We start from the raw sequence: 230,686 nt of genomic DNA on the forward strand, positions 1-230,686 counted from the left end.
ATTGTGCTAAAACGAGTAATTTTTCAACATCTTCCATAATCGCTTCTTCGTCTAAATTCATTTCGATAACCACATCAAAACTTAAAATAATTGAATCATCTTCCAATTCGAGTTCTTCTGGATCGGTAACTTCATAACCTTTTTTAAAACAAGCAACCGCTGCTTTTTCTAAGGTATCAAAATCAGTACAAGACAGGTGATGCTCTATCATATAGATTGCATCAGGATTACTGCCATCTTCAAGAATCGCTTCTACAATTTCTTCTGTTTCTTCTTGAAATTCTGCCAGCAATTCTTTTAAATTTATAGGTTGTTCCATTGTTGAATCCTCTTAGCCACAACATGTTTATTTCGTATTAGGGCGGTTAACTTCCGCATTTAATTGTTCATATTTTGCTAACATAATGGCATAAGCATCATTCATTAGGCGTCGTATTTCTCGTTTCTTATATTGTGTAATATCAATCGGTTCAAGCATTTCAACAATGACTTCACCATTATCCCAACGATTCAGTTTAACCTGTTGATGGGTATTTGATATCACGGTTGGTACCACATTAACTCCAGCCTGAAGTGCCGTATGAAAAGCCCCCATTTTAAAGGGCAGTAATCCTCGACCACGACTCCGTGTTCCTTCAGGAAAAATCCAAACTGCGAGGTCTTTTGCTCGCATTTGTGATACGACATCATTAATTGTGTTTTTAGATTTTTTACTGCTTTCACGATCAATTAATATATTTCCTGTTAACCAATAAATAATGCCGAAAAAAGGAACCCACACTAAGCTTTTTTTACCTATCGTTACTGAACCAGGTTGTACCGCATGTGTTGTCGTTACCATATCATAGTTATTTTGATGATTAGCAATATAAACAACGGAGCCATTATTTTTAGCACTTTCAGGAATTCTTAAGGTGATTTTTAAACCCAATAATGGTGCCATTTTGCTGAATAATTTCGCAAAGTGATAAGTGTTCTTCGGATTTCTTGGGCTTAATAAGCAGTATAAGATGGCATATACACTCATTAAAATCACACTTAAGATAATTAATATTGCTCGGATAATTAATAACATGGTCGTTTAGTTCTCTTGCTCTGTAATGACTTCAATTTTATCAACGCGCTGTAAGCCTCGAGGTAATTTACTACCACGTCGACCTCTTTCACCTTGGTAATGTTCGAGATCTGAAGGTTTCAAGGTTAGTTTACGTTTACCTGCATGTAAGGTGACTGCACTTGATACGGAAATAATTTGCAGCATAGTAACAAACTCTTCTCGTTTAGTCGCTTTTGAAGAGATGATGTTTATCATTTTATTCCCTTTACCTTTGCTTAGATTTGGTAAGCTATTAACAGGGAATATCAGCATGCGCCCTTCATTACTAATAGTTAGGCATAGGTCATCTTGGTTATCACTTAATTTTCTTGGTTCCATTAACTGTGCATTTTCAGTTAAGTTAATTAATGCTTTCCCATTTTTGTTACGGCTATTAATATCACTGAATTTGGCAATAAAGCCGTATCCATGATCGCTGCTGATTAAATAACGATCTTCATCGTCACCAATTAATGTGCAAACAAAGGGAACATTGGTGTTTTGATTAAATCGTCCGGTGAGTGGTTCCCCTTGGGAGCGAGCAGAGGGGAGGGAATGTGCATCTAGTGAATAGGCTCGACCACTTGCATCAATAAAGATACAAGTTTCATTACTTCGACCCTGAGCGCTTGCTTGGTATTCATCACCCGCTTTATAGCTTAATGCATAGGGATCAATATCATGTCCTTTTGCAGAGCGAACCCAACCCTGTGTGGATAAGACAATTGTAACGGCTTCACTTGGCATTAACTCTTTTTCAGTTAATGCTTTTGCTTCGAGTCGTTCTACTAGTGGTGAACGGCGATCATCGCCATATTTATCTGCATCGGCTTTGAGCTCTTTTTTTACTAGGGTTTTTAAACGACGATCTGAACCTAAAAGTAGTTCAAGTTTTTTCTGCTCTTCGCTCAATTCATCCATTTCACCACGGATTTGAATTTCTTCTAATTTAGCAAGTTGACGTAGTTTTATTTCTAAAATTGCATGTGCCTGAATATCCGACAGGTTAAAGCGAGACATTAGTTCTGCTTTGGGATCGTCATAGGTACGAATAATTTCAATCACTTCATCAATATTTAAATAGGCAACTAATAAACCTTCTAGAATATGAACACGTGCTAAAATTTTATCTAAACGAAATTGTAATCGACGACGTACCGTTGTTATTCGATATTCCAACCATTCGTTAAGAATCGTCACTAAGCTTTTTACCTGTGGACGTTGGTTTAAGCCAAGCATGTTCAGGTTTACTTTATGATTTACTTCGAGTTCTGTCGATGCAAAAAGATGATTCATTAATGCTTCAACATCAATCCGATTAGATCGAGGAATAATCACTAAACGGGTTGGATTTTCATGGTCTGATTCATCTCGAAGATCGCTAACCATCGGCAGCTTTTTATCTTGCATCTGCTTAGCAATATCTTTGAGAATTTTACCACCAGAAACACGGTAGGGTAGCGCGGTAATAATAATTTCACCGTGGTCGACATGATAAACTGCGCGACTTTTAAAACTTCCTCGTCCAGTTTCATAAATTCTTTTTATATCGCTACGAGGCGTAATAATTTCAGCTTCAGTTGGGTAATCGGGGCCCTGAACAAATTCTAATAATTCGTTAATATCCGCCTTAGGATATTCCAATAAATGAATACATGCAGCCGTTACTTCACGCGCGTTATGTGGCGGAATATCCGTTGCCATACCCACGGCGATGCCGGTAATACCATTTAATAATATATGTGGTAAACGTGCTGGTAATAATACTGGCTCTTTTAGGGTGCCATCGAAATTGGGTTTCCAATCGGTCGTACCTTGTCCTGTCTCTGATAGTAAGACTTCAGAGAAAGCAGAAAGACGTGATTCTGTATAACGCATTGCGGCAAATGATTTCGGATCGTCCGGCGCACCCCAGTTTCCCTGCCCATCGATTAATGGGTAGCGGTATGAAAAAGGTTGTGCCATTAATACCATGGCTTCATAACAGGCACTGTCACCATGAGGATGATATTTACCAAGTACATCACCAACGGTACGCGCGGATTTTTTATATTTTGCTAGCGCGGATAAACCCAGTTCGGACATGGCGTAAATAATGCGTCGTTGTACCGGCTTTAAACCATCGGCAATATGTGGCAGGGCGCGATCCATAATGACGTACATTGCGTAGTTGAGATAGGCATCTTCGGTGAATTTAGCCAAAGGAATTGTTTCTATACCTTCTAAGCTTAAATCTAATACTTCACTCATTGTTAGTAACCCTGTTATTTAATTATTTAAAAGTTGAAGTATACCGTAATGACAAGATTACGAAAAATTATAAGATGGTGTTTTTGGAGGATTTGTGAATAAAAAGCTAAGAAAAAATACACGATAAGCATATCGTGTATTTTTTATGCATTAGTGGTGGAATTAAAGTTGAGAAAATACTTTTTTAGCTGCACTCAGGGTATCTTCAATATCTTGGTCACTATGTGCAAGTGATAAGAAACCAGCTTCAAAGGCAGAAGGGGCTAAATAAATTCCCTGTTCAAGCATCAAATGAAAGAATTTCTTAAAACGTTCAACATTACATGCACAAACTTGTTGGAAATTAGTGACTTGCTTTTCATCACTAAAGAAATATCCGAACATTCCACCGGCATAATTAACTGCTAATGGAATGTTTGCTTCGGCCGCAACGCTTTGTAAGCCTAAGGCAAGTTTTTTAGTTTTTTCTGCAAGTTGTGCATATTCAGGGGTATCCAGCGCGTTTAATGCGGCCAGTCCTGCATGCATTGCAATCGGGTTACCAGAGAGTGTACCGGCTTGGTAAACAGGCCCTGTTGGTGCGATATGTTGCATAATTTCGGTTCGGCCGCCAAAAGCACCCACTGGCATTCCACCCCCGATTACTTTACCTAATGTGGTTAAATCTGGGGTGATATCGTAAAAGGCTTGTGCGCCACCAAGTGCGACTCGGAAACCGGTCATGACTTCATCTAAAATAAGTAACGCATTATTGCTATCACAAATATCACGTAGTCCCTGTAAAAAGCCAGGTTGAGGAAGAATACAATTCATATTGCCAGCAACGGGTTCAACGATAATACATGATATTTGGTCTGGATATTCATTAAAAAGTTGCTGTACGGATTCAAGATCGTTATAGGTTGCGGTTAGAGTATGTTTAGCAAAATCGGCGGGGATACCTGGTGAGCTTGGTTGCCCTAATGTTAATGCGCCTGAGCCGGCTTTGACGAGTAAAGAGTCGGCATGACCATGATAACAACCTTCAAATTTTAATATTTTATCTCGACCGGTATAACCCCGCGCAAGACGAATTGCACTCATGGTTGCTTCTGTACCGGAACTAACCATTCGAATTTGTTCCATTGAAGGTACGAGACTGCGTACTTTTTCAGCCATAATAATTTCAATTTCGGTTGGCGCGCCAAAGCTTAACCCATTTTCAGCTGCGGCTAATACTGCCGCTTTAATATCTGGATGGTTATGACCAAGAATCATCGGGCCCCATGAGCCAACATAGTCGATATATTTATTTTTATCGACATCATAAATATAGGGACCCTGTGCTTTTTCGATTAACACTGGACCGCCACCAACCCCATTAAATGCTCGAACGGGGGAATTGACACCACCGGGAATAACAATTTGTGCTCGCTCGAAAAGTTGTTCAGATTTATTCATGAGAATTCCATCCATTCTATTATTAAAAAATTTTAATTTAATACCTAAATATAACAGATTCTCATGCGTAGAGCTGTTTAATTAAGCTCTTTTTTTGTTTATAATACCGCGACTTATCTAGGTCTTAGCTAAGATTCGCGATATACCAATATTCCCAGAGAAAATAATAAATAATGATCTTCGATATGAGAAGGTGTTGATTTAGTGCACCTATTTTATTTACATTTAATCTTTCTTATTATGAAACCCTCTGTTGATTTACTGCTTTGACGGTATATATCTTCTTTAATCTTTTATTAGTTGCATAAATTGACATGAAAAGAACTATTCCTTTCTATATTAAGTACAATTTTATACGTTTTATTAATCGTTTTTTTACACGAAAAAGCAGTGCATTGTTAATTTGGTTATCGGTATTTATTGGCAGCTTAGCGGGAGCAACGTCAGCATTTTTTGATCATGGTATTATCTGGGTGGGCGAATGGCGAACAGAGCTTGTCGCAAGTTATAGCGAGACTTCCATTCCGCTTTGGTTAATTGCCATGCCTATTTCTTCTATTATGGTTGGCATTGCTTTTTATATCACTCATCGATTTGCACCTGAAGCGGGGGGGAGTGGTATTCCTGAAATTGAAGGGGCAATGGAAGGTATGCGCCCTGTACGCTGGAAACGTGTTTTGCCCGTTAAATTTATTGGTGGTTTATTGACGCTCGGTGGCGGGATGGCGCTTGGTCGAGAAGGTCCCTCGGTACAATTAGGGGCTAATATCGGACGAATGATTTCAGATGTTTTTAAAGTGAATAAAGAAGATAGCCAAGCATTATTAGCGGCAGGGGCGACAGCGGGGTTAGCCGCTGCGTTTAACGCACCACTTGCCGGTATTATGTTCGTTATAGAAGAAATGCGTTCACAGTTTAAATACAGTTTAACTTCGACCAAAAGTGTTTTTGTGAGTGCTGTTATGGCGACCATGGTAATGCGATCACTTAGTAGTCAAGATGCTGTTGTTGAAGTGACGCGTTATGCACATCCTGATCTAATGTCCCTATGGTTATATCTAGTGCTTGGTTTTTGTTTCGGCGTGGTCGGGATCTTTTTTAATAAAATGATTCTATCGACACTTGATATTTATTTACAAATTCATAAAGGAAGACGTTGGCGCTTTGTTTCAATTGGTTTGTTTCTTGGTGCCGTTTTTGGTGCACTAACGGTTGTCCAACCTGATATTGCTTTCGGTGGTTTGGAACTTATTCCTCGTATTGAAGGCGGACAATATCTGGCTGGTGGGTTATTTATTATTTTTATTTTCCGCGTGTTAACTACCTTATTGAGTTTTAGTTCCGGTGCCCCCGGTGGGGTATTTGCTCCAACCTTAGCGATTGGAACTGTTTTTGGTATGTTATTTGGTGTCGGTGCACATACATTATTTCCTGAGATTGTGACGGAGCCTGGAACTTTTGCTATTGCTGGTATGGGCGGGTTATTTGCCGCTACTGTACGAGCACCGATTACGGGTATACTTTTAGTGATTGAGATGACTAGTAACTATGAAATGATTTTACCCTTAATTGTAACCTGTTTAGGGGCAACAATGGTTGCTCAAACACTTGGTGGACGTCCTATTTATACGCAATTATTAGAACGTACTATGATGCTATCAATGCGTCAGAAACGTGAAGAGAAAACCCGTAAAACGATGAACCGATTATCTGATAGAGAGCAAGAGTGACCCAGTTAAAGAAGAGTGTTATTAAATGGTTTTTTGTTATTGCCCTGTGTTTGTGGTTAGGGTTTTCTTTAGGTATTTTTCAGCAAACGATTCTTGAAAATTCTTTAAAAGCAGTAAAATCTGAATTGCAATTAATAACACAGGAAAAAATCGAAGCCGTTAATAAATTAGCATCAATTGAAGCAGCCCAATCAACCGATGCACAGGTTATAAAAGGGTTAACAGAAGAAAATAAAGTACTTCACGAACAGCTTAATACACTGACTAATAAACTGTATTTTTATCAACGGGTTGTTTCACCTGAATCACTTTCTCATGGTGTTCAAGTTTATTCTTTTTCGATTGATAAATCTGTCGATGGTGATGGATGGCATTATGAGTTAGTGCTTATGCAATCACAAAAAGGTCGTCCTCTGTTGTCCGGTAAATTTTCATTAAATTTTACCTATCATGAAGGTGAAGAAGTAAAAAGTATTGCATTAACTAAATTAGATAAAGATGCAGCTTCAACCTTTAAATTCAAATACTTTCAAACCATTGATGGTGAATTTAACTTGCCCGCAGAATTAACGATAGAAGAGGTGATACTGAAGTTAAACGTTTCTGCAAGTCGAAATGATTTAGAATTACGTTATAACTGGAATTCTCTTCTTGAAAGTGAATCAGGTGTGCGAATCAATAGTGAAGAACAACTGACAGATTAGTATTATCTATATTTTGGATAATACTTGACTAAAATGGTATGGTATTTGATAATCATCGTTTTTATATGATTAAGTTAATTTGTTAGCATATATTTTTAGGAGTTAGCATGACATCCAACGTAGAAATGGCGCTGCCAATTAATTTTACAGATAGCGCGGCAGATAAAGTTAGAGAATTGATGGATGAGGAACAAAATGACGCATTAAAGTTGCGGGTATACGTAACAGGTGGTGGTTGTTCTGGTTTTCAATACGGTTTCACGTTTGATGAAAAAATCAATGAAGGTGACACTGTTGTGGCAAACGGCGAAGTGGAATTAATTATCGATTCAATGAGCTTCCAATATCTTGTTGGTGGTACGGTTGATTATACAAGTGGTTTAGAAGGTTCTCGTTTTTTAGTTAATAATCCAAATGCAACGGCAACATGCGGTTGTGGATCTTCATTTTCAATTTAATTGCCTGCCTAACTATTCCCTGTGTGAATCTGACATTATAATGACTCCAAATGAAGCCATTATAATATTATTACTCGGTGACTTTAGACCTAATAAATTAGTTAATTCTTACTTAACGTCGCCTTGTTAATCTGCTAACTGAGTGCTATCAAGCGGGAAATATGCCCAATCCGATTGACCGCCATCTTCTATATACTCATAGACATTATTCCAATTCGGGTTTGTTTCACTATCATCTGCTAAATCAACAATATTACGATAAATACACGTAGCAAGTTCAGTCATCGGCGCATTTCGGTTTTCATTTCTAAAGGATTTACCGATTAGTAGTGCTCTAACACCCAAGGTTGATACAGGTTGCATTTTCCCATCAATACGATAATTAACGGTTTGATTGCTATAAAAGGGGGCTTTGGCTGCAATAAGATCATAATCTAATGTCGCTAACATCCATTTTCCAGTATCAAGGTAACTTTTTACTGGTCCATAGGGAGCACCACCAACAATGACCATTGGCAGTTTCGTATCATTAACCGCCATTGGGGTATTATAAATTTTCAAGTTCAAGTCAAAAAAGTAGCTAAGTGCTTCGGCAGAAACAATTGATCCACCCGTTGCTCCAACTTCATGATCTTTTAACATGGAAAGCTGAAATTTTTTCGGCGGCTCTTGATCTTTATGGACAAAAATATCGCTCCATAAACCTTCTTTTTCCGGTTCGGGGTTGTAGTCTTTCGGAATAAGCAGGTGAACAGCTTCTTCATGAAGGCCTGCAATAATTTTTACTCTGTTTCTATTTATTTTATTAGGGGAGCGCTCCGCGTTATAATGAAGTACATCATTTTGAACCATTCCAATATCAAATTTCTTGTTTAACATGCCGAGTAAGTTATCGACACTGCCATTACTTTCTAATACATTGATATTGATACTCAAATCATCGGAACAATAATTGTTAATATCTTTTCCCATCGCAATATAGTTGCCAGTTGGACCACCGGTTCCCATATCTAAGACTAAGTTGTCTGCTATTGCTGAATAACTGACAGATGTGGATAATATTAAGACGAATAAATTTTTAGGTTTCATACTTTCCCTTATAGTATTTCAAATTACAATAGTTAAAAAGCCACCAGTTTTAGATAAGGTGGCTTTTTAACTATTGCTCCTCCAGAAAAGAGTTGATTTAACCTATCTGAAAGTAAACATAATGCATATTAATAACAGTATTATGTTGAAATTGATTATGTTGTTGAGATACTTATTTTTAAAACTGTTCCTTGTGTGCGAAATAATATCATTTGCACAAACTAATACCAAACTGAATCATTACCTTTTAATTATTTTACAAATTAATTCTTATGTCCCTTTATATGTTTCCATTGGATTTAGGTAAAAAAGACGGTTGTTTATTAATTATATCCATACTACCTCAAGATGCTTTGACAGGCGCAAGCCAGAATGTTAGTGCAAGACGTATCATAAGGTAATGATTATTCTCTTTTCGAGCTTACGCCCCATAGGGCAAGACAGCTTACGACAATCTGCTTTGTTATAAAATTTCACTGTAGAACACTAAACTTCAATTTTATGCCGTGCATCTTGAAGCATCATGGGGATAAATGAATGTATTAATTTATCTGACAAATTGAGGGTTGCAACAATAATAGTGGCTAGTTTACTATGCACTCTTTTATTGTGAGTAGGCTCTATTGTAATGATTCAAAATTTTATTTATGTATTCGATATGATCGGAACAATAGCCTGTGCAATATCGGGAGTGTTAGTTGCCACGCGTTTAAAAATGGATCTATTTGGAACGATTGTACTTGCGGGTGTTACTGCGATAGGGGGGGGCTCTGTTCGAGATATGATGATGGGAACGACGCCGGTGTTTTGGATCCTCGATAATACGTACCTTTATGTCATCCTGGTGACGGTTTTAATTTCAATTTTTTGTTTACATCGAATGGATCGATTTTCAACTTATCTATTACCCATTATTGATGCATTTGGTTTAGCCACCTTTACCATTGTTGGTGCCGAAAAAGCATTGTCATTTGGTTTTAGTGGTATCGTTGCCGTTGTAATGGGGTGCGTAACGGGAGTTGTCGGTGGTATGATTCGAGATCTGCTCAGTGGTCGTATTCCCCTAGTCTTACAACAGGAAATTTACGCAACGGCTTCTATTTTAGGCGCTATTCTTTACGTTATTTGTAGCTATTTTGGTTTGCAAGCGATGATCGCAATGACCATTGCAATGTCTGGTACTTTATTATTACGTTTATCGGCAATATATTGGAAACTGTCTCTGCCGATATTTGATGATCGAAGATAGTTGTTCTATGAAAATAGGATAATGCAAAGTTTGCTAAGTGGATTATGAGCTTCTAATTAATAAGTTTATCGAATCCTTTTAATGCATAATTTGACCCGTATTTTGTCCTTATTTTCCGCACTGCAATAGATACCAAGACAGTTGTTTCTAGAACATGTATAGCCTGATACGTAATAAAAATGCGATAGGTAATAAGAGAATCGCATATCGTTAAGGCATTATTTTAATTGGCTAAATGTATTGTGCTTGTTAAAATGCGATTGAATTTTCCCCTCATCATGTTTTTCACATAGGTAAAGAAATGGAAGTTGTACAAAATTCAGAAGAATTAGTTAATTGGTTCCGTGGTTCAGCACCTTATATTAATGCACATCGCCATAAAACATTTGTTTTAATGGTTGGCGGAGAAGCAATTGAAACCGATAACTTCCAATCAATTATTAATGATATTGCACTGTTAAATAGTCTTGGTGTAAAACTTGTTCTTGTTCATGGTGTGCGACCGCAAATACAAAAGCAACTTGATTTTCATGGTCATACGAGTCAATTTCATAATAATCTTCGTATTACCGATGATACGAGTTTAATGTTGATTAAACAGGCTGTTGGCGCCGTTCAAATCGAATTACAAGCTAGGTTATCGATGGGGTTAGCTAACTCTCCAATGCAAGGCGCAGGTATTCATACCATGATCAGTAATGTTATTACTGCTCAACCAATCGGTGTCAAAGATGGTATTGATTATTGCCATGCAGGGAAAATTCGTCGTATCGACGTTGCAGGTATCAAGCAACAATTAGAATTAGGGGCGATTCCTGTGATTTCGCCATTGGGATATTCCGTGACGGGCGAAGTGTTTAATTTGCTTGCAGAGGAAGTGGCGACGCAGGTTGCGATTAGTCTCGAAGCCGATAAGCTCATCGGTTTTTGCTCTAATCAAGGTGTTTTGGATGAGCAGGGTGAAGTTATTTCTGAATTGCTACCCGAACAAGTAAAACAATATATTGAGGTTATGGAGAACGAGTCCGCTCAAGCTTCTGATACATTGCAATTTTTACGTGCGGCTGTTGCAGCTTGTAAAGCAGGTGTTTCTCGGAGTCATTTGATTAGTTATTATACTGATGGGGCGTTACTGAAAGAATTGTTTACGCGAGATGGTATTGGCTCTCAAATAGTAAAAGAAAGCTATGAACAAATTCGTACGGCTACCATTGATGATATTGGTGGATTATTAAGTTTAATTGGGCCCTTAGAAGAACAAGGAATATTGGTAAAGCGTTCTCGCGAATTACTAGAAAACGAAATTGAGCACTTTCAAATCGTGGAACGAGATGGCATGGTTATTGGTTGTGCTGCTTTATATCCATTTGTTGATGAAAAGGTCGGTGAGTTAGCGTGTTTAGTGAGTCATCCTGAATATCGTCGGAGTGCGCGTGCTGATAATTTGGTTGCTTTTATTGAAAAAAGAGCAAAGAAATTGGGGCTTGAATCCATTTTTGTTTTAACAACGCAAAGCATTCACTGGTTCCGTGAACGTGGTTTTAGACTGGCTGAAATAAGTGAATTACCTGCGGCCAAAAAAGAGTTATATAATTTAAAACGCAATTCTAAAGTATTAATTCGTAAAATTCGTTAATTGTATTTATTTTGATTTTATGAAAAAAAAGCCCGACTTTTAATAATAAACGTCGGGCTTTTTAATAAGTCTTATCTGTATAAAATCGAATCTAAGTCGATTTAGCAGGATTATTTTTTATGATTACACTTACCATCAACCGGGTCACCGTAAAGGTATAAACTGTGATGAGTTAGCGCTATGCCATACTTTTCAGCGATTAGTTTCTGCTGTTTTTCGATTAGATCATCTGTAAACTCAATAACTTCACCACATTTTAGACAAACAAGGTGATCGTGGTGATGTTGGCTAGAAAGCTCAAATACTGATTTACCACCTTCAAAGTGATGACGAGTAACTATGCCCGCATCGTCAAATTGATTTAATACACGATAAACGGTTGCAACACCAATTTCATCACCTTGCTCGATAAGCTTTTGATATAATTCATCTGCACTAATATGTTGATTGTTTGGTAGTTTCATCAAACGTAAAATTTTTACGCGTGGTGAGGTTACTTTTAATCCAGCATCTTTTAAAGCATCACTTTCTGTAAACATGAGCATTCCCTAACGGTTTGATTATATTTTTTAATTAGTCTGCAAGCTCTGCTAAACACATCTCGTTATAAATTTGTTTAGTCCACTCTTTGACACGAGATTCAGTCAACTCAGGCTGACGATCTTCATCAATGCCTAAGCCAATAAAGTGATCGTCATCAACAAGTGCCTTTGAAGCTTCGAACTCGTAGCTTTCTGTTGGCCAATTACCTACTATAATAGCACCTTTACTTTCTACAATTTGACCAAGCTGTCCCATTGCATCAAGAAAGTACTCTGCGTAATCTTCTTGATCACCACAACCAAAAATGGCAACGAGTTTATCGTTGAAGTCGATATCTTCTAATTCAGGGAAAAAGTCATCCCAGTCACATTGAGCTTCGCCATAGTACCAAGTAGGAATACCAAACAACAACAAACTGAATTCTGCAATTTCTTCTTTTGTGCTGTTTGCAATATCTTTGACTTCAACTAGCTGGCTGCCCAACTCGGCTTGGATCATCTCAGCAACTGCTTCTGTGTTGCCCGTGTCACTACCAAAAAATATACCTACGCTAGCCATATTTTATTTTTCCTTTTTAACGATTAATTTATTTGTGCATGTAGAAGTTGGTTGATTAGTTCACCACGACTAATGTTTTGTTTTTTTGAAAGCTCATTAAGACTTTCAAATAACTGCATATCAACCTTTAATTCAATACGTTTTAAGCCTTTTTGCTTATCACGTAAGATTTGTTTCTGCTTATTAATTTTAAGCTGTACTTTACGAGGGTGCGGGTTGCTTTTAGGCCGACCAAGACGTACCTCATCAGCAAAAAGATCGTGGGTTATACGATCAGATGTTTCTTTTGCCATTCTTTTACCTAAAAGTAGTTATATTCAAGCGATTTATATATTTTCGACTGCAGTTTGTGATCGCGTTGGCAATTGAAAGCCCAACAAGATGCTCCGTATTAATAGCGTTAATACCGTAAGCGAGCTGCAAAAAGAGGAATATAACATATAGTGAAAGCACTTGGAAATATGAATCCCTATCATTGAGTGCTGTTATGCCCGTTATTATTTAAGATTAAAAAAGTAGATCATAAATAAAAAGTTAAATATTTAATAGAGATATATACCCGTTACCATCAAGATGCGTTTATCAGTCACTAGCTCGGATACCAAGGCAAGGCGTAACATGATGACCTTTCGAGCGATTAACTGCGTTAATCCTCTATCGGTAGATGTAAAAACAAGACTTTACATCTTTAATGGCTAGTCCTTATCGAAAGTTATAACGCAGTATTGCCATGGTTTATAAGAAACGAGCTAGTGACCCGCAGGGCAAGACGAGAGGCAAACATCTTCGTTGTTATAAAGTCTCGATTTAACCCGTTAGATCTTCACCTTTATGCCTAGAATCTGCTCACATCTCGTCTTGCTGATTTCTGCATCTTGAATGGTAACGGGTATATCATTGCTTGGAAGGTCATTGACTTAAAAAGTTGAAGACCAAACGATTAAACATTTTTGGTTTATCCGCATGTAGCCAATGTCCTGTTTTACTGATTATTTTAGCCTTTGCATTCGGGAAAAGGTGGGAAATAGAGGAGCTGTATTTTTCTAAAATATAATCGGAGTCACCGCCTTTAAGGAAAAGAACCGGTTTAGTAAAAACTGCATCGATGTTAGGCCAATCTATAATTGAAGAGTAATTATTCATGATCCCTTCAAGGTTAAATTTCAGTTGGAACACTCCCTCTTTGCGAGCGAGTGATTTAAGTAAAAATTGGCGGATTCCCGCATTATGAATAGTCGTACTTAATAAGTCATCTGCTGCTTGTCTACTTTTTATCGGATTTTTCGTTAATGTTTGTAGACCGTCGAAAACATCCTGATGAGTGTTGCCATATTTTACCGGCGCAATATCTGCAATGATTAAACGATTAATGCGTTCTGGTCGTTGCAATGCACAGTACATTGCGACTTTTCCGCCCATGGAGTGACCTATTATAGAAAAATTGTCGATACAAAGCGTGTCAGCTAACTCAAAAATATCATTGGCCATTTCCTCATAGGACATACTCTCTGAATGAGGGCTATCACCATGATTGCGTAAATCAACGGATATGATGTTGTAGTCATTCTGAAGGCTTGTCGCCACATTGGCGAGGTTGGATAAACTGCCAAATAAACCGTGAATCACAAAAATATTCTCTATTTTTTGATCTGATTCATTTAAAGGCATTTGTTTTTGTTGGTAATTAAGTAGCATAAGTTCCCGTTTTAAGTGAGAATATAGTAATCGAATGACGGAGATGTTATTACTTAGTTTAACATGCTTATTACATGACAGAAATTTTTTGTGATTTTGATTTTATTGAATCATTGCAGTAAACTTTTGAAGTGAAAATCACATGGTGAAATAATGAAAAAAATTGAAATAGAAGAAGATCTTTATAAATATATATTGGCAAATATTGAAGAATTTGGTGAGACGCCATCACAAATTTTACGTCGTTTGCTTGGCTTATCGACACAGGAACAAACTCAACCTGATATTAGCCCAGAAAGTCATCAACCTGAAGAAATAAAGAAGGATGATTTGATAGACGTTACTCCCCCTGAATTACCAACAGAAGAAATCATACAACACGATAACAACCTTTCTTTACCCGATTCCTTAGCAAATGGTGTATCAGCTCTTTTTTCAGATCCGACGTTTAAAAGTGAGCCGATTATAACGAATAAGTTTAAAATGATGCTGACTGCTATGTATTATGAAAACAAAGCTGGGTTTATTGTTGCAGCAAATACAACGCGAGGACGCACTCGAGATTATTTAGGACAAAATTTAGAAACCCTATTGGCGTCTGACAACAAAGAAGAAGTAGCTCAATTAAAAGCCAGTAAACCCCATAACATCCCTTATACTCCGTATTGGGTTATCACAAATGCAAATACTGGACGTAAACGAATTATTTTAACGCAAATGATGGCTTCGATGGGGTATCCACATCACTTGATAGAACGAATTAAAGACGAAATTTAGACAACGTAAATAGTAAGTTATTTTCAAAAAAACGTGCGGACAAAGCACTTTCTTTATACTTTTGAGGTAGAAATTATTATGGCAATTCATCCTAGAGCAGGGGAGCTTGCGCAAGTAGAAGATTTAGTTGATATTCCTAAGTTAGTTTCAGCATATTACGTTAATATTCCCGATGTCAGTGTGGCAAGTGAGCAAGTGGCATTTGGTACTTCAGGACATCGCGGTTGTTCATTTAAGAATGCATTCACCGAATTACATATTTTAGCTATTAGCCAAGCGTTAGCTGAGTATCGAATTAAACAGGGCTATACCGGGCCTATGTTTATTGGTAAAGATACACACGCATTGTCTGAGCCTGCTTTTGTTTCTGCAGTACAAGTACTGGTAGCAAACGGTATTAAAGTGATTGTTCAAGAAAATGGCGGGTTTACGCCAACGCCAGTTATTTCACATGCTATTTTACAATATAATAAGGCCAACCCCGATGCCTTAGCTGATGGTATTGTGATTACCCCTTCTCATAATCCACCTGAAGATGGTGGTTTTAAATATAACCCACCTAATGGTGGACCTGCCGATAGTGATGTTACAAAAATTATTCAAGATCGTGCCAATGAGATCCTAAACGATAATTTTGATGATATTGAACAATGGGACTTCCAAGAAGCAATGGAATCTGAATTCGTTGAGCAATATGATTACATTCAACCGTATGTAGACGATTTGAAAAATGTATTAGATCTTGATGCGATTGCCAAAGCAGGCATAAAAATCGGTGTTGATACTTTGGGTGGTTCGGGCGTTGCCTATTGGCCTGTGATTGCTAAAACATACGGGTTAGATATTGAAGTTGTTAATGATCGTGTTGATCCGACTTTTTCTTTTATGACCCTAGATAAAGACGGCAAAATTCGCATGGATTGTTCATCTCCTTATGCAATGGCTGGATTAATTAAGCTGAAAGATAAATTTGATGTCGCAGTTGCTAATGATCCTGATTACGATCGTCATGGTATTGTCACTAAAAGTTCAGGACTGTTAAACCCAAATCATTACCTTGCAGTGGCTATTGAGTATTTATTTACGCACCGTGAAGGGTGGTCTAAAGATGCTATCGTTGGTAAAACATTAGTATCAAGTTCGATGATTGACCGTGTGGTTGGTCAGTTAGGACGAAAAATGTCAGAAGTACCAGTGGGTTTCAAATGGTTTGTTGATGGATTATTTGATGGAAGCTTTGGTTTTGGTGGCGAAGAAAGTGCAGGCGCTTCTTTTTTACGTAAAGATGGTACCGTTTGGAGCACCGATAAAGACGGCATTATTTTAGCGTTATTAGCCGCTGAAATTATTGCGGTTACAAAGAAAGATCCTGGTGAGCACTATGCTGCCTTTACCGAAAAATTTGGTTCTCCAATTTATCAACGTTTCGATGCACCAGCTTCGCCAGAGCAAAAAGCTGTATTAGCAAATTTAAGCCCAGATATGGTTGAGGCTGATACCTTAGCGGGTGAAAAAATTCTTGAAAAACTTACCCATGCTTCTGGAAATGGCGCAGCAATTGGTGGATTGAAAGTCACCACCGAGAATGGTTGGTTTGCGGCACGCCCATCGGGTACTGAGAATATTTATAAAATTTATTCAGAATCTTTTATTGGTGAAGAGCACATTGCTTTGATTCAAAAAGAAGCGCAAGAAATTGTAGCGCAGGCGTTTGCAAAAGCAGGGCTATAATTAACAGCGATATCAATTTTCGTTAATAAATTTAAATACTTAAAAATCTGTAAAGGTAGAAAATATTTTTTACTGATACAGATTTTTTTATATCTATAATCATTGTTAATTAACTAGTCTTTATTTGGAATTCGTTTTGATCCCAAGACATTCCACAATATGATGGTAGTGGACATAAGTGAAATAAACATCATTATCTTTGTATTGTATTTTAATTATGTTTATAGCTAAACGATGGGGATGAGTAGATAATGGATAAGCGGTTAATTTTAAATTAGTCTATTGTATAATTAACATTTGATAAAATTATCACATGCAAAGGAATACACCATTAGCGAATTGAAACGTTATGGGTTTAGTCATAAGCGGCAAAAGTAGTGTAGATATCATTTTGCACAAACCTGTCACTCAATATTTAACAGTGGTAAGAATACAGTTTAAGCGTGTTTTTGCGATTAATTTTAATAAATGGGGACATCATGGCCACTAAAAAAACTTCAGTAAAAGACATCGAATCAACTCAAACAATCACATCAGCTGTCCAATGTACAAGCGAAAAAATGGAACAAGCTATTGTTGATCGTTTACGAAAGGGCCTAGCAACGTCTAAAGCAAAGGCGAATAACAAAGCCTGGTGGAATGCAACGTGTTTAGCCATTAATGAGTTGGTATTTGAAAACTTAACCGAGACGCAAAAAAATCATGCAGGACACGATACGCGTGCTGTCAATTACTTATCTTTGGAATTTTTAATGGGGCGTTTGCTGTCCAACAACTTACATAACTTAGAGTTATTTACTGTTGCGCAGGATGCCTTAAAAAATCTGGGTAAAGATATTTATGAAATATGCGATGAAGAGCCTGATATGGCGCTTGGTAATGGTGGGCTAGGGCGTTTAGCGGCTTGCTTTATCGATTCATTAGCAACACTAGGTTACCCTGCAATTGGCTATGGTATTCATTATGAACACGGTCTATTTGCGCAGTCATTTCAAGATGGACATCAAATCGAACGTCCTGATACATGGCGTGAATATGGTAATCCGTGGGAAATCTGCCGTCCAGAGTCAATTCAACAAGTTCCTTTATATGGGTATGTCGAAACGGTGTTTGAAGATGATGGCAGCTCTTATAAAAAATGGCATGCGGGACAACAACTTAAAGGTGTGCCATGGGATATTCCCATCGTAGGTTATGGTGCTAAAACTGTTAATATTTTACGTTTATGGGAAAGTCGTGCCCATGATGCCTTTGATTGGGATGTGTTTAATGCCGGTGGATATGTTGATTCTCAAATCGAAAAAGCAGAAGCTGAAACAGTATCAAGCGTACTTTATCCAAATGATTCAACGGATAAAGGGAAAGAACTACGTTTAATCCAACAATATTTCTTTTGCGCCTGTTCAGTGAAAGATATTTTACGTCGTTTTAAACGTGCTAACAGTGATTGGTCAAAACTACCAGAAAAAGTCGCAATTCAATTAAATGATACGCATCCAACTATCGCAATTCCTGAATTAATGCGGATTTTAGTAGATGAAGAGCGTTTAGATTGGGACTTTTCTTGGGGGATCTGTCAAGAAGTCTTTGCGTATACTAACCACACTTTACTACCTGAAGCCTTAGAAAAGTGGTCGGTCGGATTATTTGAAAAAGTATTGCCACGCCATCTTGAAATTATTTACGAAATTAATCGCGAATTTTTACAATTAGTGGAAAAAAAATGGCCAGGAGACGACCAGAAAAAAGCAATATTATCGATTATTGATGAACATGGTCCTCGTATGGTTCGTATGGCAAATTTATGTGTGATCACTTCATACAAAGTAAACGGTGTTGCTGCAGTGCATTCCGCATTAGTAAAAACTGACCTCTTCCCTGAATTCCATGAAATGTTCCCGGAAAAATTAGTGAATGTGACTAATGGGATCACGCCGCGTCGTTGGCTTAAAGCTTGTAATCCAAAACTGGCTGAATTATACGATAACGAGGTGGGAGGTGATTGGGTTGTAAATCTTGATAAATTACGCGGTATTTTACCAAAGGCGAAAGATGTCGCTTTGCAAAAACGTTTTATGGCGATTAAAAAAGATAATAAACTTGAACTGGTTAAAATAATTAAAGATTTAACCGGTGTTGAAGTGTCTGCCGATGCGATTTTTGATGTGCAAATTAAACGTCTTCATGAATACAAACGTCAACAATTAAATTTAATTCATATTTTAACCTTGTATAAACGCTTATTAGCAAACCCTGATTACGATATGGTGCCTCGTGTATTCCTGTTCGGTGCGAAAGCTGCACCGGGCTACCATATGGCTAAACAAATTATTTTTGCATTGAATAAAATTGCCGATAAAGTTAATAATGATGCGCGTATCAAAGGTAAGTTAAAAGTTGTGTTCTTACCAAATTATCGTGTTTCACTGGCTGAGAAAATGATTCCTGCTGCGGATATTTCAGAACAAATTTCAACGGCGGGGCTAGAGGCATCCGGTACTGGTAATATGAAGTTGGCGCTAAATGGTGCGTTAACTGTTGGTACGATGGACGGTGCAAATATCGAAATGGCAGAGGAGATAGGTGCGGAGCATATGTTTATATTCGGTTTAAGTGTTGCCGAAGTAAAAGCATTAAAAGCCCAAGGTTATAACCCTTATGATTATTACTATAATAATCCAGAGTTAAAATCAGTGCTTGATTGGCTTGATTCTGATTTCTTTACGCCGGGAGCGCCAGGTGCATTATCTGATATTAAACGCAGTTTGTTAGATTGGGGCGATGAGTATTTATGCTTAGCAGATTACGATTCTTATTGTAATGCGCACCAAAAAATTGATGATACTTACCGTGATCCGTCTTTATGGGCTGAAAAAGCCATTTTAAACTCTGGTGCAATGGGCAAATTTAATTCTGACCGTTCTATTGAAGATTATGTTTCTACAATTTGGAAATTGACAAAATTTCCTAATGCATAGACTTCAGCCGGTTACTCTTTAATATGAATTTTCATCTTAATTGTAATGGGGGAATAAAGACCATATAAAAAAGGTGATAATTGTTATTGCCTTTTTTTTTCATAAAGTGCAGTATTATTTTAGATTCTAAATAAGAAGAGGTTTGTATGTCTCAAGAAAATAATAACCCTAATGAAACTACCGTTGATGTTTGTGAAGCGTGTGGTTCTATCGTTGAATTAGGTAGCGTAATCTCCGATGATGATGATGTGTTAGTTTTACCCTTTACCGGTGCTGATAAAGCGAGTGTAGAACAATTAGCGCAGAAATATATTGATGCAGCTAAAGCACGTTTTCCTGAAGTTGTTGTGAATAAAGAAGCATCCACCGATGCTGATGGCGAGCATATTAATTTGACGCTCACTTTTGACTGTACCGCAGAAAAATTGATTTTTGAAATGGGATTAAGCGCTATTTAGTCTCGTTTAAATAACAAACAATAAAGGGCCAAAATTATTGGCTCTTTATTATTGATACCTTTGACCATTTACCTCACTTAATTCTAATTTATTTTCTGTCTGAAATTTAACCAATTATTAGCTCGCTCTTTGTTGCATCTTTAAGTGGCTTGGGTATACTCCTGTTAATTTTTATTTACCCCTTACCTATTATATGGAGAATCCTTTGCTCATTGATGATTTACCTCTTGATCGCCGTTTAATTATTTCATTATCTCACCTAGGGTTTACTGAAACGACTGACATTCAGGCCAACGCTATTCCTATCGCAGTGGCAGGAAAAGATCTACTTGCATCATCAAAAACAGGCTCAGGTAAAACATTAGCATTTTTATTACCAGCAATGCAGCGTGTACTCAAAACACGAGCGTTAACTAAGCGCGATCCTCGTGTGTTGATTTTAACGCCGACACGAGAGCTTGCAAAACAGGTTTATGCACAATTGCGTTTGCTTATTTCTAATACGAGTTTGAAATCAACCTTAGTATTGGGGGGTGAAAACTTTAATGATCAAGTAAAAGCCCTTGATAAAGATCCTCAATTTGTCGTTGGTACACCAGGACGGATCGTTGATCATTTAAAGAAAGGACTCCTACACCTTAACGGGTTAGAATTACTGATCTTAGATGAAGCAGATCGTATGCTTGATTTAGGGTTTGCAGAACAATTAAAAGCCGTCAATGAACAGGCCAATCATCGCCTGCGTCAAACGCTGCTTTTTTCTGCAACATTAGGACATGCTGAAGTGAATGAATTCGCGGCTGAATTACTTAAGGCTCCGGTTCGTATTGCAATTGGTGATGAAAACCAACAGCACAGTGAAATTACTCAACAATTTTATTTAGCAGATAACCTTAATCAAAAAGAAAAATTACTGTTTCATTTTATAAAAAATGAAACGATTAAACAGGCTATTATTTTTACTGCGACGCGCAAAGATACTGAACGTTTAAGCGAAGTGTTACAGGAAAAAGGGTTGAGTACGGTTGCATTACACGGTGATCTATCACAAAACAAACGTAATCAAATAATGGATTCATTTTCCCGTGGGAAAGAACAGATTCTTGTTACTACTGATATTGCATCTCGTGGATTAGATCTTTTAAATGTGAGTCACGTTATTAATTTTGATATTCCTAAGCATACCGAAGAATACATTCATCGTATTGGGCGTACTGGTCGAGCAGGCGAAAAAGGGAATGCTATTTCTATTATTGGCCCTAAAGATTGGGTTAATTTCAAGAAAGTTGAAGCCTTTGTTCAACAAAATATCAACTTTGAGCGCGTTGAAGGAATTAACCCTAAATTTAATGGTTTAAAAGAGAAAAAAGTTAAATCAACGCAAGGTAAACATACTAACCAAGGTTCTAAAAAGAAAGTCGCTAAAAAAGTTCAGAAAGTGAAAAAAGCACCGAACAAAATCTTTCATGAAGCACAAGAAATTGGCTTCACACCTATGCGTCGCAAAAAGAAAGATTAGTCAATCGTAGATGCATTATCTATCCATTTGATCAACATAGTGGGTAGATAATGGTGTTAATATTGGTTGGTATCCCCTGCGAGATTCGAACTCACGTCTAAGACTTAGGAGGTCCTTGTTCTATCCAGCTGAACTAAGGGGATTTTTAAAGACGCTTATTGTAAAGTAATTTATTACCCAATGCCATCATGTTGTTTCTTGTCTTAGCATTCAATCGAGTGACCGAAAAGTGTGTCTTGATTGGTAATGGCGAGATTAGTTAAACAAATAGTTAATAAAATTAAATCTACTATCCACATTATTTGTATCTTTCACCTTCTTATTTCATTATTTATTCCATTTACTTTCCCATCACTGACTCATTGATCATCAATTAAATTTTATTTTTTTAAACTATTATTAAGCATTATGTAGGGGGATACTTGATGTCGGTGAATATTATCAATGGTTACCAAAACCATTAATTATATTTGTCGTCAAGATAGATTTATTTTGCTTTCATTTTTCAGTATTTAAGATTAATTTCGCGCCTCATTTAATTGAAGTTAACTATTCATTTTACATAATTGGAAATTATTATGCGTATTGCTATTTTGTCACGTAATGAGTCTTTATATTCGACTCGCCGTCTTAAAGAAGCCGGTGAAGCTCTTGGGCATCAAATCGATATTATCGATACGTTGCATTGCTATATGGATATTACCAGTAGTAATCCTAAGGTTCGTTATAACGGTGAAGATTTGCCAATGTATGATGCTGTTATTCCACGTATTGGATCTTCCATTACCTTTTATGGTACTGCCGTGGTTCGTCAGTTTGAAATGATGGGGACTTTTTGTGTTAATGAATCCGTTGCGATTAGTCGTTCTCGTGATAAATTGCGTTCATTGCAATTGCTTTCTCGTAAAGGAATTGGTCTTCCTCGTACCGGTTTTGCAAGTAAACCCGATAAGATACAAGATCTAATTAAAAACGTCGGTGGTGCGCCGCTTGTGATTAAACTGCTCGAGGGAACGCAAGGGATCGGCGTAGTATTAGCCGAAACCAATAAAGCAGCTGAAAGTGTTATTGAAGCTTTTATGGGATTAAAAGCCAATATTCTTGTTCAAGAGTTTATTGAAGAAGCAGGCGGAGCTGATATTCGTTGCTTTGTTGTTGGTAACCGTGTTATCGCTGCTATGAAGCGCCAAGCGGGTGAAGGTGAATTCCGTTCTAATTTACACCGTGGTGGTTCCGCTAAATTGGTTCGTTTAACCAAAGAAGAACGCTTAACTGCCGTTAATGCAGCAAAAGCAATGGGATTGAATTTGTGTGGTGTTGATATTCTGCAGTCGAATAGTGGACCTGTTGTGATGGAAGTGAATTCATCGCCGGGTTTAGAAGGGATTGAGAATGCAACAGGTAAAGATGTCGCAGCAATGATTTTTGATTTTATTGAAAAAAATGCGAAACCTAATGCTACCAAAACAAAAGGAAAAGGATGATGCCATCAACAATGACAATAGCTGGAATTGATATCGAGCCAGGTGAAAAACGGCAATTGAATATACCCGTTGCAAGGTTATATACCGATACTGAACTTTCGATACCCGTTCATATTCAACGTTCATTACGCAAAGGGCCAACGGTTTTTGTGTCGGCGGCTATTCATGGCGATGAAATTAACGGTATTGAGATCATCAGGCGATTAATTGAAGCAAATCTCAATATTATCCGAGGGACATTGATTTTAGTACCAATGGTTAATGTTTATGGGGTGCTTAACCAGAGTCGTTATTTACCTGATCGTCGTGATTTAAACCGATGTTTTCCTGGTTCGGTTAAAGGTTCCTTAGCAGCACGACTTGCTTATAACTTTATGCAGAATATCGTAAAGCACTGTGATTATGGAATTGATTTACACACCGGCGCAATACATCGTTCTAATTTGCCACAGATTCGGGCTGATTTGAGTGATGATGTGACGTTAAAGCTAGCTGAAGCATTTGATGTGCCAGTATTAATTAACTCCGTACTGCGTGATGGGTCATTACGTGAATGTGCAACCAGTAACGACACGCGTATTTTATTGTATGAAGCAGGTGAAGCCTTACGTTTTGATGAGTTGTCGATTCAAGTTGGTTTTAAAGGCGTACAGAAGGTATTACGTAGTTTAGGGTTATTAGCAAAAAGGCGGACTGGACAGCGTAAAAATGTTCCTTTTGTTGCGAATAAAAGTGAATGGATAAGGGCTGCTGGAAGTGGCTTTGTACGCGAATTTGTTAAATTAGGTGATCAAGTTGAAAGAGGGCAGGTATTGGCTGAAATTAACTCATCCCTAGGACATTTAATTAAAAAGGTTATTTCAACACGTTCAGGCATTATTATTGGTAAACAAAACATTCCATTGGTACAGGAAGGGGATGCGATGTTTCATATCGGTTACTTTGGTAAAGATGAAGATGATGTAGCAGAACTCATTGAAATAATGAATGATTCCGTTATTTTATAGTGACAGGTAAAAACGAATGACTGAGTTAATGGATCGATTGTTGATTGGTAATCTGGAATTGTGCAGTTTACCCGATCTGGGGATTTTTGATTTAGAGGTACGTGTTGATACCGGCGCAAAAACGTCGTCGATGCACGTTGATAATATTCGCCGGTTTCGTAAAAAAGGCCAGCTTTACGTTGAGTTTGATTTGCATCCGGATATTTATAACATCGGGCAAACTGTCAAAACATCGGCACCTGTAGTTGATTCGAGAAAGATCAAGTCTTCTAATGGTGGATCAGAACAGCGTTATGTTATTCAAACACTTTTTAGTCTTGGGGGACGTACTTGGCCTATTCAAATCAGCTTGACGAATCGGGAAGAAATGAGTTACCTCATGTTACTCGGTAGAGAAGGTATGGGAGAGCGTGTTTATGTTGATCCCAGCCGTGCGTTTACATTATTAGAAGAATCAACGGATACAAGTCCAGGATAAATGACATGACAGACATTAACCGATTGCCCTTGGTGGAAGATAGTTCCGAATTATTAGCCAATATAATTAATGCCATCGAAGCTGAAGAAGATATTCATTTTCTTCAAAATTATCAAGAAGCTGATTTAGCTAATATTTTAGAATCTGTTAATGATCAATATAGACGGTTAATTATTGAAGTTATTCCCGCGCCACGTTATTGGGTACTACTTAATTTCCTTAAATTTGAAACAGCAAAGCATGTACATCAGTCATTATCTGAAGCGTTAGCAACAGAAAGGCTCGTTTTTATTACTGAAAATGATGTGATTGCTTTTGCTGATTTTCTCGCCGATGATTTTGTTGATGAGTTTCTTCTCTCTCAAAGTGCAGCAACCGTTGCACATGTTCAACAAGCATTATCCTATGATGACGATCAAGTGGGACGTTATGGTGAGCCTTGCTTTCTTGTTGCCAATGCTAAAAATAGCGTCGGACGCATTAAAAACGAAATTTTAAAGCAAGTTGACGTTCCTATTCGCTTAATTATTGTTCGAGATGCTTCGGGTATTATTGGCACGGTTGATCCTGAAACTTTGTTAGTGCATGAACATGCAGTACGTTTAAAAGAGCTTGTCATCGTGACACCTGTTTTGGATGATCGCCAAGATATTTATGAAGTCTGTAAACAGGTTTCTATCGATGGTAATGTAAATTGGTTTCCGGTTTTATCGGAAGGAAAAATTATGGGGGTTATGTCCATGACAACCATCGCATTAACATTAAGAGAACTGAGTTTACAATCCGTTGTGAGTGAAAGTGTCGGTAGTGAAGAAGATTTGTTTACACCGCTGAAAGTGGCGGCGCGTTTACGTGGATTATGGTTAGTGATTAATTTACTTACTGCCTTTATTGCATCGGCTATTATTGGTGTCTTTGAAAATGTGGTCGATCAAGTTGTCGCATTGGCGATTCTAATGCCGGTTGTTGCCAGTATGGGCGGTATTGCGGGTAGTCAGACGCTTGCAGTAGCATTACGTGGTATTGCATTAAATCACTTACATCAAAGTAACTTGAATTTATTGATTAACAAAGAAGTCAAAATTGCCTGTTTGAATGGGATAATTATGGGAGCGGCGATTGCAGGGATTGTTTATGTTATTTTTGATTCCTTAAGTTTATCATTAATCATTTTCTGTGCAATTTGGATAAATAGTTTAGCCGCTGCTTTATCGGGAACCTTGATTCCATTTGTGTTAAATAAACTTAAAATAGATCCGGCCGTCGCAGGTTCGGTTATCTTAACAACGGTAACCGATGTTATTGGTTTTCTCGTGTTTCTTGGTCTCGGTGCTATCTTTTTGGTTTAATTTTCTATTTAATAAATACGTTAACTTTATAGAAATAAAGAGAAAGTATTTTGGATATAAGATTATTAAGTACGTTTTTAGAAGTGGCACGCGTTCGGCATTTTGGTCGTACTGCTGAAAACCAACATATTACTCAAGCTGCCGTCAGTGCCAGAATTAAGCAGCTTGAGGCTTATTTTGGTACCGTTTTATTTACCCGTGAACGCAATAATATAAAGCTTACATCTTCAGGTGAGCGATTGATTGGTTATGCGGAGGTGATGGTATCCACGTTACAACAAGCGAAATACGAGTTATCTCTTCAAGAGTCCAAAATTCTACAATTAAGTATGGGTGGCACGCCTAATATTTGGGACGCTTATTTACAAAATTGTTTAAGTATCGTGACCGATAAATTTACTGGATATGGTTTTAATGCTGAAGTATTAAGTCGTGAACAAATCAACCGCGCTTTAATAGAGCGTACATTAGATATTGCATTTGCGTTTGATCCCTTAAAAGTTGATGAATTAGAATGTAAAAAAATTGCAAATTTAAGATTAGTACTCGTTTCGACAACGGTATGTAATGTGGAAACTGCCTTGTTAGAAAAATATGTTTATGTTGATTGGGGGACGGCTTTTTCTTTAGAGCATGGGCATCGTCATCCTCAAAAAACGGCCCCTTTTCTAAGAACATCTACCGGCCGAATTGCATTAGATTTTATCTTAGAAAAAGGAGGGAGTGCTTACTTACCCGTTTCACTTGTTGAGCCATTTTTGAATTCAGGTCAATTACAATTAGTTGAAAATAGCTTGAATTGGGATCGTCCTATTTATTTGAGTTATCGTAAAAAAAGTACGTCAATCGAAGCCATTAATGCTGTTGCCGCACTTATACCTCAAATCGATCCATTGACTGCCTATAGTTTAGTCAAAGCCGGAGAGTCTTAGCTTAAGGCTAGGCGATCTTTTTGGCTTTTATATTTTTCATACCAAAGTACCATAAATTGTTCTGTGATCGTTTGTTCCAATGGATGTGCTTCTTCCGTTGGGCAGAATATGGTAATTGAGGCTACTTGAAAGTTAGTGTCTGTCGTATGAATATAAACAAATGGATCCGTCGATGTGGCTTCGATCTCTAGTCGCTTACTGATTAAGTTAGAATAGCGAGATGCAACATCTTGAAAGGGACTGATTAATTCATTAATAACATCAATAATGGGTTGTTTAAGTTCAAATAAGTTAACTTCATCACTGCGGTAAATCGAGAAACTATGCATCACATAACGGCGCATAAAGTTAAGGTTAATGACCGATTTAGTAAGCAATTCACTGTTCATAATAGAGATAGATTTACCTGTATAGGCATAACCATTTTCTAGATCAACTTCCAGTAAGCGAATTTTTATCCAATCGATATCTGCTACTTCCCCACAATGATGGTTAATTTCAATCCAGTCACCAACACGAAAAGAACGGTTTGTAACCCAGGAAATAAAGCCTAAAAAACATTGTAATAGCTCTTTGGTTGCAATCACAATCGCAACGGTAAATGCCGCAACGGAAATAGCAAAGTTTTGTAGTTCTGATAACCAAACAACTGCAATACCGATTGCTAATGCTAAATTACATAAATTTCGAACAACGCTGATCCAGTTTTTATGACGTTCTTCTAACTGTTGCTTATTATGCCGAATAAAAAAAATCCAGATATTTTTAAGCACCCAAACCCCGACGATTAAACAGAGCGTGAAGATTATTTTAGGGGAGATGGAAATGTCGGCAATTAGCATGTTTGTACTCATTAAATTAGGTTAATACATATCATATAAAAATGCGCGGCATTATATACGGACTAGCACAATTATCATCATAAATAGATGTAAAACATCGTTATTAAATCTAATTAATAATTCGTCATGAATAGATGTTATTACTAGGCAATTTATTGCCACGTTGATGCGATTAATAAAGGACTTATTTCTGACTTTAAAATCAGATTGTCACTACAAGAGCATACTAATGAATAGCAATGAATACAAATTGATCGCATCGAAGAAGTTGGGAGGTATGTTGGATTTAATAGGGTGGTTCATATTGATTTATTATTTTATTTCATAAGGTTAGTTAAATAATTTAATGCGTTGTTAAATTGTTTTTTTGTATTAATTAGTCGTTTTTATAGTGATTTTATAAAAAACTAAAGGCGTAAACTTAAAAGTGGCAAGATTTATGCTTTATTTATATTAAAATGAAATTAGTCAAAAACACTGAGTAAAGTGGCAATGTGTATAAGTCCGTTAGGCCGATGAAGATACACCACTGCATATAAACAACACTTAATTAGCTCGATTATTTTCACTATAAACTAATACTTATTATTAAGTGATTAATTACCAGAGGTAGGTCTTAAATGAAAAAATTACTGTTATTGGTGGCAGCATTATTTATTTTGCAAGGGTGCAAAATTATCCTACCTAAAAAAGAAGTGAAACAAGAAACCGTTGTCGACCCCGATAGTGACTACCTTTATTATTATATTGCGCATTCTTATAGTCGTGCTGTTCGTGGCGAAAAAGGTATTGTTAAAGATGCTGTCTCCGGTATACAAACTGAATCAAGCACCTATGGGCATTTGTATACCTATAATGGTGAAAAGTCTGTTATTTTAACTGAGATTGTCAGTAAAATGGCGGATCAATTATTATATAACTTTCCTCGAAAACATTATAACGAAACCATTGCATTAACTTCTATGGTGGATCTAAATGACCTTAAAGAAACAAATTGGCTAGGACAAACTATTTCTGAGCAGTTTATTCATGAGTTGCATATCCGTAAGTTACCCGTTATCGATTTTAAACTAACGGGCAATATTCAAGTCACGAATGAAGGTGAATTTGCATTAACGCGAGATTGGAAAAAGTTAAATAAAAACGTCAATGTTCAACGAATCCTGACCGGAACGATGTCTCGAAATGAAGAAGGCATTATGATTAATGTGCGTATTGTTAATGCAAACTCAAATATTGTTGAATCGACCAGTAGTGCTTTTATCCCACATAATATATTTATGGGAGGCCAATATGATTACCGTAATAAAAAATACTATTCGAGAGACAGCGCGTTAAGCAATCAAGGCAAATCACAGGTTCAATTAGTCCGATAATCGATAACACAGATTGTTTTACAGATTCTGAATCAGGAGATATAAGGATGCAATTAGGTTTTTATTTAAAAGTAGCTTTGGTTTTATCATTTAGTACAACATTGATGTCATGCACAAAATTAAACAATGGTGAAGGGTTGATTAGTATGTCAGAAACTACCCCCGTTGTTGAAAAAAAAGAAAAACTAGTGTCGCTAGGGTATGCATCAATTAGTGCCCAAAGAGGTAGCACCTTTGACTTACAAATGTTAAATGCTATTAAAGTATCTAAATTAGAAGCTTATAAAGAAATGGCTGAGCAACTTTTTGGGGTATTGGTTAAAGCTGAAAATAATATTGATGGTGCACAATTGCAAAATGATACATTAAAAAGTCGTGTAAGAGGCTTAGTACGTGGAGCTAAAGTATTAAGAAGTTATCATGAAGGGGATGTTTATATTACGGAATTAGAGCTCGATCTTCAAAATTCGCCGTTTTTTAGCAGTGTAACGGGATATTAGTGGCTAACCTGGCTAAGCCTTAATATCTTTTCCCATTAAGCTAGCACTGTTAAGCCCACCCTTACGATCATAGGTAACGCTATTTTTGCCAGTTACTTGCTTCATTATTTGCATTAAATGTTTATTACTTTTCATGCTAAGTTCAATGATTTGACCATTGATCGAATTACTTTTTTTACATTCAGTTAAAGTTTTTTCAATCGTATCTTTTAATGCTATCAAACTGTTATCTTGGTTTATTACCTGTTGAGATGCTGGTGCCGCTAAGGACTTATCTAATTCAGTAATAGACACTAGCAGTTCCTGCTTTTTGGCAATAATAGCAGTTAGCTGCGTAAAGTTTTTTTCTTTTAGGCATGCAGTTTCTTCATCAAGCACAGATTGAAGATCGAGAATATATGTCTGCTGTTGCCTAAGTTGTTCCGATAATGTTTTATTAATAACAATTCTCTTTTTTATTAACTAAATGCTTTACTGAAGTCACCTTCAAATTTGCTGAGTCGTTCAGCTAAACGTTCAGTATTAATCTTATAATCACCATTTACGATTGCAGATTTAAGTGACTCGATACGCTGAGCGTTGACTTTTGGTTCTTTCGTTTCAGTTTGCATTTTATTTAAATTTAATGCCTGTGCAGTTAATTTTACTGAGTCCTTGCTATTAGTAGTTGCTTCAGCCATTTTCTGACTGCCTACATTGTCTTGCTTTTGAGCTTTCTTTTGGTCAATAGCAATACTATTGGTTGTAGTCTGTCTATTTATATTGATGCTCATAATTACACTCCATTAATACCGTATATTGTGTGTATCGGCCGATTAAATAATTTCTTTAGTAATAATTAATATCAAACACAAAAAATTAGAAAGATACTTGAACTTCCTGTAAAGCCGTAACGGTTCCGATAATTACTCGTTGTGTGCGTAAATTTTTAACCTTTACTGTGCGACCAATATTAGCATCATTTAATGCAATTCCTGAAGTCTTAATTACTAATCCGTCTTTAATTGCACTAATATTTACCTTGTCATTTTTGCATACAAAACAAACGTCACGATCTTTGATGATTCTATCGATTGATAAGTTTCGTTTCAAGCGAGTGCCAATAAGTTCATTTGCCTCGGAAAATCGACCATTTTTAGTAAGGGTTTTATCGGCAAAAATAAGTTTTATATTATCACTATTTAGCGTTTGTCCTTTACTTAAGGCTTTATTTGTTGCGACACTAGGCACAAGGGTTTGTATTCTTGTTCGAATATATGTTGTCCAACTCTCTGAATCAAGGCAACTTATTTTAACCGATGTGCTTTTTTTAAGTTTGTTACCTACAATTTCCCCAATAAGGTGAGACTGACATTTTTTAAAATTATGTCGGTCATCTAAAGGAAAAATTTTTATATTTAATTTTTCATTAAGGGTTTTGTCTGGTAGTACATCATATTTTGCAAGAATAAGAGATTTAGCAAAGTTTTCTATCTCTTTTTTATAATTTTCTTCAGCAAAACTACGTGAACAACCTAAAATGATAAAAATAATAAGAAAACGTATCAAAATCACGACCTTTGGTTCTTTATTGTTGACGAGATGTACTATATTCATCTTATAGATAATATTATAGACCGATTAGTTAGTAAAACTTATATGATATAAGGAAAATAGTATGGCAAACTTGTTAGACTCGGTGAATCAGAGAACGCAATTAGTTGGTCAAAATAGACTTGAATTATTGCTTTTTAAATTAGGCGGTATTCAACGCTATGGTATTAATGTTTTTAAAGTGAAAGAAGTATTGCAATGTCCACCGTTAACCGCATTGCCCAAGCTACACCCATCAATTAGAGGTGTGGCTAATGTACGTGGTCAGACTATTTCTGTTATTGATATGAATTTGGCAACCGGCGGTCGAGCGATTGAAAATATTGAAGAACGATTTATTATCATTACTGAATATAATCGTTCTATTCAAGGTTTTTTAGTGGGGTCGGTTGAGCGAATTATTAATATTAACTGGGAAAATATTTTACCACCACCAAGTGGCGTTGGCCGTTATAACTACTTAACAGCAGTTACGGAACTTGATGGTTCATTGGTTGAAATTCTTGATGTAGAGAAAATTCTAGATGAAATATCTCCCATTAATACAGAAGTTGCTGCCGATGTTATCGATGAAAATATAAAAGAAAAAGCAGCGGATAAACGTATTTTAGTTGCCGATGATTCCTCTGTTGCACGTAAACAGATACAAAGAGCGGTTAATGCGTTAGGACTAGAGTGTGACCTCGTTAAAGATGGTCGAGAAGCACTTGATTTACTAAAAGAAGTTGCGAAAACACAGCCGGTTATTGAGCGTTTTGCATTAATGATATCCGATGTGGAAATGCCTGAAATGGATGGGTATACACTGACTGCAGAAGTTAGAGCGAATCCAGATTTAGCCGCTTTGCATATTATATTACATACTTCTTTGAGTGGGGTTTTCAATCAGGCGATGGTTGAAAAGGTTGGGGCGAATGACTTTATTGCTAAGTTTGATCCCGATGAATTAGCATCTGCAGTACAAAAAGTAATTAATTCTGATTAAATAATTACAATAATAAAATAAGTGAGAAACTATTTGTGAGAGATCTTTCTGACGATATTTATAAGCAATTTTCTGATTTCTTAGAAGTTCAATGTGGCATTGTACTTGGAGGAAATAAGCAATATCTTGTCAAAAGTCGACTAATACCTTTAATGGCTAAGTTTTCAATTTTAAGTCTGTCTGATTTAATTCATCAGGCAATGAGTTATAAAAATAGAGAACTAAGAACAGCTGTTATTGATGCGATGACTACCAATGAAACCTTGTGGTTCCGTGATCAATACCCCTTTGAATTACTATCTAACAAATTGTTTCCTGAAATTTTAGAGAAGAAAAAAAATATTAAAATGTGGTCTGCAGCGAGTTCTTCGGGGCAGGAAGCTTATTCTATTGCAATGATCGCGAGTGAGTATCAAAAGAGAAAAGCAGTATTGGGTATGAATGTTCAAATAACCGGTACAGATATTTCTAATACGATGCTAGAACAATGTAAAAAAGGTGTTTATGACACACTTGCCTTATCTCGTGGTTTATCAGAGGAGCGTAAACGACTCTTTTTTGAACGTGTTAATGACGGTTCTGGAAAATTACAGGTTAAATCGGAAGTCAAAAAAATGACTAACTTTAAATATTATAACCTGCTCGATAGTTATGCGATGTTGGGCAAGTTTGATATTATTTTTTGTCGTAATGTACTTATTTATTTCTCTAGTGAAGTTAAATCTAAAATTATTAATCAATTTGCTGGTGCCTTAAACCCAGGGGGATATTTAATTTTAGGTGCATCTGAATCTATTACAGGGTTAAGTGATAAGTTTGATATGATCAGGTGTAATCCAGGTATTATTTATAAATTAAAAGCTTAGCATTTTATTTTGCCTCTTTTCGTTAAGGGGCAATTTTTGCCACATCCTCCATCGATTCCCCAACCCATCTTTATTTTATAATTATTATCTGCATTTTATGGCTCTTTAGCTGACTTATACGCTTCAATTACATCATTCTCTTTATTATTCTTTTAAATTTATTGGCATAAGCTTTGCATTGATTAATGCATAGGAGAAATTTATGGCGATTAACTTTGAAAATGCATTAGGGATCCATCAGCACACTTTAGGTGTTCGATCCCGTCGCACTGAAATATTAGCAAGTAATATTGCGAACGCAGATACACCGGGATATAAAGCGCGTGATCTTGATTTTAAAACAGCATTACAAAATGCTAAGTCACATGCTGGTGTTTCTCTTAATAGAACCAATGAAAACCATAAATTTGGACAGTCATATTCTATGGAGCAGGCCGGTGAGTCATACCGTGTCGCTAATCAACCCGATACCGGTGATGGTAATAATGTTGATGTTGAAGTTGAACGTAATTTGTTTATGAAAAACAGTATGGAATATCAAGCGAGTTTAGATTTCTTAAACAGTAAAATTTCATCATTACGTAAAGCCATTAAAGGCCAATAATAAGTTGCTGGGGGAGTTATTATGAGTTTATTAAGAGTATTAGATGTATCGGCAACGGGAATGAGTGCCCAGTCAGTTCGTTTAAATACCACCGCCAGTAATTTGGCAAATGCAAATAGTGTTAGTAGTAGTGCAGATGAAACTTATCGTTCTCGCCAACCTATTTTTGCTGCGGAATTAAATAGCGCAAAATCAGGATTAAGAAGTGATGTTGGCGTTAAAGTACAAGGTATTGTTGAAAGTGATGCTCCTTTGAATAAAGAATTCGCGCCAAATCATCCCAAAGCAGATGGTGAAGGCTTCATTTACCATTCTAATGTTAATGTGATGGAAGAGATGGCAAATATGATTAGCGCATCACGCTCGTACCAAACAAATGTGCAAATAGCTGACGCTGCAAAGCAAATGTTGAGTCGTACATTGCAGATGGGCAAAAGCTAAGGGGTAAGTGATGACATCTATTAATAATAACTTCAGTTCATTAAATTTAACTGTTCCCTTAACAGAAGAGCAGGTGACTGCTAATAAAGAGATTGATAAGAATCAGCAGCTTAATCAAGAAGATTTCTTTTCTTTATTATCACAGCAGTTGGCCTATCAAGACCCTTTTAAACCGGTTGATAATTCAGAAATGATTGCTCAAATGGCATCATTTACAACCGCTGAAGGGATTACAAAAATGGGAACAGAATTTGGCGGTATGTCAGATATCTTAACCTCAAGTCAAGCATTAGAAGCTTCTTCTTTGGTTGGTAAGAAGGTATTAACACCGGGCAATCAAGCTTATTTACCTGAAACGGGTAATGCATCAGCCTCGATTGATACACCAGCTGGCGCATCAAATGTCGTTATCAATATTCAAGATCAAAGCGGTAGCGTTGTGCGGACGATGAGTTTGGGTGATATTGCACCTGGTAATCAACGTGTCGCCTGGGACGGATTAAATGGAGCAGGTGAGCGTGTTAAATCTGGCACATATACGATACAAGCTAGCGGTATGGTTGGTGGTCAAGGTCAAGAATTAAAAACAGAGTCATATGCTCATATAGAAAGCATAAGTTTAGGTGGTGGACAAACGGGTGTTAGTCTCAACCTACAAGGCTTGGGTGGAATTAAACTTTCAGATGCAATTGAAATTGCAGAAGATATATAAGAGGAAAATATTATGGCTTTTAATGTTGCATTAAGTGGAATCTCAGCAGCCCAAACCGATTTGGATGCTACGTCAAATAACATCGCTAACGTAAATACCGTTGGTTTTAAAGAATCTCGAGCAGAGTTTGAAAGTGTTTATGCAAACTCACTCTTCTCTAATAGCGATACCAAAACGGGTGATGGTGCATCTGTTTCAACGGTGGCCCAACAGTTTAGTCAAGGGAGTTTGAAGTTTACCGATAACCCGCTTGATCTTGCGATTACTGGGAGCGGTTTTTTTGCTACGGCAAGTGAAGGGGCAAATGAGTTAAGCTATACCCGTTCTGGTACGTTTAAATTGAACAGTGAAAATTTTATTGTTGATAATAGTGGCAGATATTTACAAGCCTTTCCGGTCAATACGGATGGTACTTCTTCATCGGTCAGTTTAAGTACAACCGAACCTATTCAAATTCCAGAAACAGCTGGGACACCGGTGCCGACTTCTGGTGTAGATGTAACGTTAAACTTACCGGCAGGCGACCCGACAATGGATCCGGCAAATTTTGACCCTAATGATCCGGCTACTTATAACAATGCAACATCAGTCACCGTTTATGATTCATTGGGTGAAGCGCATGTCGCAAGTACTTATTATATCAAACCTAATGATGCTTCTTTTAACGGAACAAGTCAGTGGGTTACCTTTATGACGATTGACGGTAAACCAGTTGATGCTTGGGATAATGAAAATAATGCAGAAACGGCGGGAACCTACCAAGTCGATACCGATGGTGATGGACTGGCCGATTCCTCTGTACCTGGTGCTGATGGGACAGCTATTGCCGCAGATAAAAGGGCGGAATATACCGATGCCGATGGTGTGGTCCATACCGGTGGTGTATTAACCTTTGATTCCGTTGGTGCCTATACGGGAAGTCAACCTCAAACGCTTGATTTTGAAGCGTTAGGAGTGTCAGGTGCGGGGGTATTAGATCCCGGTGCTGATGGATCACAGACTATTAAACTTAGTTTTGTTGAGCCAACACAATATGCATCGGCCTTTGAGGTTACTGCATTAGAACAAGATGGTTTAACCGTTGGTAGTTTGACTGGGGTTGAAATTGGTGACGATGGTTTAGTTAAAGCGACTTACAGTAACGGAACTTCACAACCATTATCTCGTGTATCAGTGGTGCGTTTTAGAAATGAACAAGGACTGTCACAAAATGGTTCTAATTGGATTGCCTCTCAAGATTCTGGTGAGCCGATTGCCGGCGAAGCTGGATCGGGTTCATTCGGGCGTATTAATTCCGCTGCATTAGAGCAATCGAACGTCAATTTAACGACGGAATTAGTTGATTTGATTTCAGCGCAACGGAATTTCCAAGCGAATTCACGTGCATTAGAAATAGACAATGAATTACAGCAAACTATATTGCAAATCAGATAATTACTTTCTCTCTTAGTCTTTTATAAACGCACCTTTATTGGTGCGTTTTTGTTTTTAACTTCTCTAGTATTCTTTATTGGCACACGCTTTGCTTTATATAAATAATAGAAGGTATTTTAGTCGTAAAATGGTCGTCTAGTTACCTAACATGATTTCCATCTGCTAAGGAATATATATGGATCGCTTACTTTATGTCTCAATGTCGGGTGCTAAAGAGAATATGAATTCCTTAGCTGTGCACGGTAACAACTTAGCCAATGCAAATAAAACTGGATTTAAAGCGAGTTTTGAGCAAGCGAGAAGTATGCAAGCCTATGGCGAAGGTTTGCCGACACGTGTGTTTGCATTAGCTGAAGAACCGGGGCAAAACTTTGAAGGGGGAGCCATGCAGACGACTGGACGTGATTTAGATGTTGCGATTCAAGGGGATGGATGGTTAGTAGTTGACTCTCAACTAGGTGGGCAAGCGATGACCCGTGCAGGAGGATTAAACATCAATACCGATGGTTTTTTGGTGGATAATCGAGGTAACGAGCTAGTTGATGAACAGGGGGCGACTATTTTTGTACCGCTGCCCGTAGAAAAATTAAGTATTCGTAAAGACGGGACTATTGAAGTCAGACCTCCAGGTGCGCCTGCAGACGGTTTTGAAGAAGTCGCAAAAATTAAAATGGCTAATCCGGATATCAGAGATATTACCCGTGGTGCAGACGGATTGTTTAGACGTATTGATGGTGTAGAACCTGCCGCAGATGAACAAGTCTCCTTACAAAGTGGATTGTTGGAAGCTTCCAACGTCAATTTAAGTAGTGAGCTAACTAGCATGATTAATTTACAGCGCCAGTTTGAAATGCAGATAAAAATGATGAAAAAAGCGGAAGAGATGGACTCGGCGTCTGACTCTTTATTGCGTGTTGTTTAATCGATGATTAAGCAATTTGTATTTAATATTTTAGGAGAGAAATTATGCATCCCGCTTTATGGATAAGTAAAACAGGGTTAGATTCCCAACAAACTAATGTGGCAACGATTTCTAATAACCTTGCCAATGCCAGCACCGTTGGATTTAAGAAAAGTCGTGCAATTTTTGAAGATTTACTTTATCAAAATATTAATCAACCAGGTGCCAATGCAACTGAAAATTCTAAATTACCTTCCGGTTTAATGTTAGGCGCTGGTTCGAAAGTTGTGGCGGTGCAGAAAAACTTTTCTCAGGGTAATGCATTAACGACCAATAACTCGTTAGATATTATGGTTGATGGTAGTGGATTTTTTGAAATTGAAATGCCAGACGGTAGCTCAGGTTATACGCGTAATGGCCAATTTCAGTTAAATGAAGAAGGTATTATTGTCACCCCTGGGTCCGGGTATCCATTAGTGCCTCAAATTCAAATTCCAAATGATGCCCAATCGATTACGGTTGGATCACAGGGTGAAGTTTCGGTGCGTATTAAGGGGCAGGCAGAAAACCAAGTGGTCGGGCAATTAACCCTTAACGATTTTATTAATCCATCGGGTTTAGAGCCAATGGGTGAAAATTTATATACCGAAACCGGCGCAAGTGGTGGTCCGATTCAGGGCGCACCAGGAGCTGATGGTTTAGGATTTCTACGTCAAGGAATGTTAGAAACATCAAACGTTAATGTAACCGAAGAGTTAGTTAACTTAATTGAAAGTCAACGTGTTTACGAAATGAACTCTAAGGTTGTTTCTGCTGTTGATGAAATGCTTTCTTACGTTAATCAGCAATTATAATTTTTAATTAGCGACGGATTGTTAGTACCACAAAAGTAAGGTTTAAATATGAAAAAGATAATTAAAATATTGTCGGTTGTTTGGTTAATGACCTTTGTTACAACAAGTCATGCGGCTCGTATTAAAGATCTTGCTAGTGTACAAGGCGTTCGTAGTAACCAATTAGTCGGTTACGGGTTAGTTGTTGGTTTACCGGGCACCGGAGAAAAAAGCAGTAAATTTACTCAGAGAGCCTTTGCGACGATGCTACGTAATTTTGGCATTAATGTCCCAGCTGGTGAAACCTTAAAAATTAAAAATGTTGCGCCTGTTGCTGTTACAGCTGAATTGAAAGCATTTGCTAAACAAGGTCAGAAAATTGACATTACGGTATCGGCTTTAGGTGAAGCGAAAAGTCTACGTGGCGGTGAACTATTACAAACTTTTTTGAAAGGGGCCGATGGTAATATATATGCAGTTGGTCAGGGCAGTTTAGTTGTTGGTGGTCTAGGCGCTGAAGGCGCAGATGGATCAAAAGTTGTTATTAATACACCGACAGTAGGCCGTATATCTAATGGGGCTATTGTTGAGCGGGAAGTACGTTCTCCATTTTCTCAGGGGGATAGTATTACCTTCAATCTTAATCAATCGGATTTTACTACCGCTAAAAGACTGGCTGATACCATTAACAATTTAGTCGGGCCACACACAGCAACGCCACTTGATGCCACTTCTATACGCGTTTTAGCCCCACGTGATGTTGCACAACGTGTTTCCTATTTATCTACCCTAGAAAATTTAGAGTTTGAACCTGCACGTGGTAGTGCGAAAGTGATTGTTAATTCACGAACCGGTACGATAGTGATTGGTGAAGATGTTAAATTATTACCCACTGCAATTACTCACGGCGGAATCAGTGTCACGATTAGCGAAAATCAAGAGGTGGTGCAACCAAATGCATTAGCGACAGGTAATACGCAAGTTGCTGATAAAAGTATGATTAATATCACTACCGAAGACAGTCGAATGTTTAAGCTTGATACCGGTGTTAGTCTTAATGATTTAGTACGAGCGGTAAATGAGGTAGGTCTTGCACCGGGTGATTTAATGGCTATTTTAGAGGCACTTAAACAATCAGGCTCTTTGCAAGGTGAGTTAATTATTATTTAATCGGTTTGTTAATGTTAATTGAGCCAAAAGGTAAAATCTCATTCCTTTTTCTAGCGCTAATTTCTTGTCTCGGATTTTATCGCTAGGTCCCCACTTTTTCTATTCTATCTGCAACATTTTTTATTTCTTCGCTTTACCGATTGATAAAAAATAGTATTCCAGTAATCTTGATTTGTAAGTAATCGTAGATTGTAAACTTGGGATAAATGGATCTTATGAATAAATTAACGACTCAATTACAAAAGATAGTGAACGATGAATTAGCTCCTCATGAGCGTGTTTTATGGGCAGGGCAACCTGTTGCTAAAAGAGTCGCGATGGCGGCTTTTAAACTTTGGTTGTTTTTTATTCCATGGACTGCGTTGACTTTATTCATGTTTAAAGAAGTATATGAGACTTCCGAAGGTGAATTTATTCCACAAGTTTTTCTGATTCCTTTTATCTTAATTGGCGTTTGGATGTTGTTAACACCGATTAGAAAGTGGTTTAACGCTAGAAAAATAGTTTACGTTGTGACCAATAAGCGTGTTATGACGATTGAAGCTAATAGACAAATTAATATTCAAAGTATTGAAGCAGATAAAATAAGTATTTTAGAAAAGAAAATGTACTCCGATGGGGCTGGTGATCTAATTCTTTCTAAAGAAATTTATCACCACAAAACAAGAGCTGGAAATAGAGACCGAGACAGGCATCGAGTAACTGAAAAAATACGGAAAAAAGGATTATTTGCCGTGCCTAATGTGAAGTTAGTTGAAGATAGCATTAGAACCATGCTACGAGAAAATAGATCTTAATTTTGAATCATAAATCCTATGATTCATCGAATAATTTAATTTGAGAAACATTACTTGCAGAAGGATATACTCAAGTTTTTATATTTAAGTTAAAAAAATACATTTCCAACTTTTTACCTCGTATTTATTCAGTGAAAATCAAAACTTACTAACTATCCTATTGATATATCTAGTCTATTTAATTAGCCGTTCACAAACTTGTATGACAAATAATGAATTGTGATAAAGGTATCAGCGTTGCTAAAAAAATAACCAATATTGATCAGTTTAATGGTTAAAAAATAACACTATGTTAACATCCTCTCAACATCCGAGTCTATTGATAGACTATTATCAATAAAATAATGCCAATTGTTTCAAGGAGTTAGTTGAATGTTGAAATCCATCTGTCGTACTACTATTTTAGCCGTAGCCATTGCTACTGTGAGTTCAAGTGTATTTGCTGCTGATAAAATTTATAAATTAAAATTAGCAGAAAGCTGGGGACCTAACTTTCCTGTTTTCGGTGATTCAGTAAAAAATATGGTTAAAATGGCAGAAGAAATGTCCAATGGGCGTTTACAAATTCGTGTTGATTCATCAAATAAGCATAAAGCCCCATTTGGTGTTTTTGATATGGTTAAATCTGGTCAATATGATATGGGACATTCCGCTAGTTATTATTATAAAGGTAAGGTGCCGAATACACTTTACTTTACGACGATGCCCTTCGGTATGACGGCAATGGAACAGTATGCTTGGTTCCAATATGGTGGTGGGCAAGCACTTATGGATGAAGTTTATGGTGCCCATAATTTAGTGGCCTTTCCTGGCGGAAATACAGGCGTGCAAATGGGAGGGTGGTTTCGTAAAGAAATTAATTCAGTTGAGGATTTAAAAAATCTGAAAATGCGTATTCCTGGTTTTGCTGGTGAAGTGCTTGCGAAGCTTGGCGCGACGCCCGTTAATATTGCACCAGGGGAGCTTTATACTTCACTCGAGAGAAATACCATTGACGCATTAGAATGGGTTGGTCCTTCACTTGATTTACGTATGGGGTTTCATAAGATTGCACCTTTTTACTACATGGGGTGGCATGAGCCTGCTACAGAGTTAATGTTTATCGTTAATAAAAAGAAACTTGAAAAATTACCAATGGATTTACAGGCAATATTAAAAGTGGCAATGCACAAAGCGTCCTATGATATGTATGTACAATCCTACGCAGAAAGCGCCAAGAACTGGGCGATCATGAAAACAGAATTTCCCAATATACAAGTGAAAACTTTTCCGCCAGCAGTTATCGATGCGATGAAAAAAGCAAATGATGCGCTTTTAGCTGAAAAATCATCAGGTGATGCCATGGCTGCCAAAATTATTAAATCTCAAGCAGATTACTTGAAGTTAGTACGTGTTTGGACTGACATATCAGAGTTCGGTTATTTAGAAAGTGTAAAAGACAAATAATCGAACGATTACCATTCAATATTCATGTTGAGTGGTAAATTAGAGGCTACTTTTTGAGTAGCCTTTCCCTCCTAAAAAATAATCAGTCGCTATTTATCAAAGGGACAAAATTATGGAACGTCTTCAAAAAGTTCTTGATCGTTTTTCCGATATATTTGGAAGAATATCGATAATGCTGCTTATCTTGCTTCTATTAAATGTTTTTTACGATGTGATTGCTCGGTATTTTTTTAAGTCGAGTTCGATAGGAATGCAAGAGATGGAATGGCATTTATTTGCTTCAATGTTTTTGATAGGGATTGCCTACACCTTAAAAGAAGAAGGGCATGTTCGTGTCGATGTCTTATATGAAAAGTTCAGTGAGAAAAAACAAGCCTGGGTTAATGTACTTGGCTGTATTTTTTTCTTATTTCCCTTTGTGGGATTGATTATGTGGTTTGGTTATGGATTTGCCTTCGAAGCCTATGATTTAGGCGAAATGAGTGGGGATCCCGGCGGATTAAAATATCGCTGGATCATTAAGTCAATGATACCTCTTTCTGCACTGATGTTGGCAATTAGTGGTCTGGGTTTTTTACTTAAAAACATTATGAGCATTCGAAAACTTAAAGATTAAAAGGAATTTCTAATGATTGGAATTATCATGTTTATTGTTGCCTTGCTGATGCTGCTAACTGGTTTTCCGGTTGCATTTGTTTTTGGTGGTGTTGCACTTATTTTTGGTGTTTTTTCCGAGGGATTAGACTTATTTGCATTTATGCCATACCGAATTATGAGCATTATGGAAAACTCTGTGATGATGGCCGTGCCGATGTTTATTTTTATGGGGAATGTCTTACAAAAAACCAAACTTGCAGAACAATTACTCGAAGCAATGGGGGAATTATTTGGAAGAGTGCGAGGTGGTGTTGCTGTTTCTACGATTCTAGTCGGCTCGCTATTGGCGGCTTCGACAGGTGTGGTGGGGGCATCGGTTGTTGCAATGGGCGTTATCTCTTTACCTGTTATGCTTAAGTACAATTACGATAAAAAATTATCAACGGGTGTTATTTGTGCATCTGGAACACTAGGGCAAATTATTCCTCCTTCCATTATTTTAATTATTTTGGGAGATGTTATGGGTGTGCCAGTCGGGGATTTATTTAAGTCAGCCCTGTTACCAAGCGCTATTTTAGTGGGACTGTTTATTTTATATGTGTTGGCTTATGCTTTTTTTAAACCTGAAGCAGCGCCTGCTTTGCCGGAATCCGCTGTCAAAGAAAGCAGTCTGGTGTCTTGTTGGCGAGCATTTAAGGCCATTGCACCGCCCTTAACGTTAATTATTGCCGTGTTAGGTTCTATTTTTTATGGTATTGCAACGCCAACCGAGTCATCGGCAATAGGTGGAGTCGGAGCGATTGTATTAGCTATCGTGTATGGTCAATTTTCTTGGAAAATAATTTGGGAAGCAGCATCAGATACGGTTAAAGTGACGGCAATGGTATTTGCGATTTTTGTTGGGGCAACAGCCTTTTCAATGGTTTTTTCTTACACGGGCGGTGAGGAAATTATTGAGGACTTGATGTTAAGCCTTCCGGGGGAAAAATGGGGATTTTTAATTATCTCAATGCTGGTTATTTTAGTCTTGGGTTTCTTTATCGATTTTGTCGAAATATCTTTTATAGTTGTGCCGTTGTTATATCCGATAGCCGAGTTACTTGGGATTGATTTGACTTGGTTTGCGATATTAATTGCAATGAATTTGCAAACCTCATTCTTAACACCTCCCTTTGGCTTTAGTCTGTTTTATCTTAAGGGGGTTGCACCGCCGGGAATTAAAACAATGGATATTTACAAAGGCGTTATTCCTTTTATTTTATTACAAATTTTAGTATTGGGATCAATATTACTCTTCCCTAGTTTTTATGGGTTTGCTTTGTAAATAAATGATAAAGGCTTTTCTGATTAATTAATATCATACAGAGTTGTTATTATTTTAATGTAATTAATAGGAAATAAACCTTACTTTTTAAGGTGTTAAATGGTTTTCTATTTACCGGCTAAATATATCATGTTAAAAATTTGTTGCGTTTGAATTTTATACAAGTATTCTACGCAGCCAATTTGGTATTAGCTGGGGTAAAAATTGCCATACCAATTTATTTGTGAGGAGAGTGAAAGGTGAAAAAACGTTATAGTTTGTTAATAAGCACGGTTTTATTAGGCATGGGGTATTCCTCCGCAAGTATTGCAACAGCGATTGATCTTGGTGCTGCTAGTGATTATAACGTGTTTGTTAAAGATTCTTTTACTGCTGTTTATAGTGACGTTGAAGGCAGGGTTGCAGCTGGTGGAGATGTATCCGTTACTGGTTATAGTATTAATCTTGCAAATAGTGCTCTCGCATCTTCCGATACAATACCCGCGTTGGTTGTTGGTGGTGATCTTAATGTGAATAGCGCGCAGGTCTATGGCAATGTTTATGTGGAAGGCGATTATAATGCAACGCAAAGCTTTAATATTGTCGATGGTAGTGTCAATTCTACAGGTGTTTCTGGTGTTGATTTTGAATCTGCGTTTTCTAGTCTGGCACAATTATCGGGAGATTTAAGTTCATTTTCTGCAAATAGTACGGCAATCGATAAATGGTCAACACAATATCTTACTGGTACAGGCAGTAATAATGAGCAGGGGGATGTTCATATTTTTTCGCTTGATTCAAGTGACTTTAATTATAGTAATTATTTATTATCTGGTATTGATGCTGGTGATACGATTGTATTTAATGTGGCCGGTGACAATATATCGACGGGTTGGGGAAACTTAGCCGGTTCAGATTTCTCATTATCTGATCTTTCAGCAAATATTATTTATAATTTTTATGAAGCTGATTTCATTACTTTAACTGCTGCGATGTATGGTTCAATACTTGCGCCTATGGCAGATATTTATTCTAATTATGGTGTGATTGAAGGACAAGTTATTGCAAATTCGTGGACGGGAAGCTTTCAAGTAAATGATAATTCATTCGTTTCATATGTCGCTAGCAGTTCAAATTCAGTGTCAGTTTCTGCACCAACTAGCATGGCATTTTTGTTATTAGGATTATTGACGATTACAATGCGCCGTACCTTTAGAAAATAAGTAACCTTCTTTCAATCCCTTTCTATGTTATTTGTTATTGAGATCAAACCCGTCAGTAAACGACAGGTTTGATCTTTAGCAAATTATAACGTCATTGCCGCAATCCAACCGAATACAATTAACGGTAGATTATAATGTATAAAAGTTGGAACAACAGAATCCCAAATATGGTCATGATTACCATCACTATTTAATCCAGATGTTGGACCTAGGGTTGAGTCAGAGGCTGGAGATCCTGCATCTCCTAGTGCAGCGGCGGTGCCGACTAGTGCGATAGTTGCCATTGGTGAAAATCCAAAGGAAACGGCAAGTGGTACATAGATAGTCGCGATAATTGGAATAGTCGAGAAAGACGAACCAATCCCCATGGTTACTAGTAGACCAACGATTAACATTAATAACGCAGCGAGTGGTTTATTCTCACCAATCGATGTCGATAACATCGACACTAATGTTTCAACACTGCCCGTTGCTTTCATAACAGCAGCAAAACCTGCAGCGGCAATCATAATAAAACCAATCATTGCCATCATATGAACACCCTTAGTAAATACATCTTGGGTTTCTTTCATTTTGATAACGCCACCCAGTGTAAAAACAAGAAAACCGGCAAGTGCACCGATAATCATAGAGCCTGATGATAGTTGAGCGGCTAATGTCGCAACAATGGCAATAGCAGCGACAATTATATGGCGTTTATCTAATTGTTTCACTTCAGATGTCGTTATTTCTGGGGCTGCTTGTGGGTAATCACGTGGTTTGCGGTAACTAATAAAGACTGCGATTAATAGTCCCGTTACCATACCAAGTGCAGGTAAGATCATCGCCATTGGTACTTGGCTTGCCGTCACATCAAGACCATTATCATGAAGATTTTTTAGTAGAATGTTATGTAAGAATATTCCCCCGAAACCAACTGGTAGCGCCATATAAGGCGTCACAAGGCCAAAGGTCAATACACAGGCAACGAGTCTTCTATCTAATCGTAATTTAGCAAATACGCTTAATAAAGGCGGGATTAAGATAGGAATAAAAGCAATATGCACGGGAATCACGTTTTGTGATGAAATTGCCATCAAACCAATTAAGCCTAATACAAAATATTTTATAACATTAGTAAGGTTATCTGGGTGCTTACCGTTAATTCGTTTAATAATGGTCTGAGCTAGCAAATCGGTAATCCCCGATTTAGAAATAGCCACGGCAAAAGCACCTAACATAGCGTAACTCAAAGCAATAGTCGCTCCACCACCCAAGCCCCCTTCAAAGGCACTGACCGTATCGCCAATTGACATACCTGCCGTTAATCCACCGACTAATGCGCTTAGTGTTAATGCCACGACAACATTAATACGCATGAGTGAAAGGGCAAGCATTACGCATACCGAGACTAAAACCGGGTTGATCATAGAAAATCCTTACAAATTGAGTTGATAAAAAAGGTGCATCTTACCTAACTCATATTTTTAAGAAAGCGATTTGATCAAAAAATAATAGTTACTATAGAAAGTAATGGCACTTTTTTTGCTTTATTAATATTGTGAATAATAAATGGGGCTGAAAATGGCAAATCAAGTGCTGACAGAAGCAAGTAATTACTTTGATTTACAAGGGTTAGACCAATTGCGTCAAAAAGCCCAAGGTAATAGTAAGGAATCGATCCGTGAAGTCGCTAATCAATTCGAATCGATGTTTGCGAGCATGTTGATTAAATCAATGCGTCAAACCAATGAAGCCTTTGAAACAGATAGCCCATTTAATAATAAAAATACTAAGTTTTATACGGATATGCAGGATCAACAGTTAGCCCTTGATATCAGTCGGCATGGTTCATTAGGACTTGCGGATGCGCTGGTTAGGCAGTTAGATCCTAGTGCAATCGCGGCACCTAAATCGGTTCCTGAAGATCAATTGTCCATGTCTAATACAAATGCGAGTCAGGCATTTGATTTATCTGGAAATAAAGAGGTTAAAGACTTTATCAAACCGGACCAAGTTACTAGTAACGCCGAATTTACGACACCGAAAAGAGTGCGCTCGGTTAAGGTCGCCATTGATACGGATGCGAACAAAGTTAATAAGGGAGTTGAACTCTCTTTAAATAATAATAAACAGCCTGAATTTACAGATAAGAAATCATTTATAGAAACATTGTTACCTTACGCCAAAAAAACGGCACAAGCTTTAGGCGTTTCCCCTGTTGTATTAATTGCACAATCGGCATTGGAGACTGGCTGGGGTAAAAAAATTATTAATCGTGTGGATAAACAAAGTAGTTTAAATCTTTTTAATATCAAAGCACACAGAAGCTGGCAGGGTGATAAGGTTGCTAAAAATAGTTTAGAAGTGGAAAACGGAGTGGGGATTAAACGTGTTTCTAATTTTAGAGCTTATAACAGTTTAGCCGAGAGTTTTGAGGATTATGGGCGATTTATTACCACTAATAAACGGTATAAACCTGCATTACAGCAAAATGATGGTGATCATCGTTATATCGAAGAATTACAAAATGCAGGTTATGCAACGGATCCTAAATACGCAGATAAAATAAAATCAATTATGCGTGATGATGCGTTTAAAGAAGCGTTAGCAAAAGGAAATATCAATGGCTGATATGTTTCAAGTTGGTTTATCCGGAATACGTTCATCGCAAGCAAGCTTGACGACAACCGGACACAATATTGCCAATATTAATACCGAAGGTTACTCTCGCCAAAATGTTGAAGTTGAAGCCGCTTATGCAAATCGTCACGGCCGAAACTTTATTGGTCAAGGCGCAGTCATCACAAGTATTGAACGTGCCTATGATCAGTTCGCATTTACTGACAATATTAAAAATACATCTCAATTGGGTTACGCCAAAGAGGTATTTCAACAAAATAGTCAATTAGACTCTGTTTTATCGAATGAAGATACCAGCGTTACTAAGCCTGTATTAGCAGTATTTGAAGCTGCAAATGGCATTGCAGATCATCCTAATATGTTGGAATCGCGTCAGGTCTTTCTTGAATCTGCGGTGAATATGGTGAATCAATACCATCGTATTTACGATAACTTAGAAGTTCAACATGCTGGTATTAATAGCGATATTAGTAATACTGCAAAAACGATTACGACTTTGGCTAAAAATATTGCTTCGTTAAATGAACAAATATCAGCGCAAGTTTTAAATGGTACGGAAAGTAATGCCAACGACTTAATGGATCAACGTGGTCAGAAAATAACCGAGTTAAGCAAGCTGGTGGATGTGTCTGCTATTGATGTTGGTCATGGCATGGTGAATGTTTATATTGGTAGTGGCCAATCTATTGTTATGAAAGACAAGTCCGTTGATATCGTTGCCGTGAATAATAGTGCTGAACCACGTAATAAAGATTTAGCAATCAAGGTTAATGAACATATTGTTAAGCTTGATGGAAGTCGCTTAGGCGGCAAAGTATCGGCAATGTATGATACGCGGGATCATGACCTTGAGCCTGCATTTAATCAATTAGGCCAAAATATTATTGGTTTAACGCACTCCATTAATGAACAACAAAAACAAGGTCAGACCCTTGATGGAAAAATCGGTGAAGCGTTATTTAATGATGTCAATTCTGAGGTCAGTATGCGTAATCGTGTACTGTCACACAATGACGGTCTAGGGACCGCTCAGTTAAGTTTACGCATTGATGATTTATCAAAGTTAACACCCGATAATTATGAACTAGTTGTAAATGATTATATTGCTGGTCCACCTGAGTCAATTGGTTTTAATGTGACGAATAAAACCACTGGGCAGACACAAACATTAGGTCCTGTTGATTTAGGGAAAACAAGAAGAATCGATATTCCTAATTCGGGTTTAAGTATTGGGCTAGATGCGATAGTGGGTGATGATCCGCTACGTGAAGGTAAAACATTTACCTTAAGACCAACACGGTTTGCCGCACAAGAAGTTGAATTACAACATCAAGAAGCCTCAAAAATAGCGGCAGCGGATGCTGAAATTAAAGCGGTGCCTAGCGAGGGTAATAATGGTAATGCAATCGTACGTGTTAGTGAGATTAATAATAAAAATGATCCGCTATATATGGATCCCAATAGTCCATTACAAATAGCGGTCAGAGATAATGTTGATGGTGTAATTACCTACGATATTATTGATAAAAATGGTCAGCCAGTGGTGTTACCAGCTGGTTCTGAAAATAAATTTCAACGTGCCGTTCCGGTCGGTAGCGAAGCAACTGTTTCACCTGATTTTTCCGTGGGAGAACCACTAACCGGATTAACTTTGAAAACCGATTTATTAACCGGAAAAGCGAATATTTCACTTGCAGGTATTGAGGTTGAACTAAGTGGGCAAGTCGCTGCTGGTGATCAATTTACGCTTAATTATAACGAAACGGGTCGTGGTGATAACCGTAATATAATGAAAATAGCACATTTGCAAACCCAAAAAGTCATGAACAATAATAAAGCGACCTTTCAAGATGTTTATAGTGGCATGCTGTCAGAAATTGGGGCAAAAACGGCTAATGCAGATGTATCGATGCAATCTGCTGAAATATTACAGAAACAATCTTTTGAGCGTATACAAAGTAATAGTGGTGTCAATATGGATGAGGAAGCTGCTAACATGTTGAAATTTCAACAACACTATAGTGCCGCTGCACGTGTTATAAGTATCGCTTCTGAGTTGTTCGACACCATACTGCAAGCTTCTCGTCCTTAATAGTTAGAGCATTGAATTAATGAGTTGTTTAATTGCCGAAACTAGGAACTCGATAATTTAGGTGATGACTACCGAGTATTTCCTTCAGTCTTAAATAAAACGGTACAGTTTTTGCATTTAGTATTCTTAATTGAGTTTAACCACTCATTAAGCACGCAAGAGAGGCAAGTATGCGCATTTCCACCCCAGTCTTTTATAATCGAAATACCGATACGGTTGTGTCTCAGCAAAATAAACTGAGCGATCAAAATCTACATTTGTCGAGCCAAAAAAGAGTGATGAAAGGTTCCGATGATGCCGTGGCTATTTCGACAATTCAACGTTTAAAACAAGATTTATCGATTGGTGATCAATATATTGAAAATGGTGAATTGGCAGCAACGGCAAATGGCTTAGAAGAAACGGCGTTAACGCAAGTCACAACTTTACTACAACGTTCTCGGGAGTTATTAGTCACCGTTGGGAATACCACTTATAATGCAGAAAACCGTGAAGCCGTAGCCAAAGAGTTAGAAGCAATTCGTAATGAAATGATGGGCGTGGCAAATACTAAAGATGGTAACAGCCAATACATTTTTTCTGGTTTTGAGGTGGATACACAACCATTTCAACGTAATGAATTTGGCAGTATTGATTACCATGGGGATAACGGTAATAAATCATTTAAGGTTGGAGCCGGTGTCTATGTGCAGGGGAATGATTCGGGTCATTCTGTATTTGTTGATGTGCCTGAAGGAAATGGTACTTTTGTATCTGAAGCAAATAATGCGAATGTCGGTTCAGGGGTAATTGACGAAGCTTCCGTGATTGATAATAAACGCGCCAATGGTTTTTTAAATGAAGATTATACGGTCTCAATTAGTCAATTTTCTGAAGGTGACGATCCTAAGTATGCTGTTTATGGTTTAAAGGAGCAGGAAGTTGCCGGTAATGCGCATGTTAAAGTGACTAAAATAGATGTAAACAATCCAAGTTTTTCTAGTGTGGATCCAGCCTATGCGCATCCGGAACTAAATAGTGATATAAAAATTCAATTTTTAGCCACGGCCGAGCCTAATAAATTCGAAATACAAATTAATGGACAATCTTCAACTCCTACTATTTATGATGCTTCAAATGGGAATAAACAAGCAATCAATGTGAACGGTATTGCCATTGAAGTTGATGGAATACCTGCCCCAGCAGACCAATACAGATTAACTAAATATATTGAACCGACTTTATACCAAGAAGGACAATCGATTGAGTTTAACGGAATTAAAACTGAGATTAAGGGGGAGGTAAAAGACCTTGATAATTTCACTTTACGTCAAAGCGGTAACAAAGATGTATTTTCTACCATCCAGGATAGTATCGACGCATTAAGAATGCCTGGCGAAGATCCGACTGATAAGGCACAGCGAGAAATTCGTCTCGATATGTCCCGTCATCAAATTGACAATACGATGAAAAACATCTCGAATATCAGAACTTCAGTGGGTGCACGTATGCGTACTATTGATAATCAACATGAATCAACACAAGATTTTAAGTTAACGACACAAACCACATTATCTAATCTGGAAGATTTAGATATGGCATCGGCAATTAGTGAGTTTTCTATGCAGAAAAACTTGCTAGATGTTACCCAGCAGACGTTTGTTAAATTACAGGATCTGAGTTTATTTAAATTAATATAAAAAAGATCATGAAAACCGGAAATAAAAGGGGCAATTCGTTGCCTCTTTTTTTTTACCGGAAATTTCCTTCGTTAAAGCGTCATAAATATTTGTGATTAATTTTGTTATATATAGTTAAGTTGTTGTAATTATTGTGTTTATTTGTTTTCCTGAAAGTTGGCATAGAAATCGCTTAATAAACATCGAGAGTAAAATTTGACGGCGACTAAAAAGTTGTCGATTTCCCCTAAAAGGGATAACAAAGAAATTAAGGAGTAAATTATGCCGCAGATGATTAATACAAATATTATGTCGTTAAATGCGCAACGTCAGTTAAATAAAAGTCAACTTACGCAAAATGAAGCTATGGAACGTTTATCAAGTGGTTTACGTATTAATAGTGCAAAAGACGATGCTGCAGGTTTAGCGATTGCAACGGGTATGCAATCTCAAATTACCGGTATTAACCAAGCCGTTCGTAACTCAAATGACGGTATTTCAATGGCGCAAACAGCAGAGGGTGCTATGGATGAGATGACCAACATACTTCAACGTATGCGTGAGTTATCCGTTCAATCTGCCAATGATACAAATTCATCATCAAACCGTGGATCAATCCAAAAAGAGGTTGACCAGCTTTATGATGAATTAGACCGAATTGCAAGTGTTACTCAATTTAATGGTGCCAATATTCTAGATGGCAGTGCGGGCAGCACAACCTTACAAATCGGCGCAAATTCAGGAGAAACACTTAGTTTCTCAATTGATTCTGTTACGACAGAAGATCTTAACCTTAATGCTGTTTCAGGACTAGGTGATTTAAATGGTGGTCGTGTTTCTGGTACACCACCACTTGATGGTGAAGTGGCTATAAATGGTATTGATATTGATCAAGCGAGTTCCGGCAGTGCAGATGATATTGCCGCTTCAATCAATACAAAACAAGGGTTAACGGGAGTCACTGCAAGTGCTTATAACGTACTTGAAGGTTCTGCTGGCATTGATGGTACAACTGACGGTACATTAACGATTGATGTGGATAATACAGGTCCAATTACTATTGCACCGACGTCTGATCCACAATCACTAGTCGATACCATTAACCGTGATGTAGGTGGTGTAACAGCATCTTTAAACAGTAAAGGTGGGTTAATTCTTAGCAATGATACGGGTAAATCAATTGCAGTCACTGGTGGTGCGCAAGTTGGTTTAAATGATGATACTTACCAAGGTTACATTGCATTAAACAGTGCAGATGGCGAGTCCGTTGAAGTTGGTATGGGTTCTGCCGCTACATCTACCCCTGATACCGTACAAGATATGGGCTTTAATATCAGTACTGGATCCGATGTTATTAGTGGTGGTGGCGTTAATCAAAATGCGATTACTGCCAATGACGGTATTGAAATAAATGGTGTTGAACTCGGTGACGTTTCTGGTAGCTCAGCGGCAGAAAAAGCGTTTGCAATTAATGAATTATCAGCCCAAACCGGTGTGAGTGCTTCTGCACAAACCCAAGTTGAATATTCTGTTAATGTTAGCAATATGGCCTCTGAAGGTGCAGGCAATTTCAGTGTTAATGGTGCTGCGATTGATATGTCAGGTGTAACGACTGTTGATCAGATTGTGACTAATATTAATGCGTCTGGTATTCAAGGTGTAGTTGCTTCTGCAAATGAAGATACAGGGAAACTGGTATTAACATCGCAATCGGGTGCTGATGTAAATGTAAAAACTGGTGGCGCAGCTGTTTTTGATGTTGATACATCAGCGGGTGTTACGACACGTGGTGCGATTACCTTAACAGGTGAAGATGGTCGTGATGTTACGATTAAAAGTACCGCAACATCTCAAGCAGGCCAGGAAGCTGCATTTGATAAACTTGGTTTAACTGATATGGGCGGTAATAACGGCGCAGTTGGGAAAGGGCTTAGCGTTACTTCTGCAGCCAATGCAAGTAACTCAATTGACCGTATTGATGACGCCTTGAACAAGATTTCTGATTCTCGTGCAAACCTCGGTGCGATTCAAAACCGTTTGGGATCAACCATTTCTAACTTAGAAAATGTTTCTCAAAACCTATCTGCCGCTAAATCACGTATTTATGACGCTGATTTTGCAGCTGAAACGTCGAAAATGAGTAAAGCGCAGATCTTGCAACAGGCTGGTACATCTATGTTATCGCAGGCAAACGCAAGTACGCAAAATGTATTGTCGTTACTACAAGGGTAAAGTAGCAGCAAGACATAACAAGTTGATTTAACGATCAACGGTTACAGGTAAAATGGGTGAAACTTTCTTTGGTTTTTACTCTCATTTTCTCCGATGTATCACCCATTTAAAGGTAGCTTTTGCTACCTTTTTCTTTTTTTAATAACCAAGTAATACCGTAAAACAGTAAGCCAGCTATTGCGCCATAAAGATGAGCATCGACAAGGACTGGCGCATTAATAAGTTTGATGGTCGTTTCTTGCGCACCATAAAACTGTTCATAGGCAATTTTAATCGCAATACCAGCACCCAGTAGGTAGCCCCAGGGATCTTTATTATTTATATCGTTGGCTACACCATAGCAAAAAAGTCCATGCAACACTCCCGATAAGCCCACATACCAAATAACCGTTGGTTCGAATAAAAATAATGCGAGACCTATAAATAAACTATTAAAAATAATAATAGGAAGAATATTGGTGGCTTTAAATGTATCGATAAATAACAATAGGGTGATAATTAACCCGGCGATATTCATTATCAGATGATTAAAGTTAGTATGGCAAAAAGTGGCACTAATTAGCCGCCAAAGTTCGAATTGTGCGATACCTGTGTGATAATATGCCAGCACTTGACTGGCTTGTGGCTCAAATAGATAAATAATAAAAGTTGCCAACAGTACAAGAATAGTTTCAATAATAAGAGAACGCATTAATTTTCCAAATGGAGGTATTATGGGTAAGCGCGCCATTTGTCACGCTTGTTTAAAGGCATTACCTGCATGTATTTGTAAAACGATAAAATCTATCGATAATCAGCATTTTATACATATTCTACAAGATCCGAGTGAAGAAAAAAAAGCCATTGGTACTGCTCGCATTTTAGATTTATCTCTAACGCGTGTGCAAATAACCGTTGGTGAGTGTTTTGACGCAAGTTTATTTGATTTGGATAACTGTTTTCTTGTTTTTCCGGATCCAACAGCAATCCCAGCATCGGAGTTTGTTGATAAAGAAAATATTACGATTAATAAACGTAGTCAATTTATTTTACTCGATGGTAGTTGGAAAAAAGCCTTCAAATTACTAATGTGTAATCCATTTTTACAGTCCTTGCCAAAAGTAATGATTAATGTTGAAGGAAAAAGCACTTATCGAATTAGAAAATCGCCACGTGATGACGGTTTGTCGACAGTTGAAGCCGGTTATTATCTACTTTCTCAATTAGAAAATGATAATGATAAGTTTCTTCCATTATTAAAAAGTTTTGATTATATGATTGATTATCAGATATCTCGGATACCGGCTGATGTTTACCAAAAAAATTATTAGACAATAAGGATTAATATCGTGCCATTGAGGATTTCAAATGCCATAGAGATTGCCGATTGGCAGTTAGAGTTAACTGCAATTCGTGCACAGGGCGCTGGTGGACAAAATGTAAATAAAGTATCGAGTGCTATTCATCTACGATTTGATATTAATGCCTCAACATTACCGCCGTTTTATAAAGAACGGTTATTAAAGCTATCAGATAGCCGTATCACTAGTGATGGTATTATTATCATAAAAGCACAAAAACATAGGACTCAAGAGAAAAATAGGGAAGATGCTTTATTGCGTTTAAAAGAGTTAATTACTTCTGCGGTGGTGGTACAAAAAGCGCGCCGTGCTACAAAGGCAACAAAGGGATCACAGCGTCGAAGAATGGATAAAAAAACACAGCGTGGTCAGACTAAAAATTTGCGTAGTAAAAAAATAGATTATTAGAGGGAACCGATTATTTTACCTGCAGAAGATATTTATTACTCTGCCTGCAGGTACATTTACTTCTTAGACTATGATGTTAAAACATTCCGCCATCGATATCGATTGAACCTTTAAATCGAGATTTTTTTGCTTTAGTTTCAGGTTCTTTCTTTTCAACTTTTTTGTCTTTTGAGGTATTAAAGAAATCATCAATATCAAGTCTGAACATTTTCTTTTTAGCTGGTTTTGGCGCCTCGTCAATGTCTAGTGCTAACGCATCATCTACATTTAATGTGGGCTCTTTATCATTACTTTCATTTTCACTGGTAATAATTTTTTCAATTTCAGTGGATTCTTTTTTATCAATTTCATCGATTTCTGGTATATCGATATTATCTAGCTCTGACGCAACTGGTTTGTTGGTACTTTGTACTTCTTTTGTTTCGGTAATTGGTTTTTCTATTACTGGCGCAGATGCTACTTCTTGTGCAGCGGGCTCTACTTGATTTTCTGGGAAGTGACCAAAGACTTTATTCCGGCCGGATTCTTTTGCATTATGGAGTGCATTATTGGTTAATTTCATGAGCATTTGCATCGATTTAGGATGCATACTTGAAACACCAATACTCAGGGTCACTATTTTGCTTATTTTAGAATATTTATGTTCAGTGTTTGACTTTTCAACGGCTTGACGAAGATTTTCTGCTACTTCAGCTATTTTTTCTGGATTGCCGCCTTTGATTAAAATAGCGAATTCTTCTTTGTCGTATTGAGCAAGAAAGTAGCCATTTTCTTCACAAATATTTTTTAGTGCTAAGGCAATAACAAGCAACATAAACGATGCACCTTGTTGCCCGTAGTTGTCATGGTATTCTTTAAAAAAGTCTATTTCACAAACTAAAACGGATAATAACTCTTTATTGGCGCTTGCCTCATTCCATTGTTGAGAAAATTGTTTATCAAAAGCGTTGCGATCAGCGATATTCATTTGTGACATTACTTGTCTAAATGCAGCAGCCCCTGTGTCATTTTGCTTGTAGGTTTCCATATCAACGATCCCTTTTTTATTTAATCCAGCATCGACATTTTCCGAGTTAGCAATTTTTTTATTTCGCGTATTATGTTGCATCACTTGTTCCTTTAAATACCAACCGTAATGGGTGTTAATAATAGGGTGGTTTACTTATTAGTTTATATTTACCTGTACTAGAAGTCATTCTACTATCTAGTGATTTTTAATTTTTATTACACATACACCGTTTTAATTGGAGGTCATTTGTTGTAATACAGGACTCATTTATTTACTAAACCTATTGTAACCTTTAATAAAATTAGTTCATACAATATCCTTACTAGAACGGGCGTAACTTGCCAGTGTTCACATTTTTACGCTTTTTTGTGGGTAATTTGTTTTTTTAGATTGTATCGAATTTGTTTTTGGGAATGGCTTGTTGCTAGAGAAGATGGTGCAATGACTACTTGAATAATTTTGTGTTAATTTAACTCAAAATTATTCAAGTAGTCATCTGATTTACTCAGTAAATCATCAATTACAACGGTAGCAAGATTAAAAAATTTCTCTGCCGGTATATTGATAGAAGGGTTAATTATTTCATTGTTCACTGTGCTTAAGAATTCTACAATCAACGAGTTATCAAAGGGTTGATTGGGTTTCTTTAAAAAATCGTTAACACAGACCTGTAAATAGTTAAGGTGAATAAGCTGTATATTACTGGCCTTTTGAGCTGCGGCGATACTTGTGCCAATCGCCCGTATTTGGCCTATATTTTCGGCTGTAATTAATAATTGTGACCAGATGAAGTCGACATTTTTTAAGTTTTTAGAAAAGAGCCCGCGTAAATCATGTTGTTCGGCACAATATTCAATTAATTTAAGTAGATTGATAATTAAATTACAGTGCTGCCTAAAGTTATGTTCACTTTCATAATTATTATAATTATTAAGTAGGCGTTTCCAGTGATCTTTGATGCCTAACCACATTAAATTATTTTTGAGCCATTCCTCTTCTGAGTCAATTTGTTGAATCTGATTATTAATTTTTTCCTCTAGAGGAGTGATTCGCTTCAATAATATATCGCCGCCATTCAGGTAAGCTGTTGTTAATCCACGATGCTGTTGTAATAACGTTAATATGGTTCTGTAATTTTTAAGTATATTAAGTCCCTCTAGCTGCTTTTTTTTATTTGTTTCTTGCACATGCAAATGATTTAAATAAAAAAACAGAAAGCTAAGTACAGATAATACTATTGTAATTAAAAGTAGGTTAAAAAGTGCCATTTACAGCAACCTTATAGTTTATAACGGGTATATATTTTGTTTGATAATTCGGATTGTGCATTATTATTGTTAATTTTAAGTTGAGCGTATGTTAAATAGTACATATTAAGTTAGTTAAAATGAAGCTAATCTTGTTATAAGTGAAATTAATTTTATTGAATGTTGGTGTATTTTTGTGCAAATCGAATCACCGGGATTTGCTCAAAAAATTATTCTGTTAACAAGTCCGTCTTTTTACTCAACATACTTTCTATACCCATTACCATTCAATAAGTAAAAATGCATTTTGATTGGTAATGGGTAGCGATAAACGTTTAGTTGTTTCTTATCGCTGTCTCTTTCTGAGTTTTATTTAGTATAAGAATCGTGGTTAAACCTTTACTGCTTGGCTTTTTTCCTGAGCCACTGTTTTAGTTTTGATATTTTCAACTTTACGCTGTTTTTCATAGAGGAAAGTTAGTACTTCTGATCTTAATCGATTGTATTCAGGATCCTTTGATAAACTTAATCTATCGCGAGGACGTGGTAGGTTGACCGGTAATATTTCCCCCACTGTTGCAGCTGGACCATTGGTCATCATTACAATGCGGTCCGAGAGTAAAACTGCTTCGTCAACATCGTGGGTAATCATAATGACCGTGTTATTTAGTTCGTTTTGAATTTCCATTAATGAATCTTGCATATGTGCACGGGTTAATGCATCTAGCGCTCCAAAGGGTTCATCCATCAATAATACTTCTGGTTGCATTGCGAGTGCGCGCGCAATACCAACACGTTGCTTCATCCCACCTGAGATTTCACTCGGACGTTTGTGCATCGCGTGGTCCATATGAACAAGTGCAAGGTTATGTTCGATCCACTCTTTCATTTCTGCTTTATTCATTTTACCAGTGAATACTTCATTAACGGCTAATTCAACATTTTGATAAGCAGTTAACCAGGGAAGGAGAGAATGGTTTTGAAATACAACTGCGCGCTCTGGTCCTGGTTCAGTGACTTCTTTATTGCCTAAAATAACACCACCTTTACTGGCTTTATATAATCCAGCGACGACATTTAATACGGTTGATTTTCCACAACCAGAGTGTCCAATTAGCGAAACAAATTCACCTTTTTTTATTTGTAAACTAACATCCTTTAGTGCGGTAAAGTCGCCAGAAGGTGTTGGGAAAACCATATCAATATGGCTGATATCAAGTAATGTGCTCATTGTAAAATCCTTTAATCTATTATTGATGGCTTAATTAAACGGTTGTTGTTGATTTATCCCATGATGCAAAACGTTGTAGTTGCAACATACCTCGGTCAAGCACAAAGCCAATTAGTCCAATGACTATTACTGCCGCCATAATACGAGCCAGTGAGTCGGAGCTACCATTTTGAAATTCATCCCAAACAAATTTTCCAAGACCAGGGTTTTGGGCCAGCATTTCTGCTGCAATTAAAACCATCCACGCGACACCAAATGAAAGGCGCATACCGGTAAATATCATTGGTACTGAAGCGGGTAATACAATTTTTTGAATATGTTTATGCATTGGTAAACGTAAGACGCGACTGACATTATTCAAATCGTCATCCAAAGATGAAACGCCGATTGAAGTGTTAATGACCATTGGCCATAGACTACATAGAGTCACGGTTAATAGAGAATTTACGAAGGATTTAGAAACCAAGGGATCGTCAGAAACATATAGGGCACTAACAACCATGGTGACCAGTGGTAACCAAGCAAGTGGAGAGACGGGTTTAAATACTTGTATTATTGGATTAATGGCTGCATTTAAGTTTTTACTGAGTCCTGTTGCTATACCAAGAGGAATCGCAATAATTGCAGCTAATAAAAAACCAGCGGTGACCGTAAATAGACTTGTTATAATTTGGTCAAAAAAGGTTTCTTTACCGGTGTATTTACGTATTTTAGGTTCGTAGCTAGGGTCTGCTTCAACACGAGCGGCATTCCTTGCTTCTTGGCGGTCATAAAATTTATCGGCTTTTTCACGTTCAGTCACATGTTCATGATAAAGAGAGTTAAATTGTTGAAATACTGCATTTGGCCCAGGGAAATCACCTAGGGAAGTATGAATATTTTTTGCGGTCATTGACCAAAGCATTAAAAATACAAGAATTCCGATCACTGGCAATAAAATTACTTTACGCAGAGAGTGAAAATATTTTGCGAAATTAACATTCGTTGATGGTGCGGAAGTTAATTTATTTGATAGTGAAGAAATACTCATTATTAAAAATCCTTATAGAATGATTTTTCGTCAGTAATAGGTTTATTGATTAACGGGCACTGAAATAAGTACCCGTATTGATATTTACAACTTGTCTGCTTTCTTTAGGCCAATCGAAAATTGGTCAATATAGGCGTTTGGTGTGTTACCGTCATACACTAAGTCATCAATGAAGTGAGTTTGTGGAGGGCGGAAACCAGTTTCTGAGCCGAAGTCAGGGAAGTCCGCTGCATTCGCTAGTTTCTCATCAATTAAGGATTGTGCGGCTTGTTGATAAATGTCTGGGCGGTATACTTTCTTCGCTAGATCTTTGTACCATTCATCACTTTTTTGTTCAGATATTTGTCCCCAACGGCGCATTTGCGTTAAGTACCAAATAGCATCTGAATAGTATGGGTAGGTTGCGTTATGTCTGAAAAATACATTGAAATCAGGCACATCACGTTTATCACCTTTTTCGTATTCAAAGGTCCCGGTCATACTGTTAGCGATAACATCATAATCGGCACCGACATAATTTGACTGTGATAATATTTTTACCGCTTCAGGACGATTAGCATTGTTATTTTCATCTAACCAAATTGCCGCACGAATTAATGCGCGAGTTAAACGAATCGTAGTATTTGGATATTTTTCAGCAAAGTCAGCGGTTAAGCCGAATACTTTTTCAGGATTGTTTTTCCATATTTCGTAATCCGTTACCACGGGAACACCAATACCTTTAAATACCGCTTGTTGGTTCCAAGGTTCACCCACACAGTACCCATAAATAGTGCCAGCCTCTAAAGTGGAAGGCATTTGTGGTGGTGGCGTAACAGACAGAATCGCATCGGCATCAATATGCCCACTTGTATCGCCCTTGTGGGGTGCGTAGTAACCCGGGTGGATACCGCCTGCAGCTAGCCAATAACGAAGTTCATAGTTGTGCGTTGATACAGGGAAAACCATGCCCATATTGAAAGGTTTACCTTGGTCTTTATAGGACTGAATAACAGGTTTAAGTGAGTCAGCTTTGATGGGATGAACAGGGCGACCGTCTGCTTGTTTAGGGATATTGGGTTTCATTTGTTTCCAAATATCATTAGAAACAGTGATTGCATTACCATTAAGATCCATTGAAAAAGGAGTGATGATATGTGCTTGAGTACCAAATCCCATTGTTGCAGCAATAGGTTGTCCGGCTAACATATGTGCACCGTCTAAACTGCCATCGATTAAACCATTCAATAAAACTTTCCAATTCGCCTGAGCTTCAATCGTGACGTACAAACCTTCATCTTCGAAGTAGCCATTTTCATAGGCAATTGCAATGGGAGCCATATCGGTCAATTTAATAAAGCCAAATTTCAATTCTTCCTTTTCAGGAAATCCCAATTTTTCCGCTTGAGCGAAAGAAATAACCGTCGCCGATAGTGCAATGCCGACAGCTAATTGTGTCGCGGCAAATTTAATAGGTTTGATCCAACTCATACTTAACATCCTTTTTGTGATAAAAATTTTAACAACCTGATTACAAAATTTTGTGTAACTCGTTAATTAGGTTTGCATTGACTAATGTTTAGCTAAATATGTTTTCATTACGATGGCGCTAACAATTAAACGGTGTTTATCAAGTTGTTAACATATGAATAACATATTTTACATTTAGCATTATGTGTGCCATATAAATTTTATGTATTTAAATCATGGGTTTGTTTGTTTTTGGTGAGGTGTTTGTTAATTGTTTCTGGTTTTAGTGCACTAATAAAGTTGTAAAAATGTGAACTTTGCACTGCAGGAGGGCACGTAAAATAATTATTTGTGAATGAATTTATAGGTATGTGTGATAACAGTGAAGAAAAAGAGGTTAAGTTGATAGGTTACTTCATGTTACCTCAACGAGTTTTGTTCTCGCTAAGGTGACATAGAGGTCAATTAATCTTCGTAGGGTATCGGATCCGTTACACCATTTTCAGCGAAGGCTTCAAGACGCTCAACGCACGAACCACATTGGCCACAGGCTTTTTCTCGACCGTTGTAACACGTCCAAGTTTTACTGTAATCAAGTCCCATTGCAAGGCCATCCTTTAAAATACCGATTTTATTGCTATTAAGGTACGGTGAGAAAATTTCTGTTTTTTCATAATTTGCAATGGCAGCAACATTATTCATTTTTTCAACAAATTCAGGGCGGCAATCAGGGTAGATGGCGTGATCTCCCGAATGTGCACCGTAGTACACTTGTTCTGCGCCAATCGATACGGCATAACCAATCGCTAACGATAGTAATATCATATTGCGATTTGGAACGACGGTAGATTTCATATTTTCTTCTTCATAGTGACCAAGCGCAACCTCAATTGAGCTATCGGTTAATGAAGAACCACCAATTAATTGATTGATAGCTGAAATATCAATGATTTTATGATTAACGCCGAGTTCTTTACATACATCCTTCGCGACTTCAATTTCTTTAATATGGCGTTGCCCATAGTCAAATGTTAATGCATAGGGGGTTAAACCTTGTTCGATGGCTTTATGTAGAACAGTGAAAGAATCCATTCCACCTGAATAAATAACAACGACTTTTTTGCTCATAATACTGATACTTCCTAATGTCTTGATTAATACCCGAATGATACAAAATACAGAGAAACTGTAAATTTGCATAGTGATGTCATTTCAGTGTATAAACCGGGCCTATTCAACCCAAAATTCAAAAGAGTATACTACGACAATGGCACAAAACTATAAAGTAAATGAACTGTTTCAAACCATTCAGGGAGAAGGAACCTATACTGGTGTCCCTGCTATTTTTATTCGTTTGCAAGGCTGTGATGTTGGTTGTAGTTGGTGTGACACCAAAAATACGTGGAATATTGATCCCGATAAACAAAAACCATTAAAGGCACTCTCTGACCACAGCGATCAATCTAGTTGTTGGGCAGCGGTGAGTGCTCAGGATATGCTCAATGAAATTAATCGGTTGAAGTATACTGCTAAATTGGTTGTGATAACCGGCGGTGAGCCATGTATGGTAGATTTGAATGAGTTAACCGAGTTACTACACGCCAATCATTTTCAAACTCAAATCGAAACCAGTGGTACTTATCCAATTTTAACTAATGAACAGACTTGGGTTACATTGTCGCCCAAAGTTAATATGCGTGGTGGAAAGGTGGTGCTTCAATCGGCATTGGAACGCGCCAATGAAATTAAGCATCCCGTTGGAAGGCAAAAAGACATAGATCAATTAGATGAATTATTAAAGCAGTTATCGTCAACTGAAGGGAAAACTATCTGTTTACAACCTATTTCACAACAGGCGAGTGCTACGGCGTTATGTAGCAGAGTTTGTATCGAACGAAATTGGCGTCTTTCCATTCAAATGCATAAATATTTAGGTATTGATTGATGACTCATGTTTATCGTGGATTAATTTTAGTCCACGATAAAAGCAATAAAGTGAATGTAATCTGAATATTAGCTTAAATACTTCTGATTTTATGCTCTATTAATAACCAGTTTCCCTTATAATTGCTCAAAAAGTGGTCTATAATGACTAGCTACTTATTTCTATTTAAGGAGCAAAAAATGAATCCCTCAATTGACATCATGTCACAACATCAAAATTCACAACCCATTCACAGTGACGTGATGGAAGTTAAATCTCATGTGCAACGTTTTAATGGCGAATGTATGTTGAATACAATTATGGTGGATGGCTATGATTGTCCATTTCAATACCGCCGTGAATTTAAATATAAAAACTTGGAAGGTAAGCAAGTTGATCTCTCCTATTATCCTGCCGTTGAAATGATTGCCGGTTTTGAAATGGAAATAATGAAAGTCGTTCACTTAAAAGTTCTGTAAATTTATTCTTAATCTCCCTGTATAATTAATTTCGATGATATGACTGCTATAAAGTGAATGAGCACCAGAAAAATATAGTAGGTCAACAAATTTTAGAATGAGCCACAGCAGCTGTTTAGTACGGCGAGTTGTATTGATTTAAAAATCTTAAATCGATAGTTTATTGAAACTTATCTCAGGTATATTTTTAACGTAATTATCTGTTTATTAGACTAAGTATTGTGACTCATTTTGGTTTTTTCTAGGCTTTTCATTACTCCATAACTTGGTTATGCTGTCGGCGATAATAGCAATTATTTATTAAATATGAATCTGCTATGCTTACGCGTTAATCGGAGTCTGATAGCGACTTTAGACTGTGATTACATGGTATTGCTGTGTGTGGATGATAATTAAATAACAAGATGAAAAGCATAAAAGAAAGGAAGTTAATATCTTACAGCGAGCCACTTTAATTAAACGTTATAAGCGTTTTTTAGCCGATATTGAATTAGAAAACGGTGAATTATTGACTATCTATTGTCCGAATACCGGCGCAATGACACATTGTGCTGATCCCGGTGACCAAGTTTGGTATAGCACTTCCAATAATCCGAAGCGAAAGTATCAATATACGTGGGAATTAACTTATACCCAAGCAGGGCATTGGATTTGTATTAATTCAGTGAAGGCAAATGCTTTTATTGAAAAGATGTTAAAGCATAACCAAATCCCTGAACTTGCTAGATATAATACGATTAAAGCAGAGGTGATGTATGGTAATGAAAATAGTCGTATTGATTTTTTACTAAGTGATAACAATAAACCCGATTGCTATGTTGAAGTTAAAAGTTGCACCTTACTTGAATCTCGTTTTGGTAAGGGGGCTGGTTTTTTTCCGGATGCAGTGAGTCAGCGTGGTCAAAAACATTTACGAGAATTAATTGAAATGAAGCAGCAAGGTTTTAGAAGTGTGCTTATTTTTGCTGTTTTACATACGGGCATTACATCTGTGCAAGCTGCAGAACATATTGATAAAAATTATGCGAAGTTATTTGAACAAGCCAAGCAGCAGGGGGTTGAAGTGCTATGTTGTTTTCCTAAATTTAAAGAGTCTTTATTTCAACGTATTGAGTAATCCTCTTGTATTTAACCATTGGTAAGCACTGTCTAAGTCATTGCAAAAAAACGTCTCAACATTGGTTAATACTTTATGGCTATTTTTCATGAGTGATTCTTTTAATGCTGTATTGCAGACTACGACTTCATAGCCTTGATTATTAATATTTGCCCATTGATTTAATTTATTGATTTCATCCCAACCATCAGGTGTAGACAATTCCCATTGCCTTAAATCAACTAAGCATGCCCATGGCGCATTATTTATTTTTTCAACAAGTTGCGTATATTCATTACTTAATCTGATTGTCGTTTCAATATTCCAACTATCAAAGCAAGTTACAATTAATGTTTGGCCAACTATTTTCATATCAAAATGGCCGTGCTCTTTCATCGTTAACTCCAGAATTTTTCCAATTATGTACGAGGGATATTATTAGCGTCTTATTAGCGTAGTTGTTTGCTAAAAATAATCTATATTCTGAGACAATTTTATTTATAAATGCATTCTATTGTATGGAATTTAAACAAACAAAATTTTAAAGTGCTTAAGATAAAACTCTGTTATCGTAAAAGGCTGGCTAATCCCTTAGTTAGGTGAAAATAGTGATTACGTTATTTCTTTTATAAAAGTTGAATTTGATGAAATATAAATTATTAGCGACTGAAAAATTTGATATCCCAACAGCATTTTATAATCAATTAGATATTGATATTATTGACGATCTTTGGCAGAACGAGAATGAACTGATAACTGTTGCGAGGGGCTATGATGCATTAGTTGTTAGGAATATGACTCAGCTTAATCAGCACATTATTAACCAGTTAACATCTATCAAGGTGATTGGTCGTTTAGGCGCAGGGACAGAAAATATTGATAGTAACCATGCTAAAAAGTGTCGCATTTCAGTTGTTTATGCACCTGTGCAGAACACCAATGCCGTAGCAGAATTTTGTGTTGCTCAAATATTTAATGCATTACGCCAGATCCCCTCTGCAATTAATGAAACTAAGCAGGGAATGTGGAATAGAGGCAAGTATCTCAGCTTAGGTCGAGAGATTAGCCAGAGTACGATTGGCATTATTGGTTTCGGTAATATAGGAAAAGCGTTAGCAACAAAAATGCAGGCGCTTGGTGCGAATGTTCTGGTTTATAATCGCACCGCAACAAAAGTCATTCTACCTTTTAAATATAGCCCATTGGAAACCTTGCTTAAAACGGCCGATATCATATCGATTCATCTACCTGGGCATGCTGATACTAAAGGGTTTATTAATCAGACTTATTTGGAGATGACCAAACCTGGCGCATTTTTATTAAATACTTCGCGTGGTGATGTCATAGATGAAAGTGCGTTATTAGCCGCATTAGAATCGAAACAGCTTGCAGGGGCATTATTGGACGTTCGTGCTTGTGAACCTGGTAAAGCGGATTTATTAAGTACGCATGAAGCTGTTTACCCAACACCGCATATTGCGGCATTCACCATTGAATCTCAGATAGATATTGCGTCTTCTGTATTGACCGATATTATCAAAGTACTGAATAATCAAGCGCCTAATTATCCAGTATTCACTGAGATATAAATATTATTCAATGGTGGTATTGTTTAATGAGTAATTCCAAATTTTATAAACATAAAAAGCATAACCTAAACCACAGGTTAATATGGAAATGACTATCCATAAAAGTACATGCCCGATATTGCCGAACAGATCTGTATTACAAGTCATTTTCCGTGCAACACCACGATCATCAATCAAGGTGGAGCGGTTAATGATAAATTTTGAAAATGAATAAGGTAAGAAAAAAGCACCGATTCCTAATGTAACGATAATAATTATAAACCAAATAATTAAGTGGCCTAAAATATCTAACGTACTAACATCTGCCTGAATTTTCATTTAAATACTCCGTAGTGAAATAAATACAATAACTCGGTTTATACCCGTTACCATTCAAGATGCGTTTATCAGTCACTAGCTCGGATACCAAGGCAAGGCGTAACATGATGACCTTTCGAGCGATTAACTGCGTTAATCCTCTATCGGTAGATGTAAAAACAAGACTTTACATCTTTAATGGCTAGTCCTTATCGAAAGTTATAACGCAGTATTGCCATGGTTTATAAGAAACGAGCTAGTGACCCGCAGGGCAAGACGAGAGGCAAACATCTTCGTTGTTATAAAGTCTCGATTTAACCCGTTAGATCTTCACCTTTATGCCTAGAATCTGCTCACCTCTCGTCTTGCTGATTTCTGCATCTTGAATGGTAACGGGTATAGTTTGATTAAAGAGTTGAAGCTATTTTAAATAATAGCTTCAACTAAAAGAATCAATATTGTGAGTTAAGCATAACCCGTTCACCGTAGAGGCCATTTTTTGGAATAGGGGTATAACTTGAGTTTGCTGCACGCATAATACGGATACCTTCAGCGCCTGCTTGGCGTGCTGAAATAATATCGCCATTTGCATCCCCATAATATATTTTAATATTGTGAGCTTTGATGTGCTTGGCTTTTAGATATTCTTCTCGACTAGATCCGGCAAAAATAACGTCGTGCATATTGGTAATATTAAAAACACGCTTTAGGTATTGGGTTGTGAAATCACAATCAGAACCAGTACGTCCGGTGATAAAGTAAATAGAATCACCGCGTTGTTGGTGCATATCAATGAGTTCGGTGGCAATTTTCTTCGGCATGCTAAAAATATCCCAACCACAATTGGCCTTATCCCAGAAATCTTGATTAGAAAGGTAAGCATAACCACCTGGAGAAAACTCTTGTTGACCGCGATAGAAAACAGGAGAACTAAATAGTGCCGTGTCATCGACATCAAAACCAACGGCCATTGATGGTTTACCTGCCAGTTCCTTAGATAAACTCTCAACTGAAACGGTATTTAAATCCTTAGGCACACCTAGATTAAGAATATCAATAGTAGAGTAGCCTTTTTCTGTGCCCGGTGTTTTTGGATCGGCATTGACATTAGTTGTTATTGCGCAGGAAAGTAGTATCGATAGGGAAATGATTGTTTTTTTCATCTAATAGTCCTTTAAAGTGTGATTATACCAATCGTAATAATTAGCTGATCTATTTTGCTGGTTAAAATAGTTTATTTCTTTGTTGAAAGCTTCGTTAAGGGAACAACCATTTACATCAACTTTCGCCTCAAACTAAACCATTTTTCCAGCGCAAAATTTAGATCACATATTTAATACAATTGGTATTATATATTGGGTGATTCCACCCTATTCGTACACACAACTATTGTCCAATAATAATTGGTTCTTACGGATTTTTTCCTTAATAATTAATTGATTGCCATTGATATTTCGCTTTTATTGAGTGATGGATAGGGGGAATCCCCCCAAGTCATTAAATGGCAGGAGAAATTACAGGTCTTTTTGTTATTTTTTGGGTTAAAACAAGCCCAATAATAATAAAAACAAAAAATACTAGGTGTAGCCATAGTTTAGGGCCGACTTCGAAGTTTAAAGGGGCCAATGCGCTAAGATCTGGAAATTTTTTCATCGTAACTAATTTGACGACAAACTCATTAGCGGGTGTTGCAATCAGTGTTGTCATCCATCCGAAGACTAATATTTGAATTGTATTCACGAATGCCGTGCTATTAATACTAAAAATGATACTTGATAGTATGGCGTAGGCAATTGATACACTGATATGTACAAACCAAGATAGAAGTAATGCTGATATTTCAGTGTATCCCCCCAGGCTTATATATGCTGCTGCATGTCTTGATGTTAAGGTCGACATACCAAAAATGGGTTGGACTAAAATAAAGATAATGCTTGAAATTAAACCGATAAACGCCGCCGTAAGCATAGTATTTTTGTTCATGTGTTCACTCTTAATAAATGGATATAGTATATAGACAGGGATTAACCGGAAAATATTTCAAATCACATAAACAATTTTATTACTATGCTTATTCCGGCGGTTTGTTAACGGTGATAAGTTCGTTCGTATGCCGCTTGCATTAACGCTTGAATCGTTGCAAATCCCATTTTATCGAGTTTTGATAGGTATGCATCCCAATCTTTATCGATATCACCATATCCAAGGATCCAAGATTGCTGCATTTCTAGCATATAGCCGAGCAGACTTGGCCAATATTTATCATAGATTTTTTGCTCTTTATCCGTTAATTCAACACCAAGAAAGGGCGTTGGAAAGTCGACATCTTGGTTATATAACGCGATATAATCGAGTGCATATTTATTGGGTTGTTGTAATTCGTAATTGTAATCTTGCTGAAAACCACGTGGGATTTGAGCACCGATTTCCCTCAATTGCAGCGTCAGTGGTTTTGGATTATTTAATACCGATGGCTTGAAAATAGGTTTGCCATCGATCAAGTCATATTGTTGGCCTTCAATCCCATAATTTGCTAAACGTCTTCCTGCTTCGGTAAAGAAAAAGTCAAAGTATTTGATTGTTTCTACTTGGTTTTTATTGCTAAAAGACATAGCCCAACCGTCATTGGAAACCGTTGCGCGACGGTGTTCTTCGATACGTTTACCCGAGACTCCTGCGGGAGGTGCCATTGCTTTAAATTCAAAACCAGGTACTTGATTGGCGATTGAATCATTATAACTTGCTGTAGATGCAAACCAATCATGGGTCATGCCGCCAAGGTTATTGGCTAATAAAAATTCACGAGAGCGATCGCCACGGGTAAATACTTCAGGATCAATCAATCCTTCCTTGTACCATTTAGCGAGGTGACGAATGCCGGTTTTGTATGCGGGTTGAATATAACCGTATTGTAGTTGACCTTCATCACTAACGTAGAAGTCATGGTATTTCTCTGAACCGGTAGAGCGGCCGCCCCAAAACGTTACCATGCGGATTAACTCTTCCCAATTTCGCATGAAAATCGGTATTTCATCTTTTTTACCATTGCCATTTGGATCTTGATTGCGAAAGGCCACTAATACTTTATACAGTTCATCAATATTTTGCGGTACGTTGAGGTTAAGTTTCTTCAACCAATCGTAACGAATAAAGTAACCACGTCCTAAGTCTCCATCGGGAATATAAGGGATATAATATAAATTACCATTGGAAGATGAAATGGCGTTTTTGATATCAGGATGCTGTTCAAAATACGCTTTAATATGTGGCGCATATTTTTCGATTAGCTCATTTAATGGAATAAATGCACCCTCGGGGCCATAGCGATTAACATTATCTCTAATGGATTCGCCACCAATAATAGGCGGTAGGTCATGGGCTGCGAGCATTAAAATAAAGGTTTGTTGAGTTTTAATATTCGCCATGGAGGCAAGATTATTTAAATGCAGATTAGTTAAACGCGCGGCTTCTTTTTCAACAGGCCACTGACTATCGTAAACATAATTTTTAGTTTGAAAATGAATATCTAAGGTTAATGGTTGGTCTGAAACATTATAGGCACCATCTGGAGAAGGCATAGCCATAGCGGGAAACACAATTGTTGCAGAGCAACCCATAATAAGAGCAGTTAGCAGATTCTTAACTGTTTTCATAATATACCTTTAATATTGATAAGTTAGTTGCATAACTATTATTCCATATCGGTTCCGATAATTCTCATCTTAGTCATCATTTGTGTATATAAATAATACCGATCAAGTTATATTTAATGATGTACGCTGCTTATATGGTCGATTAGCGATATAACCTTGTTGATTTCGTGCTTATTTGTATTAAAGTAGATAATTCATCAATTTAGGATACCCAATGAAACAGTTAACTATTTTATTACTCTCTGGCGGTGGTGGGGCTGAGCATGAAATTTCATTGCTTTCGGCTAAATTTATGGCTGACTCATTAGCAAAATCACCGCAATTTAATGTGCTTAATCTGGTGTTGGATAAGGATGGGCAATATTCAACTCAAGATGGTCAACGCTGTGAGTTAACCAATACGCGAGAAGTACGTTTTTCAGATCTAAATAAAGCATCCCAGACGATTGATTATGTTATTCCGTGTTTTCATGGATATCCAGGAGAAACCGGTGATATTCAATCCTACCTTGAATTAATTAAATTGCCTTATTTGGGGTGTCAACCAGAAGCAAGCCGTAATTGCTTTAATAAAGTCACTGCTAAAATGTGGTTTACTGCACTGGGGATTCCTAATACCGAGTACATCTTTTTACAGCAATATAATCAAGCTGCACTTCAACAAGCAGAAACAGCCTTAGACAAGTGGGGCTCTTTATTTATTAAGGCTGCCTCTCAAGGCTCTTCGGTTGGTTGCTATAAAGTAGATGATCATTCACAACTGAGTGATTCATTGCAACAGGCTTTTGGTTACAGTGATTATGTGCTTCTTGAAAAAACGATTAAAGCACGAGAAATTGAAGTGGCTGTTTATGAATATGAAGGTGAAGTGATTGCAACTTTACCGGGTGAGATAGTTTGTGAAGCAAATACTTTTTATACCTACGATGAAAAATATGCCTCGAATAGTCATGCTAGTACGTTAGTGGTTGCGCCGGTAGATAAAGCGGTTGCTGAACAAATTCAAGCCTATGCCATTAGCGTATTTAAGGGGATGAAGTTAAGGCATTTATCGCGGATTGATTTTTTCTTAACGGCGGAAAATGATATTTTACTCAATGAAATAAATACCTTTCCTGGGTTAACGCCAATTTCTATGTTTCCTAAAATGTTAGAAAATCATGGGCATCATTTTAGTGACTATCTAGCAAAAACAATCACTGCACAATTGGTTTAACCCTAGATAAATAATGGCCGAACTTTAATGTTTTTTACGGTTCGGACCGTTACGGACTAAATCTTGCCCATTTTGGAATACTTCCTCGGTAACCCAGCGCGATAATAATAACTGATGCTTATCATCTAATACGGCAACAAAACGTCGGCCATCTTTATTACTGGTTGCCAATGCAATGCCCGCTGAATTACCTAAACCTAATGCACCGCTTTCAACGGTGATAAGAAATGTTTCTAATTCTTCTAGGGTGGTGATAATTTCTGCTTGGTTATCCATTCTATTACTCTCTTAAACGAAAATTAAATTGCGAAGAATGGTACGGGGTTTATCTTTTTAAGGCAATCATGTTCACCATAAATAGCGTTTTAATGAAACTTTTGTCCCATTAAAAATAATGCCTTCTGCTTCTAGACGTACACGTTGTCTTTGATACGCTTCCCCGTTTAAAGGAAATGATATTTCACCCTTTGCGTTGATAACGCGATACCAAGGCAATGTCGAGCCCTTGGGAAGATTTCTGAGCGTCGCACCAACATAACGAGCATGGCTAGGAAAGCCGGCTAATTTCGCTATTTGACCATAGGTTGCCACTTTTCCCTTTGGAATAGACGAAACGATTTGCCAAATAATTTCATTAAGTTGTAATTTATCCATAAGACATTAACGCTACTTTGAATGTATTGGTTTATTGATGGGATTTAATCATAAAAGAAGGGGGATTAAAAATAGTAGGAAAAGTTACTACTAAAGCAACGCTTAGTAGTAACGTGATAAATCGAAAGATTATAATGTATTATTTGTGAATAACTTACTGTATTGACCATATCCTTCTGCGGCTAAATCTGCAACGGGAATAAATTTCATTGATGCTGAATTCATACAGTAACGTAAGCCCGTTGGTGCTGGACCATCGTTGAATACATGGCCCAAATGTGAATTTGCATGTTTACTTAAAATTTCAGTCCGAATAGCAAACCAGCTTCTGTCTTCTTTCTCAACAATATTGGCGGACTCAAGAGGTTTAGTAAAGCTTGGCCAACCGGTGTTAGATTTGTATTTATCAAGAGAGCTAAATAATGGCTCGCCAGAAACGATATCAATGTAAATACCCGCTTCTTTATTATCCCAATACGCATTATTGTACGGCTGCTCTGTACCTGCTTCCTGAGTCACCTTGTATTGTAGAGGTGTGAGTGTTTCTTTTAATTCCGCTTGGCTTGGAATGGTATAAGTTGTTTTATTCTCCATAGATGCATTAACGGCTTTCACTTTATGACTTGAAGGTGCGCCCCATATTTCTTCTAAACGCTGGTCTCGACCACAATTCCACCGGTAAGCTTTATAACGTATTGGGCTATTTTTATAAAAGTCTTGATGATAACTTTCTGCGCCTTTGATGGGATAAAAGGTACTTGCATTTAAAATTGGCGTGACAACGGTTTGATTGGGAAACTGGCTCGCAACCACTTGCTTCGAGTGTTCAGCTATTGCTCGCTCCTGCTCATTAGCGACAAAAACTGCACTGAGGTAGCTATGTCCTTTATCACAGAATTGGCCCCGACTATCGAAGGGATCAATGTTTACCCAGTAATGATCTAAAATTTCTTGGTAACTCACCTGTTTAGCATCATAGGTTATTTCTACAGCTTCGTAATGCCCAGCATGATTACCACGATAGGTTGGATTTTCGACGGTACCGCCTGTAAAACCAGAAACCACATCGGTGACGCCAGGCAATTTTTCAAAATCAGATTCCATACACCAGAAACAACCTCCGGCTAATACGGTTTTGTCTGCATTTGCTAGGGATGCATAACAAAGTAATGATGTAGACAGCGCAAGCACTATTGCTTTTTTCATAAAATTCTCGCTTTGTTGTGTGTAATTAAACGATGAAGTGGCTCAATGTTTACCATTTGAATGAAGACGCTTTTTGATATTAATGGTATTCAGAGTAGCCGCTAAATCACTTCATATTTAAAAGACCCGACCTCGGAAATATTTATTTCAATGATAATGAATATTATTTAAAAAATTTTCACACCGTGTATTTTGCTGTTTTATTTCATTGTTTATGCCTATCACAGTGATAGGTTAAAACAATTTTAACATCTTCAATTGTTACCTTATGTTAAAAATAGAAATTAATTAAACCCTAGGAGAAATAAAAAAATGAGTGAAAAACAAACGGTACAAGTGGATCAAACTAAATTAGGTTGGTCCCTGTTTGCTTTGCGTGTTGGTATATTTATTGTTATTGGTATTTGGTCGTTAGATAAATTTTTTAACCCAGGGCACGTAGCTGCAGTCTTTTCTAAGTTTTATCAAATTGATCAATTGGGAGAAATGACCGCTTATTTAATGGGTACCGTACAAATTATTTTGGCATTATTATTTGTAACAGGGTGTAAAAAAAATATAACCTATCTACTTATTCTCATTATCCACCTCGCTTCAACATTGGTTTCATTTCCAATTTATATGAGCCCTTTTGCAAACAGTAATTTATTGTTTTTTGCCGCTTGGCCAATGCTAGGTGCTTGTATTGCATTGTATTTATTACGAGACTACGATAAATGTTTCTGTGTAAAGTAATCGAGTTGCGATATTAAATAATTAATGATTATTTGAGATTAATGGCCCTATTCAAAGGAATAGGGCTTATTTTTTTTACTTCGGCATTAATACGTTATCAATTACATGGATGACACCATTACTGGCTTCCACATCTGCCATCACCACGTGGGCGTTATTAACCATCACTTTACCATCGTTCGTTGTTACTGTTACTTTCTGACCTTGTACTGTCGCTGCAGTATCTACTTTCATTACCTCTGCTGCGGTCACTTTTCCTGCAACTACGTGATAGGTCAGAATGGATGTTAGCTTTTCTTTATTTTCAGGCAATAGCAACATATCTAACGTACCTTCAGGTAATTTAGCAAAGGCTTCATCCGTTGGCGCGAATACCGTAAATGGTCCCTCTCCCTTTAATGTTTCAACTAATCCGGCTGCTTTTACTGCAGTAACAAGCGCGTTAAAAGAACCATTTTCCATTGCAACATCGATGATATCTTCCTTTACTCCGTGATGGTTAGCTTGAGCTGCTGGAATGAATGCAAAACTAGAAAGGGCTAATGTACAAATTGCGAATGTTTTCTTAAGCATAAAATGTTCCTTTTGTATTAATGGATGATTTAACTTTTTGTTTTCATTACGGCTCATCAATACGGGGAACATTCAAATAAAAGATCACTTTTTATTTTAAGTTTCTGTGATCGCCTGTTCCGTGGCTATTCGGATTAAAGGGGCGCGGATAATAATGCAAACATAATGTTAGTCTTTGTTGGTATTGCCATAATAAAAAGAGATAATGCAATTTTTCTTTTCAAGATTAAGAACATAGCGTCTTAATTCTTTATTGGAGTATTAAAGTGACGTTTCAAGTCTCTATATTAAAAACAGTTGTTATTGCATGTGTTTTAAACCTTTCTCTTACATCTATTTCCTATGGGCAAGGGCATCGGAATCAAAATAAAGAAATTGGTACAGCGGTTCAAATAGAACAAAAAAAAGGGCTGTTTTTGACCACTGAATATTGGATTGAGTGGCGGAATTTTAATGGACGAATTATGTTTTATTATACCCACCTACAATCATTTGCATGCGGTATTCAACAGGTTACTTGGGGAATAAGTGAAACTCAATTAGATAACGTGTTACCAATTATCAAATGCGATGAAGCGCGCCCTTATTACCAGCCAAAGGATACTCCAACGTATTCTTATTTAGATGAGATTCAAGGCGTCAATAGCGAACAAATAAAATCGATATTTATACAAGTTGTCTTCTATGATGGGATAGATAGTTTTGTGCATGAATTTCCTATTCCGCCGTTTGTATTAAAGCAAGAGTAGCGAGATAAGGCTTACTTTCTGAACGGTGTAGACCATGTAAGCCAGTCGAAATATTGCTAACGGGTATATAATTTTGTGGCTCGTATAACTTCTTAATATTCAATAAAAATGGTGGCTTAGTTTGTCAGTAAAAAAAATACTTAAACGATTACGTTTTATTCCCTATCGTAAACGCGATATTGTCGAAATGTGTCTGCAAAATGAACCGTCGGATATCGATAAACAGCAGTTCAAAAAACTTTGCCACATGTTGAGCAGCATTTTTCATTTCGAGTTTTACCAAGTGACGGAATCAATGAAAAGTGCCTATGATTCAGTTAATCCCGATAGTGATACGAGGGATATTGGCCTAGCTCAAAAGTCGACGAATATTGATTTTGTTGATTTATTGGGGGGATTACTAGAAAAAGCAAATTACGAACGTATCTCTGAAGTCGAATTGAATCATGCAATGTCTGAAGAATCGTTGTTTAAGATCCGTTTACACGTTGATTTTGATGATTTTTCAGAGGTATTGCTGTTTTGCCGAGGTGAAACCTTACGTAAAGAAATCGTTTCACGTTTTTTGGGATTATTTCCAAAAGAAATTGAGTTTATTAACTATGATCGCGTCGTCGTGTATCTTCGTTTTAAGGAAAACTTTGTACCTGAAAAGGGCTTAGAAGCGTATTTTACGCCGGGCTCAACGGTCTTGAAATTATTTCAGAATGTGCCAAAAGCTGACCTTGAAATGCTATTTCCCAACACCCGTGTTCGTATGCGCACCTTAGACAAACTATTGATTGGCATTCCTGCCGCAATCAGTGGCGGTATTGTGATCACCACAAAACTAGGTGCAACATTGGTCTTGATCGGTTCTTTATTAGGCTTCTGGTTAGGGCTAAGCTCTCAACCTGTAGAAATTAATACAACCGTTATACTGGCATTATTTGCCGGATTAGCTGCTTTTGGTGGTTATCTCTGGAAACAATTTAGTAACTTTAAAAATCGTAAACTAAAGTTTATGCAGACTTTGACACAGAACCTTTATTTTAAAAATCTTGATAATAATGCTGGCGTATTTCACCGGTTAGCCGATGATGCTGAAGAGGAAGAATGTAAGGAAGCTATACTGGCTTATCATTTCTTATTATCCAGTCAGCATGGACTAACTAAAGTACAGTTGGACAAAAATATTGAAGCTTGGTTTGAACAAAAATGGCAATGCAAAGTGAATTTCGAAATTGATGACGCATTAAATAAATTGTTAACACTTGGCATCATCACTAAAAACGATAATGGCTATCAAGCTCTCCCAATTGATGAGGCTATTAAGATACTCGATCAGCGTTGGGATAATTATTTTAACGCGTCATAATTCATTAACTAAATTAGCGGTCATCTATTTTTGACTATAAGGAATCAATGTTCCGCTGGTTGTCTTTTTTCAATTATCATATGAAATTTTTGGTTTGATATTCTCTGTATTTACTTTAAGAGTGAGTACTACTTTTTCCGATGGTATTGATACTTTTTGTAAGCCTGTTTTATTGAAATATGTTTTAAATTCATTGCTATACTCTGGGTCTGCATTTGTATACGCAGAAATTATCAAGCCAAGTTTCTTCGCAATAATCGGATATTTTGTTGCAAGCTTTATAATATATTCTGGCTCAATAAAAATAAATTCAGCATAAACATTAAAATCATTTTCAATATTAGTCATTCCATACTCAGTAAGAAAACCTGAAGCATAATTTGGCTCTATATTATTATTAACACTTAATGTTTCGTGATTATTGATAGAAGGCTTCCAATTTTTTGGCATTAATTTTTTCCAAGCTAATGTTGCGAAAATAGATCGTAAATAAATTAAAGAACTCAATTCATGGTGTACTCCTCTCAGAGCATTTGTATAATTAGTACCCGTTCCATTCCAAGCAGATATACTCGATAATATTAGAGAATTAGAGGAGAATGTCCCGCCTGCATCGGATCCTTCCATTTTCATTGAACCACAGATGTTTATTGATTTAATAATTGATGAAACAAAACCTTTTGGATAAATTTTTAAAGCATCTTCAATGCCATCTAGCGCTTCTGATGAATTATTTAAAGTTGTTCCTTCCATTGTTAATTCAAAACCATCTTTTGGGAATTGTTCTGGCCAAAATTCTGTTGGGTCACCTGCTTTAATTTCAATATTGTATGTTTCAGATAAACGCTTAGCTTGTGCTTTTTCTGTTTCTGTTTCTGAATCAGAACACCCTAACAATAATGAAACCATGAGCATAAAAAATAAAAGTTTAATATTCATTAAATAGACTCCAGCTATTTCGATAGTTCGACTGTAGCAGCCGGCACTATAATTGTTGAGTATTTTACAACAGCAGGTACCAATGCTTTATCTGATAAATTCCAGAGTCTTATAGCCTTCATTCTCATTGCCGCAGCTACAGAAAAACAGAAGGGATCATCTATAACACCAGCTGAACCTGTAAAGGCATCTTCTACTAATGTACCAACTACAGTTACTAAAGCAGCAGTAGTTAAACCAATTGCAACTGTTTTTGGCCATTCAGTGTCTTTAGCGCTTTTATCTTCAAATCGAGTAACTTCTATTATAAATGTAACTTTATCGGCAAGATAATTAAACTCATTGATTTTGCCTTTTAATTCAGGAAGCTGTATTTCATAATGTATTTTTGGTATTGGGGAATTAGAACTCATTTGAATACCTATTGCGGTTGAAGGTACATTAGGCTTACTACTTTTAGATATAATTTTGCTGCCAACAGTTACTTTATTTCCATCAATTGCAACTTTAGTTTCAGAGGTTAATGAACTAAAAGCATTATTTGCTGAAGAATTAACTTTGGTTTCAAGTTGTTTATTATTAATAACATAATTTATTGGATAAGAATTCTGTGTCGACAGTACAATATTTCCTTTCAATTTAATTTCAATCATTATCCCTGGAGAGGTTATATATTGAGATATATCATTTAAACTATAACTAAATGAAATTGGTGACTTTATATTTGGCAATTGTGATTTCAGTGATTGTTTCGGTTTGTTTAATAATGTAGGCGAACGGCTTACATTTGCTATAGCATTACCTGTACTAGGTATTAGTAACTTTTGACCAGGATAGATTAAATCAGGATTTTGAATTTTCTTTCCAGTTATTGCTATTACACTCCTACGATTATTATAACGCCATAGGAAGGGCCAATCTAATGGTGAACCTAAATACTTTGCAGAAATATCCCACAATGTATCTCCATTTTTGACTAAATATATCTTATTCACAATAATTCCTTGGTTATAATTTAATGTTGGTGGGCGGTAATTTTTGGTGCCTTAAGCGGGTATTGTAGGTTCATCTCCCCAAACCGCGATTTTTGCTCTATTTGCTTTCGCTGATGCACTGCGTTTAGCACAGGTAAAGGGAGGGTTAATTCCTGCACTATCTGTTGATCTGTATATCAGGTGCTCACCAATAATGGTTCCAACATATCGACCATTAGGGCCAAACACTTTTTTGTCCTTAATGCGTCCCACTACATTGCCTGAACGACTAAACACCTTATCTTCATAAACTTGAAGTGGATTACCATCCTTTGTGTACAATTCCATATTATTTCCTATCATCGATTGATTTAAGCCTGTGTGTGTTCACATGGACTAGGTGTATAACTAAATCGAATTATCTTGTCTTGGCTGTAAAAACAGATAATTAATTTTATTTAAATTTGAGTTTATGATATCAAGTTTTAATTTTTAATCAATTGGATGAGGAGGTAATGTGAAATTTACATCACGAACTTGAGTTAAAGGGGGGCTGTGCTCTCATTTCTTTTTCATGCCGAATTAGCTCGCCTTAAAAGTACAAAAGCAGCTCAAAGTGACACGACCTTAATTTCATTTTTTCTCAATCATTTAAAATAATATTTATGTGGAAGCATGACTCTGTTGTACTTAGTGTTGGTTGCATTTTTTCTGTTAATTTTAAAGCGCAGATTCAACCCAGACCTGTTCTGAATGCTCTTTATTTTGTACCATAAAACGAAACCAACTTAGGTAATTCTCTAAATAAGCTGTACCTACGCCACAAAATCGCTTAAGCCAAGACTTCCAGCGCATCATATAATTATTTAATGTTTGAATATGATATACGCTTTCAATAACACGCTGATTATCCAAACCAATTAATCTTTTATGATCAATGTTCAAGCCTTTGGCAATACCTATGTAGGATATATTACCATCTGTGCACAACACCGAACCTTCTGAGATAATAGGGGTTAAAACGGCCTCAATATTTTCTTTTGTGTTATTTTCGATAACCTTGTGCACTATATTTCCAGCTCTATCTAATACCATGATAATAGGGACTTGAGCTATATTGCCACCACCTCGCTTTCGGGCTGGTCTACTAATTTGTCTTTTACCTTTAAAAGACTCCGCAATAAAAGTTTCATCGGCTTCAATAATTCCATGTAAATTAGAGGGTGTTATATTCTGAGGTTGCTTTAAGAAAACATGACGCCATCGAAAAGCTGTTTTAAGGTTTATATTTAAAAGGGAGGCAGACTTCCTAAGTGAAGTGCCGTTCCACATTAAATTAGAGTAATTAATCCACTTTTCTGGTTTTCTCATACGGTAGAAAGGTGTTGAAAATAGTGCATTAAAGGTCTTTGAACAAGCCTTGCATCTAAAGCGCTGAATACCTTGCTTAGTTACTCCCCACTTATTAATAAGCTCAGAGTCACAGTGAGGACAGTTGCAAACACGATCTTCATGTTCTGCGATTGCTTTACCAATTTGATTACTTGAAATGTTATTTTCAACCTCATGTCGTAGCTTTTTAAGGTCAGAGTAGTTTAGGTAGGTAACGTCTTTAAGAATGCTTTTTAGTTTATTAAAAATTAAAAACCACGTCCTGTGGGCGTGGTCATCAGCTTTAGGCTATGCCTATAGCTTCTACTCATGCTATTAACCTATTTAGTTGTCCCCACAACAAAAAGGAAAGTAGCATGAGTAGATTTGAGAAATTATCACACGTTATATGGCATTGCCAATATCATATTTTTTGGGTACCTAAATATAGATACCGAATATTAACAGGCGCAGTTGCTAATGAGGTTTACCGCTGTATTCAAATATATTGCGGAAGGTTAGGTTGTGAAATTGTTGAGCTAAATGTACAACCGGATCATGTTCACTTGTTAGTGAAAGTTCCACCAAAAAGATCGATATCAGAGGTCCTTGGTGCGGTAAAAGGGCGTACTGCAATTAGGATATTTAAACAATTTTCTAACCTAAGAAAGAAGCCTTATTGGGGTAATAGTTTTTGGGCTAAGGGATATTGTGTTGATACAGTTGGAATGGATGCTGAAATGGTTAGGAAATACGTGAAGTATCAGGAACAGCTTGAAAAGCAACAGGAACAATTACAATTTTAATAATTAACTGGGGATAACAGTTTGCCTTCTAAGAAGGCAAACCACCGCCCCCTTCTAGGGGGTAAAAAGCAAAGCCACCTTCTAAGAAGGTGGATCTTTAACTATTGATCATAGTTACACCTTGAAATTCAAAGTAATGATAACTAAATATTAGACCATCAACACAAAACTACAACAGCGCCGGAAGCATACAGTTAGGATCGCCGTCATTTGTCTGCTGTTTTTATCGCTTTGCTTCTATTTTAAAAAATAAAAGACTAAACGAAGATAAGATCATTGTTCAAATGTAGGGGAGGAATAAAAGAGTGGATCCGTCATGTGGTGTTAGATAAGGCTCGGTGTTATTAAGTAAAACGTAGTTATTATACATGAAGGAAAATAAACCACCCTGTGCGGGGGGGCATGCAGGGTAGTGTGAGGGATGCAGGCTAAAACTTTTGTGACCTGATTAGTTTAAACTTTTTAGAAGTCTTGCATGGACTCTAATTTACCCTCTCCATGTAAAGCAGATTTAAGGTTTCCCGAGATATTCGAAAATTGACTCAATATTTGTTTATAACCATAATTTGAAGGTAACGCCCAATTACATTCTGATGCGGCTGGAACCCCGCGTAACAACTCTAGTTGAAGGCGCGCTTTATTATTTTTAGCAATGAATCTAATATCATATTCCGATAAACAATTTGGACTTAGAAAAGAATCATACTTTTGCCAACGAACAAGTCCTTTACCGATCAGTACGCCCTCCAATTCATCTTCAACTCGTAATACCGCTTTACTATCCCCATAGGTGGTTGCCATGTAGTTTAGGGCTTTTTTCCAGAGGTCGCTTTTTGTTCCGTTTAAGTCTGTATAAGTGTACGTTTGTAGTTTTAACATAGATTCTGAAATAGGGTGAGCAGGTGCGTTTGGGTTAGATGCACAACCAACAAGCAATAATGAAATGACACTCCCTAAGATTTTATTTTTCATATTTTATCCGTTTTAATTGCTGAACAGTTTGATGTTAATGCTAACAGTTATATTAACTTACAAAATGTCACTGTTTTAGATAAAAAAGTGATAAGTAGTTAATGATTTAAATATGCTGTTACAATACACTTTTTTATATATTATTAATATATTGCAAATAAAAGTTAAATATAAATCACGCGAAAAAGTGAAAAATGATAATAATTACGATGGAAAGACCGAAAAATGCAATCAGTAATGAGTTTTTAGCACGACAAGGTTTGTTGTCATTAAGGAAAATGTGGATTAATACTCGCTATTCATGAAGGAAGATGAACCGCCCTGTGCGGAGCCGCATGCAGGGGGGGAGGCTAGATACCACCGGCTACTCGATTATACAAACAGTTAAAGTTTATCGACTAGCTTTTTTAAATGGTTCTTAGCCAACTTATGATTTCCACGGCTCATCCACTTGATACAATCAAAAAGCTCCCAAGTAAGGCCATCATCACCATTCGTATAAGCGGGAAAGTCCTCATGCTTTGGTGCTGGTTCATCTGTTACCCTTTGCTCAATGATGCCATTTTTGTCAAATAACACTTTAAACGGTTTTGAAATACTGAATGATTCACTTAAATCTAAACAGTGAATTTCGGCACTAGTCAGATCATTAAAAATGTACTTTTTAAAGTAAGCATTATCATTGTGGAAACCGTCAAGTTGATAGAATATTTCCTTGTCACACTCGAAAGTTGAGAAGCACTCGTTTGTAGATTGATGGAAGTCATTCTTTGTGAATACAAGAATATCGGCATCCGATACACGGTCACCTTTCCCTGCTGCCAATGAGCCTAATAACACACCAGCTACTACATCACTCTCTGAAATGAACACCAAACACGCTGATCTAATCAACTCATTTTGGAGAGGGAGATGCTCTAAATCTAGCTTTTCTGAACTCAAAATTACTTCCATTTGTATACACAGTGTAACGAACCCGAATGATTCTATATCTGCGGTGGAAATACGGACACTGTTAATTTATTTATAAATGAGATAACAATATCAACTTTAAACGGTTATTCAATCAGATAAAAAATATTATAAAACCTACATCATGAGAAAAGAGGGTAAAAGGTAATAATTACAGTGGAAAAACTGATAAACGCTATGCTGGTATTGAATATATAACTAGAGCAAAGCGGCTATGTGATTCCCCATCAATTTTTCTTACAATACAGCACTGCTTTAGCAAATAAATATTGGACCGAATTAAACGTCAGTTTAGGTTTATGAGCGGACGAGCTTCGCGAGTCCTTCACATTTCTTTAGGTTCAGCTTGCACAGGGACGTGCTATCTGAACCGATGCGTTAAAAAGTAGTGATGCATCTTAAGATCAAAAAATGGTTTGGGGTGACGTTTTTTGCTTACTTTTTTTCGTCATTTAGAAAAAGTAAAGTCGCCGTCAGGGCGAAACCATCTAAAAGAAGTTTAACCATCAGTAATAAGCGAAAGCTTACAATAAGCCAAACATCTTGTTATTTCTTGTGCCAGTGGATTTATAAAAAGTACCAGCAAAGGCCCTTGTAGAAGTTCTAAAACGAAAGGGATCCTGATTGTAATCAATAAAGCGATCAGCAATGAGTTTTTAGCGCGTCAAGGATTGGTGTCATTAAGGGAAACGTGGATTAACATTCACTATTCATGAAAGAAGATGAACCGCCCTGTGCTGAGCCGCATGCAGGGTGGTGTTGGGGCTGGAGGCTAGATACTAGATACCTCCGGCTACCCGATTAGGCATTTATCTAAGGACATTTAAGATTCGTTTTACTTTAAGTTGTGCTTCATGAAGCCAACCACCATCTCGGTTTAAGTACGCATCAAAATTTTCAAGTAGAGATATTAATTCATCTTTGTTTTTCAAACCTAAAGCAACTTTATCAGAGGCGTTGTTAATGCCCTTTATTGATAAGTTCCCTTTAGGTGGAATATCAACCTCTAGAAAGTGGTAGCTATTAACAAGCTCGATAGCGGATAGAACAGCAATATCAACTAAATGTTGGGGATCAGATGCCACACCAATTTTACTTCGGAAAATTGAAGCGATTCTTGGTTGTAGGTATTCAATATATGAAACATGGGAACTAGAATCATTCTGGTGTGGAGGAGCACCACTACGATCATCATAGGGAAAAGATCTTGTATATGCAGAAGTGACTAAAGACATTGCCATCAAACATTCTTCGTTCAAAAACAGTTGATGCTTGTATAACAGACTTTTAAATTCTCGATACCCTTCAAATGGTACAGGTTCATATAACCCTTCATCTGGATCATAGTGCTTTAACCAGTCAGTATTCACTTGAGCTATTTTAGTTATCAAAGTAGCGAACGCATCTCTTTGGTGATCAAAGAACAATGTTGTACGAAGTTGAGAAACTTGATTTTCATGTTTAATACCCTCAACTTTCGAGTTCAACTCTGTTTTATAGCTTTCGAGTTTTTCTGCGTATTCATGCTGAATGGATTGTTTCAACCTTTCAGATATCCACCCTTTAGCTAACCAAACTAATACGGCACCACTCAAACCACCTGATAATATACTAAGTATATATTCCACATTTACTCCTAATATTGGTGCCACTATTGTGGTTAACACTGATGCCTAACAGTGTAACTAACTCGAATGATTCTATATTTCTGGTGGAAATATGGACACTGTTAATTTATTTATAATTGAGATAACAATACCCACTTTAAACAGAGATTCAATCAGATAAAAAATATTATAAAACCTACATCATGCGGAAATACGACAAAAGGTAATAATTACAGTGGAAAAATTGATAAACGCTATGCTGGTATTGAATATATAACTAGACCAAAGCGGCTACGTGATTCCCCATCCATTTTTCTTACAATACAGCACTGCTTTAGTAAATAAATATTGGAGCGAATTAAACGTCAGTTTAGTGTTATGAGCGGACAAGTTCTTCAGATTTTATTAGGTTCAGCTTGCACTAGGATGTGCAATCTGAACCGGTGCGTTAAAAAGTAGTGTTACATTTTAAGATCAATAAATGGTTTGGAGTGACGCTTTTTGCTTACTTTTTTTCGTCATTTAGAAAAAGTAAAGTCGCCGTTAGGGCGAAAACATTTAAAAGAAAGTTAAACCACCTACAACAAGCGAAAGAGATCAATATTGCGATCAGTAATGCGTTTTTAGAACGTCAAGGATTGGTGTCATTAAGGAAACGTGGATTAATATTCATTATTCATAAAGAAAGTGAACCGTCCTGTGCGGAGCCGCATACAGGGGGCTGGAGGTTAGATACTTCCAGCTACCCGATTATAACTATGCTTCATCGCGACTGAAGTTTAAAATTTGTTCGCCAAATAACGAAACTGCATTTGATGACAAATTATCAAATAGGCTAGAAATTTCTAAATAGTCATTTCCTGCATCCGCAATTTTATCTTCGTCATCAGATTCACTATTTATTGTCTTAAGGCGCTCCATTTCTCTGGAAAGGGTCAAGTACATACCTAGTTTTCCAGTCATTTAATTTAACGTCTAGCTCTCTAACTTCACTCATTTACACTGCTTCTTTTTTAAAAACTTTTTGGCATTTTAATGCAAGTTTAGATAATAACCCAATAAACTCATCTAGTGGCATATTTGATGTTGGGCAAATACTATAATGGCTAGGGCGATCATTTATTAATTTAAGGCTTTGAGGAACTTGAATCCCTTTTCCTATTTTCCAAAGCCAGCCAGACATTGGTGTTTTATCAAGACGTTCTTTTGTCGAAAGTGAAATCCCCTTACCATTTGATACAACAACAGTAATACCGTTTATTTCAGTAGTATTTATATATTTAGGTCGTCTGACATTAGTTAATTGAGGGCCTGATGAGTTACCTAATCTGCATAGATCTTCTAGGGAAAAATAAAAGAAAGTTAAGCCATCAGCAACAAGCGAAAGCTTACAATAAGCCAAACATCTTGCTATTTTCTGTGTCAGTGGGTTTATAAAAAGTACCAGTAAATGCCCTTGTAGAAGTTCTAAAACAAAAGGGATCCTGATTGTAATAAATAAAGCGATCAGTAATGCTCTTTTAGAACGTCAAGGATTGGTGTCATTAAGGGAAACGTGGATTAACATTCACTATTCATGAAGGAAGATGAGCCGCCCTGTGCGGAGCCGCATGCAGGGTGGTGTAGGGGCTGGAGGCCGGCTACCCGATTAGGTATTTGGTGAATAATAAATTACTTTTTATTTCCTAAAAGTGACGAAAAAAAACCGATAATAAGCGATAGTGGTAGTATAAGTAGAAAAGAAATTATAATGCCAAAAAAACCACCTGAAATTAGAAGAGTTAATAATTCATCCGCTCCACCACAATCTGAACAAATTAGAGATTCATTACAGTTACAGTCAGGCATAACATTAGCGATCACAAGACCGACTACAAGTCCCACAAAAGAAATCAAAAACAAAATCAACCCAGCTTTTAGAATAAACCACGAGAAACTACTTTTTTTAACTTTATGCGAAGAGTTGGCATCTAAATTTTCAGTGCTTACATCCATTAAAGACAAACCATTGGCACAATGTTCACATTCATTATTTTCATCCAAAACACATGATTTACATTTCGGACAGATAACAATTGGAGATTTATTATTTGACTTCATATTAATTTCAACTATTGATTAATCGTAATACCTAACCCGAATTATTCCATATTTCCGGTGGAAAGACGGACATTGTTAATTTATTTATAATTGAGATAACAATACCAACTTTAAACGGTTATTCAATCAGATAAAAAATATCATAAAACTGACATCATGTAGAAAGACTACTATAAGTCGTATTTACGGTGAAAATGCGTCAGTTTAGTCGGCGATTAATTAATAGTTGTGTTGTTTATCAGTTAAAGCCATGGTTATCTCAGTTTGATATTGTTAATGACGAACCAATTGATGACCTTTGTTTTGAATGATTAGGTAATCAAATAACATCAAGCCATATCGGCTATGTAATTCCCCATCTATTTTTCTTGAAATGTAACGCTGCTTTAGCAAATGAAATCCTGGAAGGTTTCTTTAGGTTCAGCTTGCACAGGGATGTGCTATCTGAACCGATGTGTTAAAAAGTAGTGATGCATTTTAAGATCAAAAAATGGTTTGGGGTGGCGTTTTTTGCTTACTTTTTTTCGTCATTTAGAAAAAGTAAAGTCGCCGTCAGGGCGAAACCATCTAAAAGAAAGTTAAACCACCTGTAACAAACGAAAGCTTACAATAAGCTAAACATCTTGTGCCAGAGAATTTATAAAAAGTACCAGCAAAGGGCCTTGTAGAAGTTCGTAAACGAAAGGGATCCTGATTGTAATAAATAAAGCGATCAGTAATGCGTTTTTAGAACGTCAAGGATTGGTGTAATTAAGGGAAACTTGGATTTACATTCACTATTCATGAAGGAAGATGAACCGCCCTGTGCGGTAGGAGGCTAGAGACCTCCGGTTACCCGATTAGAGCTTAAAGCCATTCATGCTTAAAACCTTTTATTGTAATTAAAATGTGGCTGATTATGAAGCCTAGAACTGCTGTAGACAATATAGTGAATAAAACCCATTTAATCGGATTACTTTTATTTTTGGAAGCTAAAACCCCTAAAGGAATACAATACACAAATACCAATGGCCCTATATAAACGCCAACTGAAATCATGCAAAAAATAGAAACTAAAATAGCACATAATATTGCGTACCATATTCTATTTACTCGTTTGTATTTGATGAATTCTTCTTCACCTAATAATACTTTTTGGCTTACTTCTATACCGTGAACAGTGCGCATAATATTACCTTGAGATCTAACAGCTACATTAACCTTCAAAATGTCACTTTTCCGGTGGGTAGGTGGCAGTAATTAATGATTTAAATATGTTATTACAATACACTTTTTCTGTTTATTATGAATGTGTTATAAATATAAGTTAAATCTACATCATGCGGAAAGCAGATTAAAGGAAATAATGACGGTTGAAACACTGAAAAGTACCGTATTGGTTTTGAATAAATAGCTAAACCAACGCGTCTATGTAATTCCCCATCCATTTTTCTTACAATGTAACACTGCTTTAGCGAATGAAATCCTGGAAGATTTCATTAGGTTCAGCTTGCACAGGGATGTGCTATCTGAACCGGTGCGTTAAAAAGTGGTGATACATTTTTAGATCAAAAAATGGCTTGGGGCTGCTTTTCTTTTGGTTACTTTTCTTTGGCAGTTCAAAGAAAAGTAACCCGCTGTCAGAGCGGAGCTCCCACAAAGCAATTTAACTCATCAGCAACAAGCGAAAGCCTAAAAACCTATAGTAAGTTGTATTTTATCCTTGCTTATTAACCTATTATATATGAACTCTACGGTTACTCTAGTTCACCGAACATCCAAGCTTCTTTTGTAGTTTTGCGTTCACAATACGTACCAACTTCTAAGCACGCAGCTTGATTGATTGTAGAATCGTTAGCAGTAAGATGTCCAACACCAATATAGTGAGGCTCACCATTTTCTGCACAGTTTTCTTGCCCACATAAGAATTGCCAATCACCATCAAGATCTCTAATCGCTTCCAATACAGGAAATTGATTACTAAATATATGCGAGCATACATAAACGCCAAAATCACTACGAAATATCATATAATTCCTAATTACACATAACAGTTATATTATCTTTTAAAATGCCATTTTTCCGGTGGAAAGGTGACATACAGTTAATGATATACAATATACTCTTTCGGTATATTATGAATATGTTATAAATAAGAGTTAACTTTCAATCAAGCATAAAGTTATAAAAGGTATTGTTGTCTAGACTTTATTGTAGTCATTAGTTTTTGGTTGGAGGCAATGAAAAACATGCAATATTTTGGGGAAGTCTGGTGAGAAAATAGCCATTATCCTTTTAATATTCAAGAATTACATATAGGTAGTTATGAAATTTTTAATTTATATCGTAGTGTCTTTAATTCTTCTACTAACTAGTGCGTATTTTGTAAAAATTTCACACTGTTTATGATTTTACATTTATGTTACATGTTGCCTCTGGCTGGAATTGGGCATTTAAAAATGATTCCTCGGAAAGTTTCTATTAACATTTCATATTTTATGCTTACTTATATACCAATTATGGCTGTTATATCATTGATGGTCGGTTTCAACGTGCTGTAATAGAAAAAGTAACGTCGCCGTCAGGGTGAAACCATTCCAAAGAAAGTAACAACAATAGCAACAAGCGAAAGCCTATAACAGGCTAATCAATCAGGCATCTGCCACACAACCAACCCAGAATCATAAAACCCTACCAATTTTCCTATTCCCTTGTTAGGATCGTCCTTTTAATCTCGTTAGGTAACTCCTTTGACCATTGCTGCTTCTACCCTCAAAAAACACCTTAAAAAAGCCCTCTATAAAGACCAATTTCGTTTTCAACGACGCATTGATGGTGCCTTAAAGCAAAAGACGGCTGAAAAAGTAGAAGAATCTTTAGTGAAAGTCGCCTGCGATATTCAATCTTCAATCGACCAACGTGAGTTTCGCTTAGCTAATTTACCAAAGGTGAGCTACCCAGAAAGCCTGCCCGTGAGTCAAAAGAAAGACGTGATTTTAGAAGCGATTCGCGATAATCAAGTGGTGATTATTGCCGGGGAAACGGGATCGGGGAAAACCACTCAAATCCCTAAAATTTGTTTAGAACTCGGGCGTGGTGTCAGCGGTATTATTGGTCATACCCAACCAAGACGTTTGGCTGCGCGTACCGTGGCAAATCGAATTGCCGAAGAATTAGACTCTACACTCGGTGAAACCGTTGGTTATCGTGTTCGCTTTACCGACAAGGTGAGCGACCAGTCTTATATCAAATTGATGACCGATGGTATTTTATTAGCTGAGATTCAAAATGATCGTTTTTTAAGCGAATATGACACAATTATTATTGATGAAGCCCATGAACGTAGTTTGAATATTGATTTTCTACTTGGTTATTTAAAACGTTTATTGCCACGTCGTCCTGATTTAAAAGTGATTATTACCTCGGCAACCATCGACCCTGAACGTTTTGCTAAGCACTTCGGAAGCCATGGTAAAGATGCCCCAATTATTGAAGTATCGGGCCGTACTTTCCCCGTTGAAACCTTGTATCGACCATTGGAAGAATTTGCTGGTGGCGATCAAATAGAAGGTATCTTCCATGCAGTAGATGAACTGCAGCGTATGGGGCGCGGCGATATTTTGATTTTTATGAGCGGCGAACGTGAAATTCGTGATACTGCTGAAGCGCTGATTAAACGGAAGCTACGTGATACCGAGGTGCTTCCGTTGTTTGCGCGTTTGAGCGTGGCAGAGCAGAATCGTATATTTCAATCGCACCGTGGTCAGCGTATTGTTTTGGCAACCAATGTGGCTGAAACTTCACTGACTATTCCAGGGATCAAATATGTTATTGATACCGGTACGGTGCGTATTAGTCGTTATAGCTATCGCACTAAAGTACAACGTTTGCCGATCGAACCTATTTCTAAGGCCAGTGCAAACCAGCGTAAAGGACGTTGTGGACGTGTCAGTGAAGGCGTATGTATTCGTTTATACGGTGAAGATGATTTTATTTCTCGTCCTGAGTTTACTGATCCTGAAATTCTACGTACTAATCTTTCTTCGGTTATTTTACAAATGTTATCCCTTGGTTTAGGTGAATTAAATCAATTTCCCTTTGTACAACCGCCGGAAGATAGAAATATTAAAGATGGTTTATCGTTATTAGAAGAACTTGGAGCCGTTAACCTTGAGGTTAAAGATCCGCGTAAAAAATTGACTGGATTGGGTCGGCAGTTGGCTAAATTACCGGTTGATCCGCGTTTAGGACGCATGATTTTAGCCGCGCAACAATTTGGTTGTGTGCATGAGGTTATGGTGATTAGTGCGGCGTTAAGTATTCAGGACCCGCGTGAGCGTCCATTGGATAAACAACAGGCTTCCGATGAAAAGCATCGTCGTTTCTTTGATAAAGATTCCGATTATATGGCGTTTGTGAATCTTTGGAATTATATCAAAGAGCAGCGTAATGAATTGTCGAGTAATCAGTTTAGAAAAATGTGCCAGAAAGAATTTTTGGCTTACATGCGCATTCGTGAATGGCAGGATATTTATGCGCAAATTAAACAGGTTACCGACGAGTTAAATATTAAGGTGAACGAGCAGGTCTCTGATTTTGACGCTATTCATCAAGCGTTATTAGCGGGTTTACTCTCGCATATTGGTTTTAAAGATAAAGACGCAGAATACCTCGGTGCACGTAATAGTAAATTCTACATGTTTCCTGGTTCAGGCTTATTTAAAAAACAGCCTAAATGGACCATGGTGGCAGAGTTAGTTGAAACTTCAAAACTATTTGGCCGGATTGCCGCGCGGATTAAACCTGAATGGGTTGAACAGCAAGCGCAACATCTGATTAAACGTAATTACAGTGAACCGCATTGGCAGAAAAAAACAGGCGTTGTTGGCGCTTTTGAAAATCAGATCTTGTACGGTTTACCGATTGTGGTTAAACGTAAAGTGACTTACACCAAAATTGATCCAACATTATGCCGAGAGTTATTTATTCGTCATGCTTTGGTGGAAGGGGAGTTTATTACCCGTCATCGGTTCTTTAAAGATAACCAAGCTTTACTTGAAGATATTGAAGAGCTTGAGCATAAATCACGTCGTCGCGATATCTTGGTTGATGATGAAGAATTATTTCAATTTTATGATCAACATATTCCACAGGACGTTGCGAGTGCAAGACAATTTGATAGCTGGTGGAACCGCGAGAAAAAACAACAACCTGAGTTATTGAATTTCAAGCGTGAAGAAGTGATGGCACACGACGCGGATAAAGTGACCGTAAAGGCTTATCCTGATTTTTGGCAGCAGGGGCCCTTTAAGTTGTCATTGAGTTATGCCTTTGAACCGGGGACCACTCAAGATGGTGTAACCGTTAAGGTGCCGCTGGCGTTATTGAATCAATTAACCAATGATGGATTTGATTGGCAAATCCCCGCATTACGTGAAGAGTTATTGATTGCTTTGATTAAAACCCTGCCAAAAGCCGTGCGTCGTAATTTTGTCCCTGCTCCTAATTATGCACAGGCTGCACTTGCTGCGATGGCACCTCTGCAAACCTCGTTATTAGAAGCTTTCGAAAAGCAGTTATTGCGTATGACTGGTGTGCGTTTACCTGAAAATGCATGGGATGTGAACGCTTTACCGACACATTTAAAAATGAAGTTTAATGTCGTTGATGAAAAAGGTAAAAGTATTGCTCAGGGCGATGACCTAGTTGTGCTTCAACAGACATTACAAGGTCAGGTAAAACAGACATTATCTAAAGTATCCAAAAAAGGTATTGAGAAAACGGATTTGCAGGCGTGGAGTTTCGGTAAATTACCGACCTCTTTTACAAAGGATCATGGTGGCTATGAAGTCAAAGCGTTCCCTGCATTAGTTGATAAAAATAAAAGTGTCGCCATTGAGTTATTCGATAGTGAAGAAAAAGCAGCGCAGGTGAATCAAGTAGGCTTGCGTCGTTTAGTGCTATTAAATGTGCCATCGCCAATAAAATATCTTCAACAAAGTTTACCGAATAAAGCTAAATTAGGTTTGTATTTCAATCCGTTTGGTAAAATACAAGATTTAATTGATGACTGTATTGCCTGTGCAGTTGATGCTATTTTAGCTGGTCAAGCTTCACCGCAAGTTGCCGATGAATTTGAAAGACAAAAAGAAAAAGTGCGTGCCGAATTAGCCGATCGTACACTGGTTATCACGCAATTGGTTGAGGAAATTTTAACCCTCGCCCATGCGATAAATAAGAAGCTTAAGGGGAAGATTGATTTAACGATGCTGGTTGCTCAAGGTGATATTAAATCACAATTACAGCGTTTGATATTCCCTGGATTTGCCTGTCAGGTGGGAGAACAGCGGTTACCTGATTTGAAACGTTATTTAATGGCTTTACAAAAACGTCTTGAAAAGTTGCCGATCAATCCTAATCAGGATCGTTTGCATACCATCGCGTTAAATGAACTTGAAGAACGGTATAGCGCGCTCTGTCAAACCATGATGGCCGATGAGAAAGATAATGCAGAATTGGCTGAGATTTATTGGATGATTGAAGAGCTACGCGTGTCGTTGTTTGCTCAGCAATTAGGGACGGCTTATCCGGTATCTGAAAAACGCGTTAAGCTAAAGCTTGCTGAATTAAAAGGATAACTGCTAATTTCAATCCGAGTGATGCAATATATACCCGTTACCATTCAAGATGCAGAAATCAGCAAGACGAGAGGTGAGCAGATTTTAGGCATAAAGGTGAAGATCTAACGGGTTAAATCGAGACTTTATAACAACGAAGATGTTTGCCTCTCGTCTTGCCCTGCGGGTCACTAGCTCGTTTCTTATAAACCATGGCAATACTGCGTTATAACATTCGATAAGGACTAGCCATTAAAGATGTAAAGTCTTGTTTTTACATCTACCGATAGAGGATTAACGCAGTTAATCGCTCGAAAGGTCATCATGTTACGCCTTGCCTTGGTATCCTAGCTAGTGACTGATAAACGCATCTTGATTGGTAACGGGTATATTATATTTGCGTTGCGGTTATTTTGCCTGAGCGAACTCTTTTTTCAAATTTTCGTATCGAATAAGATGTTGCTCGGGTAAATTGGTATTATTGAGTTGGTCAAAACTACGATTACATTTTTCGATTATTTCTGTCTTTTTGTTTTTAATATTCATTTTTAACATCTCAACATAGGCCTGAAGACGGTTTAACAAAACGCCTGAGTTGAGTGGTTCTAAATGTAATGCGCGATTAAAATGGGTAAGTGATTCTTCATATTGATGACGAGCAAAAGCTTCAATCCCTGCGCTATTATAGGATTTGAAGTTATTTATCCTATCTGCTAAATGTTGACCCGTTTGTTTTTCAATGGTTGCCAGGGTGATAGGGTCGCTTATGTCTCGTTGTTTTAGCTCATGTAAATAGGGCGTCGCATATTCAAATTCACCAATATCTAATAGGGAAAATGTACTTTCACAAAGAAACGTATTATCAAATTCATTAATAGGCCCTTCTTTTTTCCCCAGCGTATTTAATATTTTTCTTTTTGCTTTTCCCTTTTGCTCCAGTGTAAAGAGTACATTGGCCTGACAGAGTTCATCGAAGCCATTAAAGTCAAAATCTAAAATTTTCCCTTCTTCAAAACGACTTTGATAGAGCGTTGAGTTTACTTTCTTTAAAATAACTTTTCGCTCAGTCAGATCGGTTTCTTCCTTTGCATAATCAATAATACTGCGCACGTAATTAGCAAGATGACAGGGATCGGGATAAAAAGAACGGCGACTTAAGTTTAATATCGCTGCGTAACTTGAAATCATGATTTGATGCTCATTCATCTCCGTTGCAAGTAATGCTAATTCTTGATGGCGTTGAATACTATGATGGCTTATACGGGCTGCTTTGCTGAGTATATAAAGCGCGTCATCGTAGTTACCACTTTTCCGGTAGGAGCGAGCTAGCCATTGGTAAGCATCCATTTGTAATGGTGAACGGTGAATCACTTTTTTTAACAGTGTAATTGCATCGGGGTATTTTGCTTGTAGGTAAAAAAGTTTACCGAGATTGATCCCCGATCGCATTAATAGGCGTTTTTCTATCTGTTTTTGTAATAGGTTTTCCGCTGCATGGTATTGGTTATTGTCGATTAAAATATCGACCAACACATTTTCACAGATACCTCTGTATTTAGGATGATTTTTTATTTTATCTTTACACAGAGCAATCGCTTTAGGGGTATCTTTTTTTTCTAGAGCATCAAAGATATCGGCTATCATCTCTTTTTTATGAGCGGCGTTGCTGAGTCGATTAAATAATTGTTTTTGAGAAAAGGGTTTGATTAGGTAATCATCGGGGGATTTTTCAATGGCGGTCAATACCATTTCTTTATTGTTATCCCCCGTCAGGATAAAGAAAATAGCGTTTTTAGGAGCCAGTTTATTTTCTTTTAAATAATTAATTAATTGCGAACCATTTCGACCTGAACCGAGGTTGTAGTCAATTAGGTAAATATCAAATTTCTTATGCTGTACAAGGCGAATAGCAGTATCTGCATTATCAATACAGGTGATTTTCTCTGCGCCCTGATTGCTGAGCATAGTTTTGAGCATGACATGAAATGCTCTTTGGTCATCAACGATCAAAATACTTTTATTTTTATAGCTGAATGCTGCCATTTAGAAACTCGATTTATAATTGAATCTAAAGTGTAAATGAAGTTAAAGGTGATGAAAATACCAAAGTCAGAATTATATTGCGTTTGGATAAGGGGAGTATAGGTTAAATAAGAGAAGAATACGAAATGGTGGAGGGAGGTGGATTCGAACCACCGAAGCTTACGCGGCAGATTTACAATCTGCTCCCTTTGGCCACTCGGGAACCCCTCCATAATTTCGAGGCGCAATAATATCAGATTTATTGCACTTGTGAAGTAGAAAAAAGAAAAAAACGTTAAATAAAATCAGTTTGTTGCCGATAACTCTATATATATGGGATTAATCAGATAAATTGTATGAAAATAGAGCAAGAAAACTTAAATTTAGTCATTAATGAGTGGCAGTTAGGGCAACAGTTAAATACTGCTGTGCATAATGGCACCCGCGAAAAATTTAATTTATTGCTTAGTATGTTGTCCGATGATGCCCGTGATTTCTCCCAATTTACGCTACCTGCTGCTAATCAAATAACACCTGAACAGACTAAATCAAGTTTACGCGATGAATTCTCATTATCTGTAGCACAACCTTTGGTTAACAAGGGGATTTCTGTTGAGCAGGCAACCACCATGAACCAACATTTAGCTGCGAATAAATTAAGTTCTATTCGTCTTCAATATTTATTAAATAATGAAGCTATCTTATCGCGTAATGATAATGAGGTAATTGATAGTGATATTAAAGATAACTTATCTTTTCTGTCGCAGCACCGTTTAGTGGAAAGCTTACAACAAGAACCGACATCTCACGTTGCAGTTAATGAATCCGCCCCTGGTATTGATATTGATTTAATGCATGAATACCAAGCATTAGATCTAGACAATAAACCCATCACTGTGACTTACATGTAATTTGTACCAATCGTAATAATTAGCTGATCTATTTTGTTAGTTAAAATAGTTTATTTCTTTGTTGAAAGTTTCGTTAAGGGAACAACCATTTACCTGATATTCCGCACCGGTTTTAAGAATAAATTTGCCTGTATCTATCCCCCAGGCAATCAACAATAACTTGTTGCCGTTCTTGCCAATTTACTACCATAGGCGACTGGCTTTCCAGGTAGATTATCGTAACTCCTTGGAAGCATTGAAATACCCAGCGAGCGGTTGGATTCTGGGAAGGCTTTTTCTTTTGATCCGGGAAGTAAAGGTCTTTTTCCTTTAGCTTTTTGCGGATCAGATGCTCTAAGGAAGCGTATACCATCAAACAGGAAGTCATTACCATTAACAGCGCTTCTATTCGCTCTGGCTTTTTGATGAAAATTGAGCTTGTTAAGAAATCCGGACTTTTTAAAAAACGGAACCCTTTTTCAACTGATTGCTGCTCTTTATAAGTTTTAAGCACCTTATCCATTGTCAGGCTTTCATCAAGATCATTTGTTGCAATAATAAAGAAACCTAATTGTTTAAGTGCATTATCCCTTCTATCAAGAGGAGTAAATAAATTCCCTGTTATTTTGTATTCAACTCGCTCGGGAGCTTGCCCTTTTTTAGGTTGTCCTTTCTTGCCATAGATAGGGATCTCAACGGTTTCATCAATAACATCACAGTAAACTTGTTTCTTTCTCCACAACTCAACGGCTTGCTCTGCATCATGTTGACAGGCAAACCTTTGTTGTGAGAGTTTTTTAAAGGTCTTACGCTCCGCATCTGCTTTCTTCAGCATGCGTTTTGTTAAACTATGTGTTTCACGCTTTCTCGCTTGTTCACTGCGGATCAATAGCCACCTCTGCTTTATATCGCTGTAAGTCGATTGGTGCCAAGCTCCTGAGTAACCATTCCCCATATTTTTAAAATCAAGTTCAGAAGCCTGATTAATAAGGACTTTAGCTTCCCTCAATTTATGTGGGACACGCGTGATAAATAACTGATTTAGTTCATCCAACTCAGTAATGGTATCTTGCACATATAAGGCTGCATCTGCCACTAAATAACGGCAGGACTGCGCGGCTTTTAGACTTTTTATATGGGATTTGACTATCTCCTTGAATCCTTCCATATCATTAATGTTGCCACTGGCTGGCTTCATATAAACTGGGATCCCGGATTGGTTCTCACAAATCAGGTTGAGTACGACCTGATTAAGTTCAGGACGATGATCACGTGAATAGCCTTTGGTAATTTGAATAGGGTTAAGATCATCTTCATCATCGGATAACTTTTCCATACCATCGTAGTGAAAGCTTGTTGAGTCGAGATGAACAGAGTTGCATGGTAGCCCTAAGTGTTTAATAACAGCTTCACCTATATCTTGGTATAGTGATGAAACACCATGTTCGTATAGTGCATCAAGGCAACGACCTAACGCATCATCATTGATGTATTCAGCTTTTACTTCAGGGGCAATCAGACGGTCTAATGGTTTATCAGAAAAATACTCGCGATACATATGCAGTGTTCTGCCGGTAAATCCCAACCCATTGATTATCATAGCAATGAATAAGTTACCGAAACTTATTTTCCGCTGTTCACTTGTGCCAAGTGCTTGATCGATGATATTGGCAAGCTTGATTTCCTTACAAAATCCAGCAACTAATCCATGGTGTTCAAGTGATTTCGTGTATGGGTAAGTCATGATTTATCTCTTTGAAAAGAAAGTAATAGATCAAAATTGAGGATCCCGGTCAACAATTTTTTGAAATATCTGGATGTTTCGCTAGCCAGATCACGATTTCATAGCCATTTCATAGCCAATAGTAATAAAAATTCAGGTGCGGAATAACAGATTTACATCAACTTTTGCCTCAAACTAAATCATTTTTACAGCGCAAAATTTAGATCACATATTTAATACAATTGGTATTACACTCTTTAATTTCACTGAATAACATTTTGTGTGCATAACTCGCTATGCCTTTGATATCATATTGGTTGAAGGGGAAATGTGTCGGGAACACTTTATGTTTCGGTAATTTTAATCTTATAACATTGTTGTTAATCGATTGTCGTATTAGAGCATTTCCTCTATTAAATAGTGACGGATAAGTATTTAAAAAATAGGATAATATATCTAGGGGCTGTTTATCTTTCGTCGCCGTTCCTGCTGGAGGCTATTTTTTATTCTGGCAACGCGGAAAATTTAAGTAATAGCCATCTATAGTTAACATTTGACAACGCAGTCAGCGTAAAAAAGAGCCCCAGCCCTTCGGGTAGTGCCTAAAAATCACTCACTCTGTGTTGCTCAAAGCTTATTTAGAATGACTAAACCTCACTTTTCGCGCCTTGATTGAGTTATTTTTAGGCATTACAGGTTAGGCTACGAAAGATAAACAGATGTATGGACTCCCATCTCCCTCGGGAGTAGCGTAATAAGTAACCAAACTTTTACCAAGGAGTCCATACATGAGTAATTGTAATATTCTTGCTATTGATTTAGCAAAAAATTTATTCCAGGTTTGTAAAACAGATAAGCACGGTAATGTTATTTTCAACAAAATATTCACTCGAAAAAAATTAAAAGAATTGTTGATTCGAGAAAAACAATCTCTTGTTGCAATGGAGTCTTGCAGCGGTACCCATTATTGGGCTCGTTACGCAAAACAAGCGGGCCATCATGTTAAAGCGATTAATGCTCGGAAAGTAAAAGCGTTTCTTCAAGGACAGAAAACCGATGCGAATGATGCATTAGCTATTTCAGTTGCAGCTCGCCAACCTCATATTAAACCTAGCCGCTTAATATCAGCTGAAGAACAATGCTTGCAAGGTATTGAATGCATACGAGACCTATTGGTTAAACAGAGGATTAGTTTGAGTAATCAAATCCGCGCTTTATTACTTGAGCTTGGTCATAGTATTGCTCAGACAGATGCGCAACTGATGAAAAATATTCCGGATATTTTTGAAGATGCAAACAATGATTTAACACCTGCATTTCGTTTTTCACTGAATATTGTTTGGCAACGCTTTTTAAATACCATTGAAGAAATAAAATTGATTGAACAAAAACAAAAGGTATTAATTAGCCAGGATAAGACTTGCAAGCGACTACAAGCACTCGAAGGTGTAGGTCCAGTTTGTGCGATATTGATAAAAATAGCGTTAGGCAATGTGACTCACTTTAAGAACGGTCGTGAAGCCTCAGCTTGTTTTGGTTTAACACCCGTACAGCATAGTAGTGGCGGTAAAGAAAAAATAGGCTCAATCTCTAAAATGACAGGCAATAAAAAGCTGCGTAGTGCTTTGTATAAAGGTGCATTAGCTGTTGTCTCTCAACTAGAAAAAAGAGAAAGTCGGACTCAAAAAGATATTTGGTTAAAAAACTTAATTGCCCGTAGAGGAAAAAAAATAGCAGCGATTGCTTTAGCAAATAAAACAATGCGCACAGCTTTTGCATTATTAAAAAATGATCAAGATTACAAGCCACAATTATTGGTGGCTTAATAAATAGTCAAAAAGAGCGATTAAAAACAGGTAAGACCAACCTTCAATAGACTGTTAGGGTCTGAAGTTTAATAAAACTGCTCAACAGAAAAGTCATGAAGGTGCGAAAACATCAGCGGCCAGAGGTAGCTCCTCAAATTGAGCCCGTATATAAGCTAGCATCTAACCTTCGTTTATAATTTTTTTTGACATACGGTGGGAGTCCATATAAGACCCTAGGGCAATTTGGTTATATAATCACCGCCATATTTAACATTTAATGATAAGGATTATTTATGGCAACGGGATTTTTTGCTGTTTTTGATGATATAGCGGCACTACTTGATGATGCTGCAATGATGAGTAAGATTGCAACTAAAAAAACGGCAGGTTTGCTTGGTGATGATTTGGCAGTCGGCGCAGAGCAGGCGTCTGGTTTTTCAGCTAAAAGAGAATTACCTATTTTGTGGGCTATTACGAAAGGTTCATTTCGTAATAAATTAATTATCTTACCGATAGCATTTTTGTTAAGTGCCTTTGCACCATGGCTTATTATCCCGATATTATTATTAGGAGGATTATACTTAGGCTTTGAAGGTGCTGAAAAAATATATGAGTATTTCTTTCCTCATAAGCATGCCGCAACGATTCAAAAATCACTTTCTGAAGCCGAGTTGCTTATTTATGAAAAGAAGAAAGTGAAATCAGCAATTTTAACTGATTTTATTTTATCAATTGAGATAATTGTTGTCGGTTTAAGTACGGTGTTAGGGCAGCCCCTTGCTTTACAAATTATGGTTGTGTCTTTTGTTGCTTTATTGGCGACGATTGGCGTTTATGGTTTTGTGGCTTTGCTCGTGAGAATGGATGATCTTGGCTATAAATTATTAACACTTTCTGATAATAAAAATAGAGCATTGACTTGGTTTGGGCAAGCGCTTGTAAGCTCTTTACCAAAGATTATTCGTTTATTAAGTGTGGTCGGCACTATTGCTATGTTGTTGGTTTCTGGTGGCATCTTTGTTCATAATATTGAAGCACTTCACCATGCGGTAGCGTTTATGCCGAGTTTATTGGCAGAGCTTTTGGTTGGTATTGTTATTGGTTTATTCGTTTTACTGTGTGAAAAATTGATAATGAAATTACGTGGTAAACAACATTAAGCAGTGAAGAAATAACCGATTAAATCAAGACATGCCAGTATATAAAATGACTGCCGCTATATAACGCCAGTCATTTTATATCGATTATTTAAACACAACCGTACGGTTGCCATAAACAAATACTTTATCGTCTAATACCTGTTGTAATGCGCGGCTTAGTACTGAGCGTTCAACATCACGTCCAGCTTTCGCTAGATCTGCGGCACTGTATGCATGGTCTATATGTGCAATATCCTGGGTAATAATAGGTCCTTCATCAAGGTCATTATTAACAAAATGCGCCGTTGCACCAATAATTTTGACACCTCGGTCAAAGGCTTGTTGGTAAGGGCGTGCACCAATAAATGCGGGTAAAAACGAGTGATGAATATTAATAAGTTTATGTTCATAGGCAGCAACAAATGTAGGCGTCAGAATACGCATATATTTAGCTAAAATAACATAGTCTGGCGTATAAGGTGCAATAGCATCCATTACTTTTTGTTCGTGCTCTTCACGGGATAAGCCTTCATGGCTAACGGTGTGATAAGGAATATTGAATTTAGTGACTAACTCCTCAAGCGCATTGTAATTCCCAATAACCGCTGCAATTTCTACGTCAATTCCACCGTAGGTGCTCTTCATTAAGATATCACCTAAACAATGGCTTTCTTTAGTGACAAGGATAACGATGCGTTTACGTTTTTGAGAAATTAATGAGCGTTTAGAGCCTGGCGGTAAACTGTAATCAAGGTCAGCCAATAGCGTTTCATCATTGAAGTACCCCTCAAGTTCTGTGCGCATAAAGAAACGCCCATACTGATGGTCAACAAACTCACTGTTTTTGATAATATTTAATTGGTGTTTTTGACAGATATTCGTGATCTGTGCAATCAAACCTTTGCTATCTGGGCAATCGGTCCGTAGTGTTTTCTTTTCCATAGTAATCTCTGATGATGTATAGCAAATATACCAAGGTGTATTAGTTGGTCTTGCTTTTAGCTAATAATGTTTGCGCAACATTTTTTATATTTTTTACCGCTGCCACAGGGGCAAGGATCATTGCGGTTTATTTTACCTGATTTTTGTTCAGGATAAATATCTCCATCGCAATATAACCATTGTTTATCCAATTTGATAAAGCGAGAGCGTTCATGCAGACAGGATAATTGATTTTCATTGATATACCAGGCTTTAAATTCAACAAAACCGGTTGTGTCTAACGTGTCGGTTTCGATAATTTGAAGATTTTTCCATTCGACGGTTTTTTCTGCCAATTGTGTTGGTGTTAAATTGCCTCGGTAATCAGCATGATAAGTGTCAAAAAGATAATGACCTAATTGCAAAATATAACCACTAAAGCGAGAACGCATTAATTGCTCACAGTTAGTTGGATATTGTTGTTTCTGATGGAAGGGCTGGCAGCATTGCTGATAGGTTAATCCACTTTTACAGGGACAAGCTTGTTTGCTTAGATCGGTCATTATTTTCTTATATTAGTTTATACCAGCGGTAATAATTAGCTGATCCATTTTACGGATTGAAATTGTTTATTTCTTTGTTGAAAGTTTTGTAAAGGAAACAATCATTTGCAAAACTTTCATTTCGAACTAACGCATTTTTCCTGCGCAAAATTTAGAACATATATTTAATACAATTGGTATTATAAAAAAAGCGTTCAATAGAACGCTTTTATGGGTTAATTATTCTGCTATTTACTTCGCTTTGTATGCATCGTTATGTGAACCTGCAGCACGACCCGATGGATCTGCATTATTTGCAAAACTCTCATCCCAAGCTAATGCTTCAACGGTTGAACATGCAACGGATTTACCATGCGGTACACATTCAGCTGCACTATCAAGCGGGAAGTGTTCTGCAAAGATACTACGGTAGAAGTAAGCTTCTTTCGTATCCGGTGTATTAATTGGGTATTTAAATTCAGCATTTTCAAGTTGCTGATCCGTTACTTGTGTCTCGATATATTCTTTTAATGTATCAATCCAGCTGTAGCCTACACCGTCAGAGAATTGTTCTTTTTGACGCCATAGTACTTCATTTAATAATTCACCATCAAAAGCTTCACGAAGAATATTTTTTTCGATACGGCCATCTTTGATCATTTTAAGTTCTGGGTTGGTGCGCATTGCAACGTCTAGGAACTCTTTATCAAGGAATGGGACACGTGCTTCGATTCCCCAAGCTGCCATTGATTTGTTAGCACGTAAACAGTCAAACATATGAAGTTTTTCAAGTTTACGATTTAGCTCTTCATGGAACTCTTTGGCGTTTGGCGCTTTATGGAAGTATAAGTAACCACCAAATATTTCATCGGCACCTTCACCAGACAACACCATTTTGATACCCATTGCTTTAATTTTACGCGCCATTAAGTACATAGGTGTAGAAGCACGGATAGTGGTTACATCGTAAGTTTCAATGTGGTAAATAACTTCACGTAATGCATCAATACCATTTTGTACGGTAAAGATGATTGGGTGATGAACGGTGCCTAACTCGTCTGCCACTTTTTGGGCTGCAGCTAGATCAGGTGAACCTTCAAGACCAACAGAGAAAGAGTGAAGTTGTGGCCACCATGCGCCAGATTGGTCGTCATCTTCAACACGTTGTTTCGCAAATTTTTGGGTGATTGCTGAAATAACTGAAGAGTCTAAACCACCAGAAAGTAATACACCGTATGGGACATCACACATTAGTTGGCGTTTAACCGATGCTTCAAGTGCATCATGAATTTCTTTTGCACTGCCACCGTTGTCTTTTACTGCATCATATTCCATCCAATCACGGGTGTAATATTGTGTTAATTCACCGATTTCACTGTCTAGGTAGTGGCCTGCAGGGAATTCTTGAACTTTAGTACAAACGGGGGTTAATGCTTTCATTTCAGAAGCAACGTAGAAGTTGCCATGTTCATCCCAGCCCATGTAAAGTGGAATGATACCGATATGATCGCGTCCAATTAAATATTTATCTTTTTCTGCATCGTAAAGGCAAAATGCAAAAATACCATTTAGGTCATCTAAAAAGGTGTTACCTTTTTCTTCATATAATGCCAAGATAATTTCACAATCAGATTTGGTTTTGAATTTATAACCGCAAGTTAGTTCTTTTTCTAAATCTTTATGGTTATAAATCTCACCATTAACCGCTAGGATATGTGTATTATTTTCATTGTATAAAGGTTGTGCACCGGTATTTACATCTACGATAGAAAGACGCTCATGAACAAGAATCGCTTTGTCCGATGAATATACACCCGACCAATCTGGGCCACGGTGACGAAGTAGTTTAGACATTTCAATTGCTTGTTGGCGCAATGCGATAGGATCGCTTTTAATGTCGAGCACACCAAAAATAGAACACATAACGTTACCTTTTTTATTTTATTACTACAGTTAGGGAAACCTCCCCTAAAAGCGATCAAATATGATCTGAAAAAATGAGTTCAATGATTTTTGCAGAATATGACAGAAAAGTCACACTAATTCAGAACAATTCACACACAAATTTATGGATTAGCTGATTTTTTCTATTAATCCCCTTTCTAGAGGCCGCTGATCCATTAGATTTGCTCTGTTGAGATTGAGTTTTTTAATGATGGAACAAATAAATTGGCTTTATTACCTTAAGAGGTTGATTGACAATAATAAGTCATCGCCTTTTTTAGAGGCGTGAAACATCAGTATTATTTCTATTTCACTCGACTATTAATGTTCATGTATAGGGCTACATGTATTCAATTTAATTTTACGGCGTAGAAAAATAGGGTAATAGAAAAAATAGCAACCCTAATCATTTATTGTTAGTTGTGGACATAATTCAGAGCAAACATTACGAGCAAAACCTGAGCCTGCTTCAGTGTACATATTATAAACCGGAGCAACGCCTAGATTATTCAACTCTTTTTCGTCACTGGCTCGATGTGCAATGGCTGCTATTTGAAAATGATGTCCATCTATTTTATTCAATTGCTCTGCTGCAAATTTATTACCATTATGATCAGGCATAGCTAATAGGATTAGCTGAACATTATCTGTGATTTGTAATTTATTCCAAAAATCTGAGTCTAATGCATCGCCGGTAATAATACGTCGTCCTGCTTTTTGGTGTTCTAATGTCGTTTGAAAATCGTAATCGATGCCTAATACTTTATTACCATAGATAGTTTGTAATGCATCGTAGGCACTGGTGCCAATTCGACCCATTCCCATCACGAGTATCTCCGCATCACCAACACGAACAGGCCTATCTTCTCGGTGCAATCGAGTTGATTGAAAACGCTTGAGAGGCAGGGTAAAGCGGGTGTAGACCGCATCGGAATATTTATTAAGTAATGAAGCGATAATAAAGCTAAGTGATACCGTAATCGCGGTAATGGTTAGCCAGTCTTGGGTGATCCAGCCTTTGTGAGTTGCTATAGAGGCCACAATTAGTCCAAATTCGCTGTAACTTGCTAGGGTAAAAGATGTGAACAGCGAGGTTCTTGAGCGCAATCTAAAGTTAGTTAGTGTCACAAAATATAATGCGACTTTAACGAATAATAGGACCGATAAAATAAGAGCGATCATTAAATGATCAACATTAGGCAATCCGCCCAGCCCTATATTTAAAAAGAAGCAAATTAAGAAAAGCTCCTTCAGGTTAAATAATGCGTTGGCCATCTGTTTTGCACTTTTATGATTGGCGAGTAACATACCTGCAATTAACGCACCTAAGTCAGCTTTCACACCCACGGATTCAAATAAACCTGCACCAATAACAAGGGCAAGAAAGAAACCATATAAAACTAATAATTCTCCATGTCCAGCGCTATCAAGTAACTTGAATAATAGTGGGCGAATAAGGGGCAGTGCAAGTAAACACAGTGCCCATATGGATGGTAATTCACTAACGGAGAACGTTAAGAATAAGACCGCGAAAATATCTTGCATAATCAAAATACCAATCGCAATTCTGCCGTAAAGGGAGTTGGTTTCACTTTTTTCATTAAGGATTTTAACGGCAAAAACCGTACTGGAAAAACTTAGAGCAAAGGAAATAAGCAATAGTGACGGGAAGTCTAAATCGGAAATAAAAGTAATGCCGACCGTTTTGAAAATAAAGAGTAATAAAACATAAAATATAAGACTCGCAATTATATGTAAACTGGCTCCTCCCCAAACTTCTGCTTTAAATAATGTGCGCAGATGGAGTTTTAATCCAATGGTAAATAACAGGAGTGTCACGCCAAGTTCGGCAAGGGTCGTTAACTGTTGATTTGATTCATAACCACAAAAATTTAAGACAAAACCTGCGAGTAAAAAACCGATCATGGGGGGAAGACCAGTAAAATTAACAAACATCCCAAAGGTAAAAGCGGTTCCGATAAAGAGTAATAATGTAGTATCCATAGCGTTGAGTTCTCTTATCAATCAAATGCATCCGTTATTTTAGCAGGGTTTAGGTGCATTAAATTATTTTTATAGTAATACCAATCGTAATAAGTAGCTGATCTATTTTGCTGGTTAAAATAGTTTATTTCTTTGTTGAAAATTTCGTTAAGGGAACAACCATTAAAGAATTAATGTCTTTATATTAATTCTCACGTTAGAGGATTCACTTGTTAATCTCTCGGTAGTGGCAACTTTCGCCTCAAACTAAACCATTTTTCTAGCGCAAAATTTAGATTACATATTTAATACAATTGGTATAATTAATCCGTTAGATCGTTAACTTTATGTTTAGAGTTTGTTCTCCGCTCAGTGTATAGATGTATGTATTTTCAATAGTAAGGAGGCTATTTAGTATATAAAGATATTTTTAGGGTAGATATTTGTATCCTTAGCCATGTTGATTCGGTTTAATATGTTTTTTATTTGTAATTACTCAGGCCGTCGCCCTTTAAACTTATTTCATCGTTGAAAAATGCTCATTTAAACCACTAAACTGCGCTTTTTCGCCTTGAACTAAGCATAAATGGCTTATCCCTGAGCATTTAGACTCTATTTATGACAAAACTCATGAAATTTTAAAGGGTGCTGAGTAGTTACTTTTATTTTAATAATAATTAAAATAGATTTAAATTAATGCCTTGTTCTTTAGATTGTTTTTCCGATGAAAGTTGTTGTTTTTGTTCCTGCTCTAAGATGGCTATATGTTCAGGCAGAGAGTAGGTGACAAAAGTCGTTGTATCAGGCCAATCGCGGTGAGTGGTGAGTTCAATGCCATCGTCTAAAAACCAAGTGAAGCTTGCTTTTCCATTATCGGTGTTTCCTTTTGCGAGGGTAGGCTCTCCATATTTTTGAGTCAGGAGTTTTTTGACTTGGGTAATCAAGGTCGGGTTGTCCCTACCGACAAAAGTGTATTGTGCACTCGCAAATTGAGATTCCAATGTGTAACTGACGGTTAATTCACTGCTGCCTTTAATCACCGCACCGGTATAATATGTGTCCGACCATTCATCTTTTTTCTCTTCGATTGGATGAATATTTTGTGATTGAATTTGCTGATCGAGTTCTTTACGGTTAGTACAAGCAATTGATACGGAGAATAAATTAGTCGTCGCCGTTTGCTTACAAGTGATTTGTTTACTTAACGCATTAAAACGAGCTTGTGCGGAAGGTTGATTTGAATGCTGGTACAAAGATAGTGCTCGTCCAAGATCTGCAACAACGCCGTAACCATTCTCGTATAATATGCCTAAGGGTTCATAGGCAGGAGCGTAATCTAACTTTATTGCTTTTTGGTAGTATTGTGAGGCTTTATAATAATCAACGGCAATACTTTGCTTACCGTCTAAATCTATCACGCCGTGGGCATAAATATTACCCAGTTCATAAATGGCTTTTGGATGATTTTGTTTTGCTGCATTAAAGTACCATTCAATTGCTGTGTTGATATTCGCTTCAATACCAAGCCCATTCTGGTAAATAACACCTAATCGATATTGTGCGGCGCTATTACCTCGGTTGGCTGCATTTTTATACCACTCAATCGCCTTAAGCTGATTTATATCTTCCGTTTTTCCTTGTTCATAAAACTCTGCGACTTTATACGCAGACGGTGCATAGCGAGGGGCTGATGTTAAATATAATTCTTTTGCCTGTGGAAGATCTTGATCTGTCCCGCGCCCTAATTCATACAAGGTGGCAAGTTGATATTGTGCGAGGGCATCGCCTTGCTCAGCGGCTAATTCATACCATTGAATTGCAAGGGCATAATCTTGAGGTACACCACGTCCTTCTTGGTAAATTTTGCCGAGGTTAATTTGTGAGGTGATGTGCCCTTGATGTGCCGCTTTATTAAACCAGAAAAAACTTTCACGTTCATTTTTAGCAATGCCTTCACCACTGTGAAAATAAGTGCCTAATTTGAATTGCGCAATAGCGTCGCCTTTGTTAGCTGCTTTAAGGTACCATTGCACAGCTTGCTTAATATCTAATTTTACACCGACACCTTTTTCATACATTGTCGCTAATACATACTGTGCGGCTAAGTCACCTTGTTCTGCCGCTTTACGATACCAGTATGCGGCTTTTGAATAACTTTGTGCAGTACCTTGACCACTTTCATATAACCAACCTAGCGCATATTGTGCAGAAGACTGTCCTTGTTCTGCTAAGGGTTGCCAAAGTTGGATTGCTTTCGAGTAGTTACCCGATTGCGCTGCTTTGTAGGCGTCAGCAAATTGACCGTCCGCAGAGGCAGTCTGGCAACCTAAAATAATGAGTAAGATAGCAGGGCAAAAATAGCGTACTACGGAATATGTGATTTTAATGCGAAAGTCCATTTTGTTGATATAAAATTAACATAAGTATAGTTTATTTTTTTCTGAATAAAAACTTTAAAATTATGACCATAGCGTCAAGTTCTGAGCTAATGTTTAAGTTTTTTTAAATATATTATTTAAATCATCATACAAATAGAACCACATACCTTGACTTGTTGATTATCACTATAGATACTAAAATTCGCTCTTTAAATTTATTTTAAATATAAATAAGGTTTAATCGTAATGGATTTTTCTTGGCTGTTAATTTCAGCGTTATTGGTATTCTGTATGCAAGCTGGATTTTTATGCCTAGAAAGCGGGAAGATTCGCAGTAAAAATAGTATTAATGTTGCTGCTAAAAATATTACTGATTTTATAATTGCTTCCATTCTTTATTGGGCATTTGGTTTTGCTTTAATGTTTGGGAATTCTCTATATGGTGTTATTGGAAGCGATCAGTTCTTTATCGGTGATCACCAATCTGCCTATCAAATTAGTTTTTTTATTTTTCAAATGATGTTTTGTGGTACCTCTGCCACCTTGTTATCTGGCGCCGTTGCTGAGCGCATGTCCTTTTTTGGTTTCGTTTGTACTGCCGCTATTTTAACCGCTGTTATTTATCCCGTTGCAGGGCATTGGGTTTGGGCTTCTGCTTATCAAGAGGGCAATGCGGGATGGCTCGAGCAATTAGGATTTGTTGATTTTGCGGGGTCGACGGTGGTGCATTCAGTTGGCGGTTATGTGGCATTAGTTGCCATTATTATTATTGGTCCCCGAATTGGCCGATTTGATTCAGATAAATTACCTACAACGGGCAGTAATGTGCCAATGTCGGTGTTAGGTGTACTTTTAATCTGGTTAGGTTGGTATGGTTTTAATGGTGGGAGCACGTTACAACTAACCGATCAGGTACCTAAAATTTTATTAAATACGACCCTGGGGGCTAGTTGGGGAGGTATTGCCGCCTCCATCTGTCATTATTGGCATAAGCGCTTTGTTGATATTGGCTTTATTTTAAATGGTGTTATTGCTGGCTTAGTTGCAGTCACAGCCGGTTGTCATGCATTTTCTCCCGTAGATTCAATGTTGATCGGGATTATTGCTGGTTTAGTACTTTATGGCGGAACGTTGTGGATTGAACGCTTAAAAATAGATGATGCATTGGGGGTTGTGCCTGCACATCTGTTTGCTGGGATATGGGGAACCTTAGCCGTTGCTTTATTTGCCGATATGGACCTACTTCATACCGGTTTAGGTCGTTTTCAACAATTTAATGTGCAATTGTTAGGTGTGGTTAGTGTCGGCGGATACTGTCTTGCTATGAGTTATTTCCTTATTCGTGCTATTAATCATTTTATTCCATTACGCGTTACTAAAGAGAGTGAAATTAGTGGTATGAATGTTTCCGAGCATCATGCTTCTACTGAACTCATCAATTTACTTAATTCCATGAATAACCAACAGAAAATGGGATCTTTTTCGGAACCAGTTCCCGTTGAACCTTTTACGGAAGTTGGTTTGATTGCCGAGCAGTATAATCAAGTGATCGGACGGGTGAACAGTGAAATAGTTAAACGTGATAACGCAATTTCGCATTTTAATTCCAGTGAAAAACGTAAAAGTGCAATACTAGATTCATCCATGGATAGCATTTTAATTATTGATTTATTAGGTTGCATTTTAGAATTTAACCCCGCCGCAGAACGTACCTTTGGTTATGGGAAAAGCCAAGTCATTGGACAAAATTTTATTGATTTATTTATCTCTCCCGAAGACCATAATAAAATTCGTGAAAGTCTCTCTCATCGATTTTTAAGTACAGTCGGATTAATGCGAGATCGCCGAAATGGTATTACTTTATTACGTTATTCAGGCCATCATTTTTCCGCAGAAGTCACGGTGACAAGTACTAATATCGGTAACAGTGAAAGTAATGAATTTACTTTACATATTCGAGATATAACTCGGCAGTTAAAACTACAGGATAAATTACGTGAATTGGCTTACAGTGACCCTTTAACGGGGCTTTATAATCGTACTTATTTAATGGATTCCTTGACTAGTATTTTGTCAATTATCAATACGACCGACGAAAATATTATGTTGTTTTTTATGGATTTAGATCGATTCAAAAAAATTAACGATACGCTTGGGCATAAAATGGGTGATGAATTGTTATGTGAAGTGTCGCAACGATTAATTAAAGTCACTCGCGATTCCGATATTATTGCGCGTTGGGGAGGGGATGAGTTTATTATTCTATTCCGTGGGGCTTTTAATATTGAAATGGCACATGCCAAGGCGAACGAAGTATTAACGATTATGCGCGCACCTTTAACCCTTGCTGGAAGGGAAATCAATATTCCGACCAGTATTGGTATTGCCTTTGCTGAAACCGATAAAGAGAGTGCTGAAAAATTAATTCAACATGCGGATCTAGCAATGTATACCGCTAAACAGTCTGGCCGAGATAATTATCAGTTATTTGCTGCAGAAATGGCGAATTTGGCTGCACGTAATTTTGATTATGAACAGGAAATGCGTCATGGGTTAAATGTTGAGGATCAATTTAGTCTGCATTATCAACCTAAAGTAACTAATGAAAAAGAATTGGTCGGATTAGAAGCCTTAATTCGCTGGCAGCATCCCGTAGAAGGGAGTATCTCACCCGCAGAATTTATCCCGCTTGCCGAAGAATCTGATTTGATTGTTGATATTGGAGAATGGGTTATTCGTAAAGCCATTGCTCAACTCATTGCTTGGCAAGAATCTGGGTGTAAACTCGTGCCTGTCTCTATTAATATATCCACACGACATCTAATTTCAGGACGACTAGTCGCATACGTTGAAAATGCGATTGCAGAATACAAGCTAGATCCTACCTTTCTTGAAATTGAAATTACCGAGGGTGTTTTGTTGACCGATATTGAACAGTGTATTGCGGTTATGTCGGCACTTAAAAAACTGAATATAAAAATATCTATTGATGATTTTGGTACGGGATATTCCTCTCTTAACTATTTAAAACGCTTACCGATAGATGTGTTAAAAATAGATCGTACCTTTGTCAATGAATGTGCAACATTAGTTGAAGACGCCCAGATCTGTACCACTATTATTAATTTAGCGACCAATTTACAACTATCAACCGTGGCAGAAGGGGTCGAAACAAAGGAACAGGTGGACTTTTTAATTGCCCATGGTTGCCATATTTTCCAAGGATTCTATTTTTACAAACCCTTACCTGCATTTGAAATTACGGGATTGTTGAATAATGTTGATTCTAATGCTTAGGCCATAAATTAAATGTATACAAAACTAAAACAGTCAGTACCCATTAGCGTTTGGTATATGCTTTTATCGGCTCTTGCCTTTGCGTTAATGGCCGCGTGTGTGAAAAGTGTTAGTGAGTCGGGGATTCCTGTACTTGAAATTGTGGCAGCAAGAGCTATTGTGTCGGTGTTTTTAAGCTATCTGGTGGTAAAACGTAAAAAAATTTCTATTTGGGGCAATAATAAACCATGGTTATTTGCTCGTGGAGCGGTGGGGGCGGTTTCACTAATTTGCGTGTTCTATGCAATATCAACGCTTCCCTTAGCAGAGGCGACCATTTTACAGTATTTACATCCTATCTTTACGGCGCTATTAGCGCTGTTTTTTTTACGTGAAAAAATTCAACGTTCTACGATCTTGTGCATTGTACTTAGCTTATTGGGTGTTGCCATTATGATCCAACCTAATATTTCCTTTGATAGTGCGATTAGTTATTCTTGGTTCAGTATTTTAGTGGCTATTTTAGGGGCCTTTGGCAGTGCAGTGGCCTATATCATTGTTAAAAAATTAACTAAAACAGAGGATAGCTCTGTGATTGTTTTTTATTTTCCGGTTATTGCTTTTCCGATTGCAATGCTGCTATTGGGGAGTGATTTTGTGGTGCCAGGGTTAGCGGTGGCAGTGTTACTGATACTTATCGGTGTGTTTACTCAAGTGGGGCAAATTTGTTTAACAACGGCATTACACAGTGCCGATGCAAGTAAAGCCATGGCTTATTCCTATGTGCAGGTTGTCTTTTCTATTTTGATTGGTTGGGTGTATTTTAGTGAGGTTCCCGTTATTACTACCTTAATTGGCGGAAGTTTTATTATTTCGGGGGCATTAGTCAACGTGTTGTGGAAGCGCTAAAAGGCGAAAGATCCGCCTTAATCTATCTGTAAATGGATATCACTTTGGCCAATGCACGAACAGGGTAATACTTCACCTTCTCGTAAATAAGCGAGTGGTGTCGTTGTGTAACGAACGTCACCACGGATTAGTTTGCATTTACAGGCACCGCAATGACCATCTCGACAATGAAACTCAATCGGAATTGATTGGGTTTCTAAGTTTTCGAGTAGTGTCTGTTGAGCATTTAATCTGTATTCAACACCATTAACGGTTAATTTTTTAGTCATGTTTATCTTATAGTTCGAAGCTACTTAATTCTTCGTTATCCACTTTACTGTTTATTTGTCCGACTAGGTAAGAACTTATTTCCGCTTCCTGAGGCGCTACTTGGACATTATCACTGACTAGCCAGTTATTAATCCAAGGAATAGGATTGGTTTTAACTGTAAAAGGGGCTTCGTAACCAATCGCTTGCATACGTTGATTTGTAATATATTCAACATACTGACATAAAATCTGTTCGTTTAATCCAATCATTGAGCCATCTTTAAATAAATATTTAGCCCAATCTTTTTCCTGTTCAGCCGCTTTTAAGAAGATTTCTTTTCCTTCTGCAAAACATTCAATGGCAATTTCTGCCATATCAGGATCATCTTTACCATCGGCCCATAAATTAAGGATTTGTTGAGTTGAATTAAGGTGAAGAGCTTCATCGCGGGCAATTAATTTAATAATTTTGGCATTTCCTTCAAGTAAATCACGCTCAGCAAAGGCGAATGAACAAGCGAAAGAAACATAAAATCGAATTGCTTCAAGGGCATTAATTGAGCATACACAGAGGTAAAGTTTCTTTTTAAGCGCACGCAGTGATAGTTGCTCTTTTTCACCTTCGATATTGATGTAAGGGATCTCCGTTTGCGCTAAACCGTGCAGTTGCATAAATTGCGTAGCATGGATTAATTCATCATAGTAACCCGCAATATCAGTTGCACGTTTTTGAATTTCTTCGTTGCTCACTATATCGGTAAAGACTTCATTCGGATCCGTATAAAGATTACGTAAAATATGCGTATAACTACGGCTATGGATGGTCTCTGAAAATGACCATGTTTCAATCCAAGTTTCAAGCTCTGGTAATGAAACAATAGGGAGTAGTGCAACATTGGGACTACGACCTTGAATTGAATCAAGCAGGGTTTGATATTTTAAGTTTGAAATAAAGATATGTTGTTCATGATCAGGTAAATTTGAAAAATCGATACGGTCACGACTGACATCAATTTCTTCAGGACGCCAGAAAAACGAAAGTTGTTTTTCAATTAATTTTTCAAAGACTTCAAAACGTTGTTGATCATAACGTGCCACGTTAACCGGATTACCAAAAAACATTGGCTCTTTCAGTGCGTCATTAGCAATTTTTGAAAAGGTTGTATAAGCCATTATAAGCTCCAGGATAATATATTAATCGTTAGCTGCTCGCTGCGAGCCCCTAGCTACGAAGTTCGCAGCTAGGGCTCGGGGCAAGAAGCTTAATGTTTACTCTTTGTTAGATCTTACATGCACCGCCGGCACAATCATCATCTTCTTCAAATACTTTTTTGTCATCTGCGCCATCGCGTGTGTTGTGATAATACAAAGTTTTTACACCCATTTTATAAGCCGTTAATAAGTCTTTTAATAGGCTTGTCATTGGTACTTTACCATCTGGAAAATGATTTGGATCGTAGTTGGTATTTGCGGAAATAGACTGATCCACAAATTTTTGCATAAGGCCAACAAGCGATAAATACCCGATATTATTTGGAATATTCCATAATAACTCATAGTTGTTTTTATATTTATCAAATTCAGGGACGACCTGTTTTAATATACCGTCTTTACTTGCTTTGACGCTAATGAAACCACGTGGTGGCTCAATACCATTAGTTGCATTAGATATTTGACTAGAGGTTTCCGATGGCATTAATGCTGATAATGTTGAGTTACGTAAGCCGTCTTTAACAATATCCTTACGTAAAGTTTCCCAATCAAGATGGTAGCCTTCGTCACAAATCGCATCTAATGACTTTTTATAGGTATCAATAGGTAAAATACCCTGTGAGTAACGTGTTTCATTAAATAGTGGGCAAGCTCCACGTTCTTTTGCGAGTTTATTTGATGCTTTTAATAGGTAGAACTGAATCGCTTCAAATGTTTTATGCGTTAAATTGTTTGCACTGCCATCTGAATATTTTACACCGTTTTTAGCAAGGTAATAGGCGTAATTAATAACACCAACCCCTAAAGTACGGCGTGCCATGCTGCTATTTTCAGCGGCTTTAATTGGATAGTCTTGATAATCTAACAAATTATCAAGCGCACGCACGGTCAGTTCCGCGAGTTCTTCTAATTCATCTAGTGACTCAATAGAGCCTAAATTCAATGCAGACAATGTACAAAGGGCGATTTCACCTTCTTCATCCATAATATGCTGTAATGGTTTAGTCGGTAATGCGATTTCCATACACAGGTTACTTTGACGAACCGGCGCGACCTTACTGTCAAATGGACTGTGGGTATTACAATGGTCAACGTTCTGAATATATATGCGGCCAGTACTTGCACGTTCTTGCATTAATAGGGAGAACAGTTCCGTTGCATCGATTGATTTTTTACGAATATTTTCATCGGCTTCATATTGTGTATACAAGCGTTCAAATTCATCTTGGTCTTCAAAAAATGCATCGTAAAGCCCTGGTGTGTCTGAAGGGCTAAATAATGAAATTGATTTTTGATCAATCAAGCGTTGATAAAATAGTCGACCAAGTTGTACACCATAATCCATATGACGAATACGGTTAGATTCTACACCTCGGTTATTTTTTAATACTAAAAGTGATTCAACTTCAAGGTGCCATATAGGATAAAAAATAGTAGCTGCACCACCACGAACACCACCTTGAGAACAAGATTTTACTGCTGTTTGGAAGTATTTATAAAATGGAATACAGCCAGTATGAAGTGCTTCACCACCACGGATAGTACTACCAATAGCGCGAATACGGCCCGCATTGATACCAATACCTGCACGTTGTGATACATATTTAACAATCGAGCTTGCTGTCGCATTGATTGAATCTAGGCTATCACCTGTTTCAATCAAAACGCAGGAACTAAATTGGCGAGTTGGTGTACGCACACCTGACATGATCGGTGTCGGTAAGGAAATTTTAAAGAGTGATGTTGCATCGTAAAAACGTTTAATAAAATCCAAGCGAACAGATTTGTCGTAATTAGCAAATAAACACGCTGCCACCATTAAATATAAGAACTGTGCACTTTCATAAATATCACCGGTAACGCGGTTTTGAATTAAATATTTACCTTCAAGTTGTTTAACCGCTGCATAGGAGAAATTTAAATCACGTTTGTGATCAATAAATTTTTCCATTTGTTCAAACTCTTGCTTGGTGTAATCCTCTAAAAGATGGTGGTCATATTTCCCTTTTGAACACATTTTGCTTACATGCTCGAATACACTTGGGGGAGTAAAACGGCGATATGCTTTTTTACGTAAATGGAATACAGCAAGATGCGCAGCTAAATATTGGTAATCTGGTGATTCTTCAGAAATTAAGTCTGCAGCAGCTTTGATAATGGTTTCATGAATATCATCGGTACGGATCCCATCATAAAATTGGATATGCGAATTTAACTCAACCTGAGAGACAGATACATTATTGAGTCCTTCCGCAGCCCAAGTAATCACTCGGTGAATTTTCTCAAGATCGATGTTTTCTCTTTTGCCATTTCGTTTGGTGACAAATAGGTTTTTGTTCATTTGCATTACCTTAATCGGAGCGCTGATAGTATTGTGTAGATAGTATTTATGAAATTGTATAAAACACTATATATAGTGTTTTTATAATTTGTAGGCACAAGATAATGATTTTTAGATTTATAGCAAGTGATTAATTTTTTGCGTTCGGTGGATAAAATAGTGGATAAATTGAGTATGAAAAAATAGGTTAGTATTAACTAACATTCACATCTAAGTCATACTTGCCGCTTGTAAAATGCAATGATTATTTGTAAAAAATAATTTGCTATTAATGCTGAATTGTTAAATTAAAAATAATTTAAAAATGAGACATGACTATAATAAGATTTTATAAATGTGTAATTATTGTGGAAATTAATGTTTAATTGTCACAGAATAATCATTTGTATGATGTTTGGCATTATATCATCATTAAAAACGACCTATTGACGTAATTCTAATGTATTAGTTGTTGATGTGAAGCATGAAAAACATGGACAATATTCAATTGTTGTACAATTACATTTAAAACGTTTACATATTTTACAATTTCGAAAATAATTTAATTAGTTGCTTATTTCAATTTTTCATTGTAGAGCTATTCAATAATTAATTAGTTATATATTAAAAATAACGTAGGGACACGTTAAGTTGTAGAGTTTTTCTATACCTCAAACCTTTCCTAACGACTGCATAAATTTTAGATATATAAATATCTAATCTATTAAGGTGATTGACATGAAATACGATGCAACAGTTCTCTATATAAGGAATGAAAAGGATACGCGCAAAGTGTATTCAGATTTTTTCCGGAACAAATTTGCAACCGTGATTGAAGCTAGCGATGGTTTAGAAGGCATTTCAAAATTCATGACGCATAACCCACAATTGGTGGTCACTGAAATTCAATTGCCACTTATGAATGGCCCCGAATTAATACTAGAAATACGTAAAACCAACCAAAAAACGCCGATCGTTATATTTAGTGCTTATATTCAAGAAGATTTCCTATTAGATACCATTAAAGAGCACATTAATGGTTTCGTCAGCAGACCAACTGATACCAAAACATTAGCGCGGGTCGTTGATAATGTGTTATCGGGTGGTGAATACCAAGAATCCATTGATGAGAAGAAAGTGTTAGAAGAAAAAAAAAGGTTTGAAGTTATTCCCGATGAAACTGCCGTTGCTGCTAATAATAAAATGATGGTTGTCGGCATTGGTTCTAGTGCAGGGGGGTTAGAAGCACTTACTACCCTAATAAAAGGATTACCCGAAAGCAATAATACCGCTTATATCGTCGCGCAACATCTGAGTCCAAAGCATAATACAATGCTAGTCGAATTACTTTCACGAGAAAGTACTTTAAAAATAAAGGAAGTGGAAGATAAGGAGGTACTTGAAAGCGATGTGTTCTATATAACTCCTCCGAATAAAAATGTAGAGATAAATGAATACGATCAAATTATTTTATCTGCGCCTGAAAAACATTCTTTTTTACCTAAGCCTTCTGTCAATCAGCTCTTTATTTCTATTGCTAAATATAAAAAAGAAAAATCGGTTGGGGTCATTTTATCGGGGACCGGTTCAGATGGTAGCCAAGGTATGCGTGCCATTAATTCAGAAGGTGGGATTACCATCGTTCAGGAGCCTAGTACGGCAAAATATGATGGGATGCCAATGGCTGCCATTAATGGGTCCATCGTTGATATTCTAATTAAAGCAGAAAAAATAGGCGAAGAGTTAGTTGCCTTAGCTAACTTTCCTCGACATAACGTATTAAAAAGGCATCAAGTGACGCCCGAAAATGATTATGTGTCAATTATTTTTGCACTTTTACATAAAGCAAAACGTGTTGATTTTTCAGTTTATAAAAAAGCAACGATTGGTCGACGTATTGAGCGTCGAATGGTTGCTTTAAAAGTGACCACACTCAACGAATACGTTAAATTAATAACAAATAGTGCTCAAGAGGTTGAATTACTTTATAAAGATATTTTAATCGGAGTGACTAGTTTCTTCCGTGATAAAAGTGCTTATGAATCCCTTGAAAATAATCTCGATACTTATTTAGATAAAGTACCCGATGCGAAAGAGTTAAGAGTTTGGATGCCAGGCTCATCGACGGGAGAAGAGGCTTATTCCGTCGCAATTATATTGAATGAATTATTAAATGAGCGGCAACAGCATTTAGAACTGAGAATTTTTGCAACGGATATTGATGAAGATGCATTAAAAATTGCACGAAGAGGTGTTTATAGCCAAGCTTCAATGACTGAGGTATCTGAATCTTATATTAAAGATTATTTTACGATTGCGAATAATGAATTTGAAGTCAAGAAAACGCTGCGACAAAGTATTGTATTTTCCTACCATAATATTTTATCGGATCCTCCATTTAAAGATTTAGATCTTATAGTTTGTCGTAACTTATTGATTTATTTTAACCTTGATGCCCAGAAATGGGTGATGCCGGCCTTTCATTACGCATTGAAGAGTAATGGGTTACTATTTCTCGGAAAGTCCGAAAATGCGACTAATTTTGAGCAATTCTTTGCGACTATTGATAAAACCAATAAAATATTTAAAAGCGTTTCTTCTTCGAAAAAGAATTATGCAGCGATCACCGTTAGACCCCCAAAGTATATTAAATCTGAAGAGAACGATTCAAACATAATTCAAGGAAATCGACCTCTGCAGGAAATTATTATCACCGAAGCAACAAAGTTATTGATGCCGAACATGATTGTGACGAATGAACAACTTGACGTCATATATAAAAAAGGCGATTTGGACTTTATTTCTCTGCCAGAAGGGTATGTTTCCTATAATTTATACAAAATTGTTGATTCACGCCTTGCTATGGATTTACGAAAGTTATTCAGTGATGTACAAAAAGGGCTCACTAGTGCGGCCAGTAATTATATTCCTCTTCCACAAAAAAACGGTGTATCTCGCTTTATTAAAGTTCACTTGGTACCCGTGCTGAATGGTCAAAATCAAACCTATATATTTTATTTTCAAAGTATATCCGGTGACGATATTCCGTTTATGAACCAAGCTGATTGCGATCAGATACCTTCATCTACTCATGAATTAGAGTTTGAATTACAACGTACTAAAGAGCATATGCAAACCCTTATTGAAGAACTCGAAACTTCGAATGAAGAGCTTCAGTCAACTAATGAAGAATTGCAAAGTGCGAATGAAGAGCTTCAGGCAACTAATGAAGAGATGGAAACCAGTAATGAGGAATTACAGTCAACCAACGAAGAACTTCAAACTGCCTATGCTGAACTTAAGGAAATGTACCATGAAAATGCAACGATTAAAGAAAGCTACGGTACATTAAATCGTCGTTATGAATCGGTATTAGAAAATATAAATGACGGTATTGTAATCACTAATATGGATGGTCTTATTCTTAAAACCAATAAGGCAATGCAATATTATTCTCGTTTATCCCGAGAACAATTATTGGCTAAACATTGGCTAAGTTTATCATCATTACAACGGAATGCAGATCTATCAAATAGAAATAAAGAGTTGATTGATAATGGTAAGTTTGGCCCTTATATTATTGAATTTGAATCCTTAGATGGGCTGAATACTCTTCTTGAGGTTGAAGATTATTTAAGTCGTGATGAATTTGGTCATTCACAAATTTGGTCATTTGCATCGGATATATCTAAGGAGACCTATGCACGGAATGAATTATTATTAAGTCAGCGAAAATATAAGGCAACATTTGATCATGCCAATATAGGTATTGCCCATGTAGGGTTGAACGGTGAATGGATTTCGGTTAATAAATCAATCTCTAATATGCTTGGGTATTCTGAGCAAGAGCTAATGAATGTAACGTTTCAGGAGATAACCTATCCGGATGATCTTGATATCGATTTAAAACATTTTCAGGATCTGCTCGACGGGAAAAATGATTCCTATAAAGTTGAAAAACGTTATTATACTAAAAATAGGGACTTATTTTGGGCGATGTTGTCCGTTGCTATTGTAAGAGATGAAAATGGGCCTTTATATTTTATTTCGGTTATTGAAGACATTAATACACAAAAAAATGCTTTTTTAGATAATTTACAAGCCAAAACAGTTTTTAATGAAACCCAAGAAAGTATCGTTATAACGGATCAAGAAACACGTATTATTAATGTTAACCCTGCTTTTGAAAGTATTACGGGTTATTCCTTTGAGGATATCAAAGGTAAAAAACTAGAGATACTCCGCTCAGATCTGCATAGTGATGAATTTTATAATGATATGGTACGTGCTTATACACAGAGTGGGTTTTGGTCTGGAGAGGTAATTAATCGCTCTAAAAATGGGGATGTGTTTCCTGTCTACCTTAATATCAGTGCAGTACGTGATGACGATAATAATATTATTCAATATGTCGCAGTATTAACCGATATCTCTTTAATTAAACAATCCCAGGATAAAATTCAATACCTTGCTAATCATGATGCGTTAACCGGTTTGCCAAATCGAACGTTATTTTTAGATCGTATTGAGCATGCTTTACAAGAAGCACGTCGTTCTAAAAAGCATATTGCGATTTTCTTTATTGATTTAGATCGTTTTAAAATTATTAACGATGGCCTAGGTCATAATATTGGTGATGCGGTGCTTATCGAGGTCGCTAAACGATTTTCCGGTGTTTTACGTTCTGAAGATACCGTAGCAAGAGTCGGGGGGGATGAGTTTATTGTTATTGCTCAGGATTTAGAATCGGCATTAAGTGCTTCTAAAATTGCAGCTAATTTACTCAAATCTATTCAAGACGAAATGTTTATTGAAGAGCATAAAATTAAAGTTGGCGCCAGTATCGGCATCAGTATTTATCCTAATGATGGGATGTCCGGTGATGAACTCGTGCGTAAAGCTGATATTGCTATGTACGATGCGAAGGATCATGGACGAAATGCTTATCGTTATATTTCACAGGAGCTTTCTTCGGATGCCTTCGAAAAAGCGACCATGGAAGGGTCGATAAGAGATGGGCTTACTAACGGTGAGTTTGAAGTTTATTATCAACCGATTATCGATGTGGATACCATGCGGCTTTCTCATTTAGAAGCCCTAGTGCGTTGGAATCATCCTAAGCTCGGCTTGGTCATGCCGAATAAGTTTATCCCATTAGCGGAAGAATCTGAGTTGATTACTGAAATTACTAAGTTTGTTAGCTTTAATGTTATGAAAACAATTAGTGAATTAGCTAAGTCTAATGATTATCAATGTAAAATTTCGATTAACTTCTCCCTAAAAGATTTAGAAAGTGATGAGCTGTTCTTTACCTTTAAAAAGTATTTACAACAATTCAATATTAAAGGTGAATCGATTGCACTTGAAATAACCGAAAGAAAGGTAATCTTATCGACTGAGCAGAATCAAAAACACTTAGAAAGATATAAAAAATTGAAAGTGTCTTTTTCGATGGATGATTTTGGTACGGGCTACTCGAATTTGGGCTACTTGATTAATAAACCCTTTGATTTGTTAAAAATTGACCGTACTTTTATTTCAAAAATAGGTGAAGTGAGTACTTCGGAAGAAGTTGTTAAAGCAACGATTTCTATCGCGAAAGCATTAGGGCTGAGAACGGTTGCTGAAGGCGTTGAAACTAAAGAACAGCTTGAGTTTGTGATGGCTAATGGTTGTGATCTTGTGCAGGGCTTTTATTTACAAATTCCTGAACCCATTCTTAAATTAACTGAGCAGTTGACGGCGGATAAAACCTATTACGCTATAAAGTAATTAATGATTATTAGACCTTAGTGATTTATCTAAGGTCTAGGGTCATGTACTTTCATATCATAAACAGTACCGATTTAGATTTTTCGGCAACGCAGCATATAATTCACATCGACATTATTCGTTACTTTAAATTTACCTGATAAAATATCCAGCTCTACACCACGCATTTCATCACAGTGTAAACGAGTATTGTCTATTGCATTTAGTAATTGAGAAGGGCGAATAAATTTTTCATATTCATGTGTTCCTTTAGGTACCCATTTTAAGACGTTTTCTGCCCCTAGAATCATTAATAAATATGCTTTAAATGTTTTATTAATGGTTGCGATATAAACGGTTCCACCTGGTTTTACCATATCGCAACATGCTTTAATAATTGACGCTGGATCGGGAACATGTTCTAACATTTCCATACAAGTGACAACATCAAATTGCTGTGGATGTTGTATCGCAAATTGCTCAGCGGTAATTTCTTGATAATCAATTTCACACTGGCTTTCTAAAACATGCAGACGCGCAACTTGCAGTGAAGCCTTGGCTAAGTCTATCCCCGTTACATTTGCTCCCTGTAGCGCCATGCTTTCGGCTAGAATACCGCCGCCACAACCAATATCTGCAACGTTTTTACCAAATAAACCTTGCACACCCTGTTCAATGTATTCCAATCGTGTCGGGTTGAGCTTATGTAAAGGTTTGAAATCACCTTCAGGATCCCACCATTGTTCAGCCATATCAGAGAACTTTTCAATTTCTTTAGGGTCGACATTATCGGGTGTATTAATTGCAGACATTTTGATTACCGAGGTTAATTTAAAAAATTATTATAACCGATAAGGGAATGACCTCAATACGAAAATATTGATCGATAATGCAGGGCGGCTAATAAACAATTGGATATGTTATTTTAACGTTAACTTTCAATATGTTTGTCTGTTATTTATACAGTTGGCTTATAATCGCATTTTCAAATCAACATTTACTCTGAATACGTTCCTTCATGGTTATTTTATGCTAATATGGCTGACCTACTAAAGTTAGTCGATACTCTAATAAATTAAGGATTTAGGTCTCTATGAGCGAATTTGCCACAGACGTTTCTCCAATTAACATTGAAGATGAGTTAAAGAACTCTTATCTTGATTACGCAATGAGCGTAATCGTCGGGCGTGCATTGCCCGATGTACGTGATGGTCTTAAACCGGTTCACCGTCGTGTACTATTTGCGATGAGTGTACTTCGCAATGACTGGAATAAACCGTATAAAAAATCGGCACGTGTTGTCGGTGATGTAATCGGTAAATATCACCCCCATGGTGATACCGCTGTTTACGATACTATTGTCCGTATGGCCCAACCTTTTTCGTTGCGTTATATGTTGGTTGATGGTCAAGGTAACTTCGGTTCAGTTGACGGCGATAGTGCCGCTGCGATGCGTTATACAGAAATCCGTATGGATAAAATTGCGCATCAACTACTCGCTGACCTAGATAAAGAAACCGTCGACTTTGTGCCGAACTATGACGGTACTGAATTTATTCCTGAAGTTATGCCAACACGTGTGCCGAATTTACTGATTAACGGTGCATCGGGTATCGCTGTCGGTATGGCAACAAATATTCCGCCTCATAACTTGGGTGAAATTATTAATGGGTGTTTAGCATTAATTGATAATGCAGATATTACAATTAATGAACTTATCGAACATATTCCAGGACCTGATTTCCCAACTGCCGGTATTATTAACGGCCGTAAAGGGATTATTGATGCTTACAATACAGGGCGCGGTAAAGTAAAAATTCGTGCAAAAGCGGACATTGAAGTAAATGAAAAAAGTGGCCGTGAAACAATTGTTGTTCATGAGCTACCTTATCAAGTTAACAAAGCACGTTTAATTGAAAAAATTGCAGAGCTTGTTAAAGATAAGAAAATAGAAGGCATTAGTGCGTTACGTGATGAGTCTGATAAAGATGGCATGCGTATGGTGGTTGAAGTTAAACGCGGTGAAGTCGGCGAAGTTGTTTTAAATAACCTGTACGCTCAAACTCAAATGCAAGTTTCATTTGGTATCAATGCTGTTGCGTTAGACCACGGTCAGCCAAAACTGCTTAACCTGAAACAAATGCTTGAAGCCTTTATTTTACACCGTCGTGAAGTGGTTACACGTCGTACAGTGTTTGAGCTTAAAAAAGCCCGCGATCGTGCTCATATTCTAGAAGGTTTGGCTATTTCATTAGCGAATATCGAACCGATCATCGAATTAATTCGTCGATCTGCAACACCGGCTGAAGCTAAAGAAGATTTACAGTCTCAGGGTTGGGAATTGGGTAATGTTGCAGCTATGCTTGAAGCATCAGGTGTCGATGCTGCGCGTCCGGATGGATTAGCGGTTGAATTTGGTGTACGTGATAACAAATATTACATGACCGAAGTACAAGCGCAGGCTATTCTTGATTTGCGTTTACAAAAACTAACGGGTCTTGAACACGATAAAATTTTAAGTGAGTACAAAGAGCTGCTTGATATTATTGCCGCACTTGTGTTTATTTTAGAAAATCCAGCACGTTTAATGGAAATCATTCGTGAAGAGTTAGAAGAAATTCGTGATAATTTTGGTGATCCTCGCCGTACTGAGATTACTGAAAATGAAGCGGATCTGTCTATGGCGGATCTTATCACTGAAGAAGATGTGGTCGTCACACTGTCCCATGAAGGTTACGTGAAATATCAACCCTTAACCGATTACGAAGCACAACGCCGTGGTGGTAAAGGTAAATCTGCAACGAAAATGAAAGATGAAGATTTCATTGAAAAATTACTCGTTGCAAGTACTCACGATACCATTCTCTGTTTCTCTACACGTGGCCGTTTATACTGGTTGAAAGTATTCCAATTACCACTCGCATCACGTCAAGCGCGCGGTCGTCCAATTGTTAATATCTTACCATTGGAAGAGAATGAACGTATTACTGCAATTTTGCCTGTTCGCGAATATGAAGATGATAAATTCGTGTTTATGGCAACGGCGAATGGCACGGTTAAGAAAACCGCATTAAGTGCTTACAGTCGTCCACGTGCAAGTGGCCTTATCGCAATTAACTTAAATGATGATAATGAATTAATCGGGGCACAAATTACCGATGGTTCAAATGAAATCATGTTGTTCTCCGATGCGGGTAAAGTTGTTCGCTTTAAAGAAGCAGAAGAAATTCCTGCTATTGATGAGAACGGCGAGCCAGTACTTGATGAAAATGGTGAGCAGGAAATTCGATTCAAAGGTGTCCGTCCAATGGGACGAACTGCAACAGGTGTTCGTGGTATTAAACTTAAAGACGGTGATAAAGTCGTTTCGCTAATTATACCGAATGAAACGGGTCATATTTTGACAACGACAGTTAATGGTTATGGTAAACGTACACCACTTGAGGATTACTCACCTAAGAGTCGTGCAACACAAGGTGTTATCTCGATTAAAGTGAGTGAGCGTAATGGTAAAGTCGTTGGCGCTGTACAAGTAGATGAGAACGATGAAATTATGCTGATCTCCAACAAAGGTACATTGGTACGTACACGCGTTAGTGAAGTTTCAGTAGTGGGTCGTAATACACAAGGTGTTACTTTGATTCGTACTGCTGATGATGAACAAATCGTTGCATTACAACGTATCGAAGAGATAAAAGACGAACCCCTTGCGGAAGCGCTAGGTGAAGATGTCGAAAATCCAGAACGACCTAGTGTTGCTGAGGATGACGTAGTTAATGACGCGCCATCAGATGAACAAGAATAGTTAGTTTGTATGTAGTAATAAGCGGCATTAGCCGCTTATTTCTTTTTAAGGGATAAATATAAAATGAGCAAGATATTTAATTTCTGTGCCGGTCCGGCGATGTTACCTGAAGCCGTTATGGAACATGCACAAGAAGAATTTCGTAATTGGCAGGGATTGGGTGTTTCGGTGATGGAAATGAGTCATCGTAGTCCTGAGTTTATGAAGATGGCTGCGGAAGCTGAGCAAGATTTACGTGATTTATTAGCCATTCCAGATAACTATAAAGTGTTATTTTGTCAGGGTGGTGGACGAGGCCAGTTTGCTGCTGTGCCATTAAACCTATTAGGTGATAAATTAGATGCTGACTATTTATTAACGGGACAGTGGTCAAAATCAGCGGTTGTTGAAGCAAAGAAACATGCTCGTATTAATGAAACGAATATTATGACACAAACAGCCGAGGGTAAAAACAGTGTATTGCCCTGTGCAGATTGGAAAATTAATGCTGGCTCAGCTTATGTACATTATTGTCCAAATGAAACCATTGAAGGTATTGAGATTTTTGATGTGCCAGAAACGGGTGTTGTGCCTTTAGTGGCAGATATGAGTTCAACGATTTTATCGCGTCCAATTGATGTTTCTAAATTCGGTGTTATTTATGCGGGTGCACAAAAAAATATTGGTCCATCGGGTTTAGCTATTGTTATCGTACGTGAAGATCTAATGGGTAAAGCGCGACAAGCTATTCCTTCTATTTTTGATTATAAAATAGAGGCCGATGCTGATTCTATGTTTAATACACCACCGACTTATGCTTGGTATTTAGCCGGGCTTGTTTTCAAGTGGTTAAAAGAGCAGGGCGGTATTGCTGAAGTAGAAAAAAATAATATAGCGAAAGCTGAACTGCTTTATAACTTTATTGATCATTCTGATTTTTATAGCAATGATGTTGATAGTCGTGTTCGTAGCCGTATGAACATTCCTTTCACACTAAAAAGTGATAGTTTAAATGACGCTTTCTTGACTGAATCGAAAGAAGCGGGATTATTAACCTTGAAAGGTCATAAAATTGTTGGTGGCATGCGAGCAAGTATTTATAACGCAATGCCGATTGAAGGTGTGCAGGCCTTGGTAGATTTCATGGCTAAGTTTGAAAAAAAATACGGTTAAAATAGAGAGTATTATGGAACAGTTGTTATTAAAGCCCATTGCCAAAGTAGATGGCGAAATTAACCTTCCCGGTTCAAAAAGTTTATCAAACCGTGCATTGTTGTTGGCTGCATTAGCGGAAGGTACGACGACGCTAACAAACTTATTAGACAGTGATGATATTCGCCATATGTTGAATGCACTTAAAACACTTGGTGTTAATTATCAACTTTCCGATGATAAAAAACAGTGTGTGGTTGAAGGCTTAGGACGTGCTTTTAATACTGTAGAGCAGGGCCAACTTGAATTGTTTTTAGGTAATGCAGGCACGGCAATGCGTCCACTTTGTGCTGCACTATGCTTAGGACAAGGTGAATATGTATTAACCGGTGAACCGCGCATGTTTGAACGCCCGATAGGAAGTTTAGTCGATGCTTTACAACAAGCGGGTGCTGAAGTTTCTTACCTTGGCAATGAAAATTACCCGCCGTTAAATATTAAAGGAACCGGGCTCAAGGGTGGGGAAATAGAAATTGATGGTAGTGTTTCAAGTCAATTTTTAACCGCTTTTTTAATGGCAGCCCCCATGGCAACTGGCGACACTACTATCAAGATCATTGGTGAATTAGTGTCTAAGCCTTATATTAAAATTACACTGCAAATCATGCGTGATTTTGGTATAGCGGTCGACAATAATAATTATCAAACCTTTACGATTAAAGGCGGTCAAACTTATACCGCTGCGGGTGATTATCTAGTTGAAGGCGATGCTTCATCTGCTTCTTATTTTCTTGCTGCAGGTGCCATTGCTGGCGGAAGTATTAAAGTAACGGGAATTGGTAAAAAATCGGTACAAGGTGATATTCAATTTGCCGATGCACTTGAAGCAATGGGCGCTAAAATAGAATGGGGCGATGACTATATTAAAGCCAGTAAAGGCAATTTAAAGGCCATTGATATGGATATGAATCATATTCCTGATGCTGCCATGACGATTGCTGTTGCCGCTCTTTTTGCGGAAGGAACGACTAAAATTCGTAATGTTTATAATTGGCGAGTTAAAGAAACGGATCGTTTATTTGCTATGGCAACGGAATTACGTAAGGTTGGGGCAAGTGTTGTTGAAGGACATGACTTTATTGAAGTAACACCGCCCACCGTCTTTAATCATGCCGCTATTGATACTTACGATGATCACCGTATGGCAATGTGTTTTTCATTAGTGGCACTGAGCGATACTGCGGTTACCATTAATGATCCGAAATGTACGTCAAAAACATTCCCTGACTATTTCGAGAAGTTAGCATCAGTTAGTTGTTAATTTGATACCCTATATAATGTTTAATAGCCTTGCTTTGCAGGGCTTTTTTGTTTTTAGTTTTGGGGAAATATGTTTGATACTTCTTTTTCATCTGTGCGATTGAATGCCTCACGGATTCAATATGAAGATTGGCCGGGTCTTTTAACAGCCGTGCAATCAGGTAAATTCCCTCAAGAATTAGCCTTATCTCATATGACAACGGAACAAGCTGCCAAGGATTGGCATCGGCAAAAAGTTATTGATTGGCAGAATAAACAAGGTTTTGTCTGGAGTGTTCGTTGGAAAAATAGCTCTGAGGTGATAGGGCAAGTTTCATTAGTGCCACGCCAATCTGATATTGCTTTAGCGTATTGGGTTGCGCCCGATTTATGGGGGCAGGGGATTGTGACAGAAATACTGAAGTCATTACTAATCATTATTTATGAGTCAGAGTATCAAGGGGATATTTGGGCTGCTGCACATCCTTGGAATACGCGAAGCCTTTCTGTCTTGGTTAAACTTGGATTCAAATACCAAAAAGAGAGTCAATATCGTTTTGAAAATGGAAATGTTGAAAATATGAAAGAATATTTACTTTCTGCTTGTCGATAATAATCCCATCAATATCAATATTCTCTATTTAACAATTATTTATCCTGAGCGGGAATATAAAAAGTAGCTATAGTTATTTGAGCTAATTAATTATCTAATCAATATAGTTAGGTGATCTAAGATAGTTGTATTTTGAAATACCTATTGTCTATTCAACGCATTTATTTACCTTATTTTTCTGTTAAATATCAACTGGTTTTAATAGAGACTTAAAATTTAATAGTCATTGATAAAGCAACGTATTAAACAACTTTTAATTTTTAAGGACTTTTATGAACAATATGACAGTAAGACAAAAATTGTTTGCTGGTTTCGGCTTAGTGCTCATGATGATGATGATATTAACGGCTATCGGTATTAAAAACGTTAATTTTATTGATAACACATTGACAGAAATTTCCGACGTTAACTCAGTAAAACAACGCTATGCAATTAACTATAGAGGAAGTGTCCATGATCGCGCGATTGATATACGCGATGTCGTATTAGCCTCTAGCAATGGACAACTGCAATCCTTAAAATCGAATATAACCAAATTAACCGAACAATATTCTGCCTCCGAACAAGGTATGCAAAAGATGGTTAATAGCGGGGTTTTATTTACGGCGGAAGAAACACGTATTCTATCTAAAATCGACGCGATTAAACAAAAAACATCACCACAAATTAATGAAATTATTCGTTTGATAGAGCAAGGAGAAGGGCAAGCGGCGAAATCATTACTTACCTCTTCAGTCAGTGAGAATTTTAAGCAATGGTTAATTACCATTAATCAGTTTATCGATTATCAAGAAAATGCGAATAAAATAGCGACGCCTCTAGCAAGAAAAGCAGCGGGAAACTTTCAATATTTGATGATTATAATCACCAGTGTCGCTATTTTAATTGGACTTTGTGTCGCGGTCTTTATTAGTCGCAACCTTACTAATCAACTTGGCGCAGAACCTTCTGTAGCTGCGAAAGCGTTAGCAAATATGACCGAGGGGGATTTATCGACGGAACTGACAACCTGTTGCCCTAAGAGTTTAATGGGGTCTGTTATGACAATGCAAGGAAAGCTCAGCGCGATAGTCTCGAGTATTGTCAAAGCATCAGGTGAATTGAGTATTCAAACACAGGTTGTTGCATCTGGATCTCGCCAAGTATTCTCTTCTGCACAGTTACAAGCAACATTAACCGAAGATGCAACAAGTCGTTTGGAAACCATGCGGGAAGGGTTAATGCATGTCTCAGATTCAGTGTCACAATCTGAAAAAATATCAGAAGAAACCTCTAATTTTGCAAAACTAGGAAAGGATAAAGTGAATGAAAGTGCGAGTGAAATGGAATTGATTTCTAGCACAGTGAAAGAAACCGTAGGGCAAATTAAACAGCTAGAAAGTCGAACTAAGGAGATTGGTAGTATCGTTAGTGTGATTAGTGCAATCTCTGAACAAACTAACTTATTAGCATTGAATGCTGCGATTGAAGCCGCCAGAGCAGGGGAGACCGGTCGTGGTTTTGCTGTGGTGGCGGATGAAGTCAGAGGATTAGCGCTGAGAACCAGTGAGGCAACGGGACAAATCGAAACAATGATTAATCAAGTTCAAAGTGAAACAGCCGCGTCGGTTATGGCGATGGAAAAAACGCAGCCCTTAGTTGAAAATGGACGTTCATTGACCATTGAGACGACTGATTTATTATTAAATATTGAAAAGCAAGCTCGAAATTCGTTATTAAATGTACAGGAAGTTGCAAGGGAAACTCATCAACAGGTGGGATTTGTTGAGAAAATATCCGATGCGATGAAAGAAATAAATACGATGTCAGCACAGTCCATCATTTCTCTTCAGAAAAACAGCGATATAACAACATCACTTGATGATTTATCTAAGGAGTTAAAGGAAACCGTTGGGTATTTTAAAGTGAATTGATAGTAGCGATCAGGGCAAGGGGATTCCTTGCTCTGTATTACTGTTGTTTTTATGAAGTTAAGGAAAAACGTGTCCAGACTTTAGATCGCCAGCGTCGTAGCATAATAATACCACGTGCCCATTCATCCATACCGATTGCTAGACATGCACCTATTACGCCACATCCCCAATGTAAACCAAATAAGTAGCTTGATAATACTGCGATTCCCCACATGCTTAATATTCCCATTTGTACCGGAAATTTAATATCACCTGCTCCTTTCAGGGCCGAAATAAAAATAAGATTAAATACCCGACCAGATTCAATAAATATTGAACCGGCGATAAGCATGGCAACCAAGGGAATGATTTCAGGATCTTGCGTAAATAGATTGATAATTTCATATCTAAAGCCAAAAATGATTAATATCACTGACATTGACACGATTAAGCCAACTAAAAAATACTTTTGCACGCGGATTAAAATATCATCAACCCAACCTTTGCCAATAAAGTAGCTAGTTTGAATTTGTGCCGCTTGGCCGAGTGCCAATGAGAAGGCAAAGGAAACCCGAGTAATATTTTGCATATAGGTAAAGGCTGCTAGGGATGATGTTCCCATTTGAACGACAAAATAAACGATAGTCATTTGAGCCATGTTATAGGAAAGAATTTCTCCCGCATTCATCGCACCTATTTTCAATATTTTTTTGTAGATAGTCTTAGGAATGTTTCGCCATGCTTTAAAGGGTAAATTGATACCTTTTGAATAAATCACCCAACACATTAACATTGTACCAATTATTTGGCTGAATACCGTTGCGATGGCAACGCCTGACACGCCATAAACAGGCAGACCAAAGGGTTGATAAAGCGCTATATAATCGCCAATAATATTAATAATGCCGGCAATTAAATTGATTACCATAGGAGAACGTGAATAACCGTGGCTGCGAAGTATTGTAGTGAGTACAATGCCAATGGTTACATTAAAGGTAAATGAGCCACTGATAAGTAAGTAGTCATAACCAAATTGAGCGACTTGATTTTCTAAACCAAATAGGGAAATAAATAATCGTGCACCAAAAAGTAACGCGAGGCTTAATATTCCGCCGACTATTATCGCCAATTGAATACTTGCAACACCGACATTAGCTGATTCTTTTGGACGATCGGCACCATTATATTGGGCAATAAGGATACCTGTTCCACTGCTGACCATCATCGAGATAACAATCAAAAAGAAAGAAATTTGTGTGATCACGCCGACGGCAGAAACAGCAAGATCAGAGTAGCCACTTAACATAAAAACATCGGTGGTATTAAGCGCCATGCGCAATAGAACCTCAACAAAAATCGGCCAGGTTAAGGTAACGATATTCATGCGCTTGCTAAGTGTCGAAGCTGTATTTGGCATATTATCCTTGAATGAATCATTTATTTTAGCGAAAAATAACGGCGCTAGTTTGCGGTAAAAAATTCACAATGTAAACGTCAACCGTGCTTGGTGTTAACATTGCTTTTTGACCTCACCATACAATCCGAATATACTCACATGAAAATTTTTGAAAGCGCTTTCTTTGTGATTTATTTTAACCTGAATTGTATTTGATAATAAAGAACAAACACGTATTGATAGCCCGTTATTATAAATTTATGATGATTAATTTTTTTAATTTATGCTGTCATTAACCCGTTTATTGATAAACGACAAAAGGTCATAACATGAATGGATCCGTACAACTGGATACAAATCCTGAACACATTTCCGAAATACCAGAAATAATACCTAAAAATGCCAATCAAACTGCATTTGAAGATAGGATCCCGATGATTCAAAAAATTGCATTTGGTGTTGGCTCCCTTGCGAACCAGCTTTTTGCAGCGGCATTAGGCGTTTTTATGATAGTCCTCGTGATGGGCTTAGGTATGGATCCCTTTCTTGTCGGTATACTGGGTGCTGTACCCCGTATTTTTGACGCAATTACGGATCCATTAATGGGGTATATTTCGGATAATTCACGAACTCGTTGGGGAAGACGTCGGCCATATATTTTTATTGGTGCGATTATCACGGGGGTTTCTTTTATGTTGATGTGGCAAATTTATCCGGAAAATGGTCAACAATATAATTTTATCTACTTCCTGTTGTTGTCATTGCTTTTTTATCTCGGATATACCATCTTTGCGACGCCTTTAGTGGCTTTGGGTTATGAAATGAGTCCCGATTTTCATGAACGCACTCGAATCATGGCCGTATCTCAGTGGATTGGCCAACTTGCTTGGATGATTGCCCCTTGGTTCTGGGTGATAATTTATGAACCCACTTTGTATGAATCAGCCGCTATTGGTAGTCGAAATTTAGCTATATGGGTGGGGCTAATTTGTTTACTTTTCGGTATTATTCCAGCTGTCTTTTGTAAAGAGCGTGTATTACCCGCGCAACGGACTGAAAAATTATCATTAAGTGCGTTAGGCCGTATGATGAGCAACTTTTTTAATGGTATTTGGCAAACGTTTAAGTGTATTCCTTTCGTTCAGTTATGTAGCGCTACATTTCTCGTGTTTAACGGCTTTCAAACCGTGGCGCAATTTTCTTTCTTTATTATTGTCTTTTATATTTTTAATGGTGATCAAGGCGCTTCGGGTACCTGGTCTGCTTGGTTTGGTACGGTGAGTGCGATATGTACTTGCCTATTAGTGATTCCAATGATCACGCGTATATCGTTAAAAATAGGGAAAAGAAATGCATTTATCGTGGCGACGGTTATCTCTATTATCGGGTATGTTTTGCGTTGGTGGACCTTTGAAATGGCATTAAACGAAGGTAGTCACTGGATGATGTTTATTTCATTACCCTTAATGACTTTTGGGATTGGCGGCTTGTTTACATTAATGATGTCAATGACGGCGGATGTTTGTGATTTAGATGAATTAAATACAGGTGAACGACGTGAGGGTATTTTTGGTGCTGTGTATTGGTGGTTTGTAAAATTAGGTACGGCTATTGCAATGTTGATGTCTGGCTGGGTGCTAAGTAATATTGGTTATGGCCGTTTAGAAGCGATAAGGAATGCACTCACTAACGGCGAATCTTTATTACATATTCCAGAGGCCGTTAATATCATTAATATGTTACGTATGGCTGATATTATTATTCCTAGCGTTACTGCGCTGCTAGCTATTTTTGTTATGTGTCAGTATAACTTCAGCGAAACACGTTCGAGAGAGGTGCGTGCTGAACTTGAAAAGCGTCGAGGAAAAGTATAATTATTTACAGGGGCTAATTACGACGTTAATTCTCCTTTCATTTTTCATATCATTGTTGATTATCTGCAGTTATATGACCTCTAATGCTATTGTCTTGTATATACCCGTTACCATTCAAGATGCTGATTTCTGCATCTTGAATGGTAACGGGTATAGATATTGAGTTATTCTACTCAATACTTTTACTATGCAACTTTAACTCGCCTTGCTGACTTTGTATCTTGATGTATTATGGGAATATAAGTTAATCTGATTTATTTTCTGCACAGGATATTACCGTGAACCCAGATCCAACAATATGTCCGCTATGCGGTAAAAATAATCGATGTGGAATGGCTCAATCGAGTGGCAATGATCAACCCTGTTGGTGTATGAGTGGTGAGTTTTCCTTTCCTGATAGCTTATTGAATGAAGTTACGGATGCTGCAAAAAATAAGGCTTGTATTTGCCGTGAGTGTGCTTCGAGGCATCATGAGCTTAAAACAGATGCATCGAGAGTGAAATAATAGAGGTAGTCATGATAGGTTGTGGTGAATACGATATTATTGAGATCGTGTGTATGTATCAATATCCGATTACATTAACCTTGAGATCAGGGGAGATTATTGAATGTGTTGCAATTGATACTAAGCGGAATGAAACCCATGATGAATGTGTACTCGTCAATATTAAAAATAAAACGCAGTTAATAATATTAGATAATATCGTCCAATTAGCAGTCAATGTTGATAATCCGCATATTAAGCAAGTTGTTACGTTTAATGACTAAATAAAATACCAATAAATTAATATTTAAATAAATAATATAAGTCAGATCGCTATCTTTCATTAATAAAATTAACAACAAGCGTCTTTTATTTTACAATGGGTATTATTGCCAGCAGTTTTACTGCTAAAAGAGTAGTTTCTCTTATAATTTACAAGCAAAAGGACATGTTATGGATGATATAAAATTGCTTAATATTGATTGGTCATTTTTCAATGAACTTCCTGTCTTTACGAGACTCTACTCCCCATTAGCTTACAAGCATGTCATCGTTAACTGTTTAAGTCACTTTTCTTAATCAAATAACATTCATATTTCATTTTATAAGGTATGCTAGATTATGTTTTTTTGGGGAAAGGTGGCTGGTGCCTTTTTAGGTATTTTGATTACTGGCGACAATGTATTTATTAATGTCCTTGGTATCTCAGTTGGTTTGTATTTCGGGCACCTTTTTGATCGTTCTGTTATTAAAAACTTTAAAAAGCAGACCGATACCTATGGCAAAGTATTAACGCGTAAAGAAAAACAAGATTGCTTTTTTGATAGTACCTTTTCGGTTCTTGCTTTTATTGCAAAGCCAAAACAAGAAGTCACACTCACTGACCTTCAAGTTGCTAATGTTTATTTAGACTTAGCCTATCTTCGACAAGAAAACCCTTTGAAATCTGAATTTAATTTACTAAATGCCTTGCAAACGACTAAGCATCGGATGGATGTTCAACGTGCTTTTGAAGAGGGGAAAAATAGCAATTTAATAAATTCATTACATATTGTAAAACATCGTATTCGTGCTCATAGTGCCTTTGAATTAGGTTTACAGGAAAATTTTTCACTGTCTAAAACCCTCGATAGATTCAAGAAGCTGGCGGAACATGATACGAATATTTTACAAATATTTTTAGGCATTCAAATACAGTTAGCTTTTACCGATGGAGAGCTGCAGAAAACACGTCAACATGATCTCTTTAAAATTGGCAATTATTTAGGGTTTACTGCAACGGAAGTTAACCGTTTATTAAGGTTGATTGAAGAGCAACAAGGCTTTTATCGTGGTATTAAACCAATTGAGAATAAAAATGATTTCTACAGTATTCTTGGTATTAAGCAATACGCCACTGAAGCCGAAATTAAACGTGCTTATCGAAAATTGATGGGGCAATTTCATCCTGATAAATTAGCCTCAAAGGGGTTATCTGAAGAAGGGATGCAAGAAGCCATACAGAAAACTCAAGACATTCAGCGCGCCTATAAAGCATTACGTAAGTAATGGTAATAGAAACAGCGGCTTACCTATTTTAATTTATAAAACACTCTTTTTTTGCAACGAATGATGCGCCTAATCTATGTTGGTACTAACGATATATAAGGTTGGTGCTAAACGCACTGTGATCTGAATAGCATACTCAAATGATTGAAAACTGAATAGAGATGATGACTTACTTCGTTAAGGAGGCTTCGTCTTTATCTTACTTGTGGTACTTGATGAGAAATTAACATGTATTTCATTGGGTTCTAAATAATATGCACTCACCACCCTATTGAGAGCAGTTATGTATTGAACAAGTGATCATGAATATGAAAGGAGAAAATATTATGAATACAGCTATTCACCCCGCGCTTATTGGTTCACTTAATTCGACAGCCCCCTCGGAAGCGATTATTAATTTTAGTCCTGGTCCAACTTCTTTACCTAAAGAGGTTGAGCGACAAATAGCTGCAAACTTTAATAAACCGGGATTAACTTCGTTATCTATTTCTCATCGCGCACCAGAATTTCAAGCTATCTTAGATCATGCCATTTCAACAGTACGTAACGTCATGCATATTCCCGATAACTATGAAGTCTTATTTACCCATGGAGGAGGGCATGGGCAGTTTGCAGCCTTGCCCCTTAATCTTTGTCATTCACCATCAGATAAAGCTACTTATGTAGTTAATGGCACTTGGTCTGCCCGTGGGCGAGATGAAGCTCAAAAATATTGTCAGATAGAAACCATTGATGGTCGACATCCTGAAGACGGTAGTTTTACTAGTTTTCCTGAATTAAACGAAGCCGATATTTCACCTGAAAGTAAGTATGTTTATTTATGTTCGAATGAAACCGTGAATGGTATTGAATTACATCGGTTACCAAAATTACCACCATCGCGTCAGCATATTCCCTTAATTGTGGATGCCAGTTCGGACTTTACCACTAAACCAATTGATTGGCAGGGTTGTGGGGTCGGTGTGCTTTTTGCCTGTGCGTCTAAAAATATTGGTCATCCTGGTTTAACAATAACCATTATTCGTCAGGATCTTATTGGCGAAGGTAAAGCATCTCCACTTTGTCCCGGCGTATTTAACTACACGACTAATAATGAAGCAGGTAATTTATGGAATACACCTGCAACTTTCAATATTGAAGTGGTTGGTATTGTGATGGACTGGCTTGTGAAAGAGGGAGGGATTGAAGCTAATGAACAACGCTCAATTGATAAATCTCAATGTATTTATGATGTTATTGATGCTTTAAATGGATTTTATGGAACACCTATAGCGAATAAAAACTTAAGAAGTCGTATGAATCTTCCCTTTAATATTAAACAGGGAGATGAAGCATTAACCAATAAATTTTTAATTGAAAGTTGGGAAATGGGGATCATTGGTTTACGCACGCTAACGCCTTTTGGTGTTGGTGAATACCTTCGAGCTAGTTTATACAATGGGGTTAGTGTTGAACAGGCGGTTAAATTGGCTGAGTTTATGAAAAAATTTGCAAGTGAGAATAGCTAACTAGTGACTAGTGATAGGCTGATTGTATCACTACTTTCATTAACTACCCCGTGTATAAATTGGTAGGCGCATAAAAATAGATTATGTGTCCTATTTTAATTAAATATTCCTACTTATGTGAAATATACCTGTTTTATTCATTTACTTATTACCCATTCATAACTATTTTTTATCATATAATTTAGATTTTTAATGATAATTTTTGGTTAACCTACGGAATAGGGTGCGTTTATGAAAGAAGCTATATTTTGATGTTAATGCTTGATATCCGAACACTTAACATTGTTACAACCTGTATCGCATTGTTGTTTTCATTATGGTTGTTTGCTTTTAGCCTTTCTCAAAATAAATTTCATGGGTTTAAATTGCTAGCAGTATCCAATGTGATGATTGGTTTATCTATGCTATTTATTGGATTACGCTATTTTTTACCGGATTTTATTTCAGTGGTTATTGCAAATACATTAATCGTGGTTGGCTTGGTTGGGTATTTTGAAGGTGGGAGGCGTTTTTTAGGCATTTGTAATTATTGGCATCCGATCGGAATTGTTAGCATTATTATCACCGCGCTTTCTTCTTATTATTACACTTATCAACTGCCTTCAATTAATGCTCGGGTGATGGTGGTTTGCTTTATTGCATCTTTAATAACAGCGTTGACTGCAAGGGATTTATTTCGAAACAGTCGTAAGAAATTGGCGTGTTTCGGCGATTATTACTGGCTGCATTTTTACTTCTTTTAGTTTATTTCAATTTTACCATTTGGTGTTTACCGCAGGAGAAACTGAAATTGAATCCTTTATGTTAGCAGGTACGGTTCATGCCTTTTCATATCTGTTTATTATTATTTTGGTTACGGGGCCGGCATTTGGCTTCTTTTGGATGGTTAGTCGGCATCTTCAATATGATTTACAAGAATTAACACTTAAAGATCAACTAACAGGGATATTAAATCGAAGAGGGTTTGATAGTCTGGCCCATCGTGAATTTTTAAAAAGAAATAAGTTAAAAAAGCATTTAACGGTCATGATGTTAGATATCGACCACTTTAAAAAAATTAATGATAATTTTGGTCATCATATCGGAGATCAAATATTGATTGAGTTTTCTACTTTAATTAGTCAATGCTTAAGACCTTCGGATATTTTTGCCCGCGTTGCTGGAGAGGAGTTTGTTATTGTTTTACCGTTTCATGATGAAAGTGAGGCGGTGAATAAAGCTAAGCAACTTGTAAAAAGTGTTGAATTACATCTATTTAATAGTGATCAATATAAAATAAGAGTAACTACTAGTATTGGGGTGGCAAGCATTCACTCTCAATCTGAAACTTTAGATGATTTGCTATTAAAAGCTGACCAAGCATTATACGCATCGAAAAATAGTGGAAGAAATCAAGTGACGCTGTTTGAAACAAATACGATCATGCATAATTTTATATTAGCAACGAATTAATAGGCCGCACACACGTGTCAGTCATTGAATCTTTCGTAACGACTTTGCTGTTTGTATAACGACAATATGATCGTATTGTCGACAAGCTTGATTGTATAAATACCACTTATTCAACTGGATACGACAAATTCTGATAAGTTGTAGGTTCAGCAATTATTACTACCGGCGGATCTTGGGTATATATTATTGTAATCCATACGTGTAGGCGTTGTTCCCCCTGATAAGGCGCGCAGCCATATTCAGTCAATTGAATTATGCATTCTGCTTGTTGTCTTTTATTTCACATATTTTATGCTCTTCTGTAGTAATGGGATCGCTACAGCAACTTCCAAAATGTACTGAATCCAACCATGCTTGTACTTCTTCAGGCGAAGATTTTAGATTCGTCTTCTTCGGGCTGTCAGGTTTATTTTTCATATTCGTTCCTGCTTGTTTTATTATGCTAATCCATTGTTTGTGTTGGAAAGCTTAATGGTGATATTTTATTAAAACGCTCTGCATGACTGCAAAGTGCTGCAATCTCGGCAAACTGCCAGTAGTATTGATAATGTATTGCTTTACAGATTTTTTCCGCCGTATCAAAGTGCTCATCGAGTTGATAAGTTTGCTTTTGTGTTGGTAAAACTCCGCTCCAACTTTCGATAAATTCAGCTAAGTTTTCAAATTTTTCATCGACTATATTAATGTTTTTTGCTTCATTTATTGCTTTGTGTGAATCCGTTAATGTTATGTCAGTTAGGCGATTAATGGTGGGGGCAATTTGCTCATGTAATTCATCATCGCAATTTAATAGGCAATTGAACACATAAATATGTTGTTGTAATGAAATGATGATTGATTCAAGAATATACATATCCTGTAGGTTTTTTAATAGTATATCTAGTTGTTGATTTTTTTCTTCTGATAAAAGTGCTTTATTAAATATTATGCGATGATAAAACAACTGGTCAAAAGCAAATAATTGCTTTTGTTGCATTCGCATTTCACTGGTTAATGTGCCTATTTCATATTCAAGTTCGCGAATATTATCTGATTTTATATTGAATTCTTTCGGCTCTATATACATATGAGAGGCTAAATAAGCTTTGGCTAAACTCGCGTAGTTAATTTGTTGTAACTGTTGAGTAAAAGTATCAAAATCCTCTATGAATTGTGGCTGTAAACGGCGAATTTCATTCATGCATTGAATATGATGAGTTAGTTTATTATCCGGTAAAGGCGATAAATTCAAGAATCGGTTATTGTAATCCCTATTAAAAAAAGTGTGATAACTGAGTTGTAATGTTTCTTTATGATCATCACGGTCTATTAGTCTGTGATTTGCAACCATATGTTTACGTGGATTGCGAATGCCCATGCGAACATAGGTATCTATCGTTACCGCTTCACATAATTGGTTAATGTGATTTATGAGTTTTTTGGCAGGGAATTCACTGACAAATATGCCTGGATCATTACGTTGAGTGATATGGCTAATACGATCATTATCAGCTGGATGGCTGTCCATCGATAAGGTTTTGCTTTCTTGCATTTCTCTTTTAATACGTTCAAGCATTTCTTCACTGGTTTGTTCAGCAAATTTTGCCGTTGCCAATGGTAAGTTGGCGAGTAAGCTATCATCGTTCCAAGATGCAATATTTATTTGATCGGCTTGATCTGCGGCATAGTGCAATTTACGCAGCGTTATAGATGTTTTTTCAAATTGATCGCTACCGACAAATCGGCTGCCATAACTATCCGCGTCGTATTCCATTGCACGAGACATATATTGTGTTAGACGATGGTTTAATTTGTATAACAACATAAAAATGTAACGGGCTACTTTTATTGTTTGTTGTGCACCGTAGATGGAAAGTGTCCCGACAATATGCCAATCTGCCTTTTTAGACCATGTATTTAAGCGTTCATCCCACGTGTCTTGGACATAAGCACGTTGAAAAAACCAGTTGTTAATAGTGTTGACGATATAATATGTTTTCATTGCAGAAGACTGCGAAAAGTGACCAAATTCATGGGCTAAAATACCACTAAATTCGCGAATATTAAGTCCTAATATTAAGGGTAATCCGATTGTTAATCGTAATTGCTTTTTTCTTAAGCTTAAATAACCGTACATTGCCCCTGCAGATGCATTAACACTCGTATCTAAACAAATTTGTTCGGGGAAAGGAACTGACATTTTCTCACACATTACATCGATAAGATTAAAAAGTGCAGGCCCATCTGCTCGTTTCATTTCAAAATATTTTGGAGTGGGATAACGTGAAAATAAAGGGCGAAGTAAAAATAAAATAAGGACCATAATAATAAAATAGGGGACAATAACAGCTAATATTTTTAAAAAGATGCTTGATACATTCTCGATATTTTCAGCTAAAAGATGCCCATAAAATACGCTTATATAAAATAAAGCAAAAATGGTTGAGAGATAGACGATAGGCGCGACTAAACTGACTAATAGCGCGAGCAATAATGAATAGCGATAATTAGTGTTAACCTTTTCCTGAACAAATTCACCGTTTATAAGTTTTTCGAATGCTTCTTTCGTTTCTGGGGTATTGGATAATTTAGGTTGTAAGATAATATTTTCGATTTTCTTTTCGGTACTTTTATTTTCTATTATTTTAACTTTTAGCCCGAATTTTGAAAATTGTTTAACTAACTTATCTGCAAAGCCACGATTAACATTTTTTCTTATTACGGCATCCTTTAATAGTAATTTTTTAGCGTCTTCAGCGGAAAGTTTAAATGTAGTAATAATATTATGTATGACCTTTTTTTCTTCAAATTCACTTTCTAATATGCCTGTGCTGATTACTGATAGCTGTATCATAACGTCCCTTGTTCATATTTTACTTTTTGGTGAGCGGGCAACAGTATAATATAATTTAGAAAAAAGATGGTGCAGTGGATGGTCTTAATTGTGTGATTATTCAAGTTTTTTATTACAATATACCCGTTACCATTCAAGATGCAGAAATCAGCAAGACGAGAGGTGAGCAGATTCTAGGCATAAAGGTGAAGATCTAACGGGTTAAATCGAGACTTTATAACAACGAAGATGTTTGCCTCTCGTCTTGCCCTGCGGGTCACTAGTTCGTTTCTTATAAACCATGGCAATACTGCGTTATAACATTCGATAAGGACTAGCCATTAAAGATGTAAAGTCTTGTTTTTACATCTACCGATAGAGGATTAACGCAGTTAATCGCTAGAAAGGTCATCATGTTACGCCTTGCCTTGGTATCCGAGCGAGTGACTGATAAACGCATCTTGATTGGTAACGGGTATAGAATATTAACTGTGCAGATTATCTTTTATAAAGAGTAAATATTTTGACCCTAAAACAGTGTAAAAGATGAAAATTGAAAAGATGTTAGTTTTTAAAAAGTGAATTTAATAAAGGATGGATAATCATTACATACATCAACCAAACAACACATTATGTAAGTAGTTCATTTACGTTACACATTTGTTGCATTTTTGTCGCTTGACCTCACACTTTAAAAGTTGCCTACTGACTACTATCGTAATTATCTATTTTTAAAGCATTATTTTTACTTTCAAGGCCGAGATAGCTTGGATTACTTCGCTTTACAACAAAAGGAATTATATTTTGAATAAAACATTACTCGCATTATTTATTTCATCTAGTTTAGGGTTAACGGCTTACAGTTCAAATAGCATGGCTGATACTGACAATATATCGGCCAAATTACGCGTATTTGAAACCTCTGATATTCATGCCAATGTGATGGATTATGATTACTATCAAAGTAAAACGGATATCACCATTGGCTTAGCTCGCACAGCAAGTTTATTACAAGCGGCGCGTGAAGAAGTGGTTAATTCCGTACTGGTCGATAATGGCGATTTAATTCAAGGTAGCCCAATGGGGGATTTTATTGCCAGTGAGTATAAAAAAGGTCATAAATTTGATGTGCATCCTGCTCATAAAGCAATGAATTTACTTGATTATACCGTTGGTAATATTGGTAATCATGAATTCAATTATGGTTTAGCGTTTCTTCAAAAAGCGATTTCAGGGGCAAATTTCCCTTATATAAATGCAAATGTATATTGTGAATCTGATTGTTGGCAAGGTAAACAAGCGGGTGATAATTTGTTTACACCCTATATTATTAAAACCACCGATATTGTTGATGATCAAGGTGAAAAAAGAACCATTAATATTGGTTATATTGGTTTTGTGCCCCCACAAATCCTTCAATGGGATAAGCAAAACCTTGATGGAAGAGTCACAGCCAAAGGGATTGTTGAAAGTGCTCAAAAATTTGTACCTGAAATGAAAGCAAAGGGCGCAGATATTATTATTGCCATTCCCCATTCAGGGATTGGTTCGAGTGAAAATCCGGGGGATGTGAACGCTGAAAATGCAACCTATGCACTAACGACTGTAGAAGGTATTGATGCGATTTTATTTGGTCATAGCCACTCTGTTTTCCCAAGTGCACAATTTGCTAATATTCCGAATGTCGATATTGAAAAAGGCCTGATTAACGGTATTCCTGCCGTCATGCCCGGTCGTTGGGGAGATAATCTGGGCGTTATTGACCTTAATCTTGCTTTTCACGATGGTAAGTGGGATGTGACGTCGGCAATAGCGGAATCTCGCCAGATTTATGAACGAAATGAAGAAGGTAAGAAAGTGGCGAAGGTTGAGGCCGATGAACATATTCACCATGCCGTTGAAGTAGAGCATAAGGGCACGCTTGATTTTGTGAATGCTTCAATAGGTAAAGCAACTAGCGATATGTATAGTTTTCTTACATTAGTGCAGGATGATCCCACTGTACAGATAGTGTCCGACGCACAGATGGAATATGTTAAAGCACAGGTTGCCTCGTCGAATAATAAAGCATTGAAGGGCTTACCTGTTCTATCTGCAGCTGCGCCTTTTAAAGCAGGTGGACGGCATAGTGCGGGCTCAGATGTAGACGCTTATGTGCAAGTTGCAGCTGGTGAGCTAAGTTATAAAAATGCGGCGGATTTGTATCTTTATCCGAATACCGTTGTTGCACTTAAAATAAATGGTGTACAACTTAAAGATTGGTTGGAATGCAGTGCAAATCAGTTTAATCAAATTGATCCAAATACTACGGAACCACAATATTTGATTAATTGGGAAGATCACCGCACTTATAATTTTGATGTTATCGATGGGGTGAGTTACAAAGTGGATGTGACTCAACCCAGTAAATTCGATGGTGATTGTAAAGTGATCAATCCCGATGCAGCGCGTATTGTTGGTTTGACTTATACCGATGCAGAGGGGCATAGTATGAGTGGTGACGAATTGAATAAACAATCGTTTATTATTGCGACCAATAATTACCGTGCTTTTGGCGGAAAATTTGCGGGGACTGGTGCGGAATATGTTGTGATGGAACAACCGGATACTAATCGGGATGTATTAGCAAATTACATTACAGCACAAACAAAAAATAAAGGTGCGGTCGATCCTTCGGCAGATAATAACTGGGATTTCGTTAATATTGATTCGAAAGTTGCATTAGATGTTCGTTTTGAGACACAGAATAGTGCAACAGCGGATGGATTTATTCGCCGTTATGGGCAACGAGCAATGACTAAAGTTGGTCAAGATGAGCTTGGTTTTGCGTTGTATAAAATTGATTTAACAACGCCGAAATAATTTCATCTAATACTAAGCCTCCGAGTGGGGGCTTTTATTGATTAATGTAAAAGGAACGCAGATGATTGATTTTGAAAATAAAGACGTATTTAAACTCAAACAGAATGATAAGTATGCTCAAAAAGTAAAAGATTTACTGCTTGACGATGAGCAAATTATTGATTCATTTAAGTCCATGAGAGATGGTGTTGTTTTCACTAATAAAAGAATTATTGCGATTAATGTTCAAGGCTTAACCGGTAGTAAAAAAGATTTTACTATGTTGCCCTATAAAAATATTGTTGCTTATTCCGTTGAAACTTCCGGTACCTTTGATATTGATTCTGAATTAGAAATTTATTTTTCAGCCGTCGGTAAAGTTAGATTTGAATTTACCGGTAAAACGCCAATGCTTGCCATATCAAAAATAATTGCGAGTTATGCTTTATAAATTAGCGCCTATTGTATGGTGTTTAATAAGGGTAATTTAAAAGAATAATAAGCTTTATCAGATAAATATTTTATATTTACTGATTGATTTCTGCAGTTTTTAATTCAAAGTGGTAAATTTATAGGTATATCTATTACCACGCGCGAGATGCCTACAAAGTTAAACACTCGCTAATTCGTCTTGTTGACTAATCGCATTAGCGTACCTCTCGCATTTTTCATTCAAAAGAAAGGAAATAATCACATGAATCAGACAATCGATCTTCTGAAAAATCACCGATCTATTCGTAAATTTACTAGTGAGAAAGTCAGTGATGAAAAGTTAATCGCAATTATAGAATCTGCAGAGTCTGCTGCGACCTCAAATTTTATTCAGGCATACAGTGTCATTCGCGTCACTAAGCCTGAAAATAGAAAGCAATTAGCTGCCTTTGCTGGTGGTCAAGCTTGGATTGAGCAATGTCCTGTATTTTTGGTTTTTTGTGCGGACTTAAAACGCGCGCAATCAGCTTGCACTTTTGAAAACAAAGAGATGGATTCTGGTTATACGGAACAATTTCTCGTTGCAACCGTGGATGTCACACTTGCAGCTCAAAATGCAATGATCGCTGCAGAGTCAATGGGATTAGGTGGCGTTTATATCGGTGGGCTACGTAATCAACCGGATAATGTAGCTAAGCTTTTAAAGCTGCCTGAACATGTTTATCCTATTTTTGGTATGTGTTTAGGGTATCCCGATGAAACACCAGAGCAAAAACCAAGAATGCCTGCGAAAATGATATTGAAAGATGATTACTACAGTGAAGGCGATGATGATTTAAGCCAATATAATGAAATTTGTAGTGAGTATTATAAAAACCGAACCAGTGGCTCACGTGATGAAACTTGGACACATCAAATTGCAAATATGGTTAGCGTTCCAGCGCGTCCACATATGAAAGGTTTTTTAAAACAGCAAGGCTTTGATGTGAAGTAATATCAATCGTATTAAATTGGTGATCTAAATTTTGCGTAGAAAAATGGTTTGGTTTACGGTGGGTTTTTATTTAAGTACTTGTTTTATTTGTAAAAATTTTAACGAGTAAATAAACCATTTTAACCAGTAAAATAGATTAACTAATGATTACGATTAATATAATTATTGATCTATTAAATTAACATCCAATAATGAGTGTTATTATCACTGATTATTGGGTGTTTTTTTATATTATTAATTTATGGAAAATAATGATGACAGATTGGTTAATTGTATTGGGCGCGTTGATAGCCATTATTGGTGGTGTTTTATTTATTATTGAAACTTTTAAAGTGAGTTGGTTGTGGTGTGTCGGTTGTATCTTGCTTTCTCCTATTGCCATTGTGTTTATTATTCGTCATTGGGAAGTATCAAAAAAGCCCGTTTTACTTCAGTTAGCTGGATTTGGCATTGTTGGTGTCGGTATGTTAGTTATTGACAGTATGTAGGTTTGTTATGAATGAAAATAAATCTTTTCAAGGGAAAATAATTAATTGGAATGACGATAAAGGCTTTGGTTTTGTTGAGCCCAATGGAGGTGGTGAACGTGCCTTCGTTCATATCAAAGCATTCAGGCCCCGGGCGCATCGCCCTGTTAACGGGGAGCTTATTATTTATCAATTAGTGCGTGGAAAAGATAATCGTTATAAGGCTGAAAATATTAAATTTGCTCATGCAGCCAAAAAGTTAGATAAACGACACCATCAATCTGAACAAAGTAAAATCCCCACTGTGTTTGTTTTATTATTTTGTGTCGGACTTTCTCTTACGGTCTTAATTGGCAAACTATCTGCAATTATATTGGGGCTGTATATTGTGATGAGTATAATTGCCTTTATTGCCTATGCAATGGATAAATCTGCCGCTCAACAGGGGCGTTGGCGAACTAAGGAAAGTACGTTACATATGATCGGGTTATTAGGTGGGTGGCCAGGTGCGCTCTTTGCACAAAATAAATTACGTCATAAGTCTAGTAAAACCGAATTTAAGATCGTCTATTGGATAACCGTTTTTGTTAATATAGCTGGGTTAAGTTGGTTATGTACGCCGGATGGCGAGGTTGTTTTGAATAATATTATAAGGCAATTTTTGTTATAAGCAGTATTTGGAAATAGTTATCTTTCTTCAATAATTGATTGGTTAGAGTATATTTTATGACCGTAAACATGTACTTTAATGTTTTATTTAAGCGCAATAAATATTACCTTGATTATTAAAAAGGAGACACGAATGGCGGAACAAAAGGAATTTGTAATTGGTGGTGCTGAAGGCGATTTAGTTCAACAGTTAGCGCAAATGAGTAATCGCCATGGTCTTATTTCTGGGGCTACAGGGACTGGAAAAACCGTTACTTTACAGGTTCTTGCAGAAAGTTTTTCTCGATTAGGTGTGCCTGTTTTCGCTGCGGATATTAAAGGCGATCTTTCTGGTTTAGCCAACGCAGGTAAACCACACGCTAAGATAGATGAACGTTTAGATAAAATCCCGCTAAAAAATTACCAACAGAAACCCTGTCCCGTTGTTTTTTGGGATATTTACGGTGAGCGCGGTCATCCTATTCGTTCTACGATCTCGGAAATGGGGCCGTTATTATTATCCAATTTACTTAACTTAAATGATACGCAATCGGGTATTTTGTATGCCTGCTTTAAAATTGCTGACGATCAAGGTTTATTGTTGCTTGATTTAAAAGACCTACGTTCAATGCTCAATTGGATGGGGGATAATGCAAAAGCACTTCGAAATGAATACGGTAATATTTCAAGTGCAAGTGTGGGTGCTATTCAACGCCGTTTAATGGTAATGGAAGAGCAGGGGGCAGAATACTTCTTTGGTGAACCGGCCGTCAAACTTTCAGATCTTATGCAAGTCGATTTTTCTGGTAACGGTGTTATCAGCCTGTTTGATGCAACCAAGTTGATGGCTAAGGCGCCCGGAATCTATTCGACGTTTTTACTTTGGTTATTATCGGAACTCTTCGAGCAATTGCCCGAGGTGGGGGATAATGATAAACCTAAAATGGTATTCTTTTTCGACGAAGCTCATTTACTTTTTAATCAAGCTCCAAAAGTGTTAATTGATAAAATAGAACAAGTAGTACGTTTAATTCGTTCTAAAGGCGTTGGTATCTATTTCATTACCCAAAGTCCGTTAGATATTCCTGAAAATATTCTTGGTCAACTTGGAATGAAGATTCAACACGCGCTGCGATCCTTTACCCCAAAAGATCGCAAAGTGATTAAAAGTGTTGCTCAAGCTTTTCCGCCTAATCCGACTTTCGATACTGAAACCGTTATTACGGATCTGGGAATTGGCGAAGCATTAGTGTCGGTGCTTGATAATAAAGGCCGTTCACAACCTGTTCAACGTACCTTGATCCGTCCTCCTGAGTCGCAAATTGGGCCCCTAACAAAGGATGAGAGACAACAACGTATTATCCGCTCTCCCTTGTCCGGACGTTATGATAATCCGCTTGACCGTGAATCAGCTTTTGAAGTACTAAAAGAAAGAGCTGAAAAGTTATTAGCCCAAGAAGAGTTAGCTGAGTCAGAAATAACCCAAACTAAAACCAAGGCGAAGTCGGTTCGCAAGAGTAAAAGGCAGACGCCGATGGAAGCCTTTGTTAAAAGTGCCGCTCGTGCGATTGGCAGTCAAGTTGGTCGTCGAGTGATTCGAGGTATTTTAGGATCTATTTTTGGCGGACGTTAAATTAAGATGGTTAAGCAGCTACATTGTGATGACAATGACGCTGCTTTAAATATTAAACGCTGATTTGTTGTATGAATGCTATGTACTTTGGATTACTTTTATCTTGTTCATGACAGACACTCAGTAAATCTTCAATAAAATGGTTTAAGGCACGTCCTTCAATTTGTCTGATTTTGTGTTGCTGCTGTTCATTCAACATGTGGTACATGCTTGCTGCACCAAAGTCGCCAAAAATAATATTAGCTTGTTGATCAAAGAGGGTATTGTGCGCATATAGATCGCCATGACAGACTTGATTTGCATGTAAATGTTCGAAAACATCTTTCATTTGAGCTACCATTTTTTCAATTTGCTCAATTGAAAGGAAAAAGCCTTCATTGAAACGATCTCGCGTACAACTATCAAAACAAGGTGGCAATCCTAGGTTACTATAATTATCTGGAATTAAATTCATAATCAGAGCAAGGTAATCGGGCTCACTAACTTGTGCCAATGATTTCACTAAATTGGGGTGAGTACCTGCTTTTAGGCAAGCATTTAGTTCATCTCTTGGATATCCATCACTTGTAACTTCCCCTTTAAATATTTTAACTGCTATGTGTTCAGGAAAATGAGGTTGTGGTTGATGCCATGTTGCTTGAGATATGACCCCTGACGCACCTTGTCCGAGTACATGAGAAAGGCAAATATCAGCCGACGAGACAACGGGAACGGATTGGTTCGTTTGCACTGATTGACTGAAAGGATTGCCTGAAAATGCAATCCAAGCAAGTTTTGGTAAATCTAGTAACTGATCGGGACATTCCGTTAATTGATTTGCTGATATTCTAATTAGCTCTAAATTCGTTGACTGTGATAGCGTTTTCGGTAAAGCGGTTAACATATTTCCAGCGAGCGCTAGCTTTTGCAAACGTGGGCGCTCCCCCAAACTATCGGGTAAAGCCGTGAGTTGATTATCGGTTAAAATTAACCAACGTAACTTTTTAGGCAAGGCATGTTCTGGAATATAGTTGATTTTGTTGGATTTAAATCCGACCATTTCTAAATTAGGTAATTCCCCAAGTATTTCAGGAAGTGTTTCAAATTGGTTGTTAGAGACAAAGATTATCTTAAGTTGAGTTAACTGTTTTAAGGCTTGCGGTAAAGATTTTAATTGGTTATTGGATAAGTCTAGTATTTCAAGGCTGTCTGACAGTGATAATATTTCCATTGGAAAATTAGTTAAATTTTCAGATAAAGTTAATCGTGTTATGCCAGCAAGTTCACCGGATTTTAGTTGTGAGAGTGTATGCAAAATAATGAATCCATGCTGAAGACAAGAAATCGAATTGCCTCATTATTAAAAATAAGAACGGAATGTGAATGAGGGAGTTTACATTCGAGAGGAGTACAAATCATATTTTTTTTAATTGATGTGCAAATCTCTTATTTTTCTTTCAACTTTTATAAAATATTGAACTATTTTTAGCTAAAAATGTCGTTCTATATGACAAACAGCCGCTTCAGATCATCACTTTTTAAAATGAAAGTAATTAATATTAAATCCTAGCCGTGAATCGCTTGGTTTTAATTTTAAGGGGAAGTTATTGCTTTGTTTGTTTTCTATGCACTCTCCCATTAATAATGCGATAAATACAGCGATTAATGGTGCGAATTGCTTTCTTTTCTTGCCGAAATTTAAGCAGGTTGTTAGAGTATGTTACTTTATTTATTTTTAGCTATTTTGGAAAAATTTCATGTTTAAAATGTTTCGGGGTATGTTTTCGAACGATTTGTCGATTGACTTAGGTACAGCAAATACCCTCATTTATGTTAAAGGGCAAGGTATCGTTCTCGATGAACCTTCTGTGGTTGCTATCCGTTTAGATAAAAACGGGGCAGGGAAGAGCGTTGCAGCCGTAGGACATGAAGCAAAACAGATGTTAGGTAAAACACCTGGCAATATTCAAGCAATTAGGCCGATGAAAGATGGTGTTATTGCTGATTTCTATATTACAGAAAAAATGCTACAACACTTTATCAAACAAGTGCATAACAACAGCTTTTTACGCCCTAGTCCTCGAGTTTTAGTTTGTGTACCATGTTGTTCTACACAGGTTGAACGTCGTGCTATTCGTGAATCTGCACAGGGTGCTGGTGCACGTGATGTATTCCTGATCGATGAGCCGATGGCCGCTGCGATCGGTGCTGGTATGCCGGTTTCTGAAGCAAAAGGGTCAATGGTTGTTGATATAGGTGGTGGTACCACTGAAGTTGCTGTTATCTCATTAAATGGGGTTGTTTATTCTGCATCAGTACGTATCGGTGGTGATAAGTTTGACGAAGCTATTATTAACTATGTACGTCGCAATTACGGTTGCACCATTGGTGAAATGACTGCAGAACGAATCAAACACAGTATTGGTATTGCTCATCCAATTAAAGAAGTTAAAGAGATTGAAGTCCGTGGTGTTAACGTTGCAGAAGGCGTGCCACGTAGCTTTACATTAAACAGTAATGAAATCTTAGAAGCACTGCAAGAACCATTAAGCGGTATCGTTTCTGCTGTAATGCTTGCCCTAGAAAAAACGCCACCAGAATTAGCAGCTGACATTGCTGAACGCGGTATGGTATTAACAGGTGGTGGTGCATTGTTACTTGAAATTGATCGATTACTCTCTGAGGAGTCTGGTATCCCCGTTGTTGTTGCTGACGATCCGTTAACTTGTGTTGCACGTGGCGGCGGTATGGCCTTGGAAATGATTGATACACACGGCCGTGAAATATTTGACGCAGATTAATTGCATTTTATTGATGTGCTACTTTATTGCTTGAGGGAAATTTACTCCCTTAAGAAAATAAAGTATCACATTGTTACACGTTGTTTTTTAATGGCTTATGCCCATGATATTTTTAAATGCAAAGCCATAGGAATAGTGTCCCAACATCCTAGGTATCACGTTGAAGTAACATGTGTATATAATGGTAATTTTTTAATTGAACGGTAATAATGAAACCTATTTTTACACGCGGTCCTTCTCTTCTTTTAAGACTATCTATTATGGTCGTCTTAGCGGTTGCGCTACTTATTGCAGACAATCAATATAACCTTTTCTCCTCAGTACGGATCTATCTAAATTCAATTGTTAGTCCAGTTCAATATATCGCAGACGCGCCTCAGAAATTGTTTAGTACGCTGTCAGAAAACCTGATGACACGTGAAGAACTAAAAGAACGTAATCAGAAATTAGAAAAAGAAAATCTTCACCTAAAAGCTGACCGTTTATTACTAACTGAATTAGAAAATGAGAATAAGCAAATGCGTAAATTGCTTAATTCGCAATATACATTTAGTAATAAACGAATGATCACAGAGGTTATGAGTTTACGTTCAGATCCTTTTACGCACCAATTATTGATCGACAAAGGGGCGATTAATGGTGTCTATGTTGGTCAGCCCGTGATTAATGAAGAAGGGGTTGTTGGACAAGTGATGCAAGTAGGAAGTACAACCAGTCGAGTGTTATTACTGGTTGATGCAAGCCACGGTATTCCAGTTCGAGTTCAGCGTAATGATGTGACAGCATTAGTGCATGGGAGTGGTGCGTGGAATAAATTAAATGTACCGTTTGTGCAAAGTAATGCTGATTTGCAGGAAGGCGACCTATTGGTAACGTCGGGACTTGGTGGACGTTTTCCAGCGGGTTACCCGGTGGCGACGGTGACAAGTTTTGTTTATAACGAAGGTGCTCCCTATGCAGAGGTAACTGCTACCCCCGTGGCGCAATTAGATCGTAGTCGATATTTATTATTATTATGGAACGGTCATCAAATTAAACAGGCAGATTTGTTACTTGATGACGTAGGAGTCAACGATGTCATTGCTCCGTAATTATCAAGTTATCTATATGAGTTTTTTTTTCGGGTTAATCTGTGCAATTTTTCCTTTGCCAATAATCTTTAATGCCTTTCGGCCCGATTGGATGATTCTTATTATTTTCTATTGGGTATTGGCTTTGCCACACCGAGTCAGTATTACCCATGCTTTCTTTTTAGGGCTACTGGTTGATATTCTTTTGGGAGCAAGATTAGGTATGCACTCATTATTATTTTCGGTGTTCGCCTATGTCATTAGTATTAATTATCAGCGTATTCGTTGTTTTACTTTAATGCAAACAACATTCTTGGTTGGTGTTTTCATTTTAATCTCGAAACTTTCGCTATATTGGCTCGCATCAAGTATGCAAGAGATTGTTTTACATAAATATTATTTCTGGTCTATTTTCACTTCAATGTTAATTTGGCCATGGTTTTTTCTATTTATGCGTGCTGTGCGTATTCGTTTTAAGGTCGTTTAAGTTATGATTTACCTCGCATCTAATTCCCCGCGACGTGCCGAACTGTTAAATCAGATTGGTATCTCTTTTTTGCGTATTAATGGAAGTATTGACGAACAAAGAAAACCCGATGAAAGTGCGGAAGAATATGTATTACGTTTAGCCTTGGAAAAAGCACAGGCAGGTTTTACTAACAGCGATCAAAGTCGTCCAGTGTTAGGGGCAGATACTATTGTTGTTGTTGACCATCATGTGTTGGAAAAACCTGAAAATGAATTAGCAGGTCGAGAAATGATGCAATTATTGTCTGGCCGTACTCATCAGGTGTTTACTGCTATTGCAGTGGTTAATTCACGATTAGAGAAAACACGATTAGTTAAAACAGATGTTAGTTTTAAATCGCTTAGTGAGCAAGATATTGCTGAGTATTGGTTGACGGGCGAACCTCTTGATAAAGCGGGTGGTTACGCTATCCAAGGAATTGCTGGTAAGTTTATTACCAATATTAACGGTAGTTACAGTGCCGTTGTAGGATTGCCTCTGTATGAAACAGAGTTGCTGATTAAAGAATTTAAGGAATAAAAAAGTGTCAGTTGAATTATTAATGAATATAACCCCGAGCGAAACGCGCGTCGCTTTAATCGAGGGAGGCACGCTCCAAGAGCTGCATATAGAACGTCAAGCCAGTAAAGGTATTGTTGGCAATATTTATAAGGGGAAAGTAAGTCGTGTGTTACCTGGTATGCAGGCTGCCTTCGTTGATATTGGGTTAGAAAAAGCGGCCTTCTTACATGCCTCCGATATTATTCCGCATACTGAAACCTTACCGCAAACAGAAAAAGCTAAATTTAAAGTGGCTGATATTTCGGAACTCGTCCGTCAGGGGCAAGATATTATGGTACAAGTGGTTAAAGATCCATTGGGTACCAAGGGCGCTCGATTAACAACCGATATCACCGTACCCTCTCGTTATTTGGTCTTTATGCCTGGCAGTCCACATGTTGGTGTTTCTCAACGTATTGAAAGTGCAAAGGAACGGTTGCGTTTAAAATTAATTACGCAGAGTTGTTTAGGCGATTTAGGTGGCTTTATTATTCGTACTGCAGCGGAGGGGGCGCCAGAAAATGAACTCGTTAACGATGCTGCATTTTTGCTTCGCTTATGGCGTAAAGTATTAACACGTAAACAACGTACTAATACTAAAAATAAATTGTTGTACCGTGATTTGGGCTTAGAGTTTCGCATTATTCGCGACTTTGTTGGCAGCGAAATAGAAAGAGTGCGCATTGACTCGAAATTAACCTTTGCAGAACTAAAAGAATTTTCTAAGGACTTCGTCCCTGAATTACGTAATAAGATTGAATATTATCCCGGTGAAAGTCCGATATTTGATCTTTTTGATGTAGAAAATGAAGTGCAACGTGCGTTAGATAGAAAAGTAGAATTAAAGTCCGGTGGGTATTTAATTATTGATCAAACCGAAGCAATGACAACGGTCGATATTAATACCGGTGCCTTTGTAGGGCATCGTAACTTAGAAGAAACAATTTTTAATACTAATATCGAAGCGACACAAGCAATTGCACGACAATTACGTTTGCGTAATTTGGGCGGCATTATCATTCTTGATTTTATTGACATGAAATCAGCAGAGCACCGTCGTCGCGTCTTTACCAGTTTAGAACAAGCCTTGGCGAAGGATCGTGTTAAAACCAATATTAATGACTTCTCGCCATTAGGCTTAATCGAGATGACGCGTAAACGAACGCAAGAAAGTTTAGAGCATCTATTTTGTACCGATTGTGTGGAATGTAATGGGCGAGGCTATGTAAAAACAGTTGAAACTGTTTGCTACGAAGTGTTGCGAGAAATTTTACGTGTAAACCGTGCTTATAATGTTGAGAAGTTTGTGGTCTATACTTCAGTGGCAGTGGCGGAAGCGCTGTTAGGTGATGAATCACATAATCTTGGTGAATTGATTTTATTTATGTCGAAAGAGGTTGATGTGCATGCAGAACCGTTATACGGGCAAGAACAATTTGATGTGGTAATGATATAACTGGGCTTATAATTGAAAAAGATGACCTATAAATGGCTGCGACGAGGCTACCTTGTCATTGCATTTTCGCTATTTATTTTTGCAATTTGCTTAACACTGGCGCGTATTCTTTTTGTCAGTGCCGATGATTATAAAGACTATCTGACAACTTGGTTGTCAGATAGATACAGCATTCATTTGTCGGCAAAAAATATTTCAGCTGGTGTTGATTTTGATGGCATCATTATCACCCTCGATAATATTCAGCTCGCTCAATCCAAGGATCTTCCCTTCGAAGTTAGTAGTGACTATCTTTTTTTACACCTTGATTTTTGGGATTCATTGGTAGAACGCCAGTTGAATTTTAATCGAGTCTCATTACAGGGAGTTGATTTAACCATAAAAAAAAGACAAGAGAGTAAAACTAAATCAGCACAGTCTTTGCTGACATTAGATGCTTTACAAAATGTGTTTCTGCAACAACTCAACCAGTTTTCTATTAAAGATAGTCAGGTTCATTTTACAACTCATACTGGGCTCGCGAAAACAATTCAGATTCAACATCTCCGTTGGTTAAACGATGGAGATCGCCATCAAGGTGTTGGTAGTGCTTTACTACCTGATAGTTTGGGTAGTAACTCGTTAGCGTTTGTTATTGATGTCTCTGGTCAGCCTGAGAATAAAAATAATCCACTATTAGGTAAATTGTATATTGACGCAAACAACATCAATATTACCGATTACCTTATTGACCGTGTAAATCCTGATAGTCAAATTAATCAAGCAGTGATAGGGGCGCAAATTTGGTCTACGTTTTCATTTACGGAAATAAAACAAGTACAGGTCGCATTGAATCACAGCAAAATTTCTTGGACGCAGCAAGGTAAACGGGAAGATTGGCAATTAAACAGTGGTGTTTTACAGCTAACTAATAAAAACCAACATTGGCTGTTCGATAGTTATAATTTAGCGATAGTTCATAATCAACAGGAAGTCTCTGATTTTAATATTGGTGGTTATGGCGATAAAAATGTTGCTGAATTTGATTTTTCTGGTGCTTACCTCCGAAATTTATTACCTTTCTATTTTTTAAATGCACGGTTATCTCCATCACAATTAGCATTATTTGAAAGTTTAGATATTGATGGTGAATTGTTGCATTTATCACTTCGTAAAAATGAAAAGAACCAATTAGCGCATTTTTCAACGCAATTAAGGGGCGTGAAGAATAAGCCTAAAGGTAAAATACCTGGTATAAGTGAGGCGAATATTGCGTTAGCGGGAAATCTGACTGAAGGTGTTTTAAATATTCAGTTGCCTAAACAAAATATTTATTTCGATCAACAGTTTAGTCGAGAAATGCCCGTGGAAGAAGGTCATATTGACCTAGACTGGCGTGTTTCTGATCAAGGCTTTACCCTTTCTAGTGAGCAAAGCATATTAAAAACGGAAGAGGCAGAAGCCATTACCCAATTTTCGCTTTCTATTCCGAATAAATCAGTCGTTGATCAAAGTCCATTTTTGAGTCTTTATAGTTATCTGTCATTTTACGATGGTTCAAAGGCTCAATATTATTATCCAATTAAGGCGCTACATCAAAAGCTGTTTAATTACCTTCAACCGACCTTAAGAAAAGGCAGTATCAAAGGTGCGAAAGTACTTTGGTACGGCAGACTCAATCAATATCCATTTTCGGATAATAATGGTATTTTTCAAGCGTGGGTCCCATTGCGAAATGGGCAATATGACTTTTATAAAAAATGGCCGGGTTTAACGCGTTTAGATGCAGATTTATTATTCGAAAATGATAGTTTGAATGTCAATACGCGCCGGGCTTATCTGGGGGATGTCAAGCTTCGTAAATTAACGGCAAAAATTGCACATTTACATCCTACGGGGTTTTTACGAATTGACGGTGAGGTGAATGATGATGCTAAAAAAATTACTAACTATTTAATAAATACACCGTTAAATACAAGTGTTGGCCAAGCACTCAAAGTGTTGAATGTAAAAAATAAAGTAGCAGGTAAATTAAGTATTACTTTACCCTTTGTTCGAAGCAAAAAAGCCCGGCAAACACAGGTTGAAATTGCACTCACAAATAATGATATTGACGTTGTTATTACAAAAGATCTTGTCTTACCGGTTAAAAATGCAAAGGGAAAACTGAGCTTTACTAATGGTAATTTAACAGCCCAAAAGATAGAGGCTAAATTATTCGGACAACCATTAAGTTTTTCAGCATCCAGTGCGCAGAAAAAAAGAACTTATCAAGTTGATATTGATATCAATAGTATGTGGGATCTTCAAAAATTACAGGAGAATGTACCTGAATTAGCGAGTTTAAATTTATCGGGTAAATTAGATTGGACAGGGGATGTTTATTTTAAACATTATATGACTGGGGGATATGAGAGTCGTATTGAGATTAATTCAGCTACGCAAGGCGTTACGAGTCAACTTCCAGCTCCCTTCAATAAAAATGCATTGCAGTCCTGGCCGACGACGGTATTGCTGACATCGAATGATCGTGATAGCACTTTGAAGGTTAATATTAAAGATAAATTAGACCTTGTTGGGCAACTTGATTATAACGATAAACAACTTAGTATTCCTTATTATGCGGTTAATATCGGTGATAAAGAATTAAATTATGTCGATAAAAATAAACATCAATTAGCCATTAATTTAGATACCTTGGATATGACAGATTGGTATCGTTTATGGCGCAAATTATCCGTTAATTCGAATGCATCCAAGAAGATTTCCCTCCCGGATATGAGTTTGGATGAAATCCTTGTCGATGTTAATCATGCGGCCATATTTAATCAGCCTTTTGTAGCTTTAAACATTAAAGCAGATAAAGATGATCAGCGCTGGTATGCACAGGTAAATGCAAATAATCTTCAGGGAAAAATTGAGTATCGCCAAGGCGTGCCATCTCGACTCGATCTTGATATTACCAAACTTGATTTTAAAAGTATGGATTTATCCTTAATAGCGGCACAAGGCAATGAGCGGTTTAAACAAAAAGAAAATTTATTGGATGTTTATCCTGAAATTATGGCGACTTGTACAAGCTGCCATTATGGTCAGATGAATTTATCTCCATTAAAATTTCATGCTTACCCGGATAGCAAACACTTAAATATTGATTACTTAAATATTGGGGGCAAAGACGAGTTCACTCATCTTTCTGGGGTTTGGGATCAACGACGAACTAATATTCTTGTTAATTCAGTGTCAAATGAGAGCAATAATATTGTTAAACGTTTTGGATATAGTACTCCCGTTGTGTCAGAAAAAGGGGAATTAAACGCGACGCTCAATTGGTTAGGTGCGCCGTGGCAATATAACTTTGAGTCTTTAAACGGCCAATTTACTGGCTCCTTAACCAATGGTTCAGTGACCGAAGTGAATGATAATGGTGCAAGAATATTAAGTTTATTAAGCTTAAATGCCATTCGTAATACGATCAATCTAGAGTTTGATAATATCTTTGAGAAAGGCTTTAATTTTGAAGAATTAAATTTATCGGGCAAAATTACCGATGGCATTATCAAAAATGATGATTTTTATTTAGATGGGTCCGCAGGAAAAATAGTGGGGAGTGGTTTAATTGATCTTCCTAACTCTGAAACGAATTACAAATTTAGTTATAGTCCAGCAGTGACATCAAGCTTGCCTGTATTAACCGCCTTTGCTATCAATCCACTCACCGGCGCTGCGGTATTATTTTTAACTAAAATTTTAGAGCCCGTAGTCGAAACGGTTATCCGTGTTGATTTTTCCGTGCACGGTTCATTAATGAATCCAATTGTTAAGTTAACCGGAAGAGAAAAGGGTAAAGTTAAATTACAAAACAGTGCCGTGCTTGAAGAAATTAATAAATTAAAAGATCAGAAAACAGAGGATTAAATAATGGTCAATCAGTTATCTGCGATTCAAATGTTAAGTGTGGCTGATGCGGATATTAATATCACACGCATTAAAAAACTGTTAACTGAACTTGACCCATACAAGAATCAGCTCATTTTATTGCCAGAAAATGCAATTAGTTTTACTGATCGTGCCGGGTATTTCAATGTGTCTGAAGAGCTGGGAAAAGGTTATTATCAACAACAGTTAGCGGATTTATCTAAGCAATACGAGTGTTATTTAATTTGTGGTAGTTTTCCGATAAAAAGCAAACAACCCGATAAAATATTTACGACTATGTTAGTCTTTTCTCCACAGGGAAAATTAATTAGCCATTATCATAAAATTCATCTTTTTGATGCGTTAGTGGGTGATGAAAAGGGAAGTTATCGTGAGTCCGATACCTTTATCCCTGGACAAGATTATGTTCTGTTCGATTGGCAATGCGATGATTATCGGTCTGTTAAAGTCGGACTCGCTATTTGTTATGATTTACGTTTCCCTGGTTTATTTCAACGATTGCGTGCTGAAGGCGCTGAGGTGTTATTACTTCCCGCTGCATTCACGCATAAAACCGGTGAAGCACATTGGCAACCCTTGCTACAGGCTCGTGCCATTGAAAATCAATGTTATGTAGTTGCTGTAAATCAAGGTGGAAAACATGAAAGTGGACGTGAAACCTTTGGCCATTCAATGATTATTTCTCCCTGGGGGGAAATACTGTCACAATTAAAATATGGCGAAGGCAATGTTCAAGCAAAATATGATCAGACACGTATCGATCAAATTCGTCAAGCAATGCCGATTGCATTGCACAATCGTTTTTATAGTGATTTAGCTCCTTAGTCGAGTTGTTATCTATTATTCACTCAAGTGAAAATTTTAAAGGAAATAAGCATGTCTTTCGATAAAGTATGTGAACACTTTTTAGCGCCGGCACAATTGCAAATAAGTGATATAGAATCACAATTGTCTCGTATATGTACACCACAAACGGATTATGCTGATTTTTATTTTCAATCAAGCCGTAATGAAGCTTGGGTGTTAGAAAATGGGATTGTTAAGGACGGTAGTTATAATATCGAAAAAGGGGTAGGCATTCGTGCTGTCTCGGGTGAAAAAACAGGTTTTGCCTATTCTGATCAAATATCAGCAAGCGCGATCACTCAAGCGGCAGATGCTGCGCGTAGTATTGTTAAAAGTGGTCAAGAAAAGCAGGTTAAATTACTCTTACCGAAACCAACACCGATTATTTATGGTGATGCCGATCCGCTGGTCAGTTTATCACGTGATAAAAAAATTGAACTATTAAAACAGGTTGATCTATTTGCGCGTGCACTTGATCCACTGGTGTCTGAAGTGACTGTTTCATTAACTGCCGTTTATGAAGAAATTTTAGTTGCAGCAAGTGATGGGACATTTGCTTCTGATATTCGTCCACTGGTGCGTTTTAATTGTTCCGTATTGATTGAAAAACAAGGCAAGCGTGAACGTGGTGGTGCTGGCGGTGGTGGTCGTTTTGATCTCGATTACTTTACCGATACGCAAGAAGGTGAAGCAAAAGCATTTGCCTATGCACGTGAAGCAGTTCGTCAAGCCGTTGTTAATATAGATGCCATCGATGCACCTGCTGGAACAATGCCAGTTATTGTTGGTGCGGGTTGGCCTGGCGTGTTATTGCATGAGGCGGTAGGGCATGGTTTAGAAGGTGATTTTAATCGTAAAGGTTCTTCTTCCTATTCAGGTTGTGTTGGTCAACAGGTTGCGTCTAAACATTGTACTATTATTGATGATGCGACCATTAAAGATCGTCGCGGATCATTAAATATTGACGATGAAGGCACACCAGGGCAGCGCAGTGTCTTAATCGAAAATGGCATCTTAAAAGGTTATATGCAGGACAAGTTAAATGCACGTCTAATGGGCGTTGCGTCGACGGGGAATGCGCGTCGTGAATCCTATGCACATTTACCGATGCCACGAATGACCAATACATTTATGCTGAACGGTGAGAGTGAGCATGAAGAATTAATTGCGAGTGTTAAAAAAGGTATTTATGCACCTAATTTTGGTGGAGGTCAGGTTGATATTACTTCAGGTAAATTTGTATTCTCTGCGTCTGAAGCGTACTTGATTGAAGACGGAAAAATTACCGCTCCGATTAAAGGCGCAACATTGATTGGTAATGGTTTTGATGCAATGAAGCAAATTTCTATGGTCGCTAATAATATGTGCTTAGATTCGGGAGTTGGCGTTTGTGGTAAAGAAGGGCAAAGTGTACCCGTTGGAGTAGGTCAACCTTCCTTAAAAATCGATCAATTAACCGTTGGTGGAACTAACTAACAGCACTGTATGATATATTTTTAAGTGATCGATACTTAGGTTTATTTCGCTGCTATTATCAAAACCTGAGGTTAATTAATAAAAGGCAATGGTTAATGATAGCGAACTTCATGTTTGTATTGTGAAGTTCGCCATGTATTTAGTGGTGTAATTAAGACTTTAAATCTTCAATATCAACAAATGATTCAGTGAGTTCTGGTAATCCTATTTCTAAATCATCTGCTTGACCTTCCCAGTTAATACCCAGAATAATATTATCTGCAAGTAAGTCCTCAACCCAAAATTCTAGCCAGTCGGCTAATGAAATCGGTGCTGCAATATATTCAGCCCATTCTTCAGTACAGTGTTTTGCAGCAAGTGCTTGGTTAGACCAAAGTGGCATTACTTCGGTTTCTTCATAGCGGAGAGAATCGAGTACGACCCAGTCTTCACTTTCTTTATCTTGTAAAGCCCATAGTTGTTGGGTTGGTTTTACTTCCGCTAAAAAAGCAGCTAACACTTGTTGATTATCTGGCATCATGTCTCTCAATAGTTTTTATAAACAAATGGGTTTTAAATAGGTAAATAAATCTTTAGCCGCTTTAGCCGGTTTTTCCTGCTGCTTTTCTTTATTAGCTTGGCGTACAAGCTGACGTATTTTTTGTCTTTCTAGCACAGGGAATTCAGCTAATAATTCATTGATTTTAGGATCACCTTGCTCGATTAACTGATCTCTTAGCTGTTCCAAACGTTGTGTTGCATGAGTTAATTGTTGATGTTTATTATTTAATTTATCAAGGGTTGCCGTGATCGCATCTATATCTTCTGTGCGAAGCACTTTACCAATGTATTGAATTTGACGACGAAGCGCTTCATTCTTGTTTTGAATTTTATGGGCGACGGAGATTGCATGAAACAGTGATTCGCTCGCAGGAATTTGTGCTAGTTGTTTTTTACTCAATTCTACCAATTGACGACCGATTAGCTTGAGGGCTTCTGCTTCACGTTTAATTTGTGATTTACTGATCTCTTCATCAGTCTCTTGTTCAACTTTGTTATTCATAGGGCTCTTTAGCAATGTAAATTAAATAATAAAATAGCGCGATATAACATCTTACCTGGTGATTTTATCAATACACCTAGCTTGATGATCAGTAATTCGCGTATAATTGTTTGCATCATAACATCTTAAGCAGAAGCTTGCCTTAAAGCATGTTATTCTTTGCCTTCAATTTTTTATCTCAGTGGTGTTTTATTTATGATTGAACAGAAAAAACAACTTGAAAATGCAGTACATGACGCATTAACTATCGCCAAACAATTAGGTGTTGATCAAGCCGAAGTTGCATTAACCAAAAGTTCGGGAATTTCTGTTAATACTCGTTTAGGTGAAGTCGAGAATATTGAGTTCAATCGTGATGGCGTGATGGGGATTAGTGTTTATAGCAATCATTGTAAAGGAAGTGCTTCAACAGCTGATTTAAGTTCTGAAGCGATTCATGCCACTGTAAAAGCTGCCGTTGATATTGCTAAATATACAAGCCAAGACAATTTCGCGGGTTTACTCGATGCTGAATTATTAGAAACAAATCCCCTCGATTTAGATTTATATCACCCAAGCCAGCATACTACGGATCAATTACTCGATATCGCAAAGCAATGTGAAGATATTGCATTAAGTAGCGATAAGCGTATCGTCAATTCCGATGGTGCCGGCGTAAATAGTCATTCAAGTATTAAAGTTTATGGGAATACTCATGGCTTTCTTGATAGTTATGCAAGTAGTCGCCACAGTTTAAGTTGTATGTTGATTGGTCAACAAGACGATGATATGCAACGTGATTATAGCTATACCAGTGCGCGAGATATGGATGATTTATTCTCGCCTAAATGGGTGGCTGATGAAGCTGTTAAACGAACTATTCAGCGATTAGGCGCTAAAAAAATTCAGACTCAACAGGCACCAGTTATTTTTGCTCCTGAAGTGGCAACGGGTTTATTTGGCCATTTAGTCGGGGCAATTAGTGGAACAAGTTTGTATAAAAAATCTAGTTTTTTATTGGATAGTTTAGATACGCAGATTTTTCCTAATTGGTTAAATATTGCTGAAAAACCACATATTGTTAAAGGTATTGCAAGTTCGCCTTATGATTTAGAAGGGAGTAAAACGATTGATCGTCATATTATCGAAGACGGTGTTTTACAAACCTATTTATTAACTGGATATGCAGCGCGTAAATTAGGTATGAAAAGCACAGGGCATACTGGTGGTATCCATAATTGGTTTATTAAAGATAGTGGCATGGATTTAACTGGGCTGTTCAAGGAGATGGGCAACGGTTTATTTGTTACAGAGCTAATGGGTCAGGGCGTTAATATGGTGACCGGCGATTACTCTCGTGGTGCTGCTGGTTTTTGGATTGAAAATGGGGTGATTGCCTACCCAGTTCACGAAATTACCATTGCAGGTAATTTAAAAGAAATGTTTATGAATATTAGTGCAATTGGTAACGATGTTGATCCTCGTAGTAGTTTAAAAACAGGTTCAATTTTAATTAAACAGATGAAAATTGCAGGCGAATAACCCTGAACGTTATAATTTTAAAAGTATGTTAGAAAAGGAAAGACGAATGACCCCGGAACTATATTTTATTTACGACTCTCATTGTCCGTGGAGTTATGCAGCCAATGTATTGGTCAATCAACTTGCTGAAGATTGCCCTGAGATAGAAATACATTATTGGCATTGCGCATATTATGATGGTAATAGCAGTGTAGGTAAAAGTGTTGTTGATGAAGTAGTAAAGAAAAGCAATGTAAAATTTGGTAAAGAATATAAACGTTTTGTCGATAGTCCTAAAAACGCAATAATGACGGCTAATTTAATGACTTGGTTGGAAAATAAACAACCGGATAAAGTGTTACCCGTATTGAATGCTATTCAAAAAGCACATTTTATTGATGGAAACCCACTAGGTTGCAAACATGATTTTATGGCAATTATCGATGAGTTAAAGCTTTCACCGCCAAATAAAGTCTTCAATGAAGTATTAACGCGTGAATCGGAATATGTGCTATCGGATATTGCTGAACTGCAAAAATTTATGGGGACCAATGCATTTCCGGCTTTGTTGTTAACCCACGAAGATAAAGCACTATTATTAGACCATTCCATTGCATTAAATAACCCGCAAGCTTTTATTCGTTCAGTGAAAAAAGAATTGGCATAAATTATTCTTTTCGACTTGTTTGATAATTAAAGGGAGAGCCATTGGTATCTCCTTTTTTATATCTGTTTAATTAACTTATTAATTATCTCTTACTATGTATACTCTTCGACCTTATCAACGTGACAGTGTAAATGCGACGATACACTACTTCCGTAAGCATTCTTCTCCCGCAGTGTTAGCACTTTCTACTGGCGCAGGAAAAAGCCTTATTATTGCTGAATTAGCACGTATTGCGCGAGGCCGAGTATTGGTGTTAGCACACGTTAAAGAATTGGTTGAGCAGAATCATCAGAAGTATGAAAGTTATGGCGTGAAAGCATCGATTTATTCTGCTGGGCTGGGGAGAAAAGAAAATCAACAGCAGGTTGTGTTTGCGTCGGTACAATCCATTGTTAATGGATTACAGCATTTTAATGATCCATTTTCCTTGGTGGTTATTGATGAATGCCATCGTGTCCCCGAAGATAAAAATAGCAGTTATCAGCGCGTAATTAGTCATTTAAAGACAGTTAATCCTGATATTAAAATATTAGGATTAACGGCAACACCTTATCGATTGGGACTTGGTTGGATTTATCAATACCACACGCGTGGGCAAGTTCGCTCAGAACAACCTCGATTTTTCCGTGATTGTATCTTTGATCTACCGATCCGTTTCCTACTGGATGAGCATTACTTGACGGAACCTAAGGTCATGGATATGGCAATATTGGGATACGATTTTTCAGGTGTACGAACCTCGGCTTCAGGTTATTATCGCGAAACGGATCTTCAGCAGGTGATCGATAAATCTAAGCGTGCAACACCTCAGATTATTGAACAAGTCATTAACACTGCAAAAGATAGGCGTGGGGTGATGATTTTTGCTTCAACGGTGAATCATGCACAGGAGATAATGGGCTATTTGTCCAATGAAAGTGCAGCGCTTGTTATTGCTGATACACCCTTGCCGGAACGCGCTCGCATTATTAACCAATTTAAAGAACAACAAATAAAATATCTGGTGAATGTGTCAGTGTTAACAACGGGTTTTGATGCACCACATGTCGACTTAATTGCTATTTTGCGTCCAACTGAATCGATTAGCCTTTATCAACAAATAGTTGGCCGAGGATTACGCTTATTCGAGGGGAAAAAAGATTGTTTAGTGATGGAGTTTGCTGGCAACAATTATGATTTGTTTCAACCTGAAGTCGGCGATCCAAAACCCGATAGTGACAGTGAAATTGTGACTATTCCTTGTCCTGTTTGTCATTTTAATAATAATTTTTGGGGAAAACTCGATCCTGCTGGGTTTGTTATTGAACACTATGGCCGTCAATGTCAGGGCTATTCTGAAAATGGACAGGGTGAGCGAACTCATTGTGGTTATCGTTTCCGTGCTAAGTTTTGTGAACAATGTGGGGCTGATAACGATATTGCAGCACGTCGTTGCCATCAATGTGATGCAGTGATGGTTGATCCCGATAAAAAATTACGTGAGGCGATGCAACTTAAAGATGCGATGATTATGAATTGCACCGCGATGCAATTAGAAGCGGGAAAAAATAAGTTTGATAAACCGCAACTCAAGGTGATCTATTTCGGCGATCAAGACAATCAAATTAATGAAGTTTGGCCACTATCGGGAAAGCGACAAAAACAAGATTTTATTACATTTTTTGTGATGCCTCATTTAATTGATCGTCATCGCCCCTTTGACGTAACGGCGCCGACTAAAGTCATTCGCTATGAACACCGGTTTCGTCACCCTGAAATTATTATTGCGAATAAAGTTGGACGTTTCTGGAAAATTCGCGATAAATTATTTGATCTAGGTTGGTATGAAAAGTAATAGTTGCGAATTACGACAGAAAACTTTTTCAATTTTTGTTTTTATAGTGAATAATTCATTTTCATTTGCTCGTTTTATTATTATTCTTTGCATATTGGATGGTAATGGGTATGTAAAGCATTTTATTAAAATGGAATCAATGTGAGCCGAGCTGAAAACTACATAACAAAATATGAAGACCGTATCGATATTAGTAATGAACTTCCTGTCGCGGGTATTGAAAGCACTATTAATAGTAGTGATGCGATAGATATGGTTAGCCATAGTAGTGAGTTTATTATTGATTTAGTCACGCCAATTGGTACCCGATATATTGGAAAAACCAAGTTTATTGGTCGCCACTCCGATAATTTTCTGCTACTTGAGTTACCGCAGATCCCTAATGATGACCTTGATTATTTTTTTCAAGAAGGCTTTAGTATGGATATTAAAGCCGTTTCCACGAAAGGGGAAGGGGCCGTTATTCGCTTTCGTTGTCAAGTCATAAATGTGATGTTAAAACCCATTGCGATGTTGATGGTTTCTCTACCCAGTTCGATGAAAATAACCCAATTGCGTGAAGATCCTCGATATGATGTGAATCTAAGAGCGCAAATGTTTACTGAATACTTGAAGCTGGAATGTCAGTTGCGTGATCTTTCTAAAGGAGGGTGTCGTTTTACGACAAGTCCTTTAGCAAAACCAGTTGAAATTGGACAACGTGTTTCAATTCGAATTATTGCCCCCAAAAAGTCTGTTCTGCAGGCTTTACCCCTTTCTGGCGTGGTCTGTAATTTACAGTGTTCGATGCACTACGCGAAATATGGGGTTAAGTTTGACGAAGAAAGTCGTATCCATGCAAAAACGTTATTTAGACAGATGAAGTTTGATGTGAATAAACTTGAATTAAAATTTTAAGTATAAAAATGGGGAAAGCGATATTTCCCCGTTATTCTATTTTATTTTCGCAGATATAACATAGGCATTTGGATATTGTTGTTTAACTTTTAGTAACAATGCCTGCACATCTGTTTCATTATTAATAGGCCCCAAACGCATTTTGTAGTGATTATTATCTTCGATAAACAATCCCTTTGTTTGAAATTTCTTGGTGTTAGTTGCATTTAACTGCTGCGCTTTTTGATAGACCGATGTTACCAAATACTGGATATAGTAATTCGTGGTAATGGGTTTAACTTTAGCGGTATTGGCTGATGGTTTAATCAGTTCTATTTTTACCTTAGCCGTCCCCGCCTTAAGCATATCTAACTTATATGCAGCAGCGTAGGAAAGATCAATGATGCGTCCTTGGTGAAAGGGGCCTCGGTCATTAACGCGGACAATGACTTGTTTGTTATTTTCAAGATTAGTGACTTTTACATAGCTCGGAAGTGGTAGATTTTTATGAGCACCACTCATGGCAAACATATTATAACGCTCGCCGTTGGATGTCAGGTGTCCATGAAATTTATTACCGTACCAAGAAGCGTATCCAGTTTCGCTAAATTTATCAATATCCTTATAGACTTTGTAATTAACACCACGCACCGTGTAGTTTTTATTTCCACCACGTGAGTATGGTTCGAAATGGGGTGTTGCATCTTCAATATGTGCAAGTGGCGGAACGTTGTCGGGTGTATGGTCATTTTTGATATCGTATCGACTATCAGAAGAACTACAACCTGCAACGAAGAAGGTGAGTAATAATGTCGTGAATTTATATTTGCTATGCATTATTGAACCTGTCTCTTTAATGTCTGTTGAAGCGTTTATGGGTATCAATTGACATTAATACACCAAATCCGGCTAATAAAGTTACTATTGATGTACCACCAAAACTAATTAACGGTAATGGAACACCAACAACGGGTAATAAACCACTTACCATACCGATATTGACTAATACATAGACAAAAAAGGTTAAAGTGATGCTGCCCGCCACTAATTTAGTAAAGGCATCTTGTGCTTGGTTTGCAATCCATAGACCTCGGGTAATAATGTACAGGTAAATGGTTAGTAATAAAATAATGCCAATAAACCCAAATTCTTCAGAAAAGACTGAAAAAATAAAATCCGTATGTCGTTCTGGTAGAAATTCAAGTTGTGATTGTGTCCCTTGGAGCCAACCTTTACCCCATAAACCACCTGAACCGATCGCTATTTTAGATTGAATGATATGATAACCTGCGCCAAGTGGATCGGCCTCAGGATTAAGTAGGGTTAACACTCGTCCTCGCTGGTAATCATGCATCAGATAAAACCATAAAACAGGAATAAAGGCTAATAATCCACCGATTGAAATTGTAATGTATAGCCAAGATATACCCGAAAGAAACAACACAAAAATTCCCGATGAAGCAATTAATATTGCGGTGCCCAGATCAGGTTGCTTCGCGATTAACAAGGTTGGAATAATAACAATGAGCAGTGCGATGAAAATATCTTTAATTTTAGGTGGTAAGGTAAATTGACTTATATAATAAGCCACCATAAAGGGCATGATTAATTTGGTTATTTCCGACGGTTGAAACTTGGTCACACCAAGGTCTAACCAGCGTTGTGCACCTTTTCCCGTGTGCCCAACGACTAATACGGCGATTAGCATTAGTACGCTGATCACAAAGACAATAGGTGTCCAACGTTGGTACATTTCAGGCGGTATTTGTGCGAAGATAATCATTGCAGCTAATGCGATAGCAAGGCGAATCGATTGTCTGATAACCATATCGTATCCACCAACGGAATAAAGTACCGTTAAACTTAATCCCATTAATGCAAAAATACCGATTAATAAAAATGGATCAAGGTGGATGCGGTAAAAAATATTTTTATGTACCTGGGTATTATCCATGACTAATTTCCTGCTGCTGTTTCAGTGGAAGCTGGAACAATGTGATCAAAATATTCATCAAGGATTGCTCGTGCGATTGGTGCTGCGTTAGAGCTTCCTCCCCCTGCATTTTCTAGGACAACAGTTGTGACTAACTCTGGGGATTCATAGGGGGCAAAGGCAACAAACATTGCATTGTCACGATGACTCTCTTTTAATTTACTTGCGTCATATTTTTCATCTTCTTTCATATTAATCACCTGTGCTGTACCTGATTTCCCAGCAACAGAGTATGAAGTGTTTTCAAATGCGCGATGTGCTGTACCATTGCGTCGACTAGTAACACCGTACATCCCATTTAATGCGATGTCCCAATAATGGTCATCTTTTAACTTAATTGTTTTTTCAGCAGGTTTAGCTTCGGGAATAAATTCACCATTAGCAGAACTAATCGAATTTAATATACGCGGTTCAATGATTTCCCCGCGACGAGCTAAAATAGCCGTTGCTTTAGTTAATTGGATTGGCGTCACTGTCCAGTATCCTTGCCCAATACCAATTGATATTGTATCGCCATCGTACCAAGGTTGTTTGAAACGTGCTTTTTTCCACTCCCGAGAAGGCATAATCGCTTTTGTTTCTTCACCAATATCTAAGCCGCTGTATTCGCCAAATCCAAATTGCTCCATAAATGGGTTAATACGATCAATACCTACTTTGTAAGCACTATCGTAAAAAAATGTATCACAGCTTTGTTCAATGGCAAGCGTTACATCAACCTTGCCATGTCCCCATCGTTTCCAGTCTCGGAAACGACGTTTACTGCCTGGCACCTGCCACCAACCCGGATCAAATATCACGGTATCTTCGGTGATAACTTCGGTATCTAACGCTAATAATGCCATCTGTGGCTTAATGGTTGACGCTGGGGGGTAACGACCTTGTGTGGTGCGATTAATTAGTGGGCGATCCGTTGATTGTAGAAGCGCTTGATATTGTTTAGTGCTGATCCCTTTTACAAATAGGTTGGGATCGTAACTCGGATTGGAAACTAATGCTAAAATTCCGCCGGTTTTTGCATTCATTGCAATAATACTTCCGCGATTAGTTCCTAGTAATTGTTGCGCTTTAATTTGTAATTGAATATCAATATTAAGTTTGAGATCTTTACCTGGCACTGGTGGAGTAAAGCTAAGAGTACGAATGACACGTCCCCAACTATCAACTTCAACTTGGCGTTGACCCGGTTCTCCATGCAGTAGATCTTCATAGTATTTTTCGATGCCTAATTTACCAATATAATTAGTGCCGCGATAACGTGCCGTTTCACCGCGTTGATCTATTTTCTGTAGGTCACTGGTATTGATTTTCGCGATATAACCAAGTACATGAGTAAAAGCATCACCAAAAGGATAAAAGCGTCTTAGGCTTGCTTGAATCGAAAACCCTTTATATTTATGTTGGTTCACCGTAAATTCAGCGACTTCCTGTGACGTTAAATTATCGCGAATAATGATCGGTTTAAATGAACGTGTATATTTTTTCTTCTCGTAAAAATTAGTGACTTCCTGTTCGGTTAAAGATAATAATTTGCGAAGTCCTTTAATATCTTGTTCTAAATTTTTTGTTTTATTAACAATAACTTGTAAGCTGTAAACAGGGCGGTTTTCTGCGAGAATGATACCATTTCGATCATAGATTAATCCACGATTCGGTGGGACTGTCTGAACACTAATACGGTTTGCATTAGAGCGCGTCTGGTATTTCTCAAAGGAAGATATTTGAAGGTAATAAAGGTTGCTTATTAAAATACCAATCGCTATTAATATTGCAATGAAAACAACCAATGTTCGGCGCATAAAAAGGTTAGATTCAGCCGAATGATTTCTTATACTTTCACGCTTTTTAATCACCGTTTATTCCCGATGGTAAGGATGATTGATGGTTAATGTGTAAGCTCGATAGAGGCTTTCTGCAGTAATAATACGCACCAGAGGATGGGGTAATGTTAACGCAGAAAGAGACCAACGCTGTTCTGATTTTGCGATACATTCTGAGGCTAATCCCTCTGGCCCACCAATCAGCAAACTAATATTTCTTGCTTCTAGCTGCCATTTTTTCATTTCTTTAGCCAGTTGCCCAGTAGTCCAAGGTTTTCCCGTGACTTCTAAAGTCACGATCTTATTGCCCTTTGGAATAGCAGCAAGAGTAAGCTCACCTTCTTTTTTTAAGATACGCTTTATATCTGCATTTTTACCGCGCTTTCCTGCTGGGATTTCAACTAGCTCAAGGTGCATTTCATTAGGAAAACGTCGAGCGTATTCTTGATATCCTTTTTCAACCCAGTCGGGCATTTTAGTGCCGACTGCGATTAATTGAATCTTCATTACGCAGATTGTTCCCACAGTTTTTCAAGTTGATAAAACTGACGTGTTTCATCTTGCATAACGTGAACAACAATATTACCGAGATCCAGTAATACCCACTCACTGCCTTCTAAACCTTCGATGCCCAGTGGTGATTCGCCTTCTTTTTTTGCTGCCAATGCAGTTTGCTCAGCAACAGAACGTACATGACGTTTAGAGTTACCCGTGCAGATAATCATTGTATCAGTTACATCCGAGGAATCAGATACATCGATGACAGTAATATCTTTGGCTTTCATATCTTCTAATTGTTGTAGCACAAATTGTTTTAATTGTTGGTCTTGCAAAGGACTTTCCTTTAATAAATTAATAAAAAATTTTATAGCGGGCGAGTATAGCATGGGCTAACTCTGTCTGACCATAATTGATAATAAATTCATATTTTACCTTCTTTAGAGCATTTTTTCGAAAAATAAACACCTAGATCCTCTTTATGTGAAGAAAAACTTAAAAATAGAAATTGATTGCTTGCAAAAATTAGCCACTTTATTAGACTTCCTGTACTAAAGTGGGAAAAAGTGTCTAAAAGTGGATCTTTTTTCCAAAATAAACCTATTAATTGATCGAATTGATCCTGGATCTTGTTTTTATGCTGCGTGGTGCAAGTGCAATAAATCTTGATACAAAGGGAAGGATAGCTATACCGACACGTTATCGTGAATGGTTGGCGGAGACTTGCCGGGGTCAATTTGTCTGCACCATTGATCTTCAGTCGCCATGTTTATTGTTATATCCATTAAATGAATGGTTATTAATAGAAAATAAATTACGTGGATTATCGACGACGGATCCACAGGAACGGCGCCTTCAGCGATTAATTTTGGGTTATGCATCGGAAACAGAATTAGATAAAGGTGGTCGAACCCTGATCGCTCCGACATTAAGACAACATGCGAAGTTAGAGAAAAAAGCAATGCTCGTAGGACAATTAAATAAATTTGAACTTTGGAATGAAGAACTCTGGCATCAACAAGTTGAGCAGGATTTATTGCAAGGTTTACCTACGGGTGACGAATTAAGCGAACGATTGAAGGGGTTTTCTCTGTAATGACTGAACATATAACGGTTCTGCTCGACGAAGCGGTGAATGGATTAGCAATTAAAAAAGACGGCCTTTACGTTGACGGTACCTTTGGCCGCGGTGGTCATTCTCGACATATTTTAAAACAGTTGGGTGAAAACGGTCGTTTAATTGCGATTGATCGAGATCCTCGTGCTATTGCAACGGCTGAAACATTAATGAAAGAAGACTCGCGCTTTCAAATTGTGCATGGTCCTTTTTCTGGATTAGCTGATTATATGGCTGAAATGGATTTGATCGGACAAGTTGATGGCGTTTTATTAGATCTTGGCGTGTCATCTCCACAATTAGATGATGCAGAGCGTGGCTTTAGTTTTATGCGTGACGGTCCGTTAGATATGCGTATGGATCCTACTTCTGGAATCAGCGCGGCTAAATGGTTAGCCAAAGCAGATGTGGACGAAATTGGTTGGGTGTTAAAAACCTTTGGTGAAGAAAAATTCGCCTATCGTATCGCGCGGGCGATTGTTGCAGATCGTGACGAAAAACCCTTTGAGCGGACATTACAATTAGCGCAACTTATCGAACGGATATGCCCAAAACGTGAAAAGAAAAAGCATCCAGCAACGCGTAGTTTTCAGGCTATTCGGATTTATGTTAACAGTGAATTAGATGAGATCCATAAAGTATTAGACGGTGCTTTGCAGGTTCTGGCAATTGGCGGGCATCTTTCGGTGATCAGTTTTCATTCTTTAGAAGATCGGATCGTTAAACGCTTTATTCGTAAGCAGGAAAAAGGTCAGGAATATCCACCAGGTCTGCCTTTAACTGAAGCGCAAATGATGCACGGTAAAACCCTAAAAGCCCTAGGGAAAGCATTAAAACCAAGTGCTAAGGAAATTAGTGATAATGCACGTGCTCGTAGTTCTGTCTTGCGGGTGGCTGAAAAAATAGCCGAGCCGGAGGCGTAGTAAATTGGCTAATCAACCTGACCATTTATTGCTTTTAATTATCGGGGATTTACGTCGCAACGCATTTTCAGTGTTGTTGGTACTGATTATTTTATTGAGTGCGGTATTTAATATTTATATCACCCATCAAACCCGTGAATTGGTTACTAAAAAAGAACATTTATCTCAATTGAAAGATAATTTATCGATTGAAATACGTAATTTATTAATAGAAGAAAATACGCTCGATGAACATAGTCGAATAAGACGTATTGCAACTAAACAGTTGTCGATGTCACAGCCGACAGCAAAGAATAGTGTACTAGTGGAACTTCCATGAAAAAAATGAAACGGAATTTAAGTAACTCTAGAAAGAGTTCGCAGATCAAAAAGAAAAAGGTTTATCGGAATTTTTCTCAGTGGCGTTATGTTTTTGTGTCGTTAACGATTTTGCTGATTGGTGGATTACTGATCAGTCGATTAGCTTATTTGCAAATCATTGAACCTGAGTATTTATCTGGGGAAGCGGATAAGCGAAGCCTGCGTGTTACTGAATCGGTTGCTCATCGCGGTAATATCTCTGATCGTAATGGTGAAGAACTGGCTATTAGTGTACCAGCCTATGCTATTTGGGTTGATCCTAAAATAGTGAAGCAAACCTTTGCTTTTTCTGATCAGGAGCTGACCGATAGCTTAGAAGTAAATAAACGTACCGGTAAAGAACAGTATACTAAGCTGTCTTTTTATAAATCTAAAAAATGGTCAGCATTGTCTGAAGTGCTAGATATTCCTATTGAAAATTTAGTTGATATTATTAAAAAGCCAAATAGTCGTTTTGCGTATTTAAAGCGACAAGTAAATCCATCGATTGTTGATTATATTAAAGAATTAAAACTACCGGGCATTGCTAAACAACTTGAATCCCATCGTTATTATCCGACGGGAGAAATCAATGCGAATATTCTTGGTTTAACCGATCTTGATTCTCAAGGTATCGAAGGTATTGAGAAAAGCTATAACAACTATCTGCAGGGACAAACGGGTAAGAAAACAGTCCGTAAAGATAGGTTAGGTAATGTTATTGATAATGTTGAAGTGCTTAAAGAAAAGAAAGCAGCAGGAAATCTGCAGTTAAGTATTGATCAACGTATTCAAGCCGTCGCCTATAGCCAACTAAAACGTGCCGTGAAAATGAACGATGCCACTTCGGGATCCGTTGTTGTATTGGATGTCAATACTGGTGAGATCTATGCGATGGCCAACTATCCTTCATTTAATCCGAATGATCGTACTCAATATCAACCTTATAAATTAAGAAATCGTGCGATTACTGATACCTTTGAGCCTGGTTCAACGGTTAAGCCGTTAGTGGTTTCAAGCGCATTAATTTATAAAAAAACCGATGTCGATGAAGTGATTGATACTTCACCTGGTTGGATGACATTAGGTGGGCGTCGAGTACGTGATGGACACAATTTAGGCAAAATTGATCTTGCCATGATCCTAAAAAAATCCAGTAATATTGGTGTTAGTAAATTAGCGTTACGTCTGAAACCAGAACAATTGCAGCAAACTTTTGCTAATTTTGGATTTGGTAATGATACCGGTATTGCACTAACTGGCGAAAGTGTAGGGCGTATGCCGATTCGCCATCGTTGGTCTGATTTTGAGTTAGCAACAATGTCCTTTGGTTATGGGATTACGACAACGACATTACAATTGGCAAAAGCCTATGCAATATTAGGAAGCGGTGGGGTTGAATATCCTCTTTCTATTTTGAAAAATAATAAACCACTGCCGGGACGCCAAGTTATTCCTAAAAATGTGGCCTATGAGGTCGTTGATATGATGGAAGGCGTGAGCGAGAAAGGCGGGACTGCACCAAAAGCGAAAGTAGAAGGTTATCGCATCGCGGGTAAAACAGGAACCTCGCGTAAAGCGGAAGCGGGTGGATATGGCGATGATTATGTTGCTGTATTTGCAGGACTTGCGCCAATTACTAACCCTCGATTTGCTATTGCGGTGATGATTAATGAACCTCAAGGAGATCGTTATTATGCAGGTGATGTTGCTGCTCCTGTCTTCTCGGCCGTTATGAAAAGCAGTTTATTGTTGAGCCATGTGATGCCCGATGATGAAAACGAACGTTATACCTTATTGGAGTCCAATTAATAATGGCCACTCCTTTACTATCGACCTCATTACAACAACTACTAACCACTTGGTTAGTAGTTGATATTAAGGAAGTTAATCTAACAGGGATTAATTTAGATAGTCGTCAAATAGTCGAAGGAGATTTATTTGTTGCCTTACAGGGCGCTTTATTAGATGGTCGAATTTTTATTGATAAAGCAATTAGTCAAGGTGCTGTAGCGGTTTTATCGGAAACAACCATTGAATCACAACATGGGGCTATTACTTATAAAGGTAATGTACCGATTATCGAGTTTTATCAATTATCGACGATTTTAAGTGCTTTAGCTTATGCCTTTTATTTCCCTCATCATGATCTCCATAAAGTTATTGCGGTTACTGGTACTAATGGTAAAACCACGATTGCGACCTTGTTAGCCAATTGTTTTACTTTATTAGGTAAACGATGCGCACAAATGGGGACCATTGGAAATGGTGTCTTTGGTCAGTTAAAAAGTAGTCTTAATACAACGTTAGATGGTATTTCAGTTTTCTCTGAATTATTTGATTATCAAATTCAGCATCAGGTCGATTATACGGTGATGGAAGTTTCTTCACATGGCTTAAGCCAAGGCCGTGTTAAAGCATTACCTTTTCATAGCGCTATTTTTACTAATCTTAGTCGAGACCATCTAGATTATCATGGCACCATGGCGTGCTATGCCGATGCTAAAAAACGTTTGTTTAAAGAGTTTCCGTTAAATCATCGTATCATTAATGGAGACGACGAGACCGGTATTGATTGGATAAAAGAATTTCCCGATGCGGTTGTATATGGCCAAAATGCGCAACAACAGGCAAGTACTTTTTTACAAATTAACCATATAGCTTACCAAGCAAAAGGAATTCTCTTTTCCTTTGACTCTAGCTGGGGAGCGGGTGATATTAGTGCACCTTTTTACGGTGATTTTAATGTATATAATCTTGCTGCAGTGGCGACACAATTATTACTAGAAGGTATTTCAACGCAACAACTCACCGATATTTTTCCTCAATTAACTTGCGTTCCGGGACGTATGGAACAATATCATTTCGATGATGCTGATATTACCTTTGTAGTCGATTATGCGCATACGCCAGATGCCTTAGAAAAAGCCTTATCTGCTTTGCAAAAACACAAAGATAAAGGGCGTGTAATTTGTGCTTTTGGTTGTGGTGGCGATAGAGATAAAGGTAAACGACCAGAAATGGCTATTATTGCTGAATTATTTGCTGAAATGGTTGTCCTAGTTGACGATAATCCACGGACTGAGTCTGCGGAGGCTATTATGCAGGATATTTTGGTTGGTTTTAAACGTCCTGATGCAGTGGTCAAAATTAATGATCGCAAAGAAGCCGTGATGCATTTATTAGCAACCTGCCAACCCGGGGATATTATTTTATTAGCGGGGAAAGGACACGAAGATTATCAAATTATCGGCGAAACACGTATCCATTATAGTGATCGTGAATTATTAACAACATTGCAAGCGCAATATAATAAAAAAGATAAAGAGGCTTGTTTATGATCCCGTTGACTTTGACTGAAATAGCAACAGCGACTGGCGGTGAAGTAATTAATGCAAATCAATCATCTATCACGATCAAAAGTGTGTCTACCGATAGTCGAAAAATAGACTCAGATTGTTTGTTCATTGCATTACAGGGCGAAAAATTTGATGCGCACCAATTTATTAAACAGGTTGAAAATAGTGGGGCTGTTAGCTTATTAGTTCATCAAAAAGTTGAGACAAACTTACCCTATGTATTGGTGGATGATACGCGTATTGGTTTAGGTCAATTAGGCGCTTTTGTTAAACAACAAATAAAAGATTTAAAATGTGCTGCAATAACGGGCAGCAATGGTAAAACCACTACAAAAGAATTATTAAGTCATATTTTACGTTATCAAACTCAGGTTAAAAATGGAGTCTTATCAACGGCTGGTAATTTTAATAATGATATTGGTTTGCCATTAACACTATTACGATTAACCCATGAAAATAAATTTGCTGTCGTTGAGTTAGGTGCAAATCATATCGGTGAAATAGATTACACATCGCGTCTTGCCCAACCTGATGTGGCATTAATTAATAATGTTATGCCTGCTCATTTAGAGGGGTTTGGCTCAATTGAAGGTGTTGCGAAGGCGAAGGGAGAGATTTGGCGAAATATCAAATCGGGTGGTACCGCAGTCGTGAATCTTGATAGTGATTTTGCAACGCAATTTTTACATGAATTAAAACAGTTAAATGTTAATATACTGACCTTTTCGCAGCAGCCTAGTGAACAAGCAAATATCTATCCGACTGATATTCGTTTTGATTCTCTTGGAAAAGCAATTTTCACGTTGAATTTAAGTGATCAGCAGTCTCATCAAACTGCTGATATTCATTTAAATTTACCGGGTAAACATAATATCAGTAATGCATTAGCTGCTGCATCGATGGCTATTTCACTTGGCTGTGGATTAGCAATTATAAAAGCAGGATTGGATTCTGTTGAACCTGTTGCTGGGCGTGTTAACTGCGAGCATATTAATGATTTACTGACTGTTATTGATGATACTTACAATGCTAACTCGGCCTCAGTGAAAGCTGCGATTGATTTGCTCGCTCAATATACAGGTTCACGCCTATTGATTTTAGGCGATATGGCTGAACTTGGTTTGCACAGTGAACAAGAACATCAAGCAATTGGAAAATATGCTGCACTGCAGGGTATCGAACGACTGCTCACCGTTGGAGAATTAACTAAACAAACATCATTAGCCTTTAAACAAGAAAACTCAGGTGAATCATTACATTTTGCGACTAAAGTGCAGTTGATTGACCATTTACAAAATACATTATTACAAAACAATAAAATAGTAACCATCTTAGTTAAGGGATCTCGCGGCGCTAAAATGGAAGAAATTGTTGCTTATATCAAGCAGTTGCAATTGTAATTAGGAAAAAACCAGTTATAAAATAGGGAAAATCCGATGATTGTTTGGCTAGCCGAATTATTTTCAAGTCACTTTTCATTTCTTAATGTTCTGACCTACCTGTCTGTCCGAACCATTATGGCAGCGTTAACGGCGTTAGCGTTTTCATTATGGGTTGGTCCAAAATTGATTCGTTATTTACAAACGATGCAGATTGGTCAAGTCATTCGTAATGATGGACCAGAGTCACACTTAAGCAAGGCGGGCACTCCGACTATGGGCGGGATAATGATCCTTGGCGCGGTCACTTTGTCTACTTTATTATGGGCGCGTTTAGATAATCATTACGTGTGGATTATTTTATTTACGACTTTGTCATTTGGCGCCATTGGTTTTATGGATGATTACCTCAAAGTTATCCGAAAGCATCCCGATGGATTAATCGCGCGTTGGAAGTATTTCTGGCAGTCAGTTAGTGCATTAGTGATTGCATTTATACTTTATTATACAGCGACAACACAAGCCGAATTAACCTTCGTTATGCCATTCTTTAAAGAATATATGCCGTATCTTGGTTTATTATTTATTCCCCTTGTTTACTTTACCGTAGTAGGTAGTAGTAATGCAGTTAACTTAACCGATGGCCTTGATGGTTTAGCGATTATGCCAACCGTGATGGTTGCCGCTGCATTTGCGTTGATTGCTTACCTAACTAGTCACGTTAACTACGCACATTATTTATATATTCCGTATATTCCTAAAGCCAGTGAATTGGTGATTATTTGCGGTACTATCGTCGGAGCTGGTCTTGGGTTTCTATGGTTTAATACTTACCCAGCACAAGTCTTTATGGGCGATGTGGGTTCCTTAGCATTAGGGGCTTTATTAGGGGTTATTGCCGTCTTAGTTAGACAGGAAATATTATTAGTTATTATGGGCAGTATTTTTGTGGTTGAAACCCTTTCGGTGATTCTGCAAGTTGGGTCATATAAGTTACGTAAGCAACGTATTTTCCGAATGGCACCTATTCATCATCACTATGAGAAAAAAGGGTGGCCAGAGCCACGTGTTATCGTGCGATTTTGGATTATCACAATTGTAATGGTATTGATCGGTTTAGTTACACTGAAGGTTCGTTAATCATGTTAAATGAGCAAGTTGCTGTTTTAGGACTCGGGCTAACTGGGTTGTCCTGCGTTAATTATCTATTAAAAGAAGGTCATCAAGTGACCGTCTTTGATACGCGAGATAATCCGCCAGGTTGTGAGCAATTACCTAAACATGTTGCACTTGTTAAAGGTACCTTGTCAGCTGAAGTACTGGCAACTTTTCCATTAATTATTTCGAGTCCAGGTATTGCGTTATCGACACCTGCATTACAATTTGCAGCAGAACAAGGCTGTGAAATTATTGGTGACATTGAACTGTTTGCTAGACAGTTAAAAACGCCGGCATATCGCCATGCTAAATTGGTTGCAATCACTGGATCGAATGGTAAAACGACAGTCACTAGTTTACTTGGTGAAATGGCTAAAGAGGCCTCTATTAAAGTCGGTGTAGGCGGTAATATTGGGGTACCAGCCTTGGATTTATTATCACCAGATCTCGATTTGTATATTCTTGAGTTATCTAGTTTTCAGTTGGAAACGACTCATTCTCTTAATGCGACGGTTGCGACGATTTTAAATGTCAGTGAAGATCATATGAATCGTTATCGATCTTTTCAACACTATGCGCAATCTAAACAACGTGTTTACCAACAATGTGAACTGGCATTAGTGAATCGTGATGATCCTTTAACTTATCCAGAACTAAGTGCACCAGCTTGTTTTAGTTTTGGATTTGATCAACTGCAATACGGATTAATTGAAGATCCTCAATTGGGAAATTGTTTAGCGAAAGAAGGCGAAGTGCTTTTACCCGTTGAACAATTGAAATTAAGTGGTAAGCATAATTGGATGAATGCGTTAGCCGCTTTGGCATTGGGTGATGCTGTCAATATTGAACAGCAGGCGATGTTGCGTACATTACAACAATATGGTGGTTTAGCGCATCGTTGTGAGTTTATTGATGAAGTGAATGGAGTTCGTTGGATTAATGACTCTAAAGCGACCAATGTTGGTGCGACGTTAGCGGCACTGACGGGATTACAAGAAACAATTAGTGGCAATGTGCATGTTATTTTAGGTGGTGAAGGAAAAGGTGCAGATTTTACTGAGTTAAGTGATGTGTTAAATCATATTACGGGGTTGATTGTGTGTTTCGGTAAAGATGGGAAGCAAATAGCTGCCGTTGATCCACGTTCAAAACAGGTCGAAAATTTAGACCAGGCTGTTGAATTAATTGCTTCACAGGCCGTATCTGGTGATTTGGCTATTTTAACCCCTGCCTGTGCTAGTTTAGATATGTATCCAAATTTTATGGCTCGTGGTGATCATCTAAGACAGTTAGTGTCGTTATTAAAGTCGGCAAGCTCAGCGGGTGATGTGAGTGAATAGGTTAAAAAAAAGATTTAAAGGAACTCCTATCGATCAACCCTATGATCGTCAGTTATTGGTTATTGTATTTGCATTAATGTCTATTGGACTCGTGATTGTTGCATCGGCTTCTATGCCGGAAGGAATTGCAATGTCAGATGATCCATTTCGTTTCCTTAAGCGTCATTTAGTTTATGTGGTCATTTGCTTAGGGTTTATTGGTGCGGTGGTCTGTGTGCCAATAAAACGTTGGTATACACAGCAAGGGTTAATATTGTTTTTAGCCTTTGTAGGGCTAATTGCGGTCTTAGTGATTGGTACCGAGGTAAATGGATCGCACCGTTGGTTACGTTTTGGCATTTTAAATGTTCAGCCCTCTGAGTTTTCAAAGCTCGCTATTATTTTGTTTTTGGCGAGTTATTTAGTGAGACGCCAAGAAGAAGTGGTTGATACAATTAAAGGGTTTATTAAGCCGTTAGTGATACTGTCTGTTTTTGCTTTTTTACTAATGCTGCAGCCCGATCTAGGCTCAACCGTTGTTATTGTTGTCGTCATGATGGGCATGCTGTTTATAGCCGATGCCAAATTGATATCTTTTATTGGTATTGGTATTTCATTATTAGCCGTTATTGTTGCCTTGATTGTAACGTCTCCGTATCGAATGGCGCGGGTATTTGGATTTTTAGACCCTTGGGCAGATCCCTTCGGACGAAGTTATCAGTTAACTCAATCATTAATGGCCTTTGGCCGTGGTGGATGGATAGGACAAGGATTAGGAAATTCTGTACAAAAATTAGAGTATTTACCGGAAGCACATACCGATTTTATTATGGCAATTCTTGCAGAAGAACTTGGTTTTATTGGCGTAACCACAGTGATTGTGTTGGAGTTTATACTGGTTTATAAAGCATTTTCAATTGGTCGTAAAGCTTTGCAGCAATCATTAATCTTTCCTGGTTATGTTGCCGTCGGCATCGCTATTTGGTTTGCCTTTCAAACTGCGGTTAATATAGGTGCCGCATCCGGTATTGCCCCCACTAAAGGATTAACTTTGCCGTTAGTGAGTTACGGTGGTTCAAGTATGTTAGCAATTGCCTTAGCAATCGGGATGCTATTACGTATTGACTTTGAAACCCGTCAAGCATCTGCACAAGTACGGTTGATGAGACCCAAACACAGAAGTAAAAGAACAGCGAAAAAAGAAGTAAAAAATGAAGCAAAATAAAACGTTATTAGTGATGGCGGGTGGTACCGGAGGACATGTTTTCCCTGGATTGGCTGTGGCAGATACATTACAAGCTGAAGGGTGGCAGGTCAGTTGGTTGGGTACGCGCGATCGTATGGAAGCAGACCTTGTACCCGAACATGGTTATGAAATCGATTTTATTGATATTGCCGGCGTGCGTGGTAATGGGATTAAACGGTTATTGAAGGCGCCATTTCAAATCATTAAATCTATTGTTCAAGCGAGAGCGGTGCTTAAAAAACGTCATGTGGACTTAGTTATCGGCATGGGCGGATTTGCCAGTGGACCGGGTGGGATTGCCGCATGGTTAATGGGGATTCCGGTTATTCTCCACGAGCAAAATGCAGCTCCAGGAATGACAAATCGAATTCTTGCGCGTTTTTCAAAAAAAGTATTAATGGGATTTTCAGGTGCCTTTGATGGTGAAAAGGCTATTTTGGTTGGTAATCCAGTACGTCAGTCTCTACTTGAATTACCCGAGAAAAAAATATCGGAGCAAGATGAACCGCTTAAATTATTAATTATTGGTGGTAGTTTAGGGGCACGTGTATTAAATGAGCTATTACCATCAGTAGTAAGTCGTTTTCAGCATGGACAACTTAAAGTCATTCACCAAAGTGGTAAGGGGAATGATCAACATCTTAAACAAGCTTATCAAGGGATGGATGTCGATGTCGACGTGCAGCCCTTTATAAAAGACATGAATGCAGCCTATGGTTGGGCAGATTTAATTATTTGTCGAGCGGGCGCTTTAACCGTATCTGAAGTGGCGGTTGTTGGTTTGCCAGCAATATTTATTCCATTACCGCATGCAGTGGATGATCATCAAACTAAAAATGCACAGGATTTATTGGAAAAAGAAGCGGCTGTGTTGATCCCACAAAATGAATTAAATGAAGATAAATTAAGTGATTATTTACAAACATTCAGTCAAAATAGAACGTTGCTTGAAACGATGTCTTTAAACAGTAAACAGGCAGCAATTGTTGATGCAACGAAGCGTTTTGCTTCTATTTGTAATCAATGTGTTTAATTAAAAAAATAATAATGAATTAGTGACTTATATGACAAAAATTGAACTAGCACAGATACGCACCATGATCCCGGAAATGCGCCGAGTTAAACAAATTCACTTTGTTGGTATTGGTGGAGCCGGGATGGGCGGTATTGCAGAAGTCCTGGCAAATGAAGGCTATAAAATAACAGGCTCTGATATTGCCGAAAATGCAGTGGTTAGACGTTTACGTTCAATTGGTGCTGATGTGTTTATTGGTCATAAAGCCGAAAATATTAATGGTGCATCGGTAGTGGTTGTATCCACTGCGATTGCAGTAGAAAATCCCGAGTTATTAGCCGCACAGGAAGCACGTATTCCAGTTGTTCGTCGTGCTGAAATGTTAGCCGAACTGATGCGTTATCGTCACGGTGTAGCTGTCGCTGGAACGCATGGTAAAACCACTACGACTAGTTTAATTGCAAGTATTTATGGTGAAGCTGAACTTGATCCCACTTTTGTTATTGGCGGTCTACTAAATAGTGCAGGTACTAATGCAAAATTAGGACAAGGTCGTTATTTAATTGCTGAAGCTGACGAGAGCGATGCATCTTTTTTACATCTTCAGCCGATGGTGTCAGTGGTCACTAATATTGAAGCTGATCATATGGATACTTATCAAGGCGATTTTGAAGTATTAAAAGATACATTTATTCAATTTATTCAAAATCTACCTTTTTACGGTACTGCGGTTGTTTGTATCGATGATCCGGTTGTTGAATCATTGATTCCACGCTTTGCGCGTAAATGCGTGACCTATGGATTTCATGAATTAGCTGATATTCGTATTTCTGACTTTAAACAAAAAATCAATCGTTCTGAATTCACGGTCCACCGTTTAGGTAAAACAGATCTTAATATACAGTTAAACCTCCCAGGTAAACATAATGCATTAAATGCAGCAGCCTCTATTGCCGTTGCAATGGAAGAAGATATCGATGATCAATCTATTCTCGATGCACTTACTCAATTTGAAGGCATTGGACGTCGTTTTGAACAATACGGTGAATTTGAAACTGGGCGCGGTAAAGCATTACTTGTAGATGATTATGGTCACCATCCAACGGAAGTACAGGCAACGATTAACGCGGCACGTGAAGGGTGGCCTGAACGCCGTTTAGTGATGGCATATCAACCGCACCGATATACCCGTACACGTGATCTGTATGATGATTTTGCACAGGTATTAGGACAAGTTGATCAATTACTTTTATTAGATGTGTATCCAGCTGGAGAAGCGCCTATCCCAGGTGCAGATAGTCGTTCTTTATGTCGTACTATCCGTCAGCATAGCGATAAAGAGCCTATTTTTGTAGCTACGCCTCAAGCATTACCTGCGGCGCTTGCTAAAGTGATTGCCGATGGCGACTTAGTGTTAACTCAGGGAGCAGGTAATATCGGTATGGTAGTAAAAACCCTTGCTGAATTAAAATTAGATATTGAAAAAATGACGCTTTCGGGTACTGAGTGATGAAAGATTTTGGTCGTGTTGCTGTTCTATTCGGAGGTAATAGCGCCGAGCGTGAAGTTTCGCTACGTTCGGGCAACGCGATATTAAGTGCATTATTAAGGCAAGGCGTTAATGCTATTGCCATCGATCCTAAAGTGGATGATTTAGTTGATTTACAGAAAAAAAGTATAGATAGAGTATTTATTGCTTTACATGGACGAGGTGGCGAAGACGGTACAATTCAAGGTTTTTTAACAACATTGAATATTCCCTTTACCGGTAGTGACGTGATGAGTTCTGCGATTGCGATGGATAAGTCAAAAACTAAGCAAATTTGGCAAAGTGTCAATTTACCTACAGCTGATTATCAAATTATCATCAAAGATGACTTTGATCAACGTCAAGCAAAAGATATACTAGCGTCTTTAAGTGGTAAAGCCATTGTTAAACCTGTCAATGAAGGTTCTAGTATTGGTGTGGCAAAGGTAGAAAATGCCGAACAGCTTATAGATGCTTTATCTAATGCCTTTAAATTTGACAATAAAGTTTTACTGGAAGCTTGGATTACTGGACAAGAATATACGGTTTCAATGTTAAATGGAAAAGTGTTACCGGCAATTCGTATGCAAACTAATCATACATTTTATGATTACGCGGCAAAGTACCAATCTGGTGATACTGAATACTATTGCCCCTGTGGCCTTGAACAATCTGCGCTGACTGTATTGAATGAATTATCAGAAAAAGCATTTGAAGCGATCGGTTGTAGTGGTTGGGGACGAATAGATGCAATGCTCGATCAAACTGGCAATTGGTATTTATTAGAAGTGAATACCGTGCCGGGCATGACAGAAACAAGTTTAGTACCAAAAGCAGCTAAACAGGCGGGTTATGATTTTGACCAACTTGTTTTACAAATATTAAAACAAACGTTGTAATTGTATGTGGGATAAATTGAAACAGATAAAACTGGGGAAGTGGATTAGTTTACTGTTTTTTCTAGCTGTGATTTATACCCTGCAGTATGGTGGTTTTAAATTATATAAATGGCTAACGAATGAACAGTCTTTGCCGCTGACGTCATTAATTTTAACCGGGCATAAAGAACATGTTTCAGAGGATGCCGTACGTGCTATTTTAATTGCACAAAAAGATAAGTTAAATTTCTTTACTTTGGAAATTTCACAAATACAAGAGCAACTTGAAGCATTACCATGGGTTTATTCGGCATCAATTCGAAAGCGTTGGCCAGATACTTTAAAGATACATATTGTAGAGCAACCGATTGTTGCTATTTGGAATGATAATAAATTATTAAATCGTTTCGGTGAAATTATTGATGCCGATCCGAGTACGGCATTGTTTCCGCTTGTTGCATTATATGGCGAAGATAATGCCACTAATGATGTGTTAGAAACTTATATAAAAATAAAGCAGCTATTAAAAGTAAATAATTTTAAAATAGCATCACTTAAAAGTGATAAACGTCAATCCACCGACGTTGTACTAGAAAATGGAATCGGACTACGTTTAGGTCAAGAGCAGAAACTTGATCGTATTCAACGTTTTTTAAGTGTCTATCCGTTAATAGAAAAAAAGTATGATATTTCAACAATTAACTATGTTGATCTGCGTTATGATACCGGGTTTGCAATTGGTTGGAATGAAAAAAATTAGAAGTTAATTAAGTCTGACTTAACCGTGCTATTACTTGAAGGTAAAACGTCAAGCACCAAAATAGACAGGTTAGGCGCTAAATATAAACGGTGAACTTTAAATATGGAAAGTAATTACACAGTTGGATTAGATATTGGCAGCAGTAAAATTGTTCTCCTTATTGGGGAGCAGTTAGATAATGACGTCATTAATATTGTTGGTGTTGGTGAAGTACCATCAAAGGGAGTCGATAAAGGCTCTGTGACCGACTTAGATGCTGTTGTTATTGCTATCTCAAAAGCCGTTGCACTTGCCGAAGATATGGCAGATTGTAAAATTTCATCGGTTAATTTATCTGTTTCTGGATCTCATATACATTCCTTAAATGAATCGGGAACGTGGGCAATTACCGATCGTGAAGTTACCGCTTTTGATGTTGAAAGCGTATTACATAATGCACGTTCTATAAAAATTCGAGATGATCAACGTCTACTTCACGTGATTCCACAACAGTATTCAGTTGATTCTCAAGGACATATTAATAATCCAATTGGTTTATCCGGTGTAAAACTGAAGGCTGATGTACATTTAATCACCTGTCATAGTGATCTAGTTAAAAATTTAGAGAAAGCAGTTGAACGTTGTGGTCTTGCAATTGACCAACTAACGTTTTCTGGTGTTGCCTCAAGTACTGCTATTTTAAGTGAAGATGAAAAAGAGCTTGGTGTTTGTGTTGTCGACATGGGGGCTGGTACGATGGATTTGTCCGTTTACATTGGTGGGGCGCTTCGTTACAGCTCGGTACTGGGTTATGCTGGTAATTCTGTTACAAATGATATTGCTATTGCATTTAGCGCGCCACCTACGTCAGCAGAGAAGGTGAAAGTTAAATACGGTTGCTTAAAATGTGATAATATCAAGTCTAAAGAGACCATTGAGTTACCGAATGTAGGCGGGCGACCAGCTCATAATTTACAGCGACAGCGTTTAGTGAACGTGATTGAACCGCGTTATAGTGAATTATTAACCATGGTTAAAAAAGAATTATTCAAATTCCATCATGAGTTTGAAGTTGAAGGTTTACAACAGCAACTTGCAGCTGGCTTCGTTATTACAGGTGGTGGTGCACAAATACCTGGATTAGTCGAAGTGGCAGAAATAACATTTGATAATATGCCGGTACGTATAGGCAACCCACAAAATATTCAGGGGTTAGCAGAGGATATTTCATCGCCTGCTTACTCAACTGCGTTAGGGTTGTTACGTTATAAAAATGATGCATTTATTGAACACCAAGAAGTTGCAGAAGAAAATCGTCTATCCCTCTTTTTAGAAAAGATAAAAAGCTGGATTAAAAAAGAATATTAGTTGGTATGAGATCCCTTTTGAGGGTGGAGATATGCAATGTCTGATAATTTTAATAAAGTGGAAAAAGAACAAATGTTTGAAATAGTTGACGAAGAACACACTCAACAGGCCGTTATTAAAGTAGTCGGCGTCGGTGGCGGCGGTGGTAATGCAATCAATTATATGATTGCACAAGGTCTAACTGGCGCTCAATTCATTGCCATGAATACGGATGCACAGGCACTACGTTCATCAAAAGCTGATGTGCGTTTACAACTTGGATCATCTATTACAAATGGTCTTGGTGCTGGGGCAAATCCTGAAATTGGCTATAAATCAGCATTAGAAGATAAAGATAAAATTAAAGAATTGCTTGAAGGTGCCGATGTAGTATTTATAGCTGCTGGTATGGGCGGTGGAACAGGAACGGGTGCATCTCCAGTTGTTGCTGAAGTTGCTAATGAGCTAGGGGCGCTAACCATTGGTGTTGTGTCTAAGCCTTCATTTTTTGAAGGGAAAAAACGCATTAACTATGCAAACCAAGGTGTTGCTCGTTTGTCTGAACATATTGACTCACTGCTAATTATTCCTAACGATAAATTACAGAAGTCATTGCCTAAAGGGGTGTCATTTCTTGGGGCACTAGAAGCCGCAAATGGCGTTTTATATGATGCTGTTTCAGGTTTCTCAGCTATTATTAATAATGAAGAAAGTACAATTAATATTGACTTCGCCGATGTTAAAACGGTAATGACAGAAGCGGGTACAAATGCTGTGATGGGTATTGGTATCGCATCGGGTGATGATCGTTCTGAAGAAGCTGTAGAACAGGCTATTTCTTGTCCATTACTTGAAGATGTTGACCTTTCTAATGCACGTGGCGTATTAGTACATATTGTTTCCGGTATTGACTTTACTTGGGATGAATATGAAACCGTTGGTGATGCATTGAAAGAATTTGCTTCTGACGATTCTCAAATCATTATCGGTGTGACAGTTGATCCATTAATTGATACTGGTGAATTACACGTGACAGTTATTGTAACAGGCTTGGGTGAACGTAAATCTGAGTTAAGTGCAGCTAAAAAATCAATGTTGCCGAATGAAACTGGCATAAATACTGCTACAAAAGAAGTGCAGGTTGAAGTGAAAGAGACAGCCGCTGCGAAAGAGCAAAGCGAAGCTGCTGTAGAGTCAGAGGGAAGTTATTTAGATATCCCTGCTTTTTTACGTAAACAAGCCGATTAATATTAATGAAATGTGACCAGTTTGTGATATAGGTCGCAAACTGGTATAATTCATAGACATAAATATAGGTGGCGATGATGATTAAACAAAGAACACTAAAGAAAAGCGTAAAATCAACTGGTATTGGCTTACATTCAGGTAATAAAGTAACGATAGAGTTACATCCTGCTGCAGCAAATACAGGTATTGTTTATCGTCGCATCGATTTAGATCCTGTAGTTACTTTTAAAGCGCATGCTGAAGCGGTACAAGAAACACTTTTATGTACTTGTCTGGTCAACGAAGAAGGCCAGAAGATCTCTACTGTAGAGCATCTTTCAGCTGCATTAGCTGGTTTAGGCATTGACAATATCATCATTGATGTTGATGCACCGGAAATTCCAATTATGGACGGTAGTGCAAGTCCATTTATTTTCCTATTACAATCAGCAGGTATTGAAGAGCTTAATGTTGCTAAAAAATTCATCCGAATTAAAAAGACAGTACGTGTAGAAGATGAAAAAGAAGGCAAATGGGCTGAATTACAACCTTCAAAATCAGGGTTTAGTTTAGACTTCCGTATTGATTTCGACCATCCTGTATTTGAAGGTCAAAATCAACACGTTGAAATGGATTTCTCTGGTGAATTATTCGTTAAAGAAATTAGCCGAGCAAGAACCTTTGGTTTTATGAAAGGTGTTGAACAGCTACAGGCGAATAATTTGGCACTAGGTGCAAGTTTAGATAATGCGATAGGTTTAGATGAATTTAGAGTATTAAACCCAGAAGGGTTACGCTACGAAGACGAATTCGTTAAACATAAAGTACTCGATGCGATTGGTGATTTATATCTGTCTGGTTTTACTATTTTAGGGCATTTAAAAGCCTTTAAAACAGGCCATGCACTTAATAACCAATTATTATGCGCATTGCTAGCAGATCAAGAAGCTTGGGAAATGGTGACATTCGAAGAGCCCGTAAGTGAATCTCCAGTTCAATATATTGAGCCGGTATTTGCTCTCTAAGCTTATGATTTAAATTAGTATAAATTGATAAACCCTTTAGTGATAAACTTATTTGCTAAAGGGTTTTTTTATGCGTTCTAAAAAATATTAACATAGTCTGTCAGGATAAATATCATGCGTTACTCAACTTTAATTGCACGAATTTCTGCTCAACTTGCTCGTGATGATGCGCAGGGCGGGTTACTTTCCTTGCCTGAGAATTTACTATCATTAAGACGGCTATGCTCTCAACAGAATACTGATATATACGATATAGAGCTCGCTATTGTAAAAGAGCCAGCATTTGCTGCGTATATCCTTAAACTAGCTAATTCAGCTCTATACAGTGCAGGCAAAGAGCCCTGTCAAAATATCGCCAATGTGATCCGTCGACTGGGGATGTATCAAGTAAGTCAATATGCATTAACCTTCGCTTTACAAAAGTGCCATGAGTTAGAAAATGTATCCGACAGTATTGTTTCTTTGTTGCGACAAAATTGGCAATTGAGTTGGAGTCTAGCGCAGGAAGCAACAAAACTGTATTCTCTGCATCGTTTAACCGGCAATCCAGCAGTAAAGAAAATTGACTTATCCGATTTGCTAATGCTGTCGGTATTACTCCACACCGGTCGTTTAGCTATTTTAACGGACTTTAATACGCAGGGGCAGGGCGAGAGTTTTTATGACGAACGGTTTATTTCCGAGGCTGCTAATAAAAGTAATATGAAGTTATTACCTATTTTACTTAATCATTGGAAGTTACCTTTACAACATTATCATTTATTTTCGTCTGTACCTGGTAACAATCAAGTCTTAAATGCGGTCGATTATCTTTTTTCTGCTGCATTATTAAATGCTTATCCTAAAACCGAACAAGTAAACTTAGAGCCTACTGAGTATAATTTTTTACTCGATTGTTTTAATTTAGAGGAAGTGAACGAGATAGCGACGCGCGTCGTTGAATTAGGTATTTTATCGGACGATCAATTTGATTTAAGCGATTATTGAAACAATCGATAAATAATTTATATTCGTTCTTTGCGGCAACATTTGCCATTGTGGCAAAGAACGAAATGATAATAGCCTACAATGCCAGTAAATATTTCATTGTATTACCGATTTCTTCTGAGCTTTTATGCCCCTCAAGTAATATTTTATAGCGGCCATTAACGATAAATGCTGGCACTGATTTAACCCCCGAATTTCTACTTAATTGGCGCACTTTGTTAATTTTTTCTGCTAATTTCTTATTAAGAAATACACTCATTTTATAGGGGTTAACTAAATGATGAGAGGCAAAAGCGGCTTCAATTGCTTGTTGTTTTTGTTTTACTTTTGGCAATCTAATTGCGGCAAATAGTGATTCCATAAATTCTGGATCGGGTGCTTTTTTTAATTGAATTTCAGCTGCGTAATATAGGTGTGCCATACTGTCGGCTGCTTTATTAAAGGTTGTATGTAGCTTACCAATATCTGTACCGGCTGCTTTGCTAATTTCGGGAATATGTTTTTCCATATTTCGACAATGACTACAGGTTAATGAAAAAACTTCAGTAATAGGTGATAGTAGTTCATTGTTCAGTGGGGCAGGCAATTTACTGTACTGCTTTCCTTCTTGAGGAACCTCTGCTTCACTACAGGCGCTGATAAATAACAAAATAAATAGCGTGGAAAGTAACGGCTTAATAAATAATTTCATAGAGTCTCATTTTATTTGTCATAATAGTCTGGTTAGTTTGCAGGAACTTGCTGCTTTTTAAAATAGATTTTTAGGTAATCAATTAATAAACGTAGTTTTTTTGAGTTTGCAGCGCCTGGTGGGAAAACACCAAAGACATCGATATCACTTAACTGATAGTCATTAAGCACGGATTCTAATTTACCCGCTTTAATTTTAGGTCTGGCATCATAGGTTGGAATACGTGCTATGCCATGACCTCCTTCTATAAAAGCTGTGCGGGCGGCTGCATTATTAGTACTGATAACACCTTTTACCTTAACACTAAAGGATCGTTTCCCTTTTTTCAATTCGAGTACATTTGCGGTTAATTTATAAATAACCCAGTCATGTTTACTTAAATCTGCAGGGGTTTTGGGATATCCGCGTTTTTGAAAATATTCCGGTGCGCCACATAAACAGGTTTGTAAGGTAGAGAGTTTGCTTGCTTGCAGGCCAGAATCGGTTAAAGCTGCACCACGAATAGCAAGGTCAATACCTTCCTTCATAATATTAACCACTTCATCGGATAACATGACATCTAATTCAATTTTTGGATAGAGCTTATGGAATTCGTTTAACGCAGGCACAATGGTTTGTAAACCAACATTAACAGGGCAGGTTATCTTGAGTAATCCTTCGGGCTCACTTTTTAAATTTTCAATTTGTTGATTAGCGGCAGAAGCTTGTTCAGCAATAATCCGACAACGTTGATAATATTGTTCTCCTGCTTCAGTAAGAGAGATAGACCGTGTTGAGCGATTTAGTAATTTAATGGCAAGGTGTGATTCTAATTTTTTGATATGGTAGCTAACCACTGCACGTGATAAACCGATGTGTTTAGCCGCAGCCGTTAAACTCCCTTGCTCAACCACCTGTGCAAACACAACCATACTTTTGAGTTGTTCAAATGAAATATCCATTAATTCCCCCTAATTAAAAAACTATTGTATCAATTATTTGACTAATGAAGTTTATTTTATCTGCATAGTATAATTTTTAAATAAGCATATACTGAGTTTCATCAATAGCTAATGGAGAGTTCAAAATGAGTACAAAACAAGTATTAATGGTTTTAACATCGCATGACCTACTGGGTGATACCGGTCAAAAAACAGGTTTTTGGGTTGAAGAATTTGCCGCTCCTTATTATCTGTTAAAAGATGCAGGTATTAGTATCACATTAACGTCTCCTGCTGGAGGACAACCTCCTATCGATCCTAAAAGTGAATTAGCTGATTTTCAAACCGAAGCAACGAAACGCTTTGATGCAGATAGTGAAACTCAGGCACTTTTATCGCAAACTAAATTGTTGTCTGACATTAATGAAGCTGATTACGATGCCGTATTTTATCCAGGTGGACATGGCCCATTATGGGATTTAGCCGAAAGCAGTGATTCAATTTCCTTAATTAATCGCTTTTTAGATGCGAACAAGACAGTGGCAACGGTTTGCCATGCAACGGCTGCTTTACTTAATGTTAAAGATAATGCTGGCGAATATATCGTTAAAGGAAAGGCCATTGCAGGCTTTTCAAATGCAGAAGAAGAAGCTGTGCAGTTAACTAATGTGGTCCCATTTTTATTAGAAGACGAACTCATAAAACGTGGCGCAGAATATCAGAAAGTTGACGATTGGCATGCTTTTGCGGTGCAAGATGGATTGATTATTTCTGGACAAAACCCAGCAAGTTCAGAGCTTGTTGCACAAAAATTACTTAAAACCCTAATCAAATAAAAATAATAAAGGAAAAACAATATGTTGAATTTTAGTTTTGAAAACCAAACTCGTATTCATTTTGGTGAAGGCCAAATAGCAAAAATTGCCGGCGAAGTACCAAAAGATGCAAAAGTATTAATTACCTATGGCGGTGGTTCAATTAAAGGTAATGGCGTTTACGATCAAGTGGTTGACGCGTTGAAAGAACATACTTGGTTTGAGTTTTCTGGCATTGAGCCAAATCCAAAATACGATACCTTAATGAAAGCAATTGCGATTATTAAAGAACATAACATCGATTATTTATTGGCTGTTGGTGGTGGTTCTGTTATCGATGGTACAAAATTTATTGCTGCTGCGGCATTGTTTGAAGGCGATGATCCATGGGATATAGTTGCTAAACAACAAGCGGTTAAACGTGCATTACCTATCGGTGCGGTGTTAACTTTACCTGCAACTGGCAGCGAAACTAATATCGGCGCAGTGGTTACTCGCGATGGTAATAAATTACCGTTTATGAGTCCCGTCGTTCGCCCACAATTTGCGGTACTTGATCCTGCTGTGACTTTATCTCTTTCTGACCGTCAGATCAGTAATGGTGTGGTTGATGCGTTTATTCACACCATGGAACAGTACTTAACTTACAGTGTGAATGGTAAAGTGCAGGATCGATTCGCTGAAGGTTTACTACAAACATTAGTTGAAGAAGGCCCTAAAGCACTGCAACCTGAACATAAAAATGACCTAGAAGTACGTGCGAATATTATGTGGTCTGCAACCATGGCATTAAATGGGCTAATTGGTGCAGGTGTACCCCAAGATTGGTCTACACATATGATTGGCCATGAATTAACAGGTACGCATGGCATTGATCATGGTCGTACATTATCGATTGTTTTACCCGCTGTGATGAAAGTATGTAAAGAAGCAAAACACGATAAACTGCTTCAATTTGCACAACGTGTATGGCATGTTAGCGAAGGTTCAGATGAGCAAAAAATTGATAAAGGTATTGAATTAACAGAAGATTTCTTTAAACGTATGGCAATGCCAGTGCGTCTGTCTGATGTTGATTTAGGTGAAAAAGATATTGATCTGCTTATTGAAAAACTTGAAGCTCATGGGATGGTTGCATTGGGTGAAAATCAAACGACGACATTAGCTGTGAGTCGTGAAATTTTAAATACCGCACTTTAATTTATTTAGTTACATATTTTATTTGAAAATATGTAACTGACTTTTAACAAAAAAATAGAGGAAGCGTTATGTCCCAATCAACACAAATAAATCGTCAGATACTATTAGCCTCTCGTCCCGTAGGGGCACCAAGTACAAATAACTTTACCCTTGTTGAAAGTGATAAACCACAAGCAGGTCAGGGCGAAGTTTTATTACGTACCGTATTTCTGTCACTCGACCCATATATGCGTGGTCGCATGAGTGATGCTGAATCCTATGCTGCACCCGTTGCACTCGGTGAGCCGATGGTTGGTGGCGCGGTATGTCGCGTTGAGCAATCCATGAATGCAGACTTTCAAGTCGGTGATTGGGTGGTTTCTTTTGCCGGTTGGCAAGATTACACCGTGAGTGACGGTACTGGATTAATCAAATTACCTGAATCCATGTCCAATCACTCCTATGCACTGGGCATTTTAGGTATGCCTGGTTTCACCGGTTATATGGGATTACTCGACATCGGTCAGCCGAAAGCGGGTGAAACAGTTGTTGTTGCCGCTGCAACGGGGGGAGTGGGTAGTACCGTTGGGCAAGTCGCAAAAATTAAAGGTTGTAAAGTCGTTGGTATTGCAGGGGGGCCTGAAAAATGTAAATACGCAGTCGAAGTGTTAGGCTTTGATTATTGTTTAGACCATTACCAAGACAATCTAGCGGAAGAATTAGCAAAAGTCTGTGTAGACGGTATTGATGTTTACTTTGAAAACGTTGGCGGTAAAGTATTTGATGCGGTTTTACCGTTACTTAATACCCAAGCACGTATTCCTCTGTGCGGATTAATTTCTCAATACAATGCTACTGAGCTCCCTTCAGGACCGGATCGCACTTCGGCATTAATGGGGCGTTTATTAGTTAAACGCATCAAAGTACAAGGGTTTATTGTATTTGATGATTACGGTTCTCAATATGGTGAATTTAGTCAACAAATGGGCGAGTGGGTACGCACGGGGCAAGTTAAATATAAAGAGCAAATGGTCGAGGAACTAGAAAATGCACCAACGGCCTTTATGGGGTTATTGGAAGGTAAAAACTTCGGTAAATTAGTTGTACGTGTTGGACCCGATAGCGTCTAATAAATCTCCTTAATTAATTAATAAACCGCTCAGTTTAGGCTGCGCGGTTTTTTTGTATCTAAAGATACTTGCCTTACTTTTCTTTATTTAAAATTCACCTATAAATTCAATGGGATAATAAATTGAGTAAAAATTAAGTAATCTATATTTGATCAAATAAATAGTTATTAATAATGTCATAAAATAGTATAGAATAATCAAAAATTAATTCGTAACCTATTAGGAAACCTAATCTTTCTTATTATTATCATTGGTCTGATTATTTATTAGGCTTATTCTGAATAATTATGTTGATATTCAATTTTATGCGTCATTACCGAGCCAGAAAATCATTTGGTATGACTATTTTTTGTTGAGTAAAATATAGTATTTTGAGTGGTATTAACACTAAGGAACAGTCATCCCTAACAACATGGAGTTTTATTAAATGTGGGATCAAAACACGCAAGTTGAAGACATCAAAACTAAAGTAAAAAAGCAACGTGATTTAGAAAAGAATGCAAATCAAACGCTTGACCAAAGCCGTATTCAACAGGCTTTATCTGCAACTGATATTGATTTAGATGTTGATTTAGAAAATGCTAAGTTGTCTGAAGTTCAAGCTCATAGTGATGCATTAAATGCCAATATCGCAAATATGATCGCTGCGCTAGACGACACAACCGTTGGCATCAATCAAAACTTTTCATTGATGCGTAACAAAACTGGTTTTGAATCATTTGTTGGCGTTTTTTCAAGTAAAAAATCAGAAGAGATGCGCAGTAAGCGTATTTCCGAATCAGATATTTCTTCCAACCTGAATGATTTAATTATTCAATCCGAAGGTATCTTAACGGTCCTTCAAGAACAGTATCAGCACCTTAGCGTTGAATTAACCAAAGGTAATGAAAATCTTGAGAAAACTATTCAAATTCGCCAAACTGCCGTTGAAGATCTTGAACAAGTTAAAGCGAAAATGAATGAGCTTGATCCGATTATCATGGATTTAGAAAGCCAAATCGATAACGAAACTAATCCAGCTGCGCGTACTAAATTGGAAGATCAATTAGCTGAAAAAGATCGTGAATTACAAAACTTCAAAAATGAACAAGCAACATTATTAGCAAATAGCCAAACACTTGAAAGTTACATCGAGCAAAACAAAGTACATGTTCGTTCTTTAGGTGAACAACGTACTGCACAACAAGTATTAATTGAAAAGTTGAAAACGGACACTGCTCAACGTGTCGTTTTATATAAACAATATGAAGTATCATTAAAAACGGCTCAACAACAGGAAACGGCGCATCAACTTAATGAAATTGGTACCAAAGTTGATAAAGCAACTATGATTGGAATCGCTCAAATTGGTTCAGGTGCCTCAAATCGCCTGGCTGATATGTTAGAAAATCATTTAACCGATATGCAAGATCTCGGTAAAATTTCTGCGCGTCAACAATCTGCAAATGAACGTTTTAAACGTCGATTTGGTGAAGCTCTCGATAGACACGATTCTGCTGATTACAGCAAATAAAGCCTTTCTTTTTAAAAGCATTACCTGCGTATATGGGTCTTTTTGTATGTTATTAATCGCAATAAAGACCTACTAACTGAGTAATGCTTGTCGTTTTTGCAAATGGTTTAACATGACAGATAATACTGAATACGTAGAAATGGAAGATAATCAGGAAACACGCGATTATTTCGATCAATTCTGCCTCATTGTTCAAATACTCAAAAAAATAAGCAAACAGAAAGCCGAGAACAAATACAGTGCGGCTGAAGATAAAGTCGTATTTGAATATATCGATAAACTTGAAAATACAATGCGCGCTTTACAGGCAAAATATTACTTTAATGGAGTAATGAATCACCGTCAGCGTTCAATGCTTTATATCGATAGTGTTGATTCAGGGTTTCCGATGGAAAAGGAAATTGAAGAGATGATGGCGGATAAAGCCCGTGCCAATGAATTTCTGGATAATTTACCTACCAAGCAGGAAATCAGAGAAAGCATTTTAGATTTTGCAATGTCTAAAAAAGCAATTAATCAAGAACTGCAATATGACTTGGCAATGCGTCGGTACTATCAAATGTTAGTGCAAAACGATCTATTTAAAGCGGTTATGAAGCCTCAATTTTTTAAAGTGAAAGGCGCTAATAATAGTAATCCAACTTACCTATGTCATTGGGCCGTCTTCGATGTGAAGAAAAATATTCCCAATATTTATATTATGATTTTTGAATACAGTGGTGGTGGCGAGTTAACCGACGATAAAGTTTTTTATGATACTTTCTGCGCACAAATTATAGGTGAAAGTAGCTCAGCGTTAAAACTGCTGGTGATTGCTCATCACTTTGATAATCAATTTGCTTCCGTGCACCCCAAAAGCTTGAAACGGGTTCACGTTGGACCGGTCTATAAAAATGGCGTCACTAAACATAATGGCTTTATTGAATCTGTATTAGCAAACGTTACTAACCCGAATAACAATTGGGTATTCGCCTGGAGCGTTGAGTCATTGCTATCTAAATCTTCACGCCAGATTAAAAAAGGCTTCTTCGGAGGTGGGCAGCAACAGGAGGTATTTTATGTTGATGCACAACATCATGAAGCCTTTGAAGCTGGTGCTTCTGATATTGAACGTAGCATGATTATTCCCTATGAAGCTTATCAATCATTGGTTGATTCTGAGAATAACCCCCTCAATGAGTTTAATAAATACGTTGTTGACCCGCGCGGTGAAGTCGTTTATCTATAAGAAAAGAGTAATAAAATGAATAAAAATAGTTTTGAAATCAAAGAAAGTGATATTCAAAAAAACTATGTGAATGCACATGCTACCCTCGAATCTTTTTCATTTAGTTTTAATGCCGACAAAGATCTTCCACCTTCTCAGCGTGGTTATAATTCAGGTGTATCGGGCGCAGGTGCATCGACGAAAAGCAAACGTGTTCAAATAATGAATACCATCCAAGGTATTGATGAAGCTAATCCAATTGCCTCTATTACCCAGCATCAAGTTATGGCATCACTTTTACGTGGCATTTCTATTGCCAGTGCGATTGCAGAACGGTTTGAAAAACAATCTGAATTTGGCCGTTTATTGGAAGCAAAACGTGCAAATCGTCTTGGCCAAGAAGAGCTGTCAAAGTTCAATGCATTGAATGAAACCCGTGCGGCGATTACGGCGCATACACTTGCTTCATTTATGGTACAACAACTTGCAGATGCTCTAGAGCAGGGGCAACAAGAAAGTGATGATATTCAGTGGTTCGTTACTAAGTCACCGCTAGATAGCATTAAATCAGTATTGTTTGAACTCGATACGAATATCGACAATTATGTCCAAGATGATAAAGCACTTATTGGCATTGTAGTTAGTTTCTTTAATAAAATTATGGATGAAATTTCTATGCGTCGCGAAGGGCTGTTAGGGCTTGGCGTATTTGAAAGTTTTACCTATGAAATTAAGCAAGATGGTTTTGAAGTAAGTGGTTTTGAACGTCCTAATAGTTTAACAAAAGCTAAAGTAGATATGGATTTCGTTAAACCTCATCAAGTGGTTGGTAATGCGATTGCCAAACATCAAGCGATGCGTTTAGCACGTATGATGATGTGTTATGACTTTGAACGTCAACTTAATCCGTTTGCCGAATTAGGGGGCTTTATCTTCACTTTTCTTGGTGATGGTAACCCTGGAACCGGTAAAACTACCGTTATAAAAATGATGGCGGGTTTGCTGAATGACTATTGTCAGGTCGCTAATTATCCGTTTTATTATGAGAATTTTGGACCTGATAGAATTAGTAGCTATCAGGGAACGTCGGGGCGTAATGCAAAGGATTTCATTAAAAGTATTACCAACCCTAAAGTGATTGGTTTCGGTACGATTGATGATATCGATCAGGTTGCTGGTAAGCGTGGTGATAAACAGTCGAGTTCTGGCCAACAAGAAGTAACGGCAGTCCTTATGGAAAGTTTCGCCGGTGCCAATACCCGTATCTTAGGTAACTGTAGTTTTGGTCTATTTAGTAATTTCCCAGAAAATGTCGACGACGCACTTCGTCAACGTGCTGGCTCTCGTTTCTTAATTGATGGCCCACAAACCTATGAAGATTTTGTTGATATATTATCTTTATTGTTGGGGAATAATCATGATATTCCAACGGGTGATATCGAGTTATTTATAACCCAGGAAATTAAAGCGGCCGTTAAAGTCGGCTACGAAAAGCATAATTTTCCTGAAGAGCCTCGGTTGAAAGATGTTTACGCTACGACCGTAGAGCAGATTGGTAAATTGGATGATATGGCGAAAATAGGCCGCTATTTAAAAGCGATTCAACAAGCAGAGCCGCGTTTCACAGGACGTGCAGTTAAGAATATTACCGATGCAGTTAAAGTACGTTCAATGGACTTTGATATGCCCGATGAATGGTTTGAAGATCCTGCATTATTCCTGCACAAAAGTTACGATGAAAAACTTGAAATGTTGAAGGCATTACGCCAACCCATCACCGTTGAAATGGTGCTTCAGGAAATTAACCGTTATTCAGATTCTGAATTCCGCTATGCGGCCAAATCCGATGAAGCGGCAATTGGTGAATTAGTGCGTGATTATTCTTTACGTCAGCAGGCTGAACAAAGAATCAATAATAAAAGCTAAGCATCTTTTAGGGGAGGTGGCAGGCCGGATTGTTATCTCCTGATATCGTGATAATTAAACACAATGAGATTGAAATGAATTATGAATTGATGTTTGGTGACTTAATGCGAGTTGAGTCTCCACACCTGATTGCAAGATATAATCGCGCATTACTTAAAACCTGTGGTATTGAAACGAAACTTGATAAATTCCACATTGACTGTTCTGGATACTCGCCTGAGATAGCAGAGGAGTTTAATGCACCTGATTACTTGAATGCCAGTGGTATCAGTAAACGCTTTATTATTATCAGCATTGAGCAGCAATATTTGCCGATTTCACGTAGTCATTTCAGTTCAACTTCAGAAATTATTCAATCCTTTATCCGTGATAATTCAAAAAGTTTACTCACTCTTACTGCGCTCGATGCGGTATATGGCGAGTTAGAAAATAATATTTATCGCGTCAATAAATTGTCCGATGTTATTGATGCTGTGACCGTGAAAGTAAAAGTTAACTCAACCAAAAATTTTATAGAGGTCGCTAAAAAACTCAAAACGAAAATGAAAGAGCTTGATGACTCGAATGATTTAGAATGGATGAAATCGGATAAATTAGAGAAAATTATTGAGCTCGTCAAAGTCACCGGAGACATTCGCAATAATCAAATGATTCCAACCAAAGTGAAATATTCAAAGGAATATTTTTATACTAAGCATTATGGTGGCTTATATATATTTCGTCATTTACCAGAGCGTGGCAAAACGACCGTTATTGCTTTGCAGCCGTTATACGATGTTGATGAAAGTGATGATGTAACCATTATACAGTCGACGGATATTCGTCAAGTGTTTGAGTTTCTTATTGAACATGGTTTTATTAGCAACATTGATTTACTGAAATTAACCGCCAGTAAGGATGCATTACAAGAAAAGAAACGGCAATTAGTGCTCGATTACATGGTTAAATCGGGACATTATAATTACGAAGATACGCCTGATACCTATGAGATGAGTCAGTTTATTCACGACAATTTTGAAACATTGCCGAAGCAATTTCATCTGTTTTATGAACTGTTGATGAAAATAGAAAAAAACCAAGATATTGAGTCAATCGATGATAGCTTGATTTTCTACCTTTGTCGTTCATCTAATAGCGAGCGAGGGGAAGCGAATAAGAAGTTGATTAATCATTTGATTACCAATTACACCCCCTATAGTTATCTCACGACTTTTCTGTACAATCGCGATTTGTTTTTAACACAATTTGATCAATGGCTATATGAAAAACAAGTTTATATTGAGCAATACTTGTTGAACCATGTCAGTGAAATGAAAAAAAACAAATTAGAGTTTTATTAATAAGGAATTATTCATGAGTAACCTAGAAAAAGCAGGCCGTCTATTACGATTAATGGGGTGGGTCATATTGGTCATATTAATTTTAGTCATTATTTCTATGTTAATGCCGATTATATATGGAGATGGTGATTTTAATTCGACGCCTATTATTTGGTTTATGGTTGCTTTGATTATCCCAATTGTTTATTTGTATGTCGGAACAGCGATTAAACAGAATAAAAAATGGGCTAAAATAACAGGTGTGGTTTTCGCTATTTTCTCCTTAATTAATGCGCCAATTGGGACCATATTGGGCATTGCAATGCTTTATTATCTTAAAAAAGGTTGGCACGAAGTCGTACAAGTTGACTAGTCTAGTTTGTTTTGCAATAAGAAACGAAACTTAAAATCAGTAGTAAAATACAATAAAAATAATAATTTCTCTTTCATTGCAAAGACTTAAAATATGCAATGAAATAGAAAAAAGCAAAGCGCTGTTCCCTGTTATATTGTTTGGCTTAATTGATATTCAAGGACTACAGCAGCATTGCTGTGTAAAAGGGAAATCTTGAGTTCAATGATAAAATGCTAGGTATAGGGGGTGAAATGACGGTATATTTTATGTCCAATAATCGAGCACACCGATGTAATACCGCCAACTATAGTTGAAATAATGAGCCACCAGATTAGGCCGAGCAGGCTGAGATTTATCCATTCAATTTTTTCTGCACTATGATATGCCTGTTGAGGATTATGTTGCCATGCAGAGTAAATAACAAAGCATCCCACCACAAAACCGAACGCGATCGCAATGCGCCAACCTGTTTTTAAAATTTTACCTAGCTTTATGTTCATTATCGGATTTTCATCTCGAATCGTTACGGGTATATTAACAATAACATATCGCAACAAGGGCGTTAACTAGATGAAAAGTAAAATTATATTGGATACTGATCCAGGGATTGATGATGTCATGGCTATTTTGTTTGCCGAGGCTAACCCTGAAATTGAATTAAAAGCAATCACGACGGTTTATGGTAATGCAACGATTGAAAATTCAACTCATAATGCCTTATATCTCAAACAAAAATTTAAGCTTCACGCAGATGTTGTCAAGGGGGCAAGTCAACCGCTTGTGCGTCCGCCCGTTGGACCCACTGTTATTGTACATGGTGAAGGTGGTTTAGGTGATGTTAATGTCCCAACTGAGCTGACAGAGCAAGTGACATCGGGCGCGGCTTATCAATATATTATTGATGCCGTCAAAGCTGAACCTGGAGAAATAACCTTAGTCGCTATCGGCCCGTTAACCAATCTCGCTTTAGCATTGCAAGCAGATCCTTCTATTGTCGATTTAGTCAAAGAAGTTGTCATTATGGGCGGAGCATTTGGCGAAAATAAACATTATGGTAACGTTACTCCCTTTGCAGAGGCTAATGTGCACGATGATCCGCATGCCGCAGATATTGTGTTGACCGCTTCATGGCCAGTAGTGGTGATCGGGCTAGATGTTACCGAGCAAAGCTTTTTCACGAGAGAATACCTAGATACATTACGCGATGAAGCTAGGGAAGTTGGTCAATTTATTTGGGATGTTAGCCGTTTCTACTTACGATTTTATAGCCAACGTGTTGGGATTGAAGCCTGCCATGTACACGATCCCTCCGCGATCGCCTATGTGATTAATCCTGAATTATTTACCCTTCGAGAAGGTCCCATACGAGTAGTGACAGAAGGTGTCGCAGAAGGGATGACGATTCAGAAATGTGATCAACGCGTTTATCCAACCGATGAATGGAGCGTCAAGCCAGCACAAAAAATTGGTGTTGCCGTAAAAAGCAACGAGTTATTAGCATTATACCGTCGCAGTATTATCGATTATGCTCTATTAAGTTAGTTTAGCCGAAGCATCGAATTTTAAAAGTTGCCTTAAAAATCAAAGAACTGAATATAAAAAATAAAATTGTAGTATAATCTTTGGCAATTATTGACAATGGATATACAAATGTTTTCAGATTTTTTCGCTTTTTTTAAGCAACTTTTTTCCTCAAAAAAAACACAACCTACCCCTTTTCCGGCAGAGTGGCGGACTGTTCTTAGTAACAAAGTCGAATTTTATAAAGCACTTTCTAGCGAAGATAAAACGTTGTTTGAACAACGGATTAATTTGTTTTTAGACACAACCGAAATTGTTGGCAATGGCGTCGATGTTACATATGAAGATTGCGTGCTGGTGGCTGCGAGTGCAATTATTCCAGTTTGGAAATTCCCGAAGTGGCATTACTTTAATCTACAAACGGTTATTCTTTTACCTTCTAGTTTTAATACCGATATTATGACTGTTCAACCGGACTCAAATATTCAGGGGATGGTTGGCACCGGCATGATGCATGGGAAAATGTTGTTAAGTCGTAATGCGCTTCATTATGGATTTAGTAATAATAAAGACAAACGTAATGTTGGTATCCATGAGTTTGCCCATTTAATTGATATGGCCGATGGCGACTGCGATGGTTTTCCAGAACGATTGAAGCAATTTAGTTTTTCCATTCCTTGGCTTAATTTTGTGCGCGAAAAAATAATCGAAATAGAAAATAAAGAAAGCAATATTAATCCCTATGCAGCCACAAATAACGCAGAGTTTTTTAGTGTTGCCACTGAGTATTTCTTTGAACGTCCAAAACTATTACAGCGTAAACATCCTAATTTATATAAGTCGTTAAGTGATTTTTATCAGCAAGATCTTGCTAGCATCGCCGAAGTTGTGACACCTCGTAAGAAAGATCCCTGTCCTTGCGGCAGCGGAAAACGATACAAGCGCTGTTGTATGCCTGCCGATTAGCGGTGTTCAAGTGGCTTGGATATAAATGTCTTTTTTGCATGAATGGTAATCGGTATGTATCGCTGGATATTTGACTGAAGATGAAGCCTGGACATTAATTATGCCTGTGGCTCAGTCACTTCAGTATACATTTGATTCATGGGAAGACCTTGGTTTGAACCATGTGATTGGAGGCCAGTTCTGGTCATTAGAACAAAGTAAGGCGAGGGGAGGAGTGACAGAAAAGGCTTATCAGTATTTGTTAACGGATGCTGCAAGTCCTTGGCTGACTATTCCTTGGATATTGGATCTTGATTCTGTTGTAGATTGATTGGTAACGCTTTTCTCGTTTTTTCTATGCTTTTATTATCTTATTTATTACTTATTTGACTCCCTATTATGCGACATGATTATGATATATTGAGGTGAAATTAATATTATATAATCATGTTATAAATAGGTTTTTATGAAAAAAATCACCGTGCTAAACATCATGTTACTCACCCTGTTTTTGTCCGGCAGTTATGCTAATGCAGATTGTATTTCAGGAGATTGTGCTAATGGCACTGGCACCTTTACTTGGAAAAATAACGATAAATACCAAGGCGAATGGAAAGCATCTCAGAGAGAGGGGCAAGGCACTTTTACCTGGGCTAATGGTGATAAATACGTAGGCCAATGGAAAAATGGCCTTTACGATGGCCAAGGTACTAAAACATGGGCCAATGGTGATCAGTATATTGGATTATGGCAAAGCGGTGAAATGAATGGGCAGGGTGTTTTTACTTGGACGAATGGTGACCAATATATCGGGCTGTGGCAAAACAGTCAAATGAATGGGCAAGGCACTAAAACTTGGGTAAATGGTAATCAATATGTTGGTTTATGGCAAAGCGGAAAAATTGATGGACAAGGTAGCTATAGCTGGGCAAATGGTGATAAATATGTAGGGTTATTAAAAGCCGGTGAAAGAAGTGGTCAAGGTACGTTTACTTGGGCAAATGGTGACCAATATATCGGGCTGTGGCAAAACAGTCTAATGAATGGGCTGGGTACTAAAACCTGGGCGAATGGCGATCAATATATTGGGACATGGAAAAATGGACTAATGGGTGGAGAAGGTACATTTACGTGGGCTAGCGGTGATGTATTTGCAGGCGAATTTAAAGATGGTACTCCTCAATATTAATTCATTTACATGCCATTCCTTTCGCAAGTTTAGCAACGATGAATTTAGTTTATACTTTTAGTTAATTCAAGCAATTATAACTGGACTAGTATTTTTTTCATTTGTTTTTATATGATGATATTTACACAATTTTATTATTACTCTATTACAGTGATAAGCTAAGTTAGTCTATCGCATTAATGTCGAATTTTTATTACAATGAAAGGTTCATTTATTAATAGAGATTTAAAATGCAAAAGCTAATGACATACACGACGGGCGTAGCAAGTTTACTGCTAGTGGCTTTAAGTTCAAGCGCTAACGTATCCGCTGCAGAAGTGATTGCTCCTTCTACTAAATTTGATTTATTAGGTTGGAAATTAAGTATACCCGTTGATGAAGATGAAAATGGAAAAGCGGATGAAATTAAAGAAAAACAATTAAATGCGGGTTATGCTTCCGCAGACTTTTTTTATTTAAGTGAAGATGGCGGCATGGTGTTTAAAGCGCCGATTAAAGGGGCTAAAACGTCTAAAAATACATCCTACACACGTTCTGAATTACGCGGTATGTTACGCCGTGGTAATACCCGTAATAAAACAACCGGAGTAACAGGTAACAATTGGGTTTTCTCAACTTCACCTGCTGCAGACCAAGCTGCGGCTGGTGGCATTGATGGGACAATGGATGCGACATTGGCGGTTAATCACGTAACATCCACTGGCAAAGGTTCCCAAGTCGGTCGGGTTATTATTGGGCAAATTCACGCTAACCATAATGAACCCGTTCGTATTTATTACCGTAAACTTCCTGGTAATAGCAAAGGGTCGATTTATTACGCACATGAGCCAGTTGTTAACAAAGAAATCTATGTCGAAATGATTGGCAGTAAAAGCAACAGCGCAAGTAATCCTTCTGATGGAATTGCGTTAGATGAAAAATTTAGCTATCAAATCAATGTTGTAGGTAATACTTTAAAAGTAACTATCATGCGTCCAGGTAAAAATGATGTCGTTAGTGTGACGGATATGACTGAAAGTGGTTATGATCAAGGTGGTAAATATATGTACTTTAAAGCAGGTGTTTACAACCAGAATAAATCAGGTGATGCCGATGATTATGCTCAGGCAACATTTTACCAATTAGCGACAAGCCATCCTTAAATATTACTTACATAATACCTAAGCTTATTTGTCATTCCTGAATTCACAAAACCGACGTTTACAAGTGTCGGTTTTGCTGTCGTTTTATTTTATTGTTTTGTGGTTTTCTTTAGTGTCATAAGCAATATTTGCAGTCATTCCTTTTAAGATAATACCCGCTTCAAGTAGTTTTTTTTGAATTAAATTATTTAAGTCAATATTGCTACCCGTTGCCATAAATTGAGAAAGATTCTCCTTCGTATCAAAGACGCAAATAATTTTTAAACTTTTATAAAAATTATTGTAATCAACAGAATGCGTGATCCATTGAAAACCAGTACCTTCTTTTAATGCAACATCACACACCTCAGTCAAAGTAACTCTGAGTTGATTTTCTAGTTTTTTATCTGATTTACGCATAGTTCAATCATTTCCTAACGTGGTTGGAAGGTTTTTTATTTTTTAATAAAAGTGGGATAGCTAAAGTTAAAATTTATAATATATTGAATTTATTGTAATAAATATATGGTTGCTCCATTTCTTTTTTAAAAGATTGAAATTTCATCTCACTATTTAAATAGTGTCCTTAAATACATTGATTGAGATAGGTATGACGCAATATTGTTCTTTTTTATTTTCACTTACAGGGACAAACTATTTTTATTGCATTTCACGTTGTGTTCGTCGTGTTTTTTTGTGTAGAGAAGACCTCTACAATGGGAAACGCTTTGAATATCGTTGCCAGTAGATGTTCGCCAACTTCGTTTTTTAAGTAATATACTTTTATTTGATTTCTTCTCTTGCTCTATTAAAAAAATAGTTATCCATTTCAATTGTTGTTAACTTCAACTTATTGAAAAAATTAATTAAAAAATATAAAATATGTTTTAGTCATGAAAAAATGATTGGTGTGTTTTTTGTGAATCTAATAATTTACCCGTATAATTTTTTAGTAATATAAAGGTGAAAATATGTCAGAAGAAACATCTGATAATCTCCCTAAAACAATAAAACAATAAAGCAATCTAGAAATCGCTCAAAAACAATGATACTTGCGATTGGCGTTATTCTAGTTATTGCGGGAGCTGCTACATTAATTGTTATTGCATATCTAATCACCGATGCGCTCGTTACGCCTGAAAATTTTGGTCCAATTAATTTTTTATTAGACAAAATTACAGGAACCGAGCGGGCAATAACTATCACCACGGAAAGCGGACATTTCATATTTGGTTTCGATCAACCGGTCGGAACAATGCTTCTGGTTTTAATGTGTATATGGGTTCTATCAGCAATAACAAGTATAATTAAAACGATTATATCAACAGGTTTAAAGTTAGTAGATGTTGCCAATCACTGGCGAAATTGATGAAATTAGCCTTTCACAATTTATGAAGGTAACAGTTTAAGGTATATAAAGCTTTTTGATAGGCTGCAATTTAATACCTATTATTTAAAAAAAATACGGCAGTTCATTTAATTAACCTGTCTTCTGTGGGGGCTAGTTTTATAAGAGGGAATTCAGTGAGGTGTGCCAATGCTGGTACTATTCCAATGATGAAATCTAACATGAAACAGAGTGGCGAGCGTGGAAAGTGCGTCCCTGTAAATCGCGATCATCAACATTGCAACAAGGAAACAAAAAACAGAAACGGGTTATGGAATAACTTACCCTGGTTGATCTTTTAAAAAAGTGAATGTTAATAAATAACCTCCAATCGACTACGATTTATTCACCAACCTAATGATTAAATTTACTTTACCCACACTTAACCACTTTCGGTGTATTATAAAAAATACTTCATTTTTAAAAGGCGGCTGCGTGTGTTTCAAGTTTATCATTCCAACCAACTCGATCTGTTAAAAGACCTATTAATTGTATTCATGGAGCAAGACCCGCTCTCAGACCCGCTTGCAAATGAAACTATTTTAGTACAAAGCCCTGGTATGGCGCAGTGGTTGCAGTTACAGATTGCTGAGAAAACCGGTATTGCCGCGAATATTGATTTTCCGTTACCTGCCAGTTTTATTTGGCAGCAGTTTAAAGCAGTGTTGCCCGATGTGCCGGAACAAAGTCCCTTTAATAAAATGTCGATGACCTGGCAGATCATGCAGTTGTTGCCTGAATGTTTGGACGATCCTGACTTTGCTGCATTATTAAATTACCTTGAAGGTGATGATCAATTGCGTAAGCGTTTCCAATTGAGTCAGAAAATTGCGGATATTTTTGACCAATATTTAGTGTATCGACCAGAGTGGATTGATGCTTGGGAAACGAGTTCTGAGATTCAATTAGATAATTGGGCGAATGGCGAAGGGGAGTCAGTTCCACTTTGGTTAGATGAGCAACGTTGGCAAGCCAAGCTTTGGAAAAAATTATCGGAATCGATTGAGCAAACCTTTGCCGACCAAGGTAAGGTCTATCACCGAGCGGGTCTCTATAAAGATTTTCTTGCAACCCTCGCGCAGCAACAATCCCTCTCGCATTTGCCACAGCGTATTTTTGTGTTTGGTATTTCTGCACTGCCCGATTCTTATCTGCATGCTTTGGTGGGTTTATCTGAACATTGCGATGTGCATTTCTTTTTAACCAATCCTTGCCGTTTTTACTGGGCTGATATTGTTGACCCTAAATTACTCGGTAAACGCTTTGCTCAAAGCCGTCCTAAATTAACCGTGACCGATGGACAGTTAGAAAATCAACAAAGTACCAGCTGGAAAAAGAATGAAGCACATTTAGCGTGGGCGATGAGTGGTGATCCAGAAAAAGAGGTTGGGAATCCGTTATTGGCGTCGATGGGGAAAATGGGGCGCGATTTTTTATATCAAATGTGTGTATTAGAAGAGCAGGAAATTGATGCTTTTGTGGATATCGAGCGTGATACTTTATTGCATCATATTCAGGCTGATATTTTAGACCTTCAGGATAGTTGCTGCCCATTAACTTTAGATGCGACTGAACGTGAGGTGATTAGTGAAGAGGATCAATCCTTAACGATTCATTTAACCCACAGTGTCATGCGTGAAGTGGAAGTGTTACACGATAATTTATTGGCGATGTTTGAAGCGGATAGCAGCTTAACGCCCAAGGATATTATCGTGATGGTGCCGAATATTGACCAATACGCGCCCTATGTGCAGGCGGTATTTAATAGCGTTGAGCGTAACCGTTATATTCCTTTTTCTATCTCCGATGTCAGTGCGCAGCAGGAAAATCCCATTTTAGTGAGTTTTTTACAGCTCTTAAATCTTAATCAAAGTCGCTATACCCGGGATGATATTTTTGCTTTGCTCGAAGTCCCAGCTATTTTACAGCGTTTTAATATCGACCAAGATGATTTCATTGTGTTGCAAAAGTGGATCAATGAAAGTGGTATTCGTTGGGGACTCAATGAGAAAAGTGCCACGCAATGGGATTTACCGGAGCTGCCACAGAATAGCTGGTTGTTTGGTTTAAAACGTATGTTGCTTGGTTATGCGATGGGCGATGAGTTATTTGCTGATATTGCACCTTACGATGAAATTCAAGGTTTGCAGGGCGATTTATTAGGAAGGTTCATTGATTTTATCGATGCGTTAATCGGTTTAGAAACAGGGTTGAAGCAATCCTATAATGCTGAGCAATGGCAAGCCTTTGGTTATCAGATTATAGATGATTTTTATTTTGAAAATGAAAATAATAGTGATGTGTTTGCATTGATTCGCGAACAGTTTGATAATCTCTTGTTATACACGCAGCAGGCTAATTTTGTACAGCCATTGTCGCTATTGGTATTAATCGAGCATTTAGAGAATCATCTGTCTGCACAATCGAATAGCCAACGATTTTTAACCGGACAAGTTAATTTTTGTACCTTGATGCCAATGCGTTCGATTCCCTTTAAAGTCGTTTGTTTGTTAGGCATGAACGATGGGCAATATCCACGTAATATTGTGCCGATGGGATTTGATTTGATGGCCGGACATCGTCAACGTGGTGACCGTTCTCGTCGTGATGAAGATCGTTACTTGTTTTTAGAGGCATTATTGTCCGCAAGAGAACGTTTGTATATCAGTTATATCGGTCAAGATATTCATGATAACAGTGAAAAAATGCCGTCGGTATTAGTTTCTGAATTACTTAATTATTGCCAACAAAGTTTTACCCTTAGCGCGCATTTATATAGCCCAAGTAATGTCGCCGAAAAAGCGTTGTTAGCGTTTCTCAATCGACATTATCCAATGCAGAGTTTTAGTGAGTCTTATTACCTAGGTAAGTTCAAAACCTATAATCCTAACTGGTGGTTAGCTCAAACCGCAGAAGTGAATACAACGAATAATGACGAGGCGTTTTTACCCCTTGATGCGCCGATTGAGGAACTCGAATTAACCCATTTAATTGCATTCTTAAAACACCCTTGTAAGTTTTTTTATAACCATCGTTTGGGTGCTTATTTTGAATTAGATAAACACGAACAAGATAATGATGAACCGTTTTCATTGGATAATTTACAACAATATTTATTGAAAAATAAACAGTTTAACTATGCCCTTGAAGGAAGGTCTCAGGAGCAGTTATTTACCGAAATTAAAGCAACGGGGGAATTACCGTTGGGGGAATTTGCTCCCCTTATTTTCAATAAAGATTTACCGAGCATGAATAACTTGGCTGATTTAGCGGCGGGATTTTTTATTGGTGAAACGGAGACCATTAGTATTGATATTCAATTTGCGGATAAAAAATTAGTCGGTGAATTAAAGGATCATTGTGACAATGGGTTAGTGCGTATTAAAACCGGTAATATTAAAGGCAAAGAGATCCTATCGATATGGGTAGAGCATTTAAGTTATTGCATAGCCTACGGTGAAAACTTGAATGCGAGCTTATTGGGACAGGAATCGGGGTATTATTTTGAGGAGTTAACGGCAGATTATGCGTATCAAAAATTATCTGAGTTAATTGAGTTATTTGAACAAGGTTATCAACGTCCTTTGCCTTTCTTTGTGGAAAGTGCTTTTCGCTGGGCATTTGCGGTACATGCTGCACAACCAGAATGTTATATCGATGCTGATTTAACCTTTGAAACGCGTGCCGAGGGACAAAAAGCGGCGTTAGGTGTGTTTGCAAATCCACGTGGTTTTGCCGAAGGGGCCGACCCTTATATTCGACGTTGTTATGATAATTTAGAAGAGCATTGGTTGGAATTTGAAAAATTAGCAATGGCGGTATTTAAACCGATTTTGAGTAATATGAATATTATTGAATATGGTGCAGGAGATGAACTCGAATGGCTGAATTAACCGATAACACGATTGTGGTTTCATCCTTAGAACCATTGACGTTTCCACTTTATGGTGCGCGATTGATTGAAGCCTCTGCGGGAACGGGGAAAACCTATACCATTGCCAGTTTGTTTATTCGTTTGTTATTGGGACACGGTGGTGAAAATGCACATCATAAACCGTTAACCGTTGAGCAAATTTTGGTGGTGACATTTACCGAAGCTGCAACGGCGGAGTTACGCTCACGTATTCGAGAACGTATTCAACAGGTTCGTTTGGCATTTTTGCAGGGGCAAAGTAGTGATCCGCTCACTCAACAGATTATTGATCAAACCGATAATTTAACCTTAGCTGTTCGATTATTACGATTTGCAGAGTTGCAAATGGACGAAGCTGCCATTTATACCATTCATGGTTTTTGTCAGCGAATGTTAATGCAAAATGCCTTTGAGTCGGGGAGTTTATTTCAACAAACCTTACTAGAAGACGATACAAAATTGTTATTACAAAGTTGTAATGATTTTTGGCGCAGTCATTTTTATGATCTTTCAACGCCCTTAAGTGAGTTAATTTACAGTTATTGGCAAAATCCAGAACAGTTAAAGAATGAACTACGGGGGTGGTTATCTCGTCAGGACGTTAAGTTTTTCCCGGTTATTACTGATTTTGATTTTAAACAGAAATATCAAACTAGCCTCGAGGCAATTAATCAACTTAAACAAAGCTGGTTAGCGCATAAAGATGATTTTGCCGATGTCATTAATCATTCCGATGTGTCTAAACGTAGTTATACTAAAAAGAATTTACCGAATTGGTTAAATGAAGTATCTGCTTGGGCTGCACAATCTGATTCAAGCCTAACTGTACCGAAAAACCTGTTTAAATTTTCTCAGAAGACCCTCGATGAAAAAACACCGAAGGGGGCCACACCAACACATTCGGTATTTAAGGATATTGAGGCGCTATTAGAGCAAGACCTTTCTCTTAAAAATACCTTATTAATCAAAGCGACTAAATGGATTCGTCATCATTTGCAATCGAGCAAACAGATGCAAATGCTATTAGGCTTTGATGATTTACTGACACGTTTAGATACTGCCTTACAACAGTCTCCGGATCAACATCTTGCGGAACAGATTAAATCAGCCTATCCGATTGCTTTAATTGATGAGTTTCAAGATACGGATCCCGTGCAATATCGTATTTTCCAAAATATCTATCGGCCAGAGACGTTAGCCGATGATAATACTGCGGGTTTGTTTATGATTGGCGATCCTAAGCAAGCGATTTATAGTTTCCGTGGCGCGGATATTTTTACCTATATGCAAGCGCGCCAAAATGTTAGTGCGCATTACAGCTTAGATTATAACTATCGTTCCAGTGAAGCCATGATTGATGCCGCTAATGCCTTTTTTAATCATTGTCCTGCCCCGTTTATTTATAACGAGGATATTCCTTTTTTACCGGTTAAAGCACCTGCCATTAAGCGTAAAAAATTGGTGATTGAAAATGACGATGATACCGCAAAAACCGCCTTGCAATTTATAGTTACAGCGGGAGGAGAAAACACCCAGGGGTTTAAAGCTTCGATTACTGAAGCTTGTGTGAACGAAATTAAAACTATTTTACAGCTCGCACAACAGGGCAATGCTTATTTAGAAAATGAACACGGTGAGAAAAGGGCGCTACGAGCAAATGATATTGCGATACTCGTACGCACGGGTAAAGAAGCGGCTGAAATTCGTAAAGCGTTATTCCATGAAAATATTAATAGTGTGTACTTATCCTTAAAAGAGAGTGTTTATGACACACCACTTGCGGAAGATGTGTTACGTATTTTACGGGCTTGTATTAATCCTGAAAATGAGCGTTTTTTACGTAGCGCTATCGCCTGTAAATTATTTGCGCTATCGCCTCAACAAATCCATCAATTATTAGAAGATAACCATCTCTGGGAAGAAAAAATTGTGCAGTTTTTAGCATACCGCGCCATTTGGGAAAAAGCGGGCGTATTAGCTATGCTGCATAAACTATTTCATGAGCAGGGCATTAGCGCGCATTTATTACGTTCATCACAGGGGGAACGTGCATTAACGGATTTATTACATTTAGCCGAGCTATTACAGAAAAACAGTGTTGAATACGAAGGGCATTTTGCCTTATTCCGTTGGTTCTCTGCGCAAGTTACAGAAAGTAATGGGGAAGCAGGCGAACAAAAACAACGTTTAGAAAGCGAGCGGGATTTGGTACAAGTCAGCACATTACATAAATCTAAAGGGTTAGAATACGATATCGTATTTATGCCGTTTACGGGTATACAGACAAAAATATGGGATTGTTTGTATCACGATCCAGCGCATGATCATCAATTGATTTATGATCTCGATGGTGAGAAAACTCACGTTGAATTAACCGAGAAAGAGAATCTAGCGGAAAATCTACGCCTATTATACGTTGGCCTAACACGCAGCGTGTATCGATGCTATATCGGTATCGGCAGTTATAAAACCGGCAGAGTTAAAAATAGCCCATTAACAAAAAGTGCATTGGGTTATATCTGTTTACAGGGAAAGAAAGACTTGTTGGCGGGTGATACCGATGCATTAACACAAGCATTAGAAAAGATGGCAAAAAGCTCGGCGAATATCGCTGTTCGCAGTGCTCCTGTTACAGATGATTTGCCCTATCAAGCTTCACCCACTACAGAGCCGTTGCAACAGCCGACTTTATTTACCGGTACTATCGAAAAAGATTATTGGATCACCAGTTATTCTGCTTTATCGCGTTTCCACTCCACCGTCACGACCGTTGAAGATAAAACACCAGAGGCAGTGAATGAACCTGAGTTGCCACTGTCTGAATTAGTAAAAAGTCCCTTTAGTTTTCCAAAGGGGGCGAAACACGGGACATTCTTGCATGAATTGTTTGAGATAATTGATTTTCAAACGACAGACCGTGACAGTTTACGAGAACTGATTGAAGCACAGTTAATGCATCACTTTTACGATGAGCCAGAATTATGGGCTGACGTACTGACTGATTGGGTTATGCAAATTTTAGCGCAAGAACTGGTCAGCGATTCTGGCGTAAAATTATCGGCATTAGCACCGGATAAAACCAAAGTTGAGATGCAGTTTTTTATCAATATGAAGCAAATCCACGCGTGGCAGGTGAATAAGTTACTACAGCGTTATGATCGTCTTTCAGCACGTGCGGGGGATTTACAATTTCAGACAGTACAGGGATTTTTGAAGGGATTTATCGATTTAACCTTTGAAATGAACGGTCAGTATTACGTACTCGATTATAAATCTAATTACCTTGGTGACACGCTAGAAGATTATAATCAGGCCAATATTGAGCAAGCCATGATTGAACATCGTTATGATTTCCAGTATCAGCTTTATACTTTAGCGTTACATCGGTTATTAAAATCACGCATTCCCGATTATGATTATGACACCCATATTGGCGGTGTTTTTTATACTTTCCTGCGAGGTATGCAGGGCGATAATGAATATGGTGTGTATTTTAATAAACCAGATTTTGCCTTAATCGATGGGCTTGATAAATTGTTTTCCGGTGAACTTCAAGATAATAACGCAACGCAGGAGTTAGTATGTTAAGCCAACTAAAAAAATGGAAGGAGCAAGGACTACTGCGTTCAATCGATTATCATTTTGCGACTTTTATGAGTGAATTAGGTGGCGATAACCTCACCACTATTTGTGCTGCTTTTACCAGTGAATATCTGGGGATGGGACATATTTGCTTACCCCTTGAGCAGGTGACTGGACATCTACACGAGAAATGCAGTGTGAGCAAGATTAATTTCCAGCAATTTTGTGAACAATATAATATTGAGTGTTTGCTCCATCATGATAGTGAAGTCCATGCCGTATTAACTAATTCGCTTTGCGTTGGTGAACATGCACCCTTGACGTTAGCGTTTAATGCGTTGTATTTAAACCGGTATGCTCAATTTGAACAATTGATTGCAGATGAATTATTGATCCAACCGGTGCTTGAATTAAATGGTGATATAAAGTCTGAATTAGATTCTCTCTTTATGGTTAATTATAACTATTTATGGCAGGCTTGGTGCGCGGATCAAAAACAAGCGATTGGACCATTATGTGAGAAGTTTTTAGATGTTATTCCACAGGCTAAAGTGGATTGGCAAGCCGTCACGGATGTTTTCCAAGGGGCACAAAGTAGCGACGATTTACAGCCGTTATCGACCTTAATTAATGAAAGTGAACGTTGCGATTGGCAAAAAGTGAGCGCAGCGTTGGCATTGACCTCTGCTCGGTGTGTTATTTCAGGTGGGCCGGGAACGGGTAAAACTACCACGGTAACTAAACTATTAGCGCTTTTATTAAAAGTACAACCCCATTTATTAATCAAGATGGTCGCGCCAACGGGTAAAGCGGCTGCGCGATTAACGGAATCTATTACTAATGCGTTGACCGAGTTAACGATTGATGAGGCATTAAAAGCTAAAATTCCGAGTGAAGCATCTACTATTCACCGTCTTTTAGGTGTTAAACCAAACAGTGCGCATTTTAGGCATAATCAAGACAATAAATTACATTTGGATTTGTTGCTGGTGGATGAAGCTTCCATGGTTGATTTATCGATGATGGCAAAACTATTAATGGCATTACCTGATCATGCTCGACTTATCTTATTGGGCGATAAGGATCAATTGGCTTCGGTTGAAGCGGGAGCAGTACTTGGCGATATTTGTTCTTTTATTGAATCGGGGTACAGTAATCAAAAAGCAAAATTATTAGCGGATTTAACTGGATTTAGCAGTTTGATAAATAAACAATCCAATCCGATTACGATGGCTGATAATTTATGTTTGCTGCGTAAAAGTTACCGTTTTGATCAATATTCTGGTATCGGCTTTTTAGCACAGAGTGTGAATGCTGGTAAAACAACGGCTAAACAAATTTTACGCTTATGCGATGAGTATGCGGACTTGGAGTATTTTAGTCACAGTGATGCTGATCTTAATCTACTCGATAAACTAATATTGGAAGGGTATTCGCCTTATCTGAAGAATTTAGTGATTATTAATGATTCCAATCGAAATGATGCTAAGCAATTACTAAACACCTTTAATACTTTTAAGATTCTCTGCGCGACCCGATTAGGTGATTATGGCGTACTCGCGTTAAATAAGCGTTGTGAAAAAGTACTGCTTGATGCTGGACTGGTTAATATCCGTGCTCAGGAACAAGAACACAGTGTTTGGTATCCGGGACGACCGGTTATGATTGCTGAAAATAATTATCTTTTAGGATTGTTTAATGGGGATATTGGTATTTGTCTGTTGAACGATAAAAATCAATTACGGGTTTACTTTCAAATGCCAGATGGTTCGATTGCTGATTTTCAAAGTAGTCGTTTACCACGCTTTGAGACGGTATTTGCTATGACGGTGCATAAAAGTCAGGGTTCGGAGTTCGCACACACACTATTAATGTTGCCCGATCATCCTTTGCCAGTGGTCACTCGAGAGTTAATTTATACCGGGATAACCCGTGCTAAAAACCGACTGTCGTTGTTTGCTGATTTAGGTGTTATGGCGAGCGCGTGCAAAGTAAAAAAACAACGTGCGAGCCGTTTGGTTGAGCGATTGCAAGCGAGTCATTCGTAGCTGCACATTTTTAGTATTTTATGGGGATTATTTATCGCTTAAATGATCTCTTTTGTGTTAGCATCGCGTTCCTATTTTTTTGGCCCTTTTAACCCATTAGGCGTGGCGATGGAACATTTTTTTACGTTGTACTTAAAACTCTTTTTTATGATGACTCCTTTTTTTGTGTTGTCGGTCTTTTTAACGCTTGGTAAAAGGTTAAATAGGATTGAAAAAAAGAATGTGATTATTAAATTTTCAGTGGCCGTGATGGTCACAAGTTTAATATTCTTACTTTTCGGTAAGTATATTTTTAGCTTATTTGGAATTACTTTAGATGCCTTTCGAATTGGAGCGGGCACTGTGCTCTTTTTAAGCGCATTAGATATGGTACGTACTGATTCGGAAGTGCCTGAAACAGATATTCGCAGAGGCGAAGACTTCTCTATTGTGCCGCTAGCGATTCCATCGACGGTAGGACCGGGATTAATCGGTATTTTAATGTTATATGGTGCGCAGATGTCAGGACCGCTGAATGTGTTCTCTGTCATCATGTCATTAGCGGCTTCCGTGATTTCTCTCGCGGTTGTTTTATTAATGGCCGATAAGTTACAACATTTAATTGGTAAGCAAGGTTTAGAAATTTTACCGAAAATTATTGGTTTATTTGTAGCAGCCATCGCAGCACAAATTATTTTTACTGGGGTTAAAAACTTCTTATATTAAATCGTGCTTAGAAACCCATTAGCATCATTAGGCTTTTGTTTTTACAAGTCTAGGGTCTGTTTATCTTTCGTCGCCGTTCCTGCTGGAGGCTATTTTTTACTCTGGCAAGGCGGAAAATTTAAGTAATAGCCATCTATAGTTAACATTTGACAACGCAATCAGAGTAAAAAAGAGTCCCAGCCCTTCGGGTAGTGCCTAAAAATCACTCACTCTGTGTTGCTCAAAGCTTATTTAGAATGACTAAACCTCACTTTTCGCGCCTTGATTGAGTTATTTTTAGGCATTACAGGTTAGGCTACGAAAGATAAACAGACCCTAATGATCCTCTCTTTCGCTATACGCTTCGTGCTTTTTTTATCGTTAATAAAACGAATTTGTCTACTTTATTTATATTTAATCATTAAAAGTGTGCGAAATAGTACATATTCCCTTTTTTGTAAAGCTCGACTAACGCAGTAACAGCGTCTATAATGACGCGTTTTTAAATTTCATCAAAATATTAATTTAGTTCTGATACAAAAATAAGGGAAATACATAAAAAGTTTTATTGTATCCCTTGTAATTGTTTTATTTACCCCTATGTAATAGAACAATAAGAACATTTAAAATTATTAACGGACAAGATAAAGGAAATAAAATGCAAGTTTCTGTTGAAGCAACACAAGGCCTAGAGCGTACGCTAACTATTACAGTTGATGCTGACGTATTTGATAAAGAATATGATGGTCGTATTCGTCATTTATCTAAAACACAACGTGTTGATGGTTTCCGCCCTGGTAAAGTTCCTGCATCTGTTATCGCTAAACGTTTTGGCGCAGCGGTTGAACAAGAAGTTGCTGGTGAAGTAATGCAACGTAACTTTTTTGAAGCAGTTGTTGCTGAAAAATTAAATCCAGCAGGCGCACCGCAAGTAGCACCACAACCTCGTAAAAAAGGTGAAGCATTTGTGTTTACTGCTAAATTTGAAGTTTACCCTGAAGTCGCACTTGCTCCTCTAGAAGAGCTTGCAGTAGAAAAAGAAACGGCTGAAGTGACTGACGCTGACTTAGATAAAATGATCGTTACATTACGCAAACAACATGCTGAATGGAATGCCGTTGAGCGTGAAGCGGGTAACGATGATCAAGTTACACTTGATTTTGAAGGTTCTATCGACGGTGAAGTATTTGAAGGCGGAAAAGCTGAAGCTTTCCAAATCGTACTAGGTAGTGGCCGTATGATTCCTGGTTTTGAAGACGGAATCATTGGTCATAAAGCAGATGAAGAATTTACTATCGATGTAAACTTCCCTGAAGAATACCATGCTGAAAACCTAAAAGGTAAAGCAGCACAGTTTGCTATCAAACTAACTAAAGTTGAAGAGCAAGTATTACCAGAAGTTACACCTGAATTCGTTAAAAAATTCGGTGTAGAGTCAGGCGAACTTGAAACACTAAAAACTGATGTTAAACAAAACATGGCACGTGAACTTGACCAAGCTTTAAAAACAGCAGCTAAAGATAAAGTATTATCTGCATTAGTTGAAGCAAATGAAGTTGAAGTACCAAAAGCATTAGTTGAAGGTGAAGTTGACGTTTTACGTAAACAAGCTGTTGAACGTTACTCTCAACAAATGGATCCTAAAAACATGCCTGAACTGCCTGCTGAATTATTCACAGAGCAAGCTGAAAAACGCGTTAAAGTTGGCTTAGTATTAGGTGAAGTGATTAAAGCGAACGAATTAAAAGTTGATCAAGATAAAGTAACTGCACTGATTGAATCAGCAGCGTCTGCATACGAAGATCCAGCTGAAGTAGTGGCTTATTACAAAAACAATAAAGAAATGATGCAGAACATTGAAAATGTAGCATTAGAAGAACAAGCTATTGATTTTATCCTTGAAAGAGCTACAGTAACAGAAGTGAACAAATCGTTCGATGAAGTTATGAATAAAACAGTTGCTTAATAGATTTAAGTTTACTTGAATAATTGTTTGATTTAATGGCTCGTGTGATCTCACTCGGGCCATTTTCGTCTTTAATCTATTAATTTTTATAAATCATTTATTAAGGTAGAACATGTCAAATCCATTTGCTGGAAACACGGATCCAATTAGTAACGCGCTTATTCCAATGGTTGTGGAACAAACAGCAAAAGGTGAGCGTTCTTATGATATCTATTCTCGTTTATTAAAAGAACGAGTTATTTTTTTAACGGGTCAAGTTGAAGACCATATGGCAAATGTGATTGCCGCTCAACTGCTTTTCCTAGAATCAGAAAGCCCAGAAAAAGATATCTTTATTTATATTAACTCACCTGGTGGTTCGATCAGTGCCGGTATGGCCATTTACGACACCATGCAATTTATTAAACCTGATGTTAGTACTGTATGTATGGGTATGGCCGCTAGCATGGGCGCATTTTTATTAGCCAGTGGGGCACCGGGTAAACGCCATTGTTTACCAAACGCAAAAGTGATGATCCACCAACCTTTAGGTGGTTTCCAAGGTCAAGCATCGGATTTTGAAATTCATGCTAAAGAGATCCTTGCAACCAAAAAACGTATGAATGAGTTACTTGCATTCCATACGGGTAAAGATATTGATGTTATTTCGCGAGATACTGACCGTGATAACTTTATGCGTGCAGACGATGCAGTAGAATACGGTATTGTTGATTCAATATTAACAAAACGTAGTTAGAAATTAAGGAATAGATATGTCAGACAAAATCGGTGGCCAAGGTGATAGTAGTAGCCTACTTTATTGCTCTTTCTGTGGAAAAAGCCAACATGAAGTAAAAAAACTGATTGCTGGTCCTTCTGTTTATATTTGTAATGAATGTGTTGACCTCTGCGAAGATATTATTCGTGAAGAGATTGCAGAAATAAGCAGTGCATCAGAATTCGATAGTAACGAAAAACATTTACCGACGCCTCATGAAATTCGAGCGAACTTAGATGATTATGTTATCGGTCAAGACACTGCTAAAAAAGTACTGTCCGTTGCGGTATACAATCACTATAAACGCTTAAAATATGGTGATACGGCAAATGGTGTTGAATTAAGTAAAAGTAATATTTTATTAATTGGACCAACGGGTAGTGGTAAAACATTACTAGCAGAAACCATGGCACGTCTACTTGATGTTCCTTTTACAATGGCAGATGCGACGACGTTAACTGAAGCAGGTTATGTCGGTGAAGATGTTGAAAACATTATTCAAAAGCTACTTCAGAAATGTGATTACGATCCTGAAAAAGCACAACGCGGTATTATTTATATTGATGAAATCGATAAAATCACCCGTAAATCAGAAAATCCATCGATTACACGTGATGTGTCTGGTGAAGGTGTACAACAAGCCTTATTGAAACTTATTGAAGGTACTGTTGCTTCTATTCCGCCTCAAGGTGGACGTAAACATCCTAATCAAGAGTTTATCCAAGTCGATACCTCTAAGATTTTATTTATTTGTGGTGGTGCGTTCTCTGGTTTAGATTCAATTATTGAACAACGTATCGATACAGGTGTTGGTATTGGTTTTGGTGCAGTTGTAAAAGATAAAGATTCTAAAGTATCGTTAAGTGATACCTTTAAAAAGGTTGAGCCGCAAGATTTAGCAAAATACGGTTTAATTCCTGAATTTATTGGGCGTTTACCGGTTGTTGCAACATTGACGGAGCTTGATGAAGAAGCCTTAGTTGAAATACTAACTACGCCTAAAAATGCGATTACGAAGCAATATGCTGCGTTATTCTCGCTAGAAGATGTTGAACTCGAATTTAGAGAAGATGCATTGATTGCGATGGCACAAAAAGCAATGAAACGTAAAACCGGTGCGCGTGGTTTGCGTTCAATTGTAGAAGGCGTATTACTTGATACTATGTATGATCTCCCTTCAATTGAGAATGTTAGCAAAGTAGTTGTTGACGAAAGCGTGATTAAAGGTGAATCAAAACCGTTAGTTATTTACTCATCAGGTGAAGAAGAAAAATTAATATCGTCTGATAAATAAGCAATTAAATGATAAATTGTTCATAAAAGGAGCTTATTGCTCCTTTTTTTTGTTTTTCCTCTTGAAAAATTCCCAATAAACCCCAGTATAAGATTTTACGTTTTCTTAAATTTGTGTGTTTGCTATTGGGACAGACAAATATTTTCCGGGGATCTTATGAAAATAGAATCAGAGAAACAAGTAACCCTACCTGTCTTGCCATTACGAGATGTTGTAGTTTATCCACATATGGTTATTCCACTTTTTGTCGGTAGAAAAAAATCGATTAGTTGTTTAGAAGCTGCAATGGAGCAAGGAAAGAAAGTTTTACTTGTTGCCCAGACAGAGGCTTCATTAGATGATCCGACAATTGACGATTTATATAGCGTCGGTACGATAGCGAATATTTTACAGTTATTGAAACTGCCAGATGGCACAGTCAAAGTACTTGTTGAAGGTGTTCAACGCGCTCAACTTGTTAAAAATATTGAGAATAAAGAATACTTTTTTGCAGAAGTTGATTTACTTGAAAGTGAACCGATTGATGATCAAGAAGAGGAAGCACTACTGCGTAGTGTGATGAGTCAATTTGAGTCTTACATTAAACTTAATAAAAAAATTCCACCTGAAGTATTGGCTTCGGTAAATGGTATCGATGAAGCTGAACGTTTAGCCGATACTATTGCTGCACATATGCCACTTAATTTAGATGACAAACAAACAGCTTTAGAATTAACCTCTATTACTGAACGTTTTGAATTCCTAATGGCAATGATGGAAAACGAAGAAGATATTCTGAAAGTTGAAAAACGTATTCGTTCTCGTGTTAAAAAACAGATGGAACGTAGTCAACGTGAGTATTATCTTAATGAACAGATGAAAGCTATTCAGAAAGAGCTAGGTGAGTCTGAAGATGGTCAAAACGACCATGATCAACTGGCTGAAAAAATCGAAAATGCTGGCATGTCCGATGAAGCAAAAGAAAAAGCTTTGTCTGAATTGAAAAAATTAAAAATGATGTCGCCGATGTCCTCTGAAGCGAGTGTTATTCGAACTTATATTGAAAGTTTGGTTAATGTACCTTGGAAAAAACGTTCACCGGTTAAAAAGAATATTGCTAAAGCACAGGAAATTTTAGATGCAGAGCACTATGGCCTTGAAAAGGTTAAAGAACGTATTTTAGAATACCTTGCGGTGCAAACGCGGATCAATAAACTAAAAGGGCCGATCCTATGTCTTGTTGGTCCTCCAGGGGTTGGTAAAACATCACTTGGGCAATCCATTGCTCGTTCTACTGGTCGTCGATACGTTCGTATGGCCCTAGGTGGTGTACGTGATGAAGCTGAAATTCGAGGACATCGTCGTACTTATATTGGCTCATTACCCGGTAAAATAATTCAAAAAATGACTAAGGTAGGCGTACGTAATCCACTGTTCCTATTAGATGAAATCGATAAGATGGCGTCTGATATGCGTGGCGACCCTGCATCGGCATTACTTGAAGTATTAGACCCAGAACAAAATAATAGCTTTAATGATCATTACCTTGAAGTTGATTATGATCTTTCCGATGTTATGTTTGTGGCGACTTCCAATTCGATGAATATCCCCGGTCCTTTACTTGATCGTATGGAAGTTATTCGTTTATCGGGTTATACCGAAGACGAAAAAATGAATATCGCAAAAGAACATTTAACGGCTAAACAAGTTAAACGTAATGGGTTAAAAGAGAGTGAAATAAGTATTGATGACAGTGCCATTATTGGTATCGTCCGTTACTATACTCGTGAAGCGGGTGTTCGTGCATTAGAGAGAGAAATTTCTAAAATATGCCGTAAAGTCGTGAAACAAATATTATTAGATAAAAAACAGAAAAAAATTACGGTGACAATTGATAATCTTAAGGATTATTTAGGTGTTCGTCGTTTCGACTTTGGTAAAGCAGATTCGAGCAATCAGATTGGCCAGGTGACAGGACTTGCATGGACTGAAGTTGGCGGTGATTTATTGACTATCGAAGCAACCTCAATGCCAGGTAAAGGTAAATTAACCTATACCGGTTCATTGGGCGATGTGATGAAGGAATCGATTCAAGCTGCAATGACCGTGGTACGCGCTAAATCTGAACAATGGCGTATTAATAGTGATTTCCATGAAAAACGCGATATTCACGTGCATGTACCGGAAGGTGCGACGCCAAAAGATGGTCCAAGTGCTGGTGCTGCGATGTGTACTGTGTTAATTTCTACTTTAACGGGGATTCCAGTACGTGCAGACGTAGCAATGACCGGTGAAATTACGTTACGCGGTGAAATATTACCGATTGGTGGTCTCAAAGAGAAATTGTTAGCGGCTAGACGTGGTGGGATTAAAACCGTATTAATTCCATTTGAGAATACTCGCGACCTTGAAGAGATCCCGAGTAATATCAAAGACCAACTTGAAATTAAGCCGGTTCGTTGGATAGACGAAGTGCTTGAAATTGCTTTGCAAGACAGCTTGAAAGGTTTTTCGGTTGAAAATGCATAAAAATTGGTGACAAACTGCATAAAATATAGGCTTGTTGCAGAGTTTTTTATAAATTTACTTGCACCAGTGTAAATTGCAACGTAGCCTAGCATAAGGATTTATTGAGAGCTGTGTTTGTTACCTGTTTAACTATAAAGATAAACACAAAAAATATAAAAAAATGGGGAGTTAAAAATGAATAAAGGACAATTAATCGATAATATCGCTGAGAGTGCTGATATTTCTAAAGCTGCAGCGAGCCGTGCTCTTGATGCATTTATTGATACTGTAACAAATGCATTAGTTGAAGGTGACAATGTGTCTCTTATCGGTTTTGGTGCTTTTTCTGTTAAAGAACGTGCAGCACGTACTGGTCGTAACCCACAAACTGGTGGTGAAATTCAGATTGCAGCAGCTAAAGTACCTGCATTTAAAGCTGGTAAGTCATTGAAAGATGCTATCAACGCTTAAGCAGTTTTTAGTTTGGTTATATTTTTAATTTAAGCGCATCCTATGATGCGCTTTTTTGTTTCTAAATTATTAGAGAAGAAAAAGTTATGTTAGATAAAATGCGCGAAGGCTCGCAAGGCGTTGCAGCTAAGCTTATATTGGGTGTAATCATTCTGTCCTTTGCTTTAGCAGGGGTGAGCAGTTATTTAGGCGGCGGTAATGTCAATGTTGCTGTAAAAGTGAATGGACAGGAAATAAGTCAAGAAGCCATTGATCAAGCTTATCAAACTGAACGTTCAAACCTGCAACAACAATACGGCGATCAATTCGATATTCTTGCTTCTAATCCTAACTTTGCTCAACAGATTAGAGCACAGGCAACTCAAACACTTATTTCACAATCATTAGTTAGCCAAGCCATTTCTGATATGGGGTTAAGTGTCGGTGATGATCAAGTTAAAGATGAAATTCGTAATATGAGCGAATTTAGTGTTGATGGTAAATTTAATAATGATCTTTACCTTTCTATGCTGCGTCGTGCGTCTTATACGCCTGCAAGATTTAGTGAAGCATTAAAAGATGATTTAACCCGTCGTCAATTACTAAATATGTTAGTAGACAGCGAGTTTGTTCTACCGAAAGAAGTGACATCTGTGACGACACTTCAAGCACAACAACGTGTTGCTAAAATATTAAACATTCCTGTTGAAGACTTTATGGCTGCACAAGATGTTAGCGATGAAGATGCTCAAGCTTATTATGATGGCAATCAACAACAGTACCAATACCCAGAACAAGTGAGTGTTGATTACATTTTATTAGATGGTGATGCGCTTAATATCAACGTGACCGATGAAGATATTGAAAGTTATTATGATCTTCATAAATCTGATTACCAACGTGCAGAACGCCGTAAAGTTGCGCATATTCTTGTTGAAGGCGACACTAATGCATCTAAAGAAAAAGCAGAAGCCATTTTAACTGAACTTAACAATGGTGCAGATTTTGGCGAACTTGCAAAAGAAAAATCTGATGATACTTTCTCAGCTCAAAAATCAGGTGAATTAGATTGGTTTGAACGTGGCGTAATGGATGCTAATTTTGATGATGCTGCCTTTGCATTAACCAAAGAAGCACCTTTATCTGGTGTTGTTGAATCTGATTTTGGTTATCATATTATCAAATTGCTTGATATTGAAGCTGGTGAAACATTGCCGCTTGATGAAGTGAAAGATAAAATCATCGCAGCAGTTAAAAAACAGCAATCTGAAGACATTTTCTATGATAAGCAACAGAAACTAGGTGAAGTGGCATTTGAGTCTCCAGATAGCCTTGATGAAGCATCTGAAGCGATTGAAAGTCCAATCTTACATGCTGAGTTATTTTCAGCAGACAATGCACCTGAAGCGTTATCCGATAGCAAAGTATTGCAAACTATTTTCAATACAGAATTTATCGAAGATGGTCTGAATTCAGATGTGATTGAGTTGGCTTCGAATAAAGCGGTTGTTGTTCGAGTAAATGATCATAAAGAACCTTCAACTCAACCTTTAGCTGAAGTAAAAGAAACTATTATCGAACAATTGAAAGCTAAAAAAGCGCAGGTTGCAGCACAGAAGTTTGTTGATGAGTTAATGGTCAAACTAAATGCACAGGAATCGGTTGATACATTATTAGCTGATAACGATTTACAATTTGGTGATGACGTTACGCTTTCTCATTATAGTAATGACCAAGATTACCAAGTTGTTAATAAAGCATTTAAACTGCCTAAACCAAGCGACAATGCAGTTACTTATGGTGAAACGTCAACAACGACTGGTGACTTTGCGATTATTGCTTTATCTAAAGTCATTAATCCTGCTCCTTCAGAGTCCGATGATGCTGTAAAAGCACAATTAGCGCAGATGTTGGAACGTTCAGCATCAGATGCAACTTATCAAGCATTTGTTGCACAGCTAATGGCTGAAGCAGATATTGAATACGCAACGGGTTCTTAAATTTTAAGATAACGTTAGTATTTAAGGCGACTTTTAATAAGTCGCCTTTTTTTTCATTTATTTTAAGGTTTGTTATACCATTAATTGTATTAAATATGTTCTCTAGATTTTGCGAAGGAAAATGGTTGTTTCCTTTACGGAACTTTAACAAAGAAATAAATAATGTTAATCACTAGATCACTAGGGTCTGTTTATCTTTTGTCGCCGTTCCTGCTGGAGGCTATTTTTTACTCTGGCAAGGCGGAAAATTTAAGTAATAGCCATCTATAGTTAACATTTGACAACGCAGTCAGCGTAAAAAAGAGTCCCAGCCCTTCGGGTAATGCCTAAAAGTAACTCACTCTGTGTTGCTCAAAGTTTATTTAGAATGACTAAACCTCACTTTTCGTGCCTTGATTGAGTTATTTTTAGGCATTACAGGTTAGGCTACGAAAGATAAACAGACCCTAAATATTATTACGATTGCTATCACTTCCGTCTGGTTTTATTCAATACCGGAACAATGCCTCGAGAGCGAGAGCTCTATGCCTATTTGCTACCCAAAATAATATAATTGGGATTATTTTGTTATCTACCTGATTGCGCCAAGTGCTCCATCTAAATCTAACGAGCTTTAGCGAGTTAATTTAGGTGGTGGTGAAAGGCGCTCCACTACGAAGTAGTGGCTTTACTCAAAGCCCTCTTGTTGCTCTAAGTATTGTTTTACAATCTCAAGTGGTGCGCCTCCACAACTAACTAAACAATAACTCCTGCTGTAAAAAACAGGCTTCCAATAAAACTTACTCAAGTGGTCGGCAAACTCCTTTCGCACAAGCCTCGATGTAGCCGTTTTCAGACTATTAACCATCTTACTTGGCTGAACTTTTGGATTGGCAGAAATTAAGAGATGCAGATGGTCTTGCTCACCATTGCATTCTAAAAGCTCACAGCCCCAAGTCCCTAACAACCTTTTATATTGAGCCTCTAGGTACGCGGCAACCTCTGGCGTTATGCAGCGGCGACGATACTTAGTGACTAGAACTAAGTGGTAATGAATATTATAAACGCTGTGATATAGCGTATTTAAAGCTTGTTTTTTCATAACAACTAAATATACTCAATACTATGAAAAAAGCAATCCGTAAAGTCACATACAAACTAAAAGCATCGGCTTCTCAAGAAGAGTCGCTGATGAATTTGTTTGTGCATCATCACCAGTTATACAACTGGGCTTTACGTGATCGCATCGAAACATACCGAAATTCTGATTACGGACTTAATTTTTCAGAACAATGCAAAATCAACACCCTATGGCGCAAGAATCGTAAGGTACATGGTATTTTTAATGCCAATGCCCAAAGTGAGCAAGTCACGCTAAAGCGAGTCGCACTTGCCTTTGATGGGTTCTTTAGGCGATTAAAGAAAGGCGATAAAAAAGCGGGATTTCCGCGATTTAAACCATTTCAACGATTTAAAGGTTGGGGGTATAAATCTCATGGTGACGGTTGGAAGCTCCACTTGAAAGATAAAAAACACGGTGCTGTATATTTGGCTGATATTGGTGTCGTTAAGATCCGAGGCAGGGCTAGAAATGAGAACGGTAATCCTAAAACGGCAGAGATTATTCGCAAAAATAGGGAGTGGTATCTTTCTGTATCAATGGAATATGACCACATTGAACGAATATGTGGCACTAAAGCAATCGGTTTGGATTGGGGCGTTTCTTATTGTTTTTCAACGATTGATCAAGATGGTAACTTTGAGCAAGTTGAAAACCCTCGCTATCTTAGAAACAGCAAAGAACAGCTTGCATCCTTGCAGCGTGATTTGGCGTTAGCAAAGAAAGGCTCTCGTATTCAGCGTAAGCTAAAGTATCGCATAGCCAAACTTCACCAGAAGATAGCCAATCAACGACTTGATTTCACCCATAAAGAAACGGCTAAATTGGTTGAGGTCGCTGCGCTTATCGCCACCGAAAAATTAACTGTAAAGAACATGACGCGCAGTGCCAAAGGCACTGCTGAGAAACATGGCAAGAACGTAAAACAAAAAGCGGGGCTGAATCGAGAGATCCTAAATACGGCTCCCGCAATGACTCTTAATTTGCTGCGATACAAAGCGGAAGAAGCTAGTAGCGAATTTGTTGAAGTGCCAACAAAGCAAGTTAAGCCAAGTCAAACCTGCCCTGATTGCGGAGCTAAGAAAAAGAAAAGCTTGGCAGTTCGCTGGCACTCATGCGAGTGTGGTTGTGAAAAACCACGCGATGTTGCGAGTGCGCAAGTGAATTTAAACTGGGCTTTAGGTATTCAGGCTGGGAACCAGCCTAAAAGACTAACTTAGGTTTTTCTTTTGAAACTCCTTCAAAATATAACGAGCTTTAGCGAGTTAATTTAGTGGGAGTTGTTCATTATTTGGTTAATTTACAAAGGTAGATTTAGATAAGCTTCAATAAATAATAGGGTAAAAATAATACTAAATAGCTATTGATAAAATAAACTGCAGTATTGTTTAAACGTTTATTTATACTGGTAGATCGTGGTAAGAATTTACATGAAATAAGGGTATTTAAAGCTAGTTAGATCAGCGTTTACATGTTTTTAAGAGGAGGATTTAAAAATAAATGCTTGGTAGATTAATGGTCGTGTTAGAAGCGCTAGCTTATTAAAAACTAGCGCTTTGTGAAGTTAGTCTTAATAGGTGACTATTTTTTCTCTTCTGTTACTTTTACTGGTGTTTCTTCAGTCTGTTCAGATTTAATTTCGTCATCTTCAGGTTCTGAGGTTGTTGTCTCTTCGACATCAGCAGGTTGTTCTTTGACGGTATCTGTATCATCTTCGTTACTTACCGCTTCTTTTTCACCGTCTTCATCGATTGTTTCGTCGGTGTTAAGAGGGGCTGTCGTTTCATCGATATCGATTTGTTCAATATCACCTAATGCAGGATCAGATTCTACTGTTTCTTCTTCTAACTCTGTTTGAGCCGGTGTATTTAATAATGGGAAGTGTGCGTTGTT

General features: G+C 37.5%; 196 protein-coding genes, 2 tRNA genes and 1 pseudogene (2 of these 199 cut by a window edge). 126 read left to right on the forward strand and 73 right to left on the reverse strand.

Features of this window, described 5'->3' with window-relative positions; genetic code table 11:
• The 4 genes from rraB to hemL form a co-directional block, all read right to left on the reverse strand.
• Positions 1-319, reverse strand: the 5' portion of a protein-coding gene (rraB, locus tag ACR30L_RS05900) for a ribonuclease E inhibitor RraB (protein WP_435237109.1). It extends 47 nt beyond the left edge of the window; 319 of the gene's 366 nt are visible here — the first part of the coding sequence; its start codon is at positions 317-319; its stop codon lies off the left edge, out of view.
• Positions 320-346: 27 nt separating this feature from the next.
• Positions 347-931 carry a 1-acylglycerol-3-phosphate O-acyltransferase gene (locus tag ACR30L_RS05905; protein WP_435237110.1) on the reverse strand — a complete coding sequence of 195 codons (585 nt, stop codon included), beginning with the start codon at positions 929-931 and terminating at the stop codon, positions 347-349.
• A 150-nt stretch (positions 932-1,081) separates the two neighbouring features.
• A complete protein-coding gene (gene parC / locus ACR30L_RS05910) occupies positions 1,082-3,346 on the reverse strand; it encodes a DNA topoisomerase IV subunit A (RefSeq protein ID WP_435237111.1) in 2,265 nt (754 codons plus the stop codon).
• Between the two features lie 162 nt (positions 3,347-3,508).
• Positions 3,509-4,786, reverse strand: coding sequence for a glutamate-1-semialdehyde 2,1-aminomutase (gene hemL / locus ACR30L_RS05915; RefSeq protein WP_435237112.1), 1,278 nt, complete (start codon positions 4,784-4,786; stop codon positions 3,509-3,511).
• 314 nt (positions 4,787-5,100) lie between these two features.
• On the opposite strand from hemL, the gene clcA reads away from it, so the two are divergent.
• The 3 genes from clcA to erpA all read left to right on the forward strand — a co-directional run bounded on the left by clcA (position 5,101) and on the right by erpA (position 7,678).
• The gene (clcA, locus tag ACR30L_RS05920) at positions 5,101-6,516 is read left to right on the forward strand and encodes a H(+)/Cl(-) exchange transporter ClcA (protein WP_435237113.1); all 1,416 of its coding nucleotides are present in this window, start codon (positions 5,101-5,103) and stop codon (positions 6,514-6,516) included.
• Positions 6,513-7,220 carry a DUF6776 family protein gene (locus ACR30L_RS05925; protein WP_435237114.1) on the forward strand — a complete coding sequence of 236 codons (708 nt, stop codon included), beginning with the start codon at positions 6,513-6,515 and terminating at the stop codon, positions 7,218-7,220. The genes clcA and ACR30L_RS05925 overlap by 4 nt, the downstream gene beginning before the upstream one ends.
• Before the next feature lie 107 nt (positions 7,221-7,327).
• A complete protein-coding gene (gene erpA / locus ACR30L_RS05930) occupies positions 7,328-7,678 on the forward strand; it encodes an iron-sulfur cluster insertion protein ErpA (RefSeq protein WP_435237115.1) in 351 nt (116 codons plus the stop codon).
• A 126-nt stretch (positions 7,679-7,804) separates the two neighbouring features.
• Here the strand turns inward: erpA and ACR30L_RS05935 are convergent, their stop codons facing one another.
• Positions 7,805-8,767 carry a TAXI family TRAP transporter solute-binding subunit gene (locus tag ACR30L_RS05935; protein ID WP_435237116.1) on the reverse strand — a complete coding sequence of 321 codons (963 nt, stop codon included), beginning with the start codon at positions 8,765-8,767 and terminating at the stop codon, positions 7,805-7,807.
• A gap of 631 nt (positions 8,768-9,398) precedes the next feature.
• Here ACR30L_RS05935 and ACR30L_RS05940 point away from each other — a divergent pair.
• Positions 9,399-10,016, forward strand: a complete 618-nt coding sequence (locus tag ACR30L_RS05940) for a trimeric intracellular cation channel family protein (RefSeq protein ID WP_435237874.1) — start codon at positions 9,399-9,401, stop codon at positions 10,014-10,016.
• A gap of 301 nt (positions 10,017-10,317) precedes the next feature.
• Positions 10,318-11,652 carry an amino-acid N-acetyltransferase gene (gene argA / locus ACR30L_RS05945; RefSeq protein ID WP_435237117.1) on the forward strand — a complete coding sequence of 445 codons (1,335 nt, stop codon included), beginning with the start codon at positions 10,318-10,320 and terminating at the stop codon, positions 11,650-11,652.
• A 110-nt stretch (positions 11,653-11,762) separates the two neighbouring features.
• Here argA and fur read toward each other — a convergent pair whose 3' ends face one another.
• The 4 genes from fur to ACR30L_RS05965 all read right to left on the reverse strand — a co-directional run bounded on the left by fur (position 11,763) and on the right by ACR30L_RS05965 (position 14,448).
• Positions 11,763-12,191: a ferric iron uptake transcriptional regulator gene (gene fur / locus ACR30L_RS05950; protein WP_435237118.1), complete on the reverse strand. Its 429-nt coding sequence runs from the start codon at positions 12,189-12,191 to the stop codon at positions 11,763-11,765.
• A gap of 34 nt (positions 12,192-12,225) precedes the next feature.
• Positions 12,226-12,753 (reverse strand): flavodoxin FldA, encoded by a 528-nt coding sequence (fldA, locus tag ACR30L_RS05955; protein WP_435237119.1) that lies wholly within the window; start codon positions 12,751-12,753, stop codon positions 12,226-12,228.
• A gap of 23 nt (positions 12,754-12,776) precedes the next feature.
• Positions 12,777-13,046, reverse strand: a complete 270-nt coding sequence (gene ybfE, locus ACR30L_RS05960) for a LexA regulated protein (RefSeq protein ID WP_435237120.1) — start codon at positions 13,044-13,046, stop codon at positions 12,777-12,779.
• 616 nt (positions 13,047-13,662) lie between these two features.
• Positions 13,663-14,448, reverse strand: coding sequence for an alpha/beta fold hydrolase (locus ACR30L_RS05965; RefSeq protein WP_435237121.1), 786 nt, complete (start codon positions 14,446-14,448; stop codon positions 13,663-13,665).
• Between the two features lie 153 nt (positions 14,449-14,601).
• Here ACR30L_RS05965 and ACR30L_RS05970 point away from each other — a divergent pair, with 153 nt between their 5' ends.
• From ACR30L_RS05970 to ACR30L_RS05990, 5 genes are all read left to right on the forward strand, one after another.
• Positions 14,602-15,225 (forward strand): replication initiation regulator SeqA, encoded by a 624-nt coding sequence (locus ACR30L_RS05970; RefSeq protein ID WP_435237122.1) that lies wholly within the window; start codon positions 14,602-14,604, stop codon positions 15,223-15,225.
• A gap of 78 nt (positions 15,226-15,303) precedes the next feature.
• Entirely contained in the window at positions 15,304-16,956 is a 1,653-nt protein-coding gene (gene pgm, locus ACR30L_RS05975) for a phosphoglucomutase (alpha-D-glucose-1,6-bisphosphate-dependent) (RefSeq protein ID WP_435237123.1), read from the forward strand.
• Between the two features lie 479 nt (positions 16,957-17,435).
• Positions 17,436-19,934: a glycogen/starch/alpha-glucan phosphorylase gene (locus ACR30L_RS05980; protein WP_435237124.1), complete on the forward strand. Its 2,499-nt coding sequence runs from the start codon at positions 17,436-17,438 to the stop codon at positions 19,932-19,934.
• 146 nt (positions 19,935-20,080) lie between these two features.
• Positions 20,081-20,392 carry a YfcZ/YiiS family protein gene (locus ACR30L_RS05985; protein ID WP_435237125.1) on the forward strand — a complete coding sequence of 104 codons (312 nt, stop codon included), beginning with the start codon at positions 20,081-20,083 and terminating at the stop codon, positions 20,390-20,392.
• A 205-nt stretch (positions 20,393-20,597) separates the two neighbouring features.
• Entirely contained in the window at positions 20,598-21,911 is a 1,314-nt protein-coding gene (locus ACR30L_RS05990; RefSeq protein ID WP_435237126.1) for a DEAD/DEAH box helicase, read from the forward strand.
• 67 nt (positions 21,912-21,978) lie between these two features.
• Here ACR30L_RS05990 and ACR30L_RS05995 read toward each other — a convergent pair.
• Positions 21,979-22,054: transfer RNA gene (locus tag ACR30L_RS05995), tRNA-Arg, on the reverse strand.
• A gap of 435 nt (positions 22,055-22,489) precedes the next feature.
• Between ACR30L_RS05995 and rimK the strand changes: the two genes are divergently transcribed.
• From rimK to ACR30L_RS06020, 5 genes are read left to right on the forward strand one after another with little or no spacing between them, the layout of a single operon-like run.
• Positions 22,490-23,395 carry a 30S ribosomal protein S6--L-glutamate ligase gene (gene rimK, locus ACR30L_RS06000; RefSeq protein ID WP_435237127.1) on the forward strand — a complete coding sequence of 302 codons (906 nt, stop codon included), beginning with the start codon at positions 22,490-22,492 and terminating at the stop codon, positions 23,393-23,395.
• Positions 23,395-24,402: a succinylglutamate desuccinylase/aspartoacylase family protein gene (locus ACR30L_RS06005; protein ID WP_435237875.1), complete on the forward strand. Its 1,008-nt coding sequence runs from the start codon at positions 23,395-23,397 to the stop codon at positions 24,400-24,402. The genes rimK and ACR30L_RS06005 overlap by 1 nt, the downstream gene beginning before the upstream one ends.
• Before the next feature lie 28 nt (positions 24,403-24,430).
• Positions 24,431-24,880 carry an ATP-dependent zinc protease family protein gene (locus tag ACR30L_RS06010; protein WP_435237128.1) on the forward strand — a complete coding sequence of 150 codons (450 nt, stop codon included), beginning with the start codon at positions 24,431-24,433 and terminating at the stop codon, positions 24,878-24,880.
• A 5-nt stretch (positions 24,881-24,885) separates the two neighbouring features.
• Positions 24,886-26,229, forward strand: coding sequence for a magnesium transporter (locus ACR30L_RS06015; protein ID WP_435237129.1), 1,344 nt, complete (start codon positions 24,886-24,888; stop codon positions 26,227-26,229).
• 50 nt (positions 26,230-26,279) lie between these two features.
• Positions 26,280-27,161, forward strand: a complete 882-nt coding sequence (locus tag ACR30L_RS06020; RefSeq protein ID WP_435237130.1) for a LysR family transcriptional regulator — start codon at positions 26,280-26,282, stop codon at positions 27,159-27,161.
• On the opposite strand, the gene ACR30L_RS06025 is transcribed toward ACR30L_RS06020, so the two are convergent.
• Entirely contained in the window at positions 27,158-28,003 is an 846-nt protein-coding gene (locus ACR30L_RS06025) for a mechanosensitive ion channel family protein (RefSeq protein WP_435237131.1), read from the reverse strand. The two genes, ACR30L_RS06020 and ACR30L_RS06025, sit on opposite strands and share 4 nt — an antisense overlap.
• A 620-nt stretch (positions 28,004-28,623) precedes the next feature.
• Between ACR30L_RS06025 and ACR30L_RS06030 the strand changes: the two genes are divergently transcribed.
• Both ACR30L_RS06030 and ACR30L_RS06035 read left to right on the forward strand, forming a co-directional pair.
• Positions 28,624-29,379 carry a FlgO family outer membrane protein gene (locus ACR30L_RS06030; protein ID WP_435237132.1) on the forward strand — a complete coding sequence of 252 codons (756 nt, stop codon included), beginning with the start codon at positions 28,624-28,626 and terminating at the stop codon, positions 29,377-29,379.
• A gap of 47 nt (positions 29,380-29,426) precedes the next feature.
• Positions 29,427-29,879: an LPP20 family lipoprotein gene (locus tag ACR30L_RS06035; RefSeq protein WP_435237133.1), complete on the forward strand. Its 453-nt coding sequence runs from the start codon at positions 29,427-29,429 to the stop codon at positions 29,877-29,879.
• A 12-nt stretch (positions 29,880-29,891) separates the two neighbouring features.
• On the opposite strand, the gene ACR30L_RS06040 is transcribed toward ACR30L_RS06035, so the two are convergent.
• The 3 genes from ACR30L_RS06040 to flgA form a co-directional block, all read right to left on the reverse strand.
• Positions 29,892-30,338 (reverse strand): flagella synthesis protein FlgN, encoded by a 447-nt coding sequence (locus ACR30L_RS06040; protein WP_435237876.1) that lies wholly within the window; start codon positions 30,336-30,338, stop codon positions 29,892-29,894.
• Positions 30,338-30,652 carry a flagellar biosynthesis anti-sigma factor FlgM gene (flgM, locus tag ACR30L_RS06045; RefSeq protein WP_435237134.1) on the reverse strand — a complete coding sequence of 105 codons (315 nt, stop codon included), beginning with the start codon at positions 30,650-30,652 and terminating at the stop codon, positions 30,338-30,340. The genes ACR30L_RS06040 and flgM overlap by 1 nt, the downstream gene beginning before the upstream one ends.
• An 85-nt stretch (positions 30,653-30,737) precedes the next feature.
• Positions 30,738-31,433 carry a flagellar basal body P-ring formation chaperone FlgA gene (gene flgA, locus ACR30L_RS06050; protein ID WP_435237135.1) on the reverse strand — a complete coding sequence of 232 codons (696 nt, stop codon included), beginning with the start codon at positions 31,431-31,433 and terminating at the stop codon, positions 30,738-30,740.
• A gap of 103 nt (positions 31,434-31,536) precedes the next feature.
• On the opposite strand from flgA, the gene ACR30L_RS06055 reads away from it, so the two are divergent.
• The 14 genes from ACR30L_RS06055 (at position 31,537) to ACR30L_RS06120 (ending at position 44,784) form a co-directional block, all read left to right on the forward strand.
• Positions 31,537-32,457: a chemotaxis protein gene (locus ACR30L_RS06055; protein WP_435237136.1), complete on the forward strand. Its 921-nt coding sequence runs from the start codon at positions 31,537-31,539 to the stop codon at positions 32,455-32,457.
• Between the two features lie 35 nt (positions 32,458-32,492).
• Positions 32,493-33,323: a CheR family methyltransferase gene (locus ACR30L_RS06060; RefSeq protein ID WP_435237137.1), complete on the forward strand. Its 831-nt coding sequence runs from the start codon at positions 32,493-32,495 to the stop codon at positions 33,321-33,323.
• 202 nt (positions 33,324-33,525) lie between these two features.
• Complete coding sequence (flgB, locus tag ACR30L_RS06065; protein ID WP_435237138.1) at positions 33,526-33,927, forward strand: flagellar basal body rod protein FlgB; 402 nt, start codon at positions 33,526-33,528, stop codon at positions 33,925-33,927.
• 21 nt (positions 33,928-33,948) lie between these two features.
• Positions 33,949-34,368 (forward strand): flagellar basal body rod protein FlgC, encoded by a 420-nt coding sequence (flgC, locus tag ACR30L_RS06070; protein ID WP_435237139.1) that lies wholly within the window; start codon positions 33,949-33,951, stop codon positions 34,366-34,368.
• Between the two features lie 10 nt (positions 34,369-34,378).
• Positions 34,379-35,080, forward strand: coding sequence for a flagellar hook assembly protein FlgD (locus ACR30L_RS06075; protein WP_435237140.1), 702 nt, complete (start codon positions 34,379-34,381; stop codon positions 35,078-35,080).
• A 12-nt stretch (positions 35,081-35,092) separates the two neighbouring features.
• A complete protein-coding gene (gene flgE / locus ACR30L_RS06080; protein ID WP_435237141.1) occupies positions 35,093-36,514 on the forward strand; it encodes a flagellar hook protein FlgE in 1,422 nt (473 codons plus the stop codon).
• Positions 36,515-36,689: 175 nt separating this feature from the next.
• The gene (locus tag ACR30L_RS06085) at positions 36,690-37,436 is read left to right on the forward strand and encodes a flagellar basal body rod protein FlgF (RefSeq protein WP_435237142.1); all 747 of its coding nucleotides are present in this window, start codon (positions 36,690-36,692) and stop codon (positions 37,434-37,436) included.
• Positions 37,437-37,480: 44 nt separating this feature from the next.
• On the forward strand, positions 37,481-38,269 hold the full coding sequence (gene flgG, locus ACR30L_RS06090; RefSeq protein ID WP_435237143.1) for a flagellar basal-body rod protein FlgG: 789 nt from the start codon (positions 37,481-37,483) through the stop codon (positions 38,267-38,269).
• A gap of 48 nt (positions 38,270-38,317) precedes the next feature.
• A complete protein-coding gene (locus tag ACR30L_RS06095; RefSeq protein WP_435237144.1) occupies positions 38,318-39,418 on the forward strand; it encodes a flagellar basal body P-ring protein FlgI in 1,101 nt (366 codons plus the stop codon).
• Positions 39,419-39,633: 215 nt separating this feature from the next.
• Complete coding sequence (locus tag ACR30L_RS06100) at positions 39,634-40,215, forward strand: hypothetical protein (protein WP_435237145.1); 582 nt, start codon at positions 39,634-39,636, stop codon at positions 40,213-40,215.
• A gap of 372 nt (positions 40,216-40,587) precedes the next feature.
• Positions 40,588-41,661: a TRAP transporter substrate-binding protein gene (locus ACR30L_RS06105; protein ID WP_435237146.1), complete on the forward strand. Its 1,074-nt coding sequence runs from the start codon at positions 40,588-40,590 to the stop codon at positions 41,659-41,661.
• A gap of 112 nt (positions 41,662-41,773) precedes the next feature.
• A complete protein-coding gene (locus ACR30L_RS06110) occupies positions 41,774-42,277 on the forward strand; it encodes a TRAP transporter small permease subunit (RefSeq protein WP_435237147.1) in 504 nt (167 codons plus the stop codon).
• Positions 42,278-42,289: 12 nt separating this feature from the next.
• Positions 42,290-43,582, forward strand: coding sequence for a TRAP transporter large permease (locus ACR30L_RS06115; protein ID WP_435237148.1), 1,293 nt, complete (start codon positions 42,290-42,292; stop codon positions 43,580-43,582).
• Between the two features lie 239 nt (positions 43,583-43,821).
• Positions 43,822-44,784, forward strand: a complete 963-nt coding sequence (locus tag ACR30L_RS06120) for a choice-of-anchor A family protein (RefSeq protein ID WP_435237149.1) — start codon at positions 43,822-43,824, stop codon at positions 44,782-44,784.
• Positions 44,785-44,867: 83 nt separating this feature from the next.
• On the opposite strand, the gene ACR30L_RS06125 is transcribed toward ACR30L_RS06120, so the two are convergent.
• Entirely contained in the window at positions 44,868-46,190 is a 1,323-nt protein-coding gene (locus tag ACR30L_RS06125) for a Na+/H+ antiporter family protein (RefSeq protein ID WP_435237877.1), read from the reverse strand.
• A gap of 157 nt (positions 46,191-46,347) precedes the next feature.
• Between ACR30L_RS06125 and flgJ the strand changes: the two genes are divergently transcribed.
• The 4 genes from flgJ to ACR30L_RS06145 all read left to right on the forward strand — a co-directional run bounded on the left by flgJ (position 46,348) and on the right by ACR30L_RS06145 (position 53,388).
• Complete coding sequence (gene flgJ / locus ACR30L_RS06130; RefSeq protein ID WP_435237150.1) at positions 46,348-47,397, forward strand: flagellar assembly peptidoglycan hydrolase FlgJ; 1,050 nt, start codon at positions 46,348-46,350, stop codon at positions 47,395-47,397.
• Complete coding sequence (flgK, locus tag ACR30L_RS06135; RefSeq protein ID WP_435237151.1) at positions 47,390-49,498, forward strand: flagellar hook-associated protein FlgK; 2,109 nt, start codon at positions 47,390-47,392, stop codon at positions 49,496-49,498. Before flgJ ends, flgK begins: the two co-directional genes overlap by 8 nt.
• Before the next feature lie 170 nt (positions 49,499-49,668).
• On the forward strand, positions 49,669-51,177 hold the full coding sequence (gene flgL / locus ACR30L_RS06140) for a flagellar hook-associated protein FlgL (RefSeq protein ID WP_435237152.1): 1,509 nt from the start codon (positions 49,669-49,671) through the stop codon (positions 51,175-51,177).
• A gap of 261 nt (positions 51,178-51,438) precedes the next feature.
• Entirely contained in the window at positions 51,439-53,388 is a 1,950-nt protein-coding gene (locus ACR30L_RS06145; RefSeq protein ID WP_435237153.1) for a flagellin, read from the forward strand.
• 106 nt (positions 53,389-53,494) lie between these two features.
• Here the strand turns inward: ACR30L_RS06145 and rrtA are convergent, their stop codons facing one another.
• Positions 53,495-54,079: a rhombosortase gene (rrtA, locus tag ACR30L_RS06150; RefSeq protein WP_435237154.1), complete on the reverse strand. Its 585-nt coding sequence runs from the start codon at positions 54,077-54,079 to the stop codon at positions 53,495-53,497.
• A gap of 22 nt (positions 54,080-54,101) precedes the next feature.
• Between rrtA and ACR30L_RS06155 the strand changes: the two genes are divergently transcribed.
• Together ACR30L_RS06155 and arfB are read left to right on the forward strand one after the other, a co-directional pair.
• Entirely contained in the window at positions 54,102-54,698 is a 597-nt protein-coding gene (locus tag ACR30L_RS06155) for a tRNA-uridine aminocarboxypropyltransferase (protein WP_435237155.1), read from the forward strand.
• 18 nt (positions 54,699-54,716) lie between these two features.
• Positions 54,717-55,136, forward strand: a complete 420-nt coding sequence (gene arfB, locus ACR30L_RS06160; protein ID WP_435237156.1) for an alternative ribosome rescue aminoacyl-tRNA hydrolase ArfB — start codon at positions 54,717-54,719, stop codon at positions 55,134-55,136.
• 76 nt (positions 55,137-55,212) lie between these two features.
• Here arfB and ACR30L_RS06165 read toward each other — a convergent pair whose 3' ends face one another.
• The 6 genes from ACR30L_RS06165 to queC all read right to left on the reverse strand — a co-directional run bounded on the left by ACR30L_RS06165 (position 55,213) and on the right by queC (position 62,230).
• Positions 55,213-56,244 (reverse strand): GGDEF domain-containing protein, encoded by a 1,032-nt coding sequence (locus tag ACR30L_RS06165; RefSeq protein ID WP_435237157.1) that lies wholly within the window; start codon positions 56,242-56,244, stop codon positions 55,213-55,215.
• Positions 56,245-56,609: 365 nt separating this feature from the next.
• On the reverse strand, positions 56,610-57,413 hold the full coding sequence (locus ACR30L_RS06170) for a hypothetical protein (protein ID WP_435237158.1): 804 nt from the start codon (positions 57,411-57,413) through the stop codon (positions 56,610-56,612).
• Positions 57,414-57,783: 370 nt separating this feature from the next.
• The gene (locus tag ACR30L_RS06175) at positions 57,784-58,623 is read right to left on the reverse strand and encodes an ABC transporter ATP-binding protein (RefSeq protein WP_435237159.1); all 840 of its coding nucleotides are present in this window, start codon (positions 58,621-58,623) and stop codon (positions 57,784-57,786) included.
• Between the two features lie 34 nt (positions 58,624-58,657).
• Positions 58,658-59,653 (reverse strand): ABC transporter permease, encoded by a 996-nt coding sequence (locus ACR30L_RS06180; protein WP_435237160.1) that lies wholly within the window; start codon positions 59,651-59,653, stop codon positions 58,658-58,660.
• Positions 59,654-59,737: 84 nt separating this feature from the next.
• The gene (locus ACR30L_RS06185; protein ID WP_435237161.1) at positions 59,738-61,123 is read right to left on the reverse strand and encodes a CmpA/NrtA family ABC transporter substrate-binding protein; all 1,386 of its coding nucleotides are present in this window, start codon (positions 61,121-61,123) and stop codon (positions 59,738-59,740) included.
• A gap of 444 nt (positions 61,124-61,567) precedes the next feature.
• Complete coding sequence (gene queC, locus ACR30L_RS06190) at positions 61,568-62,230, reverse strand: 7-cyano-7-deazaguanine synthase QueC (RefSeq protein WP_435237162.1); 663 nt, start codon at positions 62,228-62,230, stop codon at positions 61,568-61,570.
• Between the two features lie 139 nt (positions 62,231-62,369).
• Between queC and queE the strand changes: the two genes are divergently transcribed.
• The 3 genes from queE (at position 62,370) to sfsA (ending at position 64,622) form a co-directional block, all read left to right on the forward strand.
• Positions 62,370-63,047 carry a 7-carboxy-7-deazaguanine synthase QueE gene (gene queE, locus ACR30L_RS06195; protein WP_435237163.1) on the forward strand — a complete coding sequence of 226 codons (678 nt, stop codon included), beginning with the start codon at positions 62,370-62,372 and terminating at the stop codon, positions 63,045-63,047.
• 179 nt (positions 63,048-63,226) lie between these two features.
• Positions 63,227-63,505, forward strand: a complete 279-nt coding sequence (locus ACR30L_RS06200) for a hypothetical protein (RefSeq protein ID WP_435237164.1) — start codon at positions 63,227-63,229, stop codon at positions 63,503-63,505.
• 433 nt (positions 63,506-63,938) lie between these two features.
• Entirely contained in the window at positions 63,939-64,622 is a 684-nt protein-coding gene (gene sfsA / locus ACR30L_RS06205; RefSeq protein ID WP_435237878.1) for a DNA/RNA nuclease SfsA, read from the forward strand.
• Here sfsA and ACR30L_RS06210 read toward each other — a convergent pair.
• Positions 64,602-64,997 (reverse strand): hypothetical protein, encoded by a 396-nt coding sequence (locus ACR30L_RS06210; RefSeq protein WP_435237165.1) that lies wholly within the window; start codon positions 64,995-64,997, stop codon positions 64,602-64,604. The two genes, sfsA and ACR30L_RS06210, sit on opposite strands and share 21 nt — an antisense overlap.
• A gap of 248 nt (positions 64,998-65,245) precedes the next feature.
• Here ACR30L_RS06210 and ACR30L_RS06215 point away from each other — a divergent pair, with 248 nt between their 5' ends.
• Complete coding sequence (locus ACR30L_RS06215) at positions 65,246-66,190, forward strand: NAD(P)-dependent oxidoreductase (RefSeq protein ID WP_435237166.1); 945 nt, start codon at positions 65,246-65,248, stop codon at positions 66,188-66,190.
• Between the two features lie 3 nt (positions 66,191-66,193).
• Here ACR30L_RS06215 and ACR30L_RS06220 read toward each other — a convergent pair whose 3' ends face one another.
• The 4 genes from ACR30L_RS06220 to ACR30L_RS06235 form a co-directional block, all read right to left on the reverse strand.
• A complete protein-coding gene (locus ACR30L_RS06220; RefSeq protein ID WP_435237167.1) occupies positions 66,194-66,508 on the reverse strand; it encodes a DUF6693 family protein in 315 nt (104 codons plus the stop codon).
• Between the two features lie 431 nt (positions 66,509-66,939).
• Positions 66,940-67,650 (reverse strand): acid phosphatase AphA, encoded by a 711-nt coding sequence (gene aphA, locus ACR30L_RS06225; RefSeq protein ID WP_435237168.1) that lies wholly within the window; start codon positions 67,648-67,650, stop codon positions 66,940-66,942.
• Positions 67,651-67,984: 334 nt separating this feature from the next.
• Complete coding sequence (locus ACR30L_RS06230) at positions 67,985-68,470, reverse strand: hypothetical protein (RefSeq protein WP_435237169.1); 486 nt, start codon at positions 68,468-68,470, stop codon at positions 67,985-67,987.
• Between the two features lie 104 nt (positions 68,471-68,574).
• Positions 68,575-70,140 (reverse strand): hypothetical protein, encoded by a 1,566-nt coding sequence (locus ACR30L_RS06235; RefSeq protein ID WP_435237170.1) that lies wholly within the window; start codon positions 70,138-70,140, stop codon positions 68,575-68,577.
• Between the two features lie 214 nt (positions 70,141-70,354).
• On the opposite strand from ACR30L_RS06235, the gene ACR30L_RS06240 reads away from it, so the two are divergent.
• A complete protein-coding gene (locus ACR30L_RS06240) occupies positions 70,355-71,356 on the forward strand; it encodes a D-alanine--D-alanine ligase (protein ID WP_435237171.1) in 1,002 nt (333 codons plus the stop codon).
• Positions 71,357-71,380: 24 nt separating this feature from the next.
• Here the strand turns inward: ACR30L_RS06240 and ACR30L_RS06245 are convergent, their stop codons facing one another.
• The 4 genes and pseudogenes from ACR30L_RS06245 to msrA all read right to left on the reverse strand — a co-directional run.
• The gene (locus tag ACR30L_RS06245) at positions 71,381-71,632 is read right to left on the reverse strand and encodes a hypothetical protein (RefSeq protein WP_435237172.1); all 252 of its coding nucleotides are present in this window, start codon (positions 71,630-71,632) and stop codon (positions 71,381-71,383) included.
• 72 nt (positions 71,633-71,704) lie between these two features.
• Complete coding sequence (locus tag ACR30L_RS06250; protein WP_435237173.1) at positions 71,705-72,010, reverse strand: MGMT family protein; 306 nt, start codon at positions 72,008-72,010, stop codon at positions 71,705-71,707.
• Positions 72,011-72,139: 129 nt separating this feature from the next.
• Positions 72,140-72,604, reverse strand: a complete 465-nt coding sequence (gene msrB, locus ACR30L_RS06255) for a peptide-methionine (R)-S-oxide reductase MsrB (RefSeq protein WP_435237879.1) — start codon at positions 72,602-72,604, stop codon at positions 72,140-72,142.
• A gap of 24 nt (positions 72,605-72,628) precedes the next feature.
• Positions 72,629-73,216 (reverse strand): annotated as a pseudogene (gene msrA, locus ACR30L_RS06260) (peptide-methionine (S)-S-oxide reductase MsrA); the annotation flags it as partial.
• Positions 73,217-73,528: 312 nt separating this feature from the next.
• Here msrA and ACR30L_RS06265 point away from each other — a divergent pair.
• A complete protein-coding gene (locus tag ACR30L_RS06265; RefSeq protein WP_435237174.1) occupies positions 73,529-73,951 on the forward strand; it encodes a hypothetical protein in 423 nt (140 codons plus the stop codon).
• Positions 73,952-74,026: 75 nt separating this feature from the next.
• On the opposite strand, the gene ACR30L_RS06270 is transcribed toward ACR30L_RS06265, so the two are convergent.
• Positions 74,027-74,524, reverse strand: coding sequence for a fasciclin domain-containing protein (locus ACR30L_RS06270; RefSeq protein ID WP_435237175.1), 498 nt, complete (start codon positions 74,522-74,524; stop codon positions 74,027-74,029).
• Between the two features lie 266 nt (positions 74,525-74,790).
• Between ACR30L_RS06270 and ACR30L_RS06275 the strand changes: the two genes are divergently transcribed.
• Both ACR30L_RS06275 and ACR30L_RS06280 read left to right on the forward strand, forming a co-directional pair.
• A complete protein-coding gene (locus tag ACR30L_RS06275) occupies positions 74,791-75,273 on the forward strand; it encodes a hypothetical protein (RefSeq protein WP_435237176.1) in 483 nt (160 codons plus the stop codon).
• Positions 75,274-75,394: 121 nt separating this feature from the next.
• Positions 75,395-76,630 (forward strand): TMEM143 family protein, encoded by a 1,236-nt coding sequence (locus ACR30L_RS06280; protein ID WP_435237177.1) that lies wholly within the window; start codon positions 75,395-75,397, stop codon positions 76,628-76,630.
• A 69-nt stretch (positions 76,631-76,699) separates the two neighbouring features.
• Here the strand turns inward: ACR30L_RS06280 and ACR30L_RS06285 are convergent, their stop codons facing one another.
• The 4 genes from ACR30L_RS06285 to ACR30L_RS06300 form a co-directional block, all read right to left on the reverse strand.
• Positions 76,700-77,569, reverse strand: a complete 870-nt coding sequence (locus ACR30L_RS06285; RefSeq protein ID WP_435237178.1) for a hypothetical protein — start codon at positions 77,567-77,569, stop codon at positions 76,700-76,702.
• A gap of 14 nt (positions 77,570-77,583) precedes the next feature.
• The gene (locus ACR30L_RS06290) at positions 77,584-78,564 is read right to left on the reverse strand and encodes a LysM peptidoglycan-binding domain-containing protein (protein ID WP_435237179.1); all 981 of its coding nucleotides are present in this window, start codon (positions 78,562-78,564) and stop codon (positions 77,584-77,586) included.
• Between the two features lie 51 nt (positions 78,565-78,615).
• The gene (locus tag ACR30L_RS06295; RefSeq protein ID WP_435237180.1) at positions 78,616-78,891 is read right to left on the reverse strand and encodes a 4-fold beta flower protein; all 276 of its coding nucleotides are present in this window, start codon (positions 78,889-78,891) and stop codon (positions 78,616-78,618) included.
• A gap of 372 nt (positions 78,892-79,263) precedes the next feature.
• Complete coding sequence (locus tag ACR30L_RS06300) at positions 79,264-80,184, reverse strand: IS1595 family transposase (protein WP_435237880.1); 921 nt, start codon at positions 80,182-80,184, stop codon at positions 79,264-79,266.
• A 107-nt stretch (positions 80,185-80,291) separates the two neighbouring features.
• Here ACR30L_RS06300 and tnpA (ACR30L_RS06305) point away from each other — a divergent pair, with 107 nt between their 5' ends.
• On the forward strand, positions 80,292-80,720 hold the full coding sequence (gene tnpA, locus ACR30L_RS06305) for an IS200/IS605 family transposase (protein ID WP_435237181.1): 429 nt from the start codon (positions 80,292-80,294) through the stop codon (positions 80,718-80,720).
• Positions 80,721-81,182: 462 nt separating this feature from the next.
• On the opposite strand, the gene ACR30L_RS06310 is transcribed toward tnpA (ACR30L_RS06305), so the two are convergent.
• The 8 genes from ACR30L_RS06310 to ACR30L_RS06345 all read right to left on the reverse strand — a co-directional run bounded on the left by ACR30L_RS06310 (position 81,183) and on the right by ACR30L_RS06345 (position 88,380).
• Positions 81,183-81,692, reverse strand: a complete 510-nt coding sequence (locus ACR30L_RS06310) for a DUF4468 domain-containing protein (protein WP_435237182.1) — start codon at positions 81,690-81,692, stop codon at positions 81,183-81,185.
• 384 nt (positions 81,693-82,076) lie between these two features.
• On the reverse strand, positions 82,077-82,634 hold the full coding sequence (locus ACR30L_RS06315; protein WP_435237183.1) for a nucleotidyltransferase domain-containing protein: 558 nt from the start codon (positions 82,632-82,634) through the stop codon (positions 82,077-82,079).
• An 839-nt stretch (positions 82,635-83,473) separates the two neighbouring features.
• Complete coding sequence (locus ACR30L_RS06320; RefSeq protein ID WP_435237184.1) at positions 83,474-84,292, reverse strand: hypothetical protein; 819 nt, start codon at positions 84,290-84,292, stop codon at positions 83,474-83,476.
• Positions 84,293-85,027: 735 nt separating this feature from the next.
• Positions 85,028-85,234, reverse strand: a complete 207-nt coding sequence (locus ACR30L_RS06325) for a hypothetical protein (RefSeq protein WP_435237185.1) — start codon at positions 85,232-85,234, stop codon at positions 85,028-85,030.
• 34 nt (positions 85,235-85,268) lie between these two features.
• Positions 85,269-85,673: a hypothetical protein gene (locus tag ACR30L_RS06330; protein ID WP_435237186.1), complete on the reverse strand. Its 405-nt coding sequence runs from the start codon at positions 85,671-85,673 to the stop codon at positions 85,269-85,271.
• A 269-nt stretch (positions 85,674-85,942) separates the two neighbouring features.
• Positions 85,943-86,371 (reverse strand): hypothetical protein, encoded by a 429-nt coding sequence (locus ACR30L_RS06335; protein ID WP_435237187.1) that lies wholly within the window; start codon positions 86,369-86,371, stop codon positions 85,943-85,945.
• 846 nt (positions 86,372-87,217) lie between these two features.
• The gene (locus tag ACR30L_RS06340; protein WP_435237188.1) at positions 87,218-87,538 is read right to left on the reverse strand and encodes a hypothetical protein; all 321 of its coding nucleotides are present in this window, start codon (positions 87,536-87,538) and stop codon (positions 87,218-87,220) included.
• Between the two features lie 569 nt (positions 87,539-88,107).
• On the reverse strand, positions 88,108-88,380 hold the full coding sequence (locus ACR30L_RS06345; RefSeq protein ID WP_435237189.1) for a hypothetical protein: 273 nt from the start codon (positions 88,378-88,380) through the stop codon (positions 88,108-88,110).
• Between the two features lie 720 nt (positions 88,381-89,100).
• Between ACR30L_RS06345 and hrpA the strand changes: the two genes are divergently transcribed.
• The gene (gene hrpA, locus ACR30L_RS06350; protein WP_435237190.1) at positions 89,101-92,988 is read left to right on the forward strand and encodes an ATP-dependent RNA helicase HrpA; all 3,888 of its coding nucleotides are present in this window, start codon (positions 89,101-89,103) and stop codon (positions 92,986-92,988) included.
• Between the two features lie 387 nt (positions 92,989-93,375).
• On the opposite strand, the gene ACR30L_RS06355 is transcribed toward hrpA, so the two are convergent.
• Together ACR30L_RS06355 and ACR30L_RS06360 are read right to left on the reverse strand one after the other, a co-directional pair.
• Entirely contained in the window at positions 93,376-95,010 is a 1,635-nt protein-coding gene (locus tag ACR30L_RS06355) for a response regulator (RefSeq protein WP_435237191.1), read from the reverse strand.
• 126 nt (positions 95,011-95,136) lie between these two features.
• Positions 95,137-95,220, reverse strand: a tRNA-Tyr gene (locus ACR30L_RS06360).
• 125 nt (positions 95,221-95,345) lie between these two features.
• On the opposite strand from ACR30L_RS06360, the gene ACR30L_RS06365 reads away from it, so the two are divergent.
• Complete coding sequence (locus tag ACR30L_RS06365) at positions 95,346-95,900, forward strand: VC2046/SO_2500 family protein (RefSeq protein WP_435237192.1); 555 nt, start codon at positions 95,346-95,348, stop codon at positions 95,898-95,900.
• A gap of 112 nt (positions 95,901-96,012) precedes the next feature.
• Here ACR30L_RS06365 and ACR30L_RS06370 read toward each other — a convergent pair whose 3' ends face one another.
• Positions 96,013-97,623 (reverse strand): IS1634 family transposase, encoded by a 1,611-nt coding sequence (locus ACR30L_RS06370; RefSeq protein ID WP_435235549.1) that lies wholly within the window; start codon positions 97,621-97,623, stop codon positions 96,013-96,015.
• A 767-nt stretch (positions 97,624-98,390) separates the two neighbouring features.
• On the opposite strand from ACR30L_RS06370, the gene ACR30L_RS06375 reads away from it, so the two are divergent.
• Together ACR30L_RS06375 and ACR30L_RS06380 are read left to right on the forward strand one after the other, a co-directional pair.
• The gene (locus ACR30L_RS06375; protein WP_435236394.1) at positions 98,391-99,428 is read left to right on the forward strand and encodes an IS110 family transposase; all 1,038 of its coding nucleotides are present in this window, start codon (positions 98,391-98,393) and stop codon (positions 99,426-99,428) included.
• A gap of 275 nt (positions 99,429-99,703) precedes the next feature.
• A complete protein-coding gene (locus tag ACR30L_RS06380; protein WP_435237193.1) occupies positions 99,704-100,570 on the forward strand; it encodes a DUF808 domain-containing protein in 867 nt (288 codons plus the stop codon).
• Between the two features lie 84 nt (positions 100,571-100,654).
• Here the strand turns inward: ACR30L_RS06380 and purU are convergent, their stop codons facing one another.
• From purU to ACR30L_RS06405, 5 genes are all read right to left on the reverse strand, one after another.
• Complete coding sequence (gene purU / locus ACR30L_RS06385; protein WP_435237194.1) at positions 100,655-101,491, reverse strand: formyltetrahydrofolate deformylase; 837 nt, start codon at positions 101,489-101,491, stop codon at positions 100,655-100,657.
• A 56-nt stretch (positions 101,492-101,547) separates the two neighbouring features.
• A complete protein-coding gene (locus ACR30L_RS06390) occupies positions 101,548-102,033 on the reverse strand; it encodes a YchJ family protein (RefSeq protein ID WP_435237195.1) in 486 nt (161 codons plus the stop codon).
• 231 nt (positions 102,034-102,264) lie between these two features.
• Positions 102,265-103,935 carry an asparagine synthase B gene (gene asnB, locus ACR30L_RS06395; RefSeq protein ID WP_435237196.1) on the reverse strand — a complete coding sequence of 557 codons (1,671 nt, stop codon included), beginning with the start codon at positions 103,933-103,935 and terminating at the stop codon, positions 102,265-102,267.
• 423 nt (positions 103,936-104,358) lie between these two features.
• Positions 104,359-105,960 carry a cation:proton antiporter domain-containing protein gene (locus tag ACR30L_RS06400; protein WP_435237197.1) on the reverse strand — a complete coding sequence of 534 codons (1,602 nt, stop codon included), beginning with the start codon at positions 105,958-105,960 and terminating at the stop codon, positions 104,359-104,361.
• Between the two features lie 656 nt (positions 105,961-106,616).
• Complete coding sequence (locus ACR30L_RS06405) at positions 106,617-108,338, reverse strand: tetratricopeptide repeat protein (RefSeq protein ID WP_435237198.1); 1,722 nt, start codon at positions 108,336-108,338, stop codon at positions 106,617-106,619.
• A gap of 225 nt (positions 108,339-108,563) precedes the next feature.
• On the opposite strand from ACR30L_RS06405, the gene amt reads away from it, so the two are divergent.
• Positions 108,564-111,614 carry an ammonium transporter gene (gene amt / locus ACR30L_RS06410; protein ID WP_435237199.1) on the forward strand — a complete coding sequence of 1,017 codons (3,051 nt, stop codon included), beginning with the start codon at positions 108,564-108,566 and terminating at the stop codon, positions 111,612-111,614.
• A gap of 12 nt (positions 111,615-111,626) precedes the next feature.
• The gene (locus ACR30L_RS06415) at positions 111,627-112,502 is read left to right on the forward strand and encodes a DMT family transporter (protein WP_435237200.1); all 876 of its coding nucleotides are present in this window, start codon (positions 111,627-111,629) and stop codon (positions 112,500-112,502) included.
• A 17-nt stretch (positions 112,503-112,519) separates the two neighbouring features.
• Here ACR30L_RS06415 and yfaE read toward each other — a convergent pair whose 3' ends face one another.
• The 3 genes from yfaE to nrdA all read right to left on the reverse strand — a co-directional run bounded on the left by yfaE (position 112,520) and on the right by nrdA (position 116,304).
• Positions 112,520-112,771, reverse strand: a complete 252-nt coding sequence (gene yfaE, locus ACR30L_RS06420; protein ID WP_435237201.1) for a class I ribonucleotide reductase maintenance protein YfaE — start codon at positions 112,769-112,771, stop codon at positions 112,520-112,522.
• Between the two features lie 7 nt (positions 112,772-112,778).
• Complete coding sequence (nrdB, locus tag ACR30L_RS06425; protein ID WP_435237202.1) at positions 112,779-113,924, reverse strand: class Ia ribonucleoside-diphosphate reductase subunit beta; 1,146 nt, start codon at positions 113,922-113,924, stop codon at positions 112,779-112,781.
• 106 nt (positions 113,925-114,030) lie between these two features.
• Complete coding sequence (gene nrdA, locus ACR30L_RS06430; RefSeq protein WP_435237203.1) at positions 114,031-116,304, reverse strand: class 1a ribonucleoside-diphosphate reductase subunit alpha; 2,274 nt, start codon at positions 116,302-116,304, stop codon at positions 114,031-114,033.
• A 717-nt stretch (positions 116,305-117,021) separates the two neighbouring features.
• Between nrdA and ACR30L_RS06435 the strand changes: the two genes are divergently transcribed.
• The gene (locus ACR30L_RS06435; protein WP_435237204.1) at positions 117,022-122,055 is read left to right on the forward strand and encodes an EAL domain-containing protein; all 5,034 of its coding nucleotides are present in this window, start codon (positions 117,022-117,024) and stop codon (positions 122,053-122,055) included.
• A gap of 74 nt (positions 122,056-122,129) precedes the next feature.
• Here the strand turns inward: ACR30L_RS06435 and ubiG are convergent, their stop codons facing one another.
• Positions 122,130-122,837: a bifunctional 2-polyprenyl-6-hydroxyphenol methylase/3-demethylubiquinol 3-O-methyltransferase UbiG gene (gene ubiG / locus ACR30L_RS06440; protein WP_435237881.1), complete on the reverse strand. Its 708-nt coding sequence runs from the start codon at positions 122,835-122,837 to the stop codon at positions 122,130-122,132.
• Between the two features lie 290 nt (positions 122,838-123,127).
• Here ubiG and gyrA point away from each other — a divergent pair, with 290 nt between their 5' ends.
• The 5 genes from gyrA to ACR30L_RS06465 all read left to right on the forward strand — a co-directional run bounded on the left by gyrA (position 123,128) and on the right by ACR30L_RS06465 (position 130,795).
• Positions 123,128-125,839 carry a DNA topoisomerase (ATP-hydrolyzing) subunit A gene (gene gyrA, locus ACR30L_RS06445; RefSeq protein WP_435237205.1) on the forward strand — a complete coding sequence of 904 codons (2,712 nt, stop codon included), beginning with the start codon at positions 123,128-123,130 and terminating at the stop codon, positions 125,837-125,839.
• A 63-nt stretch (positions 125,840-125,902) separates the two neighbouring features.
• Positions 125,903-126,991, forward strand: a complete 1,089-nt coding sequence (gene serC / locus ACR30L_RS06450; protein WP_435237206.1) for a 3-phosphoserine/phosphohydroxythreonine transaminase — start codon at positions 125,903-125,905, stop codon at positions 126,989-126,991.
• 13 nt (positions 126,992-127,004) lie between these two features.
• Positions 127,005-128,291, forward strand: coding sequence for a 3-phosphoshikimate 1-carboxyvinyltransferase (aroA, locus tag ACR30L_RS06455; protein ID WP_435237207.1), 1,287 nt, complete (start codon positions 127,005-127,007; stop codon positions 128,289-128,291).
• Positions 128,292-128,360: 69 nt separating this feature from the next.
• Positions 128,361-128,882, forward strand: a complete 522-nt coding sequence (locus ACR30L_RS06460; RefSeq protein ID WP_435237208.1) for a GNAT family N-acetyltransferase — start codon at positions 128,361-128,363, stop codon at positions 128,880-128,882.
• A 272-nt stretch (positions 128,883-129,154) separates the two neighbouring features.
• Entirely contained in the window at positions 129,155-130,795 is a 1,641-nt protein-coding gene (locus tag ACR30L_RS06465; protein WP_435237209.1) for a methyl-accepting chemotaxis protein, read from the forward strand.
• Between the two features lie 49 nt (positions 130,796-130,844).
• Here the strand turns inward: ACR30L_RS06465 and ACR30L_RS06470 are convergent, their stop codons facing one another.
• Positions 130,845-132,191, reverse strand: coding sequence for an MATE family efflux transporter (locus ACR30L_RS06470; protein ID WP_435237210.1), 1,347 nt, complete (start codon positions 132,189-132,191; stop codon positions 130,845-130,847).
• A 308-nt stretch (positions 132,192-132,499) separates the two neighbouring features.
• On the opposite strand from ACR30L_RS06470, the gene ACR30L_RS06475 reads away from it, so the two are divergent.
• The 8 genes from ACR30L_RS06475 (at position 132,500) to ACR30L_RS06510 (ending at position 139,037) form a co-directional block, all read left to right on the forward strand.
• Entirely contained in the window at positions 132,500-134,044 is a 1,545-nt protein-coding gene (locus tag ACR30L_RS06475) for an MFS transporter (protein ID WP_435237211.1), read from the forward strand.
• Between the two features lie 278 nt (positions 134,045-134,322).
• Positions 134,323-134,550, forward strand: coding sequence for a cysteine-rich CWC family protein (locus ACR30L_RS06480; protein WP_435237212.1), 228 nt, complete (start codon positions 134,323-134,325; stop codon positions 134,548-134,550).
• Positions 134,551-134,561: 11 nt separating this feature from the next.
• Complete coding sequence (locus tag ACR30L_RS06485) at positions 134,562-134,813, forward strand: Rho-binding antiterminator (RefSeq protein WP_435237213.1); 252 nt, start codon at positions 134,562-134,564, stop codon at positions 134,811-134,813.
• A gap of 169 nt (positions 134,814-134,982) precedes the next feature.
• Positions 134,983-135,108, forward strand: coding sequence for a hypothetical protein (locus ACR30L_RS06490; RefSeq protein ID WP_435237214.1), 126 nt, complete (start codon positions 134,983-134,985; stop codon positions 135,106-135,108).
• A 42-nt stretch (positions 135,109-135,150) separates the two neighbouring features.
• Positions 135,151-136,077, forward strand: a complete 927-nt coding sequence (locus ACR30L_RS06495; RefSeq protein WP_435237215.1) for a DnaJ domain-containing protein — start codon at positions 135,151-135,153, stop codon at positions 136,075-136,077.
• A 326-nt stretch (positions 136,078-136,403) separates the two neighbouring features.
• Positions 136,404-137,585, forward strand: coding sequence for a 3-phosphoserine/phosphohydroxythreonine transaminase (serC, locus tag ACR30L_RS06500; RefSeq protein WP_435237216.1), 1,182 nt, complete (start codon positions 136,404-136,406; stop codon positions 137,583-137,585).
• 248 nt (positions 137,586-137,833) lie between these two features.
• The gene (locus tag ACR30L_RS06505; RefSeq protein WP_435237217.1) at positions 137,834-138,328 is read left to right on the forward strand and encodes a hypothetical protein; all 495 of its coding nucleotides are present in this window, start codon (positions 137,834-137,836) and stop codon (positions 138,326-138,328) included.
• A gap of 58 nt (positions 138,329-138,386) precedes the next feature.
• The gene (locus ACR30L_RS06510) at positions 138,387-139,037 is read left to right on the forward strand and encodes a GGDEF domain-containing protein (protein WP_435237218.1); all 651 of its coding nucleotides are present in this window, start codon (positions 138,387-138,389) and stop codon (positions 139,035-139,037) included.
• A 252-nt stretch (positions 139,038-139,289) separates the two neighbouring features.
• On the opposite strand, the gene ACR30L_RS06515 is transcribed toward ACR30L_RS06510, so the two are convergent.
• Together ACR30L_RS06515 and ACR30L_RS06520 are read right to left on the reverse strand one after the other, a co-directional pair.
• Positions 139,290-139,454, reverse strand: a complete 165-nt coding sequence (locus ACR30L_RS06515; protein ID WP_435237219.1) for a hypothetical protein — start codon at positions 139,452-139,454, stop codon at positions 139,290-139,292.
• Positions 139,455-139,479: 25 nt separating this feature from the next.
• Positions 139,480-141,870, reverse strand: coding sequence for a M48 family metalloprotease (locus ACR30L_RS06520; RefSeq protein WP_435237220.1), 2,391 nt, complete (start codon positions 141,868-141,870; stop codon positions 139,480-139,482).
• Positions 141,871-142,650: 780 nt separating this feature from the next.
• Here ACR30L_RS06520 and ACR30L_RS06525 point away from each other — a divergent pair.
• From ACR30L_RS06525 to ACR30L_RS06550, 6 genes are all read left to right on the forward strand, one after another.
• A complete protein-coding gene (locus ACR30L_RS06525) occupies positions 142,651-144,711 on the forward strand; it encodes a bifunctional 2',3'-cyclic-nucleotide 2'-phosphodiesterase/3'-nucleotidase (protein ID WP_435237882.1) in 2,061 nt (686 codons plus the stop codon).
• A gap of 61 nt (positions 144,712-144,772) precedes the next feature.
• Complete coding sequence (locus tag ACR30L_RS06530; protein ID WP_435237221.1) at positions 144,773-145,141, forward strand: PH domain-containing protein; 369 nt, start codon at positions 144,773-144,775, stop codon at positions 145,139-145,141.
• A gap of 243 nt (positions 145,142-145,384) precedes the next feature.
• Positions 145,385-146,116, forward strand: a complete 732-nt coding sequence (nfsA, locus tag ACR30L_RS06535; protein WP_435237222.1) for an oxygen-insensitive NADPH nitroreductase — start codon at positions 145,385-145,387, stop codon at positions 146,114-146,116.
• 251 nt (positions 146,117-146,367) lie between these two features.
• Positions 146,368-146,604 (forward strand): hypothetical protein, encoded by a 237-nt coding sequence (locus ACR30L_RS06540; RefSeq protein WP_435237223.1) that lies wholly within the window; start codon positions 146,368-146,370, stop codon positions 146,602-146,604.
• A 7-nt stretch (positions 146,605-146,611) separates the two neighbouring features.
• Positions 146,612-147,253, forward strand: coding sequence for a DUF1294 domain-containing protein (locus tag ACR30L_RS06545; protein WP_435237224.1), 642 nt, complete (start codon positions 146,612-146,614; stop codon positions 147,251-147,253).
• Between the two features lie 132 nt (positions 147,254-147,385).
• A complete protein-coding gene (locus ACR30L_RS06550; protein WP_435237225.1) occupies positions 147,386-148,864 on the forward strand; it encodes a helicase HerA-like domain-containing protein in 1,479 nt (492 codons plus the stop codon).
• Between the two features lie 52 nt (positions 148,865-148,916).
• Here ACR30L_RS06550 and ACR30L_RS06555 read toward each other — a convergent pair whose 3' ends face one another.
• Complete coding sequence (locus tag ACR30L_RS06555; protein WP_435237226.1) at positions 148,917-150,158, reverse strand: leucine-rich repeat-containing protein kinase family protein; 1,242 nt, start codon at positions 150,156-150,158, stop codon at positions 148,917-148,919.
• 442 nt (positions 150,159-150,600) lie between these two features.
• On the opposite strand from ACR30L_RS06555, the gene ACR30L_RS06560 reads away from it, so the two are divergent.
• From ACR30L_RS06560 to tldD, 8 genes are all read left to right on the forward strand, one after another.
• Complete coding sequence (locus ACR30L_RS06560) at positions 150,601-151,644, forward strand: rod shape-determining protein (RefSeq protein ID WP_435237227.1); 1,044 nt, start codon at positions 150,601-150,603, stop codon at positions 151,642-151,644.
• Between the two features lie 209 nt (positions 151,645-151,853).
• Positions 151,854-152,735, forward strand: coding sequence for a rod shape-determining protein MreC (mreC, locus tag ACR30L_RS06565; protein ID WP_435237228.1), 882 nt, complete (start codon positions 151,854-151,856; stop codon positions 152,733-152,735).
• Positions 152,719-153,201 carry a rod shape-determining protein MreD gene (mreD, locus tag ACR30L_RS06570; protein ID WP_435237229.1) on the forward strand — a complete coding sequence of 161 codons (483 nt, stop codon included), beginning with the start codon at positions 152,719-152,721 and terminating at the stop codon, positions 153,199-153,201. Before mreC ends, mreD begins: the two co-directional genes overlap by 17 nt.
• A 3-nt stretch (positions 153,202-153,204) precedes the next feature.
• Positions 153,205-153,762 (forward strand): Maf family protein, encoded by a 558-nt coding sequence (locus ACR30L_RS06575; RefSeq protein ID WP_435237230.1) that lies wholly within the window; start codon positions 153,205-153,207, stop codon positions 153,760-153,762.
• A gap of 4 nt (positions 153,763-153,766) precedes the next feature.
• Positions 153,767-155,239 carry a ribonuclease G gene (gene rng / locus ACR30L_RS06580; protein ID WP_435237231.1) on the forward strand — a complete coding sequence of 491 codons (1,473 nt, stop codon included), beginning with the start codon at positions 153,767-153,769 and terminating at the stop codon, positions 155,237-155,239.
• A 21-nt stretch (positions 155,240-155,260) separates the two neighbouring features.
• Positions 155,261-159,136: a YhdP family protein gene (locus ACR30L_RS06585; RefSeq protein WP_435237883.1), complete on the forward strand. Its 3,876-nt coding sequence runs from the start codon at positions 155,261-155,263 to the stop codon at positions 159,134-159,136.
• 3 nt (positions 159,137-159,139) lie between these two features.
• A complete protein-coding gene (locus ACR30L_RS06590) occupies positions 159,140-159,982 on the forward strand; it encodes a carbon-nitrogen hydrolase family protein (protein ID WP_435237232.1) in 843 nt (280 codons plus the stop codon).
• Between the two features lie 51 nt (positions 159,983-160,033).
• On the forward strand, positions 160,034-161,479 hold the full coding sequence (gene tldD, locus ACR30L_RS06595; RefSeq protein WP_435237233.1) for a metalloprotease TldD: 1,446 nt from the start codon (positions 160,034-160,036) through the stop codon (positions 161,477-161,479).
• A 151-nt stretch (positions 161,480-161,630) separates the two neighbouring features.
• On the opposite strand, the gene ACR30L_RS06600 is transcribed toward tldD, so the two are convergent.
• Both ACR30L_RS06600 and yjgA read right to left on the reverse strand, forming a co-directional pair.
• Positions 161,631-161,999, reverse strand: a complete 369-nt coding sequence (locus tag ACR30L_RS06600) for a DUF2750 domain-containing protein (protein ID WP_435237234.1) — start codon at positions 161,997-161,999, stop codon at positions 161,631-161,633.
• Between the two features lie 15 nt (positions 162,000-162,014).
• The gene (gene yjgA, locus ACR30L_RS06605; protein ID WP_435237235.1) at positions 162,015-162,521 is read right to left on the reverse strand and encodes a ribosome biogenesis factor YjgA; all 507 of its coding nucleotides are present in this window, start codon (positions 162,519-162,521) and stop codon (positions 162,015-162,017) included.
• Positions 162,522-162,716: 195 nt separating this feature from the next.
• Between yjgA and pmbA the strand changes: the two genes are divergently transcribed.
• From pmbA to ACR30L_RS06625, 4 genes are all read left to right on the forward strand, one after another.
• A complete protein-coding gene (gene pmbA / locus ACR30L_RS06610) occupies positions 162,717-164,042 on the forward strand; it encodes a metalloprotease PmbA (RefSeq protein WP_435237236.1) in 1,326 nt (441 codons plus the stop codon).
• Positions 164,043-164,088: 46 nt separating this feature from the next.
• A complete protein-coding gene (locus ACR30L_RS06615) occupies positions 164,089-164,688 on the forward strand; it encodes a protein-disulfide isomerase (protein ID WP_435237237.1) in 600 nt (199 codons plus the stop codon).
• A 94-nt stretch (positions 164,689-164,782) separates the two neighbouring features.
• Positions 164,783-166,522, forward strand: a complete 1,740-nt coding sequence (locus ACR30L_RS06620) for a DEAD/DEAH box helicase (RefSeq protein ID WP_435237238.1) — start codon at positions 164,783-164,785, stop codon at positions 166,520-166,522.
• 141 nt (positions 166,523-166,663) lie between these two features.
• Entirely contained in the window at positions 166,664-167,419 is a 756-nt protein-coding gene (locus ACR30L_RS06625; RefSeq protein ID WP_435237239.1) for a flagellar brake protein, read from the forward strand.
• Positions 167,420-167,455: 36 nt separating this feature from the next.
• On the opposite strand, the gene ACR30L_RS06630 is transcribed toward ACR30L_RS06625, so the two are convergent.
• The 5 genes from ACR30L_RS06630 to rsfS are packed head-to-tail and all read right to left on the reverse strand — an operon-like array spanning position 167,456 to position 172,044.
• Positions 167,456-168,235 carry a septal ring lytic transglycosylase RlpA family protein gene (locus ACR30L_RS06630; RefSeq protein ID WP_435237240.1) on the reverse strand — a complete coding sequence of 260 codons (780 nt, stop codon included), beginning with the start codon at positions 168,233-168,235 and terminating at the stop codon, positions 167,456-167,458.
• A 16-nt stretch (positions 168,236-168,251) separates the two neighbouring features.
• Complete coding sequence (gene rodA, locus ACR30L_RS06635) at positions 168,252-169,352, reverse strand: rod shape-determining protein RodA (protein ID WP_435237241.1); 1,101 nt, start codon at positions 169,350-169,352, stop codon at positions 168,252-168,254.
• Between the two features lie 2 nt (positions 169,353-169,354).
• Complete coding sequence (gene mrdA, locus ACR30L_RS06640) at positions 169,355-171,244, reverse strand: penicillin-binding protein 2 (protein WP_435237242.1); 1,890 nt, start codon at positions 171,242-171,244, stop codon at positions 169,355-169,357.
• A 3-nt stretch (positions 171,245-171,247) separates the two neighbouring features.
• Positions 171,248-171,718: a 23S rRNA (pseudouridine(1915)-N(3))-methyltransferase RlmH gene (gene rlmH, locus ACR30L_RS06645; protein ID WP_435237243.1), complete on the reverse strand. Its 471-nt coding sequence runs from the start codon at positions 171,716-171,718 to the stop codon at positions 171,248-171,250.
• Positions 171,718-172,044, reverse strand: coding sequence for a ribosome silencing factor (gene rsfS / locus ACR30L_RS06650; RefSeq protein WP_435237244.1), 327 nt, complete (start codon positions 172,042-172,044; stop codon positions 171,718-171,720). The genes rlmH and rsfS overlap by 1 nt, the downstream gene beginning before the upstream one ends.
• A 302-nt stretch (positions 172,045-172,346) precedes the next feature.
• On the opposite strand from rsfS, the gene mraZ reads away from it, so the two are divergent.
• The 17 genes from mraZ to ACR30L_RS06735 all read left to right on the forward strand — a co-directional run bounded on the left by mraZ (position 172,347) and on the right by ACR30L_RS06735 (position 191,295).
• A complete protein-coding gene (gene mraZ / locus ACR30L_RS06655) occupies positions 172,347-172,805 on the forward strand; it encodes a division/cell wall cluster transcriptional repressor MraZ (protein ID WP_435237245.1) in 459 nt (152 codons plus the stop codon).
• On the forward strand, positions 172,805-173,749 hold the full coding sequence (rsmH, locus tag ACR30L_RS06660; RefSeq protein WP_435237246.1) for a 16S rRNA (cytosine(1402)-N(4))-methyltransferase RsmH: 945 nt from the start codon (positions 172,805-172,807) through the stop codon (positions 173,747-173,749). Before mraZ ends, rsmH begins: the two co-directional genes overlap by 1 nt.
• Positions 173,750-173,753: 4 nt before the next feature.
• Positions 173,754-174,068: a cell division protein FtsL gene (ftsL, locus tag ACR30L_RS06665; protein ID WP_435237247.1), complete on the forward strand. Its 315-nt coding sequence runs from the start codon at positions 173,754-173,756 to the stop codon at positions 174,066-174,068.
• Positions 174,065-175,900, forward strand: coding sequence for a peptidoglycan D,D-transpeptidase FtsI family protein (locus ACR30L_RS06670; protein ID WP_435237248.1), 1,836 nt, complete (start codon positions 174,065-174,067; stop codon positions 175,898-175,900). The genes ftsL and ACR30L_RS06670 overlap by 4 nt, the downstream gene beginning before the upstream one ends.
• Before the next feature lie 2 nt (positions 175,901-175,902).
• The gene (gene murE / locus ACR30L_RS06675; protein WP_435237249.1) at positions 175,903-177,429 is read left to right on the forward strand and encodes a UDP-N-acetylmuramoyl-L-alanyl-D-glutamate--2,6-diaminopimelate ligase; all 1,527 of its coding nucleotides are present in this window, start codon (positions 175,903-175,905) and stop codon (positions 177,427-177,429) included.
• A complete protein-coding gene (locus ACR30L_RS06680; RefSeq protein WP_435237250.1) occupies positions 177,426-178,847 on the forward strand; it encodes a UDP-N-acetylmuramoyl-tripeptide--D-alanyl-D-alanine ligase in 1,422 nt (473 codons plus the stop codon). Before murE ends, ACR30L_RS06680 begins: the two co-directional genes overlap by 4 nt.
• Before the next feature lie 36 nt (positions 178,848-178,883).
• Positions 178,884-179,966, forward strand: a complete 1,083-nt coding sequence (mraY, locus tag ACR30L_RS06685; protein ID WP_435237251.1) for a phospho-N-acetylmuramoyl-pentapeptide-transferase — start codon at positions 178,884-178,886, stop codon at positions 179,964-179,966.
• 2 nt (positions 179,967-179,968) lie between these two features.
• A complete protein-coding gene (gene murD / locus ACR30L_RS06690; protein ID WP_435237252.1) occupies positions 179,969-181,324 on the forward strand; it encodes a UDP-N-acetylmuramoyl-L-alanine--D-glutamate ligase in 1,356 nt (451 codons plus the stop codon).
• Entirely contained in the window at positions 181,317-182,528 is a 1,212-nt protein-coding gene (gene ftsW, locus ACR30L_RS06695; protein ID WP_435237253.1) for a putative lipid II flippase FtsW, read from the forward strand. Before murD ends, ftsW begins: the two co-directional genes overlap by 8 nt.
• Positions 182,515-183,582 carry an undecaprenyldiphospho-muramoylpentapeptide beta-N-acetylglucosaminyltransferase gene (murG, locus tag ACR30L_RS06700; RefSeq protein WP_435237254.1) on the forward strand — a complete coding sequence of 356 codons (1,068 nt, stop codon included), beginning with the start codon at positions 182,515-182,517 and terminating at the stop codon, positions 183,580-183,582. The genes ftsW and murG overlap by 14 nt, the downstream gene beginning before the upstream one ends.
• Before the next feature lie 31 nt (positions 183,583-183,613).
• Complete coding sequence (gene murC / locus ACR30L_RS06705; RefSeq protein ID WP_435237255.1) at positions 183,614-185,074, forward strand: UDP-N-acetylmuramate--L-alanine ligase; 1,461 nt, start codon at positions 183,614-183,616, stop codon at positions 185,072-185,074.
• The gene (locus ACR30L_RS06710; protein WP_435237256.1) at positions 185,074-185,991 is read left to right on the forward strand and encodes a D-alanine--D-alanine ligase; all 918 of its coding nucleotides are present in this window, start codon (positions 185,074-185,076) and stop codon (positions 185,989-185,991) included. Before murC ends, ACR30L_RS06710 begins: the two co-directional genes overlap by 1 nt.
• 4 nt (positions 185,992-185,995) lie before the next feature.
• Positions 185,996-186,730 carry a cell division protein FtsQ/DivIB gene (locus tag ACR30L_RS06715; RefSeq protein ID WP_435237257.1) on the forward strand — a complete coding sequence of 245 codons (735 nt, stop codon included), beginning with the start codon at positions 185,996-185,998 and terminating at the stop codon, positions 186,728-186,730.
• A 102-nt stretch (positions 186,731-186,832) separates the two neighbouring features.
• Complete coding sequence (gene ftsA, locus ACR30L_RS06720) at positions 186,833-188,077, forward strand: cell division protein FtsA (protein WP_435237258.1); 1,245 nt, start codon at positions 186,833-186,835, stop codon at positions 188,075-188,077.
• A 36-nt stretch (positions 188,078-188,113) separates the two neighbouring features.
• Positions 188,114-189,304, forward strand: coding sequence for a cell division protein FtsZ (gene ftsZ / locus ACR30L_RS06725; RefSeq protein WP_435237259.1), 1,191 nt, complete (start codon positions 188,114-188,116; stop codon positions 189,302-189,304).
• Between the two features lie 77 nt (positions 189,305-189,381).
• Positions 189,382-190,308, forward strand: a complete 927-nt coding sequence (gene lpxC, locus ACR30L_RS06730) for a UDP-3-O-acyl-N-acetylglucosamine deacetylase (protein ID WP_435237884.1) — start codon at positions 189,382-189,384, stop codon at positions 190,306-190,308.
• Positions 190,309-190,422: 114 nt separating this feature from the next.
• Entirely contained in the window at positions 190,423-191,295 is an 873-nt protein-coding gene (locus ACR30L_RS06735) for an HDOD domain-containing protein (RefSeq protein WP_435237260.1), read from the forward strand.
• A gap of 76 nt (positions 191,296-191,371) precedes the next feature.
• Here the strand turns inward: ACR30L_RS06735 and ACR30L_RS06740 are convergent, their stop codons facing one another.
• Together ACR30L_RS06740 and ACR30L_RS06745 are read right to left on the reverse strand one after the other, a co-directional pair.
• Entirely contained in the window at positions 191,372-191,986 is a 615-nt protein-coding gene (locus ACR30L_RS06740) for a thioredoxin domain-containing protein (RefSeq protein WP_435237261.1), read from the reverse strand.
• A gap of 32 nt (positions 191,987-192,018) precedes the next feature.
• Positions 192,019-192,927: a LysR family transcriptional regulator gene (locus ACR30L_RS06745; protein ID WP_435237262.1), complete on the reverse strand. Its 909-nt coding sequence runs from the start codon at positions 192,925-192,927 to the stop codon at positions 192,019-192,021.
• A 125-nt stretch (positions 192,928-193,052) separates the two neighbouring features.
• Between ACR30L_RS06745 and ACR30L_RS06750 the strand changes: the two genes are divergently transcribed.
• The 8 genes from ACR30L_RS06750 (at position 193,053) to ACR30L_RS06785 (ending at position 202,368) form a co-directional block, all read left to right on the forward strand.
• A complete protein-coding gene (locus ACR30L_RS06750) occupies positions 193,053-193,742 on the forward strand; it encodes a type 1 glutamine amidotransferase domain-containing protein (RefSeq protein ID WP_435237263.1) in 690 nt (229 codons plus the stop codon).
• 21 nt (positions 193,743-193,763) lie between these two features.
• The gene (locus ACR30L_RS06755; protein ID WP_435237264.1) at positions 193,764-194,921 is read left to right on the forward strand and encodes an iron-containing alcohol dehydrogenase; all 1,158 of its coding nucleotides are present in this window, start codon (positions 193,764-193,766) and stop codon (positions 194,919-194,921) included.
• A gap of 68 nt (positions 194,922-194,989) precedes the next feature.
• On the forward strand, positions 194,990-196,030 hold the full coding sequence (locus ACR30L_RS06760) for an NADP-dependent oxidoreductase (RefSeq protein ID WP_435237265.1): 1,041 nt from the start codon (positions 194,990-194,992) through the stop codon (positions 196,028-196,030).
• A 427-nt stretch (positions 196,031-196,457) separates the two neighbouring features.
• Positions 196,458-197,543, forward strand: a complete 1,086-nt coding sequence (locus ACR30L_RS06765) for a hypothetical protein (RefSeq protein ID WP_435237266.1) — start codon at positions 196,458-196,460, stop codon at positions 197,541-197,543.
• A gap of 112 nt (positions 197,544-197,655) precedes the next feature.
• On the forward strand, positions 197,656-198,771 hold the full coding sequence (locus ACR30L_RS06770) for a hypothetical protein (RefSeq protein ID WP_435237267.1): 1,116 nt from the start codon (positions 197,656-197,658) through the stop codon (positions 198,769-198,771).
• A 15-nt stretch (positions 198,772-198,786) separates the two neighbouring features.
• Positions 198,787-200,676, forward strand: coding sequence for an ATP-binding protein (locus ACR30L_RS06775; RefSeq protein ID WP_435237268.1), 1,890 nt, complete (start codon positions 198,787-198,789; stop codon positions 200,674-200,676).
• A gap of 74 nt (positions 200,677-200,750) precedes the next feature.
• Complete coding sequence (locus ACR30L_RS06780; protein ID WP_435237269.1) at positions 200,751-202,016, forward strand: DUF6638 family protein; 1,266 nt, start codon at positions 200,751-200,753, stop codon at positions 202,014-202,016.
• 13 nt (positions 202,017-202,029) lie between these two features.
• Positions 202,030-202,368 (forward strand): hypothetical protein, encoded by a 339-nt coding sequence (locus tag ACR30L_RS06785; protein WP_435237270.1) that lies wholly within the window; start codon positions 202,030-202,032, stop codon positions 202,366-202,368.
• Positions 202,369-202,583: 215 nt separating this feature from the next.
• Here the strand turns inward: ACR30L_RS06785 and ACR30L_RS06790 are convergent, their stop codons facing one another.
• Complete coding sequence (locus ACR30L_RS06790) at positions 202,584-202,850, reverse strand: hypothetical protein (RefSeq protein WP_435237271.1); 267 nt, start codon at positions 202,848-202,850, stop codon at positions 202,584-202,586.
• Positions 202,851-202,920: 70 nt separating this feature from the next.
• On the opposite strand from ACR30L_RS06790, the gene ACR30L_RS06795 reads away from it, so the two are divergent.
• The 5 genes from ACR30L_RS06795 (at position 202,921) to ACR30L_RS06815 (ending at position 207,147) form a co-directional block, all read left to right on the forward strand.
• Positions 202,921-203,892, forward strand: coding sequence for a nucleoside hydrolase (locus ACR30L_RS06795; RefSeq protein WP_435237272.1), 972 nt, complete (start codon positions 202,921-202,923; stop codon positions 203,890-203,892).
• Between the two features lie 108 nt (positions 203,893-204,000).
• Positions 204,001-204,837 carry a zinc-dependent peptidase gene (locus ACR30L_RS06800; protein ID WP_435237273.1) on the forward strand — a complete coding sequence of 279 codons (837 nt, stop codon included), beginning with the start codon at positions 204,001-204,003 and terminating at the stop codon, positions 204,835-204,837.
• A 70-nt stretch (positions 204,838-204,907) separates the two neighbouring features.
• Positions 204,908-205,147: a DUF1266 domain-containing protein gene (locus ACR30L_RS06805; protein WP_435237274.1), complete on the forward strand. Its 240-nt coding sequence runs from the start codon at positions 204,908-204,910 to the stop codon at positions 205,145-205,147.
• Positions 205,148-205,282: 135 nt separating this feature from the next.
• The gene (locus tag ACR30L_RS06810; RefSeq protein ID WP_435237275.1) at positions 205,283-206,005 is read left to right on the forward strand and encodes a hypothetical protein; all 723 of its coding nucleotides are present in this window, start codon (positions 205,283-205,285) and stop codon (positions 206,003-206,005) included.
• A gap of 230 nt (positions 206,006-206,235) precedes the next feature.
• Positions 206,236-207,147 carry a polysaccharide lyase family 7 protein gene (locus ACR30L_RS06815; protein WP_435237276.1) on the forward strand — a complete coding sequence of 304 codons (912 nt, stop codon included), beginning with the start codon at positions 206,236-206,238 and terminating at the stop codon, positions 207,145-207,147.
• 84 nt (positions 207,148-207,231) lie between these two features.
• On the opposite strand, the gene ACR30L_RS06820 is transcribed toward ACR30L_RS06815, so the two are convergent.
• The gene (locus tag ACR30L_RS06820; RefSeq protein ID WP_435237277.1) at positions 207,232-207,546 is read right to left on the reverse strand and encodes a Fis family transcriptional regulator; all 315 of its coding nucleotides are present in this window, start codon (positions 207,544-207,546) and stop codon (positions 207,232-207,234) included.
• Positions 207,547-208,171: 625 nt separating this feature from the next.
• Here ACR30L_RS06820 and ACR30L_RS06825 point away from each other — a divergent pair.
• The 11 genes from ACR30L_RS06825 to ppiD all read left to right on the forward strand — a co-directional run bounded on the left by ACR30L_RS06825 (position 208,172) and on the right by ppiD (position 227,694).
• Complete coding sequence (locus ACR30L_RS06825; protein ID WP_435237278.1) at positions 208,172-208,495, forward strand: hypothetical protein; 324 nt, start codon at positions 208,172-208,174, stop codon at positions 208,493-208,495.
• A 455-nt stretch (positions 208,496-208,950) separates the two neighbouring features.
• Positions 208,951-212,406, forward strand: coding sequence for an exodeoxyribonuclease V subunit gamma (gene recC, locus ACR30L_RS06830; protein WP_435237279.1), 3,456 nt, complete (start codon positions 208,951-208,953; stop codon positions 212,404-212,406).
• On the forward strand, positions 212,394-216,014 hold the full coding sequence (recB, locus tag ACR30L_RS06835; RefSeq protein WP_435237280.1) for an exodeoxyribonuclease V subunit beta: 3,621 nt from the start codon (positions 212,394-212,396) through the stop codon (positions 216,012-216,014). Before recC ends, recB begins: the two co-directional genes overlap by 13 nt.
• The gene (gene recD, locus ACR30L_RS06840; protein ID WP_435237281.1) at positions 216,008-218,056 is read left to right on the forward strand and encodes an exodeoxyribonuclease V subunit alpha; all 2,049 of its coding nucleotides are present in this window, start codon (positions 216,008-216,010) and stop codon (positions 218,054-218,056) included. The genes recB and recD overlap by 7 nt, the downstream gene beginning before the upstream one ends.
• Before the next feature lie 108 nt (positions 218,057-218,164).
• The gene (locus ACR30L_RS06845; protein WP_435237282.1) at positions 218,165-218,761 is read left to right on the forward strand and encodes a MarC family protein; all 597 of its coding nucleotides are present in this window, start codon (positions 218,165-218,167) and stop codon (positions 218,759-218,761) included.
• Positions 218,762-219,398: 637 nt separating this feature from the next.
• Entirely contained in the window at positions 219,399-220,706 is a 1,308-nt protein-coding gene (gene tig / locus ACR30L_RS06850) for a trigger factor (RefSeq protein WP_435237283.1), read from the forward strand.
• Positions 220,707-220,818: 112 nt separating this feature from the next.
• On the forward strand, positions 220,819-221,442 hold the full coding sequence (clpP, locus tag ACR30L_RS06855; protein WP_435237284.1) for an ATP-dependent Clp endopeptidase proteolytic subunit ClpP: 624 nt from the start codon (positions 220,819-220,821) through the stop codon (positions 221,440-221,442).
• A gap of 16 nt (positions 221,443-221,458) precedes the next feature.
• Positions 221,459-222,757, forward strand: coding sequence for an ATP-dependent protease ATP-binding subunit ClpX (gene clpX / locus ACR30L_RS06860; protein ID WP_435237285.1), 1,299 nt, complete (start codon positions 221,459-221,461; stop codon positions 222,755-222,757).
• Positions 222,758-222,913: 156 nt separating this feature from the next.
• Positions 222,914-225,265 (forward strand): endopeptidase La, encoded by a 2,352-nt coding sequence (lon, locus tag ACR30L_RS06865; protein WP_435237286.1) that lies wholly within the window; start codon positions 222,914-222,916, stop codon positions 225,263-225,265.
• 174 nt (positions 225,266-225,439) lie between these two features.
• Positions 225,440-225,715, forward strand: a complete 276-nt coding sequence (locus tag ACR30L_RS06870; RefSeq protein WP_435237287.1) for an HU family DNA-binding protein — start codon at positions 225,440-225,442, stop codon at positions 225,713-225,715.
• 86 nt (positions 225,716-225,801) lie between these two features.
• Positions 225,802-227,694: a peptidylprolyl isomerase gene (gene ppiD, locus ACR30L_RS06875; RefSeq protein WP_435237288.1), complete on the forward strand. Its 1,893-nt coding sequence runs from the start codon at positions 225,802-225,804 to the stop codon at positions 227,692-227,694.
• Positions 227,695-228,361: 667 nt separating this feature from the next.
• Here ppiD and tnpA (ACR30L_RS06880) read toward each other — a convergent pair.
• Positions 228,362-228,775: an IS200/IS605 family transposase gene (tnpA, locus tag ACR30L_RS06880; protein ID WP_435237289.1), complete on the reverse strand. Its 414-nt coding sequence runs from the start codon at positions 228,773-228,775 to the stop codon at positions 228,362-228,364.
• Between the two features lie 23 nt (positions 228,776-228,798).
• Here tnpA (ACR30L_RS06880) and ACR30L_RS06885 point away from each other — a divergent pair, with 23 nt between their 5' ends.
• Complete coding sequence (locus tag ACR30L_RS06885) at positions 228,799-230,013, forward strand: RNA-guided endonuclease InsQ/TnpB family protein (RefSeq protein WP_435237290.1); 1,215 nt, start codon at positions 228,799-228,801, stop codon at positions 230,011-230,013.
• A gap of 361 nt (positions 230,014-230,374) precedes the next feature.
• Here the strand turns inward: ACR30L_RS06885 and ACR30L_RS06890 are convergent, their stop codons facing one another.
• Positions 230,375-230,686 carry the 3' portion of a YhcB family protein gene (locus tag ACR30L_RS06890; RefSeq protein ID WP_435237291.1) on the reverse strand. It continues 273 nt past the right edge of the window, so only the last 312 of its 585 coding nucleotides appear in the window; its start codon lies off the right edge, out of view; its stop codon occupies positions 230,375-230,377.

The sequence above is a fragment of the Psychromonas saccharinae genome (genome assembly GCF_051201515.1).
Lineage (GTDB): Bacteria > Pseudomonadota > Gammaproteobacteria > Enterobacterales > Psychromonadaceae > Psychromonas.

Coding starts and splice junctions, on each gene's coding strand:
- ACR30L_RS06340 (WP_435237188.1), bottom strand. CDS start 87,538: ATGCGCACTGTTCACGGTATAGAAGTAAGCCAAAAAGTATTATTAGGT.
- ACR30L_RS06170 (WP_435237158.1), bottom strand. CDS start 57,413: ATGGCACTTTTTAACCTACTTTTAATTACAATAGTATTATCTGTACTT.
- erpA (WP_435237115.1), top strand. CDS start 7,328: ATGACATCCAACGTAGAAATGGCGCTGCCAATTAATTTTACAGATAGC.
- amt (WP_435237199.1), top strand. CDS start 108,564: ATGGATTTTTCTTGGCTGTTAATTTCAGCGTTATTGGTATTCTGTATG.
- ftsZ (WP_435237259.1), top strand. CDS start 188,114: ATGTCTGATAATTTTAATAAAGTGGAAAAAGAACAAATGTTTGAAATA.
- ACR30L_RS06010 (WP_435237128.1), top strand. CDS start 24,431: ATGGATCGATTGTTGATTGGTAATCTGGAATTGTGCAGTTTACCCGAT.
- ACR30L_RS06250 (WP_435237173.1), bottom strand. CDS start 72,010: ATGGATAAATTACAACTTAATGAAATTATTTGGCAAATCGTTTCGTCT.
- ACR30L_RS06405 (WP_435237198.1), bottom strand. CDS start 108,338: ATGGACTTTCGCATTAAAATCACATATTCCGTAGTACGCTATTTTTGC.
- ACR30L_RS06520 (WP_435237220.1), bottom strand. CDS start 141,870: ATGATACAGCTATCAGTAATCAGCACAGGCATATTAGAAAGTGAATTT.
- ppiD (WP_435237288.1), top strand. CDS start 225,802: ATGTTAGATAAAATGCGCGAAGGCTCGCAAGGCGTTGCAGCTAAGCTT.
- tldD (WP_435237233.1), top strand. CDS start 160,034: ATGTCTTTCGATAAAGTATGTGAACACTTTTTAGCGCCGGCACAATTG.
- fldA (WP_435237119.1), bottom strand. CDS start 12,753: ATGGCTAGCGTAGGTATATTTTTTGGTAGTGACACGGGCAACACAGAA.
- ACR30L_RS05985 (WP_435237125.1), top strand. CDS start 20,081: ATGTCTCAAGAAAATAATAACCCTAATGAAACTACCGTTGATGTTTGT.
- ACR30L_RS06530 (WP_435237221.1), top strand. CDS start 144,773: ATGATTGATTTTGAAAATAAAGACGTATTTAAACTCAAACAGAATGAT.
- ACR30L_RS06085 (WP_435237142.1), top strand. CDS start 36,690: ATGGATCGCTTACTTTATGTCTCAATGTCGGGTGCTAAAGAGAATATG.
- ACR30L_RS06380 (WP_435237193.1), top strand. CDS start 99,704: ATGGCAACGGGATTTTTTGCTGTTTTTGATGATATAGCGGCACTACTT.
- ACR30L_RS06175 (WP_435237159.1), bottom strand. CDS start 58,623: ATGAGCACATTACTTGATATCAGCCATATTGATATGGTTTTCCCAACA.
- flgC (WP_435237139.1), top strand. CDS start 33,949: ATGAGTTTATTAAGAGTATTAGATGTATCGGCAACGGGAATGAGTGCC.
- ACR30L_RS06230 (WP_435237169.1), bottom strand. CDS start 68,470: ATGAACAAAAATACTATGCTTACGGCGGCGTTTATCGGTTTAATTTCA.
- ACR30L_RS06015 (WP_435237129.1), top strand. CDS start 24,886: ATGACAGACATTAACCGATTGCCCTTGGTGGAAGATAGTTCCGAATTA.
- ACR30L_RS06780 (WP_435237269.1), top strand. CDS start 200,751: ATGAATTATGAATTGATGTTTGGTGACTTAATGCGAGTTGAGTCTCCA.
- pgm (WP_435237123.1), top strand. CDS start 15,304: ATGGCAATTCATCCTAGAGCAGGGGAGCTTGCGCAAGTAGAAGATTTA.
- ACR30L_RS06460 (WP_435237208.1), top strand. CDS start 128,361: ATGTTTGATACTTCTTTTTCATCTGTGCGATTGAATGCCTCACGGATT.
- ACR30L_RS06630 (WP_435237240.1), bottom strand. CDS start 168,235: ATGCATAGCAAATATAAATTCACGACATTATTACTCACCTTCTTCGTT.
- rodA (WP_435237241.1), bottom strand. CDS start 169,352: ATGGATAATACCCAGGTACATAAAAATATTTTTTACCGCATCCACCTT.
- recB (WP_435237280.1), top strand. CDS start 212,394: ATGGCTGAATTAACCGATAACACGATTGTGGTTTCATCCTTAGAACCA.
- flgJ (WP_435237150.1), top strand. CDS start 46,348: ATGGCAAATCAAGTGCTGACAGAAGCAAGTAATTACTTTGATTTACAA.
- ACR30L_RS06765 (WP_435237266.1), top strand. CDS start 196,458: ATGTGGGATCAAAACACGCAAGTTGAAGACATCAAAACTAAAGTAAAA.
- ACR30L_RS06095 (WP_435237144.1), top strand. CDS start 38,318: ATGAAAAAGATAATTAAAATATTGTCGGTTGTTTGGTTAATGACCTTT.
- ACR30L_RS06475 (WP_435237211.1), top strand. CDS start 132,500: ATGAATGGATCCGTACAACTGGATACAAATCCTGAACACATTTCCGAA.
- ACR30L_RS06680 (WP_435237250.1), top strand. CDS start 177,426: ATGATCCCGTTGACTTTGACTGAAATAGCAACAGCGACTGGCGGTGAA.
- ACR30L_RS06105 (WP_435237146.1), top strand. CDS start 40,588: ATGTTGAAATCCATCTGTCGTACTACTATTTTAGCCGTAGCCATTGCT.
- ACR30L_RS06810 (WP_435237275.1), top strand. CDS start 205,283: ATGAAAAAAATCACCGTGCTAAACATCATGTTACTCACCCTGTTTTTG.
- ACR30L_RS06575 (WP_435237230.1), top strand. CDS start 153,205: ATGATTTACCTCGCATCTAATTCCCCGCGACGTGCCGAACTGTTAAAT.
- tnpA (WP_435237181.1), top strand. CDS start 80,292: ATGAGTAGATTTGAGAAATTATCACACGTTATATGGCATTGCCAATAT.
- clpX (WP_435237285.1), top strand. CDS start 221,459: ATGTCAGACAAAATCGGTGGCCAAGGTGATAGTAGTAGCCTACTTTAT.
- aroA (WP_435237207.1), top strand. CDS start 127,005: ATGGAACAGTTGTTATTAAAGCCCATTGCCAAAGTAGATGGCGAAATT.
- murG (WP_435237254.1), top strand. CDS start 182,515: ATGAAGCAAAATAAAACGTTATTAGTGATGGCGGGTGGTACCGGAGGA.
- murE (WP_435237249.1), top strand. CDS start 175,903: ATGGCCACTCCTTTACTATCGACCTCATTACAACAACTACTAACCACT.
- ACR30L_RS06435 (WP_435237204.1), top strand. CDS start 117,022: ATGAAATACGATGCAACAGTTCTCTATATAAGGAATGAAAAGGATACG.
- ACR30L_RS06325 (WP_435237185.1), bottom strand. CDS start 85,234: ATGACTGGAAAACTAGGTATGTACTTGACCCTTTCCAGAGAAATGGAG.
- flgG (WP_435237143.1), top strand. CDS start 37,481: ATGCATCCCGCTTTATGGATAAGTAAAACAGGGTTAGATTCCCAACAA.
- ACR30L_RS06025 (WP_435237131.1), bottom strand. CDS start 28,003: ATGCTAATTGCCGACATTTCCATCTCCCCTAAAATAATCTTCACGCTC.
- ACR30L_RS06585 (WP_435237883.1), top strand. CDS start 155,261: ATGACCTATAAATGGCTGCGACGAGGCTACCTTGTCATTGCATTTTCG.
- ACR30L_RS06775 (WP_435237268.1), top strand. CDS start 198,787: ATGAATAAAAATAGTTTTGAAATCAAAGAAAGTGATATTCAAAAAAAC.
- ACR30L_RS06110 (WP_435237147.1), top strand. CDS start 41,774: ATGGAACGTCTTCAAAAAGTTCTTGATCGTTTTTCCGATATATTTGGA.
- ACR30L_RS06885 (WP_435237290.1), top strand. CDS start 228,799: ATGAAAAAAGCAATCCGTAAAGTCACATACAAACTAAAAGCATCGGCT.
- mraZ (WP_435237245.1), top strand. CDS start 172,347: ATGCTGCGTGGTGCAAGTGCAATAAATCTTGATACAAAGGGAAGGATA.
- ACR30L_RS06590 (WP_435237232.1), top strand. CDS start 159,140: ATGGTCAATCAGTTATCTGCGATTCAAATGTTAAGTGTGGCTGATGCG.
- murC (WP_435237255.1), top strand. CDS start 183,614: ATGACAAAAATTGAACTAGCACAGATACGCACCATGATCCCGGAAATG.
- ACR30L_RS06760 (WP_435237265.1), top strand. CDS start 194,990: ATGTCCCAATCAACACAAATAAATCGTCAGATACTATTAGCCTCTCGT.
- ACR30L_RS06180 (WP_435237160.1), bottom strand. CDS start 59,653: ATGAGTATTTCTTCACTATCAAATAAATTAACTTCCGCACCATCAACG.
- ACR30L_RS06540 (WP_435237223.1), top strand. CDS start 146,368: ATGATGACAGATTGGTTAATTGTATTGGGCGCGTTGATAGCCATTATT.
- ACR30L_RS06560 (WP_435237227.1), top strand. CDS start 150,601: ATGTTTAAAATGTTTCGGGGTATGTTTTCGAACGATTTGTCGATTGAC.
- ACR30L_RS06310 (WP_435237182.1), bottom strand. CDS start 81,692: ATGAAAAATAAAATCTTAGGGAGTGTCATTTCATTATTGCTTGTTGGT.
- ACR30L_RS05935 (WP_435237116.1), bottom strand. CDS start 8,767: ATGAAACCTAAAAATTTATTCGTCTTAATATTATCCACATCTGTCAGT.
- ACR30L_RS06200 (WP_435237164.1), top strand. CDS start 63,227: ATGAATCCCTCAATTGACATCATGTCACAACATCAAAATTCACAACCC.
- hemL (WP_435237112.1), bottom strand. CDS start 4,786: ATGAATAAATCTGAACAACTTTTCGAGCGAGCACAAATTGTTATTCCC.
- ACR30L_RS06335 (WP_435237187.1), bottom strand. CDS start 86,371: ATGAAGTCAAATAATAAATCTCCAATTGTTATCTGTCCGAAATGTAAA.
- ACR30L_RS06345 (WP_435237189.1), bottom strand. CDS start 88,380: ATGATATTTCGTAGTGATTTTGGCGTTTATGTATGCTCGCATATATTT.
- serC (WP_435237206.1), top strand. CDS start 125,903: ATGAGCAAGATATTTAATTTCTGTGCCGGTCCGGCGATGTTACCTGAA.
- ACR30L_RS06235 (WP_435237170.1), bottom strand. CDS start 70,140: ATGAAAACAGTTAAGAATCTGCTAACTGCTCTTATTATGGGTTGCTCT.
- clcA (WP_435237113.1), top strand. CDS start 5,101: ATGAAAAGAACTATTCCTTTCTATATTAAGTACAATTTTATACGTTTT.
- ACR30L_RS06215 (WP_435237166.1), top strand. CDS start 65,246: ATGAAATATAAATTATTAGCGACTGAAAAATTTGATATCCCAACAGCA.
- ACR30L_RS06490 (WP_435237214.1), top strand. CDS start 134,983: ATGGATGATATAAAATTGCTTAATATTGATTGGTCATTTTTCAATGAA.
- queE (WP_435237163.1), top strand. CDS start 62,370: ATGGCACAAAACTATAAAGTAAATGAACTGTTTCAAACCATTCAGGGA.
- ACR30L_RS06670 (WP_435237248.1), top strand. CDS start 174,065: ATGAAAAAAATGAAACGGAATTTAAGTAACTCTAGAAAGAGTTCGCAG.
- fur (WP_435237118.1), bottom strand. CDS start 12,191: ATGTTTACAGAAAGTGATGCTTTAAAAGATGCTGGATTAAAAGTAACC.
- ACR30L_RS06375 (WP_435236394.1), top strand. CDS start 98,391: ATGAGTAATTGTAATATTCTTGCTATTGATTTAGCAAAAAATTTATTC.
- tnpA (WP_435237289.1), bottom strand. CDS start 228,775: ATGAAAAAACAAGCTTTAAATACGCTATATCACAGCGTTTATAATATT.
- ACR30L_RS06550 (WP_435237225.1), top strand. CDS start 147,386: ATGGCGGAACAAAAGGAATTTGTAATTGGTGGTGCTGAAGGCGATTTA.
- ACR30L_RS06770 (WP_435237267.1), top strand. CDS start 197,656: ATGACAGATAATACTGAATACGTAGAAATGGAAGATAATCAGGAAACA.
- ACR30L_RS06785 (WP_435237270.1), top strand. CDS start 202,030: ATGAGTAACCTAGAAAAAGCAGGCCGTCTATTACGATTAATGGGGTGG.
- ACR30L_RS06155 (WP_435237155.1), top strand. CDS start 54,102: ATGGGTAAGCGCGCCATTTGTCACGCTTGTTTAAAGGCATTACCTGCA.
- ACR30L_RS06165 (WP_435237157.1), bottom strand. CDS start 56,244: ATGCAACATAATACGCGAAATAAAAAAATTGCTAACTCGGAAAATGTC.
- ACR30L_RS06825 (WP_435237278.1), top strand. CDS start 208,172: ATGATACTTGCGATTGGCGTTATTCTAGTTATTGCGGGAGCTGCTACA.
- ACR30L_RS06820 (WP_435237277.1), bottom strand. CDS start 207,546: ATGCGTAAATCAGATAAAAAACTAGAAAATCAACTCAGAGTTACTTTG.
- nrdA (WP_435237203.1), bottom strand. CDS start 116,304: ATGAACAAAAACCTATTTGTCACCAAACGAAATGGCAAAAGAGAAAAC.
- ACR30L_RS06470 (WP_435237210.1), bottom strand. CDS start 132,191: ATGCCAAATACAGCTTCGACACTTAGCAAGCGCATGAATATCGTTACC.
- ACR30L_RS06485 (WP_435237213.1), top strand. CDS start 134,562: ATGATAGGTTGTGGTGAATACGATATTATTGAGATCGTGTGTATGTAT.
- ACR30L_RS06795 (WP_435237272.1), top strand. CDS start 202,921: ATGAAAAGTAAAATTATATTGGATACTGATCCAGGGATTGATGATGTC.
- ACR30L_RS06400 (WP_435237197.1), bottom strand. CDS start 105,960: ATGGATACTACATTATTACTCTTTATCGGAACCGCTTTTACCTTTGGG.
- ACR30L_RS06735 (WP_435237260.1), top strand. CDS start 190,423: ATGCGTTACTCAACTTTAATTGCACGAATTTCTGCTCAACTTGCTCGT.
- ACR30L_RS06240 (WP_435237171.1), top strand. CDS start 70,355: ATGAAACAGTTAACTATTTTATTACTCTCTGGCGGTGGTGGGGCTGAG.
- clpP (WP_435237284.1), top strand. CDS start 220,819: ATGTCAAATCCATTTGCTGGAAACACGGATCCAATTAGTAACGCGCTT.
- msrB (WP_435237879.1), bottom strand. CDS start 72,604: ATGGAGAATAAAACAACTTATACCATTCCAAGCCAAGCGGAATTAAAA.
- murD (WP_435237252.1), top strand. CDS start 179,969: ATGTTAAATGAGCAAGTTGCTGTTTTAGGACTCGGGCTAACTGGGTTG.
- ACR30L_RS06755 (WP_435237264.1), top strand. CDS start 193,764: ATGTTGAATTTTAGTTTTGAAAACCAAACTCGTATTCATTTTGGTGAA.
- ACR30L_RS06745 (WP_435237262.1), bottom strand. CDS start 192,927: ATGGATATTTCATTTGAACAACTCAAAAGTATGGTTGTGTTTGCACAG.
- ACR30L_RS06265 (WP_435237174.1), top strand. CDS start 73,529: ATGAGTGAAAAACAAACGGTACAAGTGGATCAAACTAAATTAGGTTGG.
- ACR30L_RS06285 (WP_435237178.1), bottom strand. CDS start 77,569: ATGAATATTAAACTTTTATTTTTTATGCTCATGGTTTCATTATTGTTA.
- ACR30L_RS06355 (WP_435237191.1), bottom strand. CDS start 95,010: ATGGCAGCATTCAGCTATAAAAATAAAAGTATTTTGATCGTTGATGAC.
- ACR30L_RS06210 (WP_435237165.1), bottom strand. CDS start 64,997: ATGAAAGAGCACGGCCATTTTGATATGAAAATAGTTGGCCAAACATTA.
- lpxC (WP_435237884.1), top strand. CDS start 189,382: ATGATTAAACAAAGAACACTAAAGAAAAGCGTAAAATCAACTGGTATT.
- tig (WP_435237283.1), top strand. CDS start 219,399: ATGCAAGTTTCTGTTGAAGCAACACAAGGCCTAGAGCGTACGCTAACT.
- ACR30L_RS06710 (WP_435237256.1), top strand. CDS start 185,074: ATGAAAGATTTTGGTCGTGTTGCTGTTCTATTCGGAGGTAATAGCGCC.
- ACR30L_RS06370 (WP_435235549.1), bottom strand. CDS start 97,623: ATGACTTACCCATACACGAAATCACTTGAACACCATGGATTAGTTGCT.
- ACR30L_RS06005 (WP_435237875.1), top strand. CDS start 23,395: ATGCCATCAACAATGACAATAGCTGGAATTGATATCGAGCCAGGTGAA.
- ACR30L_RS06800 (WP_435237273.1), top strand. CDS start 204,001: ATGTTTTCAGATTTTTTCGCTTTTTTTAAGCAACTTTTTTCCTCAAAA.
- ACR30L_RS06075 (WP_435237140.1), top strand. CDS start 34,379: ATGACATCTATTAATAATAACTTCAGTTCATTAAATTTAACTGTTCCC.
- ACR30L_RS06510 (WP_435237218.1), top strand. CDS start 138,387: ATGTTAGCAGGTACGGTTCATGCCTTTTCATATCTGTTTATTATTATT.
- ACR30L_RS06615 (WP_435237237.1), top strand. CDS start 164,089: ATGACCCCGGAACTATATTTTATTTACGACTCTCATTGTCCGTGGAGT.
- flgK (WP_435237151.1), top strand. CDS start 47,390: ATGGCTGATATGTTTCAAGTTGGTTTATCCGGAATACGTTCATCGCAA.
- mraY (WP_435237251.1), top strand. CDS start 178,884: ATGATTGTTTGGCTAGCCGAATTATTTTCAAGTCACTTTTCATTTCTT.
- ACR30L_RS06620 (WP_435237238.1), top strand. CDS start 164,783: ATGTATACTCTTCGACCTTATCAACGTGACAGTGTAAATGCGACGATA.
- ACR30L_RS06055 (WP_435237136.1), top strand. CDS start 31,537: ATGGCAAACTTGTTAGACTCGGTGAATCAGAGAACGCAATTAGTTGGT.
- purU (WP_435237194.1), bottom strand. CDS start 101,491: ATGGAAAAGAAAACACTACGGACCGATTGCCCAGATAGCAAAGGTTTG.
- ACR30L_RS06495 (WP_435237215.1), top strand. CDS start 135,151: ATGTTTTTTTGGGGAAAGGTGGCTGGTGCCTTTTTAGGTATTTTGATT.
- ACR30L_RS06600 (WP_435237234.1), bottom strand. CDS start 161,999: ATGATGCCAGATAATCAACAAGTGTTAGCTGCTTTTTTAGCGGAAGTA.
- ACR30L_RS06545 (WP_435237224.1), top strand. CDS start 146,612: ATGAATGAAAATAAATCTTTTCAAGGGAAAATAATTAATTGGAATGAC.
- ACR30L_RS06035 (WP_435237133.1), top strand. CDS start 29,427: ATGCAATTAGGTTTTTATTTAAAAGTAGCTTTGGTTTTATCATTTAGT.
- recD (WP_435237281.1), top strand. CDS start 216,008: ATGTTAAGCCAACTAAAAAAATGGAAGGAGCAAGGACTACTGCGTTCA.
- ftsA (WP_435237258.1), top strand. CDS start 186,833: ATGGAAAGTAATTACACAGTTGGATTAGATATTGGCAGCAGTAAAATT.
- mreD (WP_435237229.1), top strand. CDS start 152,719: ATGTCATTGCTCCGTAATTATCAAGTTATCTATATGAGTTTTTTTTTC.
- ACR30L_RS06365 (WP_435237192.1), top strand. CDS start 95,346: ATGAAAATAGAGCAAGAAAACTTAAATTTAGTCATTAATGAGTGGCAG.
- ACR30L_RS06295 (WP_435237180.1), bottom strand. CDS start 78,891: ATGGAATTGTACACAAAGGATGGTAATCCACTTCAAGTTTATGAAGAT.
- ACR30L_RS06220 (WP_435237167.1), bottom strand. CDS start 66,508: ATGAAAATTCAGGCAGATGTTAGTACGTTAGATATTTTAGGCCACTTA.
- ACR30L_RS06115 (WP_435237148.1), top strand. CDS start 42,290: ATGATTGGAATTATCATGTTTATTGTTGCCTTGCTGATGCTGCTAACT.
- ACR30L_RS06790 (WP_435237271.1), bottom strand. CDS start 202,850: ATGAACATAAAGCTAGGTAAAATTTTAAAAACAGGTTGGCGCATTGCG.
- nrdB (WP_435237202.1), bottom strand. CDS start 113,924: ATGGCTTATACAACCTTTTCAAAAATTGCTAATGACGCACTGAAAGAG.
- yfaE (WP_435237201.1), bottom strand. CDS start 112,771: ATGACTAAAAAATTAACCGTTAATGGTGTTGAATACAGATTAAATGCT.
- ACR30L_RS06145 (WP_435237153.1), top strand. CDS start 51,439: ATGCCGCAGATGATTAATACAAATATTATGTCGTTAAATGCGCAACGT.
- ACR30L_RS06245 (WP_435237172.1), bottom strand. CDS start 71,632: ATGGATAACCAAGCAGAAATTATCACCACCCTAGAAGAATTAGAAACA.
- gyrA (WP_435237205.1), top strand. CDS start 123,128: ATGAGCGAATTTGCCACAGACGTTTCTCCAATTAACATTGAAGATGAG.
- ACR30L_RS06750 (WP_435237263.1), top strand. CDS start 193,053: ATGAGTACAAAACAAGTATTAATGGTTTTAACATCGCATGACCTACTG.
- aphA (WP_435237168.1), bottom strand. CDS start 67,650: ATGAAAAAAACAATCATTTCCCTATCGATACTACTTTCCTGCGCAATA.
- flgL (WP_435237152.1), top strand. CDS start 49,669: ATGCGCATTTCCACCCCAGTCTTTTATAATCGAAATACCGATACGGTT.
- lon (WP_435237286.1), top strand. CDS start 222,914: ATGAAAATAGAATCAGAGAAACAAGTAACCCTACCTGTCTTGCCATTA.
- ACR30L_RS06715 (WP_435237257.1), top strand. CDS start 185,996: ATGTGGGATAAATTGAAACAGATAAAACTGGGGAAGTGGATTAGTTTA.
- argA (WP_435237117.1), top strand. CDS start 10,318: ATGGAAGTTGTACAAAATTCAGAAGAATTAGTTAATTGGTTCCGTGGT.
- ACR30L_RS06415 (WP_435237200.1), top strand. CDS start 111,627: ATGTATACAAAACTAAAACAGTCAGTACCCATTAGCGTTTGGTATATG.
- rrtA (WP_435237154.1), bottom strand. CDS start 54,079: ATGCGTTCTCTTATTATTGAAACTATTCTTGTACTGTTGGCAACTTTT.
- ACR30L_RS06815 (WP_435237276.1), top strand. CDS start 206,236: ATGCAAAAGCTAATGACATACACGACGGGCGTAGCAAGTTTACTGCTA.
- ACR30L_RS06390 (WP_435237195.1), bottom strand. CDS start 102,033: ATGACCGATCTAAGCAAACAAGCTTGTCCCTGTAAAAGTGGATTAACC.
- rlmH (WP_435237243.1), bottom strand. CDS start 171,718: ATGAAGATTCAATTAATCGCAGTCGGCACTAAAATGCCCGACTGGGTT.
- ACR30L_RS06870 (WP_435237287.1), top strand. CDS start 225,440: ATGAATAAAGGACAATTAATCGATAATATCGCTGAGAGTGCTGATATT.
- queC (WP_435237162.1), bottom strand. CDS start 62,230: ATGAGCAAAAAAGTCGTTGTTATTTATTCAGGTGGAATGGATTCTTTC.
- rsmH (WP_435237246.1), top strand. CDS start 172,805: ATGACTGAACATATAACGGTTCTGCTCGACGAAGCGGTGAATGGATTA.
- ACR30L_RS06740 (WP_435237261.1), bottom strand. CDS start 191,986: ATGAAATTATTTATTAAGCCGTTACTTTCCACGCTATTTATTTTGTTA.
- ACR30L_RS05970 (WP_435237122.1), top strand. CDS start 14,602: ATGAAAAAAATTGAAATAGAAGAAGATCTTTATAAATATATATTGGCA.
- flgB (WP_435237138.1), top strand. CDS start 33,526: ATGGCGATTAACTTTGAAAATGCATTAGGGATCCATCAGCACACTTTA.
- asnB (WP_435237196.1), bottom strand. CDS start 103,935: ATGTGTTCTATTTTTGGTGTGCTCGACATTAAAAGCGATCCTATCGCA.
- ACR30L_RS06030 (WP_435237132.1), top strand. CDS start 28,624: ATGAAAAAATTACTGTTATTGGTGGCAGCATTATTTATTTTGCAAGGG.
- parC (WP_435237111.1), bottom strand. CDS start 3,346: ATGAGTGAAGTATTAGATTTAAGCTTAGAAGGTATAGAAACAATTCCT.
- ACR30L_RS06515 (WP_435237219.1), bottom strand. CDS start 139,454: ATGAAAAATAAACCTGACAGCCCGAAGAAGACGAATCTAAAATCTTCG.
- nfsA (WP_435237222.1), top strand. CDS start 145,385: ATGAATCAGACAATCGATCTTCTGAAAAATCACCGATCTATTCGTAAA.
- ACR30L_RS05965 (WP_435237121.1), bottom strand. CDS start 14,448: ATGCTACTTAATTACCAACAAAAACAAATGCCTTTAAATGAATCAGAT.
- ACR30L_RS06185 (WP_435237161.1), bottom strand. CDS start 61,123: ATGAGTTGGATCAAACCTATTAAATTTGCCGCGACACAATTAGCTGTC.
- pmbA (WP_435237236.1), top strand. CDS start 162,717: ATGATTGAACAGAAAAAACAACTTGAAAATGCAGTACATGACGCATTA.
- rimK (WP_435237127.1), top strand. CDS start 22,490: ATGCGTATTGCTATTTTGTCACGTAATGAGTCTTTATATTCGACTCGC.
- flgE (WP_435237141.1), top strand. CDS start 35,093: ATGGCTTTTAATGTTGCATTAAGTGGAATCTCAGCAGCCCAAACCGAT.
- ACR30L_RS06270 (WP_435237175.1), bottom strand. CDS start 74,524: ATGCTTAAGAAAACATTCGCAATTTGTACATTAGCCCTTTCTAGTTTT.
- ACR30L_RS05980 (WP_435237124.1), top strand. CDS start 17,436: ATGGCCACTAAAAAAACTTCAGTAAAAGACATCGAATCAACTCAAACA.
- ACR30L_RS06465 (WP_435237209.1), top strand. CDS start 129,155: ATGAACAATATGACAGTAAGACAAAAATTGTTTGCTGGTTTCGGCTTA.
- ybfE (WP_435237120.1), bottom strand. CDS start 13,046: ATGGCAAAAGAAACATCTGATCGTATAACCCACGATCTTTTTGCTGAT.
- serC (WP_435237216.1), top strand. CDS start 136,404: ATGAATACAGCTATTCACCCCGCGCTTATTGGTTCACTTAATTCGACA.
- ACR30L_RS06100 (WP_435237145.1), top strand. CDS start 39,634: ATGAATAAATTAACGACTCAATTACAAAAGATAGTGAACGATGAATTA.
- flgM (WP_435237134.1), bottom strand. CDS start 30,652: ATGAGCATCAATATAAATAGACAGACTACAACCAATAGTATTGCTATT.
- yjgA (WP_435237235.1), bottom strand. CDS start 162,521: ATGAATAACAAAGTTGAACAAGAGACTGATGAAGAGATCAGTAAATCA.
- ACR30L_RS06845 (WP_435237282.1), top strand. CDS start 218,165: ATGGAACATTTTTTTACGTTGTACTTAAAACTCTTTTTTATGATGACT.
- mreC (WP_435237228.1), top strand. CDS start 151,854: ATGAAACCTATTTTTACACGCGGTCCTTCTCTTCTTTTAAGACTATCT.